This window comes from Kitasatospora herbaricolor, assembly GCF_030813695.1.
GTDB lineage: Bacteria > Actinomycetota > Actinomycetes > Streptomycetales > Streptomycetaceae > Kitasatospora > Kitasatospora herbaricolor.
This window is the reverse complement of sequence record NZ_JAUSVA010000002.1, coordinates 3,876,562-4,106,228: the sequence shown is the minus strand read 5'-3', so window position 1 is coordinate 4,106,228 and position 229,667 is coordinate 3,876,562. Positions and strand designations below refer to the sequence as shown.

General features: G+C 73.8%; 191 protein-coding genes, 7 tRNA genes and 5 pseudogenes (2 of these 203 only partly in view). 127 read left to right on the top strand and 76 right to left on the bottom strand.

Translation table 11 applies throughout. From position 1 onward, the window contains the following. On the top strand, positions 1–774 hold the 3' portion of the coding sequence (gene rlmB, locus J2S46_RS18275; protein WP_073924497.1) for a 23S rRNA (guanosine(2251)-2'-O)-methyltransferase RlmB. It extends 222 nt beyond the left edge of the window; 774 of the gene's 996 nt are visible here — the last part of the coding sequence; the start codon falls outside the window, past its left edge; the stop codon is at positions 772–774. A 211-nt stretch (positions 775–985) separates the two neighbouring features. After that, positions 986–2,554: a DoxX family membrane protein gene (locus J2S46_RS18270; RefSeq protein WP_229912327.1), complete on the top strand. Its 1,569-nt coding sequence runs from the start codon at positions 986–988 to the stop codon at positions 2,552–2,554. A 281-nt stretch (positions 2,555–2,835) separates the two neighbouring features. On the opposite strand, the gene J2S46_RS18265 is transcribed toward J2S46_RS18270, so the two are convergent. The 3 genes from J2S46_RS18265 to J2S46_RS18255 form a co-directional block, all read right to left on the bottom strand. Continuing rightward, on the bottom strand, positions 2,836–3,618 hold the full coding sequence (locus J2S46_RS18265) for a nucleotidyltransferase family protein (protein ID WP_191288820.1): 783 nt from the start codon (positions 3,616–3,618) through the stop codon (positions 2,836–2,838). An 87-nt stretch (positions 3,619–3,705) separates the two neighbouring features. Next, entirely contained in the window at positions 3,706–4,152 is a 447-nt protein-coding gene (locus J2S46_RS18260) for a hypothetical protein (protein WP_191288819.1), read from the bottom strand. 241 nt (positions 4,153–4,393) lie between these two features. Next, positions 4,394–5,485 carry an ABC transporter ATP-binding protein gene (locus tag J2S46_RS18255; RefSeq protein ID WP_191288818.1) on the bottom strand — a complete coding sequence of 364 codons (1,092 nt, stop codon included), beginning with the start codon at positions 5,483–5,485 and terminating at the stop codon, positions 4,394–4,396. A 284-nt stretch (positions 5,486–5,769) separates the two neighbouring features. On the opposite strand from J2S46_RS18255, the gene J2S46_RS18250 reads away from it, so the two are divergent. After that, positions 5,770–5,843 (top strand) — tRNA-Thr (locus J2S46_RS18250). A 187-nt stretch (positions 5,844–6,030) separates the two neighbouring features. On the opposite strand, the gene J2S46_RS18245 is transcribed toward J2S46_RS18250, so the two are convergent. Beyond that, entirely contained in the window at positions 6,031–7,770 is a 1,740-nt protein-coding gene (locus J2S46_RS18245) for a PLP-dependent aminotransferase family protein (RefSeq protein ID WP_191288817.1), read from the bottom strand. A 186-nt stretch (positions 7,771–7,956) separates the two neighbouring features. Here J2S46_RS18245 and J2S46_RS18240 point away from each other — a divergent pair, with 186 nt between their 5' ends. Then, positions 7,957–8,463 (top strand): Lrp/AsnC family transcriptional regulator, encoded by a 507-nt coding sequence (locus J2S46_RS18240; protein WP_191288816.1) that lies wholly within the window; start codon positions 7,957–7,959, stop codon positions 8,461–8,463. Positions 8,464–8,602: 139 nt separating this feature from the next. Here J2S46_RS18240 and J2S46_RS18235 read toward each other — a convergent pair whose 3' ends face one another. The 3 genes from J2S46_RS18235 to J2S46_RS18225 form a co-directional block, all read right to left on the bottom strand. Next, positions 8,603–9,037 (bottom strand): DUF7144 family membrane protein, encoded by a 435-nt coding sequence (locus J2S46_RS18235; RefSeq protein WP_191288815.1) that lies wholly within the window; start codon positions 9,035–9,037, stop codon positions 8,603–8,605. Between the two features lie 49 nt (positions 9,038–9,086). Continuing rightward, positions 9,087–10,787, bottom strand: coding sequence for a SulP family inorganic anion transporter (locus J2S46_RS18230; RefSeq protein ID WP_191288814.1), 1,701 nt, complete (start codon positions 10,785–10,787; stop codon positions 9,087–9,089). A gap of 145 nt (positions 10,788–10,932) precedes the next feature. After that, positions 10,933–11,604, bottom strand: coding sequence for a GAP family protein (locus J2S46_RS18225; protein WP_191288813.1), 672 nt, complete (start codon positions 11,602–11,604; stop codon positions 10,933–10,935). A 319-nt stretch (positions 11,605–11,923) separates the two neighbouring features. Here J2S46_RS18225 and J2S46_RS18220 point away from each other — a divergent pair, with 319 nt between their 5' ends. The 5 genes from J2S46_RS18220 (at position 11,924) to J2S46_RS18200 (ending at position 15,405) form a co-directional block, all read left to right on the top strand. Continuing rightward, complete coding sequence (locus J2S46_RS18220) at positions 11,924–12,334, top strand: SHOCT domain-containing protein (RefSeq protein WP_191289027.1); 411 nt, start codon at positions 11,924–11,926, stop codon at positions 12,332–12,334. 14 nt (positions 12,335–12,348) lie between these two features. Then, on the top strand, positions 12,349–13,119 hold the full coding sequence (locus J2S46_RS18215; protein ID WP_370882198.1) for a histone deacetylase: 771 nt from the start codon (positions 12,349–12,351) through the stop codon (positions 13,117–13,119). 30 nt (positions 13,120–13,149) lie between these two features. Continuing rightward, entirely contained in the window at positions 13,150–14,331 is a 1,182-nt protein-coding gene (locus tag J2S46_RS18210; RefSeq protein WP_191288812.1) for a hypothetical protein, read from the top strand. A gap of 112 nt (positions 14,332–14,443) precedes the next feature. Continuing rightward, positions 14,444–14,677 (top strand): hypothetical protein, encoded by a 234-nt coding sequence (locus tag J2S46_RS18205; protein WP_191288811.1) that lies wholly within the window; start codon positions 14,444–14,446, stop codon positions 14,675–14,677. A 164-nt stretch (positions 14,678–14,841) separates the two neighbouring features. Continuing rightward, entirely contained in the window at positions 14,842–15,405 is a 564-nt protein-coding gene (locus tag J2S46_RS18200; RefSeq protein WP_191288810.1) for a methylated-DNA--[protein]-cysteine S-methyltransferase, read from the top strand. 52 nt (positions 15,406–15,457) lie between these two features. Here the strand turns inward: J2S46_RS18200 and J2S46_RS18195 are convergent, their stop codons facing one another. Beyond that, on the bottom strand, positions 15,458–16,543 hold the full coding sequence (locus J2S46_RS18195) for an ATP-grasp domain-containing protein (protein WP_191288809.1): 1,086 nt from the start codon (positions 16,541–16,543) through the stop codon (positions 15,458–15,460). Between the two features lie 557 nt (positions 16,544–17,100). Between J2S46_RS18195 and J2S46_RS18190 the strand changes: the two genes are divergently transcribed. The 5 genes from J2S46_RS18190 to J2S46_RS18170 all read left to right on the top strand — a co-directional run bounded on the left by J2S46_RS18190 (position 17,101) and on the right by J2S46_RS18170 (position 23,950). After that, entirely contained in the window at positions 17,101–18,528 is a 1,428-nt protein-coding gene (locus J2S46_RS18190; protein WP_191288808.1) for a family 2B encapsulin nanocompartment shell protein, read from the top strand. A gap of 283 nt (positions 18,529–18,811) precedes the next feature. Then, positions 18,812–19,861: a family 2 encapsulin nanocompartment cargo protein polyprenyl transferase gene (locus J2S46_RS18185; protein WP_191288807.1), complete on the top strand. Its 1,050-nt coding sequence runs from the start codon at positions 18,812–18,814 to the stop codon at positions 19,859–19,861. A gap of 279 nt (positions 19,862–20,140) precedes the next feature. Further along, positions 20,141–20,899: a bestrophin-like domain gene (locus J2S46_RS18180; RefSeq protein ID WP_073924482.1), complete on the top strand. Its 759-nt coding sequence runs from the start codon at positions 20,141–20,143 to the stop codon at positions 20,897–20,899. A gap of 277 nt (positions 20,900–21,176) precedes the next feature. Next, positions 21,177–22,502, top strand: coding sequence for a DUF1254 domain-containing protein (locus J2S46_RS18175; protein ID WP_229912325.1), 1,326 nt, complete (start codon positions 21,177–21,179; stop codon positions 22,500–22,502). 113 nt (positions 22,503–22,615) lie between these two features. After that, positions 22,616–23,950 (top strand): DUF1254 domain-containing protein, encoded by a 1,335-nt coding sequence (locus J2S46_RS18170; protein ID WP_191288805.1) that lies wholly within the window; start codon positions 22,616–22,618, stop codon positions 23,948–23,950. Positions 23,951–23,982: 32 nt separating this feature from the next. Here the strand turns inward: J2S46_RS18170 and J2S46_RS18165 are convergent, their stop codons facing one another. After that, positions 23,983–26,196, bottom strand: coding sequence for a BACON domain-containing protein (locus J2S46_RS18165; protein ID WP_191288804.1), 2,214 nt, complete (start codon positions 26,194–26,196; stop codon positions 23,983–23,985). 172 nt (positions 26,197–26,368) lie between these two features. Between J2S46_RS18165 and radA the strand changes: the two genes are divergently transcribed. Both radA and disA read left to right on the top strand, forming a co-directional pair. Further along, positions 26,369–27,919 carry a DNA repair protein RadA gene (gene radA / locus J2S46_RS18160; RefSeq protein ID WP_191288803.1) on the top strand — a complete coding sequence of 517 codons (1,551 nt, stop codon included), beginning with the start codon at positions 26,369–26,371 and terminating at the stop codon, positions 27,917–27,919. Positions 27,920–28,098: 179 nt separating this feature from the next. Continuing rightward, positions 28,099–29,157, top strand: a complete 1,059-nt coding sequence (gene disA / locus J2S46_RS18155; protein ID WP_191289026.1) for a DNA integrity scanning diadenylate cyclase DisA — start codon at positions 28,099–28,101, stop codon at positions 29,155–29,157. A 94-nt stretch (positions 29,158–29,251) separates the two neighbouring features. Here disA and J2S46_RS18150 read toward each other — a convergent pair whose 3' ends face one another. Then, a complete protein-coding gene (locus J2S46_RS18150; protein ID WP_191288802.1) occupies positions 29,252–30,154 on the bottom strand; it encodes a hypothetical protein in 903 nt (300 codons plus the stop codon). 316 nt (positions 30,155–30,470) lie between these two features. Between J2S46_RS18150 and J2S46_RS18145 the strand changes: the two genes are divergently transcribed. Continuing rightward, on the top strand, positions 30,471–31,364 hold the full coding sequence (locus J2S46_RS18145; RefSeq protein ID WP_191288801.1) for an iron-sulfur binding domain-containing protein: 894 nt from the start codon (positions 30,471–30,473) through the stop codon (positions 31,362–31,364). 88 nt (positions 31,365–31,452) lie between these two features. On the opposite strand, the gene J2S46_RS18140 is transcribed toward J2S46_RS18145, so the two are convergent. After that, on the bottom strand, positions 31,453–33,078 hold the full coding sequence (locus J2S46_RS18140) for an MDR family MFS transporter (protein WP_191288800.1): 1,626 nt from the start codon (positions 33,076–33,078) through the stop codon (positions 31,453–31,455). Between the two features lie 185 nt (positions 33,079–33,263). On the opposite strand from J2S46_RS18140, the gene J2S46_RS18135 reads away from it, so the two are divergent. Then, on the top strand, positions 33,264–33,941 hold the full coding sequence (locus J2S46_RS18135; RefSeq protein WP_191288799.1) for a TetR/AcrR family transcriptional regulator: 678 nt from the start codon (positions 33,264–33,266) through the stop codon (positions 33,939–33,941). Between the two features lie 162 nt (positions 33,942–34,103). Here J2S46_RS18135 and J2S46_RS18130 read toward each other — a convergent pair whose 3' ends face one another. Beyond that, a complete protein-coding gene (locus J2S46_RS18130; protein ID WP_229912323.1) occupies positions 34,104–35,000 on the bottom strand; it encodes a M23 family metallopeptidase in 897 nt (298 codons plus the stop codon). 602 nt (positions 35,001–35,602) lie between these two features. On the opposite strand from J2S46_RS18130, the gene J2S46_RS40870 reads away from it, so the two are divergent. The 4 genes from J2S46_RS40870 (at position 35,603) to J2S46_RS18110 (ending at position 40,494) form a co-directional block, all read left to right on the top strand. After that, positions 35,603–35,782, top strand: coding sequence for a hypothetical protein (locus tag J2S46_RS40870; RefSeq protein ID WP_191288798.1), 180 nt, complete (start codon positions 35,603–35,605; stop codon positions 35,780–35,782). 31 nt (positions 35,783–35,813) lie between these two features. Further along, complete coding sequence (locus J2S46_RS18120) at positions 35,814–36,959, top strand: threonine aldolase family protein (protein ID WP_191288797.1); 1,146 nt, start codon at positions 35,814–35,816, stop codon at positions 36,957–36,959. A 74-nt stretch (positions 36,960–37,033) separates the two neighbouring features. Further along, the gene (locus J2S46_RS18115) at positions 37,034–37,348 is read left to right on the top strand and encodes a trypco2 family protein (protein ID WP_191288796.1); all 315 of its coding nucleotides are present in this window, start codon (positions 37,034–37,036) and stop codon (positions 37,346–37,348) included. Between the two features lie 2 nt (positions 37,349–37,350). Next, positions 37,351–40,494: an NACHT domain-containing protein gene (locus tag J2S46_RS18110; RefSeq protein WP_191288795.1), complete on the top strand. Its 3,144-nt coding sequence runs from the start codon at positions 37,351–37,353 to the stop codon at positions 40,492–40,494. 130 nt (positions 40,495–40,624) lie between these two features. On the opposite strand, the gene J2S46_RS18105 is transcribed toward J2S46_RS18110, so the two are convergent. The 8 genes and pseudogenes from J2S46_RS18105 to J2S46_RS18070 form a co-directional block, all read right to left on the bottom strand. After that, positions 40,625–42,928 carry an immune inhibitor A domain-containing protein gene (locus J2S46_RS18105; RefSeq protein WP_191289024.1) on the bottom strand — a complete coding sequence of 768 codons (2,304 nt, stop codon included), beginning with the start codon at positions 42,926–42,928 and terminating at the stop codon, positions 40,625–40,627. 401 nt (positions 42,929–43,329) lie between these two features. Then, a complete protein-coding gene (locus J2S46_RS18100; protein WP_073924470.1) occupies positions 43,330–45,846 on the bottom strand; it encodes an ATP-dependent Clp protease ATP-binding subunit in 2,517 nt (838 codons plus the stop codon). 889 nt (positions 45,847–46,735) lie between these two features. Next, the gene (locus tag J2S46_RS18095; RefSeq protein WP_073924469.1) at positions 46,736–47,089 is read right to left on the bottom strand and encodes a histone-like nucleoid-structuring protein Lsr2; all 354 of its coding nucleotides are present in this window, start codon (positions 47,087–47,089) and stop codon (positions 46,736–46,738) included. 93 nt (positions 47,090–47,182) lie between these two features. Further along, positions 47,183–47,719 (bottom strand): amino-acid N-acetyltransferase, encoded by a 537-nt coding sequence (locus J2S46_RS18090; RefSeq protein ID WP_191288794.1) that lies wholly within the window; start codon positions 47,717–47,719, stop codon positions 47,183–47,185. Positions 47,720–47,778: 59 nt separating this feature from the next. Beyond that, entirely contained in the window at positions 47,779–48,303 is a 525-nt protein-coding gene (locus tag J2S46_RS18085) for a BlaI/MecI/CopY family transcriptional regulator (protein ID WP_191288793.1), read from the bottom strand. A 131-nt stretch (positions 48,304–48,434) separates the two neighbouring features. After that, positions 48,435–48,557: a hypothetical protein gene (locus J2S46_RS18080; protein ID WP_266322869.1), complete on the bottom strand. Its 123-nt coding sequence runs from the start codon at positions 48,555–48,557 to the stop codon at positions 48,435–48,437. A gap of 4 nt (positions 48,558–48,561) precedes the next feature. Further along, positions 48,562–50,115: pseudogene (gene lysX / locus J2S46_RS18075) on the bottom strand (bifunctional lysylphosphatidylglycerol synthetase/lysine--tRNA ligase LysX); the annotation flags it as partial. Positions 50,116–50,238: 123 nt separating this feature from the next. Then, entirely contained in the window at positions 50,239–51,030 is a 792-nt protein-coding gene (locus J2S46_RS18070; RefSeq protein ID WP_229912320.1) for a hypothetical protein, read from the bottom strand. Between the two features lie 255 nt (positions 51,031–51,285). Between J2S46_RS18070 and J2S46_RS18065 the strand changes: the two genes are divergently transcribed. Beyond that, positions 51,286–51,828 carry a SigE family RNA polymerase sigma factor gene (locus J2S46_RS18065; RefSeq protein ID WP_191288791.1) on the top strand — a complete coding sequence of 181 codons (543 nt, stop codon included), beginning with the start codon at positions 51,286–51,288 and terminating at the stop codon, positions 51,826–51,828. A 107-nt stretch (positions 51,829–51,935) separates the two neighbouring features. Next, complete coding sequence (locus J2S46_RS18060) at positions 51,936–52,832, top strand: hypothetical protein (protein ID WP_191288790.1); 897 nt, start codon at positions 51,936–51,938, stop codon at positions 52,830–52,832. 48 nt (positions 52,833–52,880) lie between these two features. On the opposite strand, the gene J2S46_RS18055 is transcribed toward J2S46_RS18060, so the two are convergent. From J2S46_RS18055 to J2S46_RS18020, 8 genes are all read right to left on the bottom strand, one after another. Further along, entirely contained in the window at positions 52,881–53,669 is a 789-nt protein-coding gene (locus tag J2S46_RS18055; RefSeq protein WP_191288789.1) for a type III pantothenate kinase, read from the bottom strand. Positions 53,670–53,708: 39 nt separating this feature from the next. Beyond that, entirely contained in the window at positions 53,709–54,680 is a 972-nt protein-coding gene (gene nadC, locus J2S46_RS18050; RefSeq protein WP_191288787.1) for a carboxylating nicotinate-nucleotide diphosphorylase, read from the bottom strand. Between the two features lie 3 nt (positions 54,681–54,683). After that, positions 54,684–56,360: an L-aspartate oxidase gene (locus tag J2S46_RS18045; RefSeq protein ID WP_191288786.1), complete on the bottom strand. Its 1,677-nt coding sequence runs from the start codon at positions 56,358–56,360 to the stop codon at positions 54,684–54,686. A 17-nt stretch (positions 56,361–56,377) separates the two neighbouring features. Continuing rightward, entirely contained in the window at positions 56,378–56,857 is a 480-nt protein-coding gene (panD, locus tag J2S46_RS18040) for an aspartate 1-decarboxylase (protein ID WP_191288785.1), read from the bottom strand. A gap of 96 nt (positions 56,858–56,953) precedes the next feature. Further along, a complete protein-coding gene (panC, locus tag J2S46_RS18035; RefSeq protein WP_191288784.1) occupies positions 56,954–57,862 on the bottom strand; it encodes a pantoate--beta-alanine ligase in 909 nt (302 codons plus the stop codon). Next, entirely contained in the window at positions 57,862–58,800 is a 939-nt protein-coding gene (locus tag J2S46_RS18030; protein WP_191288783.1) for a Rossmann-like and DUF2520 domain-containing protein, read from the bottom strand. The genes panC and J2S46_RS18030 overlap by 1 nt, the downstream gene beginning before the upstream one ends. Before the next feature lie 138 nt (positions 58,801–58,938). Beyond that, positions 58,939–59,628 (bottom strand): response regulator, encoded by a 690-nt coding sequence (locus J2S46_RS18025; protein WP_190213592.1) that lies wholly within the window; start codon positions 59,626–59,628, stop codon positions 58,939–58,941. A 114-nt stretch (positions 59,629–59,742) separates the two neighbouring features. Further along, positions 59,743–60,960 (bottom strand): sensor histidine kinase, encoded by a 1,218-nt coding sequence (locus J2S46_RS18020; protein WP_191288782.1) that lies wholly within the window; start codon positions 60,958–60,960, stop codon positions 59,743–59,745. A gap of 118 nt (positions 60,961–61,078) precedes the next feature. Here J2S46_RS18020 and J2S46_RS18015 point away from each other — a divergent pair, with 118 nt between their 5' ends. Then, positions 61,079–62,092: an SAM-dependent methyltransferase gene (locus J2S46_RS18015; RefSeq protein WP_191288781.1), complete on the top strand. Its 1,014-nt coding sequence runs from the start codon at positions 61,079–61,081 to the stop codon at positions 62,090–62,092. Continuing rightward, positions 62,089–63,258, top strand: coding sequence for an NADH-quinone oxidoreductase subunit D (locus J2S46_RS18010; protein ID WP_191288780.1), 1,170 nt, complete (start codon positions 62,089–62,091; stop codon positions 63,256–63,258). The genes J2S46_RS18015 and J2S46_RS18010 overlap by 4 nt, the downstream gene beginning before the upstream one ends. A gap of 59 nt (positions 63,259–63,317) precedes the next feature. Here the strand turns inward: J2S46_RS18010 and J2S46_RS18005 are convergent, their stop codons facing one another. Beyond that, the gene (locus J2S46_RS18005; RefSeq protein ID WP_191289022.1) at positions 63,318–64,133 is read right to left on the bottom strand and encodes a DUF3109 family protein; all 816 of its coding nucleotides are present in this window, start codon (positions 64,131–64,133) and stop codon (positions 63,318–63,320) included. 349 nt (positions 64,134–64,482) lie between these two features. On the opposite strand from J2S46_RS18005, the gene J2S46_RS18000 reads away from it, so the two are divergent. From J2S46_RS18000 to J2S46_RS17960, 9 genes are all read left to right on the top strand, one after another. Next, complete coding sequence (locus J2S46_RS18000; protein WP_191288779.1) at positions 64,483–64,950, top strand: WXG100 family type VII secretion target; 468 nt, start codon at positions 64,483–64,485, stop codon at positions 64,948–64,950. A gap of 68 nt (positions 64,951–65,018) precedes the next feature. Then, entirely contained in the window at positions 65,019–68,315 is a 3,297-nt protein-coding gene (locus tag J2S46_RS17995; protein ID WP_191288778.1) for a toxin glutamine deamidase domain-containing protein, read from the top strand. After that, complete coding sequence (locus tag J2S46_RS17990; protein WP_191288777.1) at positions 68,312–69,634, top strand: SUKH-4 family immunity protein; 1,323 nt, start codon at positions 68,312–68,314, stop codon at positions 69,632–69,634. Before J2S46_RS17995 ends, J2S46_RS17990 begins: the two co-directional genes overlap by 4 nt. A gap of 193 nt (positions 69,635–69,827) precedes the next feature. Beyond that, positions 69,828–70,718: a glycerophosphodiester phosphodiesterase gene (locus tag J2S46_RS17985; protein WP_191288776.1), complete on the top strand. Its 891-nt coding sequence runs from the start codon at positions 69,828–69,830 to the stop codon at positions 70,716–70,718. A 281-nt stretch (positions 70,719–70,999) separates the two neighbouring features. Beyond that, a complete protein-coding gene (locus J2S46_RS17980) occupies positions 71,000–71,962 on the top strand; it encodes a Ppx/GppA family phosphatase (protein ID WP_191288775.1) in 963 nt (320 codons plus the stop codon). Positions 71,963–72,681: 719 nt separating this feature from the next. After that, positions 72,682–73,485 carry a sugar phosphate isomerase/epimerase family protein gene (locus J2S46_RS17975; protein WP_079197861.1) on the top strand — a complete coding sequence of 268 codons (804 nt, stop codon included), beginning with the start codon at positions 72,682–72,684 and terminating at the stop codon, positions 73,483–73,485. A gap of 43 nt (positions 73,486–73,528) precedes the next feature. After that, a complete protein-coding gene (locus J2S46_RS17970) occupies positions 73,529–74,290 on the top strand; it encodes a class I SAM-dependent methyltransferase (RefSeq protein ID WP_191288774.1) in 762 nt (253 codons plus the stop codon). A gap of 165 nt (positions 74,291–74,455) precedes the next feature. Next, positions 74,456–76,300, top strand: a complete 1,845-nt coding sequence (gene ilvD, locus J2S46_RS17965; protein ID WP_191288773.1) for a dihydroxy-acid dehydratase — start codon at positions 74,456–74,458, stop codon at positions 76,298–76,300. Between the two features lie 119 nt (positions 76,301–76,419). Then, positions 76,420–76,962, top strand: coding sequence for a hypothetical protein (locus J2S46_RS17960; protein ID WP_191288772.1), 543 nt, complete (start codon positions 76,420–76,422; stop codon positions 76,960–76,962). 13 nt (positions 76,963–76,975) lie between these two features. On the opposite strand, the gene J2S46_RS17955 is transcribed toward J2S46_RS17960, so the two are convergent. Next, on the bottom strand, positions 76,976–78,319 hold the full coding sequence (locus J2S46_RS17955) for an SCO2583/SCO2584 N-terminal domain-containing protein (RefSeq protein WP_191288771.1): 1,344 nt from the start codon (positions 78,317–78,319) through the stop codon (positions 76,976–76,978). Positions 78,320–78,511: 192 nt separating this feature from the next. Next, complete coding sequence (locus tag J2S46_RS17950; protein ID WP_191288770.1) at positions 78,512–78,958, bottom strand: hypothetical protein; 447 nt, start codon at positions 78,956–78,958, stop codon at positions 78,512–78,514. 298 nt (positions 78,959–79,256) lie between these two features. Here J2S46_RS17950 and proC point away from each other — a divergent pair, with 298 nt between their 5' ends. The 8 genes and pseudogenes from proC to J2S46_RS17910 all read left to right on the top strand — a co-directional run bounded on the left by proC (position 79,257) and on the right by J2S46_RS17910 (position 86,667). Further along, complete coding sequence (gene proC, locus J2S46_RS17945) at positions 79,257–80,084, top strand: pyrroline-5-carboxylate reductase (RefSeq protein ID WP_191288769.1); 828 nt, start codon at positions 79,257–79,259, stop codon at positions 80,082–80,084. A 44-nt stretch (positions 80,085–80,128) separates the two neighbouring features. Beyond that, positions 80,129–80,776: an HAD family hydrolase gene (locus J2S46_RS17940; protein ID WP_191288768.1), complete on the top strand. Its 648-nt coding sequence runs from the start codon at positions 80,129–80,131 to the stop codon at positions 80,774–80,776. Between the two features lie 81 nt (positions 80,777–80,857). Continuing rightward, positions 80,858–82,099, top strand: a pseudogene (locus J2S46_RS17935) (MFS transporter); the annotation flags it as partial. Positions 82,100–82,166: 67 nt separating this feature from the next. Continuing rightward, complete coding sequence (locus tag J2S46_RS17930; protein WP_191288766.1) at positions 82,167–83,363, top strand: acetoin utilization protein AcuC; 1,197 nt, start codon at positions 82,167–82,169, stop codon at positions 83,361–83,363. Between the two features lie 475 nt (positions 83,364–83,838). Further along, entirely contained in the window at positions 83,839–84,048 is a 210-nt protein-coding gene (locus tag J2S46_RS17925; protein ID WP_063351305.1) for a helix-turn-helix domain-containing protein, read from the top strand. Positions 84,049–84,218: 170 nt separating this feature from the next. Continuing rightward, positions 84,219–84,335, top strand: a complete 117-nt coding sequence (locus J2S46_RS17920; RefSeq protein WP_425311139.1) for a 30S ribosomal protein bS22 — start codon at positions 84,219–84,221, stop codon at positions 84,333–84,335. A 215-nt stretch (positions 84,336–84,550) separates the two neighbouring features. Continuing rightward, on the top strand, positions 84,551–85,663 hold the full coding sequence (locus tag J2S46_RS17915; protein ID WP_191289021.1) for an NAD-dependent epimerase/dehydratase family protein: 1,113 nt from the start codon (positions 84,551–84,553) through the stop codon (positions 85,661–85,663). Next, on the top strand, positions 85,660–86,667 hold the full coding sequence (locus J2S46_RS17910) for a lysophospholipid acyltransferase family protein (RefSeq protein WP_191288765.1): 1,008 nt from the start codon (positions 85,660–85,662) through the stop codon (positions 86,665–86,667). The genes J2S46_RS17915 and J2S46_RS17910 overlap by 4 nt, the downstream gene beginning before the upstream one ends. Before the next feature lie 99 nt (positions 86,668–86,766). On the opposite strand, the gene J2S46_RS17905 is transcribed toward J2S46_RS17910, so the two are convergent. The 3 genes from J2S46_RS17905 to J2S46_RS17895 form a co-directional block, all read right to left on the bottom strand. Continuing rightward, a complete protein-coding gene (locus J2S46_RS17905; protein ID WP_191288764.1) occupies positions 86,767–87,996 on the bottom strand; it encodes a DUF5667 domain-containing protein in 1,230 nt (409 codons plus the stop codon). Between the two features lie 256 nt (positions 87,997–88,252). Further along, the gene (locus J2S46_RS17900) at positions 88,253–89,134 is read right to left on the bottom strand and encodes an ECF subfamily RNA polymerase sigma factor, BldN family (protein WP_370882318.1); all 882 of its coding nucleotides are present in this window, start codon (positions 89,132–89,134) and stop codon (positions 88,253–88,255) included. 573 nt (positions 89,135–89,707) lie between these two features. Further along, the gene (locus J2S46_RS17895) at positions 89,708–90,835 is read right to left on the bottom strand and encodes an HAD family hydrolase (RefSeq protein WP_191288763.1); all 1,128 of its coding nucleotides are present in this window, start codon (positions 90,833–90,835) and stop codon (positions 89,708–89,710) included. 218 nt (positions 90,836–91,053) lie between these two features. Between J2S46_RS17895 and J2S46_RS17890 the strand changes: the two genes are divergently transcribed. The 7 genes from J2S46_RS17890 (at position 91,054) to hemB (ending at position 98,605) form a co-directional block, all read left to right on the top strand. Further along, positions 91,054–91,341, top strand: coding sequence for a glutaredoxin family protein (locus J2S46_RS17890; RefSeq protein ID WP_191288762.1), 288 nt, complete (start codon positions 91,054–91,056; stop codon positions 91,339–91,341). Between the two features lie 310 nt (positions 91,342–91,651). After that, positions 91,652–92,389: a 3'-5' exonuclease gene (locus J2S46_RS17885; RefSeq protein WP_073924437.1), complete on the top strand. Its 738-nt coding sequence runs from the start codon at positions 91,652–91,654 to the stop codon at positions 92,387–92,389. A 101-nt stretch (positions 92,390–92,490) separates the two neighbouring features. Continuing rightward, positions 92,491–93,375 (top strand): redox-sensing transcriptional repressor Rex, encoded by an 885-nt coding sequence (locus J2S46_RS17880; RefSeq protein WP_191288761.1) that lies wholly within the window; start codon positions 92,491–92,493, stop codon positions 93,373–93,375. 31 nt (positions 93,376–93,406) lie between these two features. Next, a complete protein-coding gene (locus tag J2S46_RS17875) occupies positions 93,407–94,828 on the top strand; it encodes a glutamyl-tRNA reductase (protein WP_191288760.1) in 1,422 nt (473 codons plus the stop codon). A 41-nt stretch (positions 94,829–94,869) separates the two neighbouring features. After that, complete coding sequence (gene hemC / locus J2S46_RS17870; protein WP_191288759.1) at positions 94,870–95,883, top strand: hydroxymethylbilane synthase; 1,014 nt, start codon at positions 94,870–94,872, stop codon at positions 95,881–95,883. Then, a complete protein-coding gene (locus J2S46_RS17865) occupies positions 95,880–97,562 on the top strand; it encodes a bifunctional uroporphyrinogen-III C-methyltransferase/uroporphyrinogen-III synthase (RefSeq protein ID WP_079197806.1) in 1,683 nt (560 codons plus the stop codon). Before hemC ends, J2S46_RS17865 begins: the two co-directional genes overlap by 4 nt. 62 nt (positions 97,563–97,624) lie before the next feature. Next, a complete protein-coding gene (gene hemB, locus J2S46_RS17860) occupies positions 97,625–98,605 on the top strand; it encodes a porphobilinogen synthase (protein WP_191288758.1) in 981 nt (326 codons plus the stop codon). A 151-nt stretch (positions 98,606–98,756) separates the two neighbouring features. Here the strand turns inward: hemB and J2S46_RS17855 are convergent, their stop codons facing one another. The 3 genes from J2S46_RS17855 to J2S46_RS17845 form a co-directional block, all read right to left on the bottom strand. Beyond that, positions 98,757–99,014 carry a hypothetical protein gene (locus J2S46_RS17855; protein WP_073924434.1) on the bottom strand — a complete coding sequence of 86 codons (258 nt, stop codon included), beginning with the start codon at positions 99,012–99,014 and terminating at the stop codon, positions 98,757–98,759. Positions 99,015–99,298: 284 nt separating this feature from the next. Beyond that, entirely contained in the window at positions 99,299–99,643 is a 345-nt protein-coding gene (locus J2S46_RS17850) for a rodlet layer protein (protein ID WP_190213999.1), read from the bottom strand. Between the two features lie 97 nt (positions 99,644–99,740). Continuing rightward, positions 99,741–100,085: a rodlet layer protein gene (locus tag J2S46_RS17845; RefSeq protein WP_073924432.1), complete on the bottom strand. Its 345-nt coding sequence runs from the start codon at positions 100,083–100,085 to the stop codon at positions 99,741–99,743. 357 nt (positions 100,086–100,442) lie between these two features. Here J2S46_RS17845 and J2S46_RS17840 point away from each other — a divergent pair, with 357 nt between their 5' ends. Continuing rightward, positions 100,443–101,108, top strand: coding sequence for a hypothetical protein (locus J2S46_RS17840; RefSeq protein WP_073924431.1), 666 nt, complete (start codon positions 100,443–100,445; stop codon positions 101,106–101,108). A 104-nt stretch (positions 101,109–101,212) separates the two neighbouring features. On the opposite strand, the gene J2S46_RS17835 is transcribed toward J2S46_RS17840, so the two are convergent. The 4 genes from J2S46_RS17835 to J2S46_RS17820 form a co-directional block, all read right to left on the bottom strand. Beyond that, positions 101,213–101,566 carry a hypothetical protein gene (locus tag J2S46_RS17835; RefSeq protein ID WP_073924430.1) on the bottom strand — a complete coding sequence of 118 codons (354 nt, stop codon included), beginning with the start codon at positions 101,564–101,566 and terminating at the stop codon, positions 101,213–101,215. Positions 101,567–101,705: 139 nt separating this feature from the next. Continuing rightward, complete coding sequence (locus J2S46_RS17830) at positions 101,706–101,990, bottom strand: chaplin (RefSeq protein WP_073924429.1); 285 nt, start codon at positions 101,988–101,990, stop codon at positions 101,706–101,708. A 106-nt stretch (positions 101,991–102,096) separates the two neighbouring features. Next, positions 102,097–102,339 (bottom strand): chaplin, encoded by a 243-nt coding sequence (locus tag J2S46_RS17825; protein WP_073924428.1) that lies wholly within the window; start codon positions 102,337–102,339, stop codon positions 102,097–102,099. Between the two features lie 310 nt (positions 102,340–102,649). Then, the gene (locus J2S46_RS17820; protein WP_191288757.1) at positions 102,650–102,898 is read right to left on the bottom strand and encodes a chaplin; all 249 of its coding nucleotides are present in this window, start codon (positions 102,896–102,898) and stop codon (positions 102,650–102,652) included. Between the two features lie 226 nt (positions 102,899–103,124). Between J2S46_RS17820 and J2S46_RS17815 the strand changes: the two genes are divergently transcribed. After that, positions 103,125–103,364, top strand: coding sequence for a chaplin (locus tag J2S46_RS17815; RefSeq protein ID WP_073924426.1), 240 nt, complete (start codon positions 103,125–103,127; stop codon positions 103,362–103,364). 372 nt (positions 103,365–103,736) lie between these two features. Next, positions 103,737–105,413: an RICIN domain-containing protein gene (locus J2S46_RS17810; RefSeq protein ID WP_229912318.1), complete on the top strand. Its 1,677-nt coding sequence runs from the start codon at positions 103,737–103,739 to the stop codon at positions 105,411–105,413. Positions 105,414–105,463: 50 nt separating this feature from the next. On the opposite strand, the pseudogene J2S46_RS17805 reads toward J2S46_RS17810, so the two are convergent. Then, a pseudogene (locus J2S46_RS17805) lies at positions 105,464–106,038 on the bottom strand (DUF4291 domain-containing protein). A 182-nt stretch (positions 106,039–106,220) separates the two neighbouring features. Here J2S46_RS17805 and J2S46_RS17800 point away from each other — a divergent pair. After that, positions 106,221–107,546: a hypothetical protein gene (locus J2S46_RS17800; RefSeq protein WP_229912316.1), complete on the top strand. Its 1,326-nt coding sequence runs from the start codon at positions 106,221–106,223 to the stop codon at positions 107,544–107,546. Between the two features lie 172 nt (positions 107,547–107,718). Here J2S46_RS17800 and J2S46_RS17795 read toward each other — a convergent pair whose 3' ends face one another. Beyond that, entirely contained in the window at positions 107,719–108,342 is a 624-nt protein-coding gene (locus J2S46_RS17795; protein ID WP_370882197.1) for a hypothetical protein, read from the bottom strand. A gap of 325 nt (positions 108,343–108,667) precedes the next feature. On the opposite strand from J2S46_RS17795, the gene hemL reads away from it, so the two are divergent. From hemL to J2S46_RS17755, 8 genes are all read left to right on the top strand, one after another. Continuing rightward, on the top strand, positions 108,668–109,993 hold the full coding sequence (gene hemL, locus J2S46_RS17790) for a glutamate-1-semialdehyde 2,1-aminomutase (RefSeq protein WP_191288756.1): 1,326 nt from the start codon (positions 108,668–108,670) through the stop codon (positions 109,991–109,993). 172 nt (positions 109,994–110,165) lie between these two features. After that, positions 110,166–110,813 carry a histidine phosphatase family protein gene (locus J2S46_RS17785; RefSeq protein WP_073924755.1) on the top strand — a complete coding sequence of 216 codons (648 nt, stop codon included), beginning with the start codon at positions 110,166–110,168 and terminating at the stop codon, positions 110,811–110,813. A gap of 259 nt (positions 110,814–111,072) precedes the next feature. Further along, positions 111,073–111,681, top strand: a complete 609-nt coding sequence (locus tag J2S46_RS17780; RefSeq protein ID WP_191288755.1) for a TlpA family protein disulfide reductase — start codon at positions 111,073–111,075, stop codon at positions 111,679–111,681. After that, a complete protein-coding gene (locus J2S46_RS17775; protein ID WP_229912314.1) occupies positions 111,678–112,454 on the top strand; it encodes a cytochrome c biogenesis CcdA family protein in 777 nt (258 codons plus the stop codon). Before J2S46_RS17780 ends, J2S46_RS17775 begins: the two co-directional genes overlap by 4 nt. 2 nt (positions 112,455–112,456) lie before the next feature. Continuing rightward, positions 112,457–114,223 (top strand): cytochrome c biogenesis protein ResB, encoded by a 1,767-nt coding sequence (gene resB, locus J2S46_RS17770; RefSeq protein ID WP_191288754.1) that lies wholly within the window; start codon positions 112,457–112,459, stop codon positions 114,221–114,223. A 3-nt stretch (positions 114,224–114,226) separates the two neighbouring features. Further along, complete coding sequence (ccsB, locus tag J2S46_RS17765; protein ID WP_191288753.1) at positions 114,227–115,366, top strand: c-type cytochrome biogenesis protein CcsB; 1,140 nt, start codon at positions 114,227–114,229, stop codon at positions 115,364–115,366. Positions 115,367–115,915: 549 nt separating this feature from the next. Next, complete coding sequence (locus tag J2S46_RS17760; protein WP_191288752.1) at positions 115,916–116,320, top strand: hypothetical protein; 405 nt, start codon at positions 115,916–115,918, stop codon at positions 116,318–116,320. Positions 116,321–116,425: 105 nt separating this feature from the next. Further along, entirely contained in the window at positions 116,426–117,511 is a 1,086-nt protein-coding gene (locus tag J2S46_RS17755) for an NAD-dependent epimerase/dehydratase family protein (RefSeq protein ID WP_191288751.1), read from the top strand. 134 nt (positions 117,512–117,645) lie between these two features. Here J2S46_RS17755 and J2S46_RS17750 read toward each other — a convergent pair whose 3' ends face one another. Continuing rightward, entirely contained in the window at positions 117,646–118,683 is a 1,038-nt protein-coding gene (locus tag J2S46_RS17750) for a ScbA/BarX family gamma-butyrolactone biosynthesis protein (RefSeq protein ID WP_191288750.1), read from the bottom strand. Between the two features lie 404 nt (positions 118,684–119,087). Here J2S46_RS17750 and J2S46_RS17745 point away from each other — a divergent pair, with 404 nt between their 5' ends. After that, positions 119,088–119,993, top strand: a complete 906-nt coding sequence (locus J2S46_RS17745; RefSeq protein ID WP_191288749.1) for a ScbR family autoregulator-binding transcription factor — start codon at positions 119,088–119,090, stop codon at positions 119,991–119,993. Here J2S46_RS17745 and J2S46_RS17740 read toward each other — a convergent pair. From J2S46_RS17740 to J2S46_RS17725, 4 genes are all read right to left on the bottom strand, one after another. Next, the gene (locus tag J2S46_RS17740) at positions 119,951–120,598 is read right to left on the bottom strand and encodes a ScbR family autoregulator-binding transcription factor (protein ID WP_191288748.1); all 648 of its coding nucleotides are present in this window, start codon (positions 120,596–120,598) and stop codon (positions 119,951–119,953) included. The genes J2S46_RS17745 and J2S46_RS17740 overlap by 43 nt on opposite strands. A 299-nt stretch (positions 120,599–120,897) precedes the next feature. Then, positions 120,898–121,107, bottom strand: coding sequence for an acyl-CoA carboxylase subunit epsilon (locus J2S46_RS17735; protein ID WP_191288747.1), 210 nt, complete (start codon positions 121,105–121,107; stop codon positions 120,898–120,900). A gap of 147 nt (positions 121,108–121,254) precedes the next feature. Beyond that, positions 121,255–122,856: an acyl-CoA carboxylase subunit beta gene (locus J2S46_RS17730; RefSeq protein WP_073924412.1), complete on the bottom strand. Its 1,602-nt coding sequence runs from the start codon at positions 122,854–122,856 to the stop codon at positions 121,255–121,257. 440 nt (positions 122,857–123,296) lie between these two features. Then, a complete protein-coding gene (locus J2S46_RS17725) occupies positions 123,297–123,716 on the bottom strand; it encodes a PLD nuclease N-terminal domain-containing protein (RefSeq protein WP_191289016.1) in 420 nt (139 codons plus the stop codon). Positions 123,717–123,789: 73 nt separating this feature from the next. Here J2S46_RS17725 and J2S46_RS17720 point away from each other — a divergent pair, with 73 nt between their 5' ends. Further along, positions 123,790–125,247 (top strand): menaquinone biosynthesis decarboxylase, encoded by a 1,458-nt coding sequence (locus tag J2S46_RS17720; protein WP_191288746.1) that lies wholly within the window; start codon positions 123,790–123,792, stop codon positions 125,245–125,247. Further along, positions 125,244–126,152, top strand: a complete 909-nt coding sequence (mqnP, locus tag J2S46_RS17715; RefSeq protein ID WP_229912312.1) for a menaquinone biosynthesis prenyltransferase MqnP — start codon at positions 125,244–125,246, stop codon at positions 126,150–126,152. Before J2S46_RS17720 ends, mqnP begins: the two co-directional genes overlap by 4 nt. 94 nt (positions 126,153–126,246) lie before the next feature. On the opposite strand, the gene J2S46_RS17710 is transcribed toward mqnP, so the two are convergent. Both J2S46_RS17710 and J2S46_RS17705 read right to left on the bottom strand, forming a co-directional pair. After that, positions 126,247–128,478, bottom strand: coding sequence for a right-handed parallel beta-helix repeat-containing protein (locus J2S46_RS17710; protein ID WP_191288745.1), 2,232 nt, complete (start codon positions 128,476–128,478; stop codon positions 126,247–126,249). Between the two features lie 322 nt (positions 128,479–128,800). Further along, positions 128,801–131,029, bottom strand: coding sequence for a right-handed parallel beta-helix repeat-containing protein (locus J2S46_RS17705; protein WP_191288744.1), 2,229 nt, complete (start codon positions 131,027–131,029; stop codon positions 128,801–128,803). Between the two features lie 322 nt (positions 131,030–131,351). Between J2S46_RS17705 and J2S46_RS17700 the strand changes: the two genes are divergently transcribed. Beyond that, the gene (locus J2S46_RS17700) at positions 131,352–131,738 is read left to right on the top strand and encodes a VOC family protein (protein ID WP_191288743.1); all 387 of its coding nucleotides are present in this window, start codon (positions 131,352–131,354) and stop codon (positions 131,736–131,738) included. A 17-nt stretch (positions 131,739–131,755) separates the two neighbouring features. Here the strand turns inward: J2S46_RS17700 and J2S46_RS17695 are convergent, their stop codons facing one another. Together J2S46_RS17695 and J2S46_RS17690 are read right to left on the bottom strand one after the other, a co-directional pair. Then, positions 131,756–132,472, bottom strand: a complete 717-nt coding sequence (locus J2S46_RS17695) for an MOSC domain-containing protein (protein WP_191288742.1) — start codon at positions 132,470–132,472, stop codon at positions 131,756–131,758. 100 nt (positions 132,473–132,572) lie between these two features. Continuing rightward, positions 132,573–133,319 carry a cyclase family protein gene (locus J2S46_RS17690; RefSeq protein ID WP_191288741.1) on the bottom strand — a complete coding sequence of 249 codons (747 nt, stop codon included), beginning with the start codon at positions 133,317–133,319 and terminating at the stop codon, positions 132,573–132,575. Between the two features lie 67 nt (positions 133,320–133,386). Between J2S46_RS17690 and J2S46_RS17685 the strand changes: the two genes are divergently transcribed. From J2S46_RS17685 to J2S46_RS17660, 6 genes are all read left to right on the top strand, one after another. Beyond that, the gene (locus J2S46_RS17685; RefSeq protein ID WP_191288740.1) at positions 133,387–134,073 is read left to right on the top strand and encodes a UbiX family flavin prenyltransferase; all 687 of its coding nucleotides are present in this window, start codon (positions 133,387–133,389) and stop codon (positions 134,071–134,073) included. Between the two features lie 119 nt (positions 134,074–134,192). Continuing rightward, entirely contained in the window at positions 134,193–134,654 is a 462-nt protein-coding gene (locus J2S46_RS17680) for an Lrp/AsnC family transcriptional regulator (RefSeq protein ID WP_073924403.1), read from the top strand. 4 nt (positions 134,655–134,658) lie between these two features. Further along, the gene (locus tag J2S46_RS17675) at positions 134,659–135,645 is read left to right on the top strand and encodes a threonine ammonia-lyase (protein WP_191288739.1); all 987 of its coding nucleotides are present in this window, start codon (positions 134,659–134,661) and stop codon (positions 135,643–135,645) included. A 47-nt stretch (positions 135,646–135,692) separates the two neighbouring features. Then, positions 135,693–136,856, top strand: coding sequence for an aminofutalosine synthase MqnE (gene mqnE / locus J2S46_RS17670; protein ID WP_191288738.1), 1,164 nt, complete (start codon positions 135,693–135,695; stop codon positions 136,854–136,856). Positions 136,857–136,970: 114 nt separating this feature from the next. Beyond that, on the top strand, positions 136,971–138,494 hold the full coding sequence (locus J2S46_RS17665; RefSeq protein ID WP_191288737.1) for a L,D-transpeptidase family protein: 1,524 nt from the start codon (positions 136,971–136,973) through the stop codon (positions 138,492–138,494). A gap of 141 nt (positions 138,495–138,635) precedes the next feature. Then, positions 138,636–139,580, top strand: coding sequence for a beta-ketoacyl-ACP synthase III (locus J2S46_RS17660; protein ID WP_191288736.1), 945 nt, complete (start codon positions 138,636–138,638; stop codon positions 139,578–139,580). A 252-nt stretch (positions 139,581–139,832) separates the two neighbouring features. Here the strand turns inward: J2S46_RS17660 and J2S46_RS17655 are convergent, their stop codons facing one another. After that, complete coding sequence (locus J2S46_RS17655; protein ID WP_190214026.1) at positions 139,833–140,480, bottom strand: TetR family transcriptional regulator; 648 nt, start codon at positions 140,478–140,480, stop codon at positions 139,833–139,835. 408 nt (positions 140,481–140,888) lie between these two features. Here J2S46_RS17655 and J2S46_RS17650 point away from each other — a divergent pair, with 408 nt between their 5' ends. Further along, a complete protein-coding gene (locus J2S46_RS17650) occupies positions 140,889–143,249 on the top strand; it encodes an outer membrane protein assembly factor BamB family protein (RefSeq protein WP_191288735.1) in 2,361 nt (786 codons plus the stop codon). Between the two features lie 68 nt (positions 143,250–143,317). Here J2S46_RS17650 and galE read toward each other — a convergent pair whose 3' ends face one another. After that, on the bottom strand, positions 143,318–144,301 hold the full coding sequence (galE, locus tag J2S46_RS17645) for a UDP-glucose 4-epimerase GalE (RefSeq protein WP_191288734.1): 984 nt from the start codon (positions 144,299–144,301) through the stop codon (positions 143,318–143,320). A gap of 232 nt (positions 144,302–144,533) precedes the next feature. Here galE and J2S46_RS17640 point away from each other — a divergent pair, with 232 nt between their 5' ends. Further along, positions 144,534–145,643 carry a S1C family serine protease gene (locus J2S46_RS17640; RefSeq protein WP_191289014.1) on the top strand — a complete coding sequence of 370 codons (1,110 nt, stop codon included), beginning with the start codon at positions 144,534–144,536 and terminating at the stop codon, positions 145,641–145,643. Positions 145,644–145,836: 193 nt separating this feature from the next. Here J2S46_RS17640 and J2S46_RS17635 read toward each other — a convergent pair whose 3' ends face one another. Continuing rightward, positions 145,837–146,976 carry a sensor histidine kinase gene (locus J2S46_RS17635; RefSeq protein ID WP_229912400.1) on the bottom strand — a complete coding sequence of 380 codons (1,140 nt, stop codon included), beginning with the start codon at positions 146,974–146,976 and terminating at the stop codon, positions 145,837–145,839. A 363-nt stretch (positions 146,977–147,339) separates the two neighbouring features. On the opposite strand from J2S46_RS17635, the gene J2S46_RS17630 reads away from it, so the two are divergent. From J2S46_RS17630 to htpX, 11 genes are all read left to right on the top strand, one after another. Further along, positions 147,340–147,756: an NADH-quinone oxidoreductase subunit A gene (locus tag J2S46_RS17630; RefSeq protein ID WP_229912310.1), complete on the top strand. Its 417-nt coding sequence runs from the start codon at positions 147,340–147,342 to the stop codon at positions 147,754–147,756. Then, positions 147,747–148,394, top strand: coding sequence for an NADH-quinone oxidoreductase subunit B (locus J2S46_RS17625; RefSeq protein ID WP_370882196.1), 648 nt, complete (start codon positions 147,747–147,749; stop codon positions 148,392–148,394). Before J2S46_RS17630 ends, J2S46_RS17625 begins: the two co-directional genes overlap by 10 nt. Next, a complete protein-coding gene (locus J2S46_RS17620; protein ID WP_191288732.1) occupies positions 148,391–149,554 on the top strand; it encodes an NADH-quinone oxidoreductase subunit C in 1,164 nt (387 codons plus the stop codon). Before J2S46_RS17625 ends, J2S46_RS17620 begins: the two co-directional genes overlap by 4 nt. A gap of 2 nt (positions 149,555–149,556) precedes the next feature. Continuing rightward, a complete protein-coding gene (gene nuoH, locus J2S46_RS17615; RefSeq protein WP_370882317.1) occupies positions 149,557–150,510 on the top strand; it encodes an NADH-quinone oxidoreductase subunit NuoH in 954 nt (317 codons plus the stop codon). Further along, complete coding sequence (locus J2S46_RS17610; protein ID WP_191289012.1) at positions 150,507–151,058, top strand: NuoI/complex I 23 kDa subunit family protein; 552 nt, start codon at positions 150,507–150,509, stop codon at positions 151,056–151,058. The genes nuoH and J2S46_RS17610 overlap by 4 nt, the downstream gene beginning before the upstream one ends. Continuing rightward, positions 151,055–151,771: an NADH-quinone oxidoreductase subunit J family protein gene (locus tag J2S46_RS17605; protein WP_191288730.1), complete on the top strand. Its 717-nt coding sequence runs from the start codon at positions 151,055–151,057 to the stop codon at positions 151,769–151,771. The genes J2S46_RS17610 and J2S46_RS17605 overlap by 4 nt, the downstream gene beginning before the upstream one ends. Before the next feature lie 6 nt (positions 151,772–151,777). Then, a complete protein-coding gene (gene nuoK, locus J2S46_RS17600) occupies positions 151,778–152,143 on the top strand; it encodes an NADH-quinone oxidoreductase subunit NuoK (protein WP_190214033.1) in 366 nt (121 codons plus the stop codon). Next, entirely contained in the window at positions 152,140–154,191 is a 2,052-nt protein-coding gene (locus J2S46_RS17595; protein WP_191288729.1) for an NADH-quinone oxidoreductase subunit 5 family protein, read from the top strand. The genes nuoK and J2S46_RS17595 overlap by 4 nt, the downstream gene beginning before the upstream one ends. Before the next feature lie 80 nt (positions 154,192–154,271). Beyond that, complete coding sequence (locus J2S46_RS17590) at positions 154,272–155,828, top strand: complex I subunit 4 family protein (protein WP_191288728.1); 1,557 nt, start codon at positions 154,272–154,274, stop codon at positions 155,826–155,828. Positions 155,829–155,830: 2 nt separating this feature from the next. Continuing rightward, entirely contained in the window at positions 155,831–157,444 is a 1,614-nt protein-coding gene (locus J2S46_RS17585) for an NADH-quinone oxidoreductase subunit N (RefSeq protein WP_191288727.1), read from the top strand. 200 nt (positions 157,445–157,644) lie between these two features. Continuing rightward, a complete protein-coding gene (gene htpX, locus J2S46_RS17580) occupies positions 157,645–158,508 on the top strand; it encodes a zinc metalloprotease HtpX (RefSeq protein WP_191288726.1) in 864 nt (287 codons plus the stop codon). 66 nt (positions 158,509–158,574) lie between these two features. On the opposite strand, the gene J2S46_RS17575 is transcribed toward htpX, so the two are convergent. Next, positions 158,575–160,008 (bottom strand): aminotransferase-like domain-containing protein, encoded by a 1,434-nt coding sequence (locus tag J2S46_RS17575; protein WP_191288725.1) that lies wholly within the window; start codon positions 160,006–160,008, stop codon positions 158,575–158,577. Between J2S46_RS17575 and J2S46_RS17570 the strand changes: the two genes are divergently transcribed. The 4 genes from J2S46_RS17570 to J2S46_RS17555 all read left to right on the top strand — a co-directional run bounded on the left by J2S46_RS17570 (position 160,007) and on the right by J2S46_RS17555 (position 164,285). Further along, positions 160,007–160,927 carry a DMT family transporter gene (locus J2S46_RS17570; protein WP_191288724.1) on the top strand — a complete coding sequence of 307 codons (921 nt, stop codon included), beginning with the start codon at positions 160,007–160,009 and terminating at the stop codon, positions 160,925–160,927. The two genes, J2S46_RS17575 and J2S46_RS17570, sit on opposite strands and share 2 nt — an antisense overlap. Positions 160,928–161,101: 174 nt before the next feature. Continuing rightward, positions 161,102–162,823 carry an aa3-type cytochrome oxidase subunit I gene (ctaD, locus tag J2S46_RS17565; protein ID WP_307350471.1) on the top strand — a complete coding sequence of 574 codons (1,722 nt, stop codon included), beginning with the start codon at positions 161,102–161,104 and terminating at the stop codon, positions 162,821–162,823. A 115-nt stretch (positions 162,824–162,938) separates the two neighbouring features. Beyond that, on the top strand, positions 162,939–163,340 hold the full coding sequence (locus J2S46_RS17560; protein ID WP_191289615.1) for a YccF domain-containing protein: 402 nt from the start codon (positions 162,939–162,941) through the stop codon (positions 163,338–163,340). A gap of 219 nt (positions 163,341–163,559) precedes the next feature. Next, the gene (locus J2S46_RS17555; protein ID WP_191289616.1) at positions 163,560–164,285 is read left to right on the top strand and encodes an RraA family protein; all 726 of its coding nucleotides are present in this window, start codon (positions 163,560–163,562) and stop codon (positions 164,283–164,285) included. An 86-nt stretch (positions 164,286–164,371) separates the two neighbouring features. Here the strand turns inward: J2S46_RS17555 and J2S46_RS17550 are convergent, their stop codons facing one another. Beyond that, positions 164,372–165,214 carry a class I SAM-dependent methyltransferase gene (locus J2S46_RS17550; RefSeq protein ID WP_191289617.1) on the bottom strand — a complete coding sequence of 281 codons (843 nt, stop codon included), beginning with the start codon at positions 165,212–165,214 and terminating at the stop codon, positions 164,372–164,374. 141 nt (positions 165,215–165,355) lie between these two features. Here J2S46_RS17550 and J2S46_RS17545 point away from each other — a divergent pair, with 141 nt between their 5' ends. Next, positions 165,356–165,958 carry a TetR family transcriptional regulator gene (locus tag J2S46_RS17545; RefSeq protein WP_191289618.1) on the top strand — a complete coding sequence of 201 codons (603 nt, stop codon included), beginning with the start codon at positions 165,356–165,358 and terminating at the stop codon, positions 165,956–165,958. A gap of 378 nt (positions 165,959–166,336) precedes the next feature. Here the strand turns inward: J2S46_RS17545 and J2S46_RS17540 are convergent, their stop codons facing one another. Further along, positions 166,337–166,642, bottom strand: coding sequence for an SCO5918 family protein (locus tag J2S46_RS17540; RefSeq protein WP_073924378.1), 306 nt, complete (start codon positions 166,640–166,642; stop codon positions 166,337–166,339). 302 nt (positions 166,643–166,944) lie between these two features. Here J2S46_RS17540 and J2S46_RS17535 point away from each other — a divergent pair, with 302 nt between their 5' ends. Together J2S46_RS17535 and J2S46_RS17530 are read left to right on the top strand one after the other, a co-directional pair. Beyond that, complete coding sequence (locus J2S46_RS17535) at positions 166,945–167,148, top strand: cold-shock protein (protein WP_073924377.1); 204 nt, start codon at positions 166,945–166,947, stop codon at positions 167,146–167,148. A 476-nt stretch (positions 167,149–167,624) separates the two neighbouring features. Next, the gene (locus J2S46_RS17530; RefSeq protein WP_229912632.1) at positions 167,625–168,116 is read left to right on the top strand and encodes a hypothetical protein; all 492 of its coding nucleotides are present in this window, start codon (positions 167,625–167,627) and stop codon (positions 168,114–168,116) included. A 31-nt stretch (positions 168,117–168,147) separates the two neighbouring features. On the opposite strand, the gene J2S46_RS17525 is transcribed toward J2S46_RS17530, so the two are convergent. The 10 genes and pseudogenes from J2S46_RS17525 to J2S46_RS17480 all read right to left on the bottom strand — a co-directional run bounded on the left by J2S46_RS17525 (position 168,148) and on the right by J2S46_RS17480 (position 178,696). Continuing rightward, positions 168,148–168,285, bottom strand: a complete 138-nt coding sequence (locus J2S46_RS17525) for a hypothetical protein (protein ID WP_191289619.1) — start codon at positions 168,283–168,285, stop codon at positions 168,148–168,150. Positions 168,286–168,355: 70 nt separating this feature from the next. Further along, positions 168,356–168,852 (bottom strand): annotated as a pseudogene (gene mug, locus J2S46_RS17520) (G/U mismatch-specific DNA glycosylase); the annotation flags it as partial. Between the two features lie 137 nt (positions 168,853–168,989). Then, a complete protein-coding gene (locus J2S46_RS17515; RefSeq protein ID WP_191289620.1) occupies positions 168,990–170,294 on the bottom strand; it encodes a DUF2254 domain-containing protein in 1,305 nt (434 codons plus the stop codon). Between the two features lie 90 nt (positions 170,295–170,384). Then, positions 170,385–171,269, bottom strand: coding sequence for a PucR family transcriptional regulator (locus J2S46_RS17510; RefSeq protein ID WP_229912633.1), 885 nt, complete (start codon positions 171,267–171,269; stop codon positions 170,385–170,387). Between the two features lie 324 nt (positions 171,270–171,593). After that, positions 171,594–172,580, bottom strand: coding sequence for a phosphatase PAP2 family protein (locus J2S46_RS17505; protein ID WP_191289621.1), 987 nt, complete (start codon positions 172,578–172,580; stop codon positions 171,594–171,596). A gap of 69 nt (positions 172,581–172,649) precedes the next feature. After that, complete coding sequence (locus J2S46_RS17500; protein ID WP_191289773.1) at positions 172,650–173,729, bottom strand: aminopeptidase P family protein; 1,080 nt, start codon at positions 173,727–173,729, stop codon at positions 172,650–172,652. A 65-nt stretch (positions 173,730–173,794) separates the two neighbouring features. Next, positions 173,795–175,148, bottom strand: a pseudogene (locus J2S46_RS17495) (dipeptidase). Between the two features lie 74 nt (positions 175,149–175,222). Further along, a complete protein-coding gene (locus J2S46_RS17490) occupies positions 175,223–175,729 on the bottom strand; it encodes a hypothetical protein (protein WP_229912634.1) in 507 nt (168 codons plus the stop codon). After that, a complete protein-coding gene (gadC, locus tag J2S46_RS17485) occupies positions 175,726–177,117 on the bottom strand; it encodes a glutamate/gamma-aminobutyrate antiporter GadC (protein ID WP_370882316.1) in 1,392 nt (463 codons plus the stop codon). The genes J2S46_RS17490 and gadC overlap by 4 nt, the downstream gene beginning before the upstream one ends. 289 nt (positions 177,118–177,406) lie before the next feature. Continuing rightward, positions 177,407–178,696 (bottom strand): MFS transporter, encoded by a 1,290-nt coding sequence (locus J2S46_RS17480; protein ID WP_229912635.1) that lies wholly within the window; start codon positions 178,694–178,696, stop codon positions 177,407–177,409. 226 nt (positions 178,697–178,922) lie between these two features. On the opposite strand from J2S46_RS17480, the gene J2S46_RS17475 reads away from it, so the two are divergent. Together J2S46_RS17475 and J2S46_RS17470 are read left to right on the top strand one after the other, a co-directional pair. Then, positions 178,923–179,579: an ArsR/SmtB family transcription factor gene (locus J2S46_RS17475; protein WP_229912636.1), complete on the top strand. Its 657-nt coding sequence runs from the start codon at positions 178,923–178,925 to the stop codon at positions 179,577–179,579. Positions 179,580–179,959: 380 nt separating this feature from the next. Continuing rightward, positions 179,960–180,481 carry a hypothetical protein gene (locus tag J2S46_RS17470; RefSeq protein ID WP_191289625.1) on the top strand — a complete coding sequence of 174 codons (522 nt, stop codon included), beginning with the start codon at positions 179,960–179,962 and terminating at the stop codon, positions 180,479–180,481. Here the strand turns inward: J2S46_RS17470 and J2S46_RS17465 are convergent. After that, on the bottom strand, positions 180,472–180,960 hold the full coding sequence (locus tag J2S46_RS17465; RefSeq protein WP_073924363.1) for a YajQ family cyclic di-GMP-binding protein: 489 nt from the start codon (positions 180,958–180,960) through the stop codon (positions 180,472–180,474). The two genes, J2S46_RS17470 and J2S46_RS17465, sit on opposite strands and share 10 nt — an antisense overlap. A gap of 216 nt (positions 180,961–181,176) precedes the next feature. On the opposite strand from J2S46_RS17465, the gene J2S46_RS17460 reads away from it, so the two are divergent. Then, positions 181,177–181,257 (top strand) — tRNA-Tyr (locus tag J2S46_RS17460). A gap of 149 nt (positions 181,258–181,406) precedes the next feature. Here J2S46_RS17460 and J2S46_RS17455 read toward each other — a convergent pair. Beyond that, the gene (locus J2S46_RS17455) at positions 181,407–182,006 is read right to left on the bottom strand and encodes a superoxide dismutase (protein WP_191289626.1); all 600 of its coding nucleotides are present in this window, start codon (positions 182,004–182,006) and stop codon (positions 181,407–181,409) included. A 349-nt stretch (positions 182,007–182,355) separates the two neighbouring features. Beyond that, positions 182,356–183,621, bottom strand: a complete 1,266-nt coding sequence (locus tag J2S46_RS17450; RefSeq protein WP_191289627.1) for an amidohydrolase family protein — start codon at positions 183,619–183,621, stop codon at positions 182,356–182,358. 271 nt (positions 183,622–183,892) lie between these two features. On the opposite strand from J2S46_RS17450, the gene J2S46_RS17445 reads away from it, so the two are divergent. From J2S46_RS17445 to J2S46_RS17420, 6 genes are all read left to right on the top strand, one after another. Beyond that, positions 183,893–183,965: transfer RNA gene (locus J2S46_RS17445), tRNA-Thr, on the top strand. 43 nt (positions 183,966–184,008) lie between these two features. Then, positions 184,009–184,081: transfer RNA gene (locus J2S46_RS17440), tRNA-Met, on the top strand. An 83-nt stretch (positions 184,082–184,164) separates the two neighbouring features. Continuing rightward, on the top strand, positions 184,165–184,329 hold the full coding sequence (rpmG, locus tag J2S46_RS17435; protein ID WP_006604855.1) for a 50S ribosomal protein L33: 165 nt from the start codon (positions 184,165–184,167) through the stop codon (positions 184,327–184,329). A gap of 116 nt (positions 184,330–184,445) precedes the next feature. Further along, positions 184,446–184,904, top strand: coding sequence for a MaoC family dehydratase N-terminal domain-containing protein (locus tag J2S46_RS17430; protein ID WP_073924357.1), 459 nt, complete (start codon positions 184,446–184,448; stop codon positions 184,902–184,904). Between the two features lie 4 nt (positions 184,905–184,908). Then, positions 184,909–185,331, top strand: a complete 423-nt coding sequence (locus J2S46_RS17425) for a MaoC family dehydratase (protein ID WP_073924356.1) — start codon at positions 184,909–184,911, stop codon at positions 185,329–185,331. 167 nt (positions 185,332–185,498) lie between these two features. Further along, positions 185,499–186,539, top strand: coding sequence for a UDP-N-acetylmuramate dehydrogenase (locus J2S46_RS17420; RefSeq protein ID WP_191289628.1), 1,041 nt, complete (start codon positions 185,499–185,501; stop codon positions 186,537–186,539). A 64-nt stretch (positions 186,540–186,603) separates the two neighbouring features. Here J2S46_RS17420 and J2S46_RS17415 read toward each other — a convergent pair whose 3' ends face one another. Further along, complete coding sequence (locus J2S46_RS17415) at positions 186,604–187,632, bottom strand: adenosine deaminase (RefSeq protein WP_191289629.1); 1,029 nt, start codon at positions 187,630–187,632, stop codon at positions 186,604–186,606. A 102-nt stretch (positions 187,633–187,734) separates the two neighbouring features. Beyond that, on the bottom strand, positions 187,735–188,982 hold the full coding sequence (locus J2S46_RS17410; protein ID WP_190210905.1) for a pyridoxal phosphate-dependent aminotransferase: 1,248 nt from the start codon (positions 188,980–188,982) through the stop codon (positions 187,735–187,737). A 260-nt stretch (positions 188,983–189,242) separates the two neighbouring features. On the opposite strand from J2S46_RS17410, the gene J2S46_RS17405 reads away from it, so the two are divergent. The 13 genes from J2S46_RS17405 (at position 189,243) to J2S46_RS17345 (ending at position 210,194) form a co-directional block, all read left to right on the top strand. Beyond that, positions 189,243–189,315, top strand: a tRNA-Trp gene (locus tag J2S46_RS17405). 148 nt (positions 189,316–189,463) lie between these two features. Then, positions 189,464–189,829 carry a preprotein translocase subunit SecE gene (gene secE / locus J2S46_RS17400; RefSeq protein ID WP_190210904.1) on the top strand — a complete coding sequence of 122 codons (366 nt, stop codon included), beginning with the start codon at positions 189,464–189,466 and terminating at the stop codon, positions 189,827–189,829. A gap of 216 nt (positions 189,830–190,045) precedes the next feature. Beyond that, positions 190,046–190,975, top strand: a complete 930-nt coding sequence (gene nusG, locus J2S46_RS17395; protein WP_191289630.1) for a transcription termination/antitermination protein NusG — start codon at positions 190,046–190,048, stop codon at positions 190,973–190,975. A gap of 163 nt (positions 190,976–191,138) precedes the next feature. Then, positions 191,139–191,573 carry a 50S ribosomal protein L11 gene (gene rplK / locus J2S46_RS17390; RefSeq protein ID WP_073924351.1) on the top strand — a complete coding sequence of 145 codons (435 nt, stop codon included), beginning with the start codon at positions 191,139–191,141 and terminating at the stop codon, positions 191,571–191,573. A gap of 100 nt (positions 191,574–191,673) precedes the next feature. Further along, on the top strand, positions 191,674–192,396 hold the full coding sequence (gene rplA / locus J2S46_RS17385; RefSeq protein ID WP_073924350.1) for a 50S ribosomal protein L1: 723 nt from the start codon (positions 191,674–191,676) through the stop codon (positions 192,394–192,396). 236 nt (positions 192,397–192,632) lie between these two features. Continuing rightward, entirely contained in the window at positions 192,633–193,451 is an 819-nt protein-coding gene (locus J2S46_RS17380) for a hypothetical protein (RefSeq protein WP_307350448.1), read from the top strand. Positions 193,452–193,822: 371 nt separating this feature from the next. After that, positions 193,823–194,668, top strand: coding sequence for an SCO4651 family lipoprotein (locus tag J2S46_RS17375; RefSeq protein WP_307350445.1), 846 nt, complete (start codon positions 193,823–193,825; stop codon positions 194,666–194,668). A gap of 435 nt (positions 194,669–195,103) precedes the next feature. Then, positions 195,104–195,676: a 50S ribosomal protein L10 gene (gene rplJ, locus J2S46_RS17370; protein WP_073924347.1), complete on the top strand. Its 573-nt coding sequence runs from the start codon at positions 195,104–195,106 to the stop codon at positions 195,674–195,676. A gap of 111 nt (positions 195,677–195,787) precedes the next feature. Then, the gene (rplL, locus tag J2S46_RS17365; RefSeq protein ID WP_190210898.1) at positions 195,788–196,171 is read left to right on the top strand and encodes a 50S ribosomal protein L7/L12; all 384 of its coding nucleotides are present in this window, start codon (positions 195,788–195,790) and stop codon (positions 196,169–196,171) included. A gap of 746 nt (positions 196,172–196,917) precedes the next feature. Beyond that, positions 196,918–200,391 (top strand): DNA-directed RNA polymerase subunit beta, encoded by a 3,474-nt coding sequence (gene rpoB, locus J2S46_RS17360; protein WP_191289633.1) that lies wholly within the window; start codon positions 196,918–196,920, stop codon positions 200,389–200,391. A 101-nt stretch (positions 200,392–200,492) separates the two neighbouring features. Beyond that, complete coding sequence (locus J2S46_RS17355) at positions 200,493–204,383, top strand: DNA-directed RNA polymerase subunit beta' (RefSeq protein ID WP_073924344.1); 3,891 nt, start codon at positions 200,493–200,495, stop codon at positions 204,381–204,383. A 262-nt stretch (positions 204,384–204,645) separates the two neighbouring features. Then, a complete protein-coding gene (locus tag J2S46_RS17350; RefSeq protein ID WP_229912637.1) occupies positions 204,646–210,012 on the top strand; it encodes a PDDEXK-like endonuclease domain-containing protein in 5,367 nt (1,788 codons plus the stop codon). Between the two features lie 108 nt (positions 210,013–210,120). Then, positions 210,121–210,194 (top strand) — tRNA-Met (locus tag J2S46_RS17345). Here the strand turns inward: J2S46_RS17345 and J2S46_RS17340 are convergent. Continuing rightward, a complete protein-coding gene (locus J2S46_RS17340; protein ID WP_191289634.1) occupies positions 210,192–210,779 on the bottom strand; it encodes an NUDIX domain-containing protein in 588 nt (195 codons plus the stop codon). The genes J2S46_RS17345 and J2S46_RS17340 overlap by 3 nt on opposite strands. Positions 210,780–210,898: 119 nt before the next feature. On the opposite strand from J2S46_RS17340, the gene J2S46_RS17335 reads away from it, so the two are divergent. The 6 genes from J2S46_RS17335 (at position 210,899) to J2S46_RS17310 (ending at position 216,429) form a co-directional block, all read left to right on the top strand. Then, positions 210,899–210,972: transfer RNA gene (locus J2S46_RS17335), tRNA-Met, on the top strand. A 230-nt stretch (positions 210,973–211,202) separates the two neighbouring features. Next, positions 211,203–211,895: a DUF4097 family beta strand repeat-containing protein gene (locus J2S46_RS17330; protein WP_307350442.1), complete on the top strand. Its 693-nt coding sequence runs from the start codon at positions 211,203–211,205 to the stop codon at positions 211,893–211,895. An 82-nt stretch (positions 211,896–211,977) separates the two neighbouring features. Continuing rightward, positions 211,978–213,201 (top strand): sensor histidine kinase, encoded by a 1,224-nt coding sequence (locus tag J2S46_RS17325; protein WP_191289636.1) that lies wholly within the window; start codon positions 211,978–211,980, stop codon positions 213,199–213,201. Positions 213,202–213,239: 38 nt separating this feature from the next. Beyond that, on the top strand, positions 213,240–213,920 hold the full coding sequence (locus J2S46_RS17320; protein WP_191289637.1) for a response regulator: 681 nt from the start codon (positions 213,240–213,242) through the stop codon (positions 213,918–213,920). A gap of 114 nt (positions 213,921–214,034) precedes the next feature. Beyond that, positions 214,035–214,652: a hypothetical protein gene (locus J2S46_RS17315; protein WP_191289638.1), complete on the top strand. Its 618-nt coding sequence runs from the start codon at positions 214,035–214,037 to the stop codon at positions 214,650–214,652. Between the two features lie 301 nt (positions 214,653–214,953). After that, positions 214,954–216,429: a WGR domain-containing protein gene (locus J2S46_RS17310; RefSeq protein ID WP_191289639.1), complete on the top strand. Its 1,476-nt coding sequence runs from the start codon at positions 214,954–214,956 to the stop codon at positions 216,427–216,429. 88 nt (positions 216,430–216,517) lie between these two features. On the opposite strand, the gene J2S46_RS17305 is transcribed toward J2S46_RS17310, so the two are convergent. Beyond that, complete coding sequence (locus tag J2S46_RS17305; protein ID WP_191289640.1) at positions 216,518–219,019, bottom strand: helicase-associated domain-containing protein; 2,502 nt, start codon at positions 219,017–219,019, stop codon at positions 216,518–216,520. 174 nt (positions 219,020–219,193) lie between these two features. Between J2S46_RS17305 and J2S46_RS17300 the strand changes: the two genes are divergently transcribed. From J2S46_RS17300 to J2S46_RS17290, 3 genes are all read left to right on the top strand, one after another. Beyond that, positions 219,194–219,931: an SIR2 family NAD-dependent protein deacylase gene (locus tag J2S46_RS17300; RefSeq protein ID WP_191289641.1), complete on the top strand. Its 738-nt coding sequence runs from the start codon at positions 219,194–219,196 to the stop codon at positions 219,929–219,931. Positions 219,932–220,133: 202 nt separating this feature from the next. Further along, positions 220,134–221,345: a cytochrome P450 gene (locus J2S46_RS17295; RefSeq protein ID WP_229912638.1), complete on the top strand. Its 1,212-nt coding sequence runs from the start codon at positions 220,134–220,136 to the stop codon at positions 221,343–221,345. Between the two features lie 11 nt (positions 221,346–221,356). Then, complete coding sequence (locus tag J2S46_RS17290; protein WP_191289642.1) at positions 221,357–222,361, top strand: ADP-ribosylglycohydrolase family protein; 1,005 nt, start codon at positions 221,357–221,359, stop codon at positions 222,359–222,361. 106 nt (positions 222,362–222,467) lie between these two features. On the opposite strand, the gene J2S46_RS17285 is transcribed toward J2S46_RS17290, so the two are convergent. Beyond that, positions 222,468–222,890 carry a DUF1801 domain-containing protein gene (locus J2S46_RS17285; RefSeq protein WP_191289643.1) on the bottom strand — a complete coding sequence of 141 codons (423 nt, stop codon included), beginning with the start codon at positions 222,888–222,890 and terminating at the stop codon, positions 222,468–222,470. 196 nt (positions 222,891–223,086) lie between these two features. Here J2S46_RS17285 and J2S46_RS17280 point away from each other — a divergent pair, with 196 nt between their 5' ends. The 4 genes from J2S46_RS17280 to grpE all read left to right on the top strand — a co-directional run. Next, entirely contained in the window at positions 223,087–224,445 is a 1,359-nt protein-coding gene (locus J2S46_RS17280; protein WP_191289644.1) for a serpin family protein, read from the top strand. 362 nt (positions 224,446–224,807) lie between these two features. Then, on the top strand, positions 224,808–229,079 hold the full coding sequence (locus tag J2S46_RS17275) for a tetratricopeptide repeat protein (protein WP_191289645.1): 4,272 nt from the start codon (positions 224,808–224,810) through the stop codon (positions 229,077–229,079). An 18-nt stretch (positions 229,080–229,097) separates the two neighbouring features. Continuing rightward, entirely contained in the window at positions 229,098–229,520 is a 423-nt protein-coding gene (locus J2S46_RS17270; RefSeq protein ID WP_191289646.1) for a J domain-containing protein, read from the top strand. Next, on the top strand, positions 229,517–229,667 hold the start of the coding sequence (gene grpE / locus J2S46_RS17265; protein WP_191289647.1) for a nucleotide exchange factor GrpE. It continues 800 nt past the right edge of the window; only the first 151 of its 951 coding nucleotides appear in the window; its start codon is at positions 229,517–229,519; its stop codon lies off the right edge, out of view. Before J2S46_RS17270 ends, grpE begins: the two co-directional genes overlap by 4 nt.

Below are 229,667 nucleotides of genomic sequence, written 5' to 3'. Positions count from 1 at the left end.
GGGCGCGGCGGCCGCGGTGGCGCGGGCGCCGCCGAGCTGGTGGTGGGTCGCAACTCGGTGGTCGAGGCGCTCCAGGGCGGGGTGCCCGCCACCGCGCTCTACGTGATGCAGTTCATCGACACCGACGACCGCGTGCGCGAGGCCTTCCAGGCCGCCAACGAGCGCGGCATCCCGCTGATGGAGGCCCCGCGCCCGCAGCTGGACCAGATGACCGGCGGCCTGAACCACCAGGGCCTGGTGCTCCAGGTCCCGCCGTACGAGTACGCCCACCCCGAGGACCTGCTGGGCGTCGCGGCCGACCTCGGCGAGGACGCGCTGATCATGGCGCTGGACGGCGTGACCGACTCCCGCAACCTCGGCGCGGTGGTCCGCTCCGCCGCCGCCTTCGGCGCGCACGGCGTGGTCATCCCCGAGCGCCGGGCGGCCGGCATGACGGCGGGCGCCTGGAAGACCTCCTCGGGCGCGGCGGCGCGCCTGCAGGTGGCGCGCGCCACCAACCTCACCCGCGCGCTGGAGGCCTACCAGAAGGCCGGCTGCCTGGTGGTCGGCCTGGCCGCCGACGGCGAGGCCGAGGTCGGCGAGCTGGAGGCGCTCACCGGTCCGGTCGTGATCGTCGCGGGCAGCGAGGGCAAGGGCCTGTCCCGGCTGGTCTCGGAGACCTGCGACATCCGGGTGCGGATCCCGATGCCGGGTGCCACCGAGTCGCTGAACGCCGGCGTCGCGGCGGGCATCGTGCTCTACGAGGCCGCCCGGCTGCGCTCCAAGACCTCCTGACCTGCACGGGTTTGGGTGAAAGCGATCGGGCCTGACCGGGCCCGATCGCTTTTCTCATGATCACTTCAAGTGGCCGCCAAGAATCCACCCGGGAGAGTGTCCTAACCGGCCGTCACCCGGTTAGACGGGTGTGGACACCAGAACACCTCGGTTCCCCGGGCAGGGCGGCACGGCGGGGATAGATTCCGGCCCCGGTCTCAACACGGTCAAGGTGCCGTCCGACCCCGCCCGGCTGAGCAGCACCCAGGCGAGCTTCCGGCTCAGACTCGGCGCCCCCGTGGCGCCGCTGATCGACGCGCCCAGCGACCTGCTGGCCTACGGCGCGGCCTTCGGCGACCCGTACGCCTCCCAGGGCTTCATCCGGCGCCCGCTGGTCACCCCGCAGGTGGTGGTCGACACGGCCGAGGTCCCGCTGCTCGCGGGCGCGGCCGTCGGTGCCCCCCGCCGCAAGGGCCGGGTCACCGCCGTCACCTGGACCGGCCAGGCCGCTCCCGGCGACATGGCGGCCACCAGGCTGCTGGAGGCCGTGCGCCTCAGCACCGTGCCCGCCCCCGCCGGCGAGCGCGGCGGCCAGGGCACCCGGGCGGACGACGACACCCAGCTGATCCCGCCCTACGGCGGCTCGTCGACCGTGCCGCGCCAGCCGGGTTCGCCGGCCGGGCCCAGCGGCGCCGGCGCGCCCAGGCCCTGGACACCGGCCGGCGAGCTGCCGGAGGTCTCCGCCGTCGCGGCGGGCGACTCCAAGCACGCCTGGTACCCGGGCCGCCGCGTCGACCTCGGCCTCGTGCTGCTCCCGCTGCGGGTGCTGCTCGGCTCGCTCTCCGTCTACGCGGGCTTCAGCAAGCTCTGCAACCCGGTGTACTTCGACGGCGGCGACCGCGGCTCGATGATGCGCTGGCTCGCCTCGCTGCACCCCTGGCGGGTCGCCGAGCCGCTGCTGGCCTTCGCGATGGCCCACCCGGTGGGCGCCGGTCTCGGTGTGGCCTTCACCGAGATCGTGGTCGGCGTGCTCTCCATCCTCGGTCTCTGGCAGCGGTTCGCGGCCGGTGCCGCGATGCTGCTCTCCGCCGCGCTGCTGTTCACCGTGAGCTGGCGGTCGGTGCCGGTCTACGACACCCCCGACCTGATCTTCCTGGCCGCCTGGAGTCCGCTGCTGATCGCCGGCGCACCGTTCGGCTCGCTGGACGGACGGCTCGCCCTGGAGGCCTGGCGACGGTACGGGGCCGGCGCGCCCGGCGCCCTGCGCCGGCGGGTCCTGCGGCGGGGTGCCGTGATCACCTCCCTGGTGGTCGGGCTGACCCTGCTGCTCGGCTCGATGCTCGGCGCCGCCGTGCGCACCGGCGGCCGCCCGGCCCCCGGCCCGGCCACGCCCAGCAGCGACTACGGCACCCCGCTCTGGCCCGGCACCGCCTCGACGGCGCCCAGCCCTGCAGCGACCCCGACCGGCAAGCCCTCGCCCACCGTCTCGCACCCGCCCACCCCGACCGCTTCACCGTCGGCCTCCGCCCCCGCCTCGCCCAAGGCGAGCCAGAGTGCCAAGCCCCGGTCGGGCAAGACCGACGCGGCCCCCTCGGCCGGGACGCCGAACGCCCCCGCCGCCGGCACCTCGTCCAGCGGCCGCACCGCCGCCCCCGGCGGCACGGCGCCCAGGCCGAGCCAGAGCAGCCCCGGCTCCGGCCTGCTGGGCGGCGTCCTGGGCAGCGCGCCGCTGGCGGAGCTGCCGGCCCTGGGAGCCCAGCAGGGCGGCCGGGCCCGGCCCGGCACGGTGGTCTCCACCTGATCGACGGTCTCCACCTCACCGACGCCGGCCCGGAGGGAACACCACCCTCGGGGCCGGCGGACAGCGACGAGCCGGTCGGGACACTCCGTGGGGAGTGTCCCGACCGGCTCGTTCCGATTGCGGTGGCGCGGGCGGTGGCGGAGGCGCACCGGGCCCTGAAGCGCCGCACGGGCCCGCCGAGGGCGCGTACCGGCCGTGCCGGTCCCCAGGCCGGGGCAGGGCCCCCGGAGCCGCTGAGAGCCACGGGGAGCCGCTGCGGGCCGCCTGGGCCGTCCGCCGTGCTATGCGGGGGAGACCGGCGTGCTCCGGGCCGCCACCGGGCTCAGGCCGGCGCCGGAGGCCAGCTCCTTGGCGGCCTCCGTGAGGTCCTTGGCGGTGTCGATCGCCCGCCAGTACACGCCCTGCGGCAGCTGGTAGCCGGCCAGTCGCTTCCCCCGGGCCAGCTGCGGGAAGGTGGTCCGCTCGTGGTCGCCGACATCGGGCAGCAGCGCGGCGAACTCGGGGCTGAAGACGTACAGGCCCGCGTTGATGAGGAACGGCGACGGCGGCGCCTCGATGAAGTCGAGCACGTTGCCGAACTGGTCGGTCTCCACCGCGCCCCACGGGATCCGGGGCCGGGCCAGCGCGAGCGTCGCGACGGCGTCCCGCTCGTGGTGGAAGGAGGCCATGTCGCGCAGGCTGAAACGGGTCCAGATGTCGCCGTTGGTGGCGTACCAGGGCTCCTCCGGGCGGGGGAGGGCCCGGGCGGCGTACTTGAGGCCGCCGCCACGCCCCAGCGGCTCGCTCTCGACCACGGTGCTCACGTTCAGCGGCAGGTCGGCCCGGTCGAGCCACTCCTGCAGCACCTCGGCCAGGTGGCCGCAGGAGATCACCACGTCGGTGACGCCCTCCGCCGCCAGCCAGGCCAGCTGGTGACCGACGATCGGCGTACCGGTGCCGGGGATCTCCACCAGCGGCTTGGGACGGTCGTCGGTGTACGGGCGCAGCCGGGAGCCCTGACCGCCGGCCAGGATCACCGCCTGGGTGACGACGGGGGCTACGAGGGAAGCGGAGTCAGCGGTCATGCCGAGAACAATAGGGCCGGGGCCCGGCGGGGCCGTTACGAGCACCCCGGCCCGGGGCGGGCGGCCCGGCCGGCCGCCGGGCGGCGGTCAGCCGGCGGTGGCCCCCGAGGCGAAGGAGCCGTCGCAGACCGGGCGGGCGAAGGAGCGGGCCCGCTGGACGTCGCCCTGGTACTTGCGTACGGCGGCCTTGCCCAGGTCGGCGGCGAGCGTGCTGCAGTACGGCGTGAGGGCGGGCTTCTCGCGCATCGTCCGCTCCAGCAGGTCCAGCGCGGTGCCGGGGTTGTTGGCGCGCAGCTCGTCGAGCAGGTCGGCCCGCAGGGCGTCCTGCGGGGCGAGTCCCTGGGCGTTGGTCTGGCCGGTCGGGGCGCGGCCGATGCCGGCCCCGTCGTTGCTGGACGCCGCGACGACCTGCTGGTCGAGCGAGGTCGGCGGGGCCCAGGGGACCCGGGTCACGGCGAGGGTGCCGGTGGTCACCAGGATCACGGGCAGAGTGAGGGCTACGGTCTGGCCGATGCGGCGCACAAGCTGATTCACGCTCAGGAGCGTAGCGCCGGGTATGCCCGGTATCGCATTCCGTTACCCCAACGAGTGAGCCGTGTCCCGATTCGTCCCGTCACCGTGTTGACGGGCCGGTGGCGGCGGCCCGCCGGCCGCGCCGCGGCGCCGTGCGGGCCGGGTCCGGCCCCGGACACGACCGAGCCCTGCCGGACCGCCGTCCGGCAGGGCTCACCCGTATGTCAGCTCTGCTACCGCGGGGCCGGGGCCCCGGAGAGCGTCAGGCGCTCAGGCGGGCACCCGTGCTGGACGAGAAGACGTGGGTCTCGTGACCGATCGGCACGACGTGGATGGTCTGGCCGCGCTCCGGGATCTGACGGCCGTGCACGCGGACGACGATGTCCTTGTCGTCGCCACCGATCTTGGTGGTGCCGTAGACGAAGCCGTCGGCGCCGAGCTCCTCGACCACGTTGACGGTGACGGCGACGCCCTCGATGCCGCCGGCCGGGACGATCTCGAAGTGCTCCGGGCGGATGCCGACCGTGACGGTCTTGTCGGTGCCGGCGCCGGCCAGCTCCTCGCGGGAGATGTTGATGATCGAGCCGCCGAACTTCACGCCGCCGTCGACCAGCGGGACCTCGACGAGGTTCATCGCCGGGGAGCCGATGAAGCCGGCCACGAACAGGTTCGCCGGGCGGTCGTACATGGTGCGCGGGCTGTCGACCTGCTGCAGCAGACCGTCCTTGAGGACCGCCACGCGGTCACCCATGGTGAGGGCCTCGACCTGGTCGTGGGTCACGTACACGGTGGTGATGCCGAGGCGGCGCTGCAGGCTGGCGATCTGCGTACGGGTCGAGACGCGGAGCTTGGCGTCGAGGTTCGACAGCGGCTCGTCCATGAGGAAGACCTGCGGCTCGCGGACGATCGCGCGGCCCATGGCGACACGCTGGCGCTGACCGCCGGAGAGCGCCTTCGGCTTGCGGTCCAGGTAGTCGGTCAGGTCGAGGATCTTCGCGGCCTCCTCGACCTTGCTGCGGATCTCGGCCTTGTTGACGCCGGCGATCTTCAGGGCGAAGCCCATGTTGTCCGCGACGGTCATGTGCGGGTACAGCGCGTAGTTCTGGAACACCATGGCGATGTCCCGGTCCTTCGGCGGCAGGTGCGTGACGTCGCGGTCACCGATGCGGATGGCGCCACCGTTGACGTCCTCCAGGCCGGCCAGCATGCGGAGGCTGGTCGACTTGCCGCAGCCCGAGGGGCCGACGAGGACGAGGAACTCGCCGTCCTCGACGTGCAGCTCAAGGGCGTCCACGGCGGGCTTGGTGCCGCCCGGGTAGAGGCGGGTCGCCTTGTCGAACGTGACAGAAGCCATGGCTGTGTTCTCCTTCACCGGCAGGAACGTGCCGGACGATCCGAGTAAAGGTGGATGTCTGCTCGGCCGGTCCCGGTGGTCTGAACCACTGCACGAACCGGCTCCCCGCGACGCTACCTCCCGGCTCCGCCCCTTGTCAGCCCCCTCCCGCCCCCGAGTTCCGCATCGGTTCGGTCACGCCCCCTGGCCGCCCGGGCGGGGTCGGCGATATGCAGACAACGCGCCATCCCGTCCCGGTAGACTGCCACCCGGTGCCGCCGTGGTCCGCCGCGGACGGTCACCATGCCTCCTTAGCTCAGCTGGCCAGAGCACCGCTCTTGTAAAGCGAAGGTCGTCGGTTCGAATCCGACAGGGGGCTCCGCGCACCGCCCCGGACGAGCAGCAGACGCGGTCGTCCGCGGCACCGGCCCCGGACGACTTCGTCCGGGGCCGTTCTGCATGAGCGACGCGACGACGCGCAGGGCGGGTGGCCCCATGGCTGGCCCCGGGCCCGGGCCGTCCCCGGTCGACCGCCCGCCCCGGTGGTCGGCCGGGGCCACCGGTGGTCAGGCCCGGGGCAGGAGGGCTTGGTCCTCGGCGAGGTCCGCCAGCAGTTCGTCCAGCTTGGCGCGGTCGACCGACGACATCAGGAAGACGTGCACGTAGCTGCGCCGGGTGCGCTCGTCGCCGGGCACGAGCAGGACGTCCTGCGAGGACAGGGACCACTTGGCGACCAGCTCGGGGCTGGGCTTTCTGAACCGTACGGTGATGGCGCCCGGGGTGCGGGCCGGCCACAGCTCGATGCCCTTCTCCTGCTCCAGGAGGTGGAGTTGCCGCTCCAGGTAGGCGGCCAGCTCCTGGGCCCGGCGGATCCGGTCGACCTGGTCCTGGTAGGAGTGCCGGGAGAGGTGGTCCCAGAGGATGAGCGGTGAGAAGCCGTTGCGGGAGCCGGCGAAGGTGGTGTCGGGCGCGCCGATGTACTCGGGCTGGGACGGCGGTGATATCTGGTACTTCACCTTGGTCATGTAGATGCCGCAAGGCCACGGTGCGCCGGGCCACTTGTGGCCGCTCATGGCGATCGAGGAGACCATGTCGAGGTCGCCGAACTCCCGGGTGGGCAGGGTGATGCCGAAGTCGAACTCGGGCAGCCCGCTGTCGGGGGTCCAGCCGAACCCGGCCGGGTCGGCGGAGGCCATCCGCAGGAAGGGCGCGTACCCGGCGCCGAGGGCGCCGTCGACGTGGATCCAGAAGCGCCGGCGGAGGTCGGTCAGCGGCTCGCCGGTACGCGGGTCCTTGCCGTACGCCACCTCGGCCCGGACCAGGCCGTGCTTCTCGAAGACCGGCAGCAGGCGCTCGCAGACCTCCCGGACGTCGTCGTGGGCGCCCTTGAAGGTGCTGCCCAGGTTGAGGCTGACGAAGATCGGGTGGCCCTTGGCGGCGAAGAACTCCACCAGCACCGCCAGGGCGTCGATGTCGATCTCCCCGGTGCCGTCCCAGGTGCGGCCCGAGGGGCCCTTGCGGGACGGCACCTCGGCGGGCCAGGCCGGGCTCCCGTCCGGGGCGGCGCCGGCCAGCGGGCACTCGTCGGGGTACTGCTCCGTGCCGACGGTGTGGAAGGTCTCGACGCCCAGCACGTGGACGGCCTTGGCGAAGGAGTAGTGGGTGTCCTCGGAGTAGAAGGCCACCGGCCGGTAGGCGTTGGGGTTGCCCGGCTCGGACGCGGGCCGGAGGTAGCGCGGGGCGGCGGCCGCCGCGGCCGGCGGCTGGATCAGCGCCTTGCCGCTCAGGTAGTCCCGGGCGTTCCAGAGCGCGTACATGTTGCCCTCGGTGGAGCCCATGGAGAGCACGTAGCCCCAGTACGACTCGGGGTCGGCCGCGTCGTACGGGCCCCGGGCGTGCCACAGGGCGGCGTAGTAGTCGAGGACGGCGCGTTCGACGACCTTGGTGTTGGGCTTGTAGCCGCCGCTCCGGAACGGGTCGCCGAGGTTGTTGATGTTGTGGTGCATGAACCGGCCGAGGTCGAAGGCGCTGCCGCCCATCTCCTGGGTGGCCTGGTAGCCGAGGAGGTGGCGGCGCTTGCTCGTCAGGTACGCGTCCATGGTGTCGAGGGCGCGCAGGCGCTGCTCGTCGTCCAGCCCGCCGGCCGGGAGTTCGAAGTCGAGGACGTCCGGCTCCTCGACCGGGCCGGGGGGCGCGACGGCGGGCCCGGGCGCCCCGAGGAGCCGGGCGTCCGGGGCCGGTGCGAGGACGTCCGGTGCGGGCCGGTCGTGGCCCGCGGGCATGGTCAGGGTGTCGGTTCGGCTCATGCTGCGGCGCTCCCGGTTCGCTGGGTCGGACGCTCCGCCGGGGCGACTCCGGTGGTCGGCGAGGGCCGATCCGATCAGGGCCAGGATGGAACCTGTGACGACGGGAGGGGAAGCAATCCGCAGAAGATTCGGAATGAAAAGCCACAACCTTGCGAATCATCGGTACGGCGAGGGACCCTGGGCCTCGTGCCGAACAATCCTCACCCCCGGCAGGCGCCCCTCGACGACGTGGACCGGGCGATCCTGCGGATCCTGGCCGACAACGCCCGGACGCCGAACAACGCGCTCGCCGACGCGGTGGGCATCGCCCCCTCCACCTGTCTGGCCCGGGTGCGCGCCCTGCGCGAGCGCGGGGTGATCCGCGCGTTCCGGGCCGAGATCGCCCCCGCCGCGATCGGGCTGCCGCTGCAGGCGATGATCTCCGTCCGGCTGCGGGCCCACACCCGTGAGCAGAACGAGAGCTTCCGCGACTCCGCCCCCGACATGCCCGGCGTGGTGGCGGTCTTCCACATGGCCGGATCCGACGACTACCTGCTGCATGTCGCCCTGGCGCACCCCGACGCCCTGCGCGACTTCGTGGTGGACCACCTCACCACCCACCCGGCGGTGGCGCAGACCCGGACCAACCTGATCTTCGAGCAGATCGCCGGGCGCCGGCACCTGGTTCCCGGTCCGGTGAGCCCGGTCCGGTGAGCCCGGCCCGGTGACCGGTCGCCTCCGGGCGCGGGACGGAGCCGCGCCGGTCCGCAGCGCGTGCGCAGGACGCCCCGGGCCGTAACGGCCCGGGGCGTCCTGCCGGTGCCGGCGTCGGTGCCGGCGGGCGAAGGCCGGGTCAGAAGGCCCGGTCGTCGTCGCGGTAGAGGCACAGGGCCCAGATCACGAAGACGTCGAGCGCGATGACGATGATGTTCCACACGGGGTAGTAGGGGAGCCACATGAAGGCGCTGATCGCGCTCACCGAGGCGAGCACGATACCGGCGATGCGGCCCCAGAGGGCGCCTCGCAGGACGCCCGCGCCGGCCACGACGACCAGCGCGCCGATGACGATGTGGACCCATCCCCAGGAGGTCACGTCGAAGCGGAAGACGTAGTTGGGGGTGGTCACGATGAGGTCGTTGTCGATGACGGCGACGATCCCCTGGAAGATGTCGAGGATGCCGTTGACCAGCATCACGACGCCGGCGAACAGGGCGAGGCCGGTGACCCATCCGCTGTTCGGCGAGGCGGAGGGGGTGTCCCGGTAGGGCGGGTTGGGGGCGGTGCTCATGGTGGGTCCTTTCTCGGGGAGCCGGACGGTGGTGGTTCGGGGGAGGAGGTCAGGGAGGGTGGTCCGGGTCGCGGCCCTCGGCGATCCACCGCTCGCCCCGCTCGACGGCCTCCAGCAGGGAGGCGCCGACCACGGGGGCGGCGGGGACGAGTCCGTCCTCGCCGAGGCGCTCGATCAGGCCGGTGGCCCGGATCACGTGCTCGAAGGCCGGGGTGGCCCCGGCCAGCACGAGCCGGCCGCCCTGGCGACCGAGCTCGTCCGACCGGAGACCGAGCCACTTGATCACCGCGGACGAGGGGACGTCCGGGATGCCGCGCACCAGCAGGACGAGCACGGCCCGGTCCGCACCGGTGGTGTCCGGCCAGTCGGCCTGGATGTGCGGCAGTTCGGCGAACAGGCTGACGCCGGTGTATTCGAGGACGGTCACCTCGCCGGCCGGCAGCCGGGGCGGCGGGGGCGCGGTGCGCCAGTGGCCGTCGCCGGTCGGGAGGAAGGCGCGCAGCCGGGCCTGCCGGGCCGCCTGGACACAGTAGAGCAGCAGGGAGAGCACGGCGCCGACGATGATGGTCTGCTGCAGCGCCAGCTGCGTGGTGAGGACGAAGGTGAGCACCATCGCGGCCGTCGAGGTCCACGAGGTGCGCAGGACGAGCATGATGTCCTGGCGCTTCCCCCAGATCAGCTCGCCGCCGACGACCAGGATCAGGCCGCCGATCACCGGCATCGGTATCCGCTCGGCCGCCGGGGCGAGGGTCAGCACGATCAGGGCGAGCCAGACCCCGGAGAAGATCCCGGCCCAGCGGGTCCGGGCGCCGGCCGCGACGGCGACCCCGGTACGGGAGAGCGAGCCGCCGGTCGGCAGGGCCTGGAACAGGCCGCCGGCCAGGTTGGCCAGGCCCTGGGCGGTGAAGTCCCGGTTCATGTCGGGCTTCGAGCCGTCCGGGTTGGGCACGGTGGGGGAGATGCCCGCGGCCTGCGCGAGGGCGACCAGGGCGATCGACAGGGCGCCGCCCGCGAGGGAGGGCAGCGCAGACCAGTGCGGGGCGGTGAAGTGCGGCAGCGCGGACGGGATGTCGGCGATGCTCCCGACCAGCTCGACGCCGGTGCCGAGCAGCGCCACCCCGACGCTGACCAGGACCATCGCGACCAGCAGCGCGACCGCCCGCAGTCGCGGTACGGCGTGGGCGAGCGCCCAGACGGCGACGGTCACCACCGCCACCAGGGTGGTGGCCAGGTCCCAGCTGCCGAGGTGGGTCAGCCAGTCGTAGAGCCGGGCGAGCCGGTTGTGGCCCTGCGGCCGGTATCCGGTGGCGTCCTGGAGCACGCCGGTGATGATCTGGACGGCGATGCCGGTGGAGAAGCCGGTCATCACGGCGTTGGAGACGAAGCTCAGCACCACGCCGAACCGCAGCAGGCCCATCAGCAGCATCACCAGGCCGGCCATCACCGAGATCAGGGCGACGTTCCCGGGATCGAGCGGGTCCAGCCCGGCCTCGTCCAGCACGCTCTGCGCGGTGAGCGCGATCGCGCTGGTCAGGGTGGTGACCATCAGGACGGTACGGGCCGTCAGCGAGCCGACGATCGCCGGGAGGACGCCGGAGAAGAGCCCGGCCACCGGGTTGAAGCCGCCGATCGACGCGTACGCCATGCCCTCGGGGATCGAGAACAGGCCGGTGACGAAGCCTGACGTGACGTCGGCCGTGGTCGGTCTGCCGAACCGGGGCGGCGGTCCGGCGCCGGGGCGCGACCGCACGGCACCGGGCCCCTTCACGGCACCGCACCGAGGTGGCCGGCGGCGCACCGGCCCTGGGTGCCGGCGGCGGCGCGGACGTCCGGGCCCCGCTCGCGGAGGCGGTGACGGGTGGCCGGATGTCGGCCCGGCACGGCGCACCGGGGCGTCATGTGGTCAGCCCGGAGATCGAGTCCCCGACGTACTTGGCGCCGAGGACGACGAGGACGACCATCATGACGGCCGCGTTGTGGGCGGCCGTCCACGCCTTCCAGCCGCCCAGCACCTGGGCCGACCGGTCGCCGCCGAGGAGGCGCACGCCGAGCGGCAGCAGCGTGCAGAGGGACCCCACCAGCACCATCAGCACCGCCGCCACCGTCTTTCCCCCGACCGAGGCGCCGCTGGTCGCGATGGAGGCCGCGCCGCCCACGGCGAGTGCGAGGTTCTTCGGGTTGGCGACGACCAGGGCTGCCGCCAGGCCGGCCGCCCTGCCCGGGGTGAACCGGTCGATCGCCCGCATCCACTTCGGCGGCTCGGTGACGTGGCCCTCCCGGGACCGGCCGCGCCACTGCTTGGCGCCGAGCAGGAGGAACAGCACGCCGAGCGCCAGCTTCAGCCAGTACGACCAGGTGGGCTTCCCGGTGTGGGCGTCGACACCGGAGCCCGCGAGCACCACGGCCGTCACCACCGCGGCCAGCGCGAGCATCCAGCCGGCCGTGAACGCGGTCCCGTTGGCCTGGCCCTTGGGCGTGGCCAGCATCAGGATCACCGCGATCAGCGGCAGCGGGCTGATCGCGATGCCGACCGCGGAGGCCAGCATCTGGCCGACGGCGTCGCCCACGGGGCCCTCCCTGGAACTGGTCGGATTCCCGCCCGTGCGCCTCGGGCGGTCCGGCGGGCGGTGCGGCCGCCGCCCGAGGCGTACGGGCTGCCGACCGGGTCGGGGTGCTGCTCCCATTCCCTGCCCCGGCGGCCTGATCGGCGCGGTGGCCTGGGCCTTCCGGGTGAACCGGTTCCCGTCGCCCGCCGGACCGGACACGGTGAAATGCTGTGAGGGAAATGTGGTGATATGACTCGTTTCAGTGCCGTACGCGCGTCACCGGCGGCGCTGTTGGCTGACCGGCCACCGAAATACGGTGACCGGCTGGGACGGGAGCACCATGGACGACTACCCGCTGCTCGATCTGTTCTGGACCATGTTGGAGTTCTTCCTCTGGGTCCTCTGGTTCTTCCTGCTCTTCAAGATCATCACTGACATCTTCCGCAGTCAGGACATGGGCGGTTGGGGCAAGGCCGGTTGGACGATCTTCGTGATCCTGCTTCCGTTCCTCGGCGTCTTCGTCTACCTGATCGCCCGCGGCCGCTCGATGGGTGAGCGTGACCTGGAACAGGCACGGCGCACCGACGCCGCGTTCAAGGCCTACGTGCGGGACGCGGCCGCCTCGCCGGGCGGCGGCGGTGGCGGACCGACCAGCCACGCCGACGAACTCGCCAAACTCGCCGACCTCAAGAACAGCGGCGCGCTCACCGAGGTGGAGTACCAGCGGGCCAAGGACAAGCTGCTCGCCTGAGGACGGGCGGCCCGGTGGAACCGTTGGGCGGCGACGCCGCGGCCCGTCCGTCCCGTGGCACGGACGGGCCGCGCGGGCCGGGCCCCGGCGCGCGGGTCTGGTACGCGGCCTACGGCTCCAACATGTGCCTGGACCGGTTCACCTGCTACCTCGCCGGGGGCCGGCCGCCCGGCGCGGCGCGGACCTACCCGGGCTGCCGGGACGCCCGGCCGCCGGAGCGCGCGGTGCCCCTCCTGCTGCCCGGGCAGCTCTACTTCGCACTGGAGTCCGCCGTCTGGACCGGCGGCTGCGGCTTCTACGACCCGCTCGAACCGGGTGAGATGCCGGCCCGCGCCTACCTGGTCTCGGTCGGGCAGTTCTCGGACGTCTTCGCCCAGGAGTCGGCCCGCCCGCCCGGGGCCGACCTCGACCTGACCCGGGTGCTGGCCGACGGCCGCGCCGCGCTGGGGCCCGGCCGCTACGAGACCCTGCTCCGCGCCGGGTGGCTGGACGGCCTGCCGGTGCTGACCCTCACCGCGCCCTGGCACCGGGCGGAGGCCGCGCCGGCCCGGCCGGCCGCCGGGTACCTGCGCCAGCTGGCCAGAGGGCTGCGCGAGGGCCACGGCTGGCCGGCCGGGCGGATCGCCGACTACCTCGCCGCCCGGCCGGGGGCGGCCGGGGCCTGGCGGCCGGCCGACATCGAAGGCCTGCTCGGCCCGGACGAGCGGTGGGCGCCCGGCCCGCCGACGGCCGGTCCGGCGGCTCCCGTGCGGCCGGGCCGCAAGATTCCCGGGCGGGTGCCATAACCGATCGGCCGGCGGCCCGTTGGCAGATGCGTGGACAAACTACTTCCGCTGCTCGGCGGCGACGAGGGCGTCGAGGGCGCCGGGGCGGTCGGGGCCGGCGGGCTCCGCCGTCACGCCGGGCACACCGGCCCGGACGGCTCCGAGGGCGCCGGCGGGTACGACCCGTTCGCCGGGCCGGTGCTGGCCCTGCGGCCCGGCCGGCTGACCCGGTTCGACCGGGGCTGGTCGCTCCAGGTGCCGGCAGGCGAACTGGCCGGACTGGCGGCCGGGCCGCAGGCGGCCCGGGCGCTCCGGGCCCGGCGCGGCTTCCTGCACGACAGCGGCCACAACCGGGTCCTCGCCGAGCTGCTCAGGGTGCGGCCGGAGGAGTTCGGCCGGGTGGGGCAGCTGGCCCTCGGCGCCGAGAGCATCCGGATCCGGGGCGGCCTGGTCGAACTGGTCCGGCCGGAGTCCATCGACGGGTTCCAGCGGCTGACCCTGCTGGCGCGGGCCGCGGCCCGGTCGGGGCTGCCCCACCTGGCCGGCTCGACCGTCCGGCTGGAGGTCTTCACCAGCCCGGAGCGCGAGCACGTCCGGCGACTGCACGACATCGCGGACCTCTACCTGAACCCGGCCACCGCCCAGGACTGCCTCCGGCGCTGCCCCGAACTGCGCAGACTGGCCGAGGAGTTCGAACGTGAGGGCTGGCTGCCCCGGTTCTCGATGGCGGACGTCACCCGAGCGCTGGCCTGCCTCTCCACCGCGCCCACGCCGTACCTGCCGCAGCTGGTCTCCACCGACGGCGGGCTGGACGCGCTGTGGGCCGACATCACCTCGCCGCACTACGCCGCGCTGATCCACCCGCGGGTCCACCCGCTCGGGGTGCTCCGGGCGCTGGAGGCCCGGCGCACGGCGCGGCAGGCGCTGGCCGGGATCCCCAAGGCGGCCAGGACCGGCCCCGGCCGGCTGCTCGACGACGCACCGGACCTGATCTGCTGGGCAGCCTGCCGCCACCTCCCGCTGCACCAGCTCCACGACGAGCGCACCACCACCAAGTGGGACCGCCTGATCGACCAGGAGCTGCCGGCCTGGACGGTCAGCGCCGCCTACGACTACATCGGCCGGTACCGGCGGGCCGAGCCCGAGCACTCGGCCGGTGCGGCGGACCGCACCGGCTTCGGGCTCTGGCTGCAGCTGGCCGGCATGAGCCCGGGGCCGGCCCCGGCGCGCTGACCGTTCCGCCCAGGGCCGGGGCGGTGCAGGGGGCAGCGCCGCCGCCCCTGCGCGCGCCGGCGCGGACGGCCGTACCGTGGAGGACACAAGGGGGCATACGGAGGAGGCTGCGATGCCCGGTTCTGTCAACATCAGCCATCACGAGGCGACGGTCGCGATCGGCGCTCCGGACGCCCAGCGGCTCGCGTCGATGCTGGCGGAGATCGCCTACCTGCTGGAGATCCCGGGGCCGAACCGCCTCAGCGACTCGCAGCTCAGCATCCTCTGCGACGGCAAGGCCGCCGACCGTGACGAGGTCATGCACTGGGCGCGCGAACTCGGGGCCGAGCTGAAGGCGCGGCACTGACCGCAGCTGCGGCGACCACCGACAGCGAACCGCCCCGCGGGCCCGCGGGGCGGTCGTACCATGGCCCCGGAGGCGGCCGCGGGAGCCCGCCTCCGGGGCCTCGGCGCCGGGCGGACCCGGGCGCGGACCTCACGGAACGGGCGGACGAGAGCAGGGCGGCCGGCATGTCGACCACGTGGATCACGGTCGGGACACCGCTGCCCAGCGGTCCGATGCGGATCGCCGTGACACCGGCCGGCGTCGTGACGTCGGACTACCTGCCCGACGGGAGCGCCACGTCCGCGCCGGTCTGCACCGACCCGGCGAAGATCGAGGCGGTCACCGGCCGGATCACCGACTACCTGGCCGGGCGCCGCCGGGCGCCGGACCTGCCGATCGACTGGTCCCGGATCGGTGACGCGCACCGGGTCGTGCTGCGCACCCTGCTCACCGAAGTGCCGTACGGACGGACCATCACCTACGGCGAACTCGCCGCGCTCAGCGGGGTGTTCGAGGGAACCACCGAGCCCGGCCTTGCTGCCAGGACGGTCGGGCAGATGATGGCCGCCAACCCCGTGCCGCTGCTGGTGCCCTGCCACCGGGTGGTCGCGGCGGACGGCCTCGGCGGCTTCGGCGGCGGCCGGGTCGGCATCGAGGTGAAGCGCTGGCTGCTCACCCTGGAGGGCGTGCTGGAGCCGACCCTGGACTGGAACGGCCCCGACTGGGTCGAGGCCGCCGCGCGCGGCTGACCGCTCCCGCCCGGCGGGAGGGGCCGGCCGCGCCCGGCGGCCCGGCAGGGGTTCAGCCCGGCAGGGCGTCGACCAGGTCGAAGGCCACCGGGACGCGCTCCAGCGCGTGCGGCACCTGGCGCGGCAGTACCGGGTGGACGCCGGACACCAGGGTGTACTCGATGCCCGCGAGCCGGTCGGCGGGGGCCGGGGTGGGGATCTCGCCGAGCGCCAACTGCACCGCGTTCCAGGGCAGGTTGAGGCCCGCGAGGCTGAGCTGGTGCAGGCCGCCGGACGGTCTGGTGTTGACGTCGATGACCACCGGCTCGCCGTGGTGGTGCCGGAACTGCACGTTCGACAGGAAGGCCATGCCGAGCGTCTCGACCAGTTGGCGGGCGGGCTCCAGGTAGCGCGGGGCGGTGGTGAAGCTGCGGCGCCGGCGGTGCTTGGTGCGGCCCACGGCGGTGATCAGCCGGCCGTCCAGGTCGCCCAGGCAGTCCACCGAGACCTCCGGGCCCTCCAGGTACGGCATCACCAGCAGGTCCACAGTGGTGGCGGAGCCGTCCATGGCGGCCAGCACCTGGTCGAGCTGGACGTGGCCGCTCGGCCACCCGGACAGCGCGTGCAGCCCGAAGGGCTCGCGGGTGAGCACCCGGAACCCCTCGCCGCCGGCCCCGGAGGCGGGCTTCAGGCAGGGCACGCCGTCCGCCGCCTCGATCGCGGTCACGGCGGCCAGCAGTTCGTCGGCCGTCCGCACCTGCCACCAGGGGGGAGTCGGCAGGCCGGCGGAGGCTATGGCCGCGTACCCGTCGACCTTGCTGTCGAAGGCCGCGATCGCGGTGGCCGGCGGGCAGGCCAGCGCCGTGCCGACCTCCTGGAACTCCTTGCGGTGCAGGGAGATGGCGAGTTGGTTGAGCCGGGGCAGGAAGACGTCGACGGCGTTGCGGGCGCAGTATTCGAGAGCGAAGGCCACGTACTCGTCAGGGGCCAGACCGTCGGGTTCCAGGGAGGCGACGTCGGCGGCGGCCAGCACCGGTGAGTCGGCGTCGACATGGGTGGCATGGACCTCGACGGGGCGCGGAGCGGCGCGCAACTGCTCGATGAAGAACACGTTCTCGGCGTAGGTGCGGTTGAGCCAGACGCGTACGGGTGCGCTCACGGAGGTCTCCCGGGGCAGGAGTGAACGTTCGGGAGGGCATCCGGTCCGGCCGCTTGCTCGGTGCGTAGGCATACGAAACCCGGCGGTCGGCCAACGGCTTGAGTGACTTCGGCGCCTTGGACGTGCCCTTGAGGTGGCACCTTAGCGCTCCTTCGGCGTCTTCGTGAACGCCGGGTGGGGGCGGGGCCGGTCGCCCCTCGGCGCGGGCCCGCGGGCGCGGGCGCGGTTCTTGCCGAAGGGTGCCGGGGGATTGGCCGCGGCAGGTTTTCCGGGGAATTTCCGGAGTGTGAACCGATGGGGTCGAATGGTATTTCCGGTCGCTCTTCGACGGGATTTCGAGAGGCCTCCGAGTGGCATCCGGACAGGTGCCGGGCGCTGCCGGTGAGTCCTCCGGTCGGCTCGAACGAAGGTCGAACCGTAATCGCTCAACTGATCCAGTCGTACTAATTATCCTGCGATGTCGACCACTCGAAAGAGTGATTGCAGGTTAGCTCGAACGGCCCCACCATGATTGGTGCAAGGCGACACTTCATTCGGTTAACGCGAAGGGTTCCCGTATGTCGACCGAAACCAACGTCGGTATTCCTGCGCAGGGCGGGCAGGCGCAAACCCGGCAGCAGCAGAGCCTTGGCACGGCGGGCGCGAAGAACCTCGCCACCACCACCAAGTCCGCGCCGCAGATGCAGGGCATCAGCTCCCGCTGGCTGCTGAAGATGCTCCCCTGGGTGCAGGTCGCCGGTGGTACGTACCGCGTCAACCGGCGCCTCACGTACGCGGTCGGGCGTGGCCGGGTGAGTTTCGTCAAGACGGGGGCGGACGTCCGCCTGGTGCCGCCCTCGCTGCGCGAGCTGCCGGTGCTGCGCGGGTTCGAGGACGACGGCCTGCTGGCGGAGCTGGCGGCCCGCTTCGTCCAGCGCGACTTCTCCGCCGGCGAGGTGCTGGTCGAGGCCGGGCGCCCGGTCGAAGAGGTCTTCCTGATCGCCCACGGCAAGGTCAACAAGATCGGCCGGGGCAAGTACGGCGACGAGGCGGTGGTCGGCTTCCTCGCGGACGGCGACCACCTCGGCGACGAGGCCCTGCTGCAGGCCGACTCCGCCTGGGAGTACACCGTCAAGGCCGCCACCGCCGGTACCGTGCTGGCGCTGCCCTGGCCCGCCTTCCAGGAGCTGGCCGACCGCTCGGAGGCTTTGCGCGGCCAGATCCTGGCCTACCTGGCGGGCTCGCAGGCGGCGCAGAATCGTCACGGCGAGGCGGAGATCGAGCTCTCCGCCGGCCATGAGGGCGAGCACGAGCTGCCCGGCACCTTCGTGGACTACGAGCTCGCGCCGCGCGAGTACGAGCTGAGCGTCGCCCAGACGGTGCTGCAGGTGCACAGCCGGGTCGCGGACCTCTACAACCAGCCGATGAACCAGATCGAGCAGCAGTTGAAGCTGACGATCGAGGCCCTGCGCGAGGCGCAGGAGCACGAGCTGATCAACAACCGCGAGTTCGGCCTGCTCCACAACGCCGACTACGACCAGCGCATCCAGACCCACTCCGGCCCGCCCACCCCCGACGACATGGACGAGTTGCTCAGCCGGCGCCGGGGCACCAAGTTCTTCCTCGCCCATCCGAAGGCGATCGCCGCATTCGGCCGGGAGTGCAGCCGGCGCGGCCTCTACCCGGACGCGCTGGACGTGCAGGGGCACCACGTCCCGGCCTGGCGGGGGGTGCCCATCTTCCCGTCCAACAAGATTCCGATCCTGGACGGGCACACGAGTTCGATTCTCGCGCTGCGCACCGGCGAGGACAACCAGGGTGTCGTCGGTCTGCACCAGACCGGCATTCCCGACGAGTACCAGCCGAGCCTCTCGGTCCGCTTCATGGGGATCAACGAGAAGGCGATCATCTCCTACCTGGTCAGCGCCTACTATTCCGCCGCCATTCTGGTGCCCGACGCGATCGGCGTGCTGGAGAACGTCGACGTCGCCCGACCCAGGGACTGACCGCCCGTCGCCGGGGGCGCGTCGAATTCGCCCGGCACCGCATTCCCGGATTCCGGTGTTCGCCGGTCGAATTCACCGCCCCGGCCCGACCCCGGCCCGACCCCGACCCCACCCCGACCCGGACCCCGGCCGCCCGGGCCGTGCGCGTGAGCCGCCCGGGCGGCCCGGGGCCCCGGGCGCAGGCCGGTGCCGGGGCCGGCCCGACCGCAGGCCGTGCCGGCGTGCGAACCGCCGGCGCGGCGCCGCACCACCAGGACAGCGTTCTCACAGCAGGGGAGGAACCATGGGGATCTTCGCAGTGGAACGGGACCACCGGGAGGGGAGCGACGTCGACGACGTCCTCGCCCGGGCCCGGGAGTCCGTCGACCCGGCACTGCGCACGGCCGTCGGCACCCTGCCACCGTCGCTGCAACGCATCGCCGCCTACCACTTCGGCTGGTCGGAGTCGGACGGGTCCACGGCGGCCGCGCCCTCCGGCAAGGCGATCAGGCCCGCCCTGGTGCTGGCCGCGACCCGGGCCCTCGGCGGGGATCCGGCCGCCGCCGCCCGCGCCGCCGCCGCGGTCGAGCTGATCCACAACTTCACCCTGCTCCACGACGACGTGATCGACGGTGACGACACCAGGCGTCACCGCCTCACCGCCTGGCGGGTCTTCGGCACCACCGAGGCGATCCTCGCCGGTGACGCCCTGCACTCGCTGGCCCTGCGCACCCTCGCCGAGGACACGCACCCGGCGGCGCAGGCCGCCGTCCGGCGCCTCGCCGACTGCGTGGTCGAGCTGTGCGGGGGGCAGCAGGCGGACTGCGCCTTCGAGCAGCGCAGTGACGTTTCACTCGCCGAATGCCTGGCGATGGCCGAGGCCAAGACCGGTGCCCTGCTCGGCTGCGCCTGCGCGGTCGGCGCCCTCTACGCGGGCGCCTCGGAGGAGGTGGCGCGGGCGATGGACGCGTTCGGCCGCGAGATCGGTCTGGCGTTCCAGCTGATCGACGACCTGATCGGGATCTGGGGGGACCCGGAGGTCACCGGCAAGCCCGTCGGCGCGGACCTGGTGGCCCGGAAGAAGTCCCTCCCGGTGGTGGCCGCCCTCGGCGCCGGTACGGCCGAGGCCGCCGTGCTCGCCGGTCTCTACGGCCTGGTCCGCCCGCTGACCGAGGACGAGCTCGCCCGCTGCGCCCGGGCCGTGGAGGCGGCCGGCGGCCGGGCCTGGGCCCAGGGCGAGTCCTGCGAGCGGATGGCCGCCGCCATCGCCCACCTGGCCGAGGCCGTGCCCGAGCCGGCCGACGCCGACGAGCTGCTGGCGCTCGCCGAACTGGTCACCCGGCGCAGCCACTGACCCCGCGCGGCCCGGAGCGGGCCGCATCCCGGTGACCGGGTGTCCGCCCGGGCCGGCGCCACGCCGTGCGCCGGGCCGCCCGGCAGGGCCGTCGCGCCCTCCTGCCCGCCCGCTGCGGCCTGCCGGCCCGTGCGGCCCCGCCCCTGGCCCGTCGGTGGCGCGCGGGCTCCGTGAAGGCCCCTCCGGCCGCCGGCCCGTCCCGGCCGCCGTCCGGCGCCGGCCGTCACCTTGCTCCACCTTCTTGACCGAGACAGTCCGCCCGAGCACGAGGAACAGCCCATGAGTTGGATGGACATCGGCACCCTGGTCATCGTCCTGCTCTGCCTGGCCGCTGCGCTGAAACTGCTGCAGCGTTACGTCCCGCACCCCGTCCGCGAGGCCCACAACGACGTGGCCGGCTTCATCTTCGCCGCGGTCGGCGTGCTCTACGCCGTCCTGCTCGCCTTCGTGGTGATCGCCGTCTGGGAGAACAACGACTCCGCCCGCAAGACCACCTTCCAGGAGGCCGACTCGCTGGCCGGCATCTACTGGATCTCCCGTGAGCTCCCGGCGCCGCTCGGCCCCCAGCTGGAGAAGCGGACCCTCGACTACGCCCGGCTGGTGATGGACACCGAGTGGCCGCTGATGGCCGAGCACCACAGCAGCCCGGAGGCCACCCAGCTGGTGTACGGGATGCGGGCGGACGTGTTCGCGATCAAGCCGGAGAGCGAGCAGCAGAACGTCCTGTACGAGCACGCCGTCAGCCACCTGGAGAAGCTGGCGTCCGAGCGCCGCCAGCGGCTGAACCAGGTGGACGACGAGGTGCCGACGCTGCTCTGGGTGGCGCTCATCGCCGGGGCGGTCCTGACGGTCGGCTTCACCTTCCTGTTCGGCCTCTCCAACACGCTCTCCCACACGCTCATGGTGCTGGCGCTGAGCGGGCTGGTGGTGATCTCACTGATCGTCATCAAGGAGATGGACTTCCCGTTCACGGGGGTGACGGCGGTGAAGCCGACGGCCTTCGAGGTCTTCCTCAACCGCCTGCCACCCCCGCGCTGACCGGCCGGCCGTCCCGGCCCTTCCCCGTCCCGTACCGGGGTCGTCCGCCGCGCCGCAGGCGGACGACCCCGGCGCGCCCGGCATCACCGGCCGGGGCGGTGGACCCGGCCCCGGCCGTCCACCGCCCCGGCCGGCGGCGTTCCCGGCGGCGTTCCGGGCCCGCGGTCCGCGCCACGCCCGTCCGGGGCGTGCGGAGTGCTGATCCATTCGGGGACACATAGCATCCTTTTGTAGTGCTATGTCCGAATCGGTCCACTGCCTAGGAGAGACCGTCGCCATGGGAAACCCGACGCTCGTCGACCCGGACACCGTCCGCCCGACCGCCGCCGAGGCCTGGGTCTGGGGCTACGCCCTCCTGGAGAACTACCGCACCCTGTACCCGCAGGCCGTCGACGACGCCGATCCGCGCTTCGTCGGCGGCTTCGGCGTCTTCCGGCACTACTCCGAGCCGTCCACGCCGGCCAGCACGGACGTGGTGACGCCCAACAACGACACGCCGTACTCGTGGGCCTGGCTCGACCTGCGCGCCGAGCCGTGGGTGATCTCGGTGCCCGCCCAGGACCGCTACTACGTGCTCCCGGTGCACGAGCTGGACACCGTGTACGCGGGTTTCGTCGGCTCGCGCGCCACCGGCCCGGGGGCGGGCGACCACCTGGTCGCCGGGCCGGGCTGGCAGGGCGAGGTGCCCGCCGGCGTCGACGGGGTGATCCGGACGGCGACGCAGCTGGTCGGGATCCTCGGCCGGACGTACCTCGCCGGGACGTCCCCCGAGGAGGTGGCGGAGCTGAGGGAGGCCCAGCGGCAGTACCGGCTCCGGCCGCTGCACGAGTACGCGGGTACCGGAGCCCCGCCACCCGCGCCCCAGCCGGTGTGGCCGGTCTGGCGGGAGGAGGTGCTCGGCACCATCGAGTTCTTCGGCTTCCTCGACTTCCTGCTCGGCTTCTTCCCGGTGCTGCCCGCCGAGGCCGACCTGCGCCGCCGGCTGGCCGCCCTGGGCGTCGACGGCCGGGGCGAGTTCGAGCCCGCCGTGCTGCCGGTCGAGGTGCGGGCCGAGATCGAGCGCGGGATCGCCGACGGCCGGGCCGAGCTGGACCACGCCGCCGCCGTGGCGGCCAGGGCGGACGGCCTGTTCGGCACCCGTGAGCAGATCGGCGACGATCCCCTGGGACGGGCCGTCGCGGCCAGGAAGGGCCTGTACGGCCTGCCGACCGAGGAGGCCTGGTACGGCGGGTGGGTGGAGGACAGCGAGGGCAACCGGCCGCCGAACGCCGCCGACCGGGACTACGTCCTGCGCTTCGCGCCCGGTGCGCTCCCCCCGGCCGAGTTCTTCTGGTCGGTGACCATGTACGGGCTGCCGGACCGGCTGCTGGTGGACAACCCGATCGGCCGCTGTTCGATCGGCGACCGCACCCCCGGGCTGGTCCGCGATCCCGACGGCGGCCTGACCCTCCACATCCGGGTGAAGCGGCCGGCGGACGCCGAGCACAGCGCCAACTGGCTGCCCGCGCCGGACGGACCGTTCAGCGCCGTGATCCGGATGTACGGGCCGGCCCGGTCCGTCCTGGACGGCGACTGGAAGCTGCCCGACCTCACCCCGCGCTGACCCCGCCCCACCCCCCTGGCCGTCGTACCGCACCCCCGCACCCCGTGCCCCCGCCCCCGTGCCGCAGCCGATCCGGACGCCCCGGCCGGCCGCCCCGCCCGGAAGGACCTCGCATGACCGAGCCCGCGCTCGAAGCCCTCGCCGCCGATGCCTACATCTACGGCTATCCCCTGGTCGCCGACCTCTCGATGGTCCACCACGTGGGTGCCGAGGGCCTCGGCAGTCTCCCGCCCGCGCCCTTCAACCGGTTCAGCCACGCCTCGCAGCTGGCCGTCCCGGCGGACGAGTTCGTCTCGGTCAACAACGACACCGTCTACTCGATCGCCCAGCTCGACCTCTCGGTGGGCCCGCTGGAGCTGCACGTCCCGGACACCGCGGGCGGCTACTACGTGCTGCAGTTCGTCGACGCCTGGAGCAACAACTTCGCCTACGTGGGCCGGCGGGCGACCGGAACCGCCGAGCAGCGCTGGCTGATCGTGCCGCCGGGATGGCACGGATCGCCGCCGGCGGGGGCCCGGGTGATCACCTCGCCCACCACGGTCGCCACCGTGGTGGGCCGGATCGCCTGCGACGGTCCCGCCGACCTGCCCCGGATCAAGGCGCTCCAGGAGCAGCTGACGGTCGCACCGCTGGAGCCGGGAGGCGTACCGGCCGGGCTGCCGGAGCCGGATCCGTCCGTGCCGCCCGAACTGGCCTTCTTCGAGCGGTTGCGGGTCTGGGCGGCCGCCTTCCCGCCGGCCGCCGCGGACGTCGAGTACCAGCGGCGCTTCTCCCCGCTCGGACTCCTGGACGAGGGCCCGTCGCCCTATCGCGCGGCCGCCCCCGAGTGGACCGCCGCGCTGGTCAAGGGGCTGGACGCGGGCAAGCAGCGGGTGGAGGAGGCGACCCGCCCGCCCGACGACCGGCCGGGCGGGGACTGGAGCGCCAATCTCCACCTCTTCGACTACAACCTCGACTTCCTCGGCCCCGGCACCCTGGACGACCCGAAGTGGCGGATCGCCGACCGCCGGGCGGCCTACCTGACCCGTGCGGCGGCCGCGCGGGCCGGTCTCTGGGGCAACCACGCGTACGAGGCCGTGTACGCCACCGCGTTCCTGGACGAGGAGGGCCGGCAGCTGACCGGCGAGCGCTCGTACACCCTGCGGTTCGACGTGACCCCGCCGGTCGACGCCTTCTGGTCCGTCACCATGTACGCCCTGCCCGAGTACTACCTGGTCGCCAACCCGGCCGAGCGCTACTCGATCGGTGACCGGACCCCCGGGCTGGTCCGCGGCGAGGACGGTTCGCTGACGCTCGTCCTGCAGCGGGAGCGGCCGGCGGACCGGGCCGAGGCGGCGAACTGGCTGCCCGCCCCGGCCGGTGACTTCCGGCCGATGATCCGGCTGTACCAGCCGCAGGCCGCGGTGCTCGACGGTACCTACCGGCTGCCGCCGATCCGGCCCCGCTGAGCCCGCGGCGGGGCCGGCCGTTCCGGGGGGTCCTACCGGTGGGCCGCCCCGCCGCCCGTGCGCTGGTGGCGCCCGCCGGTGCCGGCCGGGGCGGGCGCCCCGGCGGACGGCGGGGCGGCGGGGGCCGAGGGCGACGTGGTGGGGCCGCCGTCACCGGGGGAGGGCGTCGGGCCGGTGGTGGGCTCCGGGGCCGGCGCCGGCGTCGAGGGGGCCGGCGAGGCCGGGCCGCCCGGCGGGGTGGAGGGGGCGCTGCCGGGCGACCCCGTGGGGGTGCCGGCGGGCGTTCCCGGGGTGGGGCCGGCCGTCGGCCCGGTGGACGGACCCGGGCCGGTGCCCGGCTCGGCGGTGGGACCGGTGGCCGGGTCGGCGGGGGCCGACGGACTTCCGCCGCGCTGGTGCGGGCCGCCCTCCAGGGTGACCACGGCCTGGGACGGCGGGAGCGCGATCCGGGCCGTCCAGGCGCCCGCGGGGGCGCGGTCCTCGTCGACCGTCACGGTGACGGTGATCCGCTGGCCCGGTGCCAGCGTGCCGGCGTCGCGGCTGAGGCGCAGCCAGTCCACGTCCAGGACGGCGTGCCAGTGGATCTCCGTCCCGCCCGAGTTGGTCATGGTGATCACGGTGCGACTGCCGTACTCGGCGGCCTCCACGGTGAGCAGGCCGACCGCGGCCGGCCCGGGGGCGGCGGGCAGCGGAACCGGTGCCGAGTGCAGGGCCGGGCTGGCGATCGGGGTCGAGCCGAGGGAGGGCACGGGCACGGCGGGGCCCTGGATCTTGGGGAACAACGTTTCTGCGGGGAGGGCTCCGGCCAGTTCGAGCGCACCCCCGGTCTGCCCGGTGGTGCGCTCCGCACCGGGTCCGCCGGTCAGCGCCGAGCCCGCCGTGTCGCCGCCGGCCGGCCGGCCCGCGGAGCGGCCGTCGTGCTCCACCCGGACCGAGGAGACCGCGGCGGCCGCGTCGGCGCCCCCGCCGTTCTGGTGGCCGGCCCAGAGCGCGACCACCGGCGCCGCCAGCACCGCCGCGAGGACGCCCGTGGTCAGCACCCGCTGGCGGACCGCCCCGGACCGTCCCGGGGCAGGCGCCCGGTGCCGCGGGAAGCCGCGCTGGTCGAAGCGCAGGCCCTGCTCCTCCGGCTGCGGGCGCCCGGCCGCCCTGGCCGCCCTGGCCGCCCGCCGGCCGGCGGCCGCGCCGGCCAGGAAGGCCGCTCCGGCGGGCCCGGAGGCCCCCCGGGGCCGGGCGGGCGCGCCACTGCGGGCGGGGCCCGCCACCGCACCCGGGCCGCCGCCGCGGGCCGCCCGGACCGGGCGCGGGGCCGAGGGGGCGGCCGCGGCCCTGGTCGACGGCGTGGCGGTGGCCGGTGCCGGGCGCGGGCCGGGCGTCGCCGGCCCCGGTACGGCGGCCAGCCCCGGGCCGGACCGTTCGGCGGCGCCGGCAGGGCCGGCAGCCCGGGCGGCGTCGGCCGGCCCCGAGCGGGCCGCGGCCGGCGCGGCGAGCATCGGCAGCCCCGGCAATCCCGTGAGCCCCTCCCGTACCTCGCCGGCGACCCGTTCCGCGGTCCCTCGGCAGGTCGGGCAGTCGACCACGTGCTGGACCAGCTCACGGCGCAGCCCGGGGCCGAGCACCCGCCCGCCCCGGCCGCCGTCCGGCTGCGGGCCGCGCCCGGCCGAGACCGGCCCGCACCAGCTCTCCGCGCCCGCGCCGGCCAGCCGGTCCAGCTCCGGGCAGCTGCCGACCAGCAGGACCAGCAGGGCCGCCCTGGTCCGCCGGACCTCGGTGCCGCCGGAGGCCAGCAGCGCCCGGGCGGTGTCGGCCGGCACCCCGAGCACCGCCGCCACCTCGATCGGACTGAGCCGGTGGCGTACCGCCAGCTCCAGCGCCTCCCGCTGCTCCGGGTCGGTCCCGGCCGCCTCGGGCCAGGCCAGCGCGGCCAGCTCGCCGCGGTGGTCCCCGGCGCGCGGCGGGGAGTCGGCGGCGTCGCCCTCGGGAGGGCCCTCGGGGGCGCCGGCCGGGCCGCGCTCCAGGCGGTGCAGGCAGCAGTACCTGGCGAGCGAGTAGAGCCAGGCTGTGAGCAGGCCGGGCTCGGCCAGCCGCTCGCCGTGCCGCAGCGCCAGCTCGCGGACCTCCTGCACCGCCTCGACGGCCGCCTCGTACTCGCACAGCACCGACAGGCAGTAGGTGAACAGTCCGTCCAGCCGGCTGTCGTAGGCCGCGAGCACCGGGTTGCGGGGCCTTTCCGCACGCGTAGTCACCCGTCCGACGGTAGAGAGCCGGCGGGTCCGGGCCGGGCGATTCGGGCGCCCTGTACTTCTTTCGGGTAACAAGACGACCCGCCCGTGTCCTGGCGGCACCAGGGCCGTCCGGGGCGGGGCCGGCCGCGGCGGCCGTCCGGGACTGTCGTAGGCAGGCGCTACGGTGGGCCGCATGGCAGCCCGTACCAAGACCACCGCCAAGCCGCGCCCGGCCTACCGCTGCACGGAGTGCGGCAACCAGCTCCCCAAGTGGGTCGGCCGGTGCCCCGAGTGCAACGCCTGGGGCACGGTCGAGGAGTACGGCGCCGTCCCGATCCGGACGACCGCGGCCGGCCCGGTCAGCGCGCCCGCGCGGCCGATCGGGCAGGTGGACGGCCAGGTGGCCACCGCGCGGACCACCGGCGTGCCGGAGCTGGACCGGGTGCTGGGCGGCGGCATCGTGCCCGGCGCCGTGGTGCTGCTGGCCGGCGAGCCCGGCGTCGGCAAGTCCACCCTGCTGCTGGACGTCGCGGCCAAGGCCGCCAGCGACCAGCACCGCACGCTCTACGTCACCGGCGAGGAGTCGGCCGGCCAGGTCCGGCTGCGCGCCGACCGGATCAACGCCCTCTCCGACCACCTCTACCTCGCCGCCGAGTCCGACCTCGGCGCGGTGCTCGGCCACATCGACCAGGTCAACCCCGGGCTGCTGATCCTGGACTCGGTGCAGACCATCGCCTCCGCCGAGCTGGACGGCTCGCCCGGCGGCCCGTCCCAGGTCCGGGAGGTGGCGGGGGCCCTGATCCGGGTCTCCAAGGAGCGCGGCATGGCCACCCTGCTGGTCGGGCACGTCACCAAGGACGGCTCGATCGCCGGCCCGCGCCTGCTGGAGCACCTGGTCGACGTGGTGCTGAGCTTCGAGGGCGACCGGCACGCCCGGCTGCGGATCATCCGCGGGATCAAGAACCGGTACGGCGCCACCGACGAGGTCGGCTGCTTCGAGCTGCACGACGAGGGCATCGTGGGGCTGGCCGACCCGTCCGGCCTCTTCCTGACCCGGCGTGACAAGCCCGTCCCCGGCACCTGCCTCACCGTCACGCTGGAGGGCCGCCGTCCGCTGGTCGCCGAGGTCCAGGCGCTGATGGTGGATTCGCAGATCCCCTCGCCCCGGCGGACCACCTCCGGCCTGGAGTCGCCCCGGATCGCGATGATCCTGGCCGTGGTCGAGCGGCACGGCGGGGTCAAGCTCGGCAAGCAGGACATCTACACCGCGACGGTCGGCGGGGTGAAGCTGACCGAGCCGTCCGCCGACCTGGCGATCGCGCTGGCCGTCGCCAGCTCCTCCTCCGACACACCGCTGCCCAGCAACCTGGTGGCGATCGGCGAGGTCGGCCTGGCCGGCGAGGTCCGCCGGGTGACGGGCGTGCAGCGGCGGCTGGCGGAGGCTCACCGGCTGGGCTTCACCCACGCGCTCGTCCCGCCGGACCCGGGCAAGGTGCCGAACGGCATGAAGGTGGTCGAGGTGGCCGACATCGGCGAGGCCCTGCGGGCCATCCCCGGCCGACGCCGGGCGGCCGCCAAACCGCGCGGCGAGGCCCGCTCCCGGGCCGGGGCCGAAACGGGCGCCGAGGGCGCCGCCGGGGGCCGGACCGAGGCGCCCCCGGCACCCCGCCGGGCACCCGTCGCGGCCTACCCCGAGGAGCTGATGGAGGGCTGGGAGCCGGTCGACTCCGACGAACTGGGCTGACCCAAGCCCTGTTGTTGCCGCACGCAGTTAGACTTTCCCCTGTCTAATCGGCAATGAGGCAGTAATGAGCGCGACAGACCGTAGGCCGGCGCACGGCGCGAGGCGCACGGCAGGTCGACCGGAGGAGTCACGTGGCAGCCAGCGACCGGGCGGACAAGTCCTCCCGTGAGGAGGCCCTGTTGCGGGCTTCCCTCAGTGCCATCGCGCCCGGGACGGGGCTGCGCGACGGCTTGGAGCGGGTGCTGCGGGCCAACACCGGCGGGCTGATCGTGCTCGGCTTCGACAAGGCCGTCGAGTCGGTGTGCACCGGCGGCTTCGTCCTGGACGTCGAGTTCTCGGCCACCCGGCTGCGCGAGCTGTGCAAGCTCGACGGCGCGGTGGTGCTGGACAAGGACATCACCAAGATCGTCCGGGCCGGCGTGCACCTGATGCCCGACCCCGGCATCCCCACCGAGGAGACCGGCACCCGGCACCGCACCGCGGAGCGGGTCAACAAGCAGACCGGGTTCCCGGTGGTCGCGGTCTCGCACTCGATGCGGCTGATCGCGATGTACGTCAACGGCACCCGCCGGGTCCTTGAGGACTCGACCACCGTGCTGTCGCGGGCCAACCAGGCGCTGGCCACCCTGGAGCGCTACAAGCTGCGCCTGGACGAGGTGGCCGGCACGCTCTCCGCGCTGGAGATCGAGGACCTGGTCACCGTCCGGGACGTCACCGCCGTCGCCCAGCGGCTGGAGATGGTCCGGCTGATCGCCACCGAGATCGCCGGCTACGTGCTGGAGCTCGGCACCGACGGCCGGCTCCTCTCGCTCCAGCTGGACGAGCTGATCCAGGGCGTCGAGCCCGAGCGCGAGCTGGTCGCCCGCGACTACTTCCCGGAGCGGGCCGCCAAGCGGGGCCGGACGGTGCCGGAGGTGCTCGCCGACCTGGAGGCGCTCACCCACTCCGAGCTGCTGGACCTGCAGACGGTCGCGAAGGCGCTCGGCTACTCGGGCACCCCGGAGTCGCTGGACTCCGCGGTCTCCCCGCGCGGCTACCGCCTGCTGGCGAAGATCCCGCGCCTGCCGAACACCGTGATGGAGCGGCTGGTCGAGCACTTCGGCGGGCTGCAGAAGCTGCTCGCCGCCAGCATCGACGACCTGCAGACCGTCGAGGGCGTCGGCGAGACGCGGGCCCGCTCGGTCCGCGAGGGCCTGTCGCGGCTCGCGGAGTCGTCCATCCTGGAGCGCTACGTCTGACCGGGCCCCGCCCGCACGACGCAGGAAGGGTCCCCGGGGAGCTCCCCGGGGAGCTCCCCGGGGACCCTTCGTCCGTCGTACCGTCCGTGGCCGCTCAGCTCTCCAGGCGGATCGAGGAGCGGGCGGAGACCAGGCCGCCGGAGAGCCCGGACAGGTCGGCCACCACCAGGTAGTTGCCGGTGGGCGCGGCCGTCGTGTCGGGGGAGGCGCACTGCGGCTTGCTGCGGCTGCGGTCCCAGGTGAAGGTCTCGGTCAGGCCGCTGCCGGCCGCGATCTGCACCCAGGTGCTCTGACGGTCCGTCGGGCAGTCCCCGGAGGACCAGATCCGCTCGCCGCTGCTCGCGCTCAGGGTGATCAGCGAACTGACCCGGCCGAGGTCGACCCGGCAGCCGGCGGTGCCGGCGTTGCGCACGGTCAGGGCCAGCCGGGGCTTGTCCTTGGGCTGGTAGGCGTTCTGGGTGCTCGTCAGCTCCAGCGTCACCTGGGAGGAGGCGCAGACCGGCAGGGCCATCACCTCGGCGGTGTTCACCGGCGGGGCTCCCGTGCCGCCGCCCGTGGTGCCGCCGGCCGTACCGCCACCTGTGCTGCCGCCGCCCGTGGTCCCGCCCGTGGTGCCTGAAGCGGCCGTCCCGCCCGGGGCGGTGCCGCCGCCGGGGGCAGGGGCGCTGCCGCCGTCCGTCCCGCCGCCGGTCAGGCTGACGTCGCCGCCGCCGGATCCCGACACACCGCCCGAGCCCGCGGCGCCGCCCGAGCCGCCGCCGGGCCCGCCGGGGCGGCCGGTGACGGCCGGGCCGGTCGGGGCCGCGCCCGGGGTGATCTCCTGGGCGGGGGAGGGGAGGGGCTTGGCCGTCCTGTGCTGCCCCCCGCCGCCCCCCTGATCGGAGGTCAGCCAGAGGACCAGGGCGAGGACCGCGGCCAGGGCCGCGAGCACGACGACTCGCCGACGCCAGTAGATCGAGGCCGGCAGCGGTCCCACGGGTTGACGCAGAGAAGGCACGGGCAAACTCTACGAGAGAGTGTGCGTCCCTTGATGCACCAACACCTCACTGTCGCCCCTTCCTTCACATGATCCGCAATTTGGGCCGGATGGGGGAGCCGCCCGGGGCCGCCGGGGCCGGCGCCGGCGGACGGGTCCTTGGTGCACGGAAGGTGCGGCCGGGCCGTCCGGACGGATCGGGAGCCCGTCCCGGACGACTTCGCGCAACGTCCCGCGCCGGGCCGCTGGCGCCGGCCACGGCCGCCCGGCGGGCGCACCCGGTCGCTCCCGGTACCGGCGTACGGCGTGGGCGCGCCCGTGGGAGGATCGGGGGGTCATGGCTACCACTTCCACCGCCCCCGCCCCGCTCCTGCACTCGACCGTTCTCGACTGGTACGAGGCCCACGCGCGCGACCTGCCCTGGCGTACCCCGGACGCCTCGCCCTGGGCGGTGATGGTGAGCGAGTTCATGCTGCAGCAGACACCCGTCAAGCGGGTGCTGCCGGTCTACGAGGCCTGGCTGGAGCGCTGGCCCACGCCCGCCGACCTGGCGGCGGACGCACCCGGCGAGGCGGTCCGGATGTGGGGGCGGCTCGGCTACCCCCGGCGCGCCCTGCGGCTGCACGGCGCCGCCACCGCGATCACCACCACGCACGGCGGCGAGGTGCCGGACGACCACGCGGCGCTGCTCGCCCTGCCCGGGGTGGGCGAGTACACGGCGGCGGCGGTCGCCTCGTTCGCGTTCCGCCAGCGGCACGTGGTGCTGGACACGAACGTCCGCCGGGTGTTCGCCCGGGCCGTGACGGGTGTCGAGTACCCCGCGCAGGCGACCACGGCGGCCGAGCGGCGGACGGCGACCACGCTGCTGCCGGAGACCGCCGAGACCGCCGCCACCTGGGCGGTCGGCGTGATGGAGCTGGGCGCCCTGGTCTGCACGGCGCGGAGCCCGGAGTGCGGTGCCTGCCCGCTGAAGCGGCACTGCGCCTGGCAGCTGGCCGGCCGGCCGCCGTACGAGGGCCCGGCCCGGCGCGGCCAGACGTACGAGGGCACCGACCGGCAGGTGCGCGGAAAGCTGCTCGCGGTGCTGCGGGAGGCCCACGGCGAGGTGCCGCAGGCCAGGCTGGACGAGGTCTGGCCGGAGCCGGTGCAGCGGGCCAGGGCGCTGGACGGCCTGGTGGCGGACGGGCTGGTCGAGCCGGTCGCCCAGGGCGTCTACCGGCTGCCCCGGTAGCGGTCCCGGCGAAGGCCGACGGCCCCGTCGCGACGGTTGTCGCGGCGGGGCCGTCGGGTCGGGGCCGGGTCGGGGCCGCCGGGGTGGGTCAGATGGCAGCGGCCTCAAGGTTCTTCTCGGCCGGCTCGCCGGTACCGCGCAGCGGCACCTCGCGCATGAACACGGCGGCCGCGACGGCGATCACGGCGGCCGCGGCGCCCCAGAGGAACACCGTGTGCATGCCGTTGGCGACGGCGTGGTGGTAGGCGTCCTGCACCGGCGCGGGGAGCGTCCGGAGCGCGGCCGGGGTCATCTGGCCGGGGTTGGCACCGGCGCTCGCGCCGGCCTGGTCGCCGAGCCGGTCCTTCATGGTCGCGGTGACCTGGCTGTTGAACAGCGCGCCGAACAGCGCGACGCCGAAGGAGCCGCCGATCGTCCGGAACAGGGTGGCGGTGGAGCTGGCCACGCCCATGTCCTTGAGCTCGACGCTGTTCTGCGCCACCAGCATGGTGATCTGCATCAGGAAGCCCATGCCCGCGCCGAGCACCACCATGAAGCAGGCGGAGGTGAAGGTGCTGGTCTCGGTGTCCAGCATGGAGAGCAGCAGCATGCCGCCGGTCATCACGATGGTGCCGATGATCGGGAAGATCCGGTACTTGCCGGTCTTGGTGACGGCCTGTCCGACCACCAGCGAGACCACCAGCATGCCGAGCATCATCGGCATCAGCAGCAGGCCCGAGTTGGTCGCCGAGGCGCCCTGGACGGTCTGCTGGTAGAGCGGCAGGAAGACGGTGGAGCCGAACATCACGAAGCCGACGATGAAGCCGATCAGCGAGACCAGCGTGAAGTTCAGGTTGCTGAACAGGCTGAGCGGGAGCATCGGCTCCTCGACCCGCTGCTCGACGTAGCAGAAGGCGATCAGCGAGGCGACGGCCAGCGCGCCCAGGCCGAGGATCTGCTTCGAGCCCCAGGCGTACTCCTGGCCGCCCCAGGTGGTGATCAGGGTCAGCGCGGTGATGCCGGTGGTGAGCAGGACGGCGCCGACGTAGTCGATCCGCGCGGTCGAGCGGACCTTCGGCAGGTGCAGGGTGACGACGACCACGCCGAGCGCGACGATGCCCAGCGGCAGGTTGATGTAGAAGATCCAGTGCCAGCTGAAGTGGTCGGTGATGAAGCCGCCGAGCAGCGGGCCGCCGATGGTGGCCAGGGCCATCACCGCGGCGAACATGCCCTGGTACTTCCCGCGGTCGCGCGGCGGGATCAGCGCACCCATGATCGACATCACGCCGACCATCAGACCGCCGGCGCCGAGCCCCTGCAGGGCGCGGAAGCCGATCAGCTCGTTCATGTTCTGGGAGAGGCCGGAGAGCGCCGAGCCGACCAGGAAGATCACGATGGAGGTGAGGAAGGTGCCCTTGCGGCCGTAGAGGTCGCCGAGCTTGCCCCAGATCGGGGTCGAGGCCGCCGTGGCCAGGGTGTACGAGGTGACCACCCAGGAGAGGTGCTCGCCGCCGCCGAGGTCGCCGACGATGGTCGGCATGGCGGTGCCGACGATCAGGTTGTCGAGCATGGCGAGCAGCATGGTGACGACCAGGCCGATCATCACCAGCCGGATCTCGCGGGGCGAGCGGAACTGCGGCTCGGAGTCCTTCGCGGCGGCCGCCGGAGCGTCCGAGGGGACCTCCTCGGCTGCGGCGGAGCTGTCCTCCGCGCTCCCGACCTGCTTGTGTGGCATGACGCTTCTCCCAGGAGAGGGTGCCGGACGCCCGGTTCCGAGGGAACTTACTTGACGACCGGCTAGTTATACTTTCGTCGGCACGGTAGGTTGTCCCGAGCCGGGCGTCAAGCCGGTTTCGGAGCGGAAGCCCTGGGCAGGGAGAATGGACCCAGTGGTGAGCGTCCGGGACCGGTACTCGCCGAATGTCAACGCAGTCTGAGGCAGGCCAGGACGCCATGGGTACGACGCAGAGCCCCCGCAGTGACACCCGGGAGCGCATCATCAACGTGGCGTTGGAGCTGTTCTCCGAGCAGGGCTACGAGCAGACCTCGCTGCGCGAGATCGCCGACCGGCTCGGCGTGACCAAGGCGGCGCTGTACTACCACTTCAAGACCAAGGACGACATCGTCCACGGCATCGTCGACACCATGTCGGCGCCGATCGACGAGGCGATCGCCTGGGGCGAGCAGAAGCCCTGGTCGCCCGAGCTGCGGGACGAGCTGGTCCGGCGGTTCGGGGCGGGGATGTCCGAGCGGGCGCCGCTGCTGCGGTTCTTCCACGAGAACCAGCCCGCGATGCGTGACTCCCCGGCCGGGCTGGAGTTCAAGGAGCGGATGGTCGCGATGATCCGCCTGGTGCACGGCCCCGGCGCCACCTTCGAGGACCGGCTGCGCGCCACCATGTCGCTGTTCACCATCAACTCGGCGATGTTCCTGCTGAAGCACGGCGCGCCCGAGGGCCCCGTCGAGCCGCTCGCCCAGGCCGGCGAGGCCGGCGGTGCCTGCGGGGAAGCCAAGCCCGAGGCGCTCGCGGAGAGCCTGTCGGCGGCCCTGACGGTGGCGTTGGAGATCGCGGCCCTGATCGAGCCGAAGGACGCCTGACCGGGCGTCAGCGGATCCGCCACGGCGCCCAGGCGGGTGACGGGGGCGACGAGGCCGAACGGCCGGCCGGGTGGAACCCGGCCGGCCGTTCGGCCTCGTCGTGGAGCCGCGCGCGCTGTCCCCGGCGCCCGCCGTGCGGGGCGGCCGTCCGGCGCCGCCGGGTCAGAAGTCGCTGACGCCGTGCCCCGACAGGAACGCGATCGGGTTGATCACGGCCCCGTAGTGGTTGCTGGAGCGGATCTCGAAGTGCAGGTGCGGCCCGGTCGAGTTGCCGGTGTTGCCGGAGGCGCCGATCTGCTCCCCGGCGGTCACGTGGTCGCCCGCGCTGACGTCCAGCTCCGACATGTGGGCGTACTGCGCGAAGTGGCCGTCCGCCAGCTTCAGCACGACCTCCTTGCCGTACGCGCCGTCCCAGCCGGCGGAGACCACCCGGCCCTCGCCGACCGCGAGCAGTGGCGTGCCCGGGTCCACGGCGAAGTCCACACCGGTGTGGTAGCCGGCCGCGTACTCCGGGTTGGCCACCCCGTACGGGTTGCTGGTCGGCGCGTTCGGCACGGGGGCGGACCAGGCCGGGGCCGGCGCGGGGGCCGGCGCCGGCTCGGGCGCGGGCTCCGGCGCGGGGGCCGGGGCGGCGGGCACCGGGATCGGGACCGGCGCCGCGAGGTTGGCGGCGACCGCGACCGAGTCGTGGGCAGGGGTGTGCCTGACCTGGTACGCGCTCGGTCCGGCGATCTGGACCAGCCCGGTGGCGGGCGCCTCCCCGTGCGGGGAGGTGAAGGCGGAGATGCCCGGCGTGGTGGGTATGACCGTCTGGGCCGACGCGTTGGCGGGCACCCCGGCGACCAGGACGCCGCCCACTATCACCGCGGCGGCGCCGGCCGCGGTGGCGGCCCGGACGCGGGTGCGGGGCAGGGCCGACAGCGGCGCGTGGAGCGTGCGCAGCGGGGCGAGGTGGGTACGGGCGGCCTGGCCGAGTCGGGGCTGCCAGGACACCGCGTGGGTGGCCGCGGTGGTGGCGAGGCGGCGCAGGGCCGGCCCCAGGTTCGGGACGGTGGACATCGGGATGCTCAACCTCACGGGGCGTAAGGGGACAGCACTGAGCCCGGTAGGGCCTGCAGAGCGGGGGACCACTCAGGTGTAAACCGTTACCGAGCGGAGTCCCAAACGGTGTGACGTACTACGGCGTGTAGTCATCGTGAGGTCTGAACTTCAGGCTGTCGGAGTAATGATCGGCGGATTTGATCATGGTCGGATGGTCCGTGGGACGACCTGCGGCCCCGCCGGGCCGCCGCGGGCCGCCCGCCGGGGGGCTCCTACCGCCGCTAGTACCGGCGCCCTCCCTGTGACCATCGCCACCGGCGGCCCCGCCCGCGGTGTGCCGTGGCTCACCGTCAGAGCCCGCCCGCCCTGCCCGCGCGGGGCCGATCGTGACCCCGGTCACCCGCCCCGGGACGCCTGCCTGCTGGAGTCGCCCGCCGGCTGGGCGCTGCACCACCGCGAGCCCTTCGGCCCGCTGGACCCGGTCGTCCTGGTCGACACCGGGTCGGTGCTGCTCGCCGCGACGAGCGCGGGGAACGGCTCGCTGGTCGCCTCGCCGGCCAGCGACGGCCAGGACTTCGCCGCCCGGATCGCCCCCCGACCTGCCGGCCTCCAAGGACGGGGTGAACAGGCCGCGCAGCCGGGGCGACCGCGAGGAGGTCCTCGGCGGGCTCGGCGCCTCCTGGAAGGGCGCCTTCGTCGGCGGCGACCTCCTGGTGCAGGCCGTCACCCACGGGCCGGACGGGGCCGATGAGAAGCTGTACGGCAATTTCCCGTCGTACTCGCTCCACCCGGCACGCTGACCTGTCCGCGGTTCTGGGCGACCATCGAGCTATGGATGTCAACGAGAACGACGCCCGGGCCGCCGAGGCGGCCGGGCCCAGCGTCCAGGAGCGCCGGTTCGCAGCCCTGCGGGGCTGCGACCGGCTGCTCTCGGGCGCCCGGCCGCAGAACCTGCGCGAGCGCCTGGCGGCGCTGACGGCGGAGGCGGAGCAGGCCCACGACCTCGACCAGCGGCCCGACTTCTACGGCGACGGGGTGGTGCGGGCCCTGGAGGAGCGGGTGGCGGGCCTGCTCGGCGCCGAGGACGCGGCCTTCTTCCCCACCGGCACGATGGCGCAGCAGGTCGCGATGCGGATCTGGGCCGACCGCCGCGGCGAGCGCAACGTCGCACTGCACCCGCTGGCCCACCCCGAGCGGCACGAGCGGCGCGCCTACGCCACCCTCGGCGGCCTGCACAGCGTCTGGCCGACCACCGAACCGCGTATCCCCACCCCGGCGGAGATCCGCGGCTTCGACGAGTCGTACGCCGTGCTGACCCTGGAACTCCCGCTTCGCGAGGCCGGGTTCGTCCTGCCTACCTGGGAGGAGCTGACCGCCACGGTCTCCGCCGAGGACGCGCCGGTGCACTTCGACGGTGCTCGGCTGTGGGAGTCCACCTTCCACCTGGGGCACTCGCTGCCGGAGATCGCCGCCCTGGCCGACTCGGTCTACGTCTCCTTCTACAAGACCCTCGGCGGCGTCAACGGCGCCGCCCTCACCGGTGACCGCGAGTTCGTGCGGACGGCCAAGGCCTGGCGCCACCGCTACGGCGGCCAGCTGTTCCAGCAGTGGCCGGCCGCACTGTCCGCGCTGGCCGGGCTGGACCGCGAACTCCCGCTTCTGGAGTCGTACGTGACGCACGCGAAGGTGGTGGCCGCGGCGCTGGCGGAGGCCCTCGCGGCGGTGCCGGGCGCCCGGGTGTTCCCCGAGCCGCCGCACACCCACCAGTTCCAGCTCTGGCTGCCGTACCCGGCGCGGGCCTTGGACGAGGCGGGCATCCGGCTCGCGGAGGAGTCCGGCCTGGGTCTCTTCGGCGGCTGGCGGGACTCCGCGCTGCCGGGCCTGGCGATGACCGAGGTGACGGTCGCCGGGCCCGCCCTGGAGTGGAGCGCCAAGGACGTCACGGCGGGCGTCGAGGCCCTGCTCGCCCTGCTCTGACCTCGCCCGGCCCCGATCGGTTGCTCTACGCTCGACCCGCCGCACCGCGCGGCCGTTTCACCCCGGGGGGCGCAATGAGCGAGAGCATCGAACTGGCCGACGCGATCGAGGCGGTCCGGCAGGAACTCCTCGACGCGTCGGCCCGGGGCGCCGGGCAGCCGCTCCGGTTCGAGGTCGGCGAGGTGACCCTCGACTTCAGCGTCGAACTGCGGCGGGACGCCAGGGCCAAGGGCGGCGTCAAGGCCTGGGTGCTGTCGGCCGACGCCGAGGCCGGCATCGCCCACCGCCGGCTCCACCAGGTCTCGGTGACCCTGCATCCGAAGGACGCCGGCACCGGCGCGAGCCCGCTGGTCGGCAACGCCGACCTCGGCAGCCGCGACGGGTTCTGACCGTGGCGGTGCGCGCCGGGCGCATCGTCGCGGTCCGCGGGGCCGGCCAGGGCAGCGGCTACCTGCTCGCTCCCCGGCTGGTCCTGACGGCCGCTCACGTGATCCGCTCCGACCCGTGGGCGCAGGCGCCGGACATCGTCGAGGCGGCCGTGCCGGGGGGCCGGGGCTGGGTCCGGGGCACCGTGGTGTGGATGCCGGCCTCGGGGAGCCGGCACCTGGACGCGGCCCTGGTCCGCACCGACGAGGATCTGCCCGCCGGCCCCGGGGCGGCGCCCGCGTCCGACCTCCGGTGGGGCCGGATCGACGGGCTGCAGCCCCTCCCGCTCTGCCACCTCACGGGCTACCCGGCGGCGGCCAGGGACGAGGCGGGCCGGCTGGACAGCACCCAGGTGGCCGGGACGCTGATGCCCGGCTCCGGGCTGCTCTCCCACCGGCTGGTGCTCAACAGCGACCACACGCCGCCCGCCGGGCTGCCGGGAGCGGCGTCCCCCTGGGCCGGGATCTCGGGCGCCGGGGTGTTCTTCCGGGACCGGCTGATGGGCCTCGCGGTCGAGGACCGGCAGCCCGGGAGCTGGCAGCACGCGCAGCTGTCGCTGGTCCCGGTCGCCGACCTGCTCGCCGTCCCCGGCTTCGCCGAGGCCCTGGCCGAGCACGGAGTGCCCCGGCCCCGGCTGGAGGGCGTCGGGGACCAGGAGGCCGACGACGCCGACTTCGAGCAGCGCTACGCCGGGTCCGTCCGGGTGGACCACGGCAAGCTGCGGATCTTCGGCCTGGACCTCTCCCGGGCCCGGTCCCGGCTGAGCGATCTGGACACCGCCTACCTCGGCCTGGAGGCGAAGGCGCTCCCGCAGGAGGGCGCGGCCCGCGCCGAGCGGCGGCCGGAGCGGGTGGAGGCGGTGCTCCGGGGGCGCAGCAGGATCCTGCTCCGGGGGCAGGCGGGCTCCGGCAAGACCACCCTGCTCCAGTGGCTGGCCGTGCACGCGGCCGAGGGCAGCCTCGGCGAGACGCTGGCCGACTGGAACCACCGCGTCCCGTTCGTGCTGCGGCTCCGGGCGATGTACCGGCTGCGGAACCTGCACCCGCGTCCCGAGGAGTACCTGGGCGTGGAGAGCAGTCCGCTGGCCGGCGCCCAGCCGCCCGGCTGGGCGGACCGGGTGCTGCGGGCCGGGCGGGCGCTGCTGCTGGTGGACGGGATGGACGAGATCCCCGAGCAGGAGCGGGACGAGGCCCGGGAATGGCTGGCGCGCCTGCTCGGCCACTACCCGCGGACCCTGTGCGTGGTGACCGTGCGGCCGTCCGCGGTGGCACCCGGTTGGCTGGAGGGCCTCGGCTTCGACGAGCTGACCCTGTGCCCGATGCGCAAGGCCGACCGGGACGCGCTCATCGACCGCTGGCACGAGGCCGCCCGGGGCGAGCTGACGGCGGGCGCGGCGGCGTCCTCGGAGCGTGACGTCCAGGAACTGGAAACGCTCAAGGCGACCCTCAAGCGCACCCTCGGGTCCTCGCCGGACCTCGCCGCCCTGACCGACAGCCCGTTGCTCTGCGCCATGATCTGCGCCCTGCACCGGGACTGGGACGGCGCCCTGCCGCACCGCACGATGGACGTCTACGACGCGGCGCTGAACCTGCTGCTGGTCCGCCGGGACCAGCAGCGCAAGGTGGAGCACCCCGCCGGCCCCGCGCTCACCAAGGAGGAGCAGCTCGCCCTGCTCCAGCAGATCGCGGCCTGGCTGGTGAAGAACGGCATGGCCGAGGGCGCCCGGGGTGACGCCGTCCACCAGATCGGCCGGCTGCTGCCCTCGCTCTCCCCGGCGGCGCGGGCGGCCTCCTCCGAGCAGGTCTACGCCCGTCTGCTCAACCGGTCCGGCCTGCTGACCGAGACCAGCGTCGAGACCTTCGAGTTCCTCCACCGCACCTTCCAGGACTACCTGGCCGCTCGGGAGTTCAAGGAGGACCGGGCCTTCGGGATGCTCGCCGGCCACGCGCACGACGAGCAGTGGGCCGACGTCGTCCGGATGACGGTCGGGCACGGCGGCCCGAGGGACCGCACCGACCTGCTGGAGCGGCTGCTGCGGGCGGCGGCCGAGGCGCCGGCCGGCCGGCGGCGCTCGATCACGGTGCTCGCGGGGAGCTGCCTGGCCTTCGCCCCCCGGCTGGAGGAGCAGGCCCGCGCGGCCGTCCTGCGCGAGCTGGGGCGGCTGCTGTCCGAGGAGGCAGCGAAGTTGACCCGTCGTCAGTGGGAGGTGCTGGCGCTGGCGGGGGAGGACCTGCTGGACCACCTGCCGCCCTGGCCCGAGGTGGCGGACCGCCGCCCGGTGATCAGGCTGCTCGCGGCGGTCGGGGGTGAGCGCGCGCTCGGCCTGCTGGCGGAGGTCGCGGCCGTACTGGAGCCGGACGAGGCGGCGCTGCTGCCGGGCCTCTGGGGGCACTTCGACGCGGGCCGGTACGCCCGCGAGGTGCTCGGCCCGGCGGATCTGCGCCGCGCGACGCTCACCGTCCGGACCGCGGGGCAGGCCGGGGCGCTCGCCGCGGTCGGCGAGGTCGCCGAGACCCTGTACTACGCCGACGCCCTGCCCGGCCTGGCCGGGCTGGCGGACCTCCGGACTTCGTCGCTGATCCTCATGCAGGGGCGCGATGCCGACCTGTCGGGCCTGACCGGGATCGCCGGGCTGGTCGAGCTCGATCTGCGGCGGTGCGCGGTGCCCCCGGTCCTTCCGCTGCTGTCCGCGCTGCCCCTGGTGGCGCTCACCGTCCGCGAGGCCCACGGTCCCGTCGACGCCGCGGCTCTCCTCGGGACGGTCCGGGACCACCCGTCCCTGACCGTCCTGACCCTGGACGCCGGACTGCTCCAGCAGGCCCCGCCGTCCCTGCGGATTCCGGGCGTCACCAGGCTGAACGTCGCCGTGGACCACGCCGTGCTGGCCGTGGAACACCCGCTCGCCCTGTTCCCCGGGCTCCGGGAGCTCTGCCTGGTCTTCCCGGCCGCTCCCGCGCGGCCGGTGGACGTGCGCCCGGTGTCCCGGCACCCGGGGCTCGGTCTGGTCGTCCAGGTCTACCCGTTCAACGACCGGGGCCGGCCCACCGAGGCGTTCGTCACCGGGGTCGAGGATCTCCCGCCGGGCCGGTTCGTGATCGAGCGGACCTAGACACGGCCCGGCGAAGCACATCCGGCCCGCCCCCGCGCACAGGACGCGGGGACGGGCCGGACGGGGTGTGTCAGTGCCGGATCGTCGGACGATCCGACCGGTCAGCCGATTGCTCGGCCGAACGGCTCGGTCAGTTGTCGACCGGGCGGACGCGGATCCAGGTCTCGAGGTAGTTCGAGGACTCGTTCTCGATCTCGATGCTGGTGCCGGTCTTCGGGACGATGACGCTGCTGTACGGGTTGGTGGCGTCGTAGTAGGACTTCAGGTCGCTGAACGAGTCAACGCCCTTGGCCTTCGGGACGACCGTCTCCACGCCGTTCTTGTGCAGGGTCAGACCGTCGGTCTTCTGCGAGCCGAAGGTGGAGTCGTAACCCTGGACGCGCGGACGCAGCAGGGCGCCGTCGGACCACTTCAGCGGTGCCGGGTGCGAGTCGATCGGGAGGATCAGGCCCGAACCCGGGTGGTTGGTGACGTTGTTGTCGCTCTGGGAGGTGTCCCACAGCCAGATCAGCAGGCCGTCCTGGTTGGCGTAGTGCTCAACCGTGTCGGGCTTGGTGTTGGCGAAGCCGAAGTTGTACGGACCGGTCTTCAGCGTGGTGTCGTACGAGATGTACTGACGGTTCTCCGCGATGTAGTACTGGGCGTAGTCCTTGGAGAACTTGCCCGTGATCCGGGAGAAGCCGTTGGCCGTCCAGCCGTTGTCGCCGTTCTCGGCGTCGTCGGAGAAGACGGTGGCACCGTCGGCGGTGATGGCGATGTTGTCGAGGGCCAGGCCCTTGAGGTGCACGCCACCGTCGGTGGTGTAGTGGAACCGGACCTTGACGGACTGGCCGGCGTAGGCGTCCAGCGAGTAGGCCAGGTCGCCCCAGTTGCCGGCCGAGCTGCCGGTCAGACCGGCCTTGCCGGCCGGGTCGGCCGGGATCGCCACACCGTTGAAGGTGCCGTTGACGGCGTTCCAGTGGGCGCCGCCGTCGGTGGAGACCTCGGCGTAGCCGTAGTCGTAGTCCTGCTCGATGTCGTACCAGGCCTTGGCGGTCAGCGCCGCCGAGGTCTTGCCGGTGAGGTCGACGTCGCGGGCGACCGAGACGTTGAGGTCGTCGGCACTACCGCTCCACCACTCGTTCGCACCCGCGAACGGGGTGTTGATCTCGGTGGTGACGGTCTTCTTCGGCAGGTCGACGACCAGGGCCTGCGGCAGGGCGGTGTTGAACTCCGCCGGGCCGATGTGGTGCTTGGAGCCCTTGCCCGCGGTGGCCTTGTCGTACTTCAGCCAGCCGAGCTGCAGCTTGCTCCAGGCGTCGAGGTCGCCCGGCTTGTCGCCGATCTCGTTCTTGCCGTCGCCCAGCCAGGAGCCGGAGGACATCAGGGACCAGAAGCCGACGGAGTTGTCGATGCCGCTGCCGCTGGTGTCGTACAGGTCCGGCAGACCGAGGTCGTGGCCGTACTCGTGCGCGAAGACGCCGAGGCCGCCGTTCTCCGCCTGCATGGTGTAGTCGCCGACCCAGAGACCGGAGGTGCCGACCGGGGTGCCGCCGAGCTTGTTGTCGGCGGGGCCGGTCTGGCCCGCGGCGGTGCCGTAGGCGTAGCTGCGGTGGGCCCAGAGCGCGTCGGTGCCCTGGACGCCGCCGCCGGCGGACTGGTCCTCACCGGCGTGCACGATCTGGAAGTGGTCGACGTAACCGTCGGGCTCGTTGAAGTTGCCGTCGTGGTCGTAGTCGTACCGGTCCCACTGGTCGTACTGCGCGATGGTGTCCTTGATCTGAGCGTCCGTCTGGCCCTTGGCCTTCTGGTCGGCGACCCAGGCGTTGACGCCGTCGCGGATCAGGTCCTGCGCGTTGTTGCAGACGTGCTGGCCGCAGTAGTCCGAGCCGTAACGGGCCTCGTTCCACGGGACCTTCACCCAGTCGGTGACCTGACCGTCGACCGAGTAGCGCCCGGAGGACTGCTTCTCGTAGAAGGTCTTCAGCGAGTCCTGGTCCTTGCTGAAGTACAGGTTCTGGTAGTGCGCCTGGTTGTAGTCGGCCTGCCAGGCGGTGGAGTTGTTGGTGGCGCGGTCCGGCTGCTTGATCTGGTTGTGCGCCGGGCCGGGCTGGCCGCCGTACTTGAGCTGGCCGTTCGGCAGCTTGGTGGTGTTGTCCACCTGGTCACTGAAGTCCACCAGGATGGTGAAGATCTTGTCCGTGCGCTCGCGGCCGAGCTCGACGTACTTGTCCTTGCCCAGCTTGACGCTGGTGCTGCTGCCGTGGGTCTCGACCTTGGCGGTGCCGGCGAGCAGCTGCTCGGTGGCCGCCTTCTGCTCGGCCTCGACCTTGCCACTGAGCGGGCCCGGCAGCACGTCGTCGGTCTTGAGCGACTGGACGGCGTCGGCGGGGTCGCGCGGCACGGGAGCGGCACCGGCCGCAACGGCCGTACCCGGGAGCAGGCCCGCTCCCATCGTGGCTATGACCGCAGCGGTCGCGAGGACCGAGGCGGCTTTCGTGGTCTTCTTCAACGTGGTGACGTCCTCCCCAAACCGGTCCGGCTCTTGGCCTTCCCGGCAAACCAATGAAGACAGGTGGACGACATTTGACCCAAGGGAACGCGGAAAAGATAGACCTTGACCATGACATGAACAGGGCGCTATCCTCCGCGGTCGCCGATCAGCTGATGATCGGTCAAATTCCTTGGGAATAGCGGCAGTAATGGGATGCATCGCATCCGCACGGGCCTGAGCTGCCGGTCCGGCAGCGGCTCCTGGTGCGCCAGGTCACAGATATTGTGACGTCACGTAAAAAGGTCCAGGCCCCCGGCAAGAATGCCGGGGGCCTGGACCGTTTTGTTAACTGTTAACTGTTGTTACTTCGTCAGATCCGGCCCGGCCGAAGCGACGGCCGCGGGGGTGTCCGCGACCGCGGACTTCTCCTCGCCGCGGAAGGTGAACTTGGCGTCCTTGCCCTCGCCCTCCACGCCGACGACCACGATGTGGCCGGCCCGCAGCTCACCGAAGAGGATCTTCTCGGAGAGGTTGTCCTCGATCTCGCGCTGGATGGTCCGGCGCAGCGGACGGGCACCGAGCAGCGGGTCGTAGCCGCGCTTGGCGAGCAGCTTCTTGGCCTCGACGCTGAGCTCCAGGCCCATGTCGCGGTCCTTGAGGCGGCCGTCCACCTTGTCGATCATCAGGTCGACGATCTGGATGATGTCTTCCTCGGACAGCTGGTGGAAGACCACGATGTCGTCGACACGGTTCAGGAACTCGGGGCGGAAGTGCTGCTTGAGCTCCTCGCCGACCTTCGCCTTCATCCGCTCGTACCCGGTGGCGGAGTCGCCCGTGGCCGCGAAGCCCAGGTTGAACCCCTTGGAGATGTCCCGGGTGCCGAGGTTGGTGGTCATGATGATGACGGTGTTCTTGAAGTCGACCACCCGGCCCTGGGAGTCGGTCAGGCGACCGTCCTCCAGGATCTGCAGCAGCGAGTTGAAGATGTCCGGGTGGGCCTTCTCGACCTCGTCGAAGAGGACGACGGAGAACGGCTTGCGGCGGACCTTCTCGGTCAGCTGGCCGCCCTCCTCGTACCCGACGTAGCCGGGGGGAGAGCCGAAGAGCCGGGAGACGGTGTGCTTCTCCGAGAACTCCGACATGTCCAGCGAGATGAGCGCGTCCTCGTCGCCGAAGAGGAACTCGGCGAGCGTCTTGGAGAGCTCGGTCTTACCGACGCCGGACGGGCCGGCGAAGATGAACGAGCCACCGGGACGCTTCGGGTCCTTGAGGCCGGCCCGGGTGCGCCGGATGGCCTGGGAGAGCGCCCGGATGGCGTCCTTCTGGCCGATGACGCGCTTGTGCAGCTCGTCCTCCATGCGCAGCAGACGCGAGGACTCCTCCTCGGTGAGCTTGAAGACCGGGATGCCGGTGGCCGTCGCCAGCACCTCGGCGATCAGCTCCTCGTCCACCTCGGCGACGACGTCCATGTCGCCGGCCTTCCACTCCTTCTCGCGCTTGGCCTTCGCGGTGAGGAGCTGCTTCTCGTCGTCGCGCAGGGACGCGGCCTTCTCGAAGTCCTGCGCGTCGATCGCGCTCTCCTTCTCGCGGCGCACGTCGGCGATCTTCTCGTCGAACTCGCGGAGGTCCGGCGGCGCGGTCATCCGGCGGATGCGCATCCGGGAGCCGGCCTCGTCGATCAGGTCGATCGCCTTGTCCGGCAGGAAGCGGTCCGAGATGTACCGGTCGGCCAGGGTCGCGGCGGCGACCAGTGCGGCGTCCGTGATGGAGACCCGGTGGTGCGCCTCGTAGCGGTCGCGCAGGCCCTTGAGGATCTCGATGGTGTGCGGCAGCGAGGGCTCGGCGACCTGGATCGGCTGGAAGCGGCGCTCCAGCGCGGCGTCCTTCTCCAGGTGCTTGCGGTACTCGTCCAGCGTCGTCGCACCGATGGTCTGCAGCTCACCACGGGCCAGCATCGGCTTGAGGATGCTCGCCGCGTCGATCGCGCCCTCGGCGGCGCCCGCGCCGACCAGGGTGTGCAGCTCGTCGATGAACAGGATGATGTCGCCGCGGGTGCGGATCTCCTTGAGGACCTTCTTCAGGCGCTCCTCGAAGTCACCGCGGTAGCGGGAGCCGGCCACCAGGGCGCCCAGGTCCAGCGTGTAGAGCTGCTTGTCCTTGAGCGTCTCCGGGACCTCGCCCTTGACGATCGCCTGGGCCAGGCCCTCGACCACGGCGGTCTTGCCGACGCCGGGCTCACCGATCAGCACCGGGTTGTTCTTGGTGCGGCGGGACAGCACCTGCATGACCCGCTCGATCTCCTTCTCGCGCCCGATCACCGGGTCGAGCTTGGCCTCGCGGGCGGCCTGGGTGAGGTTGCGCCCGAACTGGTCCAGGACCAGCGAGGTGGAGGGGGTGCCCTCGGCGGGGCCGCCCGCGGTGGCCGACTCCTTGCTGGCGCCGGAGTAACCGGACAGCAGCTGGATCACCTGCTGGCGGACACGGTTCAGGTCGGCGCCCAGCTTCACCAGGACCTGGGCGGCGACGCCCTCGCCCTCGCGGATCAGGCCGAGCAGGATGTGCTCGGTGCCGATGTAGTTGTGGCCGAGCTGAAGGGCCTCGCGGAGCGAGAGCTCCAGGACCTTCTTCGCCCGCGGGGTGAAGGGGATGTGCCCGGACGGGGCCTGCTGGCCCTGGCCGATGATCTCCTCGACCTGCTGGCGAACAGCCTCGAGCGAAATCCCGAGGCTCTCCAGGGCCTTAGCGGCGACACCCTCACCCTCGTGGATCAGACCCAGGAGGATGTGCTCGGTGCCGATGTAGTTGTGGTTGAGCATCCGGGCTTCTTCCTGAGCCAGGACGACAACCCGCCGCGCGCGGTCGGTGAACCTCTCGAACATCGTTTATCGCTCCTCAGAGCGGTCGGGCAGTTCGGGGTCGGTCCCCGCCCTGTCCTTCCGCATGCTAGTCCCGCTCAGCGGCGCGGCATGGGCCCCTCCTGTCCGAAAGTGGACGAGAAGGGTGGATCAGCCCCACTCTCGTGGGAAGTCGTGCTGCGCGACCAGCAGACACCAATCCCAACCTGATGTTGGGAGACGGTGTTCCCACAGGTGGTCCCGATGCACCCGATACCGCTACGCCATCGGCGAACAACGCCCGCCTCGGCGCGGCCGCACCGGCTGCGGCTGGTCACACGATCTGCCCCGGCCCGGGCCTCACGGCCCGTCCCACCTGCATTCATACCCGGTATTCCGCCGGATCTCGCGCAGTTTCCGCGGTGGCGGTGTTCGCCTGGCGAGAAGTCGGCTGACGGGCCGCCCGGTCCGGTCGGCGCCGAGGCCGCCGGGGTGACGGCGGCTCAGTGGCCGGTCGCCCGCCCGCGCCCTCGGCCCGGCGGGCCCTCCGGCCGGGGGAGGCCGGAGTCGGGGTGCGGCCGATCAGGTGGCACCCGCGTTACCGCTTCGCTCCTACAGCGTTGCACAGCCCATGAGTGTTCCGCCGCCCGTACGGAGGTCCCGGGCCGCCCGCCGGTCCGTGCCGGGGCGGCCGGGGCGCGCGCGTCGCCGGCCGGCGGCGTACGGGCCGGTGCCGGCGCGCGCGGGGCGCGCCCTCAGCACCGCGGGGCGCGGAGGAAGTCCTCCACGCCCCGAAAACGTGCTCTGTGCGCCGCGACGTCGACCGGCCGCACGCCGACGGCGTGGCCGGCCCGCCCGGGGCGCCTGAAGCCCTTCTCCGGGCCCTGCCGCGTCCACGGCCCACGGGACACCGGGTGCGGTGTCCCGAGTGGGCTCAGGACGCGTTGGCGCTCTCGTACGCCTCGCGGACGGTGCTGGGCACCCGGCCGCGGTCGTTGACCTCCAGGCCCTGCTCCTTCGCCCAGGCACGGATCTTCGCCGTGTCCGGGGCCCCGGCCGCCGGCCGCGCCGCCGCACCCCGGCCGCCGCTGCGGCGGGCGCTGGTGAGCCGGCCGCTCTGCTTGCGGCCCTTCTCCACGTACGGGGCCAGCAGCCCGCGGAGCTTGTCTGCGTTCGTGCTCTTCAGGTCGATCTCGTAGGCAACGCCGTCGAGAGCGAACGTCACCGTCTCGTCCGCCGAACCACCGTCGAGATCGTCTTCAAGAATGACCTGCACCCTCTGCGCCACGGGCTTCCCTTTCCGCGTAAACGACCCATTGCCTGAGGAAAGGAAACCGCCTTTCTGCAGAAAACACAAACCCCTACGCCCCGCGGGACCGGTTCACAGGTGCAGCAGCATGCGCGAGTTGCCCAGAGTGTTCGGCTTCACACGCTCCAGGTCGAGGAACTCCGCGACGCCTTCATCGTACGAGCGGAGAAGTTCTTCATAGACATCCGTAGCGATCGCCGCCGGGTCTGTCGTACCATCGTCGGTTTCGTGGAGCTCGCCGATCTCGACGAAACCGTGTTTCGCGAAGAACGCGACCTCGAACGTCAAGCAGAAAATCCGACGTACGCCGAGCCAGCGCGCGGTCTGCAGCAGCTTCTCCAGCAGCATGTGCCCGACGCCCTGTCCCAGACAGGACGGATCGACCGCGAGCGTGCGCACCTCGGCCAGGTCCTCCCACATCACGTGCAGGGCGCCGCAGGCCACCACGAGGCCGTTGTCGTCCCGTTCGGCGACCCAGAACTCCTGGACGGATTCGAACAGTGTGACGGTGGGCTTGTCGAGCAGAATCCCGTCCCGCGAGTAGCCGTCGATGAGCCGCCGCACGGCCCGTACGTCAGTGGTCCGCGCCCGGCGGATGGTGACCTCCATGGCGGGACGTTATCGCGTCCCGGCTCCCGGGGGCGCGCGCGTTTCGCCGCCCGCGCCGGCTACGGGGGGGTGCCGGGCCCACCGCTATCGGTCCCGCTTTGGCCGCCGCTATGGGCCCTGCTATGGCCCCCGGTATCGGGCGGGGTTTCGCCCGTCGTATCCGCTTCACCGGGCGTATCGGTTTCGGTGCCGGCCGGGCCGGGGCCGGGATCCGCGGGGGCGGGGAAGAGCGCCGCGACACGCAGTGCGTCCCGGAGTGCCTCCCGTTGCTCAGGTGACATCAGACCGAAGAAGTGCACCAGTGCGGCCGCCGGATTGTCACTGGTGCCCCAGGCGTCGTTCATGAGTGCCGCGGTGTAGGCCTCGCGTGAGGAGACGGGTTCATATCGATAGGCCCGTCCCACCTGGTCCCGGCGCAACCAGCCCTTTCTGAAGAGCTTGTCGAGCACGGTCATCACGGTGGTGTAGGCGATATCGCGTTCCGCCTGCAGGTCGAGCAGAACCTCGCGAACCGTGACCGGGCGGTTCCACTGCCAGACCCTGGTCATGATGTCGTTCTCTAGTTCACCGAGTTGCCGGACCATAGTGGGGCCAGGATAGGGGAGTGAATCGGGCAAATCTTGCTAAGGCGGAGCAAACCGGCGCGCCGCCGCCCGGAATGGGACGACGGCGCGCGGGCCTGGTTCCGTGGTGATCGCGGCCCGATCGCGGACGATCAGTCGGCGATGTCCTCCTTGGCCTTCTGGGCCCCGCCCTGGCTGCGGATGATCGCCCGCACCAGGAAGCCGAACCCGACCGCCATGACCAGCGGCGGCACGATCGCACTCACGTAGTCCATCGGGTCACTCCTCGTCGCTCTTGGGCGCCGCCGGGGCGGCCTTGGGCTCGGGCTTCACCAGCGGGAAGAGCACCGTCTCGCGGATGTTCTTGCCGGTGAGCAGCATGATGAGGCGGTCCACCCCGAGGCCGAGGCCGCCGGTCGGGGGCATCGCGTACTCCAGGGCCCGCAGGAAGTCCTCGTCCACCTGCATCGCCTCGACGTCGCCGCCGGCCGCGAGCAGCGACTGCGCGGTGAGGCGGGCGCGCTGCTCGACCGGGTCGACCAGCTCCGAGTAGGCGGTGCCGATCTCGGTGCCGAAGATCACCAGGTCCCACTTCTCGGCCACGCCGGCGATCGAGCGGTGCTGGCGGGTCAGCGGGGAGACCTCGGTCGGGTAGTCCTTGATGAAGGTCGGCCGGACCGCGTTCTCCTCCAGCAGGCGCTCGACCATCTCCAGGACGATCTGCCCGTGGCCCCACTCCTTCTCGAACGGGATGCCGTGCTCGGTCGCCAGCTTGCGCAGCTCCTCGACGCCGGTCTCCGGGGTGACCTCGGTGCCCAGGTGCTCGGAGATGCCCGGGTAGACGCCGACCTCCGCCCACGGCTCGGCCAGGTCGATCTCGTGCTCCACGCCGTGCGGGTCCAGGCCCCGGATCACGGTGGTGCCCAGCGCGTCCCGGGCGGCGTTGATGATGGTCGCCCGGATCAGCTCGGCCTGGGTGTCGTAGTCGCCGTAGGCCTCGTAGGACTCCAGCGAGGTGAACTCGGGGTTGTGGGTCGAGTCCGCGCCCTCGTTGCGGAAGTTGCGGTTGATCTCGAAGACCTTCTCCGCGCCGCCGACCACGAGCCGCTTGAGGTACAGCTCGGGGGCGATCCGCATGAAGAGGTCGATGCCGTAGGCGTTGATGTGGGTCTTGAACGGCCGGGCGTTGGCGCCGCCGTGCACCGGCTGCAGCATCGGGGTCTCGACCTCGATGTAGCCGCGGTCCTCGTAGGTGCGGCGGATCGAGCGGACGACCTTGCTGCGCAGGTGGAGGATCTCCCGCGCCTCGGGGTTCACGATCAGGTCGACGTAGCGCTGGCGGACCCGGGCCTCCGGGTCGGTCAGGCCCTTGTGCTTGTCCGGCAGCGGACGCAGGCACTTGGCGGTGAGCTCCCAGCGGTCGACCATCACGGAGAGTTCGCCGCGCTTGGAGGTGATCACCTCACCCTCGACGCCGACCTGGTCGCCGAGGTCGATGTCGGACTTCCAGGCGGCCAGCCGCTCGGGGCCGAGCTTGTCCAGGGAGAGCATCACCTGGAGGTCGCCGGAACCGTCCCGCAGGGTGGCGAAGCAGAGCTTGCCGCCGGTGCGGGCCAGGACGACCCGGCCGGTCACGCCGACCCGCTCGCCGGTCGCGACGTCCGGCTCCAGGTCGGGGTGCTTGGCGCGCAGGTCGGCGATGGTGGTGGTGCGGGGGAAGCCGACCGGGTACGGGTCGACGCCGGCCGCCCGGAGCCGGTCCAGCTTCTCGCGCCGCACGCGCATCTGCTCGGGAAGGTCGTCGGTCGCGGGGACGGTGCTCTGATCGCTCACCCCACCAGGGTAGCCAGCCCCGGGTGGTGTTCCGCGACGGGATGTCCCGGTGCGCCGCGGCCGCGGAGGGACGCCGTGAGGGGAGGCCGCCGGGGCGGCCTCCCCTCACCCGCGCCGGGCGGGTCAGCCGGTGCCGGTGGCCAGCTCCAGCCCGTCGTCGGCGGGCTCCGGGCGGGCCGGGGGCTTGGGACGGCGGCCGAAGAGCTCGGCGGGGGTCGGCATCCGGTGCGGCTGCCCGCCCTGCGGAGCCGGCGCCGCGGGCCCGGCCTTGGAGCCGGGGGCGGCCTTGGGCGCCGGCGCGGCCTTGGCCGCGGGGGTGGCCTTCGGGGTGGGGGAGTCGGCGGGGCTGCTCATCGGAATCCGTCCTCCAGCAGGGATGGGACCAGCAAAGGTGAGCTGGGCGCTCGGTGGTGCGGCGGGGTTAGGTACCGCCATGAGGTGGCGCTGCCCGGAGGTGAGCGCGAGACGCTCGCGGACGGCGGCCTCGGCGAGGGCGTGACAGCGGCCGGCCAGGCGGGACCTGCGGGAGCGTTCGGCGCTCCCGCAGGGCAGCCGGGACAGCGTGCGCAGCGCGGTGAGGTCGTCCGGGCCCGGCAGGTAGCCGTCGGCGACGGCCTCCTCCAGGCGTTCGAGGTAGCCGCCCGCGCTCCCCGGCAGAGCGGCCCGGTAGCGGGCCAGGTCGGCGAGCAGGAAGGCGCGCAGCCGGCCGCCCTCCCGTACGGCCTCGTCGATCGCCTCGGTGAGGCGCAGGGCCTCCTGGACGTCCTCGGCCCACAGGCCGGCGGACTGGTGGCCGAGGACGGACAGCTGGGCGGGCACGGCGGGGTGCAGGGCTTGGGCGAGGGCGCGGCGCAGCACGCGGACTTCGTCGGCGCTGAAGGCCATGCCGCCGCGCGATCCGTGTGGCGTAGGCATGGGTTGACACTACGTGAGGAATATCCGATTTGTCGGTAGCGTCGCGCAGAGCCCCCCGTTTGGCCCGAAACGATCACCGTGCGGCCGCCGGCACGGCCATGACCAGCGGCGCCGTCCTCCGGCACCCGGCCGCGGCGGTCCTCTTGGCGGATCGTCGCGGTGACGCCCGGGAAGTCCTCCGGGACCGCCTGTAACATCCGCGCCGCGGGCCCCGTCATCCAGGTGTAAGGGAATTCAAGCGGGGGAGCCCAGCAGATGGCACGAGCGAGCGCAGCGGGTACGGCGGGGGAGGACGACTTCCTGGAGTTCGCCGCGGTCCGCACCGGGCACCTCTTCCGGACGGCCTGCCTGCTGACGGGCGGTGACACCCATCTCGCCGAGGACCTCGTCCAGGAGGCCCTCGGCCGGATCTACGCCCAGTGGTACCGCACCTCCTGGTTCGCGCCGCGGGCCAGGATCGAGAACCCGGCCGGCTACGCGCACACCGTGCTGGTCCGGGCCTTCCTCTCGCACCGGCGCCGCCGCAGCACCGCCGAGCAGCCCGTCCGGGAGGTCCCCGACGCCGCCGCCCGGGAGGGCGACCCGGCACTGCGGCTGGCCCTGGTCGAGGCCCTGGGCCGGCTCTCGCCGCGCGACCGGGCGGTGCTCGTCCTGCGGTACTGGGAGGACCGCAGCGTCGAGGAGACCGCCGAGGTGCTGCGCAGCAGCTCCGGCGCGGTGCGGACGCAGACCGTCCGCGCCCTCCGCCGGATCCGGGCGCTGCTCGGGGACGGCCTGGCGGAGCTCGCGGACCGCTGAGGCCGGCCGGACCTCCACCGGGGGCCGGTCCGGCCCGCACGAGGCCCCTGGAAACGCTTCCTCCGACGACGCGCGGAGATGACGACGCGCAGAAATGGTGATGACACATGCCCACCGATCACGACCGGCCCGACCCGCAGTTCGAGCTGGACTTCACCCGGGCGCTGGCCGCGGCCGGCGAGGACTTCGCCACCCGGGCCGAGCCGCTGATCGCCGGCGCCCGGCTCCGGGGCCGGGCGATCCGCCGCCGCCGGACCGCCTCCGTCGCCGCGAGCCTCGCCGTGCTCGTGGCGATCGGCGCCGGCGGGGTGCTGGCGGCGGGCCAGCGGGCCGGCGGCGACAGGCCGGCCGCGGCGCCGCCGATGAGCGCGGAGGAGTTCACCGCCCTGCTGACCGGGTCGCTGCCGGCCGGCACGGTGCAGGTGGCGCAGGCCCAGGGGACGGAGGACGGGACGGCGCAGGTCCGGCTGGTCCTCGACGACGGCCGGGGCGCGGCGCAACTGCTCTTCTGGGTCATGCCGGCCCCCGGCGCGGGCCCCGGCCCGCAATGCCCGGCGCCGCTCGTCGCGGGTGACGAGTGCGCCGTCGAGAGCCTCCCGGGCGGATCGTCGGTGGTCCTCCACAAATCCGGCACCAGGGCGGACGAGCCGGCCGGCGCGCGGACCTGGTCGGCGACCCTGTACACCGCCGACGGCTTCCGGATGATGCTCCAGGAGTGGAACCGCGACCCGCAGCAGCGGGCGGCTCCGATCACCCGGGCCGACCCGCCGCTGACCCAGGCCCAGCTGACCGCCGTGGTCACGGACGAGAAGTGGAAGCCGGTGATGGCCGCACTGCGGCCCGAGCCGCTGGTGGGAGACCCGGCGCCGGACGGGGTGTCGTCGCCCGCCTCGCCGAGGGCGCCCCGGACCCCGTCCGAGGCGGTGACCCTCGTCCCGTCGTCCGGGAGGCCGCCCGCCGGGACGCCGGAGGGCGGCGCGCCCGCCCCGGCGCCCCGGCCCTAGCGGTGCGGGGGCGGCCGCGGCCGCCGGGGCCCCGTCCGGCCGGTCCGCTCAGGCGGCCGGGCGGTTGCGCTCGTACACCAGCCGCAGGCCGATCAGGGTGAGCCAGGGCTCGTGCACGTCGATGGTGGTGGCCTCGCCGAGGACGAGGGTGGCCAGGCCGCCGGTGGCGATCACCTGGACGTCCTCCGGGTCCTTGGCGAGCTCCCGGGACATCCGGTTGACCAGGCCGTCGACCTGGCCGGCGAAGCCGTACAGGATGCCGGACTGCATGCCCTCGACGGTGTTCTTGCCGATCACGTTGCGCGGCCGGGCCAGCTCGATCTTGCGCAGCTGGGCGCCGCGGACACCGAGGGCGTCCACCGAGATCTCGATGCCCGGGGCGATCGCCCCGCCGACGTAGTCGCCGCGCTCGTTGACCGCGTCGAAGGTGGTCGCGGTGCCGAAGTCGACCACGATGCACGGGCCGCCGTACAGGTGGTTGGCGGCCAGCGCGTTGACGATCCGGTCGGCACCGACCTCCTTGGGGTTGTCCATCAGGACGTGCACGCCCGTCTTCACGCCGGGCTCCACGATCACCGCGGGGACGTCGCCGTAGTAGCGGCGGGTCACCTCACGGAGCTCGTGGAGCACGGCGGGGACGGAGGAGCAGATCGCCAGGCCGTCCACCTTGGCCTCGGAGACCGCGGTGTGAGACCCCATCAGCCCCTGCATCAGCACCGCCAGTTCGTCCGCCGTGCGGCGCGGATCGGTGGAGATCCGCCAGTGCTCGACGACGTCCTCGCCGTCGAACAGGCCGAGCGTGGTCTGGGTGTTGCCGACGTCGATGGTGAGGAGCATGAGGTCCCGTAACGGCTAGAAGGGGTCTCTGACGAGGGATTACGGACGCAGGTCCAGGCCGATGTCGAGGATCGGCGAGGAGTGCGTCAGCGCCCCCACCGCCAGGTAGTCGACACCAGTCTCGGCGACCTCGCGCGCGGTGGCCAGGGTCAGTCCGCCGGAAGCCTCCAGCTTCGCCCGCCCGGCCACCAGTGCGACGGCCTCCTTGAGCTGCGCCACCGAGAAGTTGTCCAGCAGGATCAGGTCGGCGCCCGCCTCCAGGACCGGCGGGATCTGCTCCAGGGTGTCGACCTCGACCTCCACGGCGAGATCCGGGTACGCCGCCCGGACGGCCCGGAACGCCTCGGCGACGCCGCCCGCCGCGACCACGTGGTTGTCCTTCACCAGCGCGGCGTCCGACAGTGCCATCCGGTGGTTGGCGCCGCCGCCGCAGCGCACCGCGTACTTCTGCAGCGCCCGCAGGCCCGGGTGGGTCTTGCGGGTGTCGCGGACGACCGCGCCGGTGCCCGCCAGGGCGTCGGCCCAGGCGCGGGTGGCGGTCGCGATGCCGGACAGGTGGCAGAGCAGGTTGAGCGCGCTGCGCTCGGCGGTCAGCAGGTCGCGGGTGCGGCTGCGGACGGAGAGCAGCACCTGGCCGGCCTCCACCAGGTCGCCGTCCTGCACGTGCCGCTCGACCTCGAACTCCTCCTCGCAGATCAGCGAGACCACGGCCTCGGCGATCCGCAGGCCGGCCACCACGCCGGCCTCGCGGGCGGTGAAGTCGGCGGTGGCGACGGCCTCGGCCGGCACGGTCGCGACGGAGGTGACGTCCTCGCCGCCGGCCAGGTCCTCGGCCAGCGCCAGGGTCGCGACGTCCTCGACCTCGATCGGGTCCAGGCCGGCCTCCTCCAGCAGCTCGGCGAGTCGGGGGTCGAGACCGCTCTCGTAGCCCTCGCCGTCCCCGCAGCCGCAGCCGTCGCCGCAGCCGCCGCCCTGGTCGGCCAGCGGGAGTTCCTCGTGGGTGTGGGACATGGCTTACCGCTCCTCGGGAGTACTGACGGGGGTGCCGGCGGTGCCGGCGAGAGTGGTGACCAGGTGGCGCCGCCAGTGGGCGTCGTCCCGCTCGGGGAAGTCCTCGCGCCAGTGGCAGCCGCGGGTCTCCGCGCGCTGGGCGGCGGCCGCCACCAGGGCGGTCGCGACCAGGTGCAGGTTGGCCGCCTCCCAGGTCTCCACCCGGGGGTCGGCCGGCTTCTCGTCGGCGAGGTGGGCGTAGGCCTCCTCGGCGAGCGCGGCCAGCCCGGCGGCGGTGGCGGCCATGCTGGCGGCCGAGCGCAGCACGCCCGCGCCCTTGGACATCAGCCGCTGGATCTCGGCCCGGGCCTCCGGCGCCGGCAGCGGCACGGCACGCGCCGCCCGGGCGGCCGCCACGTCCACGGCGCGCTCCGGCAGTTCGCCGGCCCGGTGCCGGGCGGCCAGGTCGGCGGCGATCCGCTCGGCGAAGACCAGGCCCTCCAGCAGCGAGTTGGAGGCCAGCCGGTTGGCGCCGTGCACGCCGGTGCAGGCCACCTCGCCACAGGCGTACAGCCCCGGCACGGTGGTGCGGCCCAGCAGGTCGGTGCGGACGCCGCCGGAGGCGTGGTGCGCGGCCGGGGCGACCGGGATCAGCTCGGTGACCGGGTCGATGCCGTGCGAGCGGCAGGACGCCAGGATGGTCGGGAAGCGCTCCTCCCACATGGCGGCGCCGAAGTGCCGCCCGTCCAGGTACATGTGGTCGGCGCCCTTGAGCTGCATCTGCCGGGTGATCGCCTTGGCGACGATGTCGCGCGGGGCGAGCTCGTTCAGCTCGTGCTGCCCGACCATGAAGCGGTGCTCGTCCGCGTCGACCAGGTGGGCGCCCTCGCCGCGGACGGCCTCGGAGACCAGCGGCTGCTGGCCCTCGGCCTCCGGGCCCAGCCAGAGCACGGTCGGGTGGAACTGGACGAACTCCAGGTCGGTGACCTCGGCCCCGGCCCGCAGGGCCAGCGCCACGCCGTCGCCGGTGGAGACCGCCGGGTTGGTGCTGGCGGAGAAGACCTGGCCCATGCCGCCGGTGGCGAGCACCACCGCGCGGGCCCGGATCGCGCCGACGCCGTCGCGCTGGCCCTCGCCCATCACGTGCAGGGTCAGGCCGGCCGCGTGGCCGTCGGCGTCGGTCAGCAGGTCCAGCACCAGGGCGTGCTCGATCAGCTCCAGCCCCGGGTCGCTGCGCACGGCGGAGACCAGGGCGCGCGATATCTCGGCGCCGGTGGCGTCGCCGCCGGCGTGCGCGATCCGGCGCCGGTGGTGGCCGCCCTCGCGGGTGAGCAGGATCTCGCCGTCCTCGTCGAGGTCGAAGGCGGCGCCGGTGGCGATCAGGTGCCGGACGGCCTCCGGGCCCTCGGTGACGAGGGTGCGGACGGCCTCCTCGTCGCAGAGGCCGGCGCCGGCCACCAGGGTGTCGTCGAGGTGCTGCTCGGGGGTGTCACCCTCGCCCAGGGCGGCGGCGATGCCGCCCTGGGCCCAGCGGGTGGAGCCGTCGTCCAGCATCGCCTTGGTGACCACCACGGCCCGCAGGCCGGCCTTGCGGACGTTGAGGGCGACGGTGAGGCCGGCCACGCCGGAGCCGACCACGACGACGTCGGTGGTGGTCGTCCAGCCGGGGGCGGGGGCGGTGAGGCGGTGCGAGACGGACATGGCGTTCAGTTGCTCCTTCAGCGCGCGGCGGTGGCGGCCGCGTCGTCGGGGCCACCGTACGCCTGCCGGCCGACCGTGCCGGGGGCGTGGGCCTGGTCGCCCCGGAGCAGGCCGCTGCCCTCGGGGGCCTCGGCGGCGTCGGTGCCGAAGCCGGTGATCCGGTTCTCGGCGTCGACGAAGACCACGTTGGGCACGTAGCCCTTGGCCTCGGCGGTGTCCATCTGCCCGTAGGCGATCAGGATCACCAGGTCGCCGGGGTGGACCAGCCGGGCGGCGGCGCCGTTGATCCCGATGACGCCGGAGCCGCGCGGGCCCGCGATGGTGTACGTCTCCAGCCGGGCGCCGTTGTTGATGTCGACGATGTGGACCAGCTCGCCGGGGAGCAGGTCGGCGGCGTCGAGCAGGTCCTCGTCCACCGTGACCGAGCCGACGTAGTGCAGGTCGGCCTGGGTCACGGTGGCCCGGTGGATCTTGGACTTGAGCATGGTGCGGAGCACTGGGTCACGCCTCCTGTGGTGAGTGCATGCCTGAGGGTCGAGGGTGGTGCGGGTGTGACGGTGGTGGTGCGGACTGCCTGGTGCGCAGTGCTCGTCCTAGCGGACGATGATGCGGACGTTGTCGATCAGGCGGGTGGTCCCCACCTTCGCGGCCACGGCCAGCACCGCCTCGCCCTGGAAGTCGTCCGCCGCTTCGGTGAAGTCGTCGGGGTTGATCAGGGCGAGGTAGTCAAGGGTGACACCTTCGGCGGCGTCGATCACGGCCGAGGCCGCCTCGCGGACCGCCTTGGGCCCCTGGGCGGCCACGTCGCGGCCGGCGAACAGGGCCCGGGAGAGGGCGAGGGCCCGCTCGCGCTCGTCCTCGGCGAGGAAGCGGTTGCGGGAGGACCGGGCCAGGCCGTCCTCCTCGCGGACGGTCGGCACGCCGATCACCTCGACGTCGAAGTCCAGGTCGGCCACCATCCGCCGGACGATCGCCAGCTGCTGGGCGTCCTTCTCGCCGAAGAAGGCGAAGTCCGGGTCGGTGATGTGCAGCAGCTTGGCGACCACGGTCAGCATGCCGTCGAAGTGGCCGGGGCGGGTGGCGCCCTCGAAGCGCTCGCCCATCGGGCCCGCGGTGAGCCGCACCTGCGGCTCGCCGTTCGGGTAGACCTCCTCGACCAGCGGGGCGAAGACCACGTCCGCGCCGTTCTCCTCGGCCAGCCGGACGTCGGCGGCCAGCGTGCGCGGGTAGCGGTCGAGGTCCTCGCCGGCACCGAACTGCAGCGGGTTCACGAAGACCGTCACGGCCACCCGGCCGTCCGCGCCGACCTGCTTGCGGGCCGCCCGGATCAGCGCCGCGTGGCCCTCGTGCAGGGCGCCCATCGTCATCACGACGGCGTTGTCCACCGGCTGCTCGTCCGGCCAGAAGGCGGGCTCGAAGTCGGCGATCGTGTGGGTGAGGGCCGCCTTGCGGACCTTCGGCTCCCGGACCGGCTGCCTGCCACGCTGGTTCTTGCCCGCCATCAGTGCTTCTCCTCGTTGAGTACGTCCAGCAGCGCCGCCGCCGACTCTTCCTTGAGCGATCCACCCCGGACCGCCCGCTGCGCCGTGGCCCGGGCCATCGCGCGGTACGCCTGATCGATGTCCGGGGACACCGTACGCAACTGGTCCAGGTGGCGGCGGAGGGTCCCCGCGTCACCCCGGGCGACCGGGCCGGTCAGGGCCGCGTCGCCGGAGCGCAGACTGTTGTCCAGGGCGGCGCCGAGCAGCGGGCCGAGCAGCCGGCCGGGCTCGGCCACGCCCGCGCCGCGCAGCAGCTCCATGGCCTGCGCGACCAGGGTGACCAGGTGGTTCGCGCCGTGCGCCAGCGCCGTGTGGTAGACCGGGCGGACCTCCTCGGGCACCCACTCGGGCTCGCCGCCCATCTCCACCACCAGGGCCTCGGCGACCGGCCGCAGCTCCTCGGGGGCGGTCACCCCGAACGGGCAGCCGGCCAGCCGGGCCAGGTCCACCGACGTCCCGGTGAAGGTCATCGCGGGGTGCAGGGCCAGCGGCAGTGCGCCGGCCCGGGTCGCCGGTTCGAGGACCGCCACCCCCTGCGCGCCCGAGGTGTGCACCACGATCTGCCCGGGACGCACCGCCCCGGTCGTGGCCAGGCCCCGGACCAGGTCGGCGAGCGCGTCGTCCGGGACGGTGAGCAGGACGAGGTCGGCGGCGGCCAGCACCTGCTGCGGCGTCACCAGGCGGACGCCGGGCAGCAGGGCCTCGGCCCGGCGCCGGGAGGCGGCCGAGACGCCGGAGGCGGCGACCACCCGGTGGCCGGCCAGTTGCAGGGCGGCGCCCAGCGCGGGCCCGACGCGGCCGGTGCCGACCACCCCGACGGCGAGACGGGCGGGACGGTCACCGGGGTCGGAGGGGCCGGCGGACTGCTCGGGCGCACCGAAGGGGTTGGACGTGCTCACGGCTTGGCGTTCGTCCTCACTTCCGTTCCGGTCCTCTGCGGGTACCAGACGTACCGGGCCATTCTACGGCCGCCCGGGAGCCACCCGCCGGGGCGGCCCGCGGCACCGGCCGCCCGGGCCGGCCCGCCGCCGGCGCCGCTACTCCCCGGCGCCGGCCCGGACCAGGCCGGCCTCGTACGCCAGCACCACGGCCTGCACCCGGTCGCGCAGGCCCAGCTTGGCCAGGATCCGGCCGACATGGGTCTTCACGGTGGCCTCGGAGAGCACCAGCCGGGCGGCGATCTCGCTGTTCGACAGGCCCTGCGCGACCAGCAGGAAGACCTCCCGCTCCCGGTCGGTGAGCGGGGCCAGGGTGTTGGCGGCGGGGGCCGCGCCGACCGTGGGCAGCACCTCGGCGAAGCGGTCGATCATGCGGCGGGTGGTGGTCGGCGCGACCACGGCGTCACCGGCGTGGACCGAGCGGATCGCCGCGACCAGCTCGGTCGGCGGGACGTCCTTGAGCAGGAAGCCGCTGGCCCCCGCCTTCAGCGCGGCGAAGGCGTACTCGTCCAGGTCGAAGGTGGTGAGGATGAGCACGTGCGGAGCGCCCGGCAGCGGCGTGCCGTCGGCGGACAGGCAGATCCGCCGGGTGGCCTGGACGCCGTCCAGCCGCGGCATCCGGACGTCCATCAGGATCACGTCCACCTCGGTGTGCCGCAGCACCTCCAGAGCCTGCGCGCCGTCACCGGCCTCCGCGGTGATCTCGATGTCGCCCTGCGACTGCAGGACCATCCGGAAGCCGGTGCGCAGCAGCTCCTGGTCGTCGACGAGCATCACGCGGATGGTCATGGCTCTCCCTCTTGCACGGACTGGTTCTTGCTCGGACTGGATCGCGGACGTGGTCGCCCGGACCGTGACACGGACGCCCGGACGGGACGCACCGGCTCTGCTCGACGGCCCGGCCTACTTGGCCGCCTTGAGCGGCAGGACGGCGCGGATCCGGAACCCGCCGCCGGGCCTGGGGCCGACGTCGAGACTGCCGCTGACCATCCCGACCCGCTCCCGCATGCCGATCAGACCATGCCCGAGACCGTCGGTCCCGCCGCCGGTCAGCTGCTCGGAGGTGGTGCCCCGGCCGTCGTCCTCGATCAGCACGGCCAGCTCCCGCTCGCCGAAGTCCACCGCGACCTTGGCCCGGGCGTCCGGGCCGCCGTGCTTGCGGACGTTGGTCAGCGCCTCCTGGACGATCCGGTAGACCGTCAGCTCGACCCCCCGGGGCAGCTCGCGGGCGTCGCCGGAGGCGGTGAAGTCGACCGGCAGGCCGGCCGTGCGGACCTGGTCGAGCAGCTCGGGCAGCTCCTCCACGCCGGGCTGCGGCATGTACTCCTCGGCGGTGCCGGCCGTGCGCAGCACGCCGAGCAGCCGGCGCATCTCCACCAGCGCCTGGCGGCCGGTGGACGCGATGGTGCCGAGCGCCTCCTTGGCCTGCTGCGGCGAGTTGTCGAGCACGTACGCGGCGCCGTCCGCCTGGACGATCATCACCGAGACGTTGTGCGCCACCACGTCGTGCAGCTCCCGGGCGATCCGGGCCCGTTCGGCCGCCACCGCGACCTTCGCCTGCGCGTCCCGCTCGCGCTCCAGCCGGGCGGCCCGGTCCTCCAGCTCCACCAGGTACGCCCGGCGCACCCGGGTCAGCCGGCCCCAGGCCCAGCAGAGCACGAACGGGGTGGACATCAGGGTGGCCAGCAGCAGGCTCTGCATGACGCTGTAGTGCGGACCGATCGGTTCGCCCTGCTCGTCCACCGAGCCGGTGGGGAAGCGCCAGAGGGTCAGCGGGCCGGCGGCCAGTCCGGCGCCGAGCGCCAGCCGGGACGCCCAGGTGGAGCCGAAGGCGGCGCCCGTGTAGGCGAAGACCAGGTACCCGATGCTGGAGGCCGCGGGGTTGACGTCCAGTGCGATCTGGCCGAGGCCGAGGGTCACCGCCAGCGCCAGGGTGAGGTCCGGGTTGCGGCGCCGGAACACCATCAGCAGCGGGACGGCGACCGCGATCAGGTAGTGCACGACAAGCCGCCAGCCGTGTTCGCTGTCGTCCGGCAGCAGGCCGAGGAGCAGCAACAGCAGCGCCCAGGCGGAGTCGGCCACCATGGGGTGTCGGCGGAGCCAGGCGTTGAGTCGATGCACGTGTCCAGCCTAGGCAGTCGCGGAGTGCTCCCAGGTCCGCCGGGAGGGCGATCCCTTCTACTCCCTAGGTCGGAGACGAACCCCGGGCCGGGTCCGGCTCCCGGTAGCGTCGACCCCTATGACTTGGATGCGGTGGCGGCCCGCCATGGAACAGGCGCTGTACGGCGCGGAGGGCTTCTACCGCAGGCCGGAGGGCCCGGCCGGCCACTTCCGGACCTCCGTGCACGCCTCGGGGCTGTACGCCCGGGCGGTCGCCCGGCTGCTCGGCGAGGTGGACCGGGCGCTCGGCCACCCGGCGGAGCTGGCCTTCGTCGACGTCGGTGCGGGGCGCGGCGAGCTGCTGACCGGGGTGCTGGCCGCGGTGCCCGCCGAGCTGGCCGGCCGGCTGCGCCCGTACGGGGTGGAGCTGGCGGCCCGGCCGCCGGGCCTGCCGGCCGAGGTCCGGTGGACGGACGTCCCGCCGGCCGGCGTCACCGGGCTGCTGTTCGCCAACGAGTGGCTGGACAACGTGCCGCTGGACCTCGCCGAGGTCGGCCGGGACGGGGTGCTGCGCTACACCGAGGTGGACACCGCGAGCGGCGGGCAGCGGCCGGGCGCCCCCGTCTCCGAGGCCGACCGCCGCTGGGCCGAGCGCTGGTGGCCGGTGCGCGAACCGGGGGACTTCGTCGAGCTGGGCGGACCGCGGGACGAGGCCTGGGCGGGTGCGGTGGGCTCGCTGGCGGCCGGGCTGGCGGTGGCGGTGGACTACGCGCACACCACCGGCCACCGCCCGCCGTTCGGCACCCTCACCGGGTTCCGGGACGGCCGGGAGGTGAGCCCGGTGCCGGACGGCTCCTGCGACGTCACCGCCCACGTGGCGCTGGACGCGGTGGCCGTGCCCGGTGTCCACAGCCTGTGGACGACGCAGCGCGAAGCGCTGCGGGCCCTCGGCGTGAGCGGCGCCCGGCCGCCGCTGGCCCTGGCGTCCAGCGACCCGGCGGCCTACCTGCGGGCGCTCGGCGGGGCGGGGGAGGCGGCCGAGCTGACCGACCCGGCGGGGCTGGGGGCCTTCGGCTGGCTGGCGCAGCCCGTCCGGATGCCGGGACCGCCGAGCCTGGCGGGGCTCGCGGGATGGCAGACTCTGGTGCCATGAGGGAGACCACGGTCGGCATCGGCGCGGGTGCGGAAAACTTTTCGGGCGAACCGGGCACCACGGACATGGTGCTCAACATCGGCCCGCAGCACCCGTCCACGCACGGCGTGCTGCGCCTGAAGCTGGTGCTGGACGGCGAGCGGATCGTCTCCGCCGAGCCGGTGATCGGCTACATGCACCGGGGCGCCGAGAAGCTCTTCGAGGCCCGCGACTACCGCCAGATCATCATGCTCGCCAACCGCCACGACTGGCTGTCGGCCTTCGCCAACGAACTCGGCGTGGTGCTCGCGGTGGAGCGGATGCTCGGCATGGAGGTGCCCGAGCGAGCGGTCTGGATCCGGACCATGCTGGCCGAGCTGAACCGGGTGCTGAACCACCTGATGTTCCTCGGCTCCTACCCGCTGGAGCTCGGCGGGATCACCCCCGTCTTCCACGCCTTCCACGGCCGCGAGGAGCTCCAGCACGTGCTGGAGGAGGCCTCCGGCGGCCGGATGCACTACATGTTCAACCGGGTCGGCGGCCTCAAGGAGGACCTGCCGGCCGGCTGGCTCGGCCGGGTCCGGGCGGCGGTCGCCACCGTCCGCTCCCAGTTGCCGGTCTTCGAGGACCTGGTGCTCGGCAACGAGATCTTCCGGGCCCGCACCGCCGGCGTCGGCGTGCTCTCCCAGGAGCACGTGCACGCGTACGGGGTGAGCGGCCCGATCGCCCGGGCCAGCGGCGTCGACCTCGACCTGCGGCGTGACGAGCCCTACCTCGCGTACGGCTCGGAGGAGCTGCGGGGGGTGCTGACCGTGGTCACCCGGGAGGAGGGCGACTGCCTGGCCCGCTTCGAGTGCCTGCTGGAGCAGACCGTCAACTCGCTGGACCTCGCCGACGCCTGCCTGGACAAGCTGGCCACGCTGGCGCCCGGCCCGGTCAACCTGCGGCTGCCCAAGGTCCTCAAGGCCCCGGAGGGCACCACCTACGCCTGGACCGAGAACCCGCTCGGCATCAACGGCTACTACCTGGTCTCGCGCGGCGACAAGACGCCCTGGCGGCTGAAGCTCCGCTCGGCCTCGTACAACAACATCCAGGCGCTCACCGAGCTGCTGCCCGGCACCCTGGTCGCCGACATGGTGGCGATCCTCGGCTCGATGTTCTTCGTGGTCGGCGACATCGACAAGTGACGCGGGGGCCGCTCCCCGGGGAGCGGCCCCCGCGTTCGTTCCTCGGCCGGCCGCCCGGCCTACTTGTGCTTGGGCTTCTTCGGCGCGGGCGCCGGGTCGGCCGGGTGCGGGGCCACCTTGCGGTCGCCCTTGGTGGCGATCCGCTCCTCGCACAGGCCGGCCAGCACCTGGTACGCCCCCGCGCCCATCAACTCGGTGAGCTCGGGGCGGTAGCTGACGTACACGGGGTCGGGGCCGTTGTGCGCCTCCGGGCTGCCGGTGCACCACCAGTGCAGGTCGTGGCCGCCGGGACCCCAGCCGCGGCGGTCGTACTCGCCGATGGTGACCTGGAGGTAGCGGGTGTCGTCCGGGCGGTCGATCCAGTCGTAGGTGCGGCGGACCGGCAGCTGCCAGCAGACGTCCGGCTTGGTCTCCAGCGGCTCCTTGCCCTCCTTCAGGGCCAGGGTGTGCAGGGCGCAGCCCTCGCCGCCGGGGAAGCCCGGGCGGTTGAGGAAGACGCAGGCGCCGTCGACCCGGCGGGTCTGGCGGTCGCCGTCCTCGTCGAACATGGTGATGCCGCCGTCGACCTTGATCCGGCCCTTGGCGTCGGTGCCGTGCTCGAACAGCTCCCAGGTCTCCGGGGTGAGCCGGGCGGCGTGCCCGGCCACCCGCTTCTCGTCGTCCTCGTCCGAGTAGTGCGCGCCCAGCGTGCAGCAGCCGTCGGACTCGCCGCGCCCCGGCCGGATGCCGTGGCAGCCCTTGCCGAAGATGCAGCTCCAGCGGGAGGTCAGCCAGGTGAGGTCGCAGCGGAAGACCTGCTCGTCGTCCTCCGGGTCGGTGAACTCCACCCAGGCGCGGGGGAAGTCGAGCGGCACCTCCGGGCGCCGGGTCGGCATCGCGAGGTCGACCGCGACCGGCTTCGGCTTCTTGGGCTTGGCGGGGGAGTCGTGCGGGACGTTCTTCGAGGTCTCTGCTGCTGCCACTCGGCAAGGGTAGAGCCTTCGGGGGGTGCGGATCAGCTCACGGCCGAGGCATTTGCCACGATTTCACCGGCCGGACGGCGGCGGCCGGGCCGGGCCGGGCGGCCGCCGGACGTGGAGCCGGACGTGAAGGCGGGGTGAAAAGGCCGCCGCGCCCCTCGGCGGCCGGGCCGGGCGCCCTAGGATGGCGGCCGCCGGAGTCGTCCCGCCGGCCGCGCACCGAAGGCGGCCCTCGGGACGAGGTCCGCTACGGGGAGGTACGGGGATGAGCAGCAGCAAGGCCAACGGCGGTACGGGCGGCGGCGGTACGCCCACGGGCGGCGGGGCCGGCCCGGGGGAGCACTTCTCGGTCAAGCCGTGGGAGATGCACGGCGAGGGCCGGGAGTTCGAGCAGATCTCCAACGACTTCGTCCGGGCCGCGCTCGGCCTGGAACAGTCGCTGGCGGGGCTCGGCACCCCCTGGGGGCAGGACGAGCCCGGCAGCGGGTTCGGCGGCAGCTACCAGGAGGCCCGCGAGGCGGTGCTCGGCGGGCTGCACGGCATCGCCGACCGCCTCGGGAAGATCGGCACCGGCCTGCACACCATGGCCGACTCGGTGGCGGACACCGACTCCGGCATCTCGGCCGACTTCGGCCGCACCGCAACCTCCGCCCCCGGTGGCGTCGTCCACCCTGGCGGGGGGTTCGCCGCGGGTCCCGTCGGCGGCCCGGCCCGGCCCGGCCCGGCGGCCTGAGACCGCTGTTCGCGCCCGTACGCCCGTACGGCGCGCCGTCGCATGTCGCTCTTCGAAGGGGGAACCGCGTGTCCCGGAAGCTGCCCGAGGAACTCGCCCCGGTACTGGCCCTGCTGGGTCACGCCTGGCCGCAGGCGGACGAGGACGGACTGCGCCGGGCGGCCGGGCTGTGGCGGGAGTTCGCCACCGAGAGCGAACGGCTCGGGCGCCGCGGCGGGGCCTCGGCCGGCCGGGTCACCGGGGAGAACTCCGGCCGCGCGGTGGAGGCCTTCGCCGACCACTGGCAGACCTTCAGCGGCGGCGGCCGCGGGCACCTGGACGACGCGCAGCACGCCGCCGAACTGGTCGCCAAGGCCTTCGAGACGGCGGCCCTGGCCACCGACACCTGCAAGGCGGAGCTGGTCTCCACCCTGACCGCGCTCGCCGAGGACCTGAAGCAGGCCGAGGAGCACGCCGCCGCGGCCAAGCAGACCGCCGCCCAGGTCTCCACCGCCGCCACCGGCTCGCAGCACACCCAGGGCGTGTTCGGCGCGGTGGTGCACTCGGTCGGCGCGGTGGCCGCCAAGGTCAAGGACGCCGCCGCGGACACCGTCGCCGACGCGGTGAGGACGGTGGCGGTGGAGGCCGCGCGGCTGAAGGTCGCCGGGCTGCTGGAGGAACTCGGCCGGGCCATGAAGGCCGCGGTGCAGAGCGCCGTGAAGGAGCCGGCCCTCACCGCGCTGACCCGGATCGCCGGCGCGGGGACGGCCCACGTCGGCCCCGCCGACGTCCCCACCATGTCCGAGGTGCTGAGCGCCAAGGGCGGCTTCGACCCGGCCGCGGCCGGGCTGCCCGCCGCGCTGGGCGAGCCCGGTGTGCTCGGCGCCGGCGGCGCCGGGCTGACCGTCCGGCTGGACGAGCAGGGCAAGCCCGTGGTCGGGGTCGAGGGGCTGACCGTCAAGCTGGACGAGAACGGCCGGCCGGCCCTCGACGAGCAGGGCAACCCGGTGATCCTGCGGGCCGACGGCACCGAGGTGGCCGACCCGACCGGGCTCACGCTGGTGGTCGGCAAGGACGGCAGGCCGGTGGTCGCGGTGGAGGGGCTGACGGTCGAACTGGACGAGCACGGCAGGCCACAGGTCGGCCCCGACGGCCGGACCGTCCTGAACGGTCCGGACGGCAAGCCGGTGGTCGCGGTCGACCTCACCCAGCACGCAGCCCCCGGCGGGAAGCCGCCGTTCGGCACCGGCCTGGACGCCGTCCCGGGCTCGGGTCTGCCCGGTTCGGAGCTGCCCGGCCAGGGCCTGCCAGGGTCCGGCCCGCCCGGCTCGGGCCTGCCGGGCTCGGGTCAGCCGGGTGGCGGCGCTCCCGGGGCGGGCCCGCTGGTGGACGTGACGGCCGGCGGCGCCGGGCCGGACGTCCGGATCCGGACCGGTCCGGTTGGCGCGGCCGCCGGCCCCTGGGACAACGGCAACGGCGGCGGACCGTCGGCCGGCCCGGCCGTGGACACCTCCGTGGGCCGGCCCGAACGCCCCGCCCCGGCGGGCGGGTCCGGGCACGCGGGCGGCGGGTACGGCCCGGTCTCCGCGGGTGGCTACGCGCCCTCGGCCCCGGTCGAGGCGCCGCCGGCGCCGTCCCACGGCGCGGGCGCCCCGGTCTCGGTGCGCACCGACTCCGTCCTCGCCCCGCCGGCCCCCGACCTGGACCACGCCGGCGGGTACGGCGCCGGGGGCCCGGTCGCGAGCGGCGGCCACTTCGCGGGCGGCGGTCCGGCCGGCGGCGGGGCCGGCGGCTCGGGCGCCTCAGGCGGGTACGTCCCCGGCGGTGCCTCCTCCTCGGGCGGTGGTGGCTACGGCGTGTCCGGGTCGCTCCCCGGGGGCGGAAGCTTCGGCGCCGGCGGTGCGTTCGGTGGCGGTGGTGGTGCCGGCGGCAGCGCCGGCGGCGGTGGGTTCGTGGGTGGCGGTTCGGCGGCCGGCGCGGGGCACCTGCCCTCCTCGGGCGGGGCCCAGGGCGGCTCGGGCGCGAGCGGCGCCGGTGCCGCTGTGGTCGGCGTGCCGGGGGCCGGGACGCCGGCCGCCGGTGGGCCCGGTGCGGGCGGGGCCGGTGCGGGCGGTTCGGCCGCCGGTGCGGGCGGACAGCCGGCCGAGGCCCGCCAGGGAGCGGCAACGGGCGGATCGCGCGCCGGGGCCGGCACCACCGGCCCGGTGCCGATCGGGACGGGGCCGATCCTGGCCCCCGGCCCCGGCCGTGCCGGGCCCGAAGGCGGCGGTGGCGGCGCCGGTGCGGGCGCGGGCGCCGGCCACGGGGCCGGCGAGGCGCGCCGCCGGGGCGAGCACGGGCCGGGCGAGGGCACCGCGCCCTGGGTCGCGCCGGTGGCCACCGCCCAGCTGCTGGCCCTGCACCTGGCCTCGCGGGCCGCCCGCGACCAGGGCGAGGAGGAGCCGGACCAGGCCGTGCGGGTCCGCTGCATCGCCGACAGCCGCCCGTACGGGGTGCCCGGCGGGCTGGGCCCGGTAGACCCGCAGGAGCAGGCCGAGCTGGAGCGCCGGGTGCCCAAGGGCGCGGACGGCCTGCCGGCCCGGCACCCCGCCCCGGCCGCCGGCGGCTGGGCCGAGGTGGTCAACGCCGCCGGCCACCGCGAGCCGGGCCGGGCCAACAACGCCCTGGAGATCGCCCTCTCCGCCGTGGACACCTTCACCGGCCGTCCGGCCTGCGCCGCTCCGCGGATCCCCACCGAGGGCGGGGCCGGCGAGCGCGGCGGACGCGACCGCGCGGAGCGCGAACTCGGCGCGCCGTTCCGGGACCTGGGCGAGGGGGCCGAGGCCTTCGAGCGGCTGGCCGGAGCGCTGCGCCGGGCCGGACACGGCGCCCAGGCCGTCCTGCTCACGCTGGACGCGTACGGGCGCTCGCACGCCTGGAACGCCGTCCACCACCAGGAGGCCGTGACCTACCTGGACCACCAGACCGGCCGTCAGGGCCCGGAACCGCTGCACAGCGCGGACCACGGCCTGTGGGCGATCGCCCTCGACCCGGACTGCCGTCCGCTGGACCTCGCGGAGCGCCGGGCCCGTCCGGCCGTACCGGAGGCGGTGGCCGTCGCCGAGGCGGCAGCCGTTGCGCAGGCACCGGCCGTGGCGGAGGTGCCGGATGCCCCGGCCGGCGCCGGCGCCGGGGCCGGCAGCGCCGAGGCCGCCGCCGATGCCGGCAGCGCCGAGGCCGCCGCCGATGCCGGCAGCACCACCGGCAGCACCACCGGCAGCACCACCGGCAGCACCACCGGCAGCGGCAGCCCGGACGGCACCGACGGCAGCACGAGCAGCACCGGCAACACAACCAGCACCACCGACCCCAGCAGCACCACCAGCACCAGGAGCGCCGACTCGTGACCACCCGCGCGCAGGCGATCGACGCCGCCCACCGCTGGATCAACGGTGACCTGCCCCGGGCGTCCGCCGACGCCGCCACCGGCAGCCGGGCGGTGCACGCCCACGAGTTCGACCTCGGCTGGGTGCTGTGGGCGGACCCCTCGCCGGTCCGGGTCGACCCGCTGACCGGGGAACGCCGGGCGCCCGAGGAGATCGGCGCGGCCTGCGCGGTGGTCGACCGCGCAACCGGCGCGCTCAGCGTCTGGCCGTCCGTCCCCGTCCCCGAGGTGGTCCGGTTCTACCGCGACAGTCTCGGCGCCGGCTGCTACGACCCGGCGCTGCCGCCCGCCACCGGTCCCGGCGCCCGCGCCGAACTGACCTACCGGGACGAACTCGGCGGCACCCGGGCCCTGGCGCTGCGCTCCGAGCCGGGCCTGGCGCACCCCGCGCTGCGCGCCTGGCGACAGCTGCAGCAGCAGGGCGTCCGGGCCGAGGACGTGCTGTCGGTGCGCACCGACCTGCGGATCGGAGCCCTGCCCGGCGGCTACTGGGCGCACGCGCTGGCCGCCGAACTGCCCGCCGTCCAGGTCGGGTTCGAGATCCCCTACGGGCCGCGCGCGGACGCCAGGGCGCAGGCCCTGCGGGCGTTGCCGGAGCCCGCCGCGGAGCCGGGGCAGCCCGCGCCCGCCCGGCGCAACCGGGTGCCGTTCCCCCGCTCGGTGCCCGCGGCCGCGGCCGAGCACGACCGGCCCCTGGCGGCCCGGCTGGCGGAGCAGTTCGGCCCGGCCGGCGTCCGCCGCTTCGACCCGGCCGACGTCGGCCGGGCGGACCTGCCGGAGGTGACCGCCCGGGCGCTGCTCGGGGTCGGCGTGCCGGTCCTGGTCGAGGGGTACTTCGCGCTGCACCACCCGCTGCCGGACGGGATCGCCGACGGCACCCGGCCCGGCCCGGTGCTCCCGTCGGTGGCCGACCACCTGGCGGAGCTCGGGCGCGGCACGCTGGCCACCGTCCGGGCCGCGCAGGAGCTGGTCTCGCAGGTGGTGCTGGGCACTGACGGCTGGGCGCTGATCACGGTGGACACCGCGCGCGGCGTGGTCCGCGCGATCGACCCGGACCACGCCACGGCCCGCTACTGCAACGCGGACCTGACGGCCTTCGTCCGCTGCCTGTCGCTGTTCGCGGACCGGCTGCCCCGGCTGCGCGGCCTGCACCCGTACGCGGCCGGGCAGGCCGTCGCCGAACTCCAGTGGGGGCTGGCGGCGGTCGACCGCACGGTCTTCGACGACCCCGAGAACTGGTGGGCCGTGCTGGTCGAGCAGTTCTGGGACGGCCTGCTGTGAAACCGGCCCGGCCTGAACCGGCCAAGCCCTGAACCGGCTCCGGCCCTGAACCGGACTGTTCCTGAACCGGCCCGGCCCGCAGCGGCCTGCCGCAGCGGCGGGCCGCGCCGGTTCGCCCCGCCGGCCCGCTCCCATGTTTGATGAACCGTCCGAGCGCCGCCCGGACGCGCACGACCCGAGCCGGAGCCCCGCCTTGACCGTTCCACCCCGCCTGCCCGCGGCCCTGCTCGCCACCCTGGCGGTGCTCGCCGCGGGCTGCGCCGCGCCGGCCGCCGGCCGGGCGGCGCCGGCGGCCCCGGTGACCGCGCTGCGCGCGCAGGTGGCCGCGGCCCCCGAGCCCTGCGACCGGCCGGTCGTGATCGGCCACCGCGGCGCGCCCGCCGCCGCCCCGGAGAACACCATGGCCTCCTTCGAGGCCGCCCTGCGGGGCGGCGCCGACTGGCTGGAGACCGACGTGCAGACCACCAAGGACGGCGTGCCCGTCCTGATGCACGACTCCTCCGTCGACCGGGTCACCGACGGCAAGGGCGAGGTGGCCGCCCTGACGGCCGCCCAGATCGCCGGCCTGCGGGTCACCGTCGGCCCGGGCGGCCCGGAGCCCGTTCCGACGCTCGAACAGCTGCTGACCCGGCTGGCCGGCACCAGGACCAGGCTGCTGATGGAGATCAAGTGGCAGCGGCCCGAGGACGTCGCCCGGATCGCCCGGATCGCGGCGGCCAGCCGGGCCGACGTCGTCCTGTACTCCTTCTCCGCGGCCCACCTGCGGCAGGCGCACGAGGAGGCGCCCCGGCTGCCGCTGGTGCTGATCCAGGGCGGCGGCCTGGCGGACCCGCCGGACGGCCTGCCGCTGGCCGGGCTGGCCCTGGACACGGGGCTGGCGACCGCCGAGCGGATCGGGGCCGAACGCCGGGCCGGGCACCAGGTCTACGTGTGGACGCTGGACGACGAGCCGTCCTGGCAGGCGATGTCCGACCGGGACGCGGCCGGCCTGATCACCGACGTGCCGGACCGGGCCCGGCCGTGGGTGGACGCCCGCTGCCGCGCGCCCAGGAGCGGACAGCCCGCCCCGGCCGGCACCCCGTAGCGCGCCGGTGGCACCCGTCGCCGCGGGCCGTCGCCGCGGGCCGGTGCCCTGAGCCGGTGCCCTGGGCCGGTGTCCCGAGCGACCGACCTGAGCCGACCGCCTGAGTGGGCGTCAGGCGGTCGGCCCGCACGGCGCCCGGCGCTGCGCCCGGCCGCAGGTGCGGGCGCGCTCCGCCGCCGGCCGCGCCCCGCCGGGCGGCGGGAGGCCGGACGTCCCGGCCCGCCGATCGGAATGTGCGGGCCAGGACCGGTGGTCGGTGGTATCGCGTAGCGTGGACGGTTATGCGACTCGGTGTTCTAGACGTAGGTTCCAACACCGTCCACTTCCTCGTGGTGGACGCCCATCCCGGGGCTGCCCCGCTGCCCGCGTACTCCCACAAGGCGGAGCTGCGGCTGGCGGAACTGCTCGACGCCGAGGGCTCGATCCACGCGAGCGGCGTGGACAAGCTGATCGGCATGGTCGCCTCGTCGATCCGGGTCGCCGAGGACAAGGGCGTGGTGGACGTCCTGCCGTTCGCCACCTCCGCCGTGCGGGAGGCCGGCAACGGCGAGGAGGTGCTGCGGCGGGTCGCCGAGGAGACGGGCGTCGAGCTGCGGGTGCTCTCCGGCCAGGACGAGGCGCGGCTGACGTTCCTGGCCGTCCGGCGCTGGTTCGGCTGGTCCTCCGGCCGGCTGCTCAACCTCGACATCGGCGGCGGCTCCCTGGAGATCGCCTGCGGCCTGGACGAGCAGCCCGACGTGGCCTGCTCGCTGCCGCTCGGCGCGGGCCGGCTCACGGCCGGCTGGCTCCCCGGGGACGTCGCCGACCCGGAGGACCTGCGCCGGCTCAGACGCCACATCCGGGCCGAGATCGCCAGCGTGGCCGGCGAGATCGCCCGGCTCGGGGCGCCGGACCACGCGGTGGCCACCTCCAAGACCTTCAAGCAGCTGGCCCGGATGACCGGCGCCGCCCCCGCCGACGCGGGCCAGTACACCACCCGCAAGCTCACCAGGTCCGGCCTGTCCGCCTGGGTGCCCCGGCTCTGCGCGATGTCGGTCGCCGAGCGGGCGCAGATCCCGGGCGTCTCGCCGGGCCGGGCCCGGCAACTGCTGGCCGGCGCCCTGGTCGCGGACGCCGCGATGGACATCTTCGGCCTGGCCGAGCTGGACATCTGTCCGTGGGCGCTGCGGGAGGGCATCATCCTGCGCCGCCTCGACACCCTGGACAGCCCCGCCGACCGCAACCGGGCCGCCCTCACCGGCTGACAACGCCGCCCGGTCCGTGACGTTCGTCGCCTACGTCCCGTTCCGGGCCGTGTCCGCATACGCTGTCTCCCGTGGCGCAACCAGCGGACGAGGACGGGACGCAGGAGGGCCGCGCTGCCGGTGCGGGGCAGCCGCGGCCGGCCGGGCCGCGCCGGGCCCGGGCGGGTACGGCCGCCAGGCGGACGGTGGAGGCGGCCTCCCGGACCGCCCGGACGGTGAAGTCGGCCGGCGGCAGGACGGGCCGGACGGGCGGGACGGGCAAGGCCGGCAAGGCCGCGAAGGCAGGCCGGCCGGGCGCCGGTGAACTCCCGGACCCGGGCACCGCCGGCGGCACCGGCACCACGCAGGCCGGCACCACGCAGGCCGGCACCACGCAGGCCGGACCCGAGCAGGCCGGACCGCCCCCGGCCGGAGCCGGCAAGCAGCCCAGGGCGCCCCGCCGAGGGCGTGCCGCCGAGGACGCCGCACCGGCCGTGCCCGCCGGGCCGCCGGAACCCGGCCGGCCGGCCGGGCGCCGCGAACGCGCCCGGGCCGCCGCCCCCGCCGCCGCCCCCGCCAAGGCCTCGGCCGGGGCGGCCAAGGCCCCCCGGACCCCGGCGAAGGCCGCCGTGAAACGCGCCGTGCGGACCGTCGGCGCCGTCAAGGCCGCCAAGCGGGCCGCCCGGACGGCGCCCCTGCTGCGTACCACCGACCGCCTGGTCCTGCCGCAGCACCCCGGGCTGCACATCCCCGACACCAAGGTCGCGCTGTCCACCGCCTCGGTGTACCCCGAGTCCACCTCCGTGGCCTTCGAACTGGCCGAGAAGCTGGGCTACGACGGCGTCGAGGTGATGGTCTGGAACGACCCGGTCAGCCAGGACGTCGAGGCGCTGCGCCGGCTCTCCGACGCCCACCGGATGCCGATCCTGGCCGTCCACGCGCCCTGCCTGCTGATCACCCAGCGGGTGTGGACCACCGACCCGTGGACCAAGCTGGTCCGGGCCCGGGCCGCCGCCGAGAAGCTCGGCGCCGGTGCCGTCGTCGTCCACCCGCCGTTCCGCTGGCAGCGGCAGTACGCCCGCGACTTCGTCGAGGGGATCGGGCGGATGGCGGGCGAGACCGACGTCCGCTTCGCGGTGGAGAACATGTACCCCTGGCGCTACCGCGACCGCGAGATGCTCGCCTACGCCCCCGGCTGGGACGTCACCGAGGAGGAGTACCGGCACTTCACCATCGACCTGTCGCACGCCTCCACCTCCCGGATCGACGCGATGGAGATGGTCCGGCGGATGGGCGACCGGCTGGCCCACATCCACCTGGCCGACGGCTCCGGCTCCGGCAAGGACGAGCACCTGATCCCGGGCCGCGGCAGCCAGCCCTGCGCCGAACTGCTGGAACACCTGGCCCGGACCGGCTTCGACGGCCACGTGGTCCTGGAGGTCAACACCCGCCGCTCGGTCTCCGCCGCCGAACGCGAGGCCGACCTCGCCGAGGCGCTCGCCTTCACCCGGCTCCACCTGGCCACCCCCGCCCGGGTACGCTGACGATGGACCGCACGAGTGCGAACCACTGTGAGCAGGGGGAGACATGACGGACCATGACACGCTCGCTTCGTCCTTCGGTGCGGTCGCCGAGGAGTACGACCGGGCCCGGCCGAGCTACCCCGACGCACTCTTCGACGAGCTGGAGCGGCTGACCGGCCGCCCGCTGAAGGGCGCGGACGTGCTGGACGTCGGCGCGGGCACCGGCATCGCCACCCGGCTGCTGGCCGCGCGCGGCGCCCGGGTCACCGCCGTCGAGCCCACCCCGGGGATGGCCCGGCGCCTGCACGCCGTCTCGCCCGAGCTGCCGCTGGTCCGCGGGGACGGCAACGACCTGCCCTTCCACGACTCCACCGCCGACCTGATCACCTACGCCCAGGCCTTCCACTGGACGGACCCGGCCCGCTCCGTCCCCGAGGCGCTCCGGGTGCTGCGCCCGGGCGGCGCGCTGGCCACCTGGTGGAACGTCAAGGACAGCTCGACGGGCTGGGTCCGGGCGATGGGCACCCGGCTCGCCGAGGCGCTGCAGGGCTCCTACCACGGCTACGGCGCGGTGAACGAGATCGTCGGGCACCTGGAGCCGTACGGCCTGCGGCTGGGCAGCGCCGTGCTGCGCTGGGAACGGGTGATCACCGTCGACCAGGTGATCACCGACCTCACCTCGCGCTCGTACCTGGCGGCGCTCACCCCCGAGCGCCGCGCGCCGCTGCTGGCGGTCGAGCGGGAGGCGCTGCTCGCCGAGTTCCCGGACGGCTGGGTCACCGAGCCGTACGTCCTGGACCTCACGGTCGCGGTCACCGGGGGCTGACGCGCCGGCGCCGCCGGGGCCGGTCACGGTACGACCCGCACTGACCGCATCGCGGACGGAGCGTCCGCGCGCTGGACCTGAGGCGTACGCTCGATAGCTAACAGCGGCCCTGCACCCTCCCACCAGCGCAGTCGGCCGCAGCAGCCTCCGAAGGAGTGGAGCACAGTGCCCGAGCTGAAGTCCCGTACGGTCACCCACGGTCGCAACATGGCAGGCGCCCGGGCGCTTCTCCGGGCGGCCGGCGTAGCCCGCGAGGACTTCGGCAAGCCGATCATCGCGGTGGCCAACTCCTTCACCGAGTTCGTGCCGGGCCACACCCACCTGCAGCCGGTCGGCCGGATCGTCTCCGAGGCCGTCCAGGCGGCCGGCGGCATCCCCCGCGAGTTCAACACCATCGCGGTGGACGACGGCATCGCGATGGGCCACGCCGGCATGCTGTACTCGCTGCCCTCGCGCGACCTGATCGCCGACTCGGTCGAGTACATGGTCAACGCGCACTGCGCGGACGCCCTGATCTGCATCTCGAACTGCGACAAGATCACCCCGGGCATGCTGATGGCCGCGCTGCGCCTCAACATCCCGACCGTCTTCGTCTCCGGCGGCCCGATGGAGGCCGGCCAGGCCGTCCTGGTGGACGGCACCGTCCGCAAGCTCGACCTGGTCAACGCGATCTCCGACGCCGTCAACGAGAACGTCTCGGACGAGGACATCGCCATCATCGAGGAGAACGCCTGTCCGACCTGCGGGTCGTGCTCGGGCATGTTCACCGCCAACTCGATGAACTGCCTGACCGAGGCGATCGGCCTCTCGCTGCCCGCCAACGGCTCGGTGCTGGCCACCCACACCGCCCGCAAGGCGCTGTACGAGGACGCCGGCCGCACCATCGTCGACATCACCAAGCGGCACTACCACCAGGACGACTACTCCGTCCTGCCGCGCAACATCGCCACCCGCGCCGCGTTCGAGAACGCCATGGCGCTGGACATCGCGATGGGCGGCTCCACCAACACGATCCTGCACCTGCTCGCCGCGGCCCAGGAGGCCGAGGTGGACTTCGACATGCGGGCCATCGACGCCATCTCGCGCAAGGTGCCGTGCCTGTCGAAGGTCGCGCCCAACGGCAAGTACTACATGGAGGACGTCCACCGGGCCGGCGGCGTCCCCGCGATCCTCGGCGAGCTCTACCGCGGCGGGCTGCTGAACGAGGACGTGCACACCGTGCACTCCGGCTCGCTCGACGAGTGGCTGAAGGGCTGGGACATCCGCGGCGGCTCGCCGTCGCCGGAGGCCGTCGAGCTGTTCCACGCCGCCCCGGGCTGCGTCCGCTCGGCCACCGCCTTCTCGCAGTCCGAGCGCTGGGACACCCTGGACACCGACGCGGCGGGCGGCTGCATCCGCAGCGTCGAGCACGCCTACTCCGTCGAGGGCGGCCTCGCGGTGCTCTACGGCAACCTCGCCGAGGACGGCTGCATCGTGAAGACGGCCGGCGTCGACGAGTCGATCTGGACCTTCAGCGGCCCGGCCGTGGTGCTGGAGTCCCAGGAGGACGCCGTCGACGCGATCCTGACCAAGCGGGTCAAGGAGGGCGACGTGGTCGTCATCCGCTACGAGGGCCCCAAGGGAGGCCCCGGCATGCAGGAGATGCTCTACCCGACCTCCTTCCTCAAGGGCCGGGGCCTGGGCAAGGCCTGCGCGCTGATCACCGACGGCCGGTTCTCCGGCGGCACCTCGGGCCTCTCCATCGGCCACGCCTCGCCCGAGGCGGCATCCGGCGGGGCCATCGCGCTGGTCGAGGACGGCGACATCATCTCGATCGACATCCCGGCCCGGAAGGTCGACCTGCAGGTCTCCTTCGAGGAGCTGCACGAGCGCCGGCTGAAGCTGGAGTCCGAGGGCGGCTACCGGCCGAAGAACCGGCAGCGCGAGGTCAGCCAGGCGCTCAAGGCGTACGCGGCGATGGCCACCTCGGCCGACAAGGGCGCCGTCCGGGACGTCAGCAAGCTCGGCTGACCGCACCCCGCGGGTCGCCAGGACCAGCAGGCGGTGACAGGCAGGACGTCGTAGGAGCCGCCCCGGCAGCCGGGGCGGCTCCTACGTGGTTCCGGGCCGGGCGGGTGATAATCGGATCCGTGAGCGAGCACCCCACCCCCAGCAGCAGCCCGGCCGGCCCCGCCCCCGAGGGCGCCCCCGCACCGGCGGGCATCCGCTGGTTCGGCACCAGCTGGGTCGGGCGCGGCTCCGACTACCGGTTGCGCCGGGTGCTCGTCCCCGTGGGCGCCCTGCTGGCCGCGGCCACCGGCGCGCTGCTGCTGCGCTTCGGCGTCCAGGGCGTGCAGATGTCGGACGCCGGGGGCTTCGTCCACGGCCTGCTGGTCGCCGCCGTCGCGATCTGCTCCTGCCTGGCGGCCCTGCGCAACTGGAAGCTGCTGAGCGAGGGCCGGGAGTCGCTCACCGGCTGGATGGCCGAGGACAAGTCGCTCGGCGCGGTCTGGATCATCGGCGGGGTGGGCGCGCTGCTCGCCTACTTCGCCCGCAGCCTGGTCGAGGCTCCCGGCGAGGCGGTCGAGCGGGCCCGCCACGAGGAGGCCCTCCAGCGGTTCGAGCGGCGCCAGGCCAACCGCAGCCGGCGGCCCGACACCAGGGCGCCGGGCCGCGGCAGGCGGCGGGGCTGAGCCCTCCGTCCGGTCAGCTGCGGCTGATGGTGCCGCACTCCGGGCCCGCGCTCGGGTCGGGGACGGGGGCCGGCGTGCTCCGGTCGTACGGGTCGGTGGCGGGCCCGTGGGGCGTCTGCCCGGGCGGGGCCGGCACCGCGAACTGCTCGAAGTACGGGTGGTAGAAGCCGTCCTGGACGTGGCAGGCGGTGTTGGCCACGTCGCCGCGGAACTCCGCGAAGTTGATCTTCTTGGGGTTGGTCCGGTAGCGGGCCGGATCGTAGAAGCGGTAGGTGTCAGCCCGCCGCACGACGGTGCGGGCGGTCCGGGTGCTCCCGCCGACCTCCTCGGCCACGGCGATCGTCCGGGCCACCGGCTTCGCGGCGATCGTCCAGGCCACCGGCTTCGCGGCGGCCGAGTTCTCCGGAGCGGCCGGCCGGGCGCTCGCCGGCGGCTTGGTGCCGGGCAGCGGCCGCCCGGCCTCCGGGCCGGGGCGCAGCGCGTACACGAAGCTGAAGTCGGTGTGGATCAGCACGCCCCGCTCGCCGTCGCCCTCCACGCTCATCCGGCCGAGGACCCGGACGTCACCCACCGGGATCGCGTCGCGCGGGTCGAAGCGGCTGAACAGGGAGGTGGCGTCGGCCGTCCCGTCCGGGTGGTCCAGCCCCCGGACGGCGGCGTCCCGCTCCTCCCGGTCCAGCAGGTCCAGCGCGGTCTCCGGGCGGCCCCCGGCGATCACCGCCGGGTCCAGGTTGGACGCCACCAGGAAGTCCTTGACCAGCTTCAGCTGGGCCGCGACCTGATCCGCGTCGAACGCCCCGACCGCCTGCGCCGGGGGCAGCTCGATCGCGCCCGGGCCGGCCGGCCAGCCCTCGGCGGGCGAGCCCGCCCACGGGTGGTCCACGGTCGGGCTCTGCGCGGCCAGCGACGGGGGCGCCGAGCCGGGTCGGGCCGTCTCCGGGGCGACCGAGGGGGCGGAGGTGGGCAGGCCGCCCCGCGTGCCCCGGTACCAGTCCCGCAGGCCGTCCAGGTTGAGCACGGCGAGCAGGACCGCGACGGTGAGGAGTACGAACAGCGGCGCGCGCAGGTCCCGGCCCCGGCGCCGGGGCGTGCCCCAGGCGTCGACCGGCGCGGGCGCGCGGCGCAGCCGGCGCTTCGGCCGGGCCGGTGTCGGGTCGAGGACGGTGCGGCGGGCCCCCGGGTCCACCGGCGGCTGGTCCTTCCAGCGCGCGGCGAGCATCCGGGTGCGCCCGGCCTGCTCCTTCACGGTGGCACCCTTGACGAACTCCTCGTCCAGGACGAGGTTCTCGAACGGGTCGCTCCCGTCCGGGTCGGACCCCTCGGAACGGCGGGGATCCGGATCTTCGACTGTCGGCATCGCGTCAGTATGCCGACGCCGGGTGACACCCCGATGATCAGGGGCACAAGTCCGGGCGACGGGCGGTGGGTTCGGACCGATAGCGACCGGTGTGTCCGCCGCCGGGCCGCGTCTCCCCGGCACCGTTCCGAGCCCCGGGCCCCGGAACACCCCCGTGGTCCCGGGCCCGGGGCGCTCGGCCGCCCGCCGGGCTCACTTCTCGCGGGCCTGCTTCACCGAACCCACCACGCCGGCGACCGCCAGCAGCAGACCGGCCGGCAGCAGCGACACCAGGAAGGCGCCGATCAGGCTCGCGTCCCCGAGGAAGGTCTGCGCGAGCGTGTTGAGGACCAGCAGGGCCCCGGCGGCGGGCATCGCGGCCTGCCACGGGTGCTCGCCGGCCCAGCGCCGGATCCGCCGGTCCCCGGTGTCGGTGCGGAGCCGCCCGCCGACGGTGCCGACCAGGAAGAAGAAGAACAGTGCCCAGCCGGCCGGGCCGGCGAGCATGCTCATGGACCAGTGCCCGGTGATCAGATCGACCCCGAGCGCCGCGGCGCCCACCACCGCACCGACTCCCGCGGCCGTCCGCCACGGGCCCATCGTCGCGGAGGCGACGGCGAGCTGCTGATTTTCGCGTCGGGACAAGTCTCCGTGTGCCATGTCTCCACGGTGCTCCGCCGGTGCGCGGGAAGCCATAGGGGAGAACCCCGAGTTTCCCCCTACGCCGGGAGGGCCGCGCGGACCTCCCCGCGGCGGGGCCGCCGGCGCCTCCGGGGCCGCGGACGGCCCCGCCGGACGGCCGGCCCGGGCCCGGCCGAACCCGCCGCCCCGGGCCCGGTGTTCGGGAGCGGAACGGCCGGGCCCGGAGCTGCCCACGGGCTGGACCGGCACCCGCCCGCGCGGGCACCGGTGCGAGGATGGCCGCAGCACCGAGTCGGGACGGTACGAAGGAGCGGCCATGAGCAGCAGCGCAGCACAGGGACAGAAGATCGCCTTCCTCGGCACCGGGAAGATCGGCGAGGCACTGCTCTCCGGCCTGCTGCGGGCCGGCAAGGACCCGGCGGACGTCATGGTCACCGCCCGGCGCCCGGAGCGCGCGGCCGAGCTGGCCTCGACGTACGGCGTCGGCGTGGTGACCAACGCGGAGGCCGCGAAGCTCGCCGACACCCTGATCCTCGCGGTGAAGCCGCAGGACATGGGCACCCTGCTGGAGGAACTCGCCCCGCACGTCGGCACCGACCGGCTGGTCATCTCGGCGGCGGCCGGCATCCCCACCCGCTGGTTCGAGGCACGGCTCGCGGTCGGCACCCCCGTCGTCCGGGTGATGCCCAACACGCCGGTGCTGGTGGACGAGGGCATGTCGGTGATCTCCGGCGGCTCGCACGCCACCGAGGCGCACCTGGAGCGCGCGGAGGAGATCTTCCGTTCGGTCGGCAAGGCCCTGCGACTGCCCGAGTCCCAGCAGGACGCGGCCACCGCGCTGTCCGGCTCCGGCCCGGCGTACTTCTACTTCCTGGTCGAGGCGATGACGGACGCGGGCATCCTGCTCGGCCTGCCCCGGCACGTCGCCCACGACCTGATCGTGCAGTCCGCGATCGGCGCGTCCGTGATGCTGCGCGACTCCGGCGAGCACCCGGTCAAGCTGCGGGAGGCCGTCACCTCGCCGGCCGGCACCACCATCGCGGCCATCCGCGAGCTGGAGAACCACGGTGTCCGGGCGGCCCTGCTCGGCGCCCTGGAGGCGGCCCGGGACCGTTCGCGGGAGCTGGCGTCCGGCGGCAAGTAGTCCGTGCCGCGGCGGCGGGCGGGCCCGGCAGTAGGCTCGCGGGTGTGAGCTACGACCTGGTGATCTTCGACAATGACGGCGTCCTCGTGGACAGCGAGCCGATCTCGAACCGGCTGCTCGCCGAGTACCTGACCGAGCTGGGCTTCCCGACCACCGTCGAGGACTCCTACCGGGACTACATGGGCACCGCGGCGCACCGGGTGCACGACGTGATCGGCGAACGGTACGGCGCGAAGCTCCCCGAGGGCTTCGACGAGCTGTTCCACGCCCGGGTCTTCGACGCCTTCGCGACCGAACTCACCGCCGTGCGCGGCGCGGAGCAGCTGCTGAAGGAGGTCGGGCAGCGCTCCGTGCCGTACTGCCTGGCCTCCTCCGCTCACCACTCCTGGATCCGCACCGCGCTGGACCTGACCGGCCTGCGCGGGTACTTCCCGGAGGAGCGGATCTTCAGCGCCCAGGACGTCGGCGTCGGCAAGCCCGCCCCCGACCTGTTCCTGCACGCCGCCCGCACCCTCGGCGTCGACCCGGCCCGCTGCCTGGTCGTGGAGGACAGTGTCAACGGCGTGCTGGCCGCCCGCGCGGCCGGCATGGACGTGTACGGGCACACCGCCCTCACCGACCCGGCGAAGCTCACCGCCGCCGGGGCCACCGGGCTGGTCGGCGAGCTGTCGGAGCTGTCCGTTCTGCTCTGAGGCTCCCGCGGGGACGGGGGCCGCCGGAGGCCGCCGTGATCCCGGGCCCGCGACCCCTCCCCAAAAACCCGCGCACCGCCTACGCTCTCGCCAACGTCGTCGTACCGGCCAGTAGTGAGGTCCCGCATGAGCACCGACCCGCCGGCCCGGCTGCGGCAGGCACGCGCCGCGCTGGCCGTGAGCTTCCTCCTGCAGGGCATCACCTTCGCCCTGCTGGTCACCTGCATCCCCGAGATCCAGGACCGGTACGGGCTGGACGACTCGCTGCTGCCGGTCTTCCTGGCCGCCGTGCCGGTGCTCGCCGGGGTCGGCTCGATCACGTCCGAGTGGCTGGTCAAGCGGACCAGCGCCCGCAGCGTGCTGCGGGTCGTCCAGCCGCTCCTCTGCCTCACCCTGGCCGCCGTCGGCCTGGGCGACACGCTCTGGCAGCTGGGACTGGTGCTCGGCTCATTCGGACTGCTGGTCGGCGCGCTCGACGCCAGCATGAACATGCTCGGGGTGGGCCTGCAGCACCGCTACGGGCGCTCGATCATGCTCGGCTTCCACGCCGCGTTCAGCCTGGGCGGCATCCTCGGCGCCGCCGTCGCCGGCCTCGGCTCGCACTACCACCTCAGCCTGTTCACCCTGTTCGGGACGGCCGCCGCCGTCCTGATCCCGCTGGCCGTCCTGGCCGGCACCCGGTTCGCCGGGCCGGCCGAGCTGGGCGACGCCGTCCGGGAGGCCAGCGAGGCCGCCGCCCGCTCCATCCCCTGGCGCCCGCTGCTGCCGCTCTGCCTGGCGATGGCCGTGGCGTACATCGCGGACGCCTCCGTCTCCAACTACAGCGTCAAGTACCTCACCGACGGGCTGGGCAGCCCGGACGACGTCGCCAAGCTCTCCTACCTCGGGTACATGGTCGCGATGCTGCTCGGCCGGACCCTCGGCGACCGGGCCGTGCAGCGCTGGGGCGCCGTGCCGGTGGTGCGCGGCGGCGCCGCGGTGGCGGCCCTCGGCTTCGCGCTCGCCGCCGCGGCGCCCGGCCCGTGGGCGGGCATCGCCGGTTTCACCGTCCTCGGGTTCGGGATCTGCGCGATCATCCCGCAGGTGTTCGCGGCCGGCGGGCGGCTCTTCCCGGACGACTCCGACGCGGCGGTGGCCCGGCTCAACCTGTTCAACTACGTCGGCTTCCTGATCGGCTCACCGCTGGTCGGGGCGATCGCCGACGCCAGCTCCTACCGCTGGGCACTGCTCGCGCCGATGCTGCTGGTCCTCGCGGTGATCCCGCTGGCCGGCCACTTCGCGCCGGCGCCGATCACGACCCGTACACCGGCGAAGGTGCTCTGACGGCCCGCCGGGCCCGCGGGCGGACCCTTACGACGCCCGCCGGGCCCCACCCACTACCGTGGAGGCCATGCCCGACGCCGAGCGTGAAACCCCCTGCGGCCTGCACCTCTTCTGGGACGAAGCCGTCACGAGCTACGACTTCGGCCCCGGCCACCCGATGGACCCGACCCGGCTGGCCCTCACCATGCGGCTGGCCGAGTCGCTGGGGCTGACCACCGGACCGGGCGTGACGGTGCGGGCCGCGGCCGCCGCCGGGGACTCCACCCTCGGTCTGGTGCACACCCGCGAGTACGTCGAGGCGGTCAAGTACGCCGCCGCGCACCCGGACGAGCGGGACGCCCGGCACGGTCTCGGCACCGAGGACAACTGGTCCTTCCCCGCCCTGCACTCGGCCTCCGCACTGATCGCCGGCCAGTCGGTGGCGGCCGCCGAGGCGGTCTGGCGGGCCGAGACCCCGCATGCGGTGAACTTCGCCGGCGGGCTGCACCACGCCATGCCCGGCCAGGCGTCCGGCTTCTGCGTCTACAACGACGCCTCCCTCGCGGTCGCCCGGCTGCTGGAGCTCGGCGCCGAGCGGGTCGCCTACGTCGACGTGGACGTGCACCACGGGGACGGCGTCCAGCAGGCCTTCTGGGACGACCCGCGGGTGCTCACGATCTCGCTGCACGAGCACCCCGCCACGATCTTCCCGCAGACCGGCTGGTCCAGCGAGACCGGCGGGCCGGCCGCGCCGGGCAGCGCCGCCAACCTGCCGGTGCCGGCCGGCACCGGCGACGCCGGCTGGCTGCGCGCCTTCCACGCCCTGGTGCCGGACCTGCTGGCGGCCTTCCGCCCCCAGGTGCTGGTGAGCCAGCACGGCGCCGACACCCACGTCGAGGACCCGCTGGCGCACCTCGCCGTCTCCCTGGACGCCCAGCGGCACGTCGCCGAGCAGCTGCACGAACTGGCCCACCGGCACGCAGACGGGCGCTGGGTCGCCCTCGGCGGGGGCGGCTACGCCGTGGTCGACGTCGTGCCCCGGGCCTGGACCCACCTGGTCGCCACCGCTGCCGGCCGGCCGGTCGACCCGGCCGCCGAGACGCCGGCGGACTGGCGCGCCGAGGTCTACCGCCGGACCAGGCAGCAGGGCCCGCTGCGGATGACCGACGGCGCCGACACCGGCTGGCGGGACTTCGAGGGCGGCTACGACCCCGCCGACCGGCTCGACCAGGCGATCCTCGCCGCCCGCAAGGCGGTGTTCCCGCACCACGGGCTGCTGCCCTGAGCCGCCCCGGCGGCGCCCCCGGCCGCCCGCCCGGCCCGTGGGCCCGCCGAAGGGGCCAGGGGGCGCTCACGACGGCGTACAGGCGCGTACGGCGAGGCTCCGGTGCTCCTCGCGCGCGCTCCGTGCTTCCGTGCGCCTTTTGCCGGACCGGACCCTCCCAGCAGACTCGACCGCACCGGCCGCCGCCGCCCGGCCGCACCGCCGACGGCCGCCCGGGGCCCCCGGGCCGGGGCGCACGCCCTTGCGGGGCAGCTGTCCTGCGTGCACGGCCGGTCGACGGCGCTGACCGGACCGGCTGCGCCAGACCGCCGATCGACTACGTACTGCAACGGGGGGATCTCGCACCGTACGAGTCGGGCGCTTCCCCCTCTTCCCACTGGTACCACCCTTAACTACTCTGGGGATACACGTGTGCCGGTGGAGTCACCGGAGGGGAAGCCGGTGCCTTGCACACGGGTAAGGGTCGGGTGAGGTCATGAGTTCCGGCGAACGCCCCCTGCAGGAGGTCGTCTTCCTGACCGTGGCAGAGGTTGCCTCGGTCATGCGGGTGTCCAAGATGACGGTGTACCGGCTGGTGCACAGCGGAGAACTGCCGGCCATCCGGGTCGGCCGTTCCTTCCGGGTGCCCCAGCAGGCGGTCCACGAGTACCTCAAGGAGTCCTACGTGCGGCTCGAAAGCGCGTAGCCGGCAACCGGTGGGCGGGCCCGCAGCCAGCGGGTCCCGCGCCCGTTTGCCGCAGATTTCCCGCAAGTTTCCCGGTCGCCGGGAGCGCGATTACGGTGCGGGCCGCGCGGAAGGTAGGCTAGGCCCTCCGTCAGTCGTATGGACTCCGTCTCACACGGACGAGAGTCTCAGTGAGCGAGGGTTGTTCCGTGGGCTCTGTCATCAAGAAGCGTCGCAAGCGTATGGCCAAGAAGAAGCACCGCAAGCTTCTGAAGCGGACTCGCGTTCAGCGTCGCAACAAGAAGTAAGCCCTACGGCCGCGCACTGCCGGCCTGGAGCTTTCCTGCCCGCCCCGGCCCTCACGGCCGGGGCGGGCAGTGCCATCTCCGGCCCCGGCGGGCCGGGACCGGGGCCGCCCGGCAACACCGCCCGATTCGGTGCGCGCGGGGACACCCGCCCGCAACCCGGGCGCGATACGGTGCACGCAGATGAGGGCAGGTCGGCCGAGGAGGACGCGAACACCGTGGGCAAGGTCGTGCTCGTCACCGGCGTGGCACGGCACCTGGGTGCCCGCTTCGTCGCCGACATCCGTCGCCGTCCCGACATCGACCTGGTGGTCGGGGTCGACGTCCAGCCGCCCCGCGACCCGGTGGCCGAACCCGAGGGTCCGGCGGCCGGCTACCGCTTCGAGAAGCTCGACCTGCGGCGCCCCGCCGTCGCCCGGGTCATCGCCGAGCACCAGGTCGACACCGTCGTCCACCTCAACGTCAGCGCCACCGGGCTGGGCCCGGCCGGCCGCAGCGCCGTCAAGGAGTCCAACGTCATCGGCACCATGCAGCTGCTGGGTGCCTGCCAGAAGGCGCCCGGCCTGCGCCGCCTGGTGGTGAAGTCGACCACCGGCGTGTACGGCTCCGCGCCGCGCGACCCGGCGGTCTTCGGCGAGCGGATGCAGCCCAAGAACCTGCCGAGCGGCGGCTTCGCCAAGGACGCCGCCGAGGTCGAGGGCTACGTCCGCGGCTTCGCCCGCCGCCGCCCGGACGTCGCCGTCACCGTGCTCCGCTTCGCCAACATCGTCGGCCCGGTGGGGGACACCCCGCTCTGCGAGTACTTCACCCTGCCGGTGCTGCCGACCGTCCTCGGCCACGACCCGCGCCTGCAGTTCGTCCACGAGGACGACGTGATCGAGGTGCTCTGCCGCTCCGCCGTCGAGCCCGTCCGCGGCACCAGCAACGCCGGCACCTTCAACGTCGCGGGGGAGGGCGTGCTGCTGCTCTCCCAGTGCGCCCGCCGGCTCGGCCGGCCCACCGTGCCGATGCTGCAGCCGGTGATCGGCTGGGTGGCCGGGCTGGTCCGGCAGACCCGGCTCGCCGACTTCTCGCCGGAGCAGCTGCGGCTGCTGACGCACGGCCGGGTGGTGGACACCACCCGGCTGCGCGAAACCTTCGGGTACCAGCCGCGGTTCACCACGGCGGAGGCCTTCGGCGACTTCGCCGCCGCGCAGAGCGCCGGACTGCTGCCGCCGGAGCGCCTGACCGCCGTCACCGACCGCCTCACCGGGCTGCTCGGGCCCGAGGGCGCCGCGTTCCGCCACCCGGCCCACCCGACCCGTCCCACACAGGAGCTGAACCCGCGATGAGTGCCGCGAGGGAGTACGCCGCCGGCGAGGCCAAGGTCATTCCGATCGAGTCCGCGCCGAGCTGGAGCGACGCCCCGGAGGCGGGCCTCGCCGACCGGCTGGCCGACGCCGTCGGCGGCGCGCTGGCGGGCCGGCTCGGCCCGGCGGCCACCAAACTGTTCGGCAAGGGCTGGGAGGAGCGGGCCGCCGGCGGCCTCTCCTTCCTGCGCCGCCGGATCACCGGCGACTACGAGGTGGACGAGTTCGGTTTCGACCGGGAGCTGACCGAGGCGGTCTTCCTCTCGCTGCTGCGTCCGCTCGCCGACAAGTACTTCCGGGTCGAGGTGCGCGGGATCGAGAACATCCCCGCCGAGGGCGGCGTGCTGATCGTCGCCAACCACTCGGGGACGATCCCGCTGGACGCCCTGATGACCCAGGTCGCGATCCACGACCACCACCCGCAGCGCCGCCACCTGCGGATGCTCGCCGCCGACCTGGTGTTCGTGCTGCCGGGCGTCAACGAGGTGGCCCGCAAGGCCGGGCACACCCTGGCCTGCAACGAGGACGCCCAGGCGCTGCTGGAGCGCGGCGAGGTGGTGGGCGTCTGGCCGGAGGGCTTCAAGGGCATCGGCAAGCCCTTCGCCGACCGCTACAAGCTGCAGCGGTTCGGCCGCGGCGGTTTCGTGGCCTCCGCGCTGCGGGCCCAGGTGCCGATCGTGCCCTGCTCGATCGTCGGGGCCGAGGAGACCTACCCGATGATCGGCAACGCCAAGACGCTGGCCAGACTTCTGGGCCTGCCGTACGTGCCGATCACGCCGACCTTCCCGTGGCTGGGGCCGCTCGGCGCGATCCCGCTGCCGACCAAGTGGACGATCCAGTTCGGCGAGCCGATCGCCACCGACAGCCACCCGCCGGAGGCGGCGGACGACCCGATGCTGGTCTTCGACCTGACCGACGAGGTCCGCGAGACCATCCAGCACACCCTCTACAAGCTGCTGGTGCAACGGCGTTCGGTCTTCTTCTGACGGCCGCAGGCACCGGCGGACAGTACGACAGTGAGGGGCCCGGGCGGTTGCCCGGGCCCCTCACCGCTGTTGCTCGCGCCTGCTGACGCCCGCGCCCGGTCAGCCCAGCTTCAGCCCCGGCAGCAGGCCGGGGATGAGCGGCGGGATGTCCAGACCCGGCTGGCTGCTCGGAGCGTTGCTCGCCGCGCCGGTGGGCGCCGCGGTGGAGCCGCCCGGGGTGGCGTCCGGGCTCGGCGAGGGGTGCGCGCCGGTGATGCCGTTGGCCAGGCCGTCGACCAGCCCGCCGACCGCCGCCGGGGGGTTGCCCGGCGTCGCGCTCGGCGCGCCGGAGCCACTCGCGGAGGCCCCTGCCGAGGGCGCCCTGCCCGCGGTGCCCGGCTTCGCGCCGCCGGTGCCGCCGGCCGGGTCGCCGCCGGTCTGCCCGCTGCCGGACGGGCCGCCCGCGTGCTCGCCGCCGCCCGCCCCGCTGCCGTCGGCCGTACCGCCCTGGGCGGCCGGCTCCACGAGGCGCAGGGGCGCGACGTCCTCGCTTATGTCGTCGAAGAGCCGGTCGACCCGGCCGGCCTCCTGGGTGAGCTGGACCGGGAGCCGGCCCTGCAGCTCCGACCAGCGGCCGTCCTCGTCCTCGGCGAACCCGGCCAGCATCCGCATCGGCTCCAGCGAGCCGTTGCTGCGGTAGACGGACCTCAGCAGCTCGCGGCCCTTGATGGCCTCGGCGTGCATGTCGGCGAGCGCCCGGCGCACCTGCTCGACGGTGTCCGGGTTCAGCGCGGACGGTGAACCGGCCCGCCCCAGCAGCCCCTTGGCCTCGCCGAGCCGGGTCGAGGCCTGGTCCAGCAGCAGCGCGCCGCGCTCGCTGTCGGAGCCCGCGAAGTCCAGCTGGAGCCCCTCCAGTCCGCGCTTCATCCCGTAGAGGGTGTCCCCCGGCAGGGCGTTGGTGCTCGCCGCGGCGGCGCCGGCGAGACTGCCGACGGCGATGCCGGCGACCAGCCCGCCGATCGCGAACCTGCGGCTCCAGCGGCCGCGCGGGACGGCCCGGTGGGCCCGGCTCCTGCGTTGCGCGGGCACGGTGACGCCGGCGCCGCCGGCGAACGCCTGCTCGAACGCGGCCATCAGCTGGGCGCGTTGGACCGTTCGGACCTCCGGGTCCAGCTCCGGGCCCGGCAGTGCGCCGAGCGAGTCGGCCATGCCGAGCAGGACGGCCGTCGTGTCCCCGCGGTCAGCGGTGGCCTCCGCGGGCCGCGCGGCGTCCCGGTGCTCTACCTGGTGGGCCTCCAGCGCCTCGGCGAAGGCCTTCGCCCGCCGGTGCTCCAGCACGTTTGCCGTCACGGGCCACACCTCCCTTCGTCGTTGTCGACACCCCGGCCGGCCGGACGGTTGCCTCGGCGGGCCAAAGCCACTCCATCGGGTGAGAGGTCGCGATCCGGCTTGACCGTACGCCTGGTGGAGGCTTGCACGCTGGCCAACGAGCGGCGCGGGCCGTCGGTTACGCACGACTGATCATCGGACCGACCGTTCACCCGCACGTGTCGGCCGGATGATGCCGGTGACGGGGGGCCGGATATCCGTCGGACCACTCCGCCGCTCACCGGGCGTCGGGGGGCAGCAGGCGGGCCAGGGTCCGCACCGCGCGGTACTGAAGGGTCTTGATGGCGCCCTCGTTCTTCCCCATGATGCGGGCCGTCTCGGCGACCGAGAGCCCCTGCAGGAACCGCAGGGTGACGCACTCCTGCTGCTGGGGGTTGAGCCGTCCGACCGCCTCCAGCAGGGCGGCGTTGGAGAGCCGCTCCAGGACGGAGTCCTCGGGGCTGCGCTCGCACTCGTTGGAGTCGAGCATCTCGCCGGTGGTGACCTCCAGCCGGAACCGGCTGGACTTGAAGTGGTCGGCCACCAGGTTGCGGGCGATGGTCACCAGCCAGGCGCCGAAGTCGCGGCCCTGCCAGGTGAAGGTGCCGATCCGGCGCAGCGCGCGCAGGAAGGTCTCGCTGGTGAGGTCCTCGGCGGTGGCCCGGCTGCCGACCCGGTAGTAGATGTAGCGGTAGACGGTGTCCGCGTAGTGGTCGTAGAGCCGCCCGAAGGCCTCGCTCTCACCGGCCTGGGCCCGTTCGACCAGCTCCATGATCGGGTTGTGCTCGGTCTCGAAGCCGGGGCTCGGGGCCGTCCGGGCCCGGCCGCGGCCGCCCGCGGTGGCCGGGCGGCCACGGGTGCCGGCCGGGCCGGTGGTGGTGGTCGTGCCGCCGGCCCCGGTCCCGCCGCCGGTGCCGCTGCTGCTGGTGCCGCCGGTGGTCGCGGTGGAGCGCAGCGCCACCCCGGGAGGGTGGGCGTGGCCGACCGCGAAGGCGGCCCCGGCGGGCACCAGCTGGGGAGTCGGCAGGAACTGGCTGCGGAGCAGGGTGCGCAACAGGTCCAGCCCGGTGGAGATCTGCCGGTCGGAGGCCTGCCGGACCCGGTTGGTGCGGGAGCGCAGGGGCGCGGGCGACGGGCGGGTGGGAGCAGGCGCGTCGTTCCGGACGGGTGGGTACACGGGACTCCCAGAGGCAGAACTGTGGACGGATCACCTCCGCCTGCGCGGAGAGCACCCCCCACCCCCGTCCTGAGGACGCACGGGGAGGCGTGCATCCAGGAGAGAATAACGCTTTGTGCAATGACAGCTACACCCTGTTGCCGAAGTGGTCGTTTGGGACCCGCTCCGTGTGCATCTGCGGCTGATACTGACCGGAGCTGTCGTCATTCGCCCGGCTCAACGTGACCGAATGACAGCGCTCGGTGACAACTTTCGCGGTGTGACCGGCGGTTTCCCCGAGTTCGAGCCCGGCAACCCCAGACTTTCGGGTGCTGTCGAACGATCAGATCCGGTCATCCGGTGGCAGGTTCGCAATCGGGCGGCCCGGCCGGTCCGGCGGGGTCGGGAGTTCGCTCGTACGAGGCCCGGGCCGGCCGCCCGATTGACGCCGGAGCCCGGGCCGGCCGCCCGATTGACGCCGGAGCCCGGGCCGGGCGGGACGCCCGGCGGCCGTTCCGGCGCAGCCCGGTCCCGAGGTCAGGCGGTACGGCGGCGGTGCACGGCGACGCCGGCCGCGGTGGCCCCGGCGACCACGCCGAGCGCGGCTGCGGCCGGGATGCCCACCCGGGCGGCCTTGCGGCCGGTCCGGAAGTCGCGCACCCGCCAGCCCATCGCCCGGGCGTGCCGGCGCAGCGCGCCGTCCGGGTTCACCACGTACGGGTGGCCGACCAGCGAGAGCATCGGGATGTCGTTCGCCGAGTCGCTGTACGCGGCGCAGCGGTCGAGGTCGAGCCGCTCGCGGCGGGCCAGCGAGCGGACGGCGGCCGCCTTCGCCGGGCCGTGCAGCAGCTCCCCGACCAGCCGGCCGGTGTAGTAGCCGTCGGTGGCCTCGGCCACCGTGCCGAGGGCGCCGGTCATGCCGAGCCGGCGGGCGATGATCCGGGCCACCTCCTGCGGGGCGGCGGTGACCAGCCAGACCCGCTGGCCGGCGTCCAGGTGCATCTGGACCAGGGCCCGGGTCCCCGGCCAGATCTTCTCGGCGATGACCTCCTCGAAGATCTGCTCGCAGATCTCCTCCAGGTCGGCGGTCCGCTTGCCGGCCACCAGCCCGAGCGCGGTGTGCTGGGCGTCGGCCATGTGGCCCGGGTCCTCGGTGCCGTGCAGCCGGAACCAGGCCTGCTGCCAGCCGAAGCGGGCCACGTCGCGCCGGGTGAAGAACCGCCGGCGGTAGAGGCCGATCCCCAGGTAGAAGATCGCCGCGCCGCGCAGGATGGTGTTGTCGCAGTCGAAGAAGGCGGCGGCGCGCGGGTCGTCCGGGTCCGGCGTGTGGTTCTCGGCCGGCGGCCTGGGCGCCTTGGCGGGCCTCTTGGTGGGCGCCGCGTCCGTCCCGTGCGCCTCGTCCGTCCCGGGCGCCCCGTCGGTCCTGTCCGTCTCGACGCCCGTGTCCGTCTCGGCAGCCGTCTGCGCCTCGGCGCCCGCGGGGACCGCCCGGGTCCGGGCGGTGCCGGCCGCGGGGGTGCCGGAGGGGCCGGCGGGGATGTCCGGCAGGGGCGCCGGCGTCGCGCGCAGGGCGGCCTCCGCCGCCTCGGCGGCGGCCTCGCCCGCCAGCGCGGTCCGCTCGGTGGGGGTACGCCTCGCCTGGGTGAGCCTTCGCAGCACGGCCATGGCACCGAGCATAGCCAGGACGCGGGGCTCCGCCTGTGACTACGGCGTGCAGGCACCGTTAACAGCCAGGTGCGGACCGGTCCGCCGCCGCCTGCGGCGACCGGGTGCACCGGAGTCCGGACGGTCCCTCGGAACGGTCCCTCGGACGGGGGACCGCCGCGGCGACGTCCGGGGCCCGGCGCCGGGGCCGGCCCGGGCTCCGGCGGCGCTGGAGCACAATGGGCCGGGTGAGCCCACTGCTGCGACGCGACAAGAACTCGAACCCGGCCGACCGCACCGTGACCCTGGTCGGCAAGCCGGGCTGCCACCTCTGCGACGACGCCCGCGAGGTGATCGTCCGGGTGACCGGCGAGACCGGTGCCGCCTTCGAGGAGAAGGACATCACCCAGGACGAGGAGCTGTACCGCAAGTACTGGGAGCAGATCCCGGTGACCCTGATCGACGGCCGCCAGCACGACTTCTGGCGGGTCGACGAGCGCCGGCTGCGGGCGGCCCTGGGCGCCTGAGCGGAGCCTTCCGGCCGGCCGGCGGCCTGGTCCCGGCCGTCCGCACCCGCGAGGCGGGCCGGCCGGTCGCCGTGCCGTGGCCCGGGCCGGCCGGCCCCGGGGGCGGTCCGCCGGTCGGGCCGGCGCCCGGTCGGGCCTCGGTCGGGCTGCGGTCGGGCTGCGGTCGCGGCCCGGGACGGCCGTAGGTGTGGCGAAGATTTCCCTGCAGGCGGCTGTCCATCGGCCGCGTGGTCGGCTTACGATCTAACCCGTTTCGCCAGGGGGGGCCTGCCGCAGACGCCGAGGGGGTTGACCGCAGAGGAGAGCAGTCATGCTTCCCGGCCGAACCCCCGGGCCGGCGTCCGCCAGCGAGGGCTTCGCCGTGGTCGACGTGGAGACCACCGGGCGCAGTCCGTGGCGCCATCGCGTGGTCGAGGTCGCCGTGGTGCTGCTGGACGGCCGGCTGCGGACCGAGGCCGAGTTCTCCACCCTGCTCGACCCGCTGGGCCCGGTCGGCCCGACCCATGTGCACCGGATCGCCCAGGCCGACGTGGCCGGCGCCCCGCGCTTCCGCGAGGTCGCCCCGCACCTGCTGGAGCTGCTGGCCGGACGGGTCCTGGTCGGCCACCACGTGACCTGCGACCGCGCCTTCCTCGATCGTGAGTTCGCCCGGATCGGGGTGGCCTGGCCCGCCGTGCCGCTGCTCTGCACCATGCGCCTCGCCCGGGCCCACCTGCCGGAGGCGGGCGGCTACGGCCTGGCGGCCTGCGCCGAGGCGGCCGGGCTGGGCCGGTACCCGGCGCACACCGCGCTCGGCGACGCCCGGGTCACCGCCGAGCTGCTGCGGCACTGCATACACGTCCGTTCCTGCCCGCCGGCCGACTGGGCCGAGCCGCTGCGCGAGGCCGCGCGGGTGCCCTGGCCCAGGCTCGCGCGGGCGCGCTCCCGGGCGGACGGGGAGCCCGTCCCGTCGCTCCGGCGAGAGGCTCCGTACGGCCCCCGGCCACTCGGTGTGCAGCCCCCGGCGGTGGCGCGCGAGGACTCCGGTGCTATGGGATTCCCGGCGTGATGCGCGTCACTGTTCATGGACAAATCGGACACCATCTTTGTGCACACGTTCACAAACGCATAGCCTGGCTGCCTAAGCCCAGCTTCACCCACAGGAGCACCGTGGCAATCGGCCGATCACCACAGAGCAGTTCGCAGACGCCCGACCAGGGCGCCGCGCGCCGACCCTCGCGTGCCCGGGGAATCCCGGAGGCGACAGTCGCCCGCCTCCCGCTGTACCTGCGGGCGCTGACCGCGCTCTCCGAGCGCTCGGTGCCCACGGTCTCCTCCGAGGAGCTGGCGGCCGCCGCGGGCGTGAACTCCGCGAAGCTGCGCAAGGACTTCTCCTACCTCGGCTCGTACGGCACCCGCGGTGTCGGCTACGACGTCGAGTACCTCGTCTACCAGATCTCCCGCGAGCTCGGCCTGACCCAGGACTGGCCCGTGGTGATCGTCGGCATCGGGAACCTCGGCCACGCGCTCGCCAACTACGGCGGCTTCGCGTCCCGCGGCTTCCGGGTGGCGGCCCTGCTGGACGCCGACCCGGCCGTGGTCGGCAGCAGCGCGGCCGGCCTGCCGGTGCGCCACATGGACGAGCTGGAGGAGATCGTGGAGACGCAGGCCGTCTCCATCGGCGTCATCACCACCCCGCCCGGCGCCGCCCAGCAGGTCTGCGACCGGCTGGTCGAGGCTGGCGTCACCAGCATCCTCAACTTCGCGCCCACCGTGCTGACCGTCCCGGACGGCGTGGACGTGCGCAAGGTCGATCTGTCCATAGAGCTTCAGATCCTGGCCTTCCACGAGCAGCGCAAGGCCGGCGAGGAGCCCGACCGGGGCGAGTCCGTGCTGGACCGCGCCCCCGGTCCGGTCCGGGCCGCGGCCGCCAAGCTGCGCCGGGCCGCCGGCGCGAGCGCCAAGCGGACCGACGCCAAGGCCGAGGCCGAGCCGGTCAAGGGCGGCCCCGGCCAGGGCCCCGAGGGCGACCTCTCCGCGGTGATGCCGGCATGAGTGAGCGAATCCGTCCGGGCAGGGGGCTGGCATGAGTCTGCTCGTCGTAGGGCTGAGCCACCGCACGGCCCCCGTCGGGGTGCTGGAGCGCGCCGCGCTGACCGGTGACGTCCCGACCCGGCTGCTGCACGACGCCGCCGCCACGGCGACCGTCGCCGAGGCCGCGCTGCTCAACACCTGCAACCGGATCGAGCTGTACGCGGACGTGGACAAGTTCCACGCCGGCGTCGCCGAGCTGTCCCTCCTGCTCGCCCACCACAGTGGCGTCGACCTGGAGGAACTCACCTCGCACCTCTACGTCCACTACGAGGACCGGGCCGTCCACCACCTCTTCTCGGTGGCCTGCGGCCTGGACTCGATGGTCGTCGGCGAGGGCCAGATCCTCGGCCAGCTCCGCGACGCGCTCGCGCGCGCGCAGGAGGAGCACACCGCCGGACGCGACCTCAACGAGCTGTTCCAGCAGGCCCTGCGGGTCGGCAAGCGGGCGCACAGCGAGACCGGGATCGACAAGGCCGGCCAGTCGCTGGTCACCTTCGGCCTGGAGCAGATCGCCGCGGGCGCCGGGGCGATCGCCGGCAAGCGGGCCCTGGTGGTCGGCGCGGGCTCGATGAGCTCGCTGGCCGCCGCCACGCTGCTGCGCAGCGGGGTGAGCGAACTGTTGATCGCCAACCGCACGCCCGAGCGGGCCGAGCGGCTGGTCGCCAACCTCGGCGGCGGCAACGTCCGCACCGTCGACCTGGCCAAGGTGCCCGAGGCGCTGGCCGACGTCGACCTGGTGATCTCCTGCACCGGCGCGGCCGGCGTGGTGATCGGGGCCGCGGACGTCGCGGCCGCGGTCGCGGCCCGGGCCGGCGCAACGCCGCTGGCCTTCCTCGACCTCGCCATGCCGCGGGACGTCGACCACGCCGTGCACGAGCTGCCCGGCGCCCTGCTGGTCGACCTGGAGAGCCTCTCGCACGCCCACGCCGCCACCCCCGGCGCGGGCGACGTGGACGCCGTCAGCGGCATCGTCGCCGACGAGGTGGCCGCGTTCGGCGCCGCCCAGCGCGCCGCCCGGATCGCCCCGACCGTCGTCGCGCTGCGCGCGATGGCCTCCGAGGTGGTGCTCGCCGAGCTCGGCCGGCTGGACTCCCGGCTGCCCGACCTGGACGAGCGCTCCCGCGCCGAGATCACCCAGACCGTCCGCCGCGTCGTCGACAAGCTGCTGCACGCGCCCACCGTGCGGGTGAAGCAGCTCGCCGCCGAACCCGGCGGCGCCTCCTACGCGGACGCCCTGCGCGAGCTGTTCGACCTCGACCCGGCGGCCGTGCACGCGGTCTCCGGTCCGCCGGTCGGCGCCCAGAGCACCGCGCAGGTGGGCCCGCAGGCCCAGGGCCCGCAGACCAACCGTCCGCAGAACCCGGGCCCGGCCCGGCCCGCCAACGGCAGCCTCACGGGCGAGGCCGCCAGATGAACCGTCAGCCATCCCACGAGTACCACCGGGACGATCGCCTCATGAATGGTCAACCGCTCACCGACCAGGCCGCGCCGCTGCGGCTCGGCACCCGCCGCAGCGCGCTGGCCATGGCGCAGTCGGGCATGGTCGCCCGCGAGGTGACCCGGGTCACCGGACGCCCCGTCGAACTGGTGGAGATCACCACGTACGGCGACGTCTCGCGCGAGGCCCTCGCGCAGATCGGCGGCACCGGCGTCTTCGTGTCCGCCCTGCGCGACGCCTTGCTGGAGGGCCGGATCGACTTCGCCGTGCACTCCCTCAAGGACCTTCCCACCGCCGCCCCCGAGGGACTGGTGCTGGCCGCCGTCCCCGAGCGCGAGGACGTCCGCGACGCCCTCGTCTCGCAGGAGGGCCTCGGCCTGGAGGAGCTGACGGAGAAGCTGGCCGGCGCCGGCCGCGAGACCCGGATCGGCACCGGCTCCCCGCGCCGCGCCGCGCAGCTGAACGCCTGGGCCGCCGCCCGCGGCGCCTCGGTCGTGACCACCCCCATACGCGGCAACGTCGACACCCGGATCGGCTTCGTCGCCTCCGGCGAGCTCGACGCGGTGGTCCTCGCCGCGGCCGGTCTCAACCGGCTCGGCCGGGCCGACGAGATCAGCCGGCACCTCGACCCCGAGCTGATGCTCCCGGCCCCCGGCCAGGGCGCCCTCGCCATCGAGTGCACCGACGCGGACACGGCGCTCGCCGCCGCGCTCGCCGCCCTGGACCACGCCCCCACCCGGGTCGCCGTGACCGCCGAGCGCGCCCTGCTGGCCGCCCTCGAAGCCGGTTGCTCCGCCCCGGTCGGCGCCCTCGCCACCTGGCATCCCCAGGACGGGGACGGCCCCCCAGAACTGCAGCTGGAAGGCGTGGTCGGCACCGTCGACGGCGCCACGCTGCTGAAGATGTCCGCCAATGGTCCGCTCGTCCTCGACGAGACGGCCGAGCAGCAGGCGCAGGCCCTCGGCCACGCCCTCGCCGCCCGGCTGCTCGCCGCGGGCGCGTCCACTCTGATGGGGGAGCGAGCCCGATGAGCCCCACCGCTGCCACCGACACCCCCCTCCCGGGCGAGAGCCCGTTCCCGGCCGGGTCCGCTCCTTCGGGGCGTTGCACCTTCCTGGGCGCGGGCCCCGGGGACCCGGGACTGCTGACCCTGCGCGCCGTCGAGGTGCTGGCCTCGGCCGACATCCTGGTCGCCGACCCGCTGACCGCCGCCGCGGTCCGCAGCCACTGTCCGGCCGGTGTGCAGGTGCACACCCCCGCGGCGCCGGGCGCCGAGGACCAGGACGGCACCTTCGACCTGCCCCGGCTCGTGGCCGAGGCCGTCCGGGCCGGCAAGCACGTGGTCCGCACGGTCGACGGCGATCCGGGCCTGGACGGCTTCGCGGCCGAGGAGATGCTCTCCTGCGCCCGCTCGGCGATCCCGTTCGAGGTGATCCCGGGCGTGGCCCAGTCCGTCGGCGTGCCCGCCTACGCGGGTGTGCCGCTGCGCGGCAGCAACGGCACCGACGTCCGCTTCGTGGACGGCGCCGCCCTGCTGGCCGGCGGCCCGGTCGACCTCGGCGCGCCGGAGACCACCCTGGTGGTGCGCACCACGCTCGGTCAGCTGCCCGCCACCGCCAACGCGCTGGTGGCCAACGGCCGCAAGCCGGACTCCGCGTTCTGCGCGACGCTGTCCGGCACCACCACCCGCCAGCGCAGCTTCACGGCCACGCTGGCGACCATCGCCGCCGACCTGAAGGCCGCCCGGGTGCTGCCCTCGCCGGTCTCGGCGCCGGTCGACACCGCGACCTCGGTGATAGCCGTGGTCGGGGAGCAGGTCGCGCACCGCTCCTCGCACTCCTGGTTCGAGACCAAGCCGCTGTTCGGCTGGAACGTCCTGGTGCCGCGGACCAAGGAGCAGGCCACCGGCCTCTCCGACCAGCTGCGCTCGTACGGCGCGGTGCCGCAGGAGGTGCCCACCATCGCGGTGGAGCCGCCGCGCACCCCGCAGCAGATGGAGCGGGCGATCAAGGGCCTGGTGACCGGCCGCTACGAGTGGATCGCGTTCACCTCGGTCAACGCGGTGCGCGCGGTGCGCGAGAAGTTCGAGGAGTACGGGCTGGACGCCCGGGCCTTCGCCGGCATCAAGGTGGCGGCGGTCGGCGAGACCACCGCGCAGGCGCTGGTCGACTTCGGCGTGAAGCCCGACCTGGTGCCCTCCGGCGAGCAGTCCGCCGCCGGGCTGCTGGAGGACTGGCCGCCGTACGACCCGGTCTTCGACCCGATCGACCGGGTGCTGCTGCCCCGTGCCGACATCGCCACCGAGACCCTGGTGGCGGGCCTGGTCGAGCTGGGCTGGGAGGTCGACGACGTGACCGCCTACCGCACGGTGCGCGCCTCGCCGCCGCCGGCCGAGACCCGCGAGGCGATCAAGGGCGGCGGTTTCGACGCGGTGCTCTTCACCTCGTCCTCGACCGTGCGCAACCTGGTCGGCATCGCCGGCAAGCCGCACAACGTGACCGTGATCGCCTGCATCGGCCCGGCCACCGCGAAGACCGCCGAGGAGCACGGCCTGCGGGTCGACGTGATGGCCCCCGCGCCGTCCGCCGCCGCGCTGGCCCAGGCCCTGGCGGACTTCGGCGCCCGCCGCCGGGACACCGCCACGGCGGCCGGCGAGCCGGTCTACCGGCCCAGCGAGCGCCGCCCGGGCTCGCGCCGCAAGGCCCGCTGAGAATCCCGTCGGGGGAGGCCGGGCGGCCTCCCCCGACGATCGACCGTTCGGAGAGAGAAGCAGTGTCCGCCGAATTCCCGTACGTACGCCCGCGTCGCCTGCGCTCCACCCCGGCGATGCGCCGGCTGGTCGCGCAGACCCGGCTCCACCCGGCCGAGCTGATCCTGCCGCTGTTCGTCCGGGAGGGCGTCAGCGAGCCGGTGCCGATCTCCTCCATGCCGGGCGTGGTCCAGCACACCCGCGACACCCTGCGCGCGGCCGCCGTGGAGGCGGCCGGGTCGGGGCTCGGCGGCGTGATGCTCTTCGGCGTGCCCGAGGTCCAGGACGCGGTCGGCAGCGAGGGCACCAACCCGGACGGCATCCTGCAGCAGGCCATCCGCGACGTGGTGTCCGAGGTCGGCGACTCGCTCGTGGTGATGTCCGACCTGTGCCTGGACGAGTACACCGACCACGGCCACTGCGGCGTGCTGGCGGCCGACGGCAGCGTGGACAACGACGCGACGCTGGCCCGGTACGCGGAGATGGCCGTGGTGCAGGCCGACGCGGGCGTCCACCTGGTCGGCCCGTCCGGCATGATGGACGGCCAGATCGCGGTGGTCCGCCGGGCGCTGGACGAGGCCGGCCACCTGGACACCGGCATCCTCGCCTACACCGCGAAGTACGCCTCCGCCTTCTACGGCCCCTTCCGCGAGGCCGTCGGCTCGTCCCTCAAGGGGGACCGCAAGAGCTACCAGCAGGATCCGGCGAACGCCCGCGAGTCGCTCCGCGAGCTGGAGCAGGACCTCGCCGAGGGCGCCGACATGGTGATGGTGAAGCCGGCCATGGCGTACCTGGACGTGCTGCGCCAGATCGCCGACGCCTCGCCGGTGCCGGTCTCCGCGTACCAGGTCTCCGGCGAGTACTCGATGATCGAGGCCGCCGCCGCCAACGGCTGGATCGACCGGGAGCGCACCATCCTGGAGACGCTCACCTCGATCCGCCGGGCCGGGGCCGAGCAGATCCTGACGTACTGGGCGGTCGAGGCCGCCGCGATGCTGCGCTGAGCCGCCGCGGGCGGACATGGTGAAGGCCGGGCCCCGATCGGGGCCCGGCCTTCACCATGTCCGCCCACCGGCGGCCCGGGGCTGCGCCGGCAAGTCCGGTACGCCTGAGCGGTGCCGGCCCCGGGCGGCTGGCCGGGGCCGGGCTCCGGGATCAGCCGATGTGGGCGAAGCCCTCCTGGCCGCCGGCCAGGTCGGTGGACGTGGCCCAGCCCCACTGGTGGGCGCCGGTCAGGATGTTACTGGTGTGCGCCACGCCCCACTGCTCGCCGGCCGCGAAGACCGGGTCGGCGGAGGCCACGAACTCCTGGCCGCCGGCCACGCCGACGTGCGCGTAGGCCGGCGCCGAGACGCCGGCGACCGCCAGCGCGCCGACCGCGGTCAGAACGGCCTTGCCCAGCATGCTCTTCATCGAAATCTGTCCTCTCTCCTGCGGTCCGCCTCCCGGGCCCGGTGGGCCGGTGAGCTGGTCGGACCGGGTTGGGGCCTGTCATGTCACGTGACCACACGAGGCCGGTGGACGGGCCTCGGCGCGCGCCGCCCCGAGGGTGTGTCACCCGAAGGGGTCGCACACGGACGGACCTTCCGGCCGGCTGGTCGCGGAGAAGCCCGTGGGGCCCGGAGGTGGTCCCCCCGAGCCCCACGGACCGTGTTCGGCGACGGCTGGTGAGCCGTGCTGCCGAGCAGGTGGCCTGATCAGCCGATCAGGTGCGAGACACCCGCGTCGCCCGAGGACTGGGTGTTCTGGCCGACGTTGCAGATCTGCTTCGGGGTGCTGTTGAGGATCGGCACCTCGACCGGCACCGCGACACCGACGACGGCGACGGCGATGTTGTGGACCTCCGGCAGGCAGATGTTCGGGTTGTCCAGGGTGTGGAAGTTCGGGCTGTGGTCGCCGTGGGTGCCGGTGGCGTTGGTGCCACCGTCGCCCTGGACGGAGACGGCCGAGCCGTCGGAGTCGGCGATGGCGGAGGCGGAACCGGCCGACATGGCGATCGCGGCGACGGCGAGGCCGGCGGCGGCAAGGGTCTTCTTGATCATTTCTGGTGTTCCTCTCGGGGGTGAATCGGGGGCGATTCGAGGTGGTTCAGGAGGGTGGAGCGGAGTGGTTCAGGTGGTCCCGACGGTGGCCGGGGGATCAGCCGACGAGGTGCGAGACCCCGGAGTCACCCTTGGACTGGGTGCCCTGGCCCTGGGTGCAGTACTGCTTGCCACCGCTGTTGGCGATCGGGACCTCGACCGGCACCGCCACACCGAGGACGCCCACAGCGATGTTGTGGATCTCGGGGAGGCAGATGTTCGGGTTGTCCAGGAAGTGGAAGTTCGGGCTGTGGTCGCCCCACGTGCCGGTGTTGTTGGTACCGCCGTTGCCCTGGAGCGAGGCGGCGGCGCCGTCCGCGTCACCGATGGCGGAGGCGGGGCCGGCGGCCATGGCCAGTGCGGCCGTGACCAGGCCGGCGGTGGCGAAAGTCTTCTGGAGCATGGGGGAGATCCCTCTCTGAAATGCTTTTTCGGATTCCGTGCGTTCAACGATGAGACCCGGTCTGCGGTCACTGGCCAGATTGGGCGGACTCTCCAATGCACTGCGGCATCCGGTCCTGCCATCGTCGTGGCTGCGACATTGAGATCAAAGAATGACGGGCCGGAAGGTTACGCGGAATCTGGAAAACCATCCGTCGATCGTGCCCGGGGTTCGTCGTCGAACGGCCGTGCAGTCGGATTATTAGGCCGAATCGGTTAACGGGCGCAATCCGGGCCGCAGGTGCCTCGTTAAAGCAGTTGCTTTCGGCTGCGCGACGCAGCCGCCCCCAGAAGATGTCCAGCCAGAACGGTGAATACCATGAAGCTCTCCAAGCGGGCCGGCGCGATGCTGCTGGCGGTCGGCGCCGGCGTCCTCGCCTCCCAGGGCGCGGCCGCCGCCGCCGGCATCACGCCCGATCAGGTCGGCGCCCTCGAAGGGAAGCTGGCCACCGAGCAGGTGCCCTTCGACGTACCGCTCGGTGCCGCCACCGACCACCTCGGGCTGCTCCCGGCCGGCGGGCACCTGCACGGCGGCATCCCGACCTCGCTGCTGATGCCGGCCGTGCCGGAGAAGGAGCGGGGCAACCAACTGGTCCCCGAGCGGATCATCCCCGCGCTGGCCGGCGGCAAGGTCGGCCCCGAGCTCCAGGCGGCCGTCCCGCTTCCCATCGCGGACCGCTCCACCGAACTCGGCGACCTGCTGGTGGACGCCCCGGCCGCGCCGCTCAACCTGGCCGGCCCCGCCCTCACCCTCGGCCGCCCGGTCAGCTACGTCGAGGGCACCAGCGGGCCGCTGACCGAGAACCCGCTGAAGTTCGGCGAGATCGACCCGCAGCTGGTCACCGCCCCGGTCCAGGCCGTGCCCGGCGCCAAGGCCTCGCTCGGCGGCTCCGACAAGCGGATCTCGGTGGCGGAGTCGGTGGAGAACCTCGCCGCCACCACCACCGCCACCGCCACCGGAGTGCTGGAGCAGGCCCAGGGCTGAGCCCGTACGGGTGCCCGCACGGCCAGGAGCCCGGTGCCCCGCCGTCCGTCCCGGACGGGTGGTGGGGCACCGGGCTCCTGACGTTGCCCGGGTGCGGCGGTGCGTCAGCCCGGCAGGACGCCCAGCAGCGGGCCGACCGCGGGCAGGTCCCTGGGGCCGCCACCGTCGCTGAGCGGGCCGGTGACGGCGGTGGTGGCCACCGGGGCCAGGCCGGAGTTCTCGGGCTGCACGGCCACCCCGTTGTTCAGCACGTCGGCGGAGGACTGCGCGAACGGGTCCAGCCGCAGGTCCTTGACCGGCGCCACGCCGTAGCCGAGGGCGCCGGTCAGCCCGCCGACGGCGGGTGCGACGTCGTTGCGCTGGAGGTTGGTGACGGGGTTCGCGTGCGCCGTGCCCGTGCCGAGCAGCATCGCCGCGCCCAGCACGGCGAGGCCGGCCCCGCTCTTCTTGAAGGCCATCAGGACCTACCCTTCGGGTGTTTCGGTGGTGCGGGGTCGCCGGGATCGCCGGGGCAGCAGGGGCGGACGGGCCGATGCCGTACTGCCCCAGGGCCGGCGGCCGAGGGGCAGTACGGTCAGGATTCGTGCCGATCGGTGATCAGCAGTCTTCCTCGACGACGGGGGGCGTCTGCTGCTGCGGGACCTCGACGTTGGCGCAGCTGTTGCCGAACGCCGGGTTGAGGGCCCCGATCACGTTGACGGAGTTGCCGCAGAGGTTCACCGGAACGTGGACCGGGACCTGGATCAGGTTGCCGGAGAGCACGCCGGGGGAGCCGGCGGCGACGCCCTCGGCGGTGGAGCTGGCGGCAGCGGCACCCGCGCCGGCCAGCACCATGCCGGCTGCGGCAGCGGTGAGGACGACGGCCTTCTTCACGTTCTGCATGGGAGTTGATCTCCTAGATCACAAACGGGGGACGTGCCGCACCCCGCGGTGGCGGGGTGCGGCACGGACTCGGTGGAACGACGTCGCCTGATCAGCGACCGCCGTTTCAGCCGACGTTGGCGCAGCTGTTGCCGAACGCCGGGTTCAGCAGGCCGATCACGTTGACGGTGTTGCCGCAGACGTTGAGCGGCACGTGGACCGGGACCTGGATCAGGTTGCCGGAGAGCACGCCGGGGGAGCCGGCGGCGACGCCCTCGGCGGTGGAGCTGGCGGCAGCGCCACCGGCCGCACCGACCACGAGGCCGGCCGCGACGATGGACAGGACGGCAGCCTTCTTGAGGTTACGCATGGGGGTCTTCCTCCATTGTCTTCCCGACGGGATCGACTGTCGGGATCCGGGCGAATCAGAATCATCGCCCGCTGGTTTAGGGGTGCGCCGTGATTGTCACTCTGGCGGCCCAAGTCGCGCGTGTCGCCCCTGGCTTGGGCGGTGCTCGGCCGCTTCGTTCTTGCGCCCCTCGAACAATTCCCGCACGGCCGGTAAAAGTTCGGACGGTGGCGCGACCAGGAGATCGTCCACGGAGAACGGAAGTTCGACGTGGGGTGACCTCCCGGGAGTGTGGGGGAACCGGATCAGGTCCGGGCCCTCCGCCCCGGGATCAGCCGTTGGCGCAGGCGTTGCCGAAGGCCGGGTTCAGGGCGGCGATCACGTCGACGGTGTTGCCGCACAGGTTGACCGGGATGTTCACCGGCACCTGGATCAGGTTGCCGGAGAGCACGCCGGGCGACCCCGCCGCGACGCCCTCGGCCGTCGCACCGTAGGGGTGGGCGGAGGCCGTGGCGGCGCCGCCGAGCAGCAGGGCTGCGGCGGCCGCGGTGCCGAGCACGCCGTGGGCGAGCTTGCGCATGTGTCGGGGTCCCGTTTCGTGAGTGGGCCGGATGAAGCGTGTTCCGCCAGGAAGAACGACGGGACGCCCGGTGGGAAACGGTCGGGTTCTCCGATCACCCGAATGCCCCGGGTAAGCCGTACGGGTGATAGCCGCCGGGTGCGCGCAACCCGGTACCCGGGGCCTCGTTGGAGATCACGCACGTTCCGTGCAGCTGTGAACCCTTCGATCGTTCAGGAGGCTCGATATGAGCATCAAGAAGACCGCCGCAGTTGGCGCCGCCGTGGTAGGCATCATTGCGGCCGGTGCCGGCAGCGCGATGGCCAGCTCCACCGCGGAGGGCGTCGCCGCCGGCTCCCCGGGTGTCGCCTCCGGCAACAACATCGCCGTCCCGGTGCACATCCCGGTCAACCTCTGCGGCAACTCCATCGACGTCGTCGGCCTGCTGAACCCGGCCTTCGGCAACAGCTGCGCCAACGTCGGCTGACCTCGGTCGGTCCGTTCGTTCCGCGCAGCACCGAGCCGCCGTCCTCGCCTCCCTCCTGGGGTGCGGGCGGCGGCTCGGTGCTGTCCGGCGCCGCTCCTCCGGCGCGCCGCTCCTCCGGCGCGCCGCTCCTCCGGCGCGCCGCTCCTCCGGCCGGTCTGCCGGGCGGGACCGGCCGGGTCGAAGGGCGAGCCGATCCGGCTGCCGCGCCCGTGTCACGACCCTTGTTGCATTACTTGTCAGTACCTAGAATATGAGGCCTGCTCATATTTCCCTCGGCCGGAGGCAGTTCGGGCCGAGGGCAACCGCACGCTCCACGCTCCGCGCCGCCCGGCCCCCACCGGTCGGCGTCCCCGCCCCCGCAAGGAGTAACGCGTGATCAGGTCACTGTTCCCGGCAGCCCGGCGATGTCCCGCCGCGTCCCGGCGCTCCCCCGCGGGCGCCCTGCTCGCCACCGTAGGCCTCGTCGCCGGCCTCGTCCTGGCCGGCGCCCCGGGCGCGCTCGCCGACACCGCGGCCGCCGGCGCCGCCCAGGCCCGCCCGCCCGCGATCGTCGCCCTCGGCGACAGCGCCATCTCCGGGGAGGGCGCCGGTACCGACACCGGCGACGGCTACTTCCCCGACAGCGACAGCCCCACCAACTACTGCCACCGCCACCCCAAGTCGGAGATCTTCGTCACCGACATCCCCGGCGTCACCCCGATCGACCTCGCCTGCTCCGGCGCCCAGACCGGCGACCTGGTCAGCGACCCCGAGCTCGCGAAGATCACCGGCCCCGGCAGCGGCGACTTCGGCGAGCCCAAGCAGGACGTCCAACTCGCCCGGGCCGCCGCCACGTACGACATCAAGATGGTCGTCGTCACGATCGGGGCCAACGACGACTTCGACTTCAGCGGCATCATGATGCACTGCCTCGGCCAGTACTTCCCGATCCCGCAGGGCCAGGGCTGCCGCGACACCATCGGCAGCGCCGAGATCGCCGAGCGGGCGAAGCGGGTCCAGCCCAAGGTGGTCGCGGCCCTGCGCGACATCCGGCAGACCATGCGGGCGGCCGGTTACGCCGACTCCTCGTACCAGCTGGTCCACCAGTCCTACTTCAACCCGATCACGCCCGACGTCCGCACCAACACCTACGTCGGCAAGGTCGCGGACGGCTGCCCGGCCTTCCCCGAGGACCTCGCCTGGGGCCACAACTGGGTGGTGCCGGTCCTCAGCGACACCCTGCGGGCCGCCGCCGAGCAGGTGCCCGGCGTGCGCTACCTCGACCAGCGCCGGGTCTCCTTCGGGCACGAGGTCTGCGCGGAGTGGACCAGCTCGCCGTACGAGTACACCAACGGCGACGTCATCAACCTCTCCGAGTGGGTCCGCAACGGCTGCGACCAGCAGATCGGCATCCCGGGCCTGTGCATGAACATGGTGCGCCAGTCGTACCACCTGCGGGTCGCCGGCTACCGCGCCGAGGGCGTCTGCCTCGGCCAGTTCTACGCCCGGCCCGCCCAGCAGCAGGCGTACTGCACCCTCGACCAGCAGAACACCACCTCCATCGAACCCCTCGCCCCCGGGCAGCCGTTCGGGGACGGGCCCGAGGACGGCGCCTGGTACCAGCTGACCGACACCGCGACCGGAAAGGTGCTCGACCTGTCCGGCGGCGGCAGCTACGGCGACAGCACCAACGGCCGGGCCGCCATCACCTACCGGGCCACCGGCGGGCTGAACCAGTCCTTCGTCCTGGAGGCCAAGTCCGGCGGCAGCTACGAGCTGGACTTCAGCGGCAACCGCGACATGTGCCTGGACGCCACCGGTGCCTCCACCGCACCGGGCACCCGCCTGGTGCAGTGGCGCTGCAACGGCGGCGCCAACCAGCACTGGGTCTTCAAGCCCGCCGGCGGCGGCCGCTACACCCTGGCCGACTCGCAGGACACCGGGAAGGTCGCCACCGCCGGCCCGTCGGACGCCCAGGGCAACCAGCTGATCGAACTGGCCGCCGACACCGGCGCCCCCGGCCAGCTGTGGCAGCTCACCAAGCTCGGCATCGTGTACCTGCACGGCTGAGCCGCGCGAAGCCGGCGCGGCATCCGGCCGGGGTGCCGAACCGTCCGCCGTCAGCCCGTCGCCCCGATCACGGCGGCGACGGGCTCCGGCAGCGGGTACGGCCGTTCGGCGGGCGCGCCCCGGCCGCCGCCGCGGCGCACCTCGCCCGCGAGCGCCGTCACGTCCGACACCGAGACCAGCCACTCGTCCGCGTACCGGCGGACCGCCTCCCCGCGCAGCCCGACCTGCAGGGCCCGCCACGGCAGCGGGCGCAGGGCGGCGTCCCGCTCCGGGTCCCACTGCACCCGGACCTCACCGCGTCGCAGCTCACGTCGCCAGGCATCCCTGGAGGGATGCAGCCGGGCCGGTACGAACTCTCCACCGCGCGAGCGAGCGCCCATTCGAAGCCGTCCCGGGTGATCTCCAGGGCCAGCACCCGCTCCTGGCCCGGCGCCCGGCCCCAGTCGCTGCGGTACATCATCCAGAGGAAGGACGGCTTGATCCACGTCATCCGGCCCCGGTCGAAGGCCTCGGGAAAGCGTCCGGTCCGGGCGGCCGGCCCGGCGACGGCGGCCGGGAAGGCCTGGTACACGGTGACGGTCGAGGCGGTGAAGACGGCCCGGATCCGGCGGACGGGGAGGGACATGCCCGGATCCTCGGCCACCACCGGGCCGCCCCGCCATCGGATTTCCGCGCCCCGGCGGGCGGCCGGCGGCGGCCCGGGGCCTGCTCGGGGTGCCCGGGCGGGCCCCCGCGGGCCGTGCCGTAGGCTCGCCCGGCAGCTTGCGTCCACAGCGGCGGTCCTCGGCGGGGGCGGAGTCAGGGTTCATGAGTTCAACACCAACCAGCGCGTCGCCCGAGGCGCCCGTCCGGCCCGGCGCACCGCTGCGGCCCGCGGCGCCGGCCTCCGCCTCCGCGGGCCCGCGCCGTCCCGCCGGCCTGCCCGCGGGGCCGCCGGCCGCCCCGCGCGGGGCGGCGGTGCGCGCCCGGGCCGGCCGCTACGGCGTCGCGCTCGCTGCCTACGCGGCCGTGAAGACCGCCGGGTTCGCCGTCTTCCTCGGCCTGCTGGCCTACGCGGACGACTACAGCGGCAAGGCCACCGGGCGCGGGGGCGGCGCCCGGCCCTGGGACGTCCTGGGCAGCTGGGACGGCGTCTGGTACCAGCGGATCGCCCTCAGCGGCTACCACCCGCAGCTGATCCCGCTGCACGGCTACCCGCACGCCACCCTGTACGAGAACTCGGCGGTGTTCTTCCCGCTCTACCCGTGGCTGATCCGGATCGTCTGCGCCTGCACCGGCCTCGGCACCTACGGCGCCGGGATGCTGGTCGCGGTGGTGGCGTCGTTCGTCGCGGCCGCCGGGATCTTCGCCGTCGCGGCCCGGACCGGCGGGGTGCGGGCGGGCGTGGTGGCGGCCGCCGTCTGGGGCCTGTTCCCCGGCTCGGGCGTGGAGTGGGCGGTCTACTCGGACTCGCTCTTCGTGGCGCTCGCCGCCTGGTCCTGCCATGGTGTGATCACCCGGCGCTGGCTCACCGCCGGCCTGCTGGCCTTCACGGCGGGTCTGGGCCGGCCGACGGCCGCGGCGCTGATCGCCGCCGTTTCTCTCACGGCGCTCGTCGCACTTGTACGGCGCACGGACGGCTTCGTGCGCCCCCTGGCGGCCGTGCTGATCGCCCCCTGGGGCCTGCTCGGCTACATCGGCTGGGTCGGCTGGAAGGTCGGCGACCCGGCCGGCTACTTCCACCTCCAACGCGGAGCCTGGAACCGGTACTTCGACTTCGGCTCGGCCACCGCCCACAGCCTGCTGGACGTCCTGGTCGGCCGCTGGCAGGCCTGGCAGGTCAACCCCGTCCCCGACCTGATAGCGATCGCGCTGCTGATCGCCCTCCCCGGCCTGGTCGTCCTGCTGCTGCGGACCCGCCCCCCGCTGGTCCTGATCGTCTACACCGGGCTGACCATCGTCGCGGCGCTGGCCAGCAACCAGATATTCGACAACATCTCCCGGTACCTGCTGCCCGCCTTCCCGCTCTTCATCGGCCTGGGCACCGCCCTGCGCCGGTACAGCTGGGTCACCCTGGCCGGCCTCCTCGCGCTCCCTGCCCTGGCCTCGGGCTGGTACGCGGGCTACGCCCTGTTCGAGCTGGGCGTGCCGTGACCGGCCGCCCGCTCCGGTCGCCGCCGCGGGCGGCCCTGCGGAGCACCGGTGAAAGGTGATTGACGCCGTGTCACCGGCGCGGAGGTGGAGGCCCGGATCCCGCCCGACCGGCCCCGACGGGCGCCCGGTGCGGGCACCCGCCCGGTCCGGGCGGGTGCCTACGGGGTGCGGCTCAGGGCCACACCAGGCAGTACAGCTGGTGCCCCGCGTCGTGCAGCCGGTTCGCGAAGTCCTGCCACTCGTGCAGCATGCTGTAGATCACGAAGGCGTCGCGCGGGCCCCGGCGGTCCGGGACGGTGGACCAGATGAAGGCGGCCGCGCCCAGCTCGGTCTCGTCGGCCTTGCGGAGCGGCTCGACGACGATCTGGGGCAGCTGGACGACCGCGTAGTCCGGGTGCAGGACGACGAGCTCCAGCGGCGGCACCTGGTGCAGCGGGACGCCCTGGATGCCGGTGAGGACCATCGCGCTCATGGTCTCGGGCTTGATCTTGGTGGAGAGGTGCCCGTTGGGGGAGCCGCTGGTCTCCATCAGGTCGCCGAGGCGGCCGAGGGCGCCCAGCTCGCCGGCGTCGAGGCCGAGGCCGCCGGGGCCGAGCGCGGTGGGGACTCTGGCGGCGGTGGCGCGATCGGGTGCGCCGAAGTACTTGTAGGTCACCCCCACGCGTCCCTCACCCCGTCTTCCACTGCGACCTGCACCCGTACCCGCTCCCGTACCGCCGCTCGCGGCCCGCGCGGACCGTCGGGAGCCGCCCGCGATCTCGTCGTGGCCGTCCTGCGCCTCGGACACTCGGACCATCCTCACCGGAATTCGCCGGAATCGACAGACCCCCGCACGTCCGGTGTCCCTCCCGGACGTGCCCCTTACCCGTCATGCGCCGTCGTACACGGCCGCCGTCATGCCGCCCAACCCGTTCACACCGTCGTACGTCACCACTGCCCGCGGCGGCGGTGACGTAAGCCCTGTGCAATGCATGTGCGCACAGTCTGACCGGTTCGGTCAAGGCAGCCGTCAGCGCCCCTGCTGTACGGACAACCGTACAGACAACGGCACACGGATCATCGTTCCAGATGATCGGGTCCGACATGCAGAGGTGAAGGACACGATTTGAGACCATGTGCGGGTGAGCTACCCCTACGAAGCACCTCAGTCCCAGTCGCTGTTCGACCGCGCCTCGGTCGTCACCCCCGGTGGCGTCAACTCCCCGGTGCGCGCCTTCCGCGCGGTCGGGGGCACGCCGCGCTTCATGGTGTCCGGAAACGGCCCCTACCTCACCGACGCCGACGGCCGTGAGTACGTCGACCTGGTGTGCTCGTGGGGGCCGATGATCCTGGGCCACGCGCACCCGGCCGTGATCGACGCCGTGCAGCGGGCGGTCGCGCTGGGCACCTCCTTCGGCACGCCGGGGCAGGGCGAGGTCGAGCTGGCCGAGGAGATCGTCGCCCGGGTCGCGCCGGTCGAGCAGGTCCGCCTGGTCTCCTCGGGCACCGAGGCGACCATGTCGGCGATCCGGCTGGCCCGCGGTTTCACGGGCCGCGCCAAGGTGGTGAAGTTCGCCGGCTGTTACCACGGTCACGTGGACGCGCTGCTGGCCGCCGCCGGTTCCGGCGTGGCGACCTTCGGCCTGCCGGACACCCCGGGCGTCACCGGGGCCCAGGCCGGCGACACCATCGTGCTGCCCTACAACGACCTCGCCGCGGTCGAGGCGGCCTTCGCCGCGAACCCGGGCGAGATCGCCTGCGTGATCACCGAGGCGTCGCCCGGCAACATGGGCGTCGTGCCGCCCCTGCCCGGTTTCAACGGCGGCCTGGCCCGGCTGTGCCGGGAGAACGGCGCGCTGTTCATCTCGGACGAGGTGATGACCGGCTTCCGCGTCTCCAAGGCCGGCTGGTACGGCCTGGAGGCCGCGAACGAGGGCTGGGCGCCGGACCTGCTGACCTTCGGCAAGGTGATGGGCGGCGGCTTCCCGGCGGCGGCCTTCGGCGGCCGGGCCGACGTGATGGGCCACCTGGCCCCCGCCGGGCCGGTCTACCAGGCGGGCACCCTGTCGGGGAACCCGGTCGCCACCGCGGCCGGCCTGGCCCAGCTGCGCGGCTGCACCGACGAGGTGTACGCGACCGTGGACCGGGTGGCGGCCGAGGTGTCCGGCCTGGTCTCGGAGGCGCTGGCGAAGGAGGGCGTGGCCCACCGCCTGCAGAAGGCCGGGAACATGTTCTCGGTGTTCTTCACCGACCGGCCGGTGACCGACTACGACGAGGCGAAGACGCAGGAGGCGTACCGCTTCAACGGCTTCTTCCACTCGATGCTCGCGCAGGGCGTCTACCTGCCGCCGTCGGCCTTCGAGTCCTGGTTCGTCTCGGCGTCCCACGACGAGCGGGCGGTCGAGCGGATCGCCGCCGCCCTGCCGGCCGCCGCCCGCGCGGCCGCCGAGGCCCGCCCGGCCGCCTGACCCGCGGGCCGCACGGCCCCCGACGGCGCCGGGTCCACCCGCGGACCCGGCGCCGCGCCCCGACCACCGGGGACCCGGTCGCCCCGGGACCCGACCACCCGGACCCCAACCACCCAGCAGCCCGCCAGGAGAACTTGAAGTGAGCGCCAAAGAGATCACCGTCGTGCACCTCATGCGGCACGGTGAGGTGCACAACCCGGAGGGCATCCTGTACGGCCGCCTGCCGGACTACCACCTGTCCGAGCTCGGCCGGCAGATGGCCGACCGGGTCGCCGAGGACCTGGCCGGGCGGGACATCACCCACGTGGTGGCGTCCCCGCTGGAGCGCGCCCAGGAGACCGCCGAGCCGATCGGCAAGTCGCACGGCCTGGACGTCGCGGTCGACGAGCGGCTGATCGAGGCCGACAACATCTTCCAGGGCAAGACCTTCGGGGTGGGCGACGGCTCGCTGCGCAACCCCTCGTACTGGAAGTACCTGACCAACCCGTTCCAGCCGTCCTGGGGCGAGCCGTACATCGAGCAGGCGGTGCGGATGATGGGCGCGCTGGCCGCCGCCCGGGACGCGGCCCGCGGGCACGAGGCGGTCTGCGTCAGCCACCAGCTGCCGATCTGGACGGTCCGCTCGTTCGTGGAGAAGCGCCGGCTGTGGCACGACCCGCGCCGCCGCCAGTGCTCGCTGGCCTCGCTGACCAGCTTCACGTACGAGGGCGACCGGATCGTGTCGGTCGGCTACCGCGAGCCGGCCCGCGACCTGCTGCCGGCCCACCTGGTGGGCAAGGGCGGCAAGGGCAAGCCGGTCGGCAAGAGCTTCGGCGCCTGACGCGGTCGGGCCCGGGGGAGTGACCGGACTCACCCGGGCCCGCGGCCGCCGCCGGGGCCCGCGCCCCCGGTGCCCGCGGCCACCCGGGTCCGGCCGGGCCCCGGTGTTCCCGGGCGCCGTGACGACGGCCGCCGGCGGATAAGCGATTCGGGGCCGGAGCGTCCAGGCGCGCCTTGGCGCAGTCGCAGGTCAGAGGCGGTTCGACACGCTAGGCCGGACCCCCCGAAACCCGCCCGGAGTCCCATGCGAAACTTTTCACATGTCTGGCACGACGCGTCCCCGCCTTCGTCTCGCCGCAGCCGTAGCCGCCGCTGCCGCGCTGGTCCTCACCGGTTGCTCGTCGTCCGGGTCATCAGGCAGTGGTGACGCGCAGACCGGCTTCATCGTCGGCAAGGGCGGCGCGCCGGACACCGCCGCCGCCGGCCACCGCAAGGACGCGCCCGACATCTCCGGCACCACCCTGGAGGGCACCAAGGTCGCGCTCTCGGACTACCGGGGCAAGGTCGTGGTGCTGAACATCTGGGGCTCCTGGTGCAACCCGTGCCGCGCCGAGGCCCCCAACCTCCAGTCGGTCTGGGACGCCTACAAGGACCAGGGCGTCCAGTTCCTCGGCATCAACACCCGGGACATCGACCCGGCGAACGCCGTCCGCTTCGAGCAGGAGAAGGGCGTCACCTTCCCCAGCCTGTACGACCCGGACGGCACCCAGATCCTCAAGTTCCCCAAGGGCAGCCTCAACCCGCAGTCGATCCCGACCACCCTGGTGATCGACCGCGACGGCAAGCTGGCGGCCCGGGCGATGCGGGCGCTGGAGGCCGAGGACATCGAGGCGATGCTGAAGCCCGTCCTGGCGGAGCAGAAGAGTTGAGCACCACCCTGATCGCGCTCGGCGGCGCCGCCGGCACCGTCGAGAGCGGCGCCGTCCTGCTGGCCGTGCCGGTGGCGCTGGCGGCCGGCCTGGTCTCCTTCTTCTCGCCGTGCGTGCTGCCGCTGGTGCCGGGCTACCTCTCGTACGTCACCGGCTTCTCGGCCGCCGACCTCGCCGACGCGCGCGGCGCCCGGCGCGGCCGGATGCTGCTCGGCTCGGTGCTGTTCATCCTCGGCTTCACGGCGGTGTTCGTCTCCACCGGCGCGCTGTTCGGCTACTTCGGGCAGACCCTGCAGGAGCACCGCCGGGCGATCGGCGTGGTGCTCGGCTCGCTGACCGTCGTGATGGGCCTGGCCTTCATGGGCCTGGTGCCCGGTCTGAGCATGCGCGAGATGCGCTCGCACCGCCGCCCGGCGATCGGGCTGGCCGGGGCGCCGCTGCTCGGCGTGGTCTTCGGGGTCGGCTGGACGCCGTGCATCGGACCGACCCTGGGCACCATCCTGTCGCTCTCCACCAGCGAGGCGGACGCCGGCCGCGCCGCGCTGCTGATGACCGTCTACTGCCTTGGGCTGGGCGTACCGTTCATCCTGGCCGCGCTGGCCTTCCGCCGGGCGCTGGGCGCCTTCGGCTGGGTCAAGCGGCACTACCCGCTGGTGATGCGGATCGGCGGCGGCATGCTGGTCGCCGTGGGGCTGCTGCTGGTCACCGGGGTCTGGGACTCGCTGGTGCAGCAGATGCAGGTCCTGACCGCCGACTTCTCGATCGGAATCTGAGCGTGAGCAACACCGACACCGACACCGGGGTCAGCCGGCCCGACGAGGACGAGCGGACGGCCGAACGCCTCACCAGCGCCCCGGCCGAGTCGGACGGGCCGGCCGGCATAGGGGCGTTCGGCTGGCTGCGCTGGACGTGGCGCCAGCTGACCTCGATGCGGGTCGCGCTTATCCTGCTCTTCCTGCTGTCGCTGGCGGCCGTCCCCGGCTCGCTGATCCCGCAGAACGGCCAGAACGCCTTCAAGGTGCAGGCCTGGAAGGCCGCGCACCCCACGGTCGCGCCGGTCTACCAGAAGCTCCAGCTGTTCGACGTGTACAGCTCGGTCTGGTTCTCGGCGATCTACATCCTGCTGTTCGTCTCGCTGGCCGGCTGCATCATCCCGCGCACCTGGCAGTTCGTCGGGGTGCTGCGCGCGCAGCCGCCGGCCGCGCCGCGCAACCTGACCCGGATGCCGGTGTACGCGGCCTGGCGCACCGACGCGGACGCCGTCACGGTGAACGCGGCCGCGCACCGGCTGCTGCGCGGGCGGCGGTTCCGGGCGAACCTGGCCGACGGCTCGGTGGCCTCCGAGAAGGGCTACCTGCGCGAGGTCGGCAACCTGCTCTTCCACCTGTCGCTGTTCGCGCTGCTGGCCGGCTTCGCCTGGGCGAGCCTGGCCAGCGGCCAGGGCGGCAAGCTGGTGATCGAGGGCCAGGGCTACTCCAACACCATGACCCAGCTGGACGACTTCAAGGGCACGGCCTTCTACGGCTCGGAGGACCTGGACTCGTTCGGGTTCAAGCTCGACAACTTCACCTCCCGCTTTCAGACCAGCGGTGACCAGGTCGGCAGTGCCCGCGAGTTCACGGCGCACATCCGGTACTGGAAGGGCAGTGACGACTCGAAGCTGACCAAGGGCGACATCGAGGTCAACCACCCGCTGGAGATCGGCGACAGCAAGGTCTTCCTGATCGGCCACGGCTACGCGCCGGTCGTCACGGTGAAGAACGCCAAGGGCGAGGTGGTCTACTCGGGCCCGACCGCCTTCCTGCCGCAGGACAGCAACCTGACCTCCACCGGTGTGATCAAGGTGTCCGACTACGGCTTCAGCGAGAAGGACGACAAGAAGGTCAAGATGGCCTTCCAGGGATTCTTCCTGCCGACCGCGCCGGCCAACTTCGACATGAGCACCGGCCCGCGCTCGCTCTTCCCCGGTGACGCCGACCCGCTGCTGGTGCTCAACGCGTACGTCGGCCCGGCCGGCGACTCCGGCCTGCCGGAGAACGTCTACCAGCTGGACAGCCGGGGCATGACGCAGCTCAGCCAGGACGGCCAGATCGCCAAGGTGAAGCTGAAGCCGGGCCAGGGCTGGACCCTGCCGGACGACTACGGGACCGTCACGTTCGACGGGTACAAGCAGTGGGCCAGCTTCAACGTGTCCCACCGCCCCGGCAACGCGGTCGCCCTCACCGGCGCGGTGTGCGCGATCCTCGGCCTGATCGGCTCGCTGTTCGTGCAGCGCCGCCGGATCTGGGTACGGGCGGCAGCCATGCCGGACGGCACCACCCTGGTCGAGCTCGCCGGGCTGGCCCGCAGCGAGTCCGCGAAGATCGCCGAGGAGCTGGCCGAACTCGCGGTCGACCTCCAGGACGACGCCCCGGCCCTCGACGAGCCGGACGCCGACCAGCCGGACGCCGACCAGCCGGACGAGGCCACGGCCGAGGCCGGGCCCGCACCCGACGCAACCCCAGACCCCGCAGTCCCTGCCGACCCGCACTCCAAGGAGTAGACGGTGCATCTCGCCTCGGCGGTCGACCCCAGCCTGGCCGACCTCTCCAACAAGCTCATCTACTCGGCCATGGCCGTGTACCTCTTCGGCATGTTCGCCTACATGTTCGAGTGGACCTTCGGCAGCAAGGGCGCGGTCGCCGTCCGCTCCGCCGAGCAGTCCAGCCTCGCCGAGACGGTGGCCGCGGCCGCCGCCCCGCCGGCGAAGGCGGCCAAGAAGGTCACCGTCACGGTGGCCGCGGCCGGCGGCGGCACCACCACGCTGACCCGCACCGCCCTCGCGGGCGAGGGCGCGACGGTCGTCACCAGCGGCCGCGGCGACGGCGAGGAGGCCGACGGTCCGGGCGCGGCCGGCGGCAGCGAGAAGGCCGACCTGGCCGGGCGGATCGCCGTCTCGCTCACCGTTCTCGGCGCGCTGCTGCACGCCGGCGGGGTGATCGCCCGAGGCCTGTCGGTGACCCGCTGGCCGTGGGGCAACATGTACGAGTTCTCCTGCGCCTTCGCGCTCACCATGGTGCTGGCCTTCCTGGCCCTGCTGGCCGCGAAGAAGCAGGCCCGCTGGCTCGGCCTGCCGGTCATGGTGGCCGGCCTGCTGACCCTGGGCGTGGCCACCACGGTGCTCTACACCGACTCCGAGCAGCTCGTGCCGGCCCTGCACTCGTACTGGCTGGCCATCCACGTCTCCACCGCGATCATCTGCGGCGGCGCGTTCTACGCGGCCTTCATCACCACCGCGCTGTACCTCGGCAAGGACTCGTACGACAAGCGGATCGCGGCCGGGCTCACCACCGGCCCGCTGCGGACCTCGGCCTCGGTCTGGCAGCGGCTGCCCGCCGCGTCCACCCTGGACAAGCTCTCGTACCGGATCAACGCGCTGGTCTTCCCGCTCTGGACCTTCACCATCATCGCGGGCGCGATCTGGGCCGAGGCCGCCTGGGGCAAGTACTGGGAGTGGGACCCGAAGGAGACCTGGTCCTTCATCACCTGGGTCGCCTACGCCTGCTACCTGCACGCCCGCGCCACCGCCGGCTGGAAGGGACGCAAGGCGGCCTACCTGGCGCTGGCGGCCTTCGCCTGCTGGCTCTTCAACTACTACGGCGTCAACATCTTCGTCACGGGCAAGCACTCGTACGCGGGCGTCTGACCGCAGCCGCACGCCCGGCGGTCCGCAGGGGGCCCGGCCGGAGGCCGGGGGAGGACGCCGGCGGTCGTCCGGGCGGCACGCTCCACCGCATCGCATTCCCAGGGGAGGGGAACGATGGCCGAGGGCCAGGCGCGCCGTCCCGGTCGCGACCGCGCCGACGAGGTGACGGGGTGACGGGGTGACTGCCGGCAGGGTCGCTCCCGCGGCGGATTCGTGCTGCCGGTGCTCCTGCCGGCCGCCGCCGGGATCCGGTGCCCGGCGCCGACCTGCGGCACCGGGCTCGCGGCAGGGCGCCCGCCCTGCCGTGCCGCCGCTGCGCGGCCGCCTCCTGCCCCGACGGGGACCCCGTCGGCGGGGCCCCGCCGACGGCGCCACCACGGCCGAACGGGCCTACGGAGCAGGGCCGGTGCCGGCGACCGTGGCGGCCGCCGGGCCGCGGCAGGACTGTCCGGACGCCGCCGGGGGCGGTGTCCGGATATATGACAGTTTGTGGCAGGGTATGTGCCAGGCATCTGGGCCTGGCACGGGAGCGTCGAGGAGGACCGCGCAATGGAGTGCGACGAGGTCATGGTGACCGTCCGAATCACCGCCGCCGAGCGAACGCTGCTCCGCAGGCTCGCACAAGGGCACCACAGCGATCTGTCCGAGGTGGTGGCGGACGGCCTGCTGGACGTCATCCCCACCCTGCAGAGCCCGGCGGACGCCTACCGGCTGCTCGCCGCCCTGGCCGCCCCGGCGCCCTGCGCCCTGACGGTCTGGCTGCCCACCCCGCTGGCGGACCTGCTGGTCCCCGGAGCGGCCCGGGTCGCCCAGGTCACCGGGGTGCGGATCGGCTCCGCCAGCGCCATGCTCGGGGCCACCCTGCGGCTCTGGCTCACCCAGGACCCGAACCGGCTCGCCGCCAACCTCAGCGTCATGCACGCGGGCCGTCCGGCCGCGCTGGCCGCGGCCTGACCGACCCGGCCGGGCCACCGGCCCACCGTCGGGCTCGGCCGGGCCACCAGGGTCCGCCCGCCGCCCGCCGCCCGCCGGCCCGTGCAGAGTGAGAGGCGCACCCCGATGGCAAGCACCACCCGGACCGTCCTGCTGACCGGAGGATCCGGCTTCACCGGCGGCTGGACGGTCCGTGAGCTCCGCCGCGCCCTGCACCGGGCGGACGCGGAGGCCTCGCGGCCGTCCGTCCTGCGGGTGCTGACCCATCGGCGGCCGGTGCCGGACGGGACGGTCGCCGACGCCCTGCCGCGGCCGGAGCACGCCGACGGCGACCTCACCGATCCGGCCTCGCTGCGCGGTCTCTGCGAGGGCGTGGACACCGTGCTGCACCTCGCCGTGCGGGTCGGCGAGGACGAGGAGGAGGCCCGGGCGGTCAACGTGGAGGGCACCCGCAACCTGCTCGCCGAGGCGGCCCGCGCCGGAGTGCGCCGGATCGTCCAGCTCGGCACCGCGGCCGTCTACCGCGACGGCGCCCACCGGGGGGCCGCCGAGGGCGAGTTGGAGACCGGGCCGGTCTCGGTCACCAGCCGGACCAGGCTGGAGGGCGAGCGGCTCGTGCTCGCGGCCGGCGGTACGGTGCTGCGCCCGCACCTGGTCTACGGCGCCGGGGACACCTGGTTCGTGCCCGCGCTGGCGCAGCTGATCCGCGGGCTGCCGCACTGGGTGGAGGGCGGCCGGGCCAGGCTCTCGCTGGTCGCGGTCGACGACCTGGCCCGGGCCCTCGCCGCGCTCGCCGTCCGCCCGGGGCCGGAGCACGCGCCCGGCCCGGGGGCGGAGCCGGCGGCAGGTTCCGCGGGGAGCGCCGCCGGGCGGGTGCTGCACGCGAGCCACCCGGTGCCGGTCACCGCGCGGGAGCTGGTCACCGCGGTGGCCGACGCGCTGGGACTCCCGCTGCCCGAGGGCGACATCAGCACGGCGCGGGCGCTGGAACTGCTCGGCGGTGCGACCCCGGTCCGGGAGCGCCGGCTCTCACTGCTGGCAGTCGACCACTGGTACGACAGCTCCCGGCTCTGGGCGCTGGCCGGGTGCGATCCCGGCCCGGGCTTCGCCGCGCGGTTCGCGGAGCACGCGTCCTGGTACCGCGCGGCCCTGGGCGGCGGTCCTTCGCCGGCGACGGCCCCGCAACCGGCCGCGGACGGGCGCACCGGCTGAACCCGTCCGGCTGACCGCGTCCGGCGGACGTGCCCGGCCGGGCACGTCCGCCGGGGACGTCCCGCCCCGGACGAACCTGTGACGGCGGGGTGCACCCCCCGGTGCACCCCGCCGTCCCGCGGGCGTCCGCCCGGTCAGGAGGCGATCTGCAGGCCCTGGCCGCGCGCGTCCCGGAAGCCCGGCCCGTCCAGCAGTGCGGGGGCGTCCAGCATCGCCGCCGCGGGGGTCAGCGGTTCGGTCACCAGGCGGCACTCGGCGGCGGTGCGGCCGTCCTGCTCCAGCGTCACCCGGACCGGCACCCGGCGCGGGTCCGGGCCCGGTTCCAGCCAGGCGCGGACCATGCAGGGCCGGTCCAGCTCGATGTAGTGCTCGAAACTGCTGATCGCCTCGACCGGCACCACCGGCTCGGGGTGGCGCAGCCGCTGGGCGGCCTGGCGGGCGGCCTCCAGGACGAGCATCCCGGGGACGTGGTCGACCGGGTGGTCGAACAGCACGGGGTGCCGGGCGTCGGCCCGCAGCAGCCAGGTGCCGGGCTGGCGGGCCGGGGTCAGCACCACGTCCGAGGGGTTCTCCCGGCCCACCAGCGCGGGCGTGGTGGGGGTGCCGGGCCGCAGCGGGGCCGGGTTGAGGCCGTCGCGCCCGCGCAGCCGCCGGTAGGCCTGCGGCGGGATCACCGAGACCTGCCCGGAGCCGTGGCCGAGCGGCCGTCCGTCCCGCTCGGCCTGGACCTCGACCCGCAGCGAGGCGAGCCGGCGGTGCCGCATCCGGACGTCCTGGCAGCTCACCCGGAGCATCAGCGAGGCGGGCCGGGCGTCGATGGCGAGGCCGTCCAGGTCCACCGCGTAGGACAGGTCGTCCATGGCGAACTGGTGCCCCTGCGGCACGCCGAAGCCGACGTGCGAGATCAGCAGGCCGGCCTGGCGGATCGTTTCGGCCAGCAGGACGGGGTCGTGCTGGGCGTCCCCGGGCAGCCGGTAGAAGCCGTGGGCGCGGGGCCACTGGGCGCCGAGCAGGAAGTCGTACGGGCCGGTGGCCTGCCACCCGGTGAGGAAGACCTCGGAGACCGTGGTGCGGTGGACCAGGTGCCGGGAGACGGTCCGCTCGTGGAAGTCGTAGCCGGCGCTGGGTTCGGGATACGCCTCGTCCTCGCCCAGTTCTGCGATCAGCGGCATTCCTTGCCCCACTCCCGGGAGTTGGTCGACGGGACCGCGAGCGGGCGGCCACCGAGAAACATACAGACCACCCGGTTTCTCCTGCTGGCCGGGGGCCGTCCGGGCATGGGACAACTGTGGTGGGGTGCGGACCGGCAGCGCAAGGGCCGTACTCCACCGCCCGCTTCACGAAGACTACTGCGCAAGGGTTAGATTAGAAACCAACCATGCGGTTTAGATCGCCCTGCGGACGGGCGGACGCGGGAGCGGGGCCCGGGCCGGGCGGGCGTCCGGTCACCGTGCCGGCGCCCGGGCGCGGCCGTCCGGTCGCGGATCGTCCTCGGAGGATCCGCGAGCGCCACGGGTCGGGGGCGGCGGCGGTGGGGCGGGGCTGTGCCATGCCGGTCGAGAGGGAGGGGCCTTCAGTGGTCAAGCAGGAGCGGGCGGGACGCACCAGGCAGGCCGTGCTGCTCGCGGCGGCGAGGACTTTCGCGGACGCGGGCTACGAATCGGCGAGTCTGGTCGACATCAGTCGCTGCGCCGGGGTCAGCAAGGGGGCCCTCTACTTCCACTTCGTGTCCAAGCAGGCCCTCGCCGAGGGGGTGCGGGCGGCGGCCCGCCGGGTCATCGCCACCGCGGTGCTGCGGGCCCGCCGCAGTGACGGGCCGGCCGTCCAGGCCCTGATCGACCTGGCCCACGAGCTGGCCAGGCTGCTGCGCGAGGACATCGTGGTGCGGGCCGGCGTGCTGCTCAGCCAGGGCACCCAGAGCGGCAAGGAGCCGCCGGGCGCGGACGCCCCGGAGGGGTGCGGCCCCTGGCGCGACTGGACGGTGATGGTGCGCCGGCAACTGGTGCTGGCCGAGACCGCCGGCGAACTGCGGCCCGGGACCGGCCCGCAGGAGTCGGCCGAGCTGCTGACGGCGGTCGCGGCCGGTCTGGTGCTGCTCTCCTGGGCGGACACCGCGGTGCTCCGCCCGGAGGCGGTGGCCACCGTGCTGGCCTCGGCGCTGCCCGCTCTGGTGCCGGCGGGGCGTATCGGGGAGTACCGGACGGAGGGGGCGGGGGTGTTTGCGGCGGCCGGGGCGCCGTCGGCCGCCACCGGACCGGCTCCCGCCGCCGGCCCCGCCGTGGGCGGTGCCGCGGACCCCGGCACGGACCGCGCGGCCGCCCCGGGCCCGGCCTGGGTGTTCGATCTCGGCCGCGGGTTCGTCCCAGCGCCCGCCCAGGTCCCGGCGCCCGTCTACGAGCCGGTGCCCGTCCACGAGCCCGGGTTCGGGCGCGGGCCGGGCTACGAGCCGGGGTTCGAGCCCTGCTCGGCGGCCTCCGGCTGAGGCGGGTGCACGGCCAGCCGGGCCAGCGCGTGCGGCTGGACCAGGCCGGGCAGCAGCAGGGTCCACAGGTCGGTCATCCGCTTGATCAGGTCCTGCCGGTCGGTCAGCACCTGGGAGGTGAGCTGGATCCCGGTCACCGCGCCGACGATCACGTCGGCCGCCCCGGCGATGTCCAGCCCGGGGTGCAGCTCGCCCTTGTCCATGGCGTTGCGCAGCAGCAGGTGGGCCGCGTCGGACCAGCCGCGGTAGGCCATGGTCTGCGGCTGGGTGAAGGTGCCGTGCTCGATGGTGAGCCGGATGCTGCCGCGGACCAGCGGGTCCCGCTGCAGGGCGTCGGCGAAGGCGTACCCGAGGTCGATCAGCGTCTGCACCGGGCTGTCCGAGGTGGGGACCCAGGACGCCAGCCAGGTGGACTGCTCCTCGATCACGGCCCGGGCCAGCTCCTCCTTGGAGCTGAAGTGGAAGTAGAGCGCGCCCTTGGTGACGGCCGCCTGCTCCAGGATCTCGGACATCGTGGCACCGGCGTAGCCCCGTTTGTCGAACACGACGGCCGCGGCGCGGAGAACTGCCTGCCGGGTCGCCAGGGCACGGGCCTGCCGAGCCATCGGAGCCTCCTAGGTGTCGTGGGTCCTCGCCGGCGTCCGGTCGGGGGCGGCGGGTGTCCGGGGGTCTGGGGAGGATAGCCGCAAACCGCGCAGCTGGAATTGTACGGGGGCCAACTTCCCGTCCCCCGGCCGTCTTCGGGAATGCGTCCGCCCCGAAGGGCGGCCCGGCCCGCCAGGGTACGCGAACGGCCCCCGCGACACCCGGTGTCCGGGGTCGAGGGGGCCGTTCGCGCTGTGCCGGTGCCGCAGGGGTGCGGGCGCCACCGGCGAGGTTGACGGTACGGGTGCCGGGCGGGCGGTTACGCCGCCTGCTGCCAGCTGACCGGCGACCAGTACGGCTGGCGCCGCTCCAGGCGCTGCCAGCCGGCCATCGGCTCGACCGGGGCGATCGCGGTGGCGGCCTGCTGGGCGACGGCCGCGCGGGCCATCAGGACCGCCGTCAGGGCGGCGAGTTCCTCGTCGTTCAGCGAGCCGCGGACGATGCGGACAAGAGGTTCGGAAGCGCTCATGGCCTTGTTTTCTCCCCCGTGCTGATTTCTGGACGGATGGTCGGAGTACGGGCTCCCCGGCCTGCGGGGAGCCGTCGCGAGCTGCGCGCACGTGCTTCGAACTGCGTCGGGCTGCCGCGAACCGCGGCGGTGCACTGCGGTGATCCACTACATCGGCGGGTTGCCGTGCTTGCGGCTGGGCAGGTCGGCGTGCTTGGTGCGGAGCATGGCGAGCGAGGAGGCGAGCACGGCGCGGGTCTCGGCCGGGTCGATGACGTCGTCGACGAGGCCGCGCTCGGCCGCGTAGTACGGGTGCATCAGTTCGCTCTTGTACTCCTTGATCTTCTGCGCGCGCATCGCCTCGGGGTCGTCGGCGCCGTTGATGTCACGGCGGAAGATGACGTTGGCGGCGCCCTCGGCGCCCATCACGGCGATCTCGTTGGTGGGCCAGGCGAAGGAGAGGTCCGCGCCGATCGAGCGGGAGTCCATCACGATGTACGCGCCGCCGTAGGCCTTGCGCAGGATCAGCTGGATCCGCGGCACGGTGGCGTTGCAGTACGCGTAGAGGAGCTTGGCGCCGTGCCGGATGATGCCGTCGTGCTCCTGGTCGACGCCGGGCAGGAAGCCCGGGACGTCCAGCATGGTCACCAGCGGGATGTTGAAGGCGTCGCACATCTGGACGAAGCGCGCGGCCTTCTCCGAGGCGTTGATGTCCAGCACGCCGGCCAGCGACTGCGGCTGGTTGGCGATGATGCCGGTGACGTGGCCGTCGATCCGGGCCAGCACGCAGAGCACGTTGGTGGCCCAGCGCTCGTGGATCTCCAGGAACTCGCCGTGGTCGACGATCTCCTCGATCACCTTGCGCATGTCGTACGGGCGGTTGCCGTCGGCCGGGACGAGGTCCAGCAGCGAGTCGTTGCGGCGGTCCACCGGGTCGTCGTTGACGCTGGCCGGCGGCATCTCGCGGTTGTTCTGCGGCAGCAGCGACAGGAGGTAGCGGACCTCCTCGATGCAGCTCTGCTCGTCGTCGTAGGCGAAGTGCGAGACGCCGGAGACGCCGGAGTGGACGTCGGCGCCGCCGAGGCCGTTCTGGCTGATCTTCTCGCCGGTGACGGCCTGCACCACGTCCGGGCCGGTGATGAACATCTGCGAGGTCTCGCGGACCATGAAGATGAAGTCGGTCAGCGCGGGGGAGTAGGCGGCGCCGCCGGCGCAGGGGCCGAGCATCACCGAGATCTGCGGGATGACGCCGGAGGCCCGGGTGTTGCGCTGGAAGATGCCGCCGTACCCGGCGAGCGCGGTGACGCCCTCCTGGATGCGGGCGCCGGCGCCGTCGTTCAGCGAGATCAGCGGGGCGCCGGCCGCGATGGCCATGTCCATGATCTTGTGGATCTTCTGCGCGTGGGCCTCGCCCAGCGCGCCGCCGAAGATCCGGAAGTCGTGCGCGTAGGTGAACACGGTGCGCCCGTGCACGGTGCCCCAGCCGACGATGACACCGTCGGTGTGCGGCTTCTTCGCCTCCAGGCCGAAGCCGGTGGCGCGGTGCCGGCGCAGCGGCTCGACCTCGCGGAAGGAGCCCTCGTCCAGGAGCAGGTCGATCCGCTCGCGGGCGGTCAGCTTGCCCTTGGCGTGCTGGGCCTCGGTGGCCTTCTCGCTCGGGCCGCTGCGAACCTTCTCCCGCAGTTCGTGCAGCTCGGCGACCCGCCCACGGGCGTCGGCAGGGATCTCGGGGATCTCGTCACCGACCGGTGCCTCATGCACAACCGTCATCTCGAACCACTCCAAGGGTGAGGGAACTGTCCGACAGCCAACGTCTGCTGTGCCCCCGGCTGCGAATCACTTCTTCAGTTACCGACTCTACGAGGCCCGGCAGCTTGGTTTCGGCGTCGATTCCGTACAAGGTCGCGAGCGATTAGATGTCAGTCCTGAACAGAAAGCGCCCCCGTAGGGCCCACCGGGCCGCTGTCGGGCCGGATCTGCCGAGCGGCCCCCGCAGGGCTTGGAGGAAGACGGGAAGGCGCAGGTCAGAGCCGCTGGTCCAGAGCCGTTCGAGGGCGGATGGACGGATCCTCCGGCTCGGCCCGAGTGATCTGTGCATGGCGGGAACCGCCGTCGTCAGGGCGTCGGAGTCGTAGGGATGCGCCAAAAAAGCGGAAGCCCACCACAGGCTGTGCCGGGTGGGCTGTCCGAGGGAGCGGAGGGCGGCGGGGTCAGCCCCGGCCGCCGGTGTCCGGGTCGTCCTTGCCCCGCAGGTCCTCCTCGCGGCGGCGCAGGTCGGCCTCCCACTGCTTGAGCATGTCCTCGTGCCGCTTGTTGTCCTTCTTCAAGGACGCCAGGAACTCCGGGTCGTCGTCCGGGGCGGTGCTGCGCCCGGCCCGGGGCCCCTCGTACTCCGGGTGGCCGGCGGTGCCCGCGGGCCAGGCAGCCTGGCGGCGCTGGGCGCCGGCCCGCTGCTTGCCGGCGACCAGCCAGGCGATCGGGCCGAGCAGGACCTCGCCGAAGAGCAGGATGATGATCACCCACACCACCTTGGGCAGGTGGCGGACCTCCTCCTCCGGCGTGGTGAGGCAGTCGATGAACGCCCAGATCCACAGGGCGAGCACGATCAGGAACGGCAGCATCCTCAGCACGGTGGTGATCTCCCCCGGAGACAGGTGGGCCCCTTGACCGGCCCAGGCTATCGGGTGGCGGATACTGACTCGCATGGCATACGACGATCTCCGCTCGTTTCTCCGGGCGCTGGAACGAGAAGGCGACCTCAGGCGGATCAAGGCCGAGGTGGATCCCCACCTGGAGATCGGCGAGATCGTCGACCGGGTGCAGAAGGCCAAGGGCCCGGCGTTGCTCTTCGAGAACGTCAAGGGCGCGGCCATGCCGCTGGCGATGAACGTCTTCGGCACCGAGCGCCGGCTGGCGAAGTCGCTGGGCCTCAAGGGCCCGGAGGAGATCTCCGAGAAGATCGCCGGCCTGCTGAAGCCGGAACTGCCGCAGGGCTTCACCGGTTTCCGGGACGCCTTCGGCAAGCTGGCCTCGATGGCGCACGTGCCGCCGAAGAACGTGAAGTCCGGCGACGCCCCGGTGCACGAGGTCGTGCTCACCGGTGACGACGTCAACCTGGACGACCTGCCGGCCCTGTTCACCTGGCCGCTGGACGGCGGCTCCTTCTTCAACCTCGGTCTGACCCACACCAAGGACCCGGACTCCGGCATCCGCAACCTCGGCCTGTACCGCCTGCAGCGGCACGACCGGCGGACCATCGGCATGCACTGGCAGATCCACAAGGACAGTCGCAACCACTACGCGGTGGCCGCCAAGCGCGGCGAGCGCCTCCCGGTCGCGATCGCCTTCGGCTGCCCGCCGGCCGTCACGTACGCGGCGACGGCGCCGCTGCCCGGGGACATCGACGAGTACCTGTTCGCGGGCTTCGTGGCCGGCGAGCGGGTGCGGATGGTCGACTGCAGGACCGTCCCGCTGCAGGTGCCCGCCGACGCCGAGGTGGTGCTGGAGGGCTGGCTGGAGCCCGGCGAGATGCTGCCCGAGGGCCCGTTCGGCGACCACACCGGCTTCTACACGCCGCAGGAGCCCTTCCCGGCGCTCACCATCGACTGCGTGACGATGCGCCGGCGGCCGATCCTGCAGTCGATCGTGGTGGGGCGCCCGCCGACCGAGGACGGCCCGCTGGGCAAGTTCACCGAGCGCTTCTTCCTGCCGCTGCTGAAGATCATCATCCCGGACATCGTGGACTACGACCTCCCCGAGGCCGGCGGCTTCCACAACTGCGTGATCGTCTCGATCGACAAGAAGTACCCCAAGCACGCGCAGAAGGTCATGCACGCGATCTGGGGCGCCCACATGATGTCGCTGACCAAGCTGATCATCGTGGTGGACGCCGACTGCGACGTGCACGACTACCAGGAGGTGGCCTGGCGGGCGCTCGGCAACACCGACTACAGCCGGGACCTCTCGGTCGTCGAGGGCCCGGTCGACCATCTGGACCACGCGTCCTACCAGCAGTTCTGGGGCGGCAAGGCGGGCATCGACGCCACCCGCAAGCTCCCCGAGGAGGGCTACACCCGCGACGGCGGCTGGCCCGAGATGGTCACCTCCGACCCGGAGACGGCCGCCCTGGTCACCAAGCGCTGGAAGGAGTACGGGCTGTGAGCGCCACCGCCGACCTCTTCGAGGCCCCGCCGCCGAACAAGGCCAAGGCCTTCCTGCGGCTGGTCATGATCGAGCACTCGGTGTTCGCCCTGCCCTTCGCCTACATCGCCGCCCTCACCGCGATGTTCCTCACCGACGAGCGGGTGCACTGGTCCACGCTGCTGATCGTCACCGTCTGCATGGTCGGCCTGCGGACCTTCGCGATGGCCGCCAACCGGATCATCGACCGTGAGATCGACGCCCGGAACCCGCGCACCGCCGGCCGTGAACTGGTCACCGGCGCCGTCTCGATGCGCACCGCCTACACCGGCTCGGCGATCGCCCTGGTGGTCTTCCTCGGCGCCGCCGCCCTGCTCAACCCGCTCTGCCTGGCGCTCGCCCCGGTCGCCGTCGTCCCGATGGTCGTCTACCCGTACGGCAAGCGGTTCACCGACTTCCCGCACGCGATCCTGGGCCTGGCCCAGGCGATGGGCCCGGTCGGCGCCTGGCTGGCCGTCACCGGCAGCTGGTCCTGGGACGCCGTGGTGCTGGGCCTCGCGGTCGGCATCTGGATCGGCGGCTTCGACCTGATCTTCGGCTGCCAGGACGTCGCCGCCGACCGCGCCGAGGGCGTCCGGTCCGTCCCCGCCCGGTTCGGCATCGCCGGCGCCCTGTACGGCGCCCGGGCCTGCCACGTCCTCACCGTGCTGCTGCTCGGCTGGTACGCCGTCCTCACCGACGCCGGCCCGGCCTTCTGGGTGGGCCTGCTGGTGGTGGTCTGCGCCTTCGTCTACGAGCACTCGATCGTCAAGCCCGGCGACCTCTCGCGGCTCAACCGCGCGTTCTTCACCACCAACGGCTTCGTCGGCATCTCGCTCTTCTTCTTCGCCCTGCTCGACCTGGTGATCCGGGGGCTGGGCGTCTGACGGAGTTGGGCCGGCCCTGACGGTACGGGCCCGGAACGGCGGCGGCCCCGCACCCGGAGGGTTCCGGGTGCGGGGCCGCCGTGTTCGTGGTGCGTCAGGGGCCCTGGTAGCCGAACAGGTCGACGATCACGTGCACCGGGGCGTCGCTGGCGTTGTAGAGCGACACCTTCTTGTCCTTGACGGACACGATGACCTGGTTGGCGATGGTCTGACCCTTCGTCCAGTTCAGGTTGGACGCGTCCGGCGCGGCGGTGCCGTGCGGGTAGACGGTCAGGTGGCCGGGGCCGCCGGGCTCGGTGACGGTGACGTTGAGGGTCACCGAGGTCGTCTCCGGCATCTCCCCGAAGGAGATGACCAGCGTGTCGCGCGCCGGGACGGCGCCCGCCGGGCGGGTGCTGCCGTCCTCGAAGTACCGGGTCTCACGGGTGTCCATCACACGCCAGGGCCCGAGCGGCCGGTACGTGTCGCGGCCTTCGGCGCTGTAGTAGCCGGCGAGGTCGGCGATCACGTGGGTGGTGCCGAAGGAGACGTTGGCGAAGGAGACCTTGCCGTCCTTCACGGGGACGGTGACCAGGTTGGGGATGGTGGTGCCGGCCGTCCAGTTGAGGTTGGAGGCGTTGGGCTGCTGGGCGCCGTGCGGGTAGACGGTGAGGTGGCCGTCCTGCTGCGGGTCGGTGACGGTGACGTTCAGGGTGACGGCGGTGACGCCGGAGGCGGGGACGCCGCCGACGCCGGCGACCTGGAGGTCCAGGGTGCTGTTGGCGCCCACCGGGGCGGCCGTCGGCACGCCGATCGGCGCCCGGGTGTCGAGGAGCCGGGTCGGGCTCTTCGCGGTGAAGACGCTGCCCTTGGCGCTGTAGTAGCCGGCCAGGTCGGCGATCACGTGGGCCGTGCCGGGGGAGTGGTTGTGGATGGAGATCCTGCCGTCCTTGACCGGGACGGTGACCAGGTTGGGGATGGTGGTGCCGGCCGTCCAGTTGAGGTTGGACGTGGTGCGCAGCGGGTCGCCGTACGGGTAGACGGTCAGGTGGCCGTCCTGCTTGGGGTCGGTCACGGTGACGTTCAGGGTGACGGCGGTGGCGTCGGCGGGGACGCCCGCGACACCGGCGACCTGCAGGTCCACCGTGCCGTAGGTGCCGAGGGGTGCGGCCTGGGGCACGCCGATCGCGGCGCGGGTGTCCAGGAGCCGGGTCGGGCCGGCCGGGGTGAAGAGGCTGCCGAAGTCCTGGAACTCCTGCGCGCCCCGGTCCCGGAAGCCGCTGCCGGTACCGGTGTTCGGGACGACCGGGTCGTCCAGGGCGGGCCAGTTCCAGGCGTCCCCGCCGATCATGCCCGGCGCGGTCTCGTCGGCCGAGTCGATCACCGGGGAGGGCTGGGCCTTGTTCTGGAAGTCGTCCGTGGCGATGAAGTCGTGGCCGCCCTGACCGCTTGCCGCGGTGAACGCCTGCTGGGTGGTGTACGCCGTGCCGGCCCAGTTGTAGGCCGGGCCGCCGCTCAGCGGGGAGACCACGTTGTAGTCGGCCCTGGTGCCTCCGGTGGAGGTGGCGTCGACCGAGATGCCGGTGTCCGAGGCGCTCGCACCGCAGGCCGTGCCCCTGTCCTGCGAGGCGTCGACCACGTTGTTCTCGACGACCGCACCGCCCGAGGTGCCCGTCAGCACGATTCCGGGCCAGCAGTTGCTCCGGATGGTGTTGCTGACGACGACGGTGTTCGGTGCGTCGTTCACCAGGACGCCGGAACTGCCGGCGGCGTTGCTCACACTGATCATGTTCGTCGAGATGACGGTGCCGGTCGCACCGGAGTCCACCTGGAACAGCGGGCCTGACGTGTAGCTGAACTGGCTCTGCGCGTAGCTGACGCCGGTCGAGCCGTTGCCGATCTTCACGCCGCCGCCCCAGGCGTTCACCCGCGTGAAGGACACGTCGTGCGCGTCGTCCAGCACGACGGCCTGCCGCTGCCCGGAGGGCTCGACCGCGAGGTCCTGGAACCTGACGTGCTGCGCGCCCCGCACCACGATGCCGTTGTCCGGGTGGTTCGGCGCCCCGCCGGAGATGTGGGCGGCGTTCATGCCGGGGTTGTTGACGTCGTAGGCCGGGCCGCGGAAGGTGATCGGCGCCTGTGCGGTGCCGGACCGTGTGACGGTCAGCGCGGTGTCGTTGTAGCTGCCCGAGGCGATGTCCACCGTCTGGCCCGGCAGGACCACGGCGGCCGCCGCCGAGATGTGGCAGTACGGGACGGCCTGGGTACCGCTGCCGGCGTCCGAGCAGTTCGCCCCGGCGGCGTTGTTGACGTACAGGGTGGTGACGGCGGCGCCCGCTCCGGTCACGGACAGGGCCGGCAGGCCGACGCCGAGCAGTGCCGTGCCGACAAAAGCGGCTATTCGTCTCTTGATGGTGTGCCCCCCAGGACGAGTGAATGGTGGCCGCCTGTCGCGGCCGGCCCCGGCCGCCGGGTACCGGTCCGGCCGAGGGCGAGGGGATCATTTCACAGATGATCAACCACGGGTCAAGGGAATATCCGGGGCCTGGAAAGCCCCGGCCGGATCCCGGCCGGAGGCAGGCCGGGCCGGCCCTGACGGTACGGGCCCGGAACGGCGGCGGCCCCGCACCCGGAGGTTCCGGATGCGGGGCCGCTGTGCTCGTGGGGCGTCAGGGGGCCTGGTAGCCGAAGACGTCGACGATCACGTGGACCGGCGCGTCGCTGGCGTTGTAGAACGACACCTTGCCGTCCTTGACCGGGACGACGACCTGGTTGGCGATCGTCTGGCCGGTCGTCCAGTTCAGGTTGGACGAGTTCGGCGCGGTCGACCCGTGCGGGTAGACGGTCAGGTGGCCGGGGCCGCCGGGCTCGGTCACGGTGACGTTCAGCGTCACCGCGGTGACGCTCGGGATGTCGCCGTAGTCGAGGTCGAGCGTTCCGCGGGCCGGCACGGGGCCCGCCAGGCGCTCGCTGCTCTCCCCGCGCCAGTACTCGCGGGTGTCCATCGAGCGCACCGGCCCGATCGGGTGGTACGTGTCCTTGCCCTCGGCGCTGTAGTAGCCGGCGAGGTCGGCGATCACGTGGGTGGTGCCGAAGGAGACGTTGGCGAAGGAGACCTTGCCGTCCTTGACCGGGACGGTGACCAGGTTGGGGATGGTGGTGCCGGCCGTCCAGTTGAGGTTGGACGCGTCCGGCTGCTGGTCACCGTGCGGGTAGACGGTGAGGTGGCCGTCCTGCTTGGGGTCGGTCACCGTGACGTTCAGGGTGACGGCGGTGACGCCGGTGGCCGGAACGCCGGCCACGCCCGCGACCTGGAGGTCGACGCTGCCGTTGGCCGCCACCGGAGCCGCCTGCGGCACGCCGATCGGCGCCCGGGTGTCCAGCAGGCGGGACGGGCCCTTCGCGGTGAAGACGCTGCCCTTGGCGCTGTAGTAGCCGGCGAGGTCGGCGATCACGTGGGTGGTGCCGAAGGAGACGTTGGCGAAGGAGACCTTGCCGTCCTTGACCGGGACGGTGACCAGGTTGGGGATGGTGGTGCCGGCCGTCCAGTTGAGGTTGGAGGCGGTGGGCGCCTCGTCACCGTGCGGGTAGACGGTGAGGTGGCCCGGCTGCTGGGGGGCGGTCACGGTGACGTTCAGGGTCACGGCGGTGACGCCGGTGGCGGGGATGCCGCCGACGCCGGCGACCTGGAGGTCGACGGTGCCGTTGGCGGCCACCGGGGCGGCTGTCGGCACGCCGATCGCGGCGCGGGTGTCCAGCAGGCGGGTCGGGCCCGCCGGGGTGAAGATGCTGCCGAAGTCCATGTACTCCTGCGCGCCCCGGTCCCGGAAGCCGCTGCCGGTACCGGTGTTGGGCACCAGCGGGTCGTCCGCCGCGGGCCAGCCCCAGGCGTCGCCGTTCACCATCCCCGGTGCGTTCTCGTCGGCCGAGTCGACGATCGGGGAGGTCTTGGTCCTGAAGAGGTCGTTCGGCACGGCGACGAAGTCGTGCGCGCCCTGCCCGGTCGCAGCGGTGAACGCCTGCTGGGTGGTGTAGGTCGCACCGCCCCAGCCGTACGCCGGGCCGCCGCTCGCCGGGGAGACCACGTTGTAGTCGACCTTGCTGCCCGCGACGGCCGCGGCGTCCAGCGAGATCCCGGTGTCGGGGGCGCCCGCGGCGCAGGCCTGGGAGTCGTACTTGGCGGTGTCGACGACGTTGTTCTCGACCACCGCCCCCGCGGAGGCGCCCTTCAGCGTGATCCCGGGGAAGCAGGTGCTCTCCACGGTGTTGCTGACGATCACGGTGTTCGGGGCGTCGCCGACCAGGATGCCGGTCGTGTCCTCGGCGCTGTTCGCCCGGATCACGTTGGTCGACAGCACGGTGCCGGTCGACCCGCCGTCCACCCGGACCACCGGGCCCGCGGAGTAGGCGAACCGGCCCTGGGTGAAGCCGACGCCGCTGGAGCCGTTGGTGACCCGCAGGCCGCCGTTCCAGGGATTGACCCGGGTGAAGGACACGTCGTGCGCGTCGTCCAGCACGACGGCGTCCCGCTGCAGGCCCGCCTCGGTGGACTGCGGGACGAGGTCCTGGAACCGGACGTGCTGCGCGCCCTTCACGACGATGCCCCGGCCGGGTGCCGTGCTGGACAGGGTGACGCCGCCACCCGGGTTGTACACGTCGTAGGCAGGGCCGCGGAAGGTGATCGGCGCCTGCTCGGTGCCCGAGCGGGTGACGGTCAGGGTGCTGTCGTTGTACGTGCCGGAGGCGATGTCCACCGTCTGGCCCGGCAGCACCACGGCGGCCGCCGCCGTGACGTGGCAGTACGGGACGGCCTTGGTGCCGGTGCCGGCGTCGGAGCAGTTCGCCCCGGCGGCGTTGTTGACGTACAGGGTGGTGACGGCGGCGCCCGCTCCGGTCACGGACAGGGCCGGCAGGCCGACACCGAGCAGTGCCGTGCCGACAAAAGCGGCTATTCGTCTCTTGATGCTGTGCCCCCCAGAACGGATGAATGGTGGCCGCGCGTCGCGGCCCGCCCCGACCGCCGGGCACCGGCCCGGGTCGAGGGCGAACGGATCATTTCACAGGCGGCGAAGGGCGGGTCAAGGGGATATCCGAATACCGCGGAAGCCCCCCCGTGGGCCGGATCCCCGCCGCTCCGGCGGCGGCTTCCCCGACGGATCCGGGCCCGGGACATTAGCCTCGTAAGCGGGACAAGGACGCGTCATCCGAGGAGGCACACCGGTGATCGGCAAGCTGCAGTGCATCGTCCTGGACTGCCACTACCCCGCCGCCCTGGCCCGCTTCTACGCCGCGCTGCTCGGCGGGGAGGTGGACCGGCCGGACCCGCGGTGGTCGCTGGACGAGGACTGGTCGACGCTGCACACCGAGGGCGGGCCGGTGGTGGCGTTCCAGCGGGTGCAGGACTTCCACCCGCCGCAGTGGCCGGACCCGGCCCACCCGCAGCAGATCCACCTGGACATCGAGGTGGCGGACATCGAGGCGGCCGAGCGGGAGGTGATCGCCCACGGCGGCGCGCCGCTGAAGGGGTACGAGGGCTGGCGGGTCTACGCGGACCCGGCGGGGCACCCGTTCTGCCTGATCGGCGCAACCGCCGGCACTCCCGTCTGACGGGTCGGGCGCGGGCGTCAGCAGAGCGTCAGGCTGTCGCCCAGCCGCAGCCGGCCGGGGCGGCGGACCTCGGCGAGGGCGTCCAGGTGGCCGTCGTGGGCGGCGAAGACCGCCTTGAGGATCTCGGGGGCGTGCGGCAGACCCGGTTGCGGGGCACCGGTCATGACGCAGCGTTCGCTGGACCGGAGGAAGGCGAGCCGGGGGCCGGTGCGGCCGGTGGCGGCGGCCTCGCGGCCGAGCCAGTGGTCCTCGACGAAGGGCGGGGTGCCGGGCGGGGTGCGCAGCAGGATGTTGGGCCGGAACCGGCGCTCGTCGACGACGGTGCAGGGGGCGGCCTCGCGGACCCAGTCCAGGGTGGCGGTGGTGAGCACGCTGACCGGCAGCTGGTCGAAGTGCGGGACGGCGTCCTCGCGGGCGAGTTCGACGTCGTCCAGTTGCAGGAAGGCGCGCAGGAAGGTGTCGGGGTCGGCGACCGGGCGGCCGAGCGGGTCGAGGAGGACGGGGCCGTCGAGGCGGTGGCCGAGCCGGGCGCCGAGACGGAGCAGGCCGTCCATCCGGCGGAAGCGCCGGGTGTTCTTGCCGGAGCCGAGCTTGCCCGCGCCGTCGCGAACGGCGTAGAGCCGGTCGCCGGCCAGGCCGCGTTCGTCCACCTGGACGGAGTCGAGCTGTTCGCCACCGGTGGATTTCACGGGGTAACGCCAGAGCCGCTCGACCACACCGATGATCTCTGCCATGGCGGGCAGCCTATCGGCGGGCCGCCATGATGGTCTAGACCAAGGTCCCTGCCGGCTCGGTTCGTTCGGGCGTCCGGTGCCGGCCGGCGGGCCGGTCGGTTCAGCCGATCCGGGCCACCGCGCGGACGGGCGCGCCGTCCGCCGCGACCAGTCGCAACGGGAAGAAGGAGACCTCCACCGGCACCCCCGCGTCCTGCGCCGCCAGGAGCGACGCCAGGTCGGTGAGGTTCTCCGCGATCACCGCACCGCCCTCGGCGCCGAGCAGCACCCGGTGCGCGGCGAGGCCGCCGGCCTCCTGCGGATGCCCGCCGTCGTGCTCGTCGGCGAGGTCGGCGAGCAGCGCCGCCACCGCCGGGTCCGCCGGGCCCGGGTCGGGTGTCCGGTCGATGCTGAGGGCGTCCACCCCGAGGGTGCGGATGCCGGCCGCGACCACGGCCTCGGCGGCGGCGGGGGTCAGGTAGGGGTGGGCGAGGTAGTGGTCGGTGCCCCAGTGGCGGGGCCAGCCGGTGGCCAGCAGCAGGACGGCGCCGGGGGTGACCTGCGCCAGCGCCTCCGCGAGCAGGTCGGGCGTGACGGCGGTGCGCGGCTCCAGGCCGCGCAGGTCGGCGAGCACCGCCGGGCCGGTGAACAGGCCGAGCGGCAGCCCGTCCAGGGTCGGCCAGGTGACGTCCACGTGGTACGGCGCGTCCACATGGGTGCCGGACTGCGAGCCGAGGTGCAGCCCGAGGACGTTGACGCCGGCGGTGGCGGTGGTCAGGGCCGGCCGCAGCTCCACCTCCGGGTCGCCCGGGTAGACGGGCATGCCGGTGGTGAGCGGATGGGTGAGGTCGATCAGCGTCGGCGCCATGGCCCCATCCTCCCGTGCCCGGCGGGCCCGGCGGATCGAAACCGGTGCTGCGTATAGAAATGAGGTCATGAGCGCAGCGAAGTCAGCAGACGGTACGGCGGTCCGGCGGCCGTGGGTGGTCGGGGTCTCGGGGGCGTCGGGCACCCCGTACGCGGCCTCGGTGATCCGGGGGCTGCTCGCCGCGGGCGAGGCGGTGGACCTGGTGGTCAGCCGGGCGGCCAGGCTCACCATCCTGGACGAGACCGGCATCTCCTTCCGGGACGCCCACTGGCGGCAGGACCTGGCCCGCTGGCTGGACTCGGACGAGGGCCTGGACGGCGTCCGGCACTGGGCGGCGGGGGACTTCGCGGCCGGTCCGTCCAGCGGCTCGTACCCGGCGAAGGGGATGCTGGTGGTCCCCGCGACGACCGGTGCGGTGGCGGGCATCGCGCTCGGCCTGAGCAAGGACCTGCTGCAACGGGCCGCCGCCGTCACCCTCAAGGAGCGCCGCCCGCTGGTGGTCTGCGTGCGCGAGGCGCCGCTCGACGGGGTGACGCTGAAGCACCTGGTGGAGCTGGACGCGCAGGGCGCCGTGGTGCTGCCCGCCTCGCCCGGGTTCTACGCGGGCGGCTCCACGGTGCGCGAACTGGTGGATTTCGTGGCCGGGCGGGTGCTCGACGCGGCCGGCGTGCCGCACGGGATGTACCGGCGCTGGGAGGGCGAGCTGGGGGCGGCCGCCAAGGGGCCGGCCGGGGCGGCCGACACGGTGGAGTGAGCGGGCCTCGACCGGGAGAGTATGTTCTTTGCGATATCCGGGTTGGTCTGCCCATGGCACCTTTGATTCCGGATAATGATCTGTGGGTCTGGTGAGGTTCGGAAGGACGCGGACGGTATATGGACACGGTGGACAGACAGCTCATCCAGGCGCTGCGGGAGAACGGCCGCGCGTCCTACGCCGAGCTGGGCCGGCTGGTCGGCCTGTCCGGCCCGAGCGTGACGGACCGGATCAACCGTCTGGAGCAGGCCGGCGTCATCACCGGGTACCGCGCGACGGTCAACCCGGCCTCGCTCGGCTTCGGTGTCACGGCCCTGATCGGCCTTCAGCTCACCGACGCCGCCGACCACGAGGACGTCGCGCACCGGCTCAAGGAGCTCGGCGAGGTCGAGGACTGCTGGTTCATCGCCGGCGACGACTCTTACATGCTCAAGGTCCGGGTCTCCAACGTGGAGGGCCTGGAATCCGTGGTGAAGCGGCTGTCCGGCACCAAGGGCGTGGCACGGACCCGGACGACCGTCGTGCTCTCCACCAAGTGGGAGAACCGGGTCAGCGAACTTCCCCTCGACGAGACGGAGTAGAGCGATGGCACTGGTCGGCCTGGAGGAGCTGCGCGCCGCGCAGCGGCGGATCGCGGGCGTCGCGGTCCGCACGCCCCTGATGCCCTGCCCCTGGGCCGACCGGGGGCCGGAGGGCGGGGCCGGCGAGCGCCGGCTCTGGCTGAAGCCGGAGAACCTCCAGCCGACCGGCGCCTTCAAGATCCGCGGCGCGTACAACCGGCTGGCCGCGCTGACCGGGGCCGAGCGGGCCCGCGGGGTGGTCGCCCAGTCCAGCGGCAACCACGCGCAGGCGGTGGCGTACGCGGCCCGGCTGCTCGGCCTGAAGGCCGTGATCGTGATGCCGGACACCTCGCCCGCGGTGAAGGTGGCGAGCACCCGCTCGTTCGGCGCCGAGGTCGTGCTGGTCCCGCCGGAGGAGCGCGACACGCTGCCCGCCGAGCTGGCGGAGCGGCACGGCTACGTCTGGGTGCCGCCGTACGACGACCCGTGGATCATCGCCGGCCAGGGCACGGTCGGCCTGGAGATCGGCGAGGACGCCCCGGACGAGCTGGACACCGTCCTGGTGCCGGTCAGCGGCGGCGGCCTGATCTCCGGCACGGCGGCGGCCCTCAAGCTGAGCTGCCCGGGCGTGCGGGTGGTCGGCGTCGAGCCGGAGCTGGCCGCCGACGCCCAGGAGAGCCTGCGCACCGGCCGGCGCACCAGCTGGCCGGTGGCCGACACCTACCGGACCGTCGCCGACGGGCTGCGCACCCCCTCGGTGGGCGAGCTGCCCTTCGAGCATCTCCAGGCGTACGTCGACGACATCGTGACCGTCACCGAGGCGGAGATCCGCGACACCGTCGCCCTGCTGGCCCGCAGCGGCCGGCTGGTGGCGGAGCCGTCCGGCGCGGTGGCCCCGGCGGCCTACTTCCACCGGTCGGCCGAACTCGGCGGCCGGGTCTTCGCCGCCGTGGTCAGCGGCGGCAACATCGACCCCGGCCTGCTTGCGGAGCTGTTGGTCACCGGGGCGTAGGCTCGTTCCGGTCAACGAATCGAATGTGCAGGGAGGCGGTCCGCCGCATGGACGCAGGGCTGAAGCGCGAGCTGGAGGCGAAGGTCTACGCGGGTGAGCGGCTGACCCGCGAGGACGGGATCGCGCTCTACGAGAGTGACGACCTGGCCTGGCTGGGTGGTCTCGCCCACCACGTCCGGACGCAGAAGAACGGCGACGTCGTCCACTTCAACGTCAACCGTCACCTCAACATGACCAACGTCTGCTCCGCCTCCTGCGCGTACTGCTCGTTCCAGCGCAAGCCGGGCGAGAAGGACGCGTACACCATGCGCATCGAGGAGGCCGTGCGCCTCGCGAAGGCGATGGAGGTCGACTCCCTCACCGAGCTGCACATCGTCAACGGCCTGCACCCCACGCTGCCCTGGCGCTACTACCCGAGGTCGTTGCGCGAGCTGAAGGCGGCCCTGCCGAACGTCTCGCTGAAGGCCTTCACCGCGACCGAGATCCACTGGTTCGAGAAGATCAGCGGCCTGTCCGCCGACGAGATCCTCGACGAGCTGATCGACGCCGGCCTGGAGTCCCTGACCGGCGGCGGCGCGGAGATCTTCGACTGGGAGGTCCGCCAGCACATCGTCGACCACGCCACCCACTGGGAGGACTGGTCGCGGATCCACCGGCTCGCGCACAGCAAGGGCCTCAAGACCCCCTCGACGATGCTCTACGGCCACATCGAGGAGCCCCGCCACCGGGTCGACCACGTGCTGCGGCTGCGCGAGCTGCAGGACGAGACCGGCGGTTTCCAGGTCTTCATCCCGCTGCGCTACCAGCACGACTTCCACGACTCCAAGGACGGCGTCGTGCGCAACAAGCTGATGGCCCGTACGGAGATGGCGACCGGTGCCGAGGCGCTGAAGACCTTCGCGGTCTCCCGGCTGCTGTTCGACAACGTCCCGCACGTGAAGGTGTTCTGGGTGATGCACGGCGTCACCACCGCGCAGCTGGCGCTCAGCCACGGCGCCGACGACATGGACGGCTCGGTCGTCGAGTACAAGATCACCCATGACGCGGACAACTTCGGGACCCCGAACAAGCTCGGCCGCGACGACCTGCTCGGCCTGATCCGTGACGCCGGGTTCCGCCCGGTGGAGCGCAACACGCGGTACGAGATCATCCGCGAGTACGAGGGCCCGGACTTCCAGCGTCGCGAGACCCCGCAGGCGATGCGCCTCTGACCAGCGCATTCGGCGGCCCCCGAGCCCCTGGCGGGTTCGGGGGCCGCATTTTGTGACAGTGTCGACCGGCCTCGTGGGTTTCCCAACAGCCCCGGGATTTGGCAGGATCGCCGCATGTCCGGATCCCACCGCGTTCATCCGCTACCCCACACCGGCGCCACGGCGGCGGTTCCGGGGGCACGCCGGGAGCCGGATCCGTACCAGCCCGACGAGCCGTACGCCTCGTCGTACGGCCGGTCGCAGCAGCCGGTCCAGGGGCAGGCCCACGGCTCCTACGACCAGGCCTACCAGCCGCAGTCGCACCAGCAGCAGCCGTACCAGCAGCAGGCCTACCCGGCCCACGAGGCCCACCCGTCCTCGTACCAGCAGCCCTACGCCGGCGGGTACCAGCAGCCGTACCAGCAGCAGTACCCCGCCGAGGCGTACGGGCAGCAGCAGTACCCGGGGTACCCGGCCCAGCAGTCCTACGAGGCGTCAGCGCCCTACCAGGCCCCCGCGCCGTACGAGGCCCCCGCGCCGTACGAGGCCCCCGCGCCGTACCAGGACTACGGGACGTACGGGGGCACCGGTGTGTACGAGGCGTCCGAGCCGTACGAGCCGGGCGACGAGGTGTACCTGCGCGGCGGTGCCGAGGACGGCGGTGACGACTCCTACGGCTCCGGCGGCTGGTTCGAGCCGGTCGAGCCGGACGGGTCCCGGGGCGTCCACGAGCCGGCCGGCGCGTCCGGCCCCGCCGTCGCCGCGAGCGCCGTGCCCGCCCCGACGGCCCCCGGCGAGCCGCGGAGCCAGGGGCGCCGGCGCAAGGCGAAGAAGAAGTCCCACGGCGGCGCCCTGACGGCCGGTACGGCGCTGCTGCTCGCCGCCGCTGCCGCCGGCTGGTACACCGTCGGCCCCGGCGGCTCGGCCCCCGCGGTCACCTCCGCCGACGGCGGCGGCCCGGAGGGGCCCGACGCGGCGGCGCCGCAGGCCGCCCAGGCGGCCCAGGCGGCCGCGGCCCACACCGAGGCCCCGGCGGCCGACCGCAGCGAGACCCGCGCCGACGGTTCGCTGGTCGCGATCCCGGGCCTCGGCCCCGCCTTCACCGCCCGGATACCCGCCACCACCAACCAGGTCGTGCTGGCGTCGGGGAAGGGCAAGGACGGCAACGAGACCACCGTCACCGTCTGGACCAGGACCGCCGAGGGCCGCTGGCTGGCCGGCGAGGCCTGGGCCGGCCACAACGCCTACAAGGGCTGGACCACCGACCACAACGAGGGCGACCTGCGCAGCCCGATCGGCGTCTTCACGCTGACCGACGCGGGCGGCCGCAACGCCGACCCGGGCAGCAGGCTCCCTTACGACAAGGACGCCAACTTCGTGGTCGGCGGCAAGGGCTTCGCGGGCGAGTCGCTCGCCGGCTCCTTCGACTACGTGGTCGCCATCAACTACAACCGGGTGCAGGGCGCCTCCCCGCTGGACGGACGGCGTCCCGACGGCAGCACCAAGGGCGGCGGGATCTGGATCCACGTCGACCACGGCGGCCCCACCCACGGCTGCATCTCCGTGCCGGAGGACAAGATGGCCCGGTTGCTGCAGTTGCTGGACCCGGCGGCCAACCCGGTCATCGTGATGGGCGACGCCGCCTCGCTGGCCGCCTGACCACCGGATACCGGTACCGGGGGGCCCTCCTACCGGACCATGCGCCGCAAGGGCTCTTGTCCGGCCCCTACAGCATCCGGGGGTGGATCCTGTAGCCGGTCGCGACCGGATGACCAGCCGGTAACGGGGTTGAGTGGCTGTATGAGCGGATCCCGCATTGTTGCCCTGGGGCACTACCAGCCTCCCAAGGTCCTCACCAACGCCGAACTGTCGACGCTGGTGGACACCGACGACGAGTGGATCCGCAGCCGCGTGGGAATCCGCACCCGGCACATCGCGGTGGACGAGTCCCTGGTCGACCTGGCCACCGAGGCGGCCCAGAAGGCGCTGGCCAACAGCGGCCGGTCGGCCGCCGACGTCGACCTGGTGGTCGTCGCCACCTGCACCGCGGTCGAGCGCAGCCCCAACACGGCCGCCGCCGTCGCGGCCCGCCTCGGGGTGCCCACCCCGGCCGCGTACGACATCAACACCGTCTGCTCCGGGTTCTCGTACGCGCTCGCGACCGCCGACCACGCGATCCGGGCCGGCGCGGCCCGGCTGGCGCTGGTGGTCGGGGCCGAGCGGATGTCCGACACCATCGACTGGACCGACCGCACCACCTGCGTGATCTTCGGGGACGGCGCTGGCGCGGCCGTGGTGGAGGCGCAGGAGGAGGGCGGCGCGCCGGGCATCGGCCCGGTGGTCTGGGGTTCGGAGCCGGAGAAGGGCGACGCGGTCGTCATCACCGGCTGGGACCCGACCATCAGCCAGCAGGGCCAGTCGGTGTTCCGCTGGGCCACCACGAAGATCGCCCCGCTGGCCCGGCAGGCCTGCGAGAAGGCCGGCATCGACCCGTCCGAGCTGAAGGGCTTCGTGCCGCACCAGGCCAACCTGCGGATCATCGACGCCATCGCCAACAAGCTCGGCGCACCCGACGCGGTGATCGCCCGCGACGTGGTGGACTCCGGCAACACCTCGGCGGCGTCCATCCCGCTGGCCTTCTCGAAGCTGGTGGAGCGCGGCGAGCTGGCCTCCGGCGACCCGGTGCTGCTGTTCGGCTTCGGCGGCGGCCTGGCGTACGCCGGGCAGGTCGTGCGCTGCCCGTAGGCCCCCTCGGGCCGCCCCGGGCGCCCCGGCCGCTCCCCGGGCCCCGGGGAGCCGGCGGGGCCGCGGGCGGGCCCCTGGAGGGCTCGTGACGTGCCGGTGGGCGGGACCCTGGGAGGGTCCCGCCCACCGGCATGTCTGGCGCACTGCGGTACGTCGGCGAACCTCCCCCGAGGCAACGGCCGCCGTCCGTCGTTCCCCGGACAGGCGGCCGGGGACGTGCGCGGAGCGGATGGCTGGATAGTAGGGACGGACCTACTTGGGCGGCTTCTTGCCGGTGACGCCCAGGTACACCAGGGGTGCGAGGTTGGGCTTCAGGTCCTTGACCTTGACGCCCCAGGCCGTGAAGGCCTTCCCGTGCTCCGCCGCGGAGGCGAGCAGCGAGATCAGCGCGCCGGACACGGCGGCCGGATCCAGCGTCTTGTCGGCCTGGCCCTTGCTCTGGAGGTCCTTGACGGCATCCGTGAGCGGCTTGGCGACCGAGTTGAGGACGGTCATGCGGATCTTGAAGAACCGCTTGTCCCCTTCGGCAGCACCGAGAGTGACCACTCGGAGAATGGCGTCGTTCTTGCGCCAGAAGGCGAGGAATCCGTCCACCAGTTCTTCCGAAGTGGCGACACCGGATTTTCCTGCCCAGGACTTTCCGGCGACGAGCTCTTTGAGCCCGTCGCTGTCCTTGGCCATTTCCTCGGCGATCTCGAGGACAGCGCCCTCGACATCCGGGAAGTACTGGTAGAAGGTCGCGGGGGAGGTACCCGCCATACGGGCGACGTCGATGACCTTGACGTCCCGATACGGCGACGTGCTGAGCATCTCGCGGAGGCAGTCGAGCAGCTTCTGCCGCGTCTCCTGCCCGCGTCGCCCGGCGACGCGACCGTCGACGGTGCGAACTTGTCCTGTCATGCCGTCAGCTTACCGTGGCACGATCTTGGCGCGATTCGGTGATGCGACTATTACTCCGCCCGGGGGGTGGTATACAACCGCGAAACGGGCCCGCGCGGATATTCACCGGGGTCCCGAGGTGCTGTTTTGAAGCCCCCCCGTGAGCTGATGACCTCGCAGCGTGACGACGAGTCCGCTGAGGGATGGTCGGGTGGCGCTCCGTAACCTTGACGGGGCCGGCGGGGCGGTCCGGGGGTGCCGGAAGGGGCGTCAGAATCCAGCCAGAACTTTCACAGTGGACGCCGGGGGGCGCGCGGGACGCGGGCCCGGCGCCCTGGGCGGGGGATGTTGGATCTGACCCGGGCGGCATTGGAGAATCAGGACCGGCACCCCTCGGCGGGTGCCGGGAGACGGGGAGGTGGCAGCGGAGTGGACCAGCTGACGGCGCACGATCCGAGGCGGATCGGGCCCTTCGAGGTGCTGGCGCGGCTCGGCGCGGGCGGAATGGGCCTGGTGTACCTGGCACGCTCCGCATCCGGCCGGCGGGTGGCCATCAAGACCGTGCGGGGGGAACTGGCCGAGGACGAGCTGTTCCGGGTCCGCTTCGCGCGCGAGATCGCGGCCGCCAAGACGGTCGGCGGCTTCTACACGGCCGCCGTGGTCGACGCGGACGCCGACGCCCGGGTGCCCTGGCTGGCCACCGCGTACGTCCCGGCCCCCTCCCTGGAGGACCTGGTCGGCGAGTGCGGCCCGCTGCCGGTCGGCGCGGTCCGCTGGCTGATCGCCGGCATCGCCGAGGCCCTGCAGTCGATCCACGCGGCCGGGCTGGTCCACCGCGACCTCAAGCCCTCCAACGTGCTGGTGGTGGAGGACGGCCCCCGGGTGATCGACTTCGGCATCGCCGCCGGCGTCTCGCACACCCGGCTCACCATGACCAACGTCGCGGTCGGCACCCCCGCCTACATGTCGCCCGAGCAGGCCCGGGACAGCCGCAGCGTCACGGGCGCCAGTGACATCTTCTCGCTCGGCTCGCTGCTGGTCTTCTGCGCCACCGGGCACGCCCCCTACCGGGGCGCCAACCCCGTCGAGACGGTCTTCCAGCTGCTCCGCGAGCAGCCCGACCTCTCCGGCCTGCCGGTCGAGCTGGTGGACCTCGTCCGGGCCTGCATGCGCCCCTCGCCGGAGCACCGGCCGACGCCCGCCCAGATCCAGGCCGAGCTGGCCCCGCACCTGTTCTCCCGGGACGACGCCTCCGGCGAGGCGGGGGACTGGCTGCCCGCCAACGCGCTGGACCTGATCGAGCGCAAGCGCAGCAGCCGCCGGCCCCTCGCCCAGCCGCCCGCCGTGCCGGCCCAGCCGGCGCCGCCGCAGCCGGTGGCCCCCGGGCCGCAGCCGGTACCGCAGCCGCCCGGCCCCGCCGACCCGCGCACCGCCCAGCACGGCCGCGCGCTGCCGCCGCCAGGCCGGACCGGGCCGGTGCACGGCGCCCGGCCGGCCCCCGCCTCCGACACCGAGGCGGCCACCGAGAAGATCGCCGCCCGCCGGCACCGGGCCCCGGCCGGCGAGAGCGCCGTCGAGGTGCGGCTGCCCGGCGCCTCCGTCCGGATAGGCCCGGGCCCCCGGGCCGAGCAGGGCGCGGACGGGGCCGCCCCCGCCGAGACGGACTGGGTGCGCCGGGCGGCCGTCCCGCCGCCGGCCAGGGCCACCCGCTGGCGCCCCTGGCGGTTCCGGATGTCCAACGACGTCTGGGGCACGCCGGTGGTCGCCGACGGCACCCTGTTCGTCTCCAGCTTCGAGGTGCACGCCCTCGACATCGGCACCGGCGAGCGCCGGTACAAGACCCGGGACGTCGCCTGGGCGATGGCGGTGGACTCCGGTCGGGTGCACGCCGCCGACGGCCCGCACCTGTACACGGTGGACGTGGCCGACGGCACCGAGCGCTGGCGCAACTCCCTCGACGGCTGGGTCTTCTCGCTGGACGCCGCCGACGGGGTGCTCTGCTGCGGCATCCGGGGCGGCGGGGTCCAGCTGCGCTCGGCCGCCAACGGCGCCGAACTCTGGCGCGCCGACGACGCCCAGCAGGACTACGAGAACCCGCAGTCCGGGCCGGCCCTGGTGGGCGGCGCGGCGTACTACTACGGCGGCGGACGGCTGCGCTGCGTCGACCCGCGCGGGGCCGGCCTGCGCTGGTCCTTCCCGGTCGGCGAGGACGTCCCGTCCCGGCCGGTCGAGCGGGCCGGGGTGCTGTACGTGACGGCCGGCACCCGGGTGTACGCGCTGGACACCGCCACCGGCGCCGAGCGCTGGCGCTTCGAGGCCCCGGTGGTGCTCTTCACCCCGCCCGCGATGGACTCCACGGCGGTGTACGTGGCCGACTACCTCGGCACCGTCTACGCCCTGGACGCCACCACCGGGCGGGACCGCTGGCGCGGGCGGACGGGCAGCCGGCAGGGCGCCGAACCGGTGATCGTGGCCGACGGCACCGTGCTGATCGGCAGCGGGGACCGCCTGCACGCCTTCGACACCGCCACCGGCCAGGAGCGCTGGCGCTACACCGCCCGGGGCGAGATCGTCGGCTCCCCGGCGGTCGCCGACGGGCTGGTGCACCTCGGCAGCCGGGACCACTCGCTGCACACCCTCGACCTGTCGACCGGTCAGCTGCGCTGGGAGCTGGGCACCAAGGGCGAGCTCACCGGCTCCCCGGTGGCGGTCGGCGGCCGGGTCTTCGTCGGCAGCAAGGACCGGTGCGTCTACGCGCTGGACGCCTACTACGGCACCGCGGTGCCGTAACCGCGGGCGGGTACGGCGCAGGGGGCGGGCCCGTGACCGGGTACCCGCCCCCTGCGCGTGGCCGTGGGCTACCTGCGGGCGCCGGGGTGGCGGCTGCACCAGCCGTCCCACGCGGAGGACACCATCTCCTCCACGCCGTACCGGGCGCTCCAGCCGAGCTCCTTGTGGATCAGTTCGGCCGAGGCGACCACCCGGGCCGGGTCGCCGGCGCGGCGCGGGGTGACCTCGCCGGTGGCGTCGTACCCGGTGACCCGGCCGATCACGTCGAGCATCTCCTTGACGGAGACGCCCTCGCCGCGGCCGATGTTCAGGATCAGCGAGGTTTCGCCGGCCGGGTCCGCGCTCATCCGGCGGGCCGCCGCGACGTGCGCCGAGGCGATGTCGGAGACGTGGATGAAGTCACGGACGCAGGTGCCGTCGGCGGTGGGGTAGTCGTCGCCGAAGATCCGCGGGGCCTGGCCGGCGGTGAGCCGCTCGAAGACCATCGGGACCAGGTTGAAGACGCCCGCGTCGGAGAGCTCCGGCGAGGCCGCGCCGGCCACGTTGAAGTAGCGCAGCGAGACGGTCGAGATCCCGTAGGCCTTGCCGACCGCCGACACCAGCCACTCGCCGGCCAGCTTGGTCTCGCCGTACGGGCTCATCGGGTCGCAGGGCGTGTCCTCGGTGACGAGGTCGACGTCCGGCATGCCGTAGACGGCGGCGGAGGAGGAGAAGAGGAAGCGCTTGACGCCGCCCTCGGCCGCCGCCTCCAGGACGGTCTGCAGGCCGGTGACGTTCTCCCGGTAGTAGAAGAAGGGCTGCTCGACGGACTCGCCGACCTGCTTCTTCGCGGCGAAGTGCAGGATGCCCTCGACCGCGTGCTCGCGGATGGCGCGGTCCAGCACGGCCCGGTCCAGGGTCGAGCCCTCGACCACGGCGACGCCCTCGGGCAGCCGGGAGCGGTCGCCGGTGCTGAAGTCGTCGAGGACGGCGACCCGCTCGCCCGCGTCGATGAGCTGACGCAGGACGTGCCCGCCGATGTATCCGGCCCCGCCGGTGATCAACCAAGTCATGGCTGAATCCTAGGCGGTCCGTTCGACGGGGTGCCCCGGGTGATCGACATCGGTGCCGGCGTCCGGGCGGTCCCGCCGGGCGAGTCGGCGCGTCGATTCGGACAAAGAGGTGAAATGCTGACAAAAATCTGGCCCTGTCCTCGACCTGAGGAGTGCTCTCCCCAGGGCCGGGCCGCGCGCGTACGGAACCGGAGGCAGCCAGGTGCACCCCAAGAAGGAACCCACCCGCCCGATCCCGGCAGGGCCCCGGCCGACCGGACCGCGCACCCCCGACCGCCGGCCGGTCGCCGTCGGCACGGCCGCGGCGCTGGCGGCGCTGGTCCTGGCGGGCTGCAGCAGCGGCTCCTCCACCTCGAACAGCTCCTCGCCCGGCGCCACGTCCAGCAGCTCCGCCCCGGCCGCCGCCGGGAGCAACCAGCTCCAGGACGAGTACCAGCGGGTGATCTCCGAGGTGCTGCCGTCGGTGGTCCAGATCACCACCGCGAACGGCCTGGGCTCGGGCATCGTCTACGACGCCAAGGGCGACATCGTCACCAACGCCCACGTGGTGGGCACGGCGACCTCCATGACCGTGACCCTGGCCAACAGCACCAAGTCGCTGGACGCCACGCTGGTCGCCAGCTACCCCGACTCCGACCTCGCGGTGATCAAGCTGACCAGCCCGCCGAGCGGCCTGAAGCCGGCGGTCTTCGCGGACAGCAAGAAGGTCGAGCTCGGCCAGATCACCCTGGCGATGGGCAGCCCGCTCGGCCTGGCCAGCAGCGTCACCGAGGGCATCGTCTCGGCGACCGGCCGGACCGTCTCCGAGCCCGGGACCGGGGGCTCCCCGGGGGCCACCATCGGCAACATGGTGCAGACCTCGGCCGCCATCAACCCCGGCAACAGCGGCGGGGCCCTGGTCAACCTCGCCAGCCAGGTGATCGGCATCAACACCCTCGCCGCCACCGAGCCCGAGGGCAACGGCGCGGTCGCCCCCGGCATCGGCTTCGCCATCCCGGCGTCCACCATCACCAGCATCACCGACCAGCTGATCAAGGACGGCAAGGTCACCAACTCCGGCCGGGCCGCTCTCGGCATCACCGCCCGGACCTTCTTCAACGCGGACTTCCAGCCGGCCGGCGCGGTGATCGTCACGGTGATCTCCGGCGGGCCCGCCGACTCGGCCGGGCTCCAGGTCGGGGACGTGATCACCAAGCTCGGCGACACCGACATCACCACGCTGAACTCCCTCACCACGGTGCTGGCCTCGCTCACCCCCGACAGCAAGGTCACCGTCACCTATCTCAGGGACGGTCAGTCCAGGACCGCCGACGTCACCCTGGGCACCCTGCCCACCTCCTGACCCTGCCGGCCGGACCAGGACCGCCGGTCCGGCCGGCAGCACCAACCCGGCCCCGGCCGGCCGTCCGCGCACCGCGCAAGGGTCCACGGACGCCGCCGGGACCGTCCCTGCCCCGTACGCCGGTGCGGACGCAGGGCCGGCCGGGGCTCCGCCGTCGTCCCGGCGGAGCCCCGGCCGTTCGTCCGTCCCGGGGTCAGGCCCGGCGGGTCGTCCGGGTGCGCCAGGGCAGTTCGATCGTCACCGTGGTCGGGCCCCCCGGCGGGCTCTCCACCAGGAAGACCCCGTCCACCGCGCGGATCCGCTCGGCCAGCCCGGCCAGTCCGCTGCCGGGGTAGGGGGCCGCGCCGCCCTTGCCGTCGTCCTGGACCAGCAGCATCAGCCGGTCGGCGGCCCGCCAGAGGTCCACCGTGGCGGTCCGCGCCCCGGCGTGCTTGGAGACGTTGGTGAGCAGCTCGCTGACGGTGAAGTACGCGATGCCCTCCACCGCGGAGTCGGGGCGCTCGACGGAGCCGTCCGGGGCCCGCAGGTCCACGTGCACCTTGACGCCGCCGGGGACGGTGCAGCGGGCCGCGACCGCGGAGAGCGCCGCGTCCAGACCGCGGTCCGTCAGCACGGCGGGGTGGATGCCCCGGGCCAGGTCCCGCAGCTCCTGGAGGGCGAGTTTCACCTCGCCGTGCGCGGCGCCGACCATCTTCGCGGCGGTCTCCACGGTGTCGGCCGTCGGCTCGTCGGCCAGCTTCTCCTTGGCCAGGCCCAGGTCCATCGCCAGGGCCACCAGCCGGGCCTGGGCGCCGTCGTGCAGGTCCCGCTCGATCCGGCGCAGGTCGGCGGCGGCGGTGTCGACCACCGCGCCCCGGTCGTCCTCCAGCTCGCGGACCCGCTCGGACAGCGCGGTCGGGGCGAGCAGGCTCTCCAGCAGGATCCGGTCGATCGCGGTCTGCAACCCGACCATCCAGGGCAGCAGCGGCCAGCCCACCAGCAGGAACACCACCGTGACGGTGAAGCTCAGGATGCCCCAGGGCAGCAGCAGCACGTGGTAGAGCGCCGAGCGCCAGCCCAGGCCGTCGGTGAGCGAGGCGGTCGCCCAGCCGGCGACGCCCGGGCGGCGCACCCGCAGCGGGTCCGGCTCGTCCACCACCGACCCGGCCGAGCGGGCCCGGGCCCGGGCCAGCGCCCCCAGCCGGCGGCACCCCGCCAGCCCGAGGGCGAGCAGCGGCAGCCCGACCACGGTGACCGACAGGGCCACCCCGACGGAGATCAGCGCCACCGTGAAGGTGAAGCCCACGATCCCCAGCGGCAGGTTGAGGACCAGCTGCAGGACCTGCCGCCACATCTGCCCGCCGTACACGGGAACGCGCTCACCCTGGGCGTCGCGCAGCCGTACGGTGTCCGCCGCGCGGTGGAGCAGAGGCTTCATCTGATGTCTTCCGTCCCTCTCGGTCGAGCTCGTGCCCCCAGCTTCCCGGGTGGGCCGCGCTCGGGGCCATGGGGGTGTTCCGTGTACCCGTCCGGGGGTTATCCCCACCCGGGCCCCGGCCCGGCCCGTCTTGGTTGGCGGGCAGGGTACGGCAGCCGGTGGCGCTGCACTTAGACTCACGCCTTGACGATGGTTATGGGTGCGTAAAGAACGCGGCAGTACGGTCCTCCGGGGATGTCCCGGACGGGCCCGGAGCAAGGCCGATGTGGAGGCGAACGCATGAAGGGGCAGCCGGTAGCTGCCGTCGCGGCCGACCCTGCGGTGGGCAGCGGCTACTTCGACGCGTACGCCGCGGTGGGCCTGCTCGCCGTCGTCGGCGTGCTCTTCGTCGCCGTGGCGTTCTCCGCCAACCGGCTGCTGCGGCCGGTGGTGTACTCGCCGGAGAAGCTCCTCGCCTACGAGTGCGGGGTCGACCCGGTCGGCGAGGACTGGGCGCACACCCAGATCCGCTACTACGTGTACGCGTTCCTGTACGTGATCTTCGCGGTCGACGCCGTCTACCTGTTCCCCTGGGCGACGGTGTTCTCCGCCGCCGGGTACGGCGCGGGCACCCTGGTCGAGATGTTCGTCTTCATCGGCTTCCTCGCGGTCGGCCTGCTCTACGCCTGGAAGAAGGGCGTTCTGGAATGGACGTGACCCACAGCCACCCGCACGGCCACGCCCACGGCGGCGACTCCTCCGGAGCCGTCCCGCTCGGCATGCCCGACCCCGCCCGGCCGGGCGGTCCGGCCGAGCCGCCGCGGCTGGGCCCGCTCGCCCGGCTGGCGCCGGACCCGGTCAAGGTGGTGCTCAACTGGGGGCGCCGCTACAGCCTCTGGTGCTTCAACTTCGGCCTGGCCTGCTGCGCGATCGAGTTCATCGCCGCGTCCATGGCCAAGCACGACTTCATCCGGATGGGAGTCATCCCGTTCGCGCCCGGCCCGCGCCAGGCCGACCTGATGATCGTGTCGGGCACCGTCACCGACAAGATGGCCCCCGCCGTCAAGCGCCTGTACGAGCAGATGCCCGAGCCGAAGTACGTCATCTCCTTCGGCGCCTGCTCCAACTCCGGCGGTCCCTACTGGGACTCCTACTCGGTCACCAAGGGCGTCGACCAGATCATCCCGGTCGACGTCTACGTGCCGGGCTGCCCGCCGCGCCCCGAGGCGCTGCTCCAGGGCATCCTCAAGCTGCAGGAGAAGATCGCGGCCGAATCGCTGCCCGAGCGCTACGCCGCCCCGGCGTCCGCGCTGCGCCGGCCGCTGGTCGCCGGGCCCGAGGGCGGCCGCACGTGAGCTTCGACCGCACCCCCGAGGAGCTCGCCGCGTCGATCGGCGCGTGGGCGACCGCCGCCGAGGCGTACGAGCTGATCACCGTCGACGTGCCCGCCGAGCACTGGATCGAGGCGCTGACGGCCGCCCGGGACACCCTGGGCCTGCGCTACTTCGACTGGCTGAGCGCCGTCGACGAACTGGCCGAGGGCTTCTCCGTCGCCGCCCACCTGGCCGCCCTCGACGACACCGGCGTCCGGCACCTGCTGGTCCGCACCCGGGTGCCGCGCGAACGGGCCGCGCTGCCGACGGCCGTCGGCGTCTACGCCGGTGCCGGCTGGCACGAGCGGGAGACGCACGAGATGTTCGGCATCGACTTCTCCGGCCACCCGCACCTGGTCACCCTGCTGCTGCCGGACGGCTTCGAGGGCCATCCGCTGCGCAAGGAGTTCGTCCTCGCGGCCCGGGTCGCCAAGGCCTGGCCCGGCGCCAAGGAACCCGGCGAGTCCGAGGGCGACGGGCCCGCCCGGCGCAAGATGCAGCCGGCCGGCGTGCCCGACCCGAACGAGTGGGGGCCGCTCAAGGGCACCCTGCCGCCGGTCGCCGAACGCCCCGCCCGGGGTGCCCGCGCGGCCGGTGCGGCGGGGCGTCCCCCGCGTGCCGCCGCCGGTGGCGCCGCTGCTGGTGCCGCCGGAGCCGCGGCCGAGGGCGGGCCGGCGATCCGGGCCGACCGGCCCCGGCGCACCCGGTCCATCACCGAGGGGTCGGCCAGCCAGGCCGCCGCCGGCCCGGCGGCCACTCCGGCCACTCCGGCCGGGACGCCCGCCGGGACGCCCGCCGAGAAGCCCGCGGCGGCCACGCCGCCGGCGCCCGCCCGGACGCAGTCCTCCGACGCGCCCTGGCACGCACCGGTACCCGCGCACGGGCCCGCCGAACCGGCGGCCACCCCGGCACCCGGGCCCGTGAAGCCGGCGGAGCCCGGGCCCGAGGCCGAGCCCGAGTCCGAGTCCGCCGAGTCCGAGCCCGCGCGGCCGACGGCGGCCGAGTCCGAGCCCGCCGCCCCGCGGCCTGAGGCCGGAAAGCCTGAGGCCGGAAAGCCCGAGGCCGGAAAGCCCGAGGCCGGAACGCCCGACGCCCCCGCGGCCGGACCCGAGAAGCCCACCCAGGAAGGAGACAGCGCGTGAACCTGCTCGACACGCTGCTGCGCTGCGCCGCCGCGCTCGTCGTCTTCCTCACCTTCCCGCTGATCATCGGCCAGACCGAGCACAAGGTGATGGCCCACATGCAGGGCCGGCTCGGCCCGATGTACGCGGGCGGGTTCCACGGCTGGGCCCAGCTCGTCGCCGACGGCGTCAAGTTCGCCCAGAAGGAGGACATCGTCCCCGCCGGGGCGGACCGTCGGGTGTTCCAGCTGGCGCCGGCCGTCTCGCTGCTGCCGTACCTGATCGTGCTGCTGGCGATCCCGGTCGGCCCGGACGGCTTCGTCGGCCAGGCCGTCGACGCCGGGCTGTTCTTCGTGCTCGCCGTGATGGGCGTCGGCGTGATCGGCAAGCTGATGGCCGGCTGGGCCTCCGCCAACAAGTTCTCGCTGCTCGGCGGCCTGCGCACGGCCGCCCAGCTGATGTCGTACGAGCTGCCGATGGTGCTCGCCGCCGCCTCCGTGGCGATGGCCGCCGGGACGCTCTCGCTGCCCGGCATCGTGGACGCCTTCGAGTGGTACTGGATCCCCTGGCAGGCGATCGGCGCGTTCGTCTTCTTCACGGCCGGCCTGGCCGAGCTGCAGCGCCCGCCGTTCGACATGCCGGTCGCCGACTCCGAGATCATCTTCGGCGCGTACACCGAGTACACCGGCCTGCGCTTCGCGTTCTTCCTGCTCTCCGAGTACGCCGGGATCCTGGTCGTCTCCGCGCTCACCGCCGTGCTCTTCCTGGGCGGCTGGCACGGGCCGCTGCCGGACGACCTCGGCTGGCTCTGGACCGTTCTCAAGACCTTCGCCCTGGCCTTCGTGGTGATCTGGCTGCGGGTCACCTACCCGCGGCTGCGCGAGGACCAGCTGATGCGGTTCGCGTGGACCGTCCTGATCCCGCTCGCCCTCGTCCAGCTCGCCCTCACCGGCGTCATCAAGGTGGCGATCTCCTGATGAGCTTCCCCGGCTCCGGCCTGGCCAAGGGCCTGGCCGTCACCCTGCGGACGATGACGAAGAAGACCGTCACCGCGCAGTACCCCGACGTGCAGCCCGAGCTCCCGCCGCGCACCCGCGGCGTGATCGCGCTGCTGGAGGAGAACTGCACCGTCTGCATGCTCTGCGCCCGCGAGTGCCCGGACTGGTGCATCTACATCGACTCCCACAAGGAGACGCTGCCCGCCGCCGACCCGAACGCCCGCGCCCGCACCCGCAACGTGCTGGACCGGTTCGCGATCGACTTCTCGCTCTGCATGTACTGCGGCATCTGCATCGAGGTCTGCCCCTTCGACGCGCTGTTCTGGTCGCCGGAGTTCGAGTACGCGGAGACGGACATCCTGGAGCTGACCCACGAGCGGGACAAGCTCCGCGAGTGGATGTGGACCGTCCCGGCGCCGCCCGCCCTGGACCCGGCGGCCGAGGAGCCCAAGGAGATCGCCACCGCCCGCAAGGCGGCCGAGAAGCTGGCCGCCGCCGCGGCCGCCGAGGCGGGTGGGTCCGAGTGAGTGCCCTGTTCGCCGCGGCCGGCCCGCTGGAGCCCGCCGCCCGCTCCTTCCTCTCCCCGACCGGCGTCGAGATCGTCTTCCTGCTGGTCGGCGTCGCCGTGCTCGGCTCCGCCCTGGTCGCCGTCACCACCAAGCAGCTGGTGCACGCCGCGCTCTGGCTGGTCGTCGCGCTGGGCGGGCTGGCGGTGGAGTTCCTGCTGCTCACCGCCGAGTTCATCGCCTGGGTGCAGGTGCTCATCTACCTCGGCTCGGTCGTGGTACTGGTGCTGTTCGGGCTGATGCTCACCAAGGCCCCGATCGGGCGCTCGCCCGACGCGGACTCCGGCAACCGCTGGGTGGCGCTGGTGGTGGCGCTCGCCGCCGCCGGCACCCTGGTGACCCTGATGGTGGACGCCTTCCGCAGCGCCTGGATCGACCTCGGCGCCGGCGGCGGCTCCACCCGGGCGACCGGGACCAGCCTGTTCCGGCACTGGGTGCTGCCCTTCGAGGCGCTGTCCGTCCTGCTGCTGGCCGCCCTGGTCGGAGCCGTCGTGCTGTCGCGCGGCGGCGGCAGGGGCAAGGTCCCGGCCCCCCGTGCCGGCAGGCTGCGGGCCGGCAAGCCGGTCGGCACCCCGGGCCGCGCCGTCCCCGCGCCCGCCGGACCGGACGCCGGAGCCCCGAAGCCCGCCGACCCGGCGCCCGCCGCCTCGACGACCCCTCCGCAGGAGCGCTGACCTCCGATGCACCTCGCCTACCCGGCCGTCCTCGCCGCGCTGCTCTTCAGCGTCGGCGTGTACGGCGTGCTCGCCCGGCGCAACGTCGTCCTGGTGCTGATGTCCGTCGAGCTGATGCTCAACGCCGTCAACCTGGACCTGGTCGCCTTCGACGCCTGGCTGCGCGACTCGCTGCACGCCGGACAGGCCCTCACGCTGTTCGTGATCACCGTCGCCGCCGCCGAGATCGGACTCGGCCTGGCGATCGTCCTGCTGGTCTTCCGGACCAGGGGCACCGCCGACATCGACCGGATCACCGCCCTCGGCGACCCGGCCGAGGCCGCCCAGGCGCCCGCCGCGGCCGACACCCTGAAGGGCCGGGCCGCCGCATGAACCTCGCCCTCCCGGTGCTCGTCCCCGCGCTGCCCGCGCTCGGCGCCGCCGCCACCTTCGCCACCGGCCGGCGCGCCCCCGGCTTCGCCCGGCCGCTGGCGATCCTCCCGGTCGCCGCCTCCGCCGTGCTGGCCCTGGTCGTCGCCCTCCAGCTCGGCACCGGCCAGGTCCTGGACACCGCCACCCGGCTCACCCCGACCGGCGGCCCCGAGATCTCGCTCGCCATCCAGCTGGACGGCTACACCTCGGTGATCACCGTCCTGGTCGGCCTGGTCGCCACCTGCGTGCAGGTCTACTCGACCGCCTACCTCAAGGACGACCCGCGCTACCCCTCGTACGCGGCGCTGGTCTCGCTGTTCACGGCCGCGATGTTCGTGGTCGTCTACTCCGGCGACCTGATCGTGCTGCTGGTCGGCTGGGAGGTCATGGGCATCTGCTCGTACTTCCTGATCGGCCACCACTGGGAGACCGCCGACGCCCGCTCCGCCTCGCTCAAGGCCTTCCTGGTCACCAAGCTCGGCGACGTCCCGTTCGTGTTCGGGATCTTCCTGCTCGGGGCCGACGCCGGCAGCTTCCGGATCAGCGACGTGCTGTCCGCCGCCGGCGACGGCCGGCTCGGCCACCCCACGCTGACCGCCCTGCTGCTGCTGGCCGGCGTCGCCGGCAAGAGCGCGCAGTTCCCGCTGCACACCTGGCTCCCGGACGCGATGGCCGGCCCCACGCCGGTCTCCGCGCTCATCCACGCCGCCACCATGGTCGCGGCCGGCATCTACCTGGTCGCCCGGCTGCTGCCGGTCTTCCTGCTCTCCGGTGCCGCGCTGATCGTGCTCGCCGTGATGGCCGCGGTGACGATGATCGGCTCCGCGCTCTGCGCGCTCGCCCAGGACGACCTCAAGCGCGTCCTCGCCTACTCCACCGTCGGCCAGCTCGGCTACATGGCCGGCGCGCTGGCCAGCGGCGACCGCGAGGCCTCCGTCTTCCACCTGGTCAGCCACGGCGCCTTCAAGGCCCTGCTGTTCCTCGCCGCCGGCGTGGTGATCCACGCCGCGCACACCAACTCGATCTCCGCGATGTCCCGGATGCCCGGGCTGCGCCGCCGGGTGCCGGACGCCTACTGGACGACCGGCATCGCCTTGGTCGCCCTGATCGGCCTGCCGCCGTTCTCCGGGTTCTTCAGCAAGGAGGCGGTGCTCACCGCCGCCGAGCACGCCGCCACCGGCGAGGCGATCACCAACGGCGTCGGCCCGGCCTCCGCCGTGCCCGCCACGGCCGGCTGGATCGTCCTGGTCGCGGCCGGTCTGACCGCCCTGATCACCGCCGCCTACGCGACCCGGCTCTGGCTGGTGGCCTTCCACACCCCGGCCGCCGTGCCCCCGCCCGCGCCCGCCCCGACCGGCGCCGAGCCGGGAGCCCCGTACTCGCCCGAGGTGGACGAGGCCGACCCGGCCACCGCCGAGCCGTCCGCGATGCGCTGGCCGCTCTGGGTGCTCGCGGTGCCCACCATGGGCTTCGGCATCGCCGGCGTCCGCTCGGACTGGCTGCCCGCCCTGCTGGACGGCGGCTCGCTGCGGCCGTCCCCGGTCACCGCGGTGATCGGCACCGGCCTGGCCGTGATCGGCATCCTGATCGCGTACGCCGCCTGGCGTTCCGGCACCGCCCGGGTCACCGCGGCCCGGCTCGCCGCCGCCCGGCCGCTGGGCCCCACCGCCGAGGGCCGCGTCCCCGGCCGGGCCGAGACCCCGCCGCCGGTCGAACAGCCGCCCGCCGACCCCGGCCGCACCCTGCTCGGCCCGCTGTTCGGCCCGGCCCGGCACGGCTTCGGCGTCGACCGGCTCTACAGCGCCCTGTTCGTCCGCCCGGTGGGCGCCGCCGCCAGGCTCGTCCGCTTCCTCGACCGCGAGGTCGTCGAGACCTACGTGCGCGGCACCGGCCTCGGGGCCCAGCTGCTCGGCCGGGCCGTGCGCCTCGCGCAGACCGGCAACGCGCAGACCTACCTCAGCGCCCTGCTCGCCGGCGTGGTGCTGCTCGCCGTCTGGGCGGCGGTGTAGCGGATGACCGACCCGACCGGCCCCGCCGCCGCACCCCGCCCTCCCGCCCCGCCCGCCGCAGCACCCGTTTGGAGCCCCCGATGAACGCAGTCCTCATCGCCCTCCTGGTGCTGCCGCTGCTCGGCGCCGCCCTCACCCTGGCCCCCGTCTTCGGCACCGACCCGGCCACCGCCGACCGGCGCGCCCTGCGCTTCAACACCGCCGTCACCGGCGTGGTCTTCCTGCTCACCGTCGCGCTCGCGGCCGGCTTCGACCACGACGAGCCGGCCCGGATGCAGGCCACCACCGACCTGTCCTGGATCCCGGCGATCGGCGTCCGGCTGCACCTCGGCGTCGACGGCGTCTCGCTGCCGCTGATCGTGCTGACCTCGCTGCTCACCCTGCTCTGCGCCGGCTACTCGCAGAAGCGGCTGCCCGGCGGCGAGGGCGTGCCCTCGGCCCGGTCCTTCGTCGGGCTGTTCCTGCTGCTCGAAGTCGGCATGCTGGCCACCTTCGCGGTGCTGGACCTGATCCTCTTCTTCCTGGCCTTCGAGATCGTGCTGATCCCGATGTACTTCCTGATCGCCCGCTGGGGCAGCGGACGGAAGGTGCCGGCCGCCAACCGGTTCATCCTGTACACCCTGCTCGGCTCCGCCGTGATGCTGCTCGGCTTCCTGCTGGTCGGGATCAAGGCCGGCACCTTCGACATGCAGGCCCTGGCCAACGCCCACGGCAGCGGCCTCAGCCGCACCACCCAGGTCACCGCCGGCCTCGCGATCATGATCGGACTGGCCGTCAAGGCCCCCGCCTGGCCCCTGCACAGCTGGCTCCCGGACGCGCACACCGCCGCCCCCACCGTCGGCTCGGTGCTGCTCGCCGGCGTGCTGCTGAAGATGGGCACCTACGGCCTGGTCCGGGTCCTGCTCCCGATCGTCCCCGACGGCGCGGCCACCCTCGCCCCCTACCTCGGGGCGTTCGCCGCCGTCGGCATCGTCTACGGCTCGCTGGCCTGCCTCGCGCTCGCCCGGCCCGGCGCCAAGGGCGACCTCAAGCGCCTGATCGCCTACTCCTCGGTCGGCCACATGGGCTTCGTCCTGCTGGGCATCGCCTCGCTCACCCCGGTCGGCGTCAACGGCGCGCTGTTCGCCAACATCGCCCACGGCCTGATCACCGGCCTGCTGTTCTTCGTCGTCGGCGCCCTCAAGGACCGCTACGGCACCGCCGACCTCGACACCCTCGCCGGAACCACCGGCGCCGCCCTGTACGGACGGGCGCCACGGCTCGGCGCGCTGCTCGCCTTCGCCGCCGTCGCCAGCCTCGGGCTGCCCGGCCTGGCCGGCTTCTGGGGCGAGCTGCTCGCCATGTTCGGCGCCTTCGACCCGGCCGCCGGGCTCTCCCGGCCCGCCTTCGTCACCTACATGGTGCTGGCCGGGCTCGGCACCCTGCTCACCGCCGCCTACCTGCTGATCGTGGTCCGCCGGGTCTGCATGGGCGACCCCGGGCAGCCCGCGGCCGCCGCCGACCTCCCGGACCTGCGCCGCTACGAGGCCGTCAGCTGGACCCCGCTCGCGGCCCTCACCCTGCTCGCCGGACTGTGGCCCGCCGTCTTGCTCGGTCTCTCCGACCCGGCCGTCAAGCACCTGCTCGGAGGTGGCTGACCATGCCCGCCGCCCAGCTCGCCACCACGTTCGGTCCGCAGCTCAGCTCTCACCTCACGGGGCAGCCCACTGTGACCTCCCTCGCCGTCGCCGACCCGGGCGGCCTCATCCAGTCCGTCGACTGGGTCGCCGTCGCGCCGCCGCTGATCGCCGCACTGGCCGGCCTGGCCGTCCTGCTCGCCGACCTCTTCCTGCCCGAGCGCCGCAAGAAGCTGCTCGGCGCTCTCGCCGTCGCCGGACTCGCCCTCGCCGTCGCCGCCCTGCTGCCGCTCACCGGCGGCACCCCCCGCAGCACCTTCTGCCTCCAGGACGTCCAGGGCGCCGCCGGCTGCAGCTACGTCGCCGACCACTTCGCGCTGGTCTTCCAGCTGCTCGCGCTCGGCGGCGCGCTGATCGCCGCCCTGCTCTCGGTGCACACCGTGGACGAGGCGGAGCTGCCCGGCGGCGAGTACTGGTTCCTGCTGCTCAGCAGCGCCTCCGGTGCGGCCCTGCTGCCTGCCGCCCGCGACCTGGCGACCCTGGTCGTCGCCCTGGAGGTCGCCTCGCTGCCCGCCTTCGCGCTGGTCGCGCTGCGCCGGGACGGCCGGGGCGCCGAGGCCGCGCTGAAGTTCTTCCTCTCCTCGGTGACCGCGACCGCCGTGATGCTGCTCGGCGTCAGCTTCGTCTACGCCGCCACCGGCAGCCTGCACCTCGGCGTGATCGCGGACGCCCTGCCGCACGCGCCCGGGCAGCTGAAGCCGGTGGCCGAGGCCGGTGCGGTGCTCGTGCTGGTCGGCTTCGCCTTCAAGGTCGCCGTGGTGCCGTTCCACTTCTGGGTGCCCGACACCTATGTCGGCGCCCCGCTCCCGGTGGCCGGCTACCTCTCGGTGGTCGGCAAGGCCGCGGGCCTGGCGGGGCTCGCGCTGGTCACCAGCATCGGGTTCCGCGCGTACGGCCACAGCTGGGGCCTGGTGCTCGCGGTGCTGGCCGCGCTCACCATGACGGCCGGCAACGTCGCCGCGCTGCGCCAGCGCCCCGACACCGAGCACGGCGCCGTCCGCCTGCTGGCCTGGTCCTCGGTCGGCCAGGCCGGGTACCTGCTGGTGCCGATCGCCGCCGCGGGCTACCGCCCCGGCCCGGACGCGCTGGGCGCCACCGCCGCGTACGGCCTGATCTACGGGGTGGTGAACCTCGGCGCCTTCGCGGTGGCCGCCGTGGTCGGCCGCTCGACCGGCAACCGGCTGGACGACTACCGCGGGCTGTTCGCCACCCGTCGCTGGACGGCCCTGGCGCTGGCCTTCTTCCTGCTCTGCCTGGCCGGGCTGCCGCCCGGGGTGATCGGCCTGTTCGGCAAGGTGGTGGTCTTCCGGGCCGCCGTCGACGCCGGCCTCGGCTGGCTGGCCGTGGTGATGGCCGCCAACGTGGTGATCGCGCTCTTCTACTACCTGGTCTGGACGGCGAAGCTGTTCTCCCCCGGGCCGGCCGCCGCACCGGCCACCGTCGCCGAGGCCGCCGCACCGGCCCTGCGGCTGCCCGCCTCGCTGACGGCCACCGTCGCCCTCACCGCCTCCGCGGCGGTCGTGCTGTCGGTGCTCCCGCAGCTGGTGCTCCAGGTGGCGGGCGGCAGCCTGTTCTGAGCCCGGCCCGGCCCGCGCCCGGCGGCGGGGGCACCGGCCGGGCGGTCCGTGCTGCCGTCCGGGCGCGCCCCCGGCCCGGCCGGCCCGGGGCGTGGGAGGACCGCGGAGGGCACAAGGGAACAAGGCCCCCGCGTCCGTCCGTTGATCCGGCACGGGGACAAGACAGAAGGCTTCCCACCGCACCACCTGGAGGGCCTGCCGTGCATCACCGGCACAACGGACTGAGGACCGCCGTACTGCTCGGCGGCCTTTCTGCGCTGATCCTGGTCATCGGCAGTTTCTTCGGCCGGGCCGGCTTCGTGGTCGCTCTGGTGGTCGCGGTCGGCACCAACGCCTACGCCTACTGGAACAGCGACAAGCTGGCCCTGCGCGCCATGCGGGCCCGCCCGGTGAGCGAGATCGAGGCGCCCCGGCTGTACCGGATCGTCCGCGAGCTCTCCACCTCCGCCCGCCAGCCGATGCCCCGCCTCTACATCTCGCCGACCCCCGCCCCGAACGCCTTCGCCACCGGCCGCAACCCGCGCAACGCCGCCGTCTGCTGCACCGACGGCATCCTGCAGCTGCTGGACGAACGCGAACTGCGCGGGGTGCTCGGGCACGAGCTGAGCCACGTCTACAACCGCGACATCCTGATCTCGTCGGTGGCCGGGGCGCTCGCCTCGGCGGTGATGTTCCTGGTGCACTTCGCCTGGCTGGTGCCGTTCGGCCGCAGCGAGGACGACGACGGCCCGGGCCTCTTCGGGATCCTCGCGATCATGATCCTCGGCCCGCTCGCCGCCGGCCTGATCCAGCTGGCGGTCAGCCGCTCCCGGGAGTTCCAGGCCGACGCGGACGGCGCCCGGATCACCGGCGACCCGCTGGCCCTGGCGAGCGCCCTGCGCAAGCTCGACGTCGGCACCAAGCAGCTGCCGCTGCCGCCCGAGCCGCAGCTGCAGACCGCCAGCCACATGATGATCGCCAGTCCGTTCCGCCCCGGCGAGGCCGGCGCCCGGCTGTTCTCCACCCACCCGCCGATGGCCGAGCGGATCGCCCGCCTGGAGCGGATGGCCGGTCACCGCGGCTGACCCGGCCGTCACGGCCGGCCCGGCCCCGCGGCCGTCACGGCCGGTGCGGTCCGCGGCCGGGCGGCCTCAGGAGGCGTCCTCCGCGTAGGCCCGGCGCAGCCGCTCGACGCCCTCGGCCACCTGGGCGGCGCTCTCCGCCGCCGCGTAGCTCAGCCGCAGGTGCGGGCCGGACGGTTCGGCCCCGAAGTAGGGCCGCCCCGGGGTCACGCCGACCCCGGCGCGCAGGGCCGCGGCGGCGACGGTGGCCTCGTCCGCGCCGTCCGGCAGCCGCAGCCAGAGGTGGTACCCGCCGGTCGGGACGGCCGGCCCGAGCAGCCCCGGCAGTCCCCGGCGCAGCGCGGCGACCGCGGCCTCCCGGCGGTCCCGCAGCTCGGCCGCCAGGGTGCGCAGGTGCCGCGCCCAGCCCGGGTCCCCGACCAGCTCCAGGGTCGCCTCCTGGAGCGGGCGCGGGACGAAGAAGCTGTCCACCACCTGGACGGCCCGCAGCCGCTCCATGGCCGGGCCGCGCGCGGTGAGCGCCGCCACCCGCAGGCTGGGCGAGGCGGCCTTGGTCAGCGAACGGACGTGCACCACCACCCCGTCCGGGTCCTCGGCCGCCAGCGGCCGGGGCAGCGGGGCGCAGTCCGCGTGGACCAGCCGGCGGGCGAAGTCGTCCTCGATCACGAAGGCACCGGCCGCCCGGGCGATCCGCAGCACCTCGGCCCGGCGCCGCGCCGACAGCACCGCGCCGGTCGGGTTCTGGAACAGCGGCTGGCAGACGAAGGCCCGGGCACGGGTGGCCTCGAAGGCCTCCGCGAGCAGATCGGTGCGGACGCCGTCGGCGTCCACCGGGACGGGCACCGGACGCAGCCCGGCGGCCCGGGCGACGGCGAGCGTCCCCGGGTAGGTGGGCGACTCGACCAGGACGGGCGCACCCGGCGCCACCAGGGAGCGCAGGGCGGTGGTCAGCGCGCTCTGGCCGCCCGCCGTCACCAGCACCTCGGCGGCGCTCAGCGACCCGCCGGGCCCACCGATGTCCCGGGCGAACCAGGCCCGCAGCTCGGTCAGTCCGTCCACCGGCGGCCGCCCCCAGGCACCCGGCCGCCGCCCGGCCCGGGCCAGCGCGCCGGCCAGCGTGCGCTCCGGCAGCAGCGAGGAGTGCGGATAGCCGCCGTTCAGGTCGATCACGTCCGGCGGGGGGACGGTGAGGGTGGTGAGCAGGCCGCCGACGCCGGGGTTGGCGGTGCCGACCTCGGCGCTCAGCGCCACCTCCTGCCAGGAGAGGTCGCCCCGGTGGGCACCGGCGCCGGCCCGCGGCGCCCGGAACACGCCGGCGCCTGGCCGGGCCACCACCAGCCCCTCGGCGACCAGCACCGCGATCGCCCGGGAGACCGTCACCGGGCTCACCTGGTGACGCCCCACCAGCACCCGGCTCGACGGCAGCTTCTCCCCTTCGGAGTAGCGGTCGAGATCGCGACGAAGACTGTCGGCCAGTTCATGGACGCTGCTAGGCTCATTCATGACGGCACAAGATAGCGCTACCAGCCCCATGACGATAGCGGTGACTCGCCGGACCGCCGGTGCGTCCCGCCCGGGCACCCTGCTCGCGGCCCTCGGCGTCCTCTGCTTCTCCTTCAGCTTCCCCGCCACCGCCGGCGCCCTGACCGGCTTCGGCCCCTGGACGGCGACCGGCCTGCGCGGGGTGCTGGCCGGCGTCCTCGCCCTGGGCTGCCTGGCCGCCGCCCGGGTGCCCGTCCCGGCCCGCCGGTACTGGCCCGGGCTGCTCGTCGTGGCGGCCGGTTGCGTGCTGGGCTTCCCGCTGCTGACCACCCTGGCCCTGCAGACCTCCTCGACCGCCCACACCGCCGTCGTGGTCGGCATCCTGCCGCTGGCCACCGCCGCGGTCTCGGCCGCCCGTACCGGCGCCCGGCCCTCCCGCGCCTTCTGGTGCGCCGCGCTGGCCGGCGCGGCCGCCGTGCTGGGCTTCACCCTCCAGCAGAGCCACGGCCGGCCGGCCGTGGCGGACCTGTACCTCTTCGGGGCCCTGCTGGTCTGCGCCGCCGGGTACGCGGAGGGCGGGCGGCTCTCCCGGGAGATGCCGGGCTGGCAGGTGATCGGCTGGGCGGTGGTGGCCTCGCTGCCCGTCACGGTGCCTGCGGCGGTCCTGGCCCTGGCGGTCGAACCCGTCCACCTGTCGGCCGGGGCGGTCGGCGGGCTGGCGTACACGGCGGCGGTCTCGCAGTTCGGCGGATTCGTGGTCTGGTACCGGGGCATGGCCGAGATCGGCGTGCCGAAGGCCAGTCAGCTGCAGCTCGCCCAGCCCGGTCTGACGCTGGTGTGGGCCGTCCTGCTGCTGGGGGAGGAGCTGCCGCCGGCCGCCCCGGTCACCGCCCTCGCCGTCCTGCTGTGCATCGCGGCGACGCAGCGGGCCCGGAGCTGAGAAGCTCCGCGCGGCCGGGCGGGGGCCTTCCCCCGGTGCTGCGGCGCGGCCGGTGTGCGGCCGCGTTCGGCTGACGCCGCCCCGCCGCGCCCCGGCGTGCCGCACGCTCCCGGCAACCGTGACTGGTAGTGCTTGACGGACCACTCGCGACGGTGCCCAGGAAGGTGCGGAGCCATGACCCTTCTGCCGAGAACCGAAGTGCCCGGCCGCGGCCCGCAGCGACCGCTCCGCCCCCGCCGGGGCCACGACCCGGGGGCCCGCCGGGGGCGCCGGGGGCGGGTGCTGGTCTCGTGGCTGACCACCACCGACCACAAGCGGATCGGCACCCTCTACCTGACCACCTCGTTCGGGTTCTTCCTGGTCGGCGGGGTGATGGCACTGCTGATGCGGGCCGAGCTGGCCCGGCCCGGGCTGCAGCTGCTGTCCAACGAGCAGTACAACCAGCTGTTCACCATGCACGGCACGATCATGCTGCTGATGTTCGCGACCCCGCTCTTCGCGGGCTTCGCCAACTGGATCATGCCGTTGCAGATCGGCGCGCCCGATGTCGCCTTCCCCCGGCTGAACATGGTCGCGTACTGGTTCTACCTGTTCGGCTCGACGATCGTGGTGGCCGGTTTCCTGACCCCGGACGGCGCCGCCGACTTCGGCTGGTTCGCCTACGCGCCGCTGAACAGCGCGATCCACTCGCCGGGCATCGGCGGCGACATGTGGATCATGGGGCTGACGCTTTCCGGCTTCGGGACGATCATGGGCGCGGTCAACTTCATCACCACGATCATCTGCCTCCGGGCGCCGGGCCTGACCATGTTCCGGATGCCGATCTTCGTCTGGAACATCCTGCTCACCAGCGTCCTGGTGCTCTTCGCCTTCCCGGTGCTGGCCGCCGCCCTGCTCGCGCTGGAGGCGGACCGCAAGTTCGGCGCTCACGTCTTCGACCCGGCCAACGGCGGGGCGCTGCTCTGGCAGCACCTGTTCTGGTTCTTCGGCCACCCCGAGGTCTACATCATCGCGCTGCCGTTCTTCGGCATCGTCACCGAGATCATCCCGGTCTTCAGCCGCAAGCCGATCTTCGGCTACTCCGGCCTGATCGCGGCCACCGTCGCCATCACCGGCCTGTCGATCACGGTCTGGGCGCACCACATGTTCGTCACCGGGCAGGTGCTGCTGCCGTTCTTCTCGATCATGACGCTGCTGATCGCCGTCCCGACCGGGGTGAAGTTCTTCAACTGGGTCGGCACCATGTGGAAGGGCTCGCTGAGCTTCGAGACCCCGATGCTCTGGACGATCGGCTTCCTGGTCACCTTCCTCTTCGGCGGCCTCACCGGTGTCCTGCTGGCCTCCCCGCCGATCGACTTCCACGTCTCGGACTCGTACTTCGTCGTCGCCCACTTCCACTACGTGGTCTTCGGCACCGTCGTCTTCGCGATGTTCGCCGGCTTCCATTTCTGGTGGCCGAAGATGACCGGCAGGATGCTCGACGAACAGCTCGGGAAGATCCACTTCTGGACTCTGTTCGTCGGCTTCCACACCACCTTCCTGGTCCAGCACTGGCTCGGCGCCGAGGGCATGCCCCGCCGCTACGCCGACTACCTGGCCTCGGACGGCTTCACCACCCTGAACACCGTCTCCACCATCGGCTCCTTCCTGCTGGGGATCTCCACCCTGCCGTTCCTCTACAACGTCTGGAGGACCGCCAGGTACGGCGAGAAGGTCGAGGTCGACGACCCGTGGGGCTACGGCCGGTCACTGGAGTGGGCTACCTCCTGCCCGCCGCCGCGGCACAACTTCCCGACCCTCCCGCGCATCCGCTCCGAGTCCCCGGCCTTCGACCTGCACCACCCCGACATCGCCGAACTCGACCGGCGGCAGAACGCCCGCGAGCCGCTCGGCTGATCCGTGCCCCGAGGCGCCGCCCTCCCTCCGGGGGTTTCGCGGCCCCGGGCGGCGGGGACGGGGCGGGGTGAGCGTCGAAGCGCCTCGGGGGGCGGCTCGTGGGAGGCTGGGTTCCATGAAGGTGATCGGCTTTATCCTCAACGTCCTCTGGCTGGTCTTCTGCGGCATCTGGATGTTCATCGGCTACGCCATTGCCGGCATCGTCTGCTGCATTTTGATCATCACCATTCCGTTCGGCATCGCCTCCTTCCGCATCGCCGGCTACGTCCTGTGGCCGTTCGGCCGGACGACGGTCCAGCGGTCCGACGCGGGGGCCCCGTCGCTGGTGGGCAATGTGATCTGGGTGATCTTCGCGGGCATCTGGCTGGCGATCGCCCACGTGGTGACGAGCATCCCGTTGTTCCTGTCGATCATCGGGATCCCGTTCGGCTGGGCGAACCTGAAGATGATCCCGATCTCGCTGATGCCGCTCGGCCGCGAGATCGTCTCCACGGACGAGAAGTTCGGCGGCCGCTGACGGCCTCCGCCGCCGGCCCGGTCAGGGGCTCCCGAGCAGGTAGGCCCCGGGCCGGTCGACCCTGGCGCCCGTCCAGGTGAAGGAGATGCGGGTGTCGGCGCCGCAGCTGCCGCGCTGCGCCGCCCGCGCGGCCACGGTCCTTGCCCTGCCCGGCGGCCGGGGAGGAGACTGCGAAGCCGACCGGCACCCGCCGGCCCCCGGGAAAGCGGAGTGAAGCCGATGAGCGACCGGTCGCCGGCCGTGGAGACGTCAGTCCTGTCCGCCCTCCCCGCACTGTCCACCGCGCATCTCGCGGACGCCTGCGTGCGCCTGGGGCTCCAGGTGCGCTGCGGGCCCTCCGGGCTGACGGCGGTGGCCGGTGGCATGCGCTGTGCCGGGCGGGTGCTGCCGGTGCGTCACGTCGGCAGTGTGGACATCTTCTTCGAGGCGCTGGAGCTCTCCCGGCCGGGCGACGTGCTGGTGATCGACAACGGGGGGCGGACGGACGAGGCGTGCATCGGTGACCTGGCGGTGCTGGAGGTCCAACGGGCCGGGCTGGCCGGCATCGTGGTCTGGGGCCTGCACCGCGACACCCGGGATCTGCTGCGGATCGGACTGCCGGTCTTCACCCTCGGCGCCACCCCGGCGGGCCCGCTCCAGGTCGGCGGGCGGCTCCCGGACGGCCTGGAGCGGGCCCGGGTCGGGCCGTGGACGGTGACGACGGCCGATGTGGCCGTCGCCGACGGTGACGGGGTGATCTTCCTGCCGGGGGAGCGGCTGGGGGAGATCGTGGCGGCGGGCGAGGCGATCCGCGACGTCGAGGAACGGCAGGCGGCCGCCATGCGGGCGGGGACGTCGCTGCGCCGGCAGACCGGGTTCGCCGACTACCTGGCCGCACGCGAGGCCGAGCCGGGGTTGACGTTCCGTGAGCACCTGCGGGCCACCGGCGGGGCGATCGAGGAGTAGGGCGCCGCACCCGCCCGCCCCTCGGGAGGGGTTCCGGGCCGGGAGGGGTTCCGGGACGGTAAGGGCTCCGGGCGGGCCGGCCGCCGCTACGGCGCGATGGCGGTGACCAGCAGGGCCGCGCCCCGGAGCCGGACGCCCGCCGGACCGGCGTGGGGCCTCAGGGTGGCCGTCAGCGTCTCCTCGGCGAGGCGGGCGGTGGCCCGGTCGGCCCCGGCGAGCAGATGGTGGGCCGGGCCGGAGCCGAGCAGGAAGCGGGCGGCGTCGGCGGCGTCCCGGCCCCAGTGCATCGGGGCCTCGACGGCGGTGGCGCCGATGCTCGCGTACCCGGCGCCCGTCAGCACCTCCCGGACGAGACCGGGGTCGGCGAGCGAGAACATGCCCAGGTCGCCCGGGGCGGGCGGCGGCGGCACCGGCAGGTGCTCGCCCAGCGCGGTCAGCACCCGCAGCCAGTCGTTGCGGCCGGGGTCGCCCATGCAGACGAAGGCCAGCCGGCCGCCGGGGCGCAGGGCGCCGCGGATGTTGGCGAACGCGGCGACCGGGTCGCCGAAGAACATCGTGGCGAACCGGCTGACGGCCACGTCGAAGGCGGCCGGGGCGAAGGGGTGGACCTGGGCGTCGCCCTGGACGAAGGCGGCGTTCGCCAGGCCCTCGGCGGCGGCCTCGGCCCTGGCCCGGGCGAGCATCGGCGCGGACAGGTCGACGCCGAGGGCCCGGCCGTCGACCGCCTGCCGGGCGGCCAGCCGGGTGGTCCGGCCGGCGCCGCAGCCGATGTCGAGCACATGGTCGCGGGGGTTGATCGCGGCGGCGGTGAACAGGGGATCGTCGAAGCCCCCGTTGACGGCGTTCCAGCGGTCGTGGTGGTCGGCCCAGTGGTCGCCCTCGTAGCCGTTCCACGCTTGCGCCTGCTCGGTGTTGACGATGTGGTGCATCGCGATCTCCCTCCGGTCCTGGGCGGCGTCGCCCGCTAGTATGGGCGCCTGCCCATACCGTATGGGCGAGCGCCCATACCGGCAAGGGGTATCGGCCGGAGGGTGGAGGGCCGCCGCCACGGGCGGCCGAGGAGGAGGACGATGTCACCGCGGGGCGTGCCGATCACCGACGTCCGGGAACGGCTGTTCGCCGCAGCCGAGCGGGTGCTGGCCAGGGAGGGCCCGGGCGGGCTGTCGAACCGCTCGGTCACCGGCGAGGCGGGCTGCGCCAAGGGTGTCCTGTACAACCACTTCGCCGATCTGGACGAGTTCGTGGCGGAGCTGGTGCTGGACCGGTTCCGGGCGGTCGCCGAGCGCGCCGAGGGCCTGCCCGGACGGGCCGGGCAGGGGACGGTGGCCGGGAACCTGACCGGCACGGCGCTCGCCCTGCTCGCCTCCAGCGGCCCGGCCGTCGCCTCGCTCGCGCTGACCCGGGCGGGCGTGTCGGCGCGGGTGAGGGCCGCGATGGCGGCCGGCGCGCCGGGGATGCCGGAGGTCGAGCGCTCGCTCGCGGCCTACCTGGAGGCCGAGCAGCGGCTCGGCCGGCTCGGGCCGGCGGCGGACTGCGTGGCGCTGGCGCTGCTCGTGGTGGGCACGGTCCACCACCTGCTGATGACTGCGTGGGCGGGTGCGGCGGATCCGGCCGAGCGGGTGCGGGGGTTCGTCGCGGAGCTGGTCCGCGGGGCCGGGGCGGCGGGCGCCTGAGGGCGCGGGCGTCCGGGGTCGCGGGCATTCGGGGCCGGGCGGGGCGCCGGGCGCGTCGTCGGGTGCCGGAGGGTGCGGGCGGCGCTCCACGGGCCCCTGTCGGGGCCGCTCCCGGTCCGCCGGGCTCCGGGCCCGGCCTGGGTGGCCGCGGCCGCCCGGGGGCCGGCTGCGGCCCGCGCAGGGCCCGTTCCTGCCGGGCCCTGCCGGCGCCCCCCGGCGCCTGTGCAGGGTTCGGCTCCTCCGGACGCGCCGAAAAGCCCGGCGGCCCCGAGGGGCCCGGCCGGGCGGTGGTTCAGATCGGCCTACCGGTCCGCCGCCCCGAGAACGGGGCCGACCCGGGAGTGGGCCGGGGAGCGGTGCTGGTCGGACGAGGTCCGGTCAGAAGCCCAGCGGGTCGGTGGGCTCGGTGCCGGCGACGGGCTCGGTGGGCTCGGGCGTCTCGGCGACCGGCGGCGAGGTGCGGCAGGTGAAACCGAGCCGCTCCATCGCGCGGTACACCTCGGCGGCGCTGAAGTCCCGGCGGTCCTGGCGGGTGATGACCGCGCCGACCTGCTTGACGGGGTACCAGCGGCGCCCGATCCGAACGGCCTCCGCCAGGGCGGGCTCGGGCTTGATCCCGGCCATGGCCTTCTCCACCTCGTTCGCCTCCAGGTAGAACGAGCGGCCGGCGATGGTGGAACGCATGTTGCCTCACGGGTGTGGTCGGGGAGCGAGTGGTCCTCTAGGTCGAGAGTCGCACATCGGAGCCCGCCGGCGCGAGGCCTGAATTTTCTGGCGGCCGCGGGTCATTTGCCCCCCGGACCGTGCTACTGTCGATACCAGTTGCAGTTGTGGTTCCCATGAACTTATGTGTGCGCCTGCTGGTTTCGACCTGGGGGCGCACTTTTTGTTTTTTGCCCGGATTCTTTTCCGGACGGGGCAATCAGTGCGACGCAAGGTGATCCGCGAGGTGCGGGTCGCCGGTTCAGCCCCGAAGGAGAACGAATATGGCTACTGGCACCGTGAAGTGGTTCAACGCCGAGAAGGGCTTCGGCTTCATCGAGCAGGACGGTGGCGGCGCCGACGTCTTCGCCCACTACTCGAACATCAGCGCCCAGGGCTTCCGCGAGCTCGTCGAGGGCCAGAAGGTCGAGTTCGACGTCACGCAGGGCCAGAAGGGCCCGCAGGCGGAGAACATCACCGTCATCTGATGGTTGTGCCGAAGTGCGCGGCGTGAGTCGCTGACCGTGGGGCCCGCAGATTTTCTGCGGGCCCCACGGCCGTTCTGTGCGGATTTCCGTCCGGAACGCCCGGGGTGCCGGCTTTCGCCCACCGCGCGCCGGACGATCTTCTTCCCGGTGTGCGACAGCGGCGGAATTCCGGCGCCGGCCCCGGCCGCCCGGCCGAACCGGCCACCCGTGATGCCACCCGGGTGACCGCACCACCGGGAATTCACACCATGCCTCCTTCACGTTCCCACCCGTCCGGCGGGGGCCGGACGGGCCTGCGCCGGCGCGGCGGCCGCCCGCGGCAGCGGGGGAGCGGCCCGGCCGGCGGTATGACATCCGTCATCCGGGAGTGATGACGCCGGATCGTGGTGGGGGTACCGGCCGCCCGAGCAGAATCGTGTCCACCGATCGGGCGAACGCGCCGGACCGGACCACACGCTTCCGGGGGAACACAGACCATGGGCAACCGAGCCGCCGCCTTCGCCATCGCCGTCCCCACCACCGCCGGCCCCGCCACCGCGCCGCCGCTGCCGGCACGGGCCGACGCGACCGGATCGCCCGCCGCCCTCCACGGCGACGTGCCGCGGCTGCCGGTCTGGTTCTTCGGCTTCGAGGCCGTCCTGGCCGCGTCCTTCGACATCATCAAGGCCTTCCCGCAGGCCTGGCCGGCCCTGGTGCTGGTCGGTCTGGTCAACATCACCGTCTCGCTGACCGTGCTGCGCGGCCGCCTCCGGCTGGCCAAGGCGCTCTGGCGCGGCAAGGAGACCCGCAAGGTGGCGATCGGCCTGGTCGCCGTACGCATCGGCAGCCACCTGCTGCTCGGCGCGGTCGGTCTGGGGGTCACCTCGACCCTCGGCCACGTCTGCTTCGCCCTGGTGATGGCGGCCCTCACGGTCGGGCTGCTGGCCTGGACCCAGCGCACGGCCCTGCGCGCCCTCGGCCTCGCCTGAACCCTCCCGGGCCCGGACGGGACCGCCCCGGTCAGCGCGCCACGGCCACCACCGGCCGGCCGCGCAGCGCCCAGGCCGCCGACAGCGCCGCGCACGGCACCGTGATCACCGCGGCCGCCGCCACCACCCCGCCGACCGTGGCCCAGGGCAGCGTGACCGGCGCACTCACCCCGAGCAGGGCCAGCGCGCCGGCTTCCGGCGCCGGCCCTCGGCGACCGGCGAGCGGCCCCGGCTCACTCCGGCGGGCCGACGGCCTCGCGGAGCTTGCGGAACTCGGCCGCCAGCGCGTCCAGGGTGTAGTGCGCGTTCAGGCCGCTGGGGTTGGGCAGCACCCACACCTCGGTGTCGCCGAGCCCCTCCGGCTGGCGCCCCACCGTGGCGCGGGGCCGTCCGAAGGCCGTCCGGTAGGCCCCGATGCCCAGCACCGCCAGGGCGCGTGGACGCAGCCGGGCGACGCGTTCGGTGAGGGCGGCGCCGCCCTCCAGGAGTTCGGCCCGGGTGAGTTCGTCGGCCTTGGCGGTGGTGCGGGCGGCGACGTTGGTGATGCCGAGGCCCAGACCGAGCAGCTCGTCCTGCTCGTCCGGCCGCAGCTGGCGGGGGGTGAAGCCGGAGCGGTGCAGGGCCGGCCAGAAGCGGTTGCCGGGGCGGGCGAAGTGCCGGCCGGTGGCGCCGGACCAGAGGCCGGGTTGATGCCGCAGAAGAGCACGGTGAGGCCGGGCGCGGCGACGTCGGGGATGGTCGCGTCCTTGGCGGCGGCGAGCTGTTCGGCGGTCGGGCGGGAGGAGGTCTGCACCCGCCCAGTCTGCCCGCCCGCATGGTTCGTCCTGCGCAGCCCTGCCCTGCCCGCTCGGCCTGCCCGCTCGTCCTGCCCGGTCAGGGCAGGCCGAGTCGGGCGGCGAGTTCACGCACCGGCAGCAGGTCCGCGGGCTGCTGGATCCGGGCCTGCGCGTCCAGCAGCACCAACCGGGCCTGCCCGGCGACGGCGGCCCGCCGGGCCGGGTCGGTCACGGTGGCGGCGGCGTCGCCGAGCAGCCGCAGCAGGGCCAGGCAGACGGCCGGCTCGGCGCAGCCGTACCGGCGGATCTGGCCGCAGGCGAGGTCGAGGTACTCGGCGTACCGGGGGCCGGCGGCGCTCACCCGCAGTCGCCCGTCCTCGTCGCTGAACACCTCGTCGCCGAGCGGATGGGCACCGAGCGGGCAGAGCACGGTGGAGAGCCGGTCGAGCACCTGGACGGCGCTGTACGGGTCGTTGATCGCGGGCGACAGGGTCCGCAGGCCGATGTCGACGAGCTGGCGCATACCGAAGGCGGTGTCCTGCTGGAGGGTGCGCTCCGGGCCGACGGTCACCGCCCGGTGCAGCGCGCGGGCCAGCCCGGCCCGGTCCGCGACCGGGCCGCCGGTACGGGACCAGGCCAGCGCCAGCGGCTCCACCCCCGCCACCACGTGGTCGCCGATCCGGGCTGTCACGGCGACCACCGCGTCCTGGCGCAGCGCCTCCGCCAGCAGCCGCTGCGGGTGGAAGGTCTGCAGGTAGCCGGAGTGCGGCGAGTGGAACAGGTCGGCGCCGGGCGGCGGGTCCGGGCCCGAGCCGTCCTGGGCGGCGGCCGTGGCGGCGGGGGTGGGCAGCCCCCGGACGGTGTTGCGCGCCACGGTGTTCATCACGGTGTCGATCCGGATCGAGTGCGCCACGTGGTGCACGAAGTAGACGAGCATGCCGAGGCTGACGAAGACCAGCACGATCGCGCCGGTGACCGCGATCCGGGGGAAGTCCTCGTCCGCCGCCTCGGTGGCGCCGACGGTGTAGAGCCCGGCGGTGCTGTAGGCGAAGGTGGCGACGAAGACGGCCAGCACCACCTGGTTGGGGCGGTCGCGCAGGAAGTTGCGCAGCAGCCGGGGCGAGAACTGGGTGGAGGCGACCTGCAGCGCGACGATGGTCAGTCCGAGCACCAGCGCGATCACCGTCACCATGGTGGCGCTGATCGCGGTCAGGACGTCCCGGGCGTCGGCGGCGGTGCCGGCGAAGGCCAGCGAGTGCAGCGGCGAGGAGTCCGGCACCCGTACCCGCGAGAGCGTGCCGCCCGCGACCAGGGCCAGCGCCACCGCGGCCAGCGGCAGGACCCACAGGGCGCCTCGCAGGTACTCGCCGAGGGCCTCGCCCCGGGCCCGGATCGGACGCATCGGCACCTCCCGCAGCGGGTCCTCCCATCCTCGCCGATCGCGCCCGGGCGGACATCTCCGCGCCGGCGCCCCGGCGCGGCCGGGCGGGTCTCAGCCCCGGTCGCCGGCCGGCCGCTCGCCCGGCAGCCAGTGCAGCGCGAACCAGAGCTCCATCCGGACGTCCGGGTACTGCAGGTCGACGTCGAGCAGTTCCGCCACCCGGGCGATCCGCTGCCGGACGGTGTTGCGGTGCAGCTGCAGGGCGGTCGCGGTGCGGTCCCAGCTGCCGTGCAGTGACAGCCAGGCGCGCAGCGTCTCCAGCAGGACGGCCGGGCCGGGCGCGCCCGCCGCGTCCAGCGGGGCGAAGCGCTGCCCGGCCGGCGCCGTCGCGTCGGCGCCGGTGACCAGGCCGTGCACGCTCCGCTCCTCGGTGCGGTGGTGCACCACCGCCTCGCCGGTGGCCAGGGCGCGGCGCAGGGCCCGCCGGGCCTGGGTGTCGGCGATCGCCAGGTCCGCGGTGGGCACGGCGGCGCTGAGGCCGAGGCTCCAGCCGAGCCGGGCGGCGGAGCCCGCCTCGGGCGGCCGCCCGCCCGGGACCAGGGCGCGCAGCCCGTCGCCGTCCAGGTCCAGGTAGGGCGTGCCGAGCGCGGTGCCGAGGGCGGCGAGCTGGACGGACTCGCCGCCGGTGCGGGCGCCGGTGCCGGGGCCCGGACGGGTGCGCCGGCCGTGCACCACCACCCAGGACCCGGCGGGCGGGGCGCCGTCCGGCAGCAGGGCCGGGGCCACCTCGGCGGGGGTGGCCACGAGCAGCAGCCGCACCAGTGCGCCCGAGCCGGTGCTGTCGGCGCCCAGGGCGTGCCGGGGGCTGGTGAGCAGCGAGAGGAGGACGGTGGCCACGCCGGTCACCGAGCGGTGCACCACGGTGGGCGGCGCGGTGGCGGCGACGCCGACCGCGAGCGGGCCGCTCGCCAGGTCGCCGCCGGGGAGGCTGTGCACGGTGAGGAAGGTGCCGGCGTGGTGCTCGGCGGCGGCGGTCGGCGGCTGCGGCCGCCCCCGGCCGTCCGGCCGGGTCCTGGCGGTGGTGCGGCCGGCCAGCTCGGCCAGCTGCCGCTGGACCGCCCAGGGGCTGGACCTGGAGCGGGGGCTGCTGGCCGCCGTCCGCCGGGCCCTGCCGGACGACTCGCCGGTTGCCGCCCGCGCTGCTGCGGATGTTCGCCCCGACGCATCTGGACCCGGCCGAACCCGTCCCGGCCGAACCCGTCCCGGCCGGTGCCGAAGCCGGGGCGCCCGCCCGAGCCCCGGGGCCGCCCGGCCCGCGGCTCATGCCAGGGTCGGCTCCCCGGCGCGCCGCTCCCGCCTGGTGCGCCGGGCCCGCAGGAAGCGGTCGAGCGCGTACCAGACCCCGGCGGCGTAGGCCCAGCCGACCAGGATGTCGATGATGAAGTGCTCGGCGCCGTAGACCAGGACGAAGGCCATCGCCGGCGGGTAGGCGGCCAGCAGCACCCGGGCCGGCCGGTTCGCCGTGCGCCAGAAGAACACCGCGAGCAGCATCGGGTAGGCGGCGTGCAGCGAGGGCATCGCCGCGACGTCGTTGGCGAACTGGCTGCCGTTCTCGAAGATCGACCCGGCCCTGGGCATCCCGCTGGAGTTCAGCAGGTCCTGCACCACCCGGGTGACGGCCGGCATGTGGCCCTGCAGGGAGGTCAGCCACGGCGGGTCGGCCGGGTAGAGGATGTAGGTCGCGAACCCGACGTAGGTGAGCAGCACGTAGCCCGCCAGCAGCTGCCGGAACCGGCCGTGGTCGCGCCGCCAGAGCACCGCGAGGGTCACGAAGATCACGAAGAAGTGCGACATGTAGACCGCGACGCCGGCGTAGTCGTACCAGCGCGGCCGCCCCGGGTGGTACAGCCACTCCTGCAGCCGGACCGTCCAGGTCTCCCCGCCGCCGAGGAAGGTGTCGATGCTCAGCTGCGGCTCGAAGCGCACCGGCCACGGCGTGTGCGCGCCGTACCCGCGCAGCAGCGAGTAGACCCAGACCACGGCCATCACCGGCACCCAGTCGCGCAGCACCAGCAGGGACCCGCGCAGGCCGCGGCCGCTGTGCACGGAGGCCGCGACCAGCGCGCCGATCAGACAGCAGAACACCACGTCGTTGGCGTACGGCAGCCCGTTCTCGTCCACGTACCAGGCCAGCACACCGAAGTAGACCGGCCAGGCCAGCAGACGCAGCCGGGCGGCGCCCCGCCGGGCGCGCAGTGCCCTGTCGGTCTTCTTGTCGGGCGGCGCGGGGCGGAGCAAGTCGGTCATACGGGGTGAAGCTAGCAACGGAATCTTGGAGAATTCTTGGGATCGCCGGTCATGTCACCCAGCTAGCGGTCAGCTGACGCACTGCAGTTCGTGCGGAGTGTTGTTGAACCGGCGCCCGGCCCGGTCGGTGACGGTGACGATGTCCTCGATCCGGACGCCGAAACGGCCCGGGAGATAGATCCCCGGTTCGATCGAGAAGCACATGCCCGGCACCAGCCGCTGTCGTTCGCCCTCGACCATGTACGGCGGCTCGTGGGTGGTGATCCCGATGCCGTGGCCGGTGCGGTGGATGAAGTACTCCCCGTACCCGGCCTCGGTGATCACCCGCCGGGCCACCCGGTCGATCTCCTGGCACTCCACGCCCGGCCGCACCGCCTCGAAGGCCAGCTGCTGGGCCCGCCGCACCACGTCGTGGACCTCCTGCACCTCGGCCGGCACCTCGGTGCCGACGTACACCGTACGGGTGGTGTCGGAGCCGTAGCCGTCCTTGAGCCCGCCGAAGTCGAGCACCACGGTGTCACCCGTACGGATGACCCGGTCGTCGGCCTCGTGGTGCGGGTCGGCGCCGTTCGGGCCGGAGCCGACCACCGTGAAGTCGACCTGGCTGTGACCGTAGTGGATGAGCAGCGCGCTGAGGTCGGCGGCGACGTCGCTCTCCCGCCGCCCGGCGAACTCCACCTCCAGGATCCGCCGGTACGCGGCGTCGGCGGCGCCCCCGGCGGCGGCCAGCCGCTCCAGCTCGTCGGTGTCCTTGACGGCCCGCAGCATCGGCAGCGCGGCCGTCAGCGAGGTCCATCCGGTGCGCGGCAGGGCGGACTGCAGGCCGAGCAGGTGCATCGCCCAGGCCGCGTCGGAGACGCCGTACCGCCCGCCCGCGTCCAGCAGCGGGACGGCGCTCGCGTACGGGTCCTCGCCGTCCGACCAGTCGACCAGCCGCAGCCCGGGCACGCCGGGGGCCTTCTCGGCGTCCGGCCGCTCAAGCTTGGGCACCACCAGCGCCGGCTCCCGGCCGGTGGTGAGGACCAGCGCGGTGAGCCGCTCGGTGATCGCGGTGGGCCGGTAGCCGCAGAGGTACTCCAGGTCCGGGCCGGGGGCGATGACCAGGCCGGCGAGCCCGGCGGCGGTGGCGTCGCCGGTGGCGCGGTCCATCCGCGCCCGGTAGTCCTCCTGGGTGAACGGCCGGGGTGCGGGCGTTCCGCCCTCCTGGGGGCCCGTCACGACCGGCCGGCCTTCGCGTAGTTCCGCAGGAACAGGGCTTCGACGTGCGCCATGTGGCGGATCTCCTCCGGGTCGACGCTCTCGTTGGGTGCGTGGATGAGGCAGCGCGGTTCCTCCACGCCCATCAGAATGATCTCCGCCGAGGGGTAGGTGCGGGCGAAGACGTTGCACAGCGGGATCGAGCCGCCCTGTCCGAGGAAGGCCATCGGCTTGCCGTAGACCTCCCGCATCGCCGAGTCGAGCGCGCCGTAGGCCGGCCCGCCGGTGGCGGCCTCGAACGGCGAGCCGGTGCTCTCGTTCTCCACCTCCACCCGGACACCCCATGGCGCGGCGGCCGTCAGGTGCGCGGTCAGCGCGTCCCGGGCCGTCACCGGATCGGTGCCCGGCGGCACCCGCAGGCTGACCCGGGCCCGGGCGGTGCCGGGAACGGCCGCGGCCGAGCCGACCACCGGCGGGCAGTCGATGCCGAGCACGGTCACCGCGGGCCGGGCCCAGAGCCGGTCCGCGACCGCGCCGGTACCGGTCAGCGAGACGCCGTCGAGCACCCCGGCGTCGGTGCGGAACTGCGCCTCGTCGTAGCCGACGCCGGCCCAGGTGCCCTGGCCAGTCCAGGCCGTCGATCCGGGTGCCGCCGTGCTCGTCGCGCAGCGAGTCGAGGATCCGCACCAGCGCGGCCAGGGCGTCGGGCGCCGGGCCGCCGAACATCCCGGAGTGCACGTCCCCCTCCAGCGCCCGCACGGTGACCACCACGTTGGCCAGGCCGCGCAGGGTGATGGTGGCCGTCGGCACGCCGACGGCGGCGTTGCCGGTGTCGCAGACCAGCAGCGCGTCCGCGTGCAGCTCCCCGGCGTGCGGCGGGACGTACTCCTCCAGCCCGCCGGTGCCCTGCTCCTCCGACCCCTCGGCGACCAGCTTCAGGCCCACCGGGATGTCGTCGCCGAGCGCCCGCAGGGCGGTGAGGTGCATGACGATGTTGCCCTTGCAGTCCGCCGTGCCGCGCCCGTACCAGCGGCCGTCCCGCTCGGTCAGCTCGAACGGCGGGGAGGTCCAGGCGGCGTCGTCGAGCGGCGGCTGCACGTCGTAGTGGCAGTACAGCAGGACGGTCGGCGCGCCGGGCGGCGGCGGCCGGTGCCCGATCACGGCGTGGCTGCCGTCGGGCGTCTCCTCCAGATGGACGTCCTGCAGGCCCGCCTCGGTGAAGGCCGCGGCGACCCACTCGGCGGCCTCCCGGCAGCGCTCGGGCGGGTACTGCCGGGGGTCGGCGACGGACGGGATCGCCACCAGCCGGGCCAGGTCGCTCTTCGCCCGGGGCATCAGCTCGTCGATACGCCGTGCCAGTGCGTCGGTCATGGGTACTCCTCTGGTCCGGTCGGTCCGGTCGGTCCGGTGGCGTGCGGGGCGCGGGACGTGTTGTGCGGCGCGGGTCAGTCCCGGACGGTGTCGCGGAGGTCGAAGTCGTCGATCTTGTCCTGGATGTCCGCCAGCTTGTCCGGGCAGTAGACCGAGAGCACGATGGCCTCGCCCTGCACCACCTGGCGGTCCGACAGCACCGGCCGCTGGCCCGGACCGGCCGCGCCGTTGGACATGCCGTACTTCCACTGCGCCTGGACCAGGGCGTCCGCCGGGTCCGAGCAGACGGCCCCGCCGTCGGTGCCCAGCGTGCGGACGATCTGGTCCTGTGAGGGCACCGGGTAGCCGGCCGCCTGCAGCGCGTCGGACAGCTGCGAGGCCTTGCGATAGGCCTCGTTCGTGGCGTGGACCTGGGTGAACGACAGCAGGCCGATGACCAGCATGGCCACCAGCACCACGATGGAGCCGAGGTAGATCCACCGGTGCTGGGAGCCCATCAGCCCGCCGCGGGTGCGCTCCCGCGCCTCCGTGGCCGGGTCCGAAGCGTCCGGCCCGGGGCCGGCACTCGTGCTGCTGCTCATGCGACGGCCCCCTCGGTGCCGCTCTCCTCGGGCATCCGCCAGCTGGGCTTGCGCAGCCGCAGGAAGAGGTACGGGATGATCACGCCGAGCAGCAGCAGGCCGCCGCCGACGATGGCGATGTAGACCCAGACACTGCCGTTGCCGAACTGCGAGGACGGGACGAAGCCGATCGCCATCGCCGCGGCGGAGGCCACGAACCCGGTGACGCAGGTCAGGACCAGGGCGGGGGCCCGGTAGCCGCGCGGGTGGTCCGGCTGGGTGCGGCGCAGCCGGATGGCGGCGAGGAACATCAGCAGGTAGACGATCAGGTACACCTGGGTGGTGATCACCGAGAAGATCCAGTAGGCGCTGGAGACGTTCGGCAGCAGCGCGTAGGCCAGCGCGATGACCGTGGTGACGACCCCTTGGGTGACCAGGATGTTCTGCTGGATGCCGTGCTTGTTCAGCCGCTGCAGGAAGGGCGGGAGGTAGCCCTCCTGGCGGGAGATCAGCAGCAGGCCCTTGGACGGCCCGGCCAGCCAGGTCAGCATGCCGCCGAGGGAGGCTACGACCAGTGCGACCGCGATCACCGGCGTCAGCCAGCCGATGTGGAAGTACTGGAAGAAGGAGTCGAAGGCCTGCATCACGCCGGCCGTCAGGCTCAGCTGGCTGGACGGCACCACCCAGCTGATCGCCAGTGCCGGCAGGATGAAGATCAGCAGCACCAGCCCGGACGCCGTGAACATCGAGCGGGGGAACTCCCGCGCGGGATTGCGCAGCGAGGAGACGTGCACCGCGTTCATCTCCATGCCGGAGTAGCTGAGGAAGTTGTTGACGATCAGGACGAGGCTGGCCAGGCCGGTCCACTGGGGAAAGATGTTGCTCGCGGTCATCGGCGCGGCCGAGGGATTGCCCTGGCCGAGGAAGACCATGCCGAGCACCACCAGCAGCGTGCCGGGGACGAGGGTGCCGATCACCAGGCCCCAGGAGGAGAGCCCCGCCACCGCGCCGGTGCCGCGCGAGGAGACCCACACCCCGGACCAGTACAGGACGATGATCACGATCGCGGTGTACGGGCCGTTGCTCGCCAGGCTCGGATTGATCACGTACGCGATGGTGGACGCCACGTAGGCCAGCAGGCTGGGGTAGTAGAAGATCGTCATGGCGAACTGGCACCACACCGCGAGGAAGCCGAGCGGCTTCGAGAGCCCCTCGGAGACCCAGCGGTACACCCCGCCGTTCCAGCCGGAGGCCAGCTCCGCCGACACCAGCGCGGTGGGCATCAGGAACACGATCGCCGGCAGGACGTACAGGAACACCGCCGCCAGGCCGTAGACCGCCATGGTCGGCGCCGCCCGGAGGCTGGCCACCGAACTCGTCGTCATCAGGGCCAGGGTCAGCCAGGACATCCTCGGCGTGGCGGCGACGACGGCCCTGACGCCCGCCGAGCCCGCCCGCCGTGTCGTCGTCGGACTCTCCCGGCCGTCCGACGGCACGTCCATGGAACTCATCAGGCCTCCTCCGAGGCGGTCCGTCCGGACCGCATGAGGCCAAGTTCACCCGGATGCCATCGGGCCCGCACGTCGCGCGCACCCGCACGGGTGATCGATTGTCAGGTCGGACGGCCGGGGCCGTCCGACCTCACCGGCCGGGTCGGACGGCCTGGTGACGGCGCCGTCGGGCGCGGTCGGTTGCCGGTCAGGCGGGCCAGACGGCGCGGCACAAGGTCCGGTCGAAGGTCGCCGGCAGCAGGCCGAGAGCGAGCAGCAGGGCCAGTACGGTCAGCGCGGTGCCCGGGGTCACGTGGTCGAGCAGGACACCGCTGCCGAACATCCCGGCCGGCATCCCGACGGTGAACAGCGTCATGGTGGCCGCGATCACCCGCCCGCGCAGCTCCTCGGCGACCTGCTGGAACACCAGGATGTCGATCATCACCCGCAGGGCCGGGACCCCGAGCCCCATCAGGAACAGCGCAGCGAAGACCGTCACCGCGCCGCCCGGCAGCAGCGGCGCGAGGAACAGCGGTACGACGTACCAGGCCACGGCCAGCAGCAGCGCGCCCGGTCCGGCCAGCCGGTGCAGCCGGGAGACCAGCAGCGCGCCCGCCATCGCCCCCACCGCCTCGCCGGCCAGCGCCAGCCCGATGCCGCCGCTGGGCACACCCCGCTCCCGGAGCAGCACGATCACCGGCAGGACCACCGCCGAACCGACCAGGTTGATGCCGAACACCACCGTCAGGGTCGCCCGCAGTGTCCGGTCCGCGAGCAGGTGCCGGAACCCCGCGAGGGCGCCGGAGCCCTCCTTCGCCGCCGCCTCGCCCGCCGCCGCCTCGTCCGCCGCCTCGCCTGCCGCTGTGCCGGTGGCCGCTGTGCCGGTCGTCGCCGTACCCGACGGCGTCTTCGGTGCGGCCGGCTCGGCGCGGCGGGGGAAACGCACCAGGCAGGAGGCCGCCAGGGAGAGCAGCGAGGCCAGTGCGGCGCCCAGGAACGGCACCGCCCGCCCGGCCCCCAGCAGCAGCCCCGCCAGCGGCGGCCCGGCCAACCCCGCGCCGCTCATCCGCGCCTCGTCCTGCGCTAGGGCCTGCCGCAGCTGCTCCGGCGCCACCACCGAGCGGACGGCGAGCAGCCGGACCGGCCCGCTGTAGGCGATCGTCGCCCCGATCACCACGGCGACCAGCAGCGCGTGCACGACGCTGAAGGCGCCCAGTGCCATCGCGAGCGGCACGCTCAGGGCGGCCAGCAGCCGGACGGAGTCCGCCGCGATCAGCACCCGGCGACGGTCGTACCGGTCGGCGACCGACCCGCCGTGCACCCCGCACAGCACCGACGCGCCGATCTGGAGCGCCCCGAACGCACCGGCCAGCGTGGACGATCCGGTCATCGCCAGCAGCAACAACGGGTACGCGGTGTCGGAGACGTGAAGCCCCAGCGTGCCGGCGGCCGATCCGCCCCAGAGCAACTGGAAGCGGAGGTTGCGGCGCAACGGCACCGGCCGCGCCGACTCCTGCCCGGCCGCCCCCCGTCCCCCTGTGTTCCGCTCCGCCGTGTCCTGAACCGCCGGGTGTGGCCCCGCCGCGTCCTGTACGGCCGACGGCGCGCCCTCGGTCATGGTCATTCCCCGCCCCTTTGCGTTCGCGAAGGCATTCACGCTTGAGTGAATGATTACCGCTGGGTGATTGATTGCGCAAGGGTGGACGGGCTGCGACAGTGGGCCCGTGGTCGACAAAGCCAAAGAACGCCAGGTGGACGACGTCGCGACGCTGAAAGCGCTTGCCGATCCCGTCCGGCTGGCCATCATCAGCGCCCTGATGCGGGCCGAGGGCGAACCGCAGACGGTCAAGGAGCTCGCCGCCGCCCTCGGTGAGCCGCAGACCAAGCTCTACCGGCACGTCAAGCAGTTGGAGGCGGTCGGACTGATCGCCGTCGCCGGCACCCGGCTGGTCTCCGGCATCGTCGAGAGCCGGTACGTGGCCGCCCAGGAGTCGTTGCGGCTGTCCCGGGAGATGTTCTCGGCCGGCTCCGAGACCCGGACCGAGGCGGTCGACGCCGTCCTCGCCGCGATCGACCTGGTCCGCGACGGCTTCCGGATCCAAGTCCGGGACGGCAAGCTCGACTTCAGCGCGCCGGACGACGGCTCGGCCGGCCCGCCCGCGTTCGTCGCGCACTTCGCCGTGCGGCTCGATCCGGAGCGAATGGTGCGCCTGCGAAGGGAGTTGGGTGCCATCTTCGACGAACTCGCCGCCGAGGAAAGAAGTACCGCTCCCGACGCCGTCGAAGTCACCGCCTTCGCCCTGCTGTACGGCGTACCGGTCGCCGAGGCCGGGGCGGTCCGGGCGGCCGGCGCCGATCCGCAGGTCGGACCGGTCGGCTGACGCCCGCCGTCGAAGCGGCAAACAGGCTCCTTCGCAAGCGAGTCGGGGCGCCCGTCGAAGCCGCACGGCGTGCCGGGGCAGGCGGTCGGCCGTCGAAGGCCCGCCGCTCCCGGTGCGCCACCCGGGTGGTGAATCATTCGGCGCAGGAAGGCCGGCCGGGCCAACTCCGGTGACTCAACGTGTGGAACAGGCACATCGCCTGAACCCACACCGAGAGGATGCGTTTCCTGTGCGTGCCATCCGGATGGCCGCCGCGCTGACCACAGCCATCGGGCTGACCACCGTCACCGCTGCGTCCGCCACCGCTTCCGGCCCGACCGACCACCCCGCCGGAGCGCCCCCGGTCCCTTCGCGGCCCTGACCGCGGTGACGGGCCCCGCATGCCGGTCCGGCCCGCCGTCGTGGCGCCGGCCGAGGACACCCCCGCCGTCGACGCACCCGTCGCAGCCCTGCCGGCCGTGGATCCGCCGGCCGCCGAGCTGCCGGCCACGGACCTGCCGGTGGTGCCGGGTGCGCCCACCCTGCCCGAACTCCCCGACGCCTCCGGCCTCCCGGCGCTCCCCGCGCTGCCGGCGGCGCCCGACCTGCCCGACCTCACCGCCGCACCCGGCGGCCTCGGTGACGTCCTCGGCCTGGTCAACGGCCTGGTCGCGGGCGTGCTCGGATCCGTCGGCGCGCCCGACACGGGCGCCCTGCAGTTCCTCCCAGCCCGCCGCCCTGCCCGCGCTGCAGAGCAGGCCCGATCAGCTGACGGCCATGGTCAGGGCGCCGGCCGACGCCGCGACGGCCGCCGAGGCGGCGACCACGGCGACGCGGTAGCTCCGCCCCGGGGGCGCGAAGAGGGTCCCGATCGAGATCGGGACCCTCTTCGGCGGCGGCGCGGGGCGCCGGGTCAGCGGTAGTTCACGAACTGGATCGCGAAGTCCAGGTCCTTGCCCTTCAGCAGGGCCTGGATGGTCTGCAGGTCGTCCCGGCTCTTCGAGCTGACGCGCAGCTCGTCACCCTGGACCTGGGCCTTCACGCCCTTGGGGCCCTCGTCCCGGATGATCTTCGCGACCTTCTTGGCATCGTCCTGGGAGATGCCCTCCTTCACGTCCGCGAAGATCTTGTACTCCTTGCCGGACAGCTGCGGCTCGGCCGCGTCCAGCGCCTTCAGGGACAGGCCCCGCTTGATGAACTTGTCCTTCAGCACGTCCAGGATCGCCTTGACGCGCTCCTCGCCGTTGGCCTTCATCTCGATCTTCTCGCCCGACCGCTTGACCTCGCCGCCGACGTTCTTGAAGTCGAAGCGGGTGGCGATCTCGCGGGAGGTCTGGTTGATCGCGTTGTCGACCTCCTGCCACTCGACCTTCGAGACGATGTCGAAACTGGAGTCGGCCATGGTGTCTTGGTCTCCTTGATGCTCTGGCTTCACTGGCAGGGGCCTGCCCCAGGGGGCAGACCGCCTCCCCAGCCTATCCAGCGCGGCCCCGTCACCGCCCCCGACAGCCGGGGGGAGCCCTTGATCATCATGTGACCGATCGAGTGGCGGACCACCCCCTGTCATCAGGTATCGTTTACCGAGTCGAACGGGGCAAGCCCCGCGAAACACATCCCTGGCTGGTTGCCCGAGCGGCCAAAGGGAGCAGACTGTAAATCTGTCGCGCAAGCTACGCAGGTTCGAACCCTGCACCAGCCACCGGATAACGGAACGGCCCCCGACCTGCGGAAACGCAAGTCAGGGGCCGCTTTCGTATGCCCGGGTGGAGCCGCCGGCAGCCCCGGGTGCCGCCCCTCGGCGGTCGTCCGGGCGGACGGGGTCGAGGGGCGGCGGGCCGGGTGGGGCGGTCAGCCCTGGGCGGCGGTGAAGCGGGCGGAGACGTCGTTCCAGTTGACGACGTCCCACAGCTTGGTGACGTAGTCCGGGCGGACGTTCTTGTACTGCAGGTAGTAGGCGTGCTCCCAGGCGTCGAAGGCCAGTAGCGGGGTGGTGCCCTGGCCGACGTTGCCATGGTGGTCGTAGACCTGCTCGACGATCAGGCGCTTGCCGAGCGGCTCCCAGGAGAGGATGCCCCAGCCCGAGCCCTGGACGCCGACGGTGGCGGTGGTGAGCTGCTTCTTGAAGGCCTCGAAGCCGCCGAGGTGCTCCTCGATGGCGTCGGCGAGGGCGCCGTCGGGGCGGTCGCCGCCGTCGGGCGAGAGGTTCTCCCAGAAGAGCGAGTGCAGGACGTGGCCCGACAGGTGGAAGGCGAGGGTCTTCTGCAGGCCCACCAGGCCGCCGAACTGGTCCTTCTCGCGGGCCTCGGCGATCTGCTCCAGGGTGTCGTTGGCGCCCTTCACGTAGGCGGCGTGGTGCTTGGAGTGGTGCAGTTCCAGGATCTCGCCGGTCATCGCGCGCTCAAGGGCGGAGTAGTCGTAGGCGAGGTCGGGGAGGGTGTACTGGCCCATGGATAGGGGCTCCTAGTCCGTGTGGTGATGGGTGTTCGGACGTGCCTCCACAACACTATTGCGCACTGCTTGCAATTACACATGGATAGCATCAGAGTGTTTCGTCAGGGGCGGGCGAGGCCTGTCAGCCTCCCCGCTGTGACAGTCCCGGACGTGCCCTGGTGCGAGCCGGGGGTCCTCCGTACGAGCTGATCGTCTTCCCAACCGGCGCCCGCCGGGACGTCAGGTCCGCCCGCCCCGATCCACCGTGATCCGCCGCTGTCCGCCACCGACCGCCCCCGCCGCGCGAGCCGCCGGCGGCCGGCCCGCCGCGGGTGTCCGGGGTACCGCCGAGAGCGCCGGGTCCGGGCTACTCCGGAGTGCTCTGGCGGGGCAGCGCGAGCGCCACCGTGTCGGCGAACTCCCGTACCGCGCTGGTGCGGCTGACGATCCGTCCGGCGTGCACGACCAGGCGGCTGTGGCCGCCGGCGAGCGCGCCCGCGAGGCTGTCGCCGCGGACGGCCAGCAGCTCGGCGGGGAAGCCCGCGTCCACCCGAACGGGCGGCAGGCCGAGGGCGGTCCTGGCCTGGTTGGCGACGGCGTCGTACGCGGCCTCCACGCTCACGCCGCCGGCGGCCAGCAGGTAGGCGGCCTCCAGCGGGTCGGCCCGGCCGGCCGGGTTGGCGGTGTCCCGCAGCGAGCCGCTGCCGGCCGCCACCGGCACCCCGGCCCTTGTCAACTCGGCCACCAGGGAGGTGCGCAGGCCGTTCGGACGGCCCGGGACCCCGGTGCAGCAGCCGTTCTGCGGCAGGCAGACCACCCGGATGCCGGCCTGTGCCAGCACGCCCGGTCCGTCCGGGCCGAGCGCGCCGCACGGGCCGAGGGTGACGCGCGGGCGCAGCGGGGCGAGCGCCGCGGCGAGCCTGGCCAGCCCGGCCGGCTCGGCGGCCCGGGTGTGCAGGTCGACCGGGCAGTCGGCCTCGCCGGCGGCCTCCAGCAGGACCTGGACGTAGCCGGCCGGGTCGGGGTCCAGGTCGGGGCAGCCGCCGGCGGCGGTGGCGCCGAGCTTGAGGGCGTCGCGCAGCTGGGCCCGGCCGTCCGCGCCGGCGAGGCCGGTGAGCAGCCCGGGCATCGCGACGGCCTGGAGTTCGGCGAGGCCGCGCAGGGACTGCCGGGCGGTGAGCACGGCCTCCAGGCGGCGCAGGCCGTGCACGTCGCCGATCCGGACGTGGGTGCGCTGGGCGGTGGCGCCGTAGCCCAGGGAGGTGAGGGCGGCCTCGGTGACCCGGCGTGTCAGGTCGGCGGCGGTCTCCGGGGGCGGGGCGGCCAGGGCGGCGGAGAACGCGAGGTCGTAGTGCGCGTGCGCCTCGGCGGGGGCCGGCAGCAGCAGGTAGCCGGCCAGGTCGATCCGGGCGCCGGTGGTGGAGGTGGGGCCGCCGGGCAGGGCGTGCAGCGGGGCGAGGCTGCCGACGGTGCCGACAGCCTGGATCCGGTCGCCGCTGATCCGGACGTCGACCACCCGGCCGTCCGCGAGCCGGGCTCCGGTGAGGAGCAGGACGGGGCCGTGCCCGAGCGGGTTGGCGGCCGGGCCGTGGCCCTGCTGCGGCCCGTCGGCGGGTGTGCTGTCCGCGGTCATCGGCAGACTCCTTCCCGCGTTCCCCCGGGCCCGCCGACGGGCCGGGAGGGTTTCGTGGCAGGCAAGATCGCTGGGGGTTCGAGCCTATGGCGCCACCGGGCGGGGTGCAGGGAGGCGGGCAAAAGTCGTATCGGGTCGGGCCGTGGCCTTCGTAGGCCGTCCGGACGCCGGCTCGTCGATCGGTCGGGTGTGCGAGCCGCCCACCTGCGATCTTCCGGTCCGGATACGGATTTCACCTCTGGCCGGGAACCGTGTAATCTCTTCCTCGTTCGCCCCTATAGCTCAGTCGGTAGAGCGTCTCCATGGTAAGGAGAAGGTCTGCGGTTCGATTCCGCATGGGGGCTCTGGTGAACGATTGTCAGCCTCGGCTGTCATGAAGGTCACTGTGGCGGTGTAGCTCAGTTGGTAGAGCAAGCGGCTCATAATCGCTGTGTCACCGGTTCAAGTCCGGTCACCGCTACCCCGCGTAGTCGGTCGGGAGATCGAACTCCCGGTCGGCTACTCTTGTTGTATTCTCACCCATTGTCCAAGGAAGGCACTCCCGTGGCTGCCACCGATGTCCGCCCGAAGATCACGCTGGCCTGCGTGGAGTGCAAGGAGCGGAACTACATCACCAAGAAGAACCGGCGTAACGACCCGGACCGTCTTGAGATGAAGAAGCACTGCCCCCGCTGCAACTCGCACACTGCGCACCGCGAGACCCGCTGACCCCGTAAGGTGTCGCCGGGCCTGTGTGACTCAGGTCTCTGACTCCGGGCCGCATCCCTTCCCAGGGGTGCGGCCCGGAGTTTTTTCGTATCGACCGGACCCCGGAGGAGTTGCCCATGCCGCTCGACCCCGCCTTCATCGGGCGGACCTACCCGCCCACCGAGCCCTACGAGGTCGGCCGCGAGAAGATCCGCGAGTTCGCCGCCGCCGTCGGTGACGACAACCCGGCGTACTCCGACCCGGAGGCCGCCAAGGCGCTGGGCCACCCGGACGTGATCGCCCCGCCGACCTTCCCCTTCGTCATCACCTACCGGGCCGCCGCCCAGGTGGTCGAGGACCCGGAGCTCGGCCTGGACTTCACCCGGGTGGTGCACGGCGACCAGAAGTTCGCCTACACCCGCCCGGTGCGGGCCGGCGACCGGCTCTCGGTCGTGGTGACCATCGACGCCATCAAGTCGCTGGCCGGCAACGACGTGCTGACGGTGCGCGGCGAGGTGTCCGACGGCAGCGGCGAGCACGTGGTCACGTCCTTGATGACCCTGGTGGCCCGGGCCGCCGACGAGGCGGGGGAGTAGCGCGATGGCGATCAGCTTTGACGAGGTCGAGGTCGGCACCGAGCTGCCCGGCCGGTCCTTCCCGGTGACCCGCGACACGCTGGTGCGGTACGCGGGCGCGTCCGGCGACTTCAACCCGATCCACTGGAACGAGAAGTTCGCGCTGGAGGTCGGCCTGCCCGACGTCATCGCGCACGGCATGTTCACCATGGCCGAGGCCGTCCGGGTGGTCACCGACTGGCTGGGCGACCCCGGCGCGGTGGTCGAGTACGGCGTGCGCTTCACCCGCCCGGTGCCGGTGCCCAACGACGGCACCGGCGCGGTGATCGACGTCACCGCCAAGGTCGCGGCGCTGCTGGAGGACCGCAAGGTCCGGGTCGACCTGGTGGCGACCTCCGGCGGCCAGAAGGTGCTGGGCATGTCCCGCGCGGTCGTGCAGCTGGCCTGACGGCCGACCGGACGGACCGGGCCCGGGGCGTTCGCGCCCCGGGCCCGGCGTTCTTCGGGCGCCGGCCGGCCGGGCCGGGGTGATCCCCGTCACGGCCGGGCCGGCGGGGCCGCCGCTGCCGGGCGCCGTCGGAGCGGGCGGGCGGCTGCCGCCCGTACGCTGGTGGCGTGCTGGTACAACACGACGCCCCCCTCGCCCCGCTGACCACCCTCCGGCTCGGCGGCCCCGCCCGGCGGCTGGTCACCGCGACCACCGACGCCGAGGTGGTCTCGGCCGTCCGCGAGGCCGACGCCGCGGGTGAGCCGCTGCTGGTCATCGGCGGCGGCAGCAACCTGGTGATCGGCGACGCCGGCTTCGACGGGACGGTGCTGCGGATCGCCACCACCGGTTTCGAGCTGGACGGCACGGCGCTGGAGCTGGCGGCCGGCGAGGTCTGGGCCGAGGCGGTGGCCGAGGCGGTGGACAAGGGCCTGGCCGGCATCGAGTTCCTGGCCGGCATCCCCGGCTCGGCCGGCGCCACGCCGGTGCAGAACGTCGGCGCGTACGGCCAGGAGGTGTCCACCGGCATCACCGAGGTGGTCGCCTACGACCGCCGGGCCGGCGAGAGCGTCACGCTGACCGGCGCCGAGTGCGGCTTCTCCTACCGGCACAGCCGCTTCAAGGCGGACCCGGAGCGCTACGTGGTGCTGCGGGTGCGCTTCGAGCTGGAGGACAACGGCGGGCTCTCCACCCCGGTGCGGTACGCGGAGACGGCCAGGCACCTGGGGGTGGAGGTCGGCGAGCGGGTGGACCTGGCCGCCGCCCGGGACGCCGTGCTGCGGCTGCGGGCGGGCAAGGGCATGGTGCTGGACGCGGCCGACCACGACACCTGGTCGGCGGGCTCCTTCTTCACCAACCCGATCCTGACGGCCGACCAGTACGCCGACTTCCGGGCCAGGTTGGACGGTCGCACCGCGCCCGCCTACCCGGCGCCGGACGGGTGCACCAAGACCTCCGCCGCCTGGCTGATCGACCAGGCCGGCTTCGGCAAGGGCTACGGCGCCGGGCCGGCCACCCTCTCCACCAAGCACACCCTGGCGCTCACCAACCGGGGCGCCGCCACCGCGGGCGACCTGCTGGCGCTGGCCCGGGAGATCCGGGACGGCGTGCGGGCGGCCTTCGGGGTGGAGCTGGTCAACGAGCCGGTGATGGTGGGCGTCCGGCTGTAGCACGGCAGGCCCCAGGGCGCGGCCTTGCGGGCCCGGCGGGCCCCGGGCGGGGGGAGCCGGCGGCTCAGCCCGCCAGCCAGGTGTCGATGTCGGCGAGCAGTTCCTTCCGGACGTCCTCCGGCGCGCGCGAGCCCCGAACCGACTGCCGGGCCAGCTCGGCCAGCTCGGCGTCGTTGAAGCCCAGCACGTCCCGGGCCAGCCCGTACTGGGCGGCCAGCCGGGAGCCGAACAGCAGCGGGTCGTCGGCGCCGAGCGCCAGCGGCACCCCCGCGTCGAAGAGCCGGCGCAGCGGGACGTCCTCGGGGCGCTCGTAGACGCCGAGCGAGACGTTGGACGAGGGGCAGACCTCGCAGGTGATCTGCCGGTCGGCCAGGCGCTGCATCAGCCGCAGGTCCTCCGCGGCCCGGACGCCGTGGCCGATCCGGCCGGCCCCCAGGTCGTCCAGGCAGTCCCGGACGGATTCCGGGCCGGCCAGTTCACCGCCGTGCGGGGCGGCCAGCAGTCCGCCGTTCCTGGCGATGGCGAAGGCCCGGTCGAAATCACGGGCGAGGCCGCGCCGTTCGTCGTTGGAGAGGCCGAAACCCACCACGCCCTGGTCGGCGTACCGGACGGCCAGCCGGGCCAGGGTGCGGGCGTCCATCGGCGATTTCATCCGGTTGGCCGCGACCAGCACCCGGATGCCCACCCCGGTGACCTCGGAGGCGTGCCGGACGGCGTCCAGGATCAGTTCCAGGGCCGGGATCAGCCCGCCGAGCAGCGGGGCGTACGAGGTCGGGTCGACCTGGATCTCCAGCCAGCGGGAGCCGTCGCGCCGCTCGTCCTCGGCGGTCTCCAGCACCAGGCGCCGGATGTCCTCCTCGTCCCGGAGGACGGAGCGGGCGGTGTCGTACAGCCGCTGGAAGCGGAACCAGCCGCGCTCGTCGGTGGCGCGCAGTTGCGGCGGCTCGCCGGAGCTGAGCGCCTCCGGCAGTCGCATCCGGTGCTTGGCGGCGAGTTCCAGCAGGGTGGCCGGGCGCATCGAACCGGTGAAGTGCAGGTGGAGATGGGCCTTCGGCAGGTCCCTCACGTCGCGGGGTACAGGCAGGCGTTCCATTCACCGATACTGCCGTATCCGGGCCGTGCACGGGAACCGCCCCCGTCACATCCCTCGAAGGGGTGACGGGGGCGGCTCCGGTTCGGCAGGGCCGGCGACGGGTCAGTCGCGGGCCTCGCCGAGCAGCTTCTGCAGGCGGCCGACGCCCTCGGCGAGGTCGGCGTCGCCGAGCGCGTAGGACAGGCGCAGGTAGCCAGGCGTCCCGAAGGCCTCGCCGGGGACGACCGCGACCTCGGCCTCGTCCAGGATCAGGCTCGCCAGCTCGGCCGAGGTCTGCGGGCGCTTGCCCCGGATCTCCTTGCCGAGCAGGCCCTTCACCGACGGGTAGGCGTAGAAGGCGCCCTCGGGCTCGGGGCAGACCACACCGTCGATCTCGTTGAGCAGCCGGACGATGGTCTGCCGGCGGCGGTCGAAGGCGGTCCGCATCTCGTGCACGGCGGAGAGGTCGCCGGAGACGGCGGCGACGGCGGCGCGCTGGGCCACGTTGGAGACGTTCGAGGTGGCGTGCGACTGGAGGTTGGTCGCGGCCTTGATGACGTCCTTGGGGCCGATCACCCAGCCGACCCGCCAGCCGGTCATGGCGTACGTCTTGGCCACGCCGTTGACCACGATGGTCTTGTCGGCGAGCTCGGGCAGCAGGGCCGGCAGCGAGACGAACTCGGCGTCGCCGTAGACCAGGTGCTCGTAGATCTCGTCGGTGAGCACCCAGAGGCCGTGCTCCAGGGCCCAGCGGCCGACCGCCTCGACCTCGTCGCGGGTGTACACCGCGCCGGTCGGGTTGGAGGGCGAGACGAACAGCAGGACCTTGGTGTTCTCGGTGCGCGCGGCCTCCAGCTGCTCGACCGAGACCTTGTAGCCGGTGGTCTCGTCGGCCACGACCTCGACCGGCACGCCGCCCGCGAGCTGGATCGACTCGGGGTAGGTGGTCCAGTACGGGGCAGGCACGATGACCTCGTCGCCCGGGTCGAGGATCGCGGCGAAGGCCTCGTAGATGGCCTGCTTGCCGCCGTTGGTGACCAGCACCTGCGAGGCGTCCACCTCGTAGCCGGAGTCGCGCAGCGTCTTGGCGGCGATGGCGGCCTTGAGCTCGGGCAGGCCGCCGGCGGGGGTGTAGCGGTGGTTCTTCGGGTCGCGGCAGGCCTCGACGGCCGTCTCGACGATGTAGTCCGGGGTGGGGAAGTCCGGCTCGCCGGCGCCGAAGCCGATGACCGGCCGGCCGGCCGCCTTGAGGGCCTTGGCCTTGGCGTCCACGGCGAGGGTGGCGGACTCGGCGATCGCGCCGATCCGGGCGGACACCCGGCGGTCGGCGGGGCGGACGGAACTGTCGGGCTGCGGGGTGGAAGCGCTCATGCCTGCATCGTCGCAGAACCGGTACGGACCGGGCATGGCGGTTTCACCATCCGTACGCGCGCGGTCCAGCATGTGTCGGGCCCGCGGGGGGCCGGATCGGTGACGGTCCGACGGCTTCCGGGTGAGAGGTTCGACCAATCGCCCCGGAACACGTACACTCACTGCTCGATGGCTCCCGAAGTGCGGCATCCACCGCCTGTGCATACAGCGGCCCCGGATGCGGTAGGTTGGGGGACACTGCAGGCGCCGCGAGGCGTCGTAGGGCAATAGCTCAATTGGTAGAGCACCGGTCTCCAAAACCGGCGGTTGGGGGTTCAAGTCCCTCTTGCCCTGCTGCTTGATCCGTACCGAGCCCGTTCGCTCTTGCAGAGCGAGCGGGCTTGATGCGGAGAGGGCCTCATACAGCACTGCTTTCGCCGGATCGCTCGTGCTCCAAAGGCACAGGCGACGCTCGGCAGGACCCGGATTCAGGTGAGGACGAGTGACGGAGACCACGGGCTCCACCGCAACGCCTGAGAGCGGCAACCCCGAGGGTGCCGAAGGCGCTGACGGGACCACGCCTGTCGACGGCGAGGACAAGGCTCTCTCGCGCCGCGACCGCAAGCGTGCCAAGCGCTCGGGCGACGGTGAGAAGAAGTCCGGCAAGCGTGCCAAGAAGGGCGTCTTCGCCCGGCTGGCGCTCTTCTACCGGCAGATCATCGCGGAGCTGCGCAAGGTCGTCTGGCCCAGCCGGAGCGACCTCATCAACTACACCACCGTCGTGGTCGTCTTCGTCGTCGTGATCATGGGCCTGGTGGCCTCCCTCGACTTCGGCTTCGCAAAGCTCAGCCTGTGGATCTTCGGCTGACCGAGCTGACCTCAGCACCTCGAACACACACTCCGACCCGGGCCGATCCGTTGGCCCGGGTCGAGCTGTCGGCGGCGATCGTACGAGCCCGCTACCGTTGACTCGGTACTGTTGAAGTCTCTGAGTCGTTTTTCCTGGGCGCCCGCGAGAGCAGCGCGGCGCCAGAGCGGCCCGGAGCGCGCCATCTTCACCATCTCCAGGAAAGAAGCAGCCACCGTGTCTGAGTCCCCCCTGTACGACGCCGACGAGACCGTCCGCGAGGCGGATGTCGCCGCCGAGCTGGACGCGGCTGCGCTGGCTGACAGTGCCGCCGACTCCGAGTCCGCCGAGCAGATCGTGGACGCCGTGGACAGTGACGAGGACGAGGTCGAGGCGTTCGACGAGGCCGAGGCCGACGAGCCCGCCGAGGTCGCCGCGCTGCACGAGGAGTCCGACGAGGCCGAGGACGAGGACGCGTCCGAGGAAGCCGCCGCCGAGGACGAGAGCGACGAGGAGTCCGAGGAGGCCGCCGAGGAGGCCGCCGCCGAGGACGAGGTCGAGGTCGACCCGGTCGCCGAGTTCCGCGAGAAGCTGCGCACCGCCCCGGGCGAGTGGTACGTCATCCACACCTACGCGGGTTACGAGAACCGCGTGAAGCAGAACCTGGAGCAGCGCTCCGTCTCCCTGAACGTCGAGGACTACATCTTCCAGTCCGAGGTGCCGCAGGAGGAGGTCGTCCAGATCAAGAACGGCGACCGCAAGACGATCCGCCAGAACAAGCTCCCCGGCTACGTCCTGGTCCGGATGGACCTCACCCCGGAGTCCTGGGGCGTCGTGCGCAACACCCCCGGCGTCACCGGCTTCGTCGGCAACGCCTACGACCCGTACCCGCTGACGCTGGACGAGGTCGTCAAGATGCTCGCCCCCGACGTGGAGCGCCAGGCGGCCAAGGAGGCCGGCCGGCCGGTTCCCGGCAAGCCGGTCGAGGTCCAGGTGCTCGACTTCGAGGTCGGCGACTCGGTCACCGTCACCGACGGCCCGTTCGCGACCCTGCAGGCGACCATCAACGAGATCAACCCGGACTCGAAGAAGGTCAAGGGCCTGGTCGAGATCTTCGGCCGCGAGACCCCGGTCGAGCTGTCGTTCGACCAGATCCAGAAGAACTGACCCACGGCTTCGGTACAGGGGCGGGGCTTCGGCCCCGCCCCTTTATCGTTTTGGTCCAGCGACGCATCCGCGTTAGCCTGGTCCGATGTGTGTGGTGCCCTCCGGGTGTCGCCCCGGTTGCCGCACACGCCGACCATCCCCTCTCAGAAGGACCCGGAGAGACATGCCTCCCAAGAAGAAGAAGATCACGGGGCTCATCAAGCTCCAGATCAAGGCCGGCGCGGCCAACCCGGCTCCGCCGGTCGGCCCCGCGCTGGGCCAGCACGGCGTGAACATCATGGAGTTCTGCAAGGCCTACAACGCCGCGACCGAGTCGCAGCGCGGCATGATCGTGCCGGTGGAGATCACGGTCTACGACGACCGCTCCTTCACCTTCATCACGAAGACGCCGCCGGCCGCGCGCCTCATCCTGAAGGCCGCCGGCATCGAGAAGGGCTCGGCCGAGCCGCACAAGACCAAGGTCGCCAAGCTCACCGGCGCCCAGGTCCGCGAGATCGCGACCGTGAAGCTCCCCGACCTGAACGCCAACGACCTGGACGCCGCCGCGAAGATCATCGCCGGCACCGCCCGGTCCATGGGCGTCACGGTCGAGGGCTGATCCAGCCCCTCTCCGGCCGGGGCGGACGCACCGGCCGTCCCTGTGGCAGGGCCTGCGCGGCCCGACAAACCACAACTCCGCTATCTATTCAGGAGCAGCAGTGAAGCGCAGCAAGGCTCTGACGGCCGCGGCCGCCAAGGTTGACCGCGACCGCCTCTACGCCCCCCTCGAGGCCATCCGCCTCGCCCGGGAGACGTCCACCACCAAGTTCGACGCGACCGTCGAGGTTGCCATGCGCCTGGGTGTCGACCCGCGCAAGGCCGACCAGATGGTCCGCAGCACCGTGATCCTCCCGCACGGCACCGGTAAGACCGCTCGGGTCCTGGTCTTCGCGACCGGCGAGCGTGCCGAGGCCGCGCGTGCTGCGGGTGCCGACATCGTCGGTTCGGACGAGCTCATCGACGAGGTCGCCAAGGGCCGCCTCGACTTCGACGCCGTCGTCGCCACCCCGGACCTCATGGGCAAGGTCGGCCGCCTCGGCCGCGTGCTCGGCCCGCGTGGTCTGATGCCGAACCCGAAGACCGGCACCGTCACCCCCGATGTCGCCAAGGCTGTCAACGACATCAAGGGCGGCAAGATCGAGTTCCGCGTCGACAAGCACTCGAACCTGCACTTCATCATCGGTAAGGCCTCCTTCACCGACGAGCAGCTGGTCGAGAACTACGGCGCCGCGCTGGACGAGGTCCTCCGGGCCAAGCCGTCCGCCGCCAAGGGCCGCTACATCAAGAAGACCGCGGTCACCACCACCATGGGCCCCGGCATCCAGGTGGACCCGAACCGCACCCGCAACCTCCTGGTCGAGGAGGACCCGGCCGCCGTCTGAGCCCCCGTGCTCCGACCGGCAGTCGCGTCCTGGGTGTAGCTCAGACCGTACGACGGGCCCGTACCCCCTTCACCGGGGGTGCGGGCCCGTCGTCGTTCCCGCCCGCGGCGGACCCGCGGGCGATGTTTCCGGATCGAGACGCTCCCGGCGGCCGACGGCGGCCCGGGCCGGATTACGCTCGGCTGACCCGTGCCCGCGTCCGTCCCCCGGAGAGTGCTGTGCCGTCCGATCGAACAGTGGCCCTGGGGGTGGTGGCCACGCTGGTGGTCTTCGGCGCGGCGGTGGCCACCCTGGACGTGCGGGCCGACCCCGGCCCGCAGACCCGCCCGGGGACGGTGGGGCCCGCCACCACCGCCTCCCGCCCGGCCCGGCAGGTGCTGCTCACCTCGGCCCGGAACCTGGACGACGTCGGCAGCGCGCGCCTGCGCTTCGACCGCGAGGGGCCGGCCGGCCGGGGCGGCGCCGAGGGGACCCTCGCGTGGGGCGCGGCGGACGTGGCCGACCTGCGACTCACCGACGCCGCCGGCACCGGCCTGCTGCGCATGGTGGAGGGGATCTGCTACCTCGGGCAGGACGGTGCGGCGGGCTGGCGGCGGGCGGTGCGGGCCGAGGTGGAGTCGCTCGATCCGGGCGGCACCGGCGCCGGCGGCTACGCGGGCGGCTGGCTGAGCGCGCTGGTCACCAACCCCGGGGCGCGGCTGCGCCTGGTGGCACTGACCGGACGGCTCAGCGAGGTGGGGCCGACCGTCGAGGGCGGGACGGTGGCCACCCACTACCGGGCCGTTGCGCCGGTGGCGGCCCTCTTCGGCACCGACCAGAACCTGACCCCGGAGCGGCGCGCGGTCGTCCTGGCGTACTACCAGGAGCAGGGTGTGGAGAACCTCGACTACGACATCTGGATCGGCGAGGGGGACCAGCTGCTGCGGCTGCGCGAGAGCGCCTCCGGTCGGGCGGGGACGGAGGTGACCAGCACGGTGGTCTCCGAGCCGGGGGTGGCCTTCGAAGTCCCGGAGCCGGGGCCGGCCGGGCCCGCCGGGCCGTCCGCCGCGGGCTGAGACGGGCGCCTGCGGCCCGCGGCGGCCGGCCCGGAGGCGGGGCGCCGCCGGGCCCCCGAGGGCGGCGTGACATGGTGGGTGGGCAGGGGGAGGGCGGTTCGGGCCCGTAGGGCCCGGCAGCACCGGGGGACGGCCCGGCCGGGGAACCGGTGGCCACGGGGCGTCGCGCCGGTACGGAGCACCGGAAGGCACGGAGCACCGGGCCGCCACGGGGACGGACACGGCCGCCCGGCCGGCGGCGGCCCCCGTGCGCGGGCCCGACGGCCGGTGCACGCTGGACGAGCTGGACGGGGGCCCGGCAGGGCGGCCCCGGGGCGCCCGGAGGACGGGTGGCGGACCGACGGGAGACGGCTATGGCGGCGCGGCGGCGGATGACGGCCGGAGTGGCCGCGGTGCTGCTCGTGGGCCTGCTGGCCGGGTGCGGCGGCGGGCCGGCGCAGCCGTCCGGACCCTCCGCCCCGGGCACGCCGAGCAGCGCGAGCCCGTCGCCGAGCGACGCCGACAAGCCCACCGACCGCTCGCCGCACGGGGTGCTGCTCTCCGCCCAGCTCGCCATGCAGACCGCCCGCCGGGCCAAGATCAGCTACCGGCTGGGCGCCGACAGCGCCGCCGGCCTGCTGTTCTGGCAGCCGAAGACGGCCCTGCAGATCAAGCGCGGCACGCCCGGCACCGCCGAGCAGCTGATCGTCATGGACACCACGGCCTACCAGGGCGGGGACGACGCCACCGCGGCCCGGCTCGGCGGCCGGCACTGGGAGAAGTTCGGCGGCGCGACGGGTGCGGACGGCCACAAGGAGGTGCCGTACGCGGGGCTGGTGGACCAGCTCAACCCGGTGGTGGCGCTCACCGCCGCGACGGCGGCGGCCGATCCGGTGCTGCTCGGCGAGGAGAAGCTCGACGACAACGCCGTCCAGCACTACCAGGTCAGCACCACCGCGGAGCGCTACGCGGCGGCCCAGAACCAGCTCGGCGAGTCCCGCCGGACCGGCCTGCGGGCGGCGCTCGCGCCGGGCGGCGCCACCGTGCTCACCCTCGACCTGTGGCTGAACGACAAGGACCAGCTCGTCCAGCTCCGCCGGACCGGGACGGGCACCGAGGGCGGCGCGGACGACCTGGTGCAGTACTCCGACTTCGGCGGGGCCCTGTCGGTGCAGGCGCCGGCCGAGGCGGACACCTCCGACACCGGTACCCGCAGCACCTCGCCGCTGGCCCGCTGACCGGCCCGGCCGCTCGCCGGCCGGCCGGGCCCGCTCGCTCGGGCCCGCCCCGCGGGGGCGCCGCGGCCGACGTGGTGAAGGCACGTGGTGAAGGCCACCGGCGGCGCGATTTGTCGTCCGGGGCCGATCCGGGCTACCTTGGTGCAAGCCAAAGACCGCTGGTTGTCGCCGTGCGCCTGTGAGGGTGCGGGGTGACCGAAGGATCTGCGATTTACCGCAGACAGCCCGCGCAGGAGTGTTTGGAGCTTGGACTTCCGGTTCGTACGGTTCGCCGTCCGTCCGTCGAGGTCTTACTGAGCCCCGTGCGCCTGCGCACCGGGGCTCTCACTGTTTTGCAGGGTGTCTCCTTCTGATCAGACCGGCGTGTCCGAGGCGCAGATGGTCGACTTTCGCAGGTCGGCCCGACTTCGACATCACGGAAGGAGGCGTAAGCCTATGGCAAGGCCCGACAAGGCTGCTGCCGTCGCCGAGATCACGGACAAGTTCCGTGCCTCGAACGCGGCCGTGCTGACCGAGTACCGCGGTCTGACGGTGAAGCAGGTGAAGAACCTGCGTCGCTCGCTGGGTGAGAACGCCCAGTACGCCGTGGTGAAGAACACGCTGACCAAGATCGCTGCCAATGAGGCCGGGATCACGGAGCTCGACGACCTGTTCGCGGGTCCGACGGCTGTCGCCTTCGTCACCGGTGACCCGGTGGAGTCGGCGAAGGCTCTGCGTGACTTCGCCAAGGACAACCCCGCTCTCATCATCAAGGGCGGTGTCCTTGACGGTAAGGCGCTGACCGCCGATGAGATCAAGAAGCTCGCGGACCTCGAGTCCCGCGAGGTGCTGCTCGCCAAGCTGGCCGGCGGCCTGAAGGCGTCCATGGCCAAGGCCGCGGCTACCTTCCAGGCTCCGCTGGTGGAGTTCGCCCGCACTGCCGAGGCACTGCGCGCGAAGGTCGAGCAGGGCGGTGCCGGTACGCCGGCTCCCGCCGAGGCCGAGGACACCACCGAGGCTGCCGAGTAATTCACGCTCACGCGTGAGGCACTCAGCGTCCGGTACCTCCGGCCGCAGCGGGCCCGTACGCCCGCCATCCCGTACATCCGGCACCTGCCGATTTAGTGGAAGGACGCCATCATGGCGAAGCTGTCCCAGGACGAGCTGCTCGAGCAGTTCGAGACCCTGACCCTCATCGAGCTGTCCGAGTTCGTCAAGGCGTTCGAGGAGAAGTTCGACGTCAAGGCTGCCGCTCCGGTCGCCGTTGCCGCCGCCGGTGGCGCTGCCGCCGCCGTCGAGGCCGTCGAGGAGCAGGACGAGTTCGACGTCATCCTCGAGTCGGCCGGCGACAAGAAGATCCAGGTCATCAAGGAGGTGCGCGCCCTTACCTCCCTCGGTCTGAAGGAGGCCAAGGACCTCGTTGACGGCACCCCGAAGCCGGTCCTGGAGAAGGTCGCCAAGGAGGCCGCCGAGAAGGCCAAGGCCGCCCTCGAGGCCGCTGGCGCCAAGGTCACCGTCAAGTGACTCGCCGCCCCCTCTGAGGGGGCGCGGGGCCGGGCCGATCACCCTTGCGGGTGGTCGGCCCGGCCTTTTTGCGTACGTCCGTCCGAGGACCGGCCCAGTGGCCGCACGATCGTGGCCGATTGCCCCCTCGGCACTGTCGGTCCGGGCGGGTAGGGTGATCGCTGTCGTCCGGAACGGCCCTCACCACGGGTTCTGTAACGCGGGAGGGGTCTCGGACGATAGGTATGACGAGGTCCGCACTCCGGTGGGGGCCTTGACGAACCGAACCTGGCGCGCGATTCTCAAGGCGCGCCGTGTGCGTGGAGAGCGCCGACGGTTGGCGAGGCCCTGGATGCATATTCGGAGGCCCCAGCGGGAAGTGACTCCATGTGAGGCGCGGTGGCCCGGAGTGCGCGGGCCGCATGCAGTTCGTGAGGGCAGGGACCACCCTGCGGTCCGGTCCCGAAGGGGGCCCGGAGTGCACCGGGTGGCGACAGGGAGGAGTCTCCGATTCGGTCTCCGAATCAGAGCTGGACAGCAGTGTGCCTATTGGCTACACTGTCCCTTTGCGCTGCCTGTTAGCTGCTCCGTGACTCGTCGCCCGGAGCGAGCGATGCCCTGAAGGGGTCTGGCACCGCCTCCGCAAAGCGGCTCTGACCTGGGGTTCACACCCCGGCTGAGACCCACGGCGCCGGGGGTGGGACCAGCCCGTCGAGGCCGGCCGGTACGCGCGCAGTGAGCTCCGAGCCCTCGGAAGGACCCCCCTCTTGGCCGCGCCGCGCAACGCCTCGAACAACGCTAATTCCACCGCCCCGCTCCGCGTTTCCTTCGCGAAGATCAAGGAGCCCCTCGAGGTTCCGAACCTCCTGGCCCTGCAGACCGAGAGCTTTGACTGGCTCCTCGGCAATGCGGCCTGGAAGTCTCGCGTCGAGGCGGCCCTGGAGAGTGGTCAGGACGTCCCCACGAAGTCCGGTCTGGAGGAGATCTTCGAAGAGATCTCCCCGATCGAGGACTTCAGCGGGTCGATGTCGCTGACCTTCCGCGACCACCGTTTCGAGCCGCCGAAGAACTCGATCGACGAGTGCAAGGACCGCGACTTCACGTTCGCCGCCCCGCTCTTCGTCACCGCCGAGTTCACCAACAACGAGACCGGTGAGATCAAGTCTCAGACGGTCTTCATGGGCGACTTCCCGCTCATGACCCACAAGGGCACCTTCGTGATCAACGGCACCGAGCGTGTCGTGGTCTCGCAGCTGGTCCGCTCCCCGGGTGTGTACTTCGACTCCACCCTGGACAAGGTGTCCGACAAGGACATCTACTCCTGCAAGGTCATCCCCTCGCGTGGTGCCTGGCTGGAGATGGAGATCGACAAGCGCGACATGGTCGGTGTCCGCATCGACCGCAAGCGCAAGCAGTCGGTCACCGTGCTGCTGAAGGCCCTCGGCTGGACCAACGAGATGATTCTCGAGGAGTTCGGCGAGTACGAGTCGATGCGCGCCACCCTGGAGAAGGACCACACCCAGGGCCAGGACGACGCGCTGCTCGACATCTACCGCAAGCTGCGTCCGGGCGAGCCGCCGACGCGCGAGGCCGCGCAGACGCTTCTGGAGAACCTCTACTTCAACCCGAAGCGCTACGACCTCGCGAAGGTCGGCCGTTACAAGGTCAACCGCAAGCTGGGCAACGCCGAGTCGCTGGACTCCGGCGTGCTCACCGAGCCCGACATCATCGGTGCGATCAAGTACCTGGTGAAGCTGCACGCCGGCGAGACCGAGTGGCGTGACAACGAGGGCCGGGACATCGTCGTCGAGGTCGACGACATCGACCACTTCGGCAACCGTCGCCTGCGCAACGTCGGCGAGCTGATCCAGAACCAGGTCCGTACGGGTCTCGCCCGCATGGAGCGCGTCGTGCGCGAGCGCATGACCACCCAGGACGTCGAGGCGATCACGCCGCAGACCCTGATCAACATCCGGCCGGTCGTCGCCTCCATCAAGGAGTTCTTCGGCACCAGCCAGCTGTCCCAGTTCATGGACCAGACGAACCCGCTGTCGGGCCTGACCCACAAGCGCCGTCTGTCCGCGCTGGGCCCCGGTGGTCTGTCCCGTGAGCGCGCCGGCTTCGAGGTCCGTGACGTCCACCCCTCGCACTACGGCCGCATGTGTCCGATCGAGACCCCCGAAGGCCCGAACATCGGTCTGATCGGCTCGCTCGCGTCCTACGGCCGGGTGAACGCGTTCGGTTTCATCGAGACCCCGTACCGCAAGGTCGTCGAGGGCATCGTCACCGAGCAGGTCGACTACCTGACCGCCGACGAGGAGGACCGCTTCGTCATCGCGCAGGCCAACGCCCCGCTGACGGCGGACCTGCACTTCGCCGAGCCGCGTGTCCTGGTCCGCCGCCGCGGCGGCGAGATCGACTACATCCCGGGCTCCGAGATCGACTACATGGACGTCTCGCCGCGCCAGATGGTGTCGGTCGCGACCGCCATGATCCCGTTCCTCGAGCACGACGACGCCAACCGCGCGCTCATGGGCTCCAACATGATGCGCCAGGCGGTGCCGCTGCTGAAGAGCGAGGCACCCGTGGTCGGCACCGGCATGGAGTACCGCTGCGCGGTCGACGCCGCCGACGTCATCACGGCCGAGAAGGCGGGTGTCGTCCAGGAGGTCTCGGCCGACTACGTCACCGTGGCCAACGACGACGGCACGTACACCACGTACCGCGCCGCCAAGTTCACCCGCTCCAACCAGGGCACCTCCTTCAACCAGAAGGTGCTCGTGGACGAGGGCGCCCGGGTCGAGGTCAACCAGGTGCTGGCCGACGGCCCGTGCACCGACCAGGGCGAGATGGCGCTGGGCAAGAACCTGCTCGTGGCGTTCATGTCCTGGGAGGGTCACAACTACGAGGACGCGATCATCCTGTCGCAGCGCCTCGTGCAGGACGACGTCCTCTCCTCGATCCACATCGAGGAGCACGAGGTCGACGCCCGTGACACCAAGCTGGGCCCCGAGGAGATCACCCGGGACATCCCGAACGTCTCCGAGGAGGTCCTCGCCGACCTCGACGAGCGCGGCATCATCCGCATCGGCGCGGACGTCGTCACCGGCGACATCCTGGTCGGCAAGGTCACGCCCAAGGGCGAGACCGAGCTGACCCCGGAGGAGCGCCTGCTCCGCGCGATCTTCGGCGAGAAGGCCCGTGAGGTCCGCGACACCTCGCTGAAGGTGCCGCACGGTGAGTCCGGCAAGGTCATCGGCGTCCGCGTCTTCGACCGCGAAGAGGGCGACGAGCTGCCCCCGGGCGTCAACCAGCTGGTCCGGGTCTACGTGGCCCAGAAGCGCAAGATCACCAACGGTGACAAGCTGGCCGGCCGTCACGGCAACAAGGGTGTCATCTCCAAGATCCTGCCGGTCGAGGACATGCCGTTCCTCGCCGACGGCACCCCGGTCGACATCATCCTCAACCCGCTGGGTGTCCCGTCCCGAATGAACCCGGGACAGGTCCTGGAGATCCACCTCGGGTGGCTCGCCAAGCAGGGCTGGGACGTCTCCGGCCTCGCCGACGAGTGGGCCCAGCGCCTGCAGGCGATCGGCGCCGACACGGTCACGGGTGGCACCAACCTCGCCACCCCGGTCTTCGACGGCGCCCGCGAGGACGAGATCACCGGCCTGCTGGACAACACCACCCTCACCCGTGACGGTGAGCGCCTGGTGAACTCCACCGGCAAGGCCCGGCTGTTCGACGGCCGCTCCGGCGAGCCGTTCCCGATGCCGGTCTCGGTCGGCTACATGTACATCCTCAAGCTGCACCACCTGGTCGACGACAAGCTCCACGCCCGTTCGACCGGTCCGTACTCGATGATCACCCAGCAGCCGCTCGGTGGTAAGGCGCAGTTCGGTGGTCAGCGCTTCGGTGAGATGGAGGTGTGGGCCCTTGAGGCGTACGGCGCGGCCTACGCGCTGCAGGAGCTCCTCACCATCAAGTCCGACGACGTCCTCGGCCGCGTGAAGGTCTACGAGGCCATCGTCAAGGGCGAGAACATCCCCGAGCCCGGCATTCCCGAGTCCTTCAAGGTCCTCATCAAGGAAATGCAGTCGCTCTGCCTCAACGTGGAGGTGCTGTCCTCGGACGGCTCGTCCATCGAGATGCGGGACTCCGACGAGGACGTCTTCCGCGCCGCCGAGGAGCTCGGCATTGACCTGTCCCGGCGCGAGCCGAGCAGCGTCGAAGAGGTCTGACGGAGGTGGGGCCGGCCGCTCCCAGGAGCGGCCGGCCCGCCCCCAGGCCCCCTCAGACCAGATGAACGACTTTCGACTTACGAAAGAGGGCTTGACGACCAGTGCTTGACGTCAACTTCTTCGACGAGCTCCGCATCGGCCTCGCGACCGCCGACGACATCCGCCAGTGGTCGCACGGCGAGGTCAAGAAGCCGGAGACCATCAACTACCGCACCCTGAAGCCGGAAAAGGACGGGCTCTTCTGCGAGAAGATCTTCGGCCCCACCCGGGACTGGGAGTGCTACTGCGGCAAGTACAAGCGCGTCCGCTTCAAGGGCATCATCTGTGAGCGCTGTGGCGTCGAGGTCACTCGCGCCAAGGTGCGGCGTGAGCGGATGGGCCACATCGAGCTGGCCGCGCCGGTCACCCACATCTGGTACTTCAAGGGTGTGCCCAGCCGCCTCGGCTACCTGCTCGACCTGGCGCCGAAGGACCTCGAGAAGGTCATCTACTTCGCCGCCTACATGATCACCTGGGTGGACGACGAGCGTCGCCAGCGCGACCTCCCGTCCCTGGAGGCGCACGTCTCGGTCGAGCGTCAGCAGATCGAGAACCGTCGCGACTCCGACCTCGAAGCCCGTGCCAAGAAGGCCGAGACCGACCTGGCCGAACTCGAGGCCGAGGGCGCCAAGGCCGACGTGCGCCGCAAGGTGCGCGAGGGTGCCGAGCGTGAGATGAAGCAGCTGCGCGACCGTGCGCAGCGCGAGCTGGACCGTCTCGACGAGGTCTGGGCCCGCTTCAAGAACCTCAAGGTCCAGGACCTCGAGGGCGACGAGCTGCTCTACCGCGAGCTGCGCGACCGCTTCGGCACCTACTTCTCCGGCTCGATGGGCGCGGCGGCCCTCAAGGACCGCCTCGAGACCTTCGACCTGGCGGAGGAGTCCGAGCGCCTGCGCGAGATCATCCGCACCGGCAAGGGCCAGAAGAAGACCCGTGCGCTCAAGCGCCTCAAGGTCGTCTCCGCGTTCCTGCAGACCACCAACAAGCCCAACGGCATGGTGCTGGACTGCGTCCCGGTCATCCCGCCGGACCTGCGTCCGATGGTGCAGCTGGACGGTGGCCGCTTCGCGACCTCCGACCTGAACGACCTGTACCGCCGCGTGATCAACCGCAACAACCGCCTGAAGCGCCTTCTCGACCTCGGTGCCCCCGAGATCATCGTGAACAACGAGAAGCGCATGCTCCAGGAGGCCGTCGACGCGCTGTTCGACAACGGCCGTCGTGGCCGTCCGGTCACCGGCCCGGGCAACCGGCCCCTGAAGTCCCTCAGCGACATGCTGAAGGGCAAGCAGGGTCGTTTCCGTCAGAACCTCCTCGGCAAGCGAGTCGACTACTCGGCCCGTTCGGTCATCGTCGTCGGCCCGCAGCTCAAGCTGCACCAGTGCGGTCTGCCGAAGGCCATGGCGCTGGAGCTCTTCAAGCCGTTCGTGATGAAGCGCCTGGTGGACCTCAACCACGCGCAGAACATCAAGTCGGCCAAGCGCATGGTCGAGCGTGCCCGCCCGGTCGTCTGGGACGTCCTCGAAGAGGTCATCGCCGAGCACCCGGTCCTGCTGAACCGTGCGCCCACCCTGCACCGCCTCGGCATCCAGGCCTTCGAGCCCCAGCTGGTCGAGGGCAAGGCCATCCAGATCCACCCGCTCGTCTGCACCGCGTTCAACGCGGACTTCGACGGTGACCAGATGGCCGTCCACCTGCCGCTCTCCGCGGAGGCGCAGGCCGAGGCCCGCATCCTGATGCTGTCCTCGAACAACATCCTGAAGCCGGCCGACGGTCGCCCCGTCACCATGCCGACCCAGGACATGGTGCTCGGTCTCTTCTTCCTGACCTCGGACCGCGAGCAGGTGAAGGGCGGTGGCCGCTCCTTCTCCTCGACCGCCGAGGCCGTGATGGCGTTCGACGCCAAGGAGCTGGACGTCCAGGCCGTCATCGACGTCCGCCTGCCGATCGGCACCGTCCCGCCGCGTGGCTGGACCCCGCCGGTCGACGAGGACGGCACGCCGACCTGGTTCGAGGGCGAGTCCTTCCGTCTGCGCACCACCCTGGGCCGCGCGCTCTTCAACGAGCTGCTGCCCGAGGACTACCCGTTCGTCGACTACGAGGTGGGCAAGAAGCAGCTCTCCGCGATCGTCAACGACCTGGCGGAGCGCTACCCCAAGGTCGTCGTCGCGGCGACCCTGGACAACCTGAAGGCGGCCGGCTTCCACTGGGCCACCCGCTCGGGTGTCACCGTCTCGATCTCGGACGTCGTCGTCCCGCCGCAGAAGGCCCAGATCCTCGAGGGCTACGAAGCGCAGGCCGAGAAGATCCAGAAGCAGTACGAGCGCGGTCTGATCACCAACGACGAGCGCAAGCAGGAGCTCATCGGCATCTGGACCCGGGCGACCAACGAGGTCGCCGAGGCGATGAACGCCAACTTCGAGAAGACCAACCCCATCTTCATGATGGTGGACTCCGGTGCTCGAGGAAACATGATGCAGATGCGTCAGATCGCCGGTATGCGTGGTCTGGTGTCGAACGCGAAGAACGAGACGATCGCCCGTCCCATCAAGGCGTCGTTCCGTGAGGGCCTCACCGTCCTCGAGTACTTCATCTCCACCCACGGTGCCCGTAAGGGTCTGGCCGACACCGCTCTGCGTACCGCGGACTCCGGCTACCTCACCCGTCGTCTGGTCGACGTCTCCCAGGACGTCATCATCCGCGAGGAGGACTGTGGCACCGAGCGCGGCCTCAAGCTGGCCATCGGCACGGTCGAGAACGGCGTCCTGCGCAAGACGGACGACGTCGAGACCAGCGTCTACGCCCGCATGCTGGCCGAGGACATCACGGTCGACGGCAAGCTCCTCGCGACCGCGAACACCGACCTCGGTGACGTGCTGATCGACGAGCTGATCCGCCACGGCATCAGCGAGGTCAAGACCCGGTCGATCCTGACCTGCGAGTCGGCCGTCGGCACCTGTGCCTTCTGCTACGGCCGTTCGCTGGCCACCGGCAAGCTGGTCGACATCGGTGAGGCGGTCGGCATCATCGCCGCCCAGTCCATCGGTGAGCCCGGTACCCAGCTGACCATGCGTACCTTCCACACCGGTGGTGTGGCCGGTGACGACATCACGCAGGGTCTGCCCCGTGTCGTCGAGCTCTTCGAGGCCCGTACCCCCAAGGGTGTGGCCCCGATCTCGGAGGCGCAGGGCCGGGTCCGCATCGAGGACACCGAGAAGACCCGCAAGCTCGTCGTCACGCCGGACGACGGCACCGACGAGATCGCCTACCCGGTCTCCAAGCGTGTGAAGCTGCTCGTCAGCGAGGGCCAGGCGGTCGAGGTCGGCCAGAAGCTGACCATGGGTGCCACCAACCCGCACGACGTGCTGCGGATCATGGGCCAGCGTGCCGTCCAGATCCACCTGGTCGCCGAGGTCCAGAAGGTCTACAACTCGCAGGGCGTGTCGATCCACGACAAGCACATCGAGATCATCATCCGGCAGATGCTCCGCCGCGTGACGATCATCGAGTCGGGCGACGCCGAGCTGCTCCCGGGCGAGCTCGTCGAGCGCGGCCGCTTCGAGCAGGAGAACCGTCGCGTGGTGTCGGAAGGCGGCCACCCGGCCTCCGGCCGTCCCCAGCTGATGGGTATCACCAAGGCCTCGCTGGCCACCGAGTCCTGGCTGTCGGCCGCCTCCTTCCAGGAGACGACCCGGGTCCTGACCGACGCGGCGATCCACGCCAAGTCGGACCCGCTGCTGGGCCTCAAGGAGAACGTCATCCTCGGTAAGCTCATCCCGGCCGGTACGGGTCTGCCCCGCTACCGCAACATCCGGGTCGAGCCGACCGAAGAGGCCAAGGCCGCGATGTACTCGGCCGTCGGCTACGACGACTACGACCTGTCGCCCTTCGGCGCCGGCTCCGGCCAGGCCGTCCCGCTGGACGACTACGACTACGGCCCGTACACCGGCTGACAGTCCGTACCAGGTACGCCGCAGGGCGGCCGCCCCCTCGGGGGTGGCCGCCCTGCGGCGTTTCCGGCTGCCGCCGGGGGTCCGGTTCGGGTGCGCTCCAAATCTGAATGCTTTTCATACTTATTGACCGGTGGGAGTTCCCCGGTCTCAACCTGGTCTCAGCGTGCGGCTGTTGGCATGGTCGAACAGTCGGCGGAACTACGATCTCGACGGCACGCGAACCCTTCCGCGTACGGCCGCCCCGATGGTTGAGTGAGGCACCTTGTCCAGCCCAGGCGTAGAGACCTCCGGCGAGAACAAGCTGAGAGTCCGGCAGATATTCCGCTATCTCGCCGAGGCCGGGGAGAGCAGGGTCAAACCCGTCCGCTCCCTCGACGAGTCGGCCCGCCATCTGCTCTGGCTGTCCGAGGTGCCGCAGGGAGACTCCCGGATCTCCAGCTTCCTCGACGCCTCGCCGGAGAGTTCCGCGGCCGCCTGGCTGAGGGTTGAACGACCGGAGAACCGGCCCTGCCCGCTGCCGGCCGCGGAACTCCGCCGCTGGCTCGAGGACGCCGACCTGACCGACCACCGGCAGCCGGCGCCGCCGGCGCTGCGCGAGTCCGTCGAGGTGCCGGAGGAGGTCGTCACCCCCGGCGGGGCCTCGCCGGCGACCAGGACGCTCCTGCGCCGGGACCTGCCGTCCCGTCAGCCCCTGGAGGTGCAGTACGCGGACTGGTCGCGTACCTGGAGCCACTGGGCGGCCCGCAAGCGGGCCGACGCCCCGATGGGGAAGCTGTACGAGCAGCTGTACCGGATCCACGAGGACGCCACGGCGCTGGGCGAGAGCTTCGAACTCGTCCTCTCCTTCGGCCTGCTGACCTGGGAGGCCGAAGGTCAGCAGATCCGCCGGCACCTGCTCTCGGTCCGGGCGGTGCTGGAACTGGACACCAAGACGGGCGGGCTGCTCCTCGCCGCCGACCCGGACGCTCCGGGCCCCGCACTGGAGGAGAGCATGCTCGACGCGGGGCAGAAGATCCGCAGCGAGCCCCGCGAGACGATCCTGCGGCTGCTGGACGAGGCGGGAAGCGTGAGCGGGCCGGAGGGGATCGAGCTGATCCACCGTGCCCTGGAGGCCTGGGCGATCGCCTCCCACGAACGCGGCAGTTACCTGCCGCAGCGCGTCCGGCACCGGCCCGCCTCGACGGCGCAGCCGGTGGTCAGCTTCGCGCCGGCCGTCATCCTGCGCGAGCGTAGCCAGCGTACCAACATCGAGGCCCTGCAAGGCATCGCCCGGCAGATCGAGCAGGGGGCCGAACCCACCGGACTGCTCGACTTCATCGCCGGGGACGGTGTGCTGACCGCCCCGGCCGACGGCGAGGGGCCTTCGCGGGCCGCCGCCGGCCCGGTCGAGACCTACTTCGCGCTGCCCTCCAACGAGGAGCAGCGCACCATCGCCGAGCGGCTGCGCGGCAACCGGCTCGTCGTGGTGCAGGGCCCGCCCGGTACAGGCAAGACCCACACGATCGCCAACCTGGTGACCGACCTGCTGGCGCACGGACAGCGGGTGCTGATTACCAGTCATACCGGCCGGGCGCTCAAGGTGCTGAAGGAGAAGCTGCCGGCGAGCATCCGGGAGCTCTGCGTCAGTCGCACCGACGAAGGCCTGGTGGCCCAGCAGGAACTGCGCGGATCCATCCAGGCCATCCTGGAGCGGCAGGGAACGTACGACGAGCGCGAGTACCTGCAGCGGATCGCCGGCAACGAGACGCGCCTGCGCTCGGCCCGGACCACCCAGGCGCTCGCACTGACCGCGCTGCGGGCGATCCGCGAGCAGGAGGTCTACCAGCACCCCGCGGACATCGGCGACTACGCGGGCACTCTCCAGCAGATCGCCCGCCGGCTCGCCGAGGACCAGCCGGGGCTCGGCTGGCTGGGGCCGGTGCCCGCCGCCCGGCCGGGGATCACCTCGGCCGCGGCATCCGCCCTGCTGGCGGCCGCCCGGGCCTACACCGGCGAGCACCGCGCCGCGGTCGAGTCCGTCGACGTGCTGCCGGGGCCGGCCGAGCTGCTCGGGCCGACCGCCTTCGAACAGGCCGTGCTGGCCGTCCGCGACGCCCAGGAGGGCCTCGACCTGCTGCGCGGCGGCGAGGCCGGCTCCCTCGACGAGTCGGCCTCCCGGCTCACCCCCGAGGCCCAGGACGCGGCCGCGCTGGCGCTGGAGGCGTTCACCGCGGCCCGGGCGGCCGCCGAGAGCGGTACCCCCGGATGGGCCGCACCCCTGCTGGAGGAGGCGCTCACCGGGCAGGACTGGCAGCTGCGCGGGCGGTGGCGGTCGACCGGCCAGGCCCTGGAGGGCGCCCGGGAGGCCGCCCGGCTGCTGGCCGGCGGCCGGGTCGACGGCCTGGAGGGCTATGACCTCGCAACGGCACTGACTCTGGTCACCGCGCTGCGGGAGGGCCTGGTGGCGGGTGAGCGGCTGCGCGGCCCGTTGGGCATCAGAACCAGACTGCGGAAGGTCGTCGGGGATTTCCCGGAGAAGATCCGGATCGACGGACTCGTCCCCGACACGGTGGAGGGCGCCACGCGCGTCCTGCACCGGGTGAATCTGGAGCGGCACCTGCAGGACGTCGAGCGGGAATGGGGCGCCGGTGCTCAGGCGTGGCAGGCCCCCACCCGCCGGCTCGCGGAACTGGAGGCGCAGACCGCGGCGCTGCGGCGGCTCGGCGAGCTGGCCGAGCGACGCTCCGACCTGGTCGCCGCGCTGGCCGCGGTGCCGGTGCTGACGGTGAAGCCCTGGAACCAACCCGCGACCTGCGACGCGCTGCGCGACGCGCTCCGGGCCCGCGCCGCCCTGCGGGCCGCCGAACTGCCGCGGCAGCAACTGGCCGCGCTGGAGCAGACCCTGGTCGGCTGGGCCGACCGCCCGGGCACCGCGTACGCACCGCTGCGCCGACTGCTCGACGCCGTCCGGGCCCGGGAGAGCGCGCAGTACCGGGACATCGCGGCCGAGCTCGACGCCCTGCGCGGCTCGCTCGTCCTCAAGGAGGCCTTCGAAGAGGTCCGGGGCCCGGTCGCGTCCGTGCTTCCGGCGCTGGCCCGGGAGCTCGCGGAGCGGCCCGGTGACCCGCGGTGGGACAGCCGGCTGCGGCACGTCGAGCAGGCCTGGGCCTGGTCCGCCTGGTCCGCCCGGATGCGTGACCTCACCGACCCGGCCGCCGAGGAGAAGCAGCGGGCGGTGCTGGCCGAGGCGGACGCCGACATCCGGATCACCCTGGAGAAGCTCGCGGCCGACCGGTCCTGGTACGGCTGCCTGCGGCGTCTGACGGACCAGGAGACGGTCGCGCTCACCTCGTACCAGCAGAGCGTCGGCCGGTTCGGGAAGGGCACCGGCAAGTACGCGCACCGCTACCGGGCGCAGGCCAGGGAGAGCCTGCGGGAGTGCCAGGGGGCGGTACCGGCCTGGATCATGCCGCTGTACCAGGTGACCGCCACCGTCCCGATGGACGAGGCCGGGCGATTCGACGTGGTGATCATCGACGAGGCCAGCCAGTCCGGGCCGGAGGCCCTGCTGCTGGCCTGGCTCGGCAAGAAGATCGTCGTGGTGGGGGACGACAAGCAGGTCAGCCCGGCCAACGTCGGGGTCGACCAGGAACAGCTCTTCCAGTTGCAGAACCGGCAGCTCGACGCCCTGCCGGCCTCCCGGCGCAACCTGTTCAGCCCGACGGCCAGCTTCTTCGACATCGCCAGCGGCCTGGCCGGCGGCCGGGGCCGGCTGATGCTCCGGGAACACTTCCGCTGCATGCCGGAGATCATCGGCTTCTCCAACGAGCTCTCCTACCACGGCAAGCTGCAGCCGCTGCGGCAGTACGGCGCCGACCGGCTGCCGCCGATCCGGACCGTCCACGTCCCCGGCGCGTACATCGAGGGCACCGGCCAGCGGCAGCGCAACCGGGCCGAGGCCGAGCGGCTGGTCGAGGAGATCGTGCGGTGCTGCGCCGACCCGGCCTACCGGGGCCGGAGCATGGGCGTCATCACCATGCTGGGCGGAGGTCAGCGCCAGGAGATCGAGGACCTGCTGGTCGAACGGCTCGCCGTGGACGAACGGCAGCAGCGCCGGATCCGGGTCGGCGACGCCGAGGACTTCCAGGGGGACGAGCGCGACATCGTCTTCATCAGCCTGGTCGTCAGCCTGGCGGGCGCGGACGGTCCGCGCCGGCCCGGTCCGTTCGCCAGCGAGGCGATGCAGCAGCGGCTCAACGTCGCCGTGTCCCGGGCCCGGGACCAGATCTGGCTGTTCCACAGTGTGGTCTCCACCGACCTGGGGCCGAACGACCTGCGCCGCCGCTACCTCGACTACTGCACCCGCCCGGCGGAGGAGCAGGACGGCCTCGGCCTGGACGACGTCACCCCCGACACCCGGCACGAGGCCTTCGACAGCCTCTTCGAGCAGCGGGTCTTCCTGGCCCTGCGCGGTCGCCGGTTCCGGGTCCGGCCGCAGTATCCGGCCGGCAGGTTCAGGATCGACCTGGTGGTCGAGGGCGGTACCCGCCGGCTGGCGGTGGAGTGCGACGGTGACGCCTTCCACCACGAGGGGAACGCCGACGAGGACGCCGCCCGGCAGCGGGAGCTGGAGCGGGTGAGCTGGACCTTCGTCCGGATCAGGGGAAGCCGGTTCTTCCTGGATCCGGACCGCGCTCTGGAGCCGCTCTGGTCCGAGCTGGACCGGCTCGGGATCGAGCCCGAAGGGGCCCACGGGGCTGCTTCCGGGGCTGCTCCCGCGCCCGCTGCCCGAGTACTGCCCGCGCCCGCTCCCGCCGTCCCCCCGGCGCCCCGGCCGGCAGCCGGGGCGGTACCCGCCGCCGCAGGGGCGCCCGGGTCCGTCCGGGTGCCGGCGCCCGTGGTCCGGCCCGCTCCGGACCCCGCTCCGGACCCCGCTCCGGACCCCGCTCCGGACCCCGCTCCGGACCCCGCTCCGGGCCCCGCGGCGGCTGCCGCGGCCGGCGCCCTGCCGGGGGAGCGGGCCCGCCGCGGGGTGCTGCGCCTCGGCCCGGTGCCTGCGCCGGAGCCGGCCGCCGGGCCGGTTCGGGCAGCCGCCGCTGCCCCGCCCGCTGCCACCGGCCCTGCCGCCGCCACCGCCCCGGCGGTCGGCCGACCGGTACCGGCGGCGCGGACCGCCCCGAGCGCCTCCCGGTTCTCTTTCCCCGTGACAGCCGTCTCGGTGAACGCCTACCGGCGGGCACAGCGGGAGCTGCACTTCCTGGAGGACCGGATCGGGGCTCCCGCCGAGGTCGTGGTCGCGGTGGACGCGGCCGCGCTGGCAGCCCGACGGGCCGGGCAGGACCAGGCCCGGGCGCGCGACGAGGAGCGCCGGGACTTCCTGCGGGCCTACCTGGACGAGGTGACCCCCGATCCGAGGCTCACCGGGGTGGGCGTGATGGTGCCCGGGTCGCTCGTCGGGGTGGAGCACCAAGGCGATCCGGAGATCGTGCTGTACAGCGTCTCCTCGATGCCGAGCCCTGAGGCGGTGCGGATCTCGCCCAACTCGGACCTGGCCAGGATGCTGCTGTGGTCCGAGACGGGGGAGCACTTCTCGTACCCGACGGGTGCGGGTACCACCGAGCACGCCGTGGTGCGCTTCATCGACGACTGAGGTCACGGTTCGTGCCGCGCACCCGGCAGGCCGCTGCGGGTACGGCTACCGCCCCGGGGAAACCGATTAGGTGCCGGGTGGGATGTCGCGTAGTGTCGTGTCTACCGACGCGGGGTGGAGCAGCTCGGTAGCTCGCTGGGCTCATAACCCAGAGGTCGCAGGTTCAAATCCTGTCCCCGCTACTTGCAGGTGAAGGGCCCGGAGGCATCAGCCTCCGGGCCCTTCGCGTTGCCGGGACGGGAAGTCGCGGCGGGCCCGCCGAGGTGGAGGTAGGCGGTCCGGCCGGTGCGGCGGGCCTCGGCCGCCGCCTCGACGATCGAGCGGCGGCGCGGCGCCAGCACCGGTCGCCACCGTGCCAGCGGCAGCACGCGGAGTTCGGTGTGCTCCTCGGGGTCGAGCCGGATCTCGGCGATCCGACGGCCGGTCAGGGTGCCACCGTCGAAGACCAGGCCGACCTTGAACGGCCAGGGCCCGGACGGCGGGCCGAAGATCACGGCCAGCAGTGCGCCCGGCTCCTCGGGGAGCGCGAGACCGGTCTCATCCTGGGCCTCGCGTCGGACGCAGCCCCAGGGATCCTCGCCGAAGTCCAGGTTGCCGCCGACGAGTTGCCACTCCTCCGGGTCGTAGACGGAACGCAGCAGCAGCGGGCTGCCCTCCTCGTCCGTCAGATGGGCGGTGGCGAACAGGGTGCCGTGCGGAAGCGTCCGCAGGTACTCGGCCGGTGGCAGTTGTTCGACGGTGCTCTCCTGGGCCTCGGGGCCGGCCACCGGTCCCCTGGCCGGGCCGGCCGGCGTGATCGTATCCGCCGGCGGGAGGGCCGCGGGCCCGTGACGGCGGAAATGGATTGGGCGCTGGGCCGGATGTCGCGTAGTGTCGTGTTCATCGACGCGGGGTGGAGCAGCTCGGTAGCTCGCTGGGCTCATAACCCAGAGGTCGCAGGTTCAAATCCTGTCCCCGCTACTTGCAGGTGAAGGGCCCGGAGGCATCAGCCTCCGGGCCCTTCGTCGTACGCCCGGGCCGTCGTACGCCCGGGCCCGTGGCCCCGGGTGCCGGTCCCGGCTCCGGGCATCCCTCGTGCGGGGGAGGCGGGCAGACCGCCCGGGCGGGGGATCCGGTGGCGCGGGTCGCCGGGGGAGGCTCGGTGCCGCCGCCCCGGGAGCCGGGGCGCTCCGGGAGGCCGAGGGGGACACATGAAGTGTCGGATGCTGCTGCGGGTCGGGTCGAAGCTGGCGATCACGGCGGCCGTGGCGGGCGGGATGAGCGGCTGCCTGATCGGCGACGACGACCGGGAGCGGGTGGTGGCCTACGGCGTCGCCGAGCCGGTGCGGACCCTGGTGGTCCAGGGCCGCACCGGCGACATCAGGGTCACCGGCGGCGGCGCGGCCGTGCGGGTCACCGAGCACCGGACGTACCGCGGGGCGGAGCCGGTCGCCACCCACACCACGGCGGACGGCACGCTCACCCTCGGCTACCACTGCCCGGACGGGGACTGCGGGGTCGGCTACGACATCGAGGTGCCGGCCGGGACGGTCGTCCGGGTGGCGAACGAGACGGGCTCGGTGGCCCTGTCCGGGCTCGGTGCCGAGGTCGACGTGCGGACCGGAACGGGCGACGTGGAGGCGACCGGGCTGACCTCGCCGACGGTCCGGCTGGAGGCGCGGACAGGCGGCGTCTCGGCGCGTTTCAGCACCGGGCCGCTGAGCGTGCGGGCCGACACCAGCACCGGCGACGTCCGGGTCGAGGTGCCGCCGGAGGGGACGTACGCGGTCGAGGCGGCGACCCGGACGGGCGACCTGAAGGTCGGCGTGGCCAGGGACGACGCCGCCGCCCGGCGGATCACCGCCCGGACGCGGACCGGGAACGTGACGGTCGCCGGTGCCTGAGGGCGGGGCGCGCCGCCGGCCGGTAGGGCATGATCGTCCGAACGGGGGAGGCCGGCCCCCGCCCGGGGGAGGGGTGGACGCGATGCTGGCGAACCGGACGGCCGGGGCGGCCGGGGTGGCCGGTTGGAGTGCGGGGCAGCGGCGGCGCCTGGCCGGGGTGAACCCGTACGTGCTGGACACCCTGCTGGCCCTGTTCTCGGCCGCGGTCTCCTTCTGGTCGGTGTGGAACGACGAGGTGGACCGCCCCTGGTGGGTGTACGCGCTGGCGGTCGGGACCGCCGTGCCGCTGCCCTGGCGCCGCCGCCGGCCCTTGTCGGTGGCCGCGGCCAGCGGGCTGGTCTCGGTGGGGGTGTCGGTGGCGGCGCACTCGTCGATGCCGCAGATTCCGGTGTACGCCGTGCTGGCCGTCTACACGGTCGCCGACCGGGGGCGGGACTGGCAGCGGATGCTGCTGCTGGCCGTCGTGGTGGTGTCCAACATCCTCGGCACCCGCTCGGCCGACGGGATGCTGTTCAGCCTGCTGCTCACCGTCGGCACCTTCGTCTTCGGGTCCCTGGTGCGCGAACTGCGCAGGCTGGCCCGGGTGGAGGCGGAGCGCGCACACGAGGTGGGGCTGCGGGCGGCCAGTGACGCGGCCCGGGCGGTGGCCGAGGAACGCGGGCGGATCGCCCGGGAGATGCACGACATCCTGGCGCACGCGGTCTCCCTGATGGTGGTCCAGGCGGAGGCCGGGCCGGTGGTGGTCCGCTCCGATCCGGAGCGGGCGATCCGGACCTTCGACACCATCGCCGACTCCGGCCGCGACGCGATGGTCCAACTGCGGCGGGTGCTGGGCGTCCTGAAGGAGGACGGGGCCGGCCCGCAGCTCGCGCCGCAGCCGAGGCTGGCCGAACTGGCGGCGGTGGCCGAGCGGGTCAGGGAGGCGGGCGTGCGGGTCAGGCTGGAACTGCCCGGGCCGGGGCGCGCCCTGCCGGCGGACGTGGAGGCCACCGCGTTCCGGATCGTGCAGGAGGCGCTGACCAACGTGGTCAAGCACGCCGGCGCGGGCGCCGCGGAGGTACGGCTCACCGCCGCCGGTGAGGTGCTGGAGGTGCTGGTGTCCGACGACGGCCAGGGCGTCCGGCAGCGGGCGGACCGGGCGGTGAGCGACTGGTCGGGCGGCCGGGGCCTGGTCGGCATCCGCGAGCGGGCCGCGGCCTGCGGCGGCCGAGCCGAGGCCGGGCCGCGCGCCGACGGCACCGGCTTCCTGGTGGCCGCGCGGCTGCCGCTGGGCGCGGCGGTACTGGTGGAGCGGGCCCGGACCTGAACGGTCCGGGAAACTACGACGGAGAGGGGAACGGACCGATGGATCCGATCCGGGTGGTGGTCGCCGACGACCAGGAGCTGGTGCGGGCCGGGTTCGGCATGATCCTGGACGCCCAGCCGGACATCCAGGTGGTGGCCGAGGCGGCGGACGGCGCCCAGGCGGTCGAGGCGGTCCGGGAGCACCGCCCGGACGTCCTGCTGCTGGACGTCCGGATGCCCGTGATGGACGGGCTGGAGGCCGCCCGGCAGGTCTGCGCGCGGTACCCGGGGACCAAGGTGATCATGCTGACCACCTTCGACGTGGACGACTACGTCTTCGACGCCCTGTACGCCGGGGCCAGCGGGTTCCTGCTCAAGGACGTCCGCCGGGACGACCTCGCGCACGGCGTGCGGATGGTGGCGTCCGGCGAGGCGCTGCTCGCCCCCTCCGTCACCCGCCGCCTGATCGGCGAGTTCGCCGCCCGCCGTCCGGCCGGCGCCGCCACCGCCGCCCGGGCGCCGTCCCGGCTGCTGGAGCAGCTCACCGCCCGCGAGCAGGAGACCCTGCGGCTGCTCGCCCGGGGCCTGTCCAACGCCGAGATCGCCGCCGAACTCGTGGTCAGCGAGCACACGGTGAAGACCCACGTCAGCAACGTGCTGGCCAAACTGCACCTGCGCGACCGGGTGCACGCGGTGGTGTTCGCCTACGAGGCGGGCGCGGTGGTCGCCGGCGAGGGGTGACCCTCACCCGTGCGGGGGAGGCGGCCGGTTCGCCGGTACGGGCGATCCGCCGGCCGGGCGCCGGCGGGCAGGCTCTGCGGTGTCGGACCACACCGCCCCTGAGAGGAACCCGCCATGAACGCCACCGTCAACTCCCGTGTCACCGGACTCGCGTGGATCGCCGCCCCGGCCCTGCTGGGGCTGTACGGCGGGATCCGGCTGCTGGCCGGATCCCGCGCCCCCGGCCCCGGCTGGACGGCCGGCCACCTCGCCCTGCTCGCCGGACTGCTGCTGTTCGTCCCGGTCTTCGCCGAGCTGCGCCGGCTGGTCGCCCCGCGCCGCCCGGCCGGCCGGGTGGCCGCGAACCTGACGGCGGGTCTGGCCTACGCCGGGCTGGTGGCCTCGGCCGGACAGACCGTCATCGACCTGTACGTCGGGGCCAGGGCCGCCGACCGGGCCGAGCAGAACCAGTTGTTCGACCGGATCCAGGGGTTCCCGGGCGTGCTGCCGGTCTTCTACACGGTCGGGCCGGTGCTGTTCTACCTCGGCCTGCTGGCGCTGTTGGTCACCCTGGCGGCCGGCCGGGCCCGGCCGGTCGCGGTGTGGAGCCCGGTGCTGGTGCTGGCCGGCACCGTGCTGATGGCGGCCGACCTGGACTTCATCACGATCGGCGCGGCGCTCTGGCTGGCCGCCCTGGCGCCGTCGGCCCGCCGTACCGGCCGGGCCCGGCCCGCGGCGGCCGGGGCGCTCTGACCTCCGGGGGCGCTCCGGTCCTGCGCCGAGGGCGTTCCGGGCCGGGGCGGGGAAGCGGCCCGGGCAGGGGAAGCGGCCCGGGGCGGGGGCGGACGGTCAACTGTCGGTGGTGGCGCGTAGGTTCTCCTTGTCGACGGACGGCGCCGCAGGGCCCGCCGATCGCCCGGCCGTGTGCCCCGGCACCGGCCACCGGCCGTACGAGCCCAGGCCGTACGCCGCCCCAGGCCGTACGCCGCCAAGGCCGCAAGCCACCCCCAGCCCGCCGACCGCCGTCTTGCCGACTCCCCGGGAGGGACCGCCGATGTCCGCCACCACCACCTCCGTCCCCGCCTCCGCCTCCGCCGAGCAGGTCACCTACCTGGAGCTGTCCGAGGAGGAGGGCAGCGGGAGCGCCCACAAGTTCTACGAGGTACGGCAGGCCGGCGCCTCGCTGACCATCACCTACGGGCGGATCGGCGAGCCCGGCCAGGCCAGGACGACCGCCTACCCGACGCCCGAGAAGGCGGCCGCGGCCGCCGCGAAGAAGGTCGGCGAGAAGGTCCGCAAGGGGTACGCCCCGGCGCAGCGCGGGGTGCGGCAGAAGCGGTCGGTCACCCGTCGGGCGATCACCAGCACCCGGTCGAGCGCCAGCCAGGCTCCCCTGCTGTGGCGGTTCAAGTCGGGCGCCGCCGCGTTCGGGATCTTCGTCGGTGACGAGCACGCCTGGGTCGGCAACGAGTCCGGCGACGTCTGGACCCTCACCCACGACGGCGAGGTCACCGGCCGCTACGGCCTGCCGGACGGCGTGAAGTGCATCGTCGCCGACGACCACTGGATCTACGCGGGCTGCGACGACGGCCGCGTCTACGACCTCGGCGGCAAGGTCCCCCGGGTGGCGTACGAGATCGCCGCCGACGTCGACATCTACTGGCTGGACATCCACGACGGCGTGCTCGGGGTCTCCGACGGCTCGGGCGGGATCACCATGGTCGACCACGAGGACGAGTTCCAGTGGCGGCGCAAGGGCGCCGGCAGCTCCGGCTGGATGGTCCGCTGCGACGAGGACGGCGTCTACCACGGGCACTCGCGCGGGGTGGCCCGCTACTCGGCCCGCGGCGAGGAGATCTGGCAGGTCACCACCCAGGGCGACGTGCTGTTCGGCTGGCAGGAGCCCGGCGAGGTCTTCGCCGGCACCTCCCGCGGCTGGGTGTACCGGCTGCGCAAGGACGACGGCTCGACCGTCGCCCGGTACAAGTGCGACGCGTCGGTGTTCTCCTGCGCCACCTCGCCGGACGGGCAGTACGTCTTCGCGGGTGACAACCACTCCTCGGTGTACTGCTTCGCCGCCGACGGGACCCGGCTGTGGAAGCTCGGCACCGGCTGCGGGTCGGCGTACAGCATGCAGTACCGCGACGGGCGGCTCTACCTGGTGACCACGGACGGATCGCTGGCCTGCCTGGACGCGAGCGAGGAGGCCGTGCGCGCGGCCGAGGGCGGCCGGCTGCCGCGGACCGCGGACGTCAAGGCCGCCGGCTGGGAGCGGGTGGTGCCGGGCGTGGAGCTGGAGACGGTCAGCGCGGCCCAGGCCGGTCAGGCCGGCGGGGTGGAGGTCGAGTGCGTGCAGGAGGGCAACCGGACCAGGATCCGGGTGGTCAGCGCGGGCTTCGACCCGGCCCGGCGGGTGCAGTTCCCCAAGGACATCCGGGTCCCCGGTGCCCGCTACCTGGTCGCCGAGGTGCTGGAGTCGGGCACCGGCGGCTTCTACCGGGCCCGCGGCGAGATCAAGCGCCTGCTCTGACCGGCTGCTCCGAGTGGCAGGCCGCCCAGCCGGCGGCGGGCGCAGGGCCTCAGGGCGCCGGCCCGGGGGCCGGGCGGCCGGACGGAGGTCAGTCCTCCGCCGGCGCGCCCGCCCCGAGGCCCAGCACCGCCGCCGCCAGCGCCGCGGGGGTGCCGGGACCGCGGCCCAGGAACCGGTGGGCCTGCGCCAGCGAGGGCATCGGGTTCTCCGCCCGCTCCTCGGCGGCCCGCTCCACCACGGTCGTCCCGGTCTCCGCCTCCAGCACGGGCGCGTAGCCGGCCGTCCGCAGCGCCGCCAGGGTCTCCTCCGGCGGCGCGGTGCTGATCAGCACGGTGGGCGCGATCCGGCGCAGGCCGATCCGGGCCAGCGAGCGGACCTTGGACAGTTCCAGCACCAGCGCCTCGTCGTCCGAGCGGACGCAGCAGGCGCTGCGCACCACCCGCATCCGGCCGTGGGTGCGGGCGGTGTCCTTGAGCAGGTACTCCAGCGCCTGCGGGAGCGGCAGGCCGCCCTCGGAGACCTCGGCCAGCCCGGCGGCCAGCTCCGTGGCGTCGGACCCGGCGTCCAGCGCGCGGCGGACGGAGGCCGGGCCGATCCGCCACACCACGGCGTGGCCCTCGGACTCGCGGTCGGCCACCGAGGAGAGCAACTCGGTGAGTTCGGGCGCGGCGGAGCCGGCGACCACGGCGGTCAGGTCGGCCTGGAAGCGGGCGGTGGTCCGCGGCGGCGGGACGAGGTCGGCCAGCGCGGCGCGCAGGCCGTCCACGGCCGCGCTCAGCGCCGGGTGCCGGGTCAGCCGGACACCGGTGCCCGGGACGGCCGGGAACCAGCGGTCGGCGCCGGCCCGGAGCAGGGCGAGCACCGCGTGGCCGACCGGCGTGAGCGCGCCGTGCGCGACCACGCCCAGCAGTTCGGCCTCACGAAGGGTCGCGGCGGCCCGGCCCAGGGCGTCCGCCCCGGGCGGCGCCGCGCCGCCGGCCGCCCCGGTCATCGCTCCGGTGTTCGTTCCGCCGGCCGGCGGGACCGCCCCGGGGCGGTCCGCCTCGTCGAGCAGGCCGGGCCTGTACCAGGCCGCGGTGGCCAGCAGCCGGCCGAGGGCCTGGTCGCCGGTGGCAGCCGCCGGGCCGAGCCCGTACCCGTCGGGGAGCCGGGCCAGGGCCTCCAGCAGGGCGTGCCGCAGCGGCACGGCGTACCGGTCCTGCGGGGTGACCAGGGCGACCGGGGTCTCCTCCGCGCCCGGCCGGTGGCCGAACACCTCGGGGGTGACGGCCCAGGTGGCGATCAGCGGCACCAGCCGGCCGGCCGGCGGTGCGACCAGCCATTCGTCGTAGCGCGCCGTGGGCAGGACCCGGGCGGGCTGCGGCGGCGCCGGCCGGCGGCCGCGGGTCGGCGGCGGGGCGTCCCGGTGCGGTGCGACCAGGCCGGCGTTGGCCGCGAGGTCCAGCCACAACCGGGCCTGCTCCTCGGAGGAGCCGCTCGCCCTGGCCAGCCGCCGGGTGTCGCGCACGGCGACGCCGCCGGCCTTGCGGACGGCCAGGGGCTGCGCGGCCGTGGAGCGGAGCAGCAGCTCGACCCGGGAAGCGGTGGCGGTGGCCGTGGCCTGGGCCTCACCCGCCCAACCGGCCGGCAGCGGGACGAGCCCGAGGACGGCCGGCGGCAGCGGGTCGTACGGCGGCGGGGCGTCCGGGTCGCGCAGCGCCAGGGCGGCCTCGCGCGGCAGCTCGGCGAGGTCCGGGCCGACCGGTACCAGCAGGCCGCGGTCGGCGAGCCAGTCGGCGCCCGGGTCGCCCGAACCGTCCGGCCGGAACAGGAACTTGCCGCCCGACCCGTAGTAGCCGCCGGTGTCGCTCACGAAGCAGTAGGCGCGTACCCGGGGCGGACCGGCGGCCAGCGCGGCCAGCAGGGCGGCGGCCTCCGGCGGGGCCTCGGCCAGGGTGGCGCGCAGCCGTCCCTCGTCCCGCAGGTGCTGCTCGACCAGGCTCTGTGCCTGGTCCCGGTTGCGGCTCGGCGGCAGGCCGAGGCCGTCCGCGATCCGGGCGATCTCGCCCGCCCGGTAGGCCGCGGTGAGCAGGACGCCGGCCGGCCGGCCGAGGCCCCGCAGCTCGGGCACCCGCTCGTGCAGCAGCGCGGGCACGATCAGCAGGTCGCCGTGCGGGGGCAGCAGCAGCGCGCGCCCGGCGAGCGCCTCCAGCTCGACGGTGGCCCGCTTGCCCAGCGTTTCGAGCAGCAGCGAGCGCGGCACGGCCCGCTCGGCGGGGTCGGCACCGGTGCCGCCGCCGAAGCCCTGACGGTAGGCGGCCTGCGTCCCGGCGAAGCCGGAAAGCCCGGCCGGGCCGGCGGCGCGCGGGGCGGGCCCGTGCAGCCGCTCCGCGAGCACCGCGATCGCGGTCAGCACCTGGGTCTCGGCGGTGTTCAGCCCGGTCAGGGCGGTGGCGACCGACGCGTTCCCCAGCAGGTGCTCGGCGAGCCGGGCGGGGTCGTCCAGGCCGGCGGCGCCGGTCCACGGCAGCCGGCGCTGTTCGAGGAGCTCGGTCAGCTGCTCGGCGGTGCGGGCGGTCAGCCAGGTCATCAGGGCGTCGGCGCTGGTCACGGGCCCACGGTAGCGGACGGTGCGCCGGTGCCTCGACGAATCCCGCGGCCGGCCCCGGGGCACCCGGCGGGGCCGCTGGAGCGGCGGGCGCGCGCCCGAACCACCCTACGGGCCCCTGCCGGACGGCCGTTTACCCGGTGGCGGCCGCACCCGCCCTGCCCGTACCGTCCGGGCATGAACGCGAAGCGTCCCCTGATCGCCGTCCTCACCGGTGCCGGTATCTCCACCGACTCGGGCATCCCCGACTACCGGGGCCCGAACGGTGTCTGGCAGCGCGACCCGGACGCCCAACAGCTGGTCACCATCGGCCCCTACCTGGCCGATCCGGACGTCCGCCGCCGGGCCTGGCTGATGCGCCGCGACGCCGGGGCACTGGCGGCCGAGCCCAACGCCGGTCACCTCGCGCTGGCCGAACTGGAGCGCGCCGGACTCCCCGTCCGGATCCTCACCCAGAACGTGGACGGACTGCACCGACGCTCCGGCCTGCCCGCCCGCAAGGTGCTCGAACTGCACGGCACCGCACGGGAGGTGCAGTGCGTACGGTGTCGTACCCGAGGCCCGATGGGCGAGGTGCTGGACCGGGTGGCGGCCGGCGAGCCGGACCCGCCGTGCGCGGCCTGCGGCGGCGTCCTCAAGCCGGCGACGGTGATGTTCGGTGAGGCGCTGGACCCGGTGGTGCTGGCCCAGGCCGAGGCCATCGCCAAGGCCTGCGACCTCTTCCTCGCGATCGGCAGCACCCTCCAGGTGTACCCCGCGGCCGGGCTGGCCCAGGTCGCCCTGGACGGCGGCGCCCGGCTGGTCGTCATGAACGCCGAGCCGACCCCGTACGACCCGGTGGCCGACGAGGTGATCCGCGAACCGATCGGCACGGCGCTGCCCGCGCTGGTCCGGCGGCTGCTCGCGGAGGCCTGAGCAGGGGCGGGCGGGCGGGCGGTCCGCGCACCCGGTGGGCGGGCCGCGGTCGTCACCCGCACCCGTACCGGCGCGGGTCCCCGCACCCGCGCCGGTACCCGGACCGCGCTGCACGAACCATCCGGCCGCGGCGGCCCTGACCCGCGGCCGGACGGGTCGCGGCTGCTTAGGATGGCTCCCCCGACCCAGCAGGGAGTGACCCATGACGACAGCGATGTTCGATCCCTGGTCGGCCGAGTTCGTGGCGCACCCGTACGACGCCTACGCCGCGCTGCGCGAGCACGCGCCGGTGAGCCGTTACGAGCCGACCGGGCAGTGGCTGGTCGCACGGCACCAGGACGTCGGCGCCCTGCTGCGGGACCGACGGCTCGGCCGCACCTACACCCACCGCTACACCCACGAGGAGTTCGGGCGGCCCGCGCCGGACCCGGCGCACGAGCCCTTCCACACCCTCAACGACAACGGGCTGCTCGACCTGGAGGCACCCGACCACACCCGGATCCGGCGGCTGGTCGCCAAGGCCTTCACCCCGCGGATGGTCGAGGAACTGCGGCCCGCCGTCGCCCGGCTCGCCGACGAACTGGTCGGCGCCCTGCTCGCGGACGGCGGCGGCGACCTGATCGCCACCGTCGCCGAGCCGCTGCCCGTCGCGGTGATCGCCGAGATGCTCGGCATCCCCGCGGCGGACCGGGTGCTGCTCCGGCCCTGGTCGGCCGCGATCACCGGCATGTTCGAACTCAACCCGACCGAGGAGACCGGGCGGCGGGCGGTCGCCGCCAGCGTCGAGTTCTCCGACTACCTGCGCGGGCTGATCCGCGAGCGCCGCACCCGGCCCGGCCCCGACCTGCTCAGCGCGTTGATCCGGGCCCAGGAGGGCTCGGACGCGCTGACCGAGCAGGAGCTGGTCTCCACCTGCGTCCTGCTGCTCAACGCGGGCCACGAGGCCACCGTCAACACCACCGGGAACGGCTGGTGGGCACTGTTCCGCAACCCCGACCAACTCGCCCTGCTGCGCCGCTCGGTGGACGAACTGCTGCCGACCGCCGTGGAGGAGCTGATGCGCTACGACACCCCGCTGCAGATGTTCGAGCGCTGGGTGCTGGAGGACATCGAGGTGGCCGGCACCGCCATCCCGCGCGGCTCCGAGATCGCCCTGCTGTTCGGCTCCGCCAACCGTGACCCGGCCCGCTTCACCGACCCGGACCGGCTGGACCTCGCCCGCGCCGACAACCCGCACATCACCTTCGGCGCCGGAATCCACTTCTGCCTGGGCGCCCCGCTCGCCAGACTGGAGCTCGGCGAGTCGTACGGCGCGCTGCTGCGCCGGGCCCCCGGGCTGCGCCTCGTGCGCGAGCCCGAGTGGCAGCCCGGGTACGTGATCCGGGGGCTCAAGGAGCTGCTGGTCGAGATGTAGGGGGACACCGGATGAAGAAGGCCGCCACCGGCACGCTGCTGGGCCTGGCGATCGGCGACGCGATGGGCCGTCCGACCGAGTTCCAGCCGGTCGAGCGGATCGCGGCGGACTACCCCGACTGGCGCGAACTGCCCCTGCCGAAGCGGGCGCTGGTCACCGACGACACCCAGATGACGCTGGCGCTGGCCCGCGGGCTGCGCACCGCGCTGGAGCGCGGCCCGCTCGGGCCGCTGCGCCTGGAGCGGCCTGTCCGGGAGGAGTTCGTCGACTGGTGGCGTTCGCCGGACAACAACCGGGCGCCCGGCATGACCTGCCTGGGCTCCTGCGAGCGGCTGCGGGACGGGCGGCGCTGGCAGGACGCCACGGACGTGGGGTCCAAGGGCTGCGGCGCCAACATGCGGGTCGCGCCGGTCGGCCTGCTGCCCGGACTGTCCGAGGAGCAGTACGCCGGAGCCGCGCAGTTGCAGTCCGCGCTCACCCACGGCCACCCCACCGCACTGGCCGCGAGCGACCTCACCGCGTACGCCGTGCGCCTGCTCGCCCGCGGGGCGGCGCCGGCCGAACTCCCCGCGCTGCTCCGGGCGTACGCGCTGGCGCACCGGAACAGGTACGACGCGTACTGGCTCGGCGACCTCGCCGACCGGGCCCAGGACCGGTCGGCGGAGAGCTTCATCACCCGGGGCTGGGACGACTGCCTGGGGGTCCTGGACCGGCTGGACGCCGCGCTGGCCGCCCCCGACCCGGAGGCCGACCCCTGCCTGGCCACCGGCGAGGGCTGGACCGCCGAGGAGGCCTTCGCCACCGGCCTGCTCTGCTTCCTGCTGTTCCCGGACGACCCGGTGGCGGCCGTCCGCCGGGCGGCCTGGTCCTCCGGGGACTCCGACTCGCTGGCCTGCCTGGCCGGCGCCTTCGCGGGAGCCCACCACGGTGCCGGCGCCTGGCCGGCCGAGTGGGTGGAGCGGATCGAGCACCGTGACGAGTTGCTGACCCTCGGCGCGCTCTGGGACCAGGACTGACCGGCGGCCGGGGGGGGCTGCGCACATCGGCGGCGCGGCGCGGTGCGGGTCGGACAGGCGGTGAAAGGGCGGCGGGCCGGGGTGCTGGCGCCGTGGCGCCGCCCGGTCAGCCGGTGACGGTGGTGCCGTCGAAGCGGTCGAAGGCCGCCTTCACCAGCTCGCGCAGGGCCTCGGCGTCCACCTCGGCCAGCCGCTTGATGTAGAGGCACCCCTTGCCGGTGGTCACCGGACCCAGCCGGGCCAGCAGACCGGCGTGCCGGTCGAAGCCCTCGGCGACGTACAGCGTCAGCGCCTGCTTGCGCGGCGCCAGCCCGACCGGCGGCCAGTCGCCCTCCCGGCCGCTCGCGTAGCGGTAGTGGTACGTCCCGAAGCCGACGATCGCGCCGCCCCACATGGCCGGCGCCGCGCCGGTGGCCTCGGCCATCAGCGCGCAGAGCGCCTGGGCGTCGGCCCGGCGCCGATCGTCCGCCACCGCGGCGAGGAACTCCCCGACGTCGGCGGTGGTCCTGGTGGTCTTCGGCGCGGCCATGGCGCCAGGGTAGGCGGGCCCGGGCGCGGTCACGGCCGGGCGCGCCGGGCCCGCGCCCGCGCCCCGGCCCGCTTCAGGCCCGGAATGCGTCCGGAACCGGACCGGGGGCGCCCGCGTCGAACCGCCGACAGGCGAATCCGCCGGTACCGGCGCCGGGTCCCGACCGGCGCCCCGATCCAGGACGGGAACACCCGCCATGACCAGTCGGACCAGTCGGACCAGTCGGACCACTCGGACCCGCCGGACCCGCCGCCCGGCGGTGCTCCTCCTCGCGGCCGTCCTCTCCGCGGCCCCGCTCGCGGCCTGCGGCAGTACGGCGGGCCCCGGCGCGGCCCCGGCCACTTCCGTGGTCCGCGCCTCCGCGCCCGCCACCCCCGTGAGCGCCGACCCCGGGCAGGTCGCGGCCACCGCCGCCGCCACCAACGCCTTCGGCGTCGACCTCTACCGGGCACTGACGGCCGCCGGCGGCGGGGGCAACCTGGTGCTCTCGCCCTCCGGCCTGGCCACCGTCCTGGCCATGGTGCTGCCCGGTGCGCGCGGCGCCACGGCGGACGAGCTGTCCAAGGCGCTGCACACCGGACTCACCGCCACCCAGTACGCGGTGGCGACGGGTGCGCTCGACCGGCAGTCCCGCCCGGCCGAGGGCAAGGACGCGGCGGTGCTGCGGAGGTCCGACACGCTCTGGGCCCAGCAGGGCTTCACCCTCGACCCCGGCTACCTCGCCACCCTCGCCGCCGCCTTCGGCACGGGCGTGCGCACCACCGACTTCAGGACCGACCCGGCCGGCTCCCGCCAGGCGGTCGACGCACTCGTCGAGAAGGACACCGAGGGGCGGATCAAGGACCTCTTCGGCCCGCGCGACATCACCCCGGACACCCGGCTCGTCCTCACCGACGCCCTCTACCTCAAGGCGAAGTGGCGCGAGCCCTTCCAGCACTCCCACACCTCGGACCAGCCGTTCCACCGGCCCGACGGCAACGCCGCCGCCGTCAGCACGATGGGCCGCAACGCCGTGCTGCGCTACGCCGAGGGCTCCGGCGGGATCGCCGGGCAGCCCTGGCAGGCCGTCGAACTCCCCTACGCCGGAGGCAATCTGGCGATGGACGTGGTGGTCCCCGCGCAGGGCGGGTTCGAAGGCTTCGTCCACGGCCTGGACGCCCCGCAACTCGACCGGATCCTCGGCGGCCTCGCCGAAAGGCAGGTCGACCTGACCCTGCCCCGCTTCACCTTCGAGACCTCGAACAACCTCGTCGGGCCACTGCGCTCGCTCGGGGTGAACACCGCCTTCGACGCAGCCGACCTCGGCGGCATCCCGGGCCCCGGCGAGCAGGAGCGGCTGAAGGTGGACGCCGTGGTGCAGAAGGCGACCGTCGCCGTGGACGAGGACGGCACGGTCGCCGCCGCGGGCAGCGGCGTCGGGATCGCCGCGGTCGCCGCGGCGATCCCGACGCCGGCCGTCGAGCTGCACGTCGACCGCCCGTTCGTCTTCCTGATCCGGGACACCGCCACCGGGCAGCCGCTCTTCCTCGGCCAGGTCACCGACCCGAGGCCCTGACCGTCTCCGGCGCCCTGACCGTCTCCGGCGCCCTGACCGTCTCCGAGGTCCTGGCACCACCGAGGCCCTGAATCACGTCTCTGAACCAAGGCCCCGAACCAAGGCCCTGACCAGCTCTGAAACGCCGACCGGCCACAATATGACTGATCGACAAACCAATTGGGCACCAAGGATTTTGGGGTGATTTCGGGAAGAGATCTCCGCTCCGGCCGATTGCCCGGCAAGATGTTTTCGTGGTGCTCCCGCGCACCTGGACGGGCGACCGGCCTGGCGCGGGCCGCACCGGGGGAGACAGCCGAGACGGCAGCTGAGGGGGGTCCGTTGAGTGCGACGGATGGGCGCAGCCACGCCCGGATGCGGCGATGACGATCCTTCTCGTCCTGCTGCCGGTGATCGCTCTGCTGGTCTGGGCCGGGCTCCGCAGCCGGGCCGCGAGCCGCCCGGTCACCCGGGCCGACCAATGCGCCGAACTCCTCGCCGCGGCCGATGCCGCGCGGGCCGCCGGCCGGACCCCGCAGGCCCTGCGCGCCTACCGCAAGCTCGCCGAACGGCTGGTCGGCGCCGTCCTCAGCCCGACACTGCGCAAGGGCCGCGGCAACGCGCTGGTCGGCCAGGGCCTCTGCACCGCCGCCCTGGGCGACGGACCGGCCGCCCTCCGGCTCTACCGCGAGGCCTTCGCCCTCACCGAGCTCCCGCCCGAGGCGCTCCTCGCGCTGGCCGAGGACATCGCCGCCGGCGCCGCCCCGGACGCCGGGGCCGGGGCGGAGGAGCTCGACATCGTGCTCGCCGCCCTGGCGGCCGCCCCCGGGCAGGCGGCCGGTCCGGTCGACGGGTACCTCCAGCAACGCTGCCTGGCCGCCCGCCGGCGCGGCCACGCGGAGGTGGCGGACCTCGCCCGCCGGGTGCTGCTGGCCGCCCCCGGCCTGGAATGGGCGGTGCTCGCCCGCAGCGCGGCCCAGCGCGCCGGCGGCCGCCCTGCCGACGCCGAGGCCACCCTGCTGGTCGCCACCGGCCGGGCCACGGCCGGCGGCGCGGTCACCGGCAGTGCCGAGATCTGGTTCCGGCTGGGCGTGCTGCTGGCCGGACAGGGCCGCCACCCGGAGGCCGTCCAGGCCCTGGACGAGGCCGCCCGCCGCCCGCCCGGCACGCCGTCGCCCTGGACCCTGGGGGAGCGGCTGCGCCGGGAGGTCCCGCTGCAGCGCGGCATCGCGCACCGCGAGGCGGGCGATCCGGTCCGGGCCCGCGCCGACCTCGACGCCGCCGTCCGGGAGGGTCCGGACGACCCGCGCACCCACTACGCGCGCGGCGTGCTGGCCGTCGCCGAGCAGGACGACGCCGCCGCCGGGGCCTGCTTCGAGGCCGCGCTGCGGGCCGACGCCGACCACGCGCCCGCCCGCTTCGGCCTGGGACTGCTGGCCGAACGGGCCGCCGACCCCGCCACCGCCGTCGCCCAGTACCAGGCCGGGCTCGCCCGTACCCCCGGCTGGGAGCCGGGCCGGGTCAGACTCGGCGCCGCGCTCGCGGCCGCCGCCCAGCCCGCCCAGGCCCTGCACTTCCTCGACGGCCTGCGGACCGCCGAGGCCGAGCACCACCGCGGCCTCGCCCACGCCGCCCTCGGCGACCCGGCCGCCGCCGCCGAGTCCTGGGCCGGCCTGGAGCAGATCCCCGCCGTGGCCCGCAACCTCGCCACCGCCCGGGACCACCTGGCCCGGCGCGCCCTGGCCGCCGGCGACCACGCCCGGGCCCGCGAACTCTGGGAGAGCTGCCGGGAGCTCCACCCGGACGGCACCCACCCGGCCGCCGCGACCTGGCCGGCGCTCGTCGCCGAGGCCGCGCTGCGCGAGGGCGGCACCGCGTTGCTCGCCCGGCCCACCGACGACCTGGCCCGCCGCCGGATCACCCGCCTGCTGCGGATCGCCCTGCTGTCCGACCCCGAGGACGCCCGCGCCACCCACCTGCTCGCCGTGCCGGCACTCCTCCGCGGTGACGCCGCCGTCGTCGTGGACCTGCTCCGGCCCCTGGGGCAGCGCCTTCTCACGCCCCGGGGGCGTCATCACCTCGCGCTGGCCCGGCTGCTGCAGGGCCGCCCGGCACTCGCGGTCGCGCTGCTCGGGGAGCAGGCCGGGGCCGAGCGACCCGGCCCCGGCGGGACGGCCGCGCCGGACGCCGCCGAGGCGTTCCCGCGGGACCCGGCCGAAGCCGTGCTGCGCGGCGCGCTCGCCGCCCGGGCCGGCAGCTGGGCCCGCGCCGCCGCCCTGTACGCGCACGCGCTGGACCCGGGGCCGGAGCCCGGCGACCTCCCGGGCGGCGAACCCGGCGTCCCGGCGCTGCGCTGTGCCGTCGGGGAGGGTGCCGCCCACGGTGCTGCCGTCGCTGGCGGCGCCTCCGGCGACGGGGCCGCCGGGGGCTGCACGGCCCCGTCCACCGTCCGGTGCGGCCAGTGCGGGCGGCCCTGCTGCCACGACCACGCCGCCGTCCTGCCGCCCGGCTCCCCGGCCGAAGCCCCGGGCACGACCCCGGCCGCCTCGGGGACCTCGACCGCATCCCGGACCTCGACCGCCACCCCGGCCGCCCGCTGCCGCAGCTGCCTGGCGCCGGTCACCGCCGCCCTGCTCGACGCCGCCCGCCGGGCCGGCGACCTCGACCGGGCGGAGGCCGCCCTCACCCGCTGGGCACCCGCCGACCCCGTCGCCCGCCGGACGGCGGCCCTGCTCCGCGCCGAGCGCGGCGACCTGGCCGGCGCCGCCCAGGCCTACGGCGAGGCCGGCCAGGACCGGGCCGCCCGGGCCGCCCTGGCCGGGATCCGGTTCGCGCTGGCCGTCCGGGCGGCCCGCGAGCAGCGCTACGAGGAGGCCGAGCAGCAGCTCGACCTGACCCTCGAACTCGCCCCCGCCCACCCGACCGGCCTGCGCGGCAAGCAACTGCTGGCCGAGCGCCGCGCCGACCTGGACGAGCAGGAGGGCCGGCACCCGCAGGCCTGGGAGCACCGCCGGGCGTCCTGGCAGCAGGCGCCGGGCGACCTGGCCGCGATCCACGCCCTGGCCCTGGCCGCCCACCGGCTGGCCGCCTCGGGCGCGGGCCGCACCTACTGGGAGTGGACGGCCGCCTGCTGGGCCGCCGTCCTGCACAGCCCGGCGTTCTGGGAGCTGCTCGCCGAGCGGACCGGACGCACCCCCGGCCCCGAGCAGATCGCCGCCGCCCGCGCGGCCCTGGCCGAGCGGATCGGCCGCGACCTGCGGGAGGCCGAAGCCGCCGACGGCCCGGCCGACCAGGCCGCCGGCACCGCCCTGGACGTCCGGTGGAGCCTCGAACTGCAGGCCGCCGAGGAGATGGCCCGGGCCGCCCAGGCCGGCCACGGACCGGCCGGGCTCGCCTGCGGCCCGCTGCTGCTCGCCCGGATCCGGGAGCAACCCGCGGGGCCGGCCTGGACCGGCCCTCTGGACTCCGCCCTCGCCGCCCGCGGCGGCGACGGCCTCGCCCGGCTCGCCGCGCTGCTCTCCCCGCTCGGCGTCCAGCACCACCTGCTGGAGCAGGGCCTCTACGAGGACGCCGTGTCGGCCCTGGCCGGCCTGGAGGGCGAGGAAGCCGCCGACCTGCTGACCGAGGTCCTGCTCCGGCAGGCGGGGGAGCGCCACCGGCACCGCGAGTGGGCCGCCGCGCTGGACAGCTGGACCAGGGCCGCGGCCGGCGGCGCCGCCCTCGGCACCCGCCGCGAGCAGATCGCGGACGCCGCGCTCCAGGGCGTCCGGTCGCTGCTGGCCGAGGACAGCGAGAACCACGCCGGCGCGGTGGCCCTGCTGGAGCAGGCCCTCGCCCTCGCCCCAGGCCACCACGGCGTCCGGCAGAACCTGGGGGCCAGCTACCTGCAGCTCGGCCGCAAGGTCAACAACGAGCAGCGGGACTACGCCGAGGCACTGCGGCTCGTCCGGCTGGCCCTGGAGTTCACCCCCGACGACGAACTCGTCCGGCGGACGGCGGGCACCGTCCTGGGCAACCGGGCCGGCGCCCTGATGGACGAGGGCCGGGACAGCGACTTCGCCCAGGCCGAGGAACTGCTGCGCGAGGCACTGACGCTCGCGGACAGCGACGACACCCGCCGCGCGCTGTCCGGCGTCCTGTACCGCAAGGGCCGCAAGCTCGCCCTCGCCCGGGACCGCGCCCCGGCGCTCGCCGCCGCGACCCAGGCCGTGGTGCTCGACCCCGAGAAGGACATCGTCGACGCCCGCGCCGAGGGCCGCCGGATCCTCGGCGTGATGCTGCACAACCACGCCCTGGGCGAGGAGTTCAAGAGCCGGCCCGCGGAACGCATCGGCCTGCTGGAGGAGGCCCGCTGGTACGAGGACGACGCGCAGACCCGCGAGGCGCTGGCCTGGACGCTGCGCAACCACGGCGTCGACCGGGCCAACGCGAACGACTTCACCCGGGCGGTCGCCCTGCTCAAGAAGTCCCTGGAGGTCCTCGACCTGGCCGACACCCGGCAGCAACTGGCCCTCTGCTACCGGATCCAGGCGGTCGCGCTGGCCAACCGGCGGGACCTGTACGGCGCCCGCCGGGCGGTTCGCGAAGGCCTGGAGATCGATCCCTACAACACCGAACTGATGATGCTCAACACCCAGTTGGCCAGGATGCGCTGATGGGGACAGGAGACCGTCGTGCCACTGCCCGATGAGACCGCGTACGACATCCTCGGGATCCCGCTCCGGGCCGGGGCGGCCGAGATCAAGGCGGCCCACCTCAAGGCCATCCGGGCCCGCCGGCACAGTCCGCGCGAGGTCAACGCCGCCGCCGCGACCCTGCGCAACCCCGACCGGCGACTGGCCCTCGACATCCAGGCCCCGGCGCCGGCCCAGTGGCCGACCGCCCTCGCCGAGACCTTCGCCGACGCCGCCCCCGAGACCTTCCTGCCGCCCGTGCAGGAGCTCGGACTCCCGCCCCTGGAGGCCCTCGTGGTGATCCGCCCGGACGAGGTGACGGGCGCCTGGCGCCCGCCCGCCGGCGAGCCGCCGCCCTTCGAGGCGGTGGACCGGTACGCCGTCACCCTCGCCGTGCTGCCACCGGTGGAGGTGCCCGAATGACCGGGACGGACACCGGGCGCCCGGCTGCGGACCTGCCCGCGGACGGCCTCCCGGCCGGGCAGGGCCCGGAAGCACGGAGCCTGGGAGCGCAGAGTCCCGGGGCGCAGATCCCCGGTGCCCGGCTCCCTGCCGGCGCCGACCCGCTGG

Excerpts from the sequence above, each read along its gene's own strand:
- J2S46_RS17280 (WP_191289644.1), top strand. The coding sequence starts at position 223,087 with ATGACCAGTCGGACCAGTCGGACCAGTCGGACCACTCGGACCCGCCGG.
- J2S46_RS17930 (WP_191288766.1), top strand. The coding sequence starts at position 82,167 with ATGCCCGACGCCGAGCGTGAAACCCCCTGCGGCCTGCACCTCTTCTGG.
- rplL (WP_190210898.1), top strand. The coding sequence starts at position 195,788 with ATGGCGAAGCTGTCCCAGGACGAGCTGCTCGAGCAGTTCGAGACCCTG.
- nuoK (WP_190214033.1), top strand. The coding sequence starts at position 151,778 with ATGCACCTCGCCTACCCGGCCGTCCTCGCCGCGCTGCTCTTCAGCGTC.
- J2S46_RS17855 (WP_073924434.1), bottom strand. The coding sequence starts at position 99,014 with ATGAAGAGCATGCTGGGCAAGGCCGTTCTGACCGCGGTCGGCGCGCTG.
- J2S46_RS18100 (WP_073924470.1), bottom strand. The coding sequence starts at position 45,846 with ATGTTCGAGAGGTTCACCGACCGCGCGCGGCGGGTTGTCGTCCTGGCT.
- J2S46_RS17540 (WP_073924378.1), bottom strand. The coding sequence starts at position 166,642 with ATGCGTTCCACCATCGCCGGCCGCTCGTTCTACCTGGAGGCGAACGAG.
- J2S46_RS18025 (WP_190213592.1), bottom strand. The coding sequence starts at position 59,628 with ATGACCATCCGCGTGATGCTCGTCGACGACCAGGAGCTGCTGCGCACC.
- J2S46_RS18085 (WP_191288793.1), bottom strand. The coding sequence starts at position 48,303 with ATGGTCCGGCAACTCGGTGAACTAGAGAACGACATCATGACCAGGGTC.
- J2S46_RS18105 (WP_191289024.1), bottom strand. The coding sequence starts at position 42,928 with ATGGGAGCGGGCCTGCTCCCGGGTACGGCCGTTGCGGCCGGTGCCGCT.
- J2S46_RS17375 (WP_307350445.1), top strand. The coding sequence starts at position 193,823 with ATGACGGCCGGAGTGGCCGCGGTGCTGCTCGTGGGCCTGCTGGCCGGG.
- J2S46_RS17325 (WP_191289636.1), top strand. The coding sequence starts at position 211,978 with ATGCTGGCGAACCGGACGGCCGGGGCGGCCGGGGTGGCCGGTTGGAGT.
- J2S46_RS17820 (WP_191288757.1), bottom strand. The coding sequence starts at position 102,898 with ATGCGCAAGCTCGCCCACGGCGTGCTCGGCACCGCGGCCGCCGCAGCC.
- J2S46_RS17570 (WP_191288724.1), top strand. The coding sequence starts at position 160,007 with ATGACGGCACAAGATAGCGCTACCAGCCCCATGACGATAGCGGTGACT.
- J2S46_RS17875 (WP_191288760.1), top strand. The coding sequence starts at position 93,407 with ATGAGTCTGCTCGTCGTAGGGCTGAGCCACCGCACGGCCCCCGTCGGG.
- J2S46_RS18045 (WP_191288786.1), bottom strand. The coding sequence starts at position 56,360 with ATGTCCGTCTCGCACCGCCTCACCGCCCCCGCCCCCGGCTGGACGACC.
- J2S46_RS18015 (WP_191288781.1), top strand. The coding sequence starts at position 61,079 with ATGACTTGGATGCGGTGGCGGCCCGCCATGGAACAGGCGCTGTACGGC.
- J2S46_RS17730 (WP_073924412.1), bottom strand. The coding sequence starts at position 122,856 with ATGACGGTTGTGCATGAGGCACCGGTCGGTGACGAGATCCCCGAGATC.
- J2S46_RS17910 (WP_191288765.1), top strand. The coding sequence starts at position 85,660 with ATGAGTGCCGCGAGGGAGTACGCCGCCGGCGAGGCCAAGGTCATTCCG.
- J2S46_RS17885 (WP_073924437.1), top strand. The coding sequence starts at position 91,652 with ATGCTTCCCGGCCGAACCCCCGGGCCGGCGTCCGCCAGCGAGGGCTTC.
- radA (WP_191288803.1), top strand. The coding sequence starts at position 26,369 with ATGGCAGCCCGTACCAAGACCACCGCCAAGCCGCGCCCGGCCTACCGC.
- J2S46_RS17735 (WP_191288747.1), bottom strand. The coding sequence starts at position 121,107 with ATGAGCGCTTCCGAACCTCTTGTCCGCATCGTCCGCGGCTCGCTGAAC.
- J2S46_RS18145 (WP_191288801.1), top strand. The coding sequence starts at position 30,471 with ATGGCTACCACTTCCACCGCCCCCGCCCCGCTCCTGCACTCGACCGTT.
- J2S46_RS17845 (WP_073924432.1), bottom strand. The coding sequence starts at position 100,085 with ATGCTCCAGAAGACTTTCGCCACCGCCGGCCTGGTCACGGCCGCACTG.
- J2S46_RS17465 (WP_073924363.1), bottom strand. The coding sequence starts at position 180,960 with ATGGCCGACTCCAGTTTCGACATCGTCTCGAAGGTCGAGTGGCAGGAG.
- J2S46_RS17455 (WP_191289626.1), bottom strand. The coding sequence starts at position 182,006 with ATGGGCCAGTACACCCTCCCCGACCTCGCCTACGACTACTCCGCCCTT.
- J2S46_RS17545 (WP_191289618.1), top strand. The coding sequence starts at position 165,356 with ATGTCACCGCGGGGCGTGCCGATCACCGACGTCCGGGAACGGCTGTTC.
- J2S46_RS17275 (WP_191289645.1), top strand. The coding sequence starts at position 224,808 with ATGACGATCCTTCTCGTCCTGCTGCCGGTGATCGCTCTGCTGGTCTGG.
- J2S46_RS17655 (WP_190214026.1), bottom strand. The coding sequence starts at position 140,480 with ATGACAGGACAAGTTCGCACCGTCGACGGTCGCGTCGCCGGGCGACGC.
- J2S46_RS18135 (WP_191288799.1), top strand. The coding sequence starts at position 33,264 with ATGTCAACGCAGTCTGAGGCAGGCCAGGACGCCATGGGTACGACGCAG.
- J2S46_RS17555 (WP_191289616.1), top strand. The coding sequence starts at position 163,560 with ATGAGCGACCGGTCGCCGGCCGTGGAGACGTCAGTCCTGTCCGCCCTC.
- J2S46_RS17630 (WP_229912310.1), top strand. The coding sequence starts at position 147,340 with ATGAAGGGGCAGCCGGTAGCTGCCGTCGCGGCCGACCCTGCGGTGGGC.
- J2S46_RS17795 (WP_370882197.1), bottom strand. The coding sequence starts at position 108,342 with ATGGTCCGAGTGTCCGAGGCGCAGGACGGCCACGACGAGATCGCGGGC.
- J2S46_RS17285 (WP_191289643.1), bottom strand. The coding sequence starts at position 222,890 with ATGGCCGCGCCGAAGACCACCAGGACCACCGCCGACGTCGGGGAGTTC.
- J2S46_RS18115 (WP_191288796.1), top strand. The coding sequence starts at position 37,034 with ATGAGCGAGAGCATCGAACTGGCCGACGCGATCGAGGCGGTCCGGCAG.
- J2S46_RS18235 (WP_191288815.1), bottom strand. The coding sequence starts at position 9,037 with ATGAGCACCGCCCCCAACCCGCCCTACCGGGACACCCCCTCCGCCTCG.
- J2S46_RS17560 (WP_191289615.1), top strand. The coding sequence starts at position 162,939 with ATGAAGGTGATCGGCTTTATCCTCAACGTCCTCTGGCTGGTCTTCTGC.
- J2S46_RS17835 (WP_073924430.1), bottom strand. The coding sequence starts at position 101,566 with ATGGCCTTCAAGAAGAGCGGGGCCGGCCTCGCCGTGCTGGGCGCGGCG.
- J2S46_RS17895 (WP_191288763.1), bottom strand. The coding sequence starts at position 90,835 with ATGGCCGTGCTGCGAAGGCTCACCCAGGCGAGGCGTACCCCCACCGAG.
- J2S46_RS17680 (WP_073924403.1), top strand. The coding sequence starts at position 134,193 with ATGGACACGGTGGACAGACAGCTCATCCAGGCGCTGCGGGAGAACGGC.
- J2S46_RS17755 (WP_191288751.1), top strand. The coding sequence starts at position 116,426 with ATGGCAAGCACCACCCGGACCGTCCTGCTGACCGGAGGATCCGGCTTC.
- J2S46_RS18190 (WP_191288808.1), top strand. The coding sequence starts at position 17,101 with ATGTCGACCGAAACCAACGTCGGTATTCCTGCGCAGGGCGGGCAGGCG.
- J2S46_RS17950 (WP_191288770.1), bottom strand. The coding sequence starts at position 78,958 with ATGGCACACGGAGACTTGTCCCGACGCGAAAATCAGCAGCTCGCCGTC.
- J2S46_RS17635 (WP_229912400.1), bottom strand. The coding sequence starts at position 146,976 with ATGTGGCGGCAGGTCCTGCAGCTGGTCCTCAACCTGCCGCTGGGGATC.
- J2S46_RS17690 (WP_191288741.1), bottom strand. The coding sequence starts at position 133,319 with ATGGCGCCGACGCTGATCGACCTCACCCATCCGCTCACCACCGGCATG.
- J2S46_RS18055 (WP_191288789.1), bottom strand. The coding sequence starts at position 53,669 with ATGCTCCTCACCATCGACGTCGGCAACACCCAGACCACGCTCGGCCTG.
- J2S46_RS18200 (WP_191288810.1), top strand. The coding sequence starts at position 14,842 with ATGTCGACCACGTGGATCACGGTCGGGACACCGCTGCCCAGCGGTCCG.
- nadC (WP_191288787.1), bottom strand. The coding sequence starts at position 54,680 with ATGTCCCACACCCACGAGGAACTCCCGCTGGCCGACCAGGGCGGCGGC.
- J2S46_RS17740 (WP_191288748.1), bottom strand. The coding sequence starts at position 120,598 with ATGGCTCGGCAGGCCCGTGCCCTGGCGACCCGGCAGGCAGTTCTCCGC.
- J2S46_RS17415 (WP_191289629.1), bottom strand. The coding sequence starts at position 187,632 with ATGGAACGCCTGCCTGTACCCCGCGACGTGAGGGACCTGCCGAAGGCC.
- J2S46_RS17625 (WP_370882196.1), top strand. The coding sequence starts at position 147,747 with ATGGACGTGACCCACAGCCACCCGCACGGCCACGCCCACGGCGGCGAC.
- J2S46_RS17750 (WP_191288750.1), bottom strand. The coding sequence starts at position 118,683 with ATGCCGCTGATCGCAGAACTGGGCGAGGACGAGGCGTATCCCGAACCC.
- J2S46_RS17515 (WP_191289620.1), bottom strand. The coding sequence starts at position 170,294 with ATGCGTCCGATCCGGGCCCGGGGCGAGGCCCTCGGCGAGTACCTGCGA.
- J2S46_RS17300 (WP_191289641.1), top strand. The coding sequence starts at position 219,194 with ATGAACGCGAAGCGTCCCCTGATCGCCGTCCTCACCGGTGCCGGTATC.
- J2S46_RS17490 (WP_229912634.1), bottom strand. The coding sequence starts at position 175,729 with ATGAGCAGCAGCACGAGTGCCGGCCCCGGGCCGGACGCTTCGGACCCG.
- galE (WP_191288734.1), bottom strand. The coding sequence starts at position 144,301 with ATGACTTGGTTGATCACCGGCGGGGCCGGATACATCGGCGGGCACGTC.
- J2S46_RS17575 (WP_191288725.1), bottom strand. The coding sequence starts at position 160,008 with ATGAATGAGCCTAGCAGCGTCCATGAACTGGCCGACAGTCTTCGTCGC.
- J2S46_RS18185 (WP_191288807.1), top strand. The coding sequence starts at position 18,812 with ATGGGGATCTTCGCAGTGGAACGGGACCACCGGGAGGGGAGCGACGTC.
- J2S46_RS17800 (WP_229912316.1), top strand. The coding sequence starts at position 106,221 with ATGAGTTCAACACCAACCAGCGCGTCGCCCGAGGCGCCCGTCCGGCCC.
- J2S46_RS18070 (WP_229912320.1), bottom strand. The coding sequence starts at position 51,030 with ATGCCTACGCCACACGGATCGCGCGGCGGCATGGCCTTCAGCGCCGAC.
- J2S46_RS17785 (WP_073924755.1), top strand. The coding sequence starts at position 110,166 with ATGCGGCACGGTGAGGTGCACAACCCGGAGGGCATCCTGTACGGCCGC.
- J2S46_RS18205 (WP_191288811.1), top strand. The coding sequence starts at position 14,444 with ATGCCCGGTTCTGTCAACATCAGCCATCACGAGGCGACGGTCGCGATC.
- J2S46_RS18220 (WP_191289027.1), top strand. The coding sequence starts at position 11,924 with ATGGACGACTACCCGCTGCTCGATCTGTTCTGGACCATGTTGGAGTTC.
- J2S46_RS17505 (WP_191289621.1), bottom strand. The coding sequence starts at position 172,580 with ATGACCGACTTGCTCCGCCCCGCGCCGCCCGACAAGAAGACCGACAGG.
- J2S46_RS17330 (WP_307350442.1), top strand. The coding sequence starts at position 211,203 with ATGAAGTGTCGGATGCTGCTGCGGGTCGGGTCGAAGCTGGCGATCACG.
- panC (WP_191288784.1), bottom strand. The coding sequence starts at position 57,862 with ATGGCGGGCAAGAACCAGCGTGGCAGGCAGCCGGTCCGGGAGCCGAAG.
- J2S46_RS17825 (WP_073924428.1), bottom strand. The coding sequence starts at position 102,339 with ATGCGTAACCTCAAGAAGGCTGCCGTCCTGTCCATCGTCGCGGCCGGC.
- J2S46_RS18130 (WP_229912323.1), bottom strand. The coding sequence starts at position 35,000 with ATGTCCACCGTCCCGAACCTGGGGCCGGCCCTGCGCCGCCTCGCCACC.
- J2S46_RS18065 (WP_191288791.1), top strand. The coding sequence starts at position 51,286 with ATGGCACGAGCGAGCGCAGCGGGTACGGCGGGGGAGGACGACTTCCTG.
- J2S46_RS18170 (WP_191288805.1), top strand. The coding sequence starts at position 22,616 with ATGACCGAGCCCGCGCTCGAAGCCCTCGCCGCCGATGCCTACATCTAC.
- J2S46_RS17980 (WP_191288775.1), top strand. The coding sequence starts at position 71,000 with ATGCGACTCGGTGTTCTAGACGTAGGTTCCAACACCGTCCACTTCCTC.
- J2S46_RS18140 (WP_191288800.1), bottom strand. The coding sequence starts at position 33,078 with ATGCCACACAAGCAGGTCGGGAGCGCGGAGGACAGCTCCGCCGCAGCC.
- J2S46_RS17760 (WP_191288752.1), top strand. The coding sequence starts at position 115,916 with ATGGAGTGCGACGAGGTCATGGTGACCGTCCGAATCACCGCCGCCGAG.
- J2S46_RS17535 (WP_073924377.1), top strand. The coding sequence starts at position 166,945 with ATGGCTACTGGCACCGTGAAGTGGTTCAACGCCGAGAAGGGCTTCGGC.
- J2S46_RS18090 (WP_191288794.1), bottom strand. The coding sequence starts at position 47,719 with ATGGAGGTCACCATCCGCCGGGCGCGGACCACTGACGTACGGGCCGTG.
- J2S46_RS18120 (WP_191288797.1), top strand. The coding sequence starts at position 35,814 with ATGGATGTCAACGAGAACGACGCCCGGGCCGCCGAGGCGGCCGGGCCC.
- J2S46_RS18010 (WP_191288780.1), top strand. The coding sequence starts at position 62,089 with ATGAGGGAGACCACGGTCGGCATCGGCGCGGGTGCGGAAAACTTTTCG.
- J2S46_RS17665 (WP_191288737.1), top strand. The coding sequence starts at position 136,971 with ATGTCCGGATCCCACCGCGTTCATCCGCTACCCCACACCGGCGCCACG.
- J2S46_RS17450 (WP_191289627.1), bottom strand. The coding sequence starts at position 183,621 with ATGACCGCGGACAGCACACCCGCCGACGGGCCGCAGCAGGGCCACGGC.
- J2S46_RS18005 (WP_191289022.1), bottom strand. The coding sequence starts at position 64,133 with ATGCCGACCCGGCGCCCGGAGGTGCCGCTCGACTTCCCCCGCGCCTGG.
- hemC (WP_191288759.1), top strand. The coding sequence starts at position 94,870 with ATGAATGGTCAACCGCTCACCGACCAGGCCGCGCCGCTGCGGCTCGGC.
- J2S46_RS17695 (WP_191288742.1), bottom strand. The coding sequence starts at position 132,472 with ATGGCAGAGATCATCGGTGTGGTCGAGCGGCTCTGGCGTTACCCCGTG.
- J2S46_RS17310 (WP_191289639.1), top strand. The coding sequence starts at position 214,954 with ATGTCCGCCACCACCACCTCCGTCCCCGCCTCCGCCTCCGCCGAGCAG.
- J2S46_RS18080 (WP_266322869.1), bottom strand. The coding sequence starts at position 48,557 with ATGGACTACGTGAGTGCGATCGTGCCGCCGCTGGTCATGGCGGTCGGG.
- J2S46_RS17955 (WP_191288771.1), bottom strand. The coding sequence starts at position 78,319 with ATGCCGACAGTCGAAGATCCGGATCCCCGCCGTTCCGAGGGGTCCGAC.
- J2S46_RS17315 (WP_191289638.1), top strand. The coding sequence starts at position 214,035 with ATGAACGCCACCGTCAACTCCCGTGTCACCGGACTCGCGTGGATCGCC.
- J2S46_RS18000 (WP_191288779.1), top strand. The coding sequence starts at position 64,483 with ATGAGCAGCAGCAAGGCCAACGGCGGTACGGGCGGCGGCGGTACGCCC.
- J2S46_RS17850 (WP_190213999.1), bottom strand. The coding sequence starts at position 99,643 with ATGATCAAGAAGACCCTTGCCGCCGCCGGCCTCGCCGTCGCCGCGATC.
- J2S46_RS17840 (WP_073924431.1), top strand. The coding sequence starts at position 100,443 with ATGAAGCTCTCCAAGCGGGCCGGCGCGATGCTGCTGGCGGTCGGCGCC.
- J2S46_RS17720 (WP_191288746.1), top strand. The coding sequence starts at position 123,790 with ATGGCATACGACGATCTCCGCTCGTTTCTCCGGGCGCTGGAACGAGAA.
- J2S46_RS17430 (WP_073924357.1), top strand. The coding sequence starts at position 184,446 with ATGCCGCTCGACCCCGCCTTCATCGGGCGGACCTACCCGCCCACCGAG.
- J2S46_RS17685 (WP_191288740.1), top strand. The coding sequence starts at position 133,387 with ATGAGCGCAGCGAAGTCAGCAGACGGTACGGCGGTCCGGCGGCCGTGG.
- J2S46_RS18265 (WP_191288820.1), bottom strand. The coding sequence starts at position 3,618 with ATGACCGCTGACTCCGCTTCCCTCGTAGCCCCCGTCGTCACCCAGGCG.
- J2S46_RS17865 (WP_079197806.1), top strand. The coding sequence starts at position 95,880 with ATGAGCCCCACCGCTGCCACCGACACCCCCCTCCCGGGCGAGAGCCCG.
- J2S46_RS17970 (WP_191288774.1), top strand. The coding sequence starts at position 73,529 with ATGACGGACCATGACACGCTCGCTTCGTCCTTCGGTGCGGTCGCCGAG.
- J2S46_RS18060 (WP_191288790.1), top strand. The coding sequence starts at position 51,936 with ATGCCCACCGATCACGACCGGCCCGACCCGCAGTTCGAGCTGGACTTC.
- J2S46_RS17815 (WP_073924426.1), top strand. The coding sequence starts at position 103,125 with ATGAGCATCAAGAAGACCGCCGCAGTTGGCGCCGCCGTGGTAGGCATC.
- J2S46_RS17320 (WP_191289637.1), top strand. The coding sequence starts at position 213,240 with ATGGATCCGATCCGGGTGGTGGTCGCCGACGACCAGGAGCTGGTGCGG.
- rplK (WP_073924351.1), top strand. The coding sequence starts at position 191,139 with ATGCCTCCCAAGAAGAAGAAGATCACGGGGCTCATCAAGCTCCAGATC.
- mqnE (WP_191288738.1), top strand. The coding sequence starts at position 135,693 with ATGGACGCAGGGCTGAAGCGCGAGCTGGAGGCGAAGGTCTACGCGGGT.
- J2S46_RS17780 (WP_191288755.1), top strand. The coding sequence starts at position 111,073 with ATGTCTGGCACGACGCGTCCCCGCCTTCGTCTCGCCGCAGCCGTAGCC.
- J2S46_RS17675 (WP_191288739.1), top strand. The coding sequence starts at position 134,659 with ATGGCACTGGTCGGCCTGGAGGAGCTGCGCGCCGCGCAGCGGCGGATC.
- J2S46_RS17660 (WP_191288736.1), top strand. The coding sequence starts at position 138,636 with ATGAGCGGATCCCGCATTGTTGCCCTGGGGCACTACCAGCCTCCCAAG.
- rplJ (WP_073924347.1), top strand. The coding sequence starts at position 195,104 with ATGGCAAGGCCCGACAAGGCTGCTGCCGTCGCCGAGATCACGGACAAG.
- proC (WP_191288769.1), top strand. The coding sequence starts at position 79,257 with ATGAGCAGCAGCGCAGCACAGGGACAGAAGATCGCCTTCCTCGGCACC.
- J2S46_RS17890 (WP_191288762.1), top strand. The coding sequence starts at position 91,054 with ATGGGCCGGGTGAGCCCACTGCTGCGACGCGACAAGAACTCGAACCCG.
- J2S46_RS18175 (WP_229912325.1), top strand. The coding sequence starts at position 21,177 with ATGGGAAACCCGACGCTCGTCGACCCGGACACCGTCCGCCCGACCGCC.
- J2S46_RS17530 (WP_229912632.1), top strand. The coding sequence starts at position 167,625 with ATGGGCAACCGAGCCGCCGCCTTCGCCATCGCCGTCCCCACCACCGCC.
- J2S46_RS17585 (WP_191288727.1), top strand. The coding sequence starts at position 155,831 with ATGCCCGCCGCCCAGCTCGCCACCACGTTCGGTCCGCAGCTCAGCTCT.
- J2S46_RS17830 (WP_073924429.1), bottom strand. The coding sequence starts at position 101,990 with ATGCAGAACGTGAAGAAGGCCGTCGTCCTCACCGCTGCCGCAGCCGGC.
- J2S46_RS17925 (WP_063351305.1), top strand. The coding sequence starts at position 83,839 with ATGAGTTCCGGCGAACGCCCCCTGCAGGAGGTCGTCTTCCTGACCGTG.
- J2S46_RS17410 (WP_190210905.1), bottom strand. The coding sequence starts at position 188,982 with ATGAGCGCTTCCACCCCGCAGCCCGACAGTTCCGTCCGCCCCGCCGAC.
- J2S46_RS18245 (WP_191288817.1), bottom strand. The coding sequence starts at position 7,770 with ATGAGCCGAACCGACACCCTGACCATGCCCGCGGGCCACGACCGGCCC.
- J2S46_RS17295 (WP_229912638.1), top strand. The coding sequence starts at position 220,134 with ATGACGACAGCGATGTTCGATCCCTGGTCGGCCGAGTTCGTGGCGCAC.
- J2S46_RS17290 (WP_191289642.1), top strand. The coding sequence starts at position 221,357 with ATGAAGAAGGCCGCCACCGGCACGCTGCTGGGCCTGGCGATCGGCGAC.
- gadC (WP_370882316.1), bottom strand. The coding sequence starts at position 177,117 with ATGTCCTGGCTGACCCTGGCCCTGATGACGACGAGTTCGGTGGCCAGC.
- J2S46_RS18180 (WP_073924482.1), top strand. The coding sequence starts at position 20,141 with ATGAGTTGGATGGACATCGGCACCCTGGTCATCGTCCTGCTCTGCCTG.
- J2S46_RS17590 (WP_191288728.1), top strand. The coding sequence starts at position 154,272 with ATGAACGCAGTCCTCATCGCCCTCCTGGTGCTGCCGCTGCTCGGCGCC.
- J2S46_RS17425 (WP_073924356.1), top strand. The coding sequence starts at position 184,909 with ATGGCGATCAGCTTTGACGAGGTCGAGGTCGGCACCGAGCTGCCCGGC.
- J2S46_RS17550 (WP_191289617.1), bottom strand. The coding sequence starts at position 165,214 with ATGCACCACATCGTCAACACCGAGCAGGCGCAAGCGTGGAACGGCTAC.
- J2S46_RS17500 (WP_191289773.1), bottom strand. The coding sequence starts at position 173,729 with ATGGACCGCGCCACCGGCGACGCCACCGCCGCCGGGCTCGCCGGCCTG.
- ctaD (WP_307350471.1), top strand. The coding sequence starts at position 161,102 with ATGACCCTTCTGCCGAGAACCGAAGTGCCCGGCCGCGGCCCGCAGCGA.
- J2S46_RS17470 (WP_191289625.1), top strand. The coding sequence starts at position 179,960 with ATGCCGGTCCGGCCCGCCGTCGTGGCGCCGGCCGAGGACACCCCCGCC.
- J2S46_RS18255 (WP_191288818.1), bottom strand. The coding sequence starts at position 5,485 with ATGGCTTCTGTCACGTTCGACAAGGCGACCCGCCTCTACCCGGGCGGC.
- J2S46_RS17595 (WP_191288729.1), top strand. The coding sequence starts at position 152,140 with ATGAACCTCGCCCTCCCGGTGCTCGTCCCCGCGCTGCCCGCGCTCGGC.